208 protein-coding genes, 1 tRNA gene and 1 pseudogene (2 of these 210 cut by a window edge) are annotated in these 226,312 nt (G+C 72.2%); 83 read left to right on the top strand and 127 right to left on the bottom strand.

All coding sequences use genetic code 11. From position 1 onward, the window contains the following. The 3 genes from ACFYM0_RS22075 to ACFYM0_RS22085 all read right to left on the bottom strand — a co-directional run. Positions 1-1,445, bottom strand: the 5' portion of a protein-coding gene (locus ACFYM0_RS22075; protein WP_388503824.1) for a membrane-associated oxidoreductase. Its footprint begins 34 nt before the window's first position; only the first 1,445 of its 1,479 coding nucleotides appear in the window; its start codon is at positions 1,443-1,445; the stop codon falls past the left edge of the window. A gap of 80 nt (positions 1,446-1,525) precedes the next feature. Then, the gene (locus tag ACFYM0_RS22080) at positions 1,526-3,070 is read right to left on the bottom strand and encodes an MFS transporter (protein WP_388503827.1); all 1,545 of its coding nucleotides are present in this window, start codon (positions 3,068-3,070) and stop codon (positions 1,526-1,528) included. Beyond that, the gene (locus ACFYM0_RS22085; RefSeq protein ID WP_327251845.1) at positions 3,067-3,618 is read right to left on the bottom strand and encodes a helix-turn-helix domain-containing protein; all 552 of its coding nucleotides are present in this window, start codon (positions 3,616-3,618) and stop codon (positions 3,067-3,069) included. The genes ACFYM0_RS22080 and ACFYM0_RS22085 overlap by 4 nt, the downstream gene beginning before the upstream one ends. 85 nt (positions 3,619-3,703) lie before the next feature. Between ACFYM0_RS22085 and ACFYM0_RS22090 the strand changes: the two genes are divergently transcribed. Further along, on the top strand, positions 3,704-4,213 hold the full coding sequence (locus ACFYM0_RS22090; RefSeq protein WP_388503829.1) for an HAD domain-containing protein: 510 nt from the start codon (positions 3,704-3,706) through the stop codon (positions 4,211-4,213). Positions 4,214-4,457: 244 nt separating this feature from the next. After that, complete coding sequence (locus tag ACFYM0_RS22095) at positions 4,458-4,883, top strand: hypothetical protein (protein ID WP_388503832.1); 426 nt, start codon at positions 4,458-4,460, stop codon at positions 4,881-4,883. 64 nt (positions 4,884-4,947) lie between these two features. On the opposite strand, the gene argH is transcribed toward ACFYM0_RS22095, so the two are convergent. Then, the gene (gene argH, locus ACFYM0_RS22100; RefSeq protein ID WP_388503834.1) at positions 4,948-6,378 is read right to left on the bottom strand and encodes an argininosuccinate lyase; all 1,431 of its coding nucleotides are present in this window, start codon (positions 6,376-6,378) and stop codon (positions 4,948-4,950) included. 135 nt (positions 6,379-6,513) lie between these two features. Beyond that, entirely contained in the window at positions 6,514-7,707 is a 1,194-nt protein-coding gene (locus ACFYM0_RS22105) for an argininosuccinate synthase (protein WP_388503837.1), read from the bottom strand. Positions 7,708-7,906: 199 nt separating this feature from the next. On the opposite strand from ACFYM0_RS22105, the gene ACFYM0_RS22110 reads away from it, so the two are divergent. From ACFYM0_RS22110 to ACFYM0_RS22120, 3 genes are read left to right on the top strand one after another with little or no spacing between them, the layout of a single operon-like run. Continuing rightward, entirely contained in the window at positions 7,907-9,037 is a 1,131-nt protein-coding gene (locus tag ACFYM0_RS22110; protein WP_388503839.1) for a hypothetical protein, read from the top strand. A 43-nt stretch (positions 9,038-9,080) separates the two neighbouring features. Further along, positions 9,081-9,662, top strand: a complete 582-nt coding sequence (locus ACFYM0_RS22115) for a pyridoxamine 5'-phosphate oxidase family protein (protein WP_388503842.1) — start codon at positions 9,081-9,083, stop codon at positions 9,660-9,662. 33 nt (positions 9,663-9,695) lie between these two features. Beyond that, positions 9,696-10,364 carry a L,D-transpeptidase gene (locus tag ACFYM0_RS22120; RefSeq protein WP_388504247.1) on the top strand — a complete coding sequence of 223 codons (669 nt, stop codon included), beginning with the start codon at positions 9,696-9,698 and terminating at the stop codon, positions 10,362-10,364. Here the strand turns inward: ACFYM0_RS22120 and ACFYM0_RS22125 are convergent. The 6 genes from ACFYM0_RS22125 to argC form a co-directional block, all read right to left on the bottom strand. Next, a complete protein-coding gene (locus ACFYM0_RS22125; protein ID WP_388503845.1) occupies positions 10,351-11,334 on the bottom strand; it encodes a hypothetical protein in 984 nt (327 codons plus the stop codon). The two genes, ACFYM0_RS22120 and ACFYM0_RS22125, sit on opposite strands and share 14 nt — an antisense overlap. A 78-nt stretch (positions 11,335-11,412) precedes the next feature. After that, the gene (locus ACFYM0_RS22130) at positions 11,413-11,949 is read right to left on the bottom strand and encodes an arginine repressor (protein ID WP_267761227.1); all 537 of its coding nucleotides are present in this window, start codon (positions 11,947-11,949) and stop codon (positions 11,413-11,415) included. Positions 11,950-11,971: 22 nt separating this feature from the next. Next, a complete protein-coding gene (locus tag ACFYM0_RS22135; RefSeq protein ID WP_388503847.1) occupies positions 11,972-13,171 on the bottom strand; it encodes an acetylornithine transaminase in 1,200 nt (399 codons plus the stop codon). Beyond that, entirely contained in the window at positions 13,168-14,136 is a 969-nt protein-coding gene (argB, locus tag ACFYM0_RS22140; protein ID WP_388503850.1) for an acetylglutamate kinase, read from the bottom strand. Before argB ends, ACFYM0_RS22135 begins: the two co-directional genes overlap by 4 nt. After that, entirely contained in the window at positions 14,133-15,305 is a 1,173-nt protein-coding gene (argJ, locus tag ACFYM0_RS22145) for a bifunctional glutamate N-acetyltransferase/amino-acid acetyltransferase ArgJ (protein WP_388503853.1), read from the bottom strand. The genes argB and argJ overlap by 4 nt, the downstream gene beginning before the upstream one ends. Then, the gene (gene argC / locus ACFYM0_RS22150) at positions 15,302-16,330 is read right to left on the bottom strand and encodes an N-acetyl-gamma-glutamyl-phosphate reductase (protein ID WP_388503855.1); all 1,029 of its coding nucleotides are present in this window, start codon (positions 16,328-16,330) and stop codon (positions 15,302-15,304) included. The genes argJ and argC overlap by 4 nt, the downstream gene beginning before the upstream one ends. 157 nt (positions 16,331-16,487) lie before the next feature. On the opposite strand from argC, the gene ACFYM0_RS22155 reads away from it, so the two are divergent. Next, a complete protein-coding gene (locus ACFYM0_RS22155; protein ID WP_388503857.1) occupies positions 16,488-17,198 on the top strand; it encodes a DUF6215 domain-containing protein in 711 nt (236 codons plus the stop codon). A 112-nt stretch (positions 17,199-17,310) separates the two neighbouring features. On the opposite strand, the gene ACFYM0_RS22160 is transcribed toward ACFYM0_RS22155, so the two are convergent. From ACFYM0_RS22160 to ACFYM0_RS22170, 3 genes are read right to left on the bottom strand one after another with little or no spacing between them, the layout of a single operon-like run. Beyond that, the gene (locus ACFYM0_RS22160; RefSeq protein WP_388503859.1) at positions 17,311-17,730 is read right to left on the bottom strand and encodes a VOC family protein; all 420 of its coding nucleotides are present in this window, start codon (positions 17,728-17,730) and stop codon (positions 17,311-17,313) included. Between the two features lie 9 nt (positions 17,731-17,739). After that, positions 17,740-18,171: a helix-turn-helix domain-containing protein gene (locus tag ACFYM0_RS22165; protein WP_388503860.1), complete on the bottom strand. Its 432-nt coding sequence runs from the start codon at positions 18,169-18,171 to the stop codon at positions 17,740-17,742. A gap of 43 nt (positions 18,172-18,214) precedes the next feature. Then, positions 18,215-18,640, bottom strand: a complete 426-nt coding sequence (locus ACFYM0_RS22170) for a DUF5997 family protein (protein ID WP_388503863.1) — start codon at positions 18,638-18,640, stop codon at positions 18,215-18,217. A 37-nt stretch (positions 18,641-18,677) separates the two neighbouring features. Here ACFYM0_RS22170 and ACFYM0_RS22175 point away from each other — a divergent pair, with 37 nt between their 5' ends. Next, positions 18,678-19,460: a LysR family substrate-binding domain-containing protein gene (locus tag ACFYM0_RS22175; protein WP_388503865.1), complete on the top strand. Its 783-nt coding sequence runs from the start codon at positions 18,678-18,680 to the stop codon at positions 19,458-19,460. A gap of 141 nt (positions 19,461-19,601) precedes the next feature. Beyond that, the gene (locus ACFYM0_RS22180; protein WP_388503867.1) at positions 19,602-20,183 is read left to right on the top strand and encodes a chitin binding peritrophin-A domain-containing protein; all 582 of its coding nucleotides are present in this window, start codon (positions 19,602-19,604) and stop codon (positions 20,181-20,183) included. Here the strand turns inward: ACFYM0_RS22180 and ACFYM0_RS22185 are convergent. The 3 genes from ACFYM0_RS22185 to ACFYM0_RS22195 all read right to left on the bottom strand — a co-directional run bounded on the left by ACFYM0_RS22185 (position 20,180) and on the right by ACFYM0_RS22195 (position 23,085). Next, positions 20,180-20,983 carry an N-acetyltransferase gene (locus ACFYM0_RS22185; protein ID WP_388503869.1) on the bottom strand — a complete coding sequence of 268 codons (804 nt, stop codon included), beginning with the start codon at positions 20,981-20,983 and terminating at the stop codon, positions 20,180-20,182. The genes ACFYM0_RS22180 and ACFYM0_RS22185 overlap by 4 nt on opposite strands. A 61-nt stretch (positions 20,984-21,044) precedes the next feature. Beyond that, positions 21,045-21,620, bottom strand: coding sequence for a histidine phosphatase family protein (locus ACFYM0_RS22190; protein ID WP_388503870.1), 576 nt, complete (start codon positions 21,618-21,620; stop codon positions 21,045-21,047). A 31-nt stretch (positions 21,621-21,651) separates the two neighbouring features. Then, positions 21,652-23,085, bottom strand: a complete 1,434-nt coding sequence (locus ACFYM0_RS22195) for a PLP-dependent aminotransferase family protein (RefSeq protein WP_388503873.1) — start codon at positions 23,083-23,085, stop codon at positions 21,652-21,654. Between ACFYM0_RS22195 and ACFYM0_RS22200 the strand changes: the two genes are divergently transcribed. Together ACFYM0_RS22200 and ACFYM0_RS22205 are read left to right on the top strand one after the other, a co-directional pair. Then, entirely contained in the window at positions 23,084-24,034 is a 951-nt protein-coding gene (locus ACFYM0_RS22200; RefSeq protein ID WP_388503876.1) for a DMT family transporter, read from the top strand. The two genes, ACFYM0_RS22195 and ACFYM0_RS22200, sit on opposite strands and share 2 nt — an antisense overlap. Positions 24,035-24,074: 40 nt before the next feature. After that, on the top strand, positions 24,075-24,272 hold the full coding sequence (locus tag ACFYM0_RS22205) for a DUF1918 domain-containing protein (RefSeq protein WP_388503879.1): 198 nt from the start codon (positions 24,075-24,077) through the stop codon (positions 24,270-24,272). Positions 24,273-24,311: 39 nt separating this feature from the next. Here the strand turns inward: ACFYM0_RS22205 and ACFYM0_RS22210 are convergent, their stop codons facing one another. Then, positions 24,312-25,616, bottom strand: coding sequence for a glycoside hydrolase family 10 protein (locus ACFYM0_RS22210; protein ID WP_388503881.1), 1,305 nt, complete (start codon positions 25,614-25,616; stop codon positions 24,312-24,314). A gap of 151 nt (positions 25,617-25,767) precedes the next feature. Here ACFYM0_RS22210 and ACFYM0_RS22215 point away from each other — a divergent pair, with 151 nt between their 5' ends. Further along, complete coding sequence (locus tag ACFYM0_RS22215; RefSeq protein WP_327251867.1) at positions 25,768-26,664, top strand: 3-hydroxybutyryl-CoA dehydrogenase; 897 nt, start codon at positions 25,768-25,770, stop codon at positions 26,662-26,664. Between the two features lie 24 nt (positions 26,665-26,688). Here ACFYM0_RS22215 and ACFYM0_RS22220 read toward each other — a convergent pair whose 3' ends face one another. The 9 genes from ACFYM0_RS22220 to infC form a co-directional block, all read right to left on the bottom strand. Further along, positions 26,689-27,210, bottom strand: coding sequence for an NUDIX hydrolase (locus ACFYM0_RS22220; RefSeq protein WP_388503884.1), 522 nt, complete (start codon positions 27,208-27,210; stop codon positions 26,689-26,691). Between the two features lie 110 nt (positions 27,211-27,320). Continuing rightward, positions 27,321-28,658, bottom strand: coding sequence for a transcriptional regulator (locus tag ACFYM0_RS22225; RefSeq protein ID WP_388503887.1), 1,338 nt, complete (start codon positions 28,656-28,658; stop codon positions 27,321-27,323). 687 nt (positions 28,659-29,345) lie between these two features. After that, complete coding sequence (pheT, locus tag ACFYM0_RS22230; RefSeq protein WP_388503891.1) at positions 29,346-31,874, bottom strand: phenylalanine--tRNA ligase subunit beta; 2,529 nt, start codon at positions 31,872-31,874, stop codon at positions 29,346-29,348. Next, positions 31,874-33,001: a phenylalanine--tRNA ligase subunit alpha gene (pheS, locus tag ACFYM0_RS22235; protein ID WP_327251871.1), complete on the bottom strand. Its 1,128-nt coding sequence runs from the start codon at positions 32,999-33,001 to the stop codon at positions 31,874-31,876. Before pheS ends, pheT begins: the two co-directional genes overlap by 1 nt. A 152-nt stretch (positions 33,002-33,153) precedes the next feature. Beyond that, positions 33,154-34,443, bottom strand: coding sequence for an ATP-binding protein (locus ACFYM0_RS22240; protein ID WP_388503894.1), 1,290 nt, complete (start codon positions 34,441-34,443; stop codon positions 33,154-33,156). A gap of 56 nt (positions 34,444-34,499) precedes the next feature. Then, complete coding sequence (locus ACFYM0_RS22245) at positions 34,500-35,360, bottom strand: TrmH family RNA methyltransferase (protein ID WP_388503896.1); 861 nt, start codon at positions 35,358-35,360, stop codon at positions 34,500-34,502. Between the two features lie 146 nt (positions 35,361-35,506). Beyond that, complete coding sequence (gene rplT / locus ACFYM0_RS22250) at positions 35,507-35,893, bottom strand: 50S ribosomal protein L20 (RefSeq protein WP_214948116.1); 387 nt, start codon at positions 35,891-35,893, stop codon at positions 35,507-35,509. A gap of 103 nt (positions 35,894-35,996) precedes the next feature. Continuing rightward, positions 35,997-36,191: a 50S ribosomal protein L35 gene (rpmI, locus tag ACFYM0_RS22255; protein WP_030157249.1), complete on the bottom strand. Its 195-nt coding sequence runs from the start codon at positions 36,189-36,191 to the stop codon at positions 35,997-35,999. Between the two features lie 104 nt (positions 36,192-36,295). Next, a complete protein-coding gene (gene infC, locus ACFYM0_RS22260; RefSeq protein ID WP_388503900.1) occupies positions 36,296-37,084 on the bottom strand; it encodes a translation initiation factor IF-3 in 789 nt (262 codons plus the stop codon). Between the two features lie 324 nt (positions 37,085-37,408). Here infC and ACFYM0_RS22265 point away from each other — a divergent pair, with 324 nt between their 5' ends. After that, entirely contained in the window at positions 37,409-37,780 is a 372-nt protein-coding gene (locus tag ACFYM0_RS22265) for a DUF1844 domain-containing protein (protein ID WP_388503903.1), read from the top strand. A 97-nt stretch (positions 37,781-37,877) separates the two neighbouring features. Here the strand turns inward: ACFYM0_RS22265 and ACFYM0_RS22270 are convergent, their stop codons facing one another. Genes ACFYM0_RS22270 through ACFYM0_RS22280 form a run of 3 tightly spaced genes read right to left on the bottom strand, consistent with a single transcriptional unit; the run spans position 37,878 to position 40,696 of the window. Further along, positions 37,878-38,618, bottom strand: a complete 741-nt coding sequence (locus ACFYM0_RS22270) for an SseB family protein (protein ID WP_388503906.1) — start codon at positions 38,616-38,618, stop codon at positions 37,878-37,880. 42 nt (positions 38,619-38,660) lie between these two features. Continuing rightward, positions 38,661-39,845, bottom strand: coding sequence for a type VII secretion-associated serine protease mycosin (mycP, locus tag ACFYM0_RS22275; protein ID WP_388503909.1), 1,185 nt, complete (start codon positions 39,843-39,845; stop codon positions 38,661-38,663). Next, on the bottom strand, positions 39,842-40,696 hold the full coding sequence (locus ACFYM0_RS22280; RefSeq protein ID WP_388503912.1) for a hypothetical protein: 855 nt from the start codon (positions 40,694-40,696) through the stop codon (positions 39,842-39,844). The genes mycP and ACFYM0_RS22280 overlap by 4 nt, the downstream gene beginning before the upstream one ends. 255 nt (positions 40,697-40,951) lie before the next feature. On the opposite strand from ACFYM0_RS22280, the gene ACFYM0_RS22285 reads away from it, so the two are divergent. After that, positions 40,952-42,154, top strand: a complete 1,203-nt coding sequence (locus tag ACFYM0_RS22285) for an amino acid deaminase/aldolase (protein ID WP_388503914.1) — start codon at positions 40,952-40,954, stop codon at positions 42,152-42,154. A gap of 6 nt (positions 42,155-42,160) precedes the next feature. On the opposite strand, the gene ACFYM0_RS22290 is transcribed toward ACFYM0_RS22285, so the two are convergent. From ACFYM0_RS22290 to ACFYM0_RS22305, 4 genes are all read right to left on the bottom strand, one after another. Continuing rightward, positions 42,161-43,465 carry a haloacid dehalogenase-like hydrolase gene (locus ACFYM0_RS22290; protein WP_388503917.1) on the bottom strand — a complete coding sequence of 435 codons (1,305 nt, stop codon included), beginning with the start codon at positions 43,463-43,465 and terminating at the stop codon, positions 42,161-42,163. 106 nt (positions 43,466-43,571) lie between these two features. Then, complete coding sequence (locus tag ACFYM0_RS22295) at positions 43,572-44,366, bottom strand: 3-oxoacyl-ACP reductase (RefSeq protein WP_243334068.1); 795 nt, start codon at positions 44,364-44,366, stop codon at positions 43,572-43,574. Positions 44,367-44,371: 5 nt separating this feature from the next. Next, positions 44,372-45,736 (bottom strand): aldehyde dehydrogenase family protein, encoded by a 1,365-nt coding sequence (locus ACFYM0_RS22300; RefSeq protein ID WP_388503919.1) that lies wholly within the window; start codon positions 45,734-45,736, stop codon positions 44,372-44,374. A 129-nt stretch (positions 45,737-45,865) separates the two neighbouring features. Continuing rightward, positions 45,866-47,245, bottom strand: coding sequence for a glutamine synthetase family protein (locus tag ACFYM0_RS22305; protein WP_388503921.1), 1,380 nt, complete (start codon positions 47,243-47,245; stop codon positions 45,866-45,868). Positions 47,246-47,322: 77 nt separating this feature from the next. Between ACFYM0_RS22305 and ACFYM0_RS22310 the strand changes: the two genes are divergently transcribed. The 3 genes from ACFYM0_RS22310 to ACFYM0_RS22320 all read left to right on the top strand — a co-directional run bounded on the left by ACFYM0_RS22310 (position 47,323) and on the right by ACFYM0_RS22320 (position 50,449). Next, a complete protein-coding gene (locus tag ACFYM0_RS22310; RefSeq protein WP_388503924.1) occupies positions 47,323-48,069 on the top strand; it encodes a FadR/GntR family transcriptional regulator in 747 nt (248 codons plus the stop codon). 138 nt (positions 48,070-48,207) lie between these two features. Continuing rightward, positions 48,208-49,704 carry an ethanolamine permease gene (eat, locus tag ACFYM0_RS22315; protein ID WP_388503927.1) on the top strand — a complete coding sequence of 499 codons (1,497 nt, stop codon included), beginning with the start codon at positions 48,208-48,210 and terminating at the stop codon, positions 49,702-49,704. A 34-nt stretch (positions 49,705-49,738) separates the two neighbouring features. After that, the gene (locus ACFYM0_RS22320) at positions 49,739-50,449 is read left to right on the top strand and encodes a gamma-glutamyl-gamma-aminobutyrate hydrolase family protein (protein ID WP_388503930.1); all 711 of its coding nucleotides are present in this window, start codon (positions 49,739-49,741) and stop codon (positions 50,447-50,449) included. Positions 50,450-50,747: 298 nt separating this feature from the next. Here ACFYM0_RS22320 and ACFYM0_RS22325 read toward each other — a convergent pair whose 3' ends face one another. After that, positions 50,748-51,689 carry a LysR family transcriptional regulator gene (locus ACFYM0_RS22325; RefSeq protein ID WP_388503932.1) on the bottom strand — a complete coding sequence of 314 codons (942 nt, stop codon included), beginning with the start codon at positions 51,687-51,689 and terminating at the stop codon, positions 50,748-50,750. 70 nt (positions 51,690-51,759) lie between these two features. On the opposite strand from ACFYM0_RS22325, the gene ACFYM0_RS22330 reads away from it, so the two are divergent. Beyond that, positions 51,760-52,917 (top strand): TDT family transporter, encoded by a 1,158-nt coding sequence (locus ACFYM0_RS22330; protein WP_388503935.1) that lies wholly within the window; start codon positions 51,760-51,762, stop codon positions 52,915-52,917. A gap of 12 nt (positions 52,918-52,929) precedes the next feature. Here ACFYM0_RS22330 and ACFYM0_RS22335 read toward each other — a convergent pair whose 3' ends face one another. Beyond that, positions 52,930-53,649 carry a helical backbone metal receptor gene (locus ACFYM0_RS22335; RefSeq protein ID WP_388503938.1) on the bottom strand — a complete coding sequence of 240 codons (720 nt, stop codon included), beginning with the start codon at positions 53,647-53,649 and terminating at the stop codon, positions 52,930-52,932. Between the two features lie 4 nt (positions 53,650-53,653). Next, positions 53,654-54,307, bottom strand: a complete 654-nt coding sequence (locus ACFYM0_RS22340) for a helix-turn-helix domain-containing protein (RefSeq protein ID WP_388503941.1) — start codon at positions 54,305-54,307, stop codon at positions 53,654-53,656. A 186-nt stretch (positions 54,308-54,493) separates the two neighbouring features. On the opposite strand from ACFYM0_RS22340, the gene ACFYM0_RS22345 reads away from it, so the two are divergent. The 4 genes from ACFYM0_RS22345 to ACFYM0_RS22360 all read left to right on the top strand — a co-directional run bounded on the left by ACFYM0_RS22345 (position 54,494) and on the right by ACFYM0_RS22360 (position 58,999). Then, complete coding sequence (locus tag ACFYM0_RS22345; RefSeq protein WP_388504250.1) at positions 54,494-55,399, top strand: 5'-3' exonuclease H3TH domain-containing protein; 906 nt, start codon at positions 54,494-54,496, stop codon at positions 55,397-55,399. Between the two features lie 61 nt (positions 55,400-55,460). Continuing rightward, positions 55,461-56,309, top strand: a complete 849-nt coding sequence (locus ACFYM0_RS22350; RefSeq protein WP_388503944.1) for a siderophore-interacting protein — start codon at positions 55,461-55,463, stop codon at positions 56,307-56,309. Positions 56,310-56,476: 167 nt separating this feature from the next. Further along, on the top strand, positions 56,477-58,021 hold the full coding sequence (locus tag ACFYM0_RS22355) for a serine hydrolase (protein WP_388503946.1): 1,545 nt from the start codon (positions 56,477-56,479) through the stop codon (positions 58,019-58,021). An 18-nt stretch (positions 58,022-58,039) separates the two neighbouring features. Further along, the gene (locus ACFYM0_RS22360) at positions 58,040-58,999 is read left to right on the top strand and encodes an RluA family pseudouridine synthase (RefSeq protein WP_388503949.1); all 960 of its coding nucleotides are present in this window, start codon (positions 58,040-58,042) and stop codon (positions 58,997-58,999) included. On the opposite strand, the gene ACFYM0_RS22365 is transcribed toward ACFYM0_RS22360, so the two are convergent. The 13 genes from ACFYM0_RS22365 to ACFYM0_RS22425 all read right to left on the bottom strand — a co-directional run bounded on the left by ACFYM0_RS22365 (position 58,996) and on the right by ACFYM0_RS22425 (position 72,138). Then, positions 58,996-59,646 carry a helix-turn-helix domain-containing protein gene (locus ACFYM0_RS22365; RefSeq protein WP_388503951.1) on the bottom strand — a complete coding sequence of 217 codons (651 nt, stop codon included), beginning with the start codon at positions 59,644-59,646 and terminating at the stop codon, positions 58,996-58,998. The genes ACFYM0_RS22360 and ACFYM0_RS22365 overlap by 4 nt on opposite strands. Positions 59,647-59,736: 90 nt before the next feature. Then, positions 59,737-62,598 carry a DEAD/DEAH box helicase gene (locus ACFYM0_RS22370; protein ID WP_388503953.1) on the bottom strand — a complete coding sequence of 954 codons (2,862 nt, stop codon included), beginning with the start codon at positions 62,596-62,598 and terminating at the stop codon, positions 59,737-59,739. A gap of 65 nt (positions 62,599-62,663) precedes the next feature. Next, positions 62,664-63,578 carry a diacylglycerol kinase gene (locus tag ACFYM0_RS22375; protein ID WP_388503956.1) on the bottom strand — a complete coding sequence of 305 codons (915 nt, stop codon included), beginning with the start codon at positions 63,576-63,578 and terminating at the stop codon, positions 62,664-62,666. Positions 63,579-63,615: 37 nt separating this feature from the next. Beyond that, positions 63,616-64,581, bottom strand: a complete 966-nt coding sequence (tatC, locus tag ACFYM0_RS22380; protein ID WP_388503958.1) for a twin-arginine translocase subunit TatC — start codon at positions 64,579-64,581, stop codon at positions 63,616-63,618. A gap of 61 nt (positions 64,582-64,642) precedes the next feature. Further along, positions 64,643-64,942, bottom strand: a complete 300-nt coding sequence (gene tatA, locus ACFYM0_RS22385) for a Sec-independent protein translocase subunit TatA (protein ID WP_388503961.1) — start codon at positions 64,940-64,942, stop codon at positions 64,643-64,645. Between the two features lie 170 nt (positions 64,943-65,112). Next, positions 65,113-65,313, bottom strand: a complete 201-nt coding sequence (locus ACFYM0_RS22390; RefSeq protein WP_388503963.1) for a hypothetical protein — start codon at positions 65,311-65,313, stop codon at positions 65,113-65,115. Positions 65,314-65,339: 26 nt separating this feature from the next. Next, the gene (locus ACFYM0_RS22395) at positions 65,340-65,552 is read right to left on the bottom strand and encodes a hypothetical protein (RefSeq protein ID WP_388503966.1); all 213 of its coding nucleotides are present in this window, start codon (positions 65,550-65,552) and stop codon (positions 65,340-65,342) included. 23 nt (positions 65,553-65,575) lie between these two features. Then, positions 65,576-66,604, bottom strand: a complete 1,029-nt coding sequence (locus ACFYM0_RS22400; RefSeq protein ID WP_388503968.1) for a helix-turn-helix transcriptional regulator — start codon at positions 66,602-66,604, stop codon at positions 65,576-65,578. A gap of 111 nt (positions 66,605-66,715) precedes the next feature. Beyond that, positions 66,716-67,678, bottom strand: coding sequence for a WYL domain-containing protein (locus tag ACFYM0_RS22405; protein ID WP_327307579.1), 963 nt, complete (start codon positions 67,676-67,678; stop codon positions 66,716-66,718). A gap of 171 nt (positions 67,679-67,849) precedes the next feature. Then, a complete protein-coding gene (locus tag ACFYM0_RS22410) occupies positions 67,850-68,227 on the bottom strand; it encodes an FKBP-type peptidyl-prolyl cis-trans isomerase (protein WP_327251900.1) in 378 nt (125 codons plus the stop codon). Between the two features lie 48 nt (positions 68,228-68,275). After that, positions 68,276-69,214, bottom strand: coding sequence for an FKBP-type peptidyl-prolyl cis-trans isomerase (locus ACFYM0_RS22415; RefSeq protein ID WP_388503971.1), 939 nt, complete (start codon positions 69,212-69,214; stop codon positions 68,276-68,278). A 136-nt stretch (positions 69,215-69,350) separates the two neighbouring features. Beyond that, positions 69,351-70,712 (bottom strand): Pup--protein ligase, encoded by a 1,362-nt coding sequence (gene pafA / locus ACFYM0_RS22420; RefSeq protein WP_053678744.1) that lies wholly within the window; start codon positions 70,710-70,712, stop codon positions 69,351-69,353. Positions 70,713-70,848: 136 nt separating this feature from the next. Further along, the gene (locus ACFYM0_RS22425; RefSeq protein WP_388503975.1) at positions 70,849-72,138 is read right to left on the bottom strand and encodes an MFS transporter; all 1,290 of its coding nucleotides are present in this window, start codon (positions 72,136-72,138) and stop codon (positions 70,849-70,851) included. 147 nt (positions 72,139-72,285) lie between these two features. Here ACFYM0_RS22425 and ACFYM0_RS22430 point away from each other — a divergent pair, with 147 nt between their 5' ends. Beyond that, a complete protein-coding gene (locus ACFYM0_RS22430; RefSeq protein ID WP_388503978.1) occupies positions 72,286-73,296 on the top strand; it encodes a LacI family DNA-binding transcriptional regulator in 1,011 nt (336 codons plus the stop codon). Between the two features lie 73 nt (positions 73,297-73,369). On the opposite strand, the gene prcA is transcribed toward ACFYM0_RS22430, so the two are convergent. The 6 genes from prcA to arc form a co-directional block, all read right to left on the bottom strand. Next, on the bottom strand, positions 73,370-74,134 hold the full coding sequence (gene prcA, locus ACFYM0_RS22435; protein WP_250740361.1) for a proteasome subunit alpha: 765 nt from the start codon (positions 74,132-74,134) through the stop codon (positions 73,370-73,372). A 43-nt stretch (positions 74,135-74,177) separates the two neighbouring features. Further along, positions 74,178-75,017 (bottom strand): proteasome subunit beta, encoded by an 840-nt coding sequence (prcB, locus tag ACFYM0_RS22440; protein WP_243334024.1) that lies wholly within the window; start codon positions 75,015-75,017, stop codon positions 74,178-74,180. Continuing rightward, complete coding sequence (locus ACFYM0_RS22445) at positions 74,969-75,544, bottom strand: endonuclease VII domain-containing protein (RefSeq protein WP_388504253.1); 576 nt, start codon at positions 75,542-75,544, stop codon at positions 74,969-74,971. Before ACFYM0_RS22445 ends, prcB begins: the two co-directional genes overlap by 49 nt. A gap of 71 nt (positions 75,545-75,615) precedes the next feature. Next, complete coding sequence (locus ACFYM0_RS22450; RefSeq protein WP_030294332.1) at positions 75,616-75,828, bottom strand: ubiquitin-like protein Pup; 213 nt, start codon at positions 75,826-75,828, stop codon at positions 75,616-75,618. 193 nt (positions 75,829-76,021) lie between these two features. Next, positions 76,022-77,533: a depupylase/deamidase Dop gene (gene dop / locus ACFYM0_RS22455; protein WP_327251907.1), complete on the bottom strand. Its 1,512-nt coding sequence runs from the start codon at positions 77,531-77,533 to the stop codon at positions 76,022-76,024. 251 nt (positions 77,534-77,784) lie between these two features. Beyond that, complete coding sequence (gene arc / locus ACFYM0_RS22460) at positions 77,785-79,551, bottom strand: proteasome ATPase (RefSeq protein ID WP_385373510.1); 1,767 nt, start codon at positions 79,549-79,551, stop codon at positions 77,785-77,787. 265 nt (positions 79,552-79,816) lie between these two features. Here arc and ACFYM0_RS22465 point away from each other — a divergent pair, with 265 nt between their 5' ends. Beyond that, positions 79,817-80,137, top strand: a complete 321-nt coding sequence (locus tag ACFYM0_RS22465) for a ferredoxin (protein WP_266910134.1) — start codon at positions 79,817-79,819, stop codon at positions 80,135-80,137. Between the two features lie 4 nt (positions 80,138-80,141). On the opposite strand, the gene ACFYM0_RS22470 is transcribed toward ACFYM0_RS22465, so the two are convergent. From ACFYM0_RS22470 to ACFYM0_RS22480, 3 genes are all read right to left on the bottom strand, one after another. Beyond that, a complete protein-coding gene (locus ACFYM0_RS22470; RefSeq protein WP_388503984.1) occupies positions 80,142-80,759 on the bottom strand; it encodes a hypothetical protein in 618 nt (205 codons plus the stop codon). 246 nt (positions 80,760-81,005) lie between these two features. Further along, positions 81,006-81,956 (bottom strand): tRNA (adenine-N1)-methyltransferase, encoded by a 951-nt coding sequence (locus tag ACFYM0_RS22475; protein ID WP_327251910.1) that lies wholly within the window; start codon positions 81,954-81,956, stop codon positions 81,006-81,008. A gap of 18 nt (positions 81,957-81,974) precedes the next feature. Continuing rightward, complete coding sequence (locus tag ACFYM0_RS22480; RefSeq protein WP_388504255.1) at positions 81,975-83,108, bottom strand: site-2 protease family protein; 1,134 nt, start codon at positions 83,106-83,108, stop codon at positions 81,975-81,977. A 242-nt stretch (positions 83,109-83,350) separates the two neighbouring features. Here ACFYM0_RS22480 and ACFYM0_RS22485 point away from each other — a divergent pair, with 242 nt between their 5' ends. Then, the gene (locus ACFYM0_RS22485) at positions 83,351-84,244 is read left to right on the top strand and encodes a RecB family exonuclease (RefSeq protein ID WP_388503987.1); all 894 of its coding nucleotides are present in this window, start codon (positions 83,351-83,353) and stop codon (positions 84,242-84,244) included. Positions 84,245-84,319: 75 nt separating this feature from the next. Then, on the top strand, positions 84,320-84,994 hold the full coding sequence (locus ACFYM0_RS22490; RefSeq protein ID WP_243334010.1) for a response regulator transcription factor: 675 nt from the start codon (positions 84,320-84,322) through the stop codon (positions 84,992-84,994). 106 nt (positions 84,995-85,100) lie between these two features. Here the strand turns inward: ACFYM0_RS22490 and ACFYM0_RS22495 are convergent, their stop codons facing one another. From ACFYM0_RS22495 to metH, 4 genes are all read right to left on the bottom strand, one after another. Then, positions 85,101-86,681 (bottom strand): ABC transporter substrate-binding protein, encoded by a 1,581-nt coding sequence (locus ACFYM0_RS22495; RefSeq protein ID WP_388503990.1) that lies wholly within the window; start codon positions 86,679-86,681, stop codon positions 85,101-85,103. A gap of 136 nt (positions 86,682-86,817) precedes the next feature. After that, positions 86,818-88,422, bottom strand: coding sequence for an ABC transporter substrate-binding protein (locus tag ACFYM0_RS22500; protein ID WP_388503993.1), 1,605 nt, complete (start codon positions 88,420-88,422; stop codon positions 86,818-86,820). A gap of 480 nt (positions 88,423-88,902) precedes the next feature. Next, positions 88,903-89,604: an HAD family hydrolase gene (locus ACFYM0_RS22505; RefSeq protein WP_388503996.1), complete on the bottom strand. Its 702-nt coding sequence runs from the start codon at positions 89,602-89,604 to the stop codon at positions 88,903-88,905. 186 nt (positions 89,605-89,790) lie between these two features. Then, positions 89,791-93,300 (bottom strand): methionine synthase, encoded by a 3,510-nt coding sequence (metH, locus tag ACFYM0_RS22510; protein WP_388503999.1) that lies wholly within the window; start codon positions 93,298-93,300, stop codon positions 89,791-89,793. Between the two features lie 263 nt (positions 93,301-93,563). Between metH and ACFYM0_RS22515 the strand changes: the two genes are divergently transcribed. The 5 genes from ACFYM0_RS22515 to ACFYM0_RS22535 all read left to right on the top strand — a co-directional run bounded on the left by ACFYM0_RS22515 (position 93,564) and on the right by ACFYM0_RS22535 (position 99,827). Further along, on the top strand, positions 93,564-94,331 hold the full coding sequence (locus tag ACFYM0_RS22515; protein WP_388504002.1) for an IclR family transcriptional regulator: 768 nt from the start codon (positions 93,564-93,566) through the stop codon (positions 94,329-94,331). Between the two features lie 328 nt (positions 94,332-94,659). After that, on the top strand, positions 94,660-95,442 hold the full coding sequence (locus tag ACFYM0_RS22520; protein WP_388504005.1) for an MIP/aquaporin family protein: 783 nt from the start codon (positions 94,660-94,662) through the stop codon (positions 95,440-95,442). A gap of 78 nt (positions 95,443-95,520) precedes the next feature. Then, positions 95,521-97,047: a glycerol kinase GlpK gene (glpK, locus tag ACFYM0_RS22525; RefSeq protein WP_388504007.1), complete on the top strand. Its 1,527-nt coding sequence runs from the start codon at positions 95,521-95,523 to the stop codon at positions 97,045-97,047. Between the two features lie 43 nt (positions 97,048-97,090). Beyond that, positions 97,091-98,698, top strand: coding sequence for an FAD-dependent oxidoreductase (locus ACFYM0_RS22530; protein ID WP_388504009.1), 1,608 nt, complete (start codon positions 97,091-97,093; stop codon positions 98,696-98,698). 127 nt (positions 98,699-98,825) lie between these two features. Next, positions 98,826-99,827: a PAC2 family protein gene (locus ACFYM0_RS22535; protein WP_388504012.1), complete on the top strand. Its 1,002-nt coding sequence runs from the start codon at positions 98,826-98,828 to the stop codon at positions 99,825-99,827. A gap of 162 nt (positions 99,828-99,989) precedes the next feature. Here the strand turns inward: ACFYM0_RS22535 and mshC are convergent, their stop codons facing one another. From mshC to ACFYM0_RS22555, 4 genes are all read right to left on the bottom strand, one after another. Beyond that, the gene (mshC, locus tag ACFYM0_RS22540; protein WP_388504015.1) at positions 99,990-101,219 is read right to left on the bottom strand and encodes a cysteine--1-D-myo-inosityl 2-amino-2-deoxy-alpha-D-glucopyranoside ligase; all 1,230 of its coding nucleotides are present in this window, start codon (positions 101,217-101,219) and stop codon (positions 99,990-99,992) included. Positions 101,220-101,336: 117 nt separating this feature from the next. Further along, the gene (locus ACFYM0_RS22545; protein WP_388504257.1) at positions 101,337-102,182 is read right to left on the bottom strand and encodes an SCO1664 family protein; all 846 of its coding nucleotides are present in this window, start codon (positions 102,180-102,182) and stop codon (positions 101,337-101,339) included. Then, a complete protein-coding gene (locus tag ACFYM0_RS22550; RefSeq protein WP_243333987.1) occupies positions 102,146-102,736 on the bottom strand; it encodes a DUF3090 domain-containing protein in 591 nt (196 codons plus the stop codon). Before ACFYM0_RS22550 ends, ACFYM0_RS22545 begins: the two co-directional genes overlap by 37 nt. Before the next feature lie 77 nt (positions 102,737-102,813). Beyond that, a complete protein-coding gene (locus ACFYM0_RS22555) occupies positions 102,814-103,536 on the bottom strand; it encodes a histidine phosphatase family protein (protein WP_388504019.1) in 723 nt (240 codons plus the stop codon). 62 nt (positions 103,537-103,598) lie between these two features. Here ACFYM0_RS22555 and corA point away from each other — a divergent pair, with 62 nt between their 5' ends. Continuing rightward, positions 103,599-104,582 carry a magnesium/cobalt transporter CorA gene (gene corA, locus ACFYM0_RS22560; protein WP_388504021.1) on the top strand — a complete coding sequence of 328 codons (984 nt, stop codon included), beginning with the start codon at positions 103,599-103,601 and terminating at the stop codon, positions 104,580-104,582. Positions 104,583-104,642: 60 nt separating this feature from the next. Here corA and ACFYM0_RS22565 read toward each other — a convergent pair whose 3' ends face one another. Beyond that, the gene (locus ACFYM0_RS22565) at positions 104,643-105,431 is read right to left on the bottom strand and encodes a ferritin-like domain-containing protein (protein WP_388504024.1); all 789 of its coding nucleotides are present in this window, start codon (positions 105,429-105,431) and stop codon (positions 104,643-104,645) included. Between the two features lie 274 nt (positions 105,432-105,705). Continuing rightward, entirely contained in the window at positions 105,706-106,755 is a 1,050-nt protein-coding gene (locus tag ACFYM0_RS22570; protein ID WP_243333982.1) for an LLM class F420-dependent oxidoreductase, read from the bottom strand. Between the two features lie 100 nt (positions 106,756-106,855). On the opposite strand from ACFYM0_RS22570, the gene ACFYM0_RS22575 reads away from it, so the two are divergent. Both ACFYM0_RS22575 and ACFYM0_RS22580 read left to right on the top strand, forming a co-directional pair. Then, complete coding sequence (locus ACFYM0_RS22575) at positions 106,856-107,848, top strand: aldo/keto reductase (RefSeq protein ID WP_388504026.1); 993 nt, start codon at positions 106,856-106,858, stop codon at positions 107,846-107,848. After that, positions 107,845-110,247, top strand: coding sequence for a helix-hairpin-helix domain-containing protein (locus tag ACFYM0_RS22580; RefSeq protein WP_388504029.1), 2,403 nt, complete (start codon positions 107,845-107,847; stop codon positions 110,245-110,247). The genes ACFYM0_RS22575 and ACFYM0_RS22580 overlap by 4 nt, the downstream gene beginning before the upstream one ends. 93 nt (positions 110,248-110,340) lie before the next feature. Here ACFYM0_RS22580 and ACFYM0_RS22585 read toward each other — a convergent pair whose 3' ends face one another. Further along, entirely contained in the window at positions 110,341-111,027 is a 687-nt protein-coding gene (locus tag ACFYM0_RS22585) for a hypothetical protein (protein WP_388504031.1), read from the bottom strand. A gap of 47 nt (positions 111,028-111,074) precedes the next feature. On the opposite strand from ACFYM0_RS22585, the gene ACFYM0_RS22590 reads away from it, so the two are divergent. After that, on the top strand, positions 111,075-111,263 hold the full coding sequence (locus tag ACFYM0_RS22590; RefSeq protein WP_243333977.1) for a DUF5703 family protein: 189 nt from the start codon (positions 111,075-111,077) through the stop codon (positions 111,261-111,263). 39 nt (positions 111,264-111,302) lie between these two features. On the opposite strand, the gene ACFYM0_RS22595 is transcribed toward ACFYM0_RS22590, so the two are convergent. From ACFYM0_RS22595 to ACFYM0_RS22605, 3 genes are all read right to left on the bottom strand, one after another. Then, positions 111,303-112,136, bottom strand: coding sequence for a chaplin (locus tag ACFYM0_RS22595; protein ID WP_388504033.1), 834 nt, complete (start codon positions 112,134-112,136; stop codon positions 111,303-111,305). A gap of 177 nt (positions 112,137-112,313) precedes the next feature. Next, positions 112,314-112,547 (bottom strand): chaplin ChpH, encoded by a 234-nt coding sequence (chpH, locus tag ACFYM0_RS22600; protein ID WP_243333973.1) that lies wholly within the window; start codon positions 112,545-112,547, stop codon positions 112,314-112,316. A 178-nt stretch (positions 112,548-112,725) separates the two neighbouring features. Then, a complete protein-coding gene (locus tag ACFYM0_RS22605; protein WP_388504036.1) occupies positions 112,726-114,051 on the bottom strand; it encodes a M20/M25/M40 family metallo-hydrolase in 1,326 nt (441 codons plus the stop codon). A gap of 168 nt (positions 114,052-114,219) precedes the next feature. Here ACFYM0_RS22605 and ACFYM0_RS22610 point away from each other — a divergent pair. Beyond that, positions 114,220-114,307, top strand: a tRNA-Leu gene (locus ACFYM0_RS22610). 90 nt (positions 114,308-114,397) lie between these two features. After that, positions 114,398-114,757: a zinc ribbon domain-containing protein YjdM gene (locus ACFYM0_RS22615; protein WP_388504037.1), complete on the top strand. Its 360-nt coding sequence runs from the start codon at positions 114,398-114,400 to the stop codon at positions 114,755-114,757. Positions 114,758-114,839: 82 nt separating this feature from the next. Here the strand turns inward: ACFYM0_RS22615 and ACFYM0_RS22620 are convergent, their stop codons facing one another. Then, positions 114,840-116,429 (bottom strand): APC family permease, encoded by a 1,590-nt coding sequence (locus ACFYM0_RS22620; RefSeq protein ID WP_388504040.1) that lies wholly within the window; start codon positions 116,427-116,429, stop codon positions 114,840-114,842. A gap of 179 nt (positions 116,430-116,608) precedes the next feature. Then, positions 116,609-117,556 carry a hypothetical protein gene (locus tag ACFYM0_RS22625; protein ID WP_388504043.1) on the bottom strand — a complete coding sequence of 316 codons (948 nt, stop codon included), beginning with the start codon at positions 117,554-117,556 and terminating at the stop codon, positions 116,609-116,611. 260 nt (positions 117,557-117,816) lie between these two features. On the opposite strand from ACFYM0_RS22625, the gene ACFYM0_RS22630 reads away from it, so the two are divergent. Continuing rightward, positions 117,817-118,242, top strand: a complete 426-nt coding sequence (locus ACFYM0_RS22630) for an ASCH domain-containing protein (protein WP_388504046.1) — start codon at positions 117,817-117,819, stop codon at positions 118,240-118,242. Between the two features lie 44 nt (positions 118,243-118,286). On the opposite strand, the gene ACFYM0_RS22635 is transcribed toward ACFYM0_RS22630, so the two are convergent. Continuing rightward, positions 118,287-119,942, bottom strand: coding sequence for an FAD-binding dehydrogenase (locus ACFYM0_RS22635; protein ID WP_388504048.1), 1,656 nt, complete (start codon positions 119,940-119,942; stop codon positions 118,287-118,289). A gap of 82 nt (positions 119,943-120,024) precedes the next feature. Between ACFYM0_RS22635 and ACFYM0_RS22640 the strand changes: the two genes are divergently transcribed. From ACFYM0_RS22640 to ACFYM0_RS22675, 8 genes are all read left to right on the top strand, one after another. Further along, positions 120,025-120,570: an NUDIX domain-containing protein gene (locus ACFYM0_RS22640; protein WP_388504050.1), complete on the top strand. Its 546-nt coding sequence runs from the start codon at positions 120,025-120,027 to the stop codon at positions 120,568-120,570. 9 nt (positions 120,571-120,579) lie between these two features. Beyond that, complete coding sequence (locus ACFYM0_RS22645; RefSeq protein ID WP_388504052.1) at positions 120,580-120,981, top strand: YidH family protein; 402 nt, start codon at positions 120,580-120,582, stop codon at positions 120,979-120,981. Beyond that, complete coding sequence (locus ACFYM0_RS22650) at positions 120,978-121,328, top strand: DUF202 domain-containing protein (RefSeq protein WP_388504054.1); 351 nt, start codon at positions 120,978-120,980, stop codon at positions 121,326-121,328. Before ACFYM0_RS22645 ends, ACFYM0_RS22650 begins: the two co-directional genes overlap by 4 nt. 92 nt (positions 121,329-121,420) lie before the next feature. Further along, positions 121,421-121,723 carry a hypothetical protein gene (locus ACFYM0_RS22655; protein ID WP_388504055.1) on the top strand — a complete coding sequence of 101 codons (303 nt, stop codon included), beginning with the start codon at positions 121,421-121,423 and terminating at the stop codon, positions 121,721-121,723. A gap of 105 nt (positions 121,724-121,828) precedes the next feature. Then, the gene (locus tag ACFYM0_RS22660) at positions 121,829-122,740 is read left to right on the top strand and encodes an MBL fold metallo-hydrolase (protein WP_388504058.1); all 912 of its coding nucleotides are present in this window, start codon (positions 121,829-121,831) and stop codon (positions 122,738-122,740) included. Positions 122,741-122,930: 190 nt separating this feature from the next. Beyond that, positions 122,931-123,995, top strand: a complete 1,065-nt coding sequence (locus tag ACFYM0_RS22665; RefSeq protein WP_388504060.1) for a phosphotransferase family protein — start codon at positions 122,931-122,933, stop codon at positions 123,993-123,995. Positions 123,996-124,004: 9 nt separating this feature from the next. Beyond that, entirely contained in the window at positions 124,005-125,243 is a 1,239-nt protein-coding gene (locus ACFYM0_RS22670) for an acyl-CoA dehydrogenase family protein (protein ID WP_388504062.1), read from the top strand. 152 nt (positions 125,244-125,395) lie between these two features. Beyond that, a complete protein-coding gene (locus ACFYM0_RS22675) occupies positions 125,396-126,031 on the top strand; it encodes an acetate uptake transporter (RefSeq protein ID WP_388504064.1) in 636 nt (211 codons plus the stop codon). Between the two features lie 29 nt (positions 126,032-126,060). On the opposite strand, the gene ACFYM0_RS22680 is transcribed toward ACFYM0_RS22675, so the two are convergent. From ACFYM0_RS22680 to ACFYM0_RS22690, 3 genes are all read right to left on the bottom strand, one after another. Next, positions 126,061-126,669 carry a TetR/AcrR family transcriptional regulator gene (locus ACFYM0_RS22680; RefSeq protein WP_327251943.1) on the bottom strand — a complete coding sequence of 203 codons (609 nt, stop codon included), beginning with the start codon at positions 126,667-126,669 and terminating at the stop codon, positions 126,061-126,063. A gap of 64 nt (positions 126,670-126,733) precedes the next feature. Next, the gene (locus ACFYM0_RS22685) at positions 126,734-128,422 is read right to left on the bottom strand and encodes an AMP-binding protein (protein ID WP_388504260.1); all 1,689 of its coding nucleotides are present in this window, start codon (positions 128,420-128,422) and stop codon (positions 126,734-126,736) included. Between the two features lie 41 nt (positions 128,423-128,463). After that, the gene (locus tag ACFYM0_RS22690; protein WP_388504066.1) at positions 128,464-129,228 is read right to left on the bottom strand and encodes an SDR family oxidoreductase; all 765 of its coding nucleotides are present in this window, start codon (positions 129,226-129,228) and stop codon (positions 128,464-128,466) included. Between the two features lie 152 nt (positions 129,229-129,380). On the opposite strand from ACFYM0_RS22690, the gene ACFYM0_RS22695 reads away from it, so the two are divergent. From ACFYM0_RS22695 to ACFYM0_RS22710, 4 genes are all read left to right on the top strand, one after another. Then, on the top strand, positions 129,381-130,643 hold the full coding sequence (locus ACFYM0_RS22695; RefSeq protein ID WP_388504069.1) for an exo-beta-N-acetylmuramidase NamZ domain-containing protein: 1,263 nt from the start codon (positions 129,381-129,383) through the stop codon (positions 130,641-130,643). Between the two features lie 66 nt (positions 130,644-130,709). Next, on the top strand, positions 130,710-132,122 hold the full coding sequence (locus ACFYM0_RS22700; RefSeq protein WP_388504072.1) for a serine-threonine protein kinase: 1,413 nt from the start codon (positions 130,710-130,712) through the stop codon (positions 132,120-132,122). 152 nt (positions 132,123-132,274) lie between these two features. Then, positions 132,275-132,874, top strand: a complete 600-nt coding sequence (locus ACFYM0_RS22705) for a hypothetical protein (RefSeq protein WP_388504074.1) — start codon at positions 132,275-132,277, stop codon at positions 132,872-132,874. Positions 132,875-132,957: 83 nt separating this feature from the next. Next, positions 132,958-133,818: a 3-keto-5-aminohexanoate cleavage protein gene (locus tag ACFYM0_RS22710; RefSeq protein WP_388504263.1), complete on the top strand. Its 861-nt coding sequence runs from the start codon at positions 132,958-132,960 to the stop codon at positions 133,816-133,818. Here the strand turns inward: ACFYM0_RS22710 and soxR are convergent. Continuing rightward, on the bottom strand, positions 133,796-134,242 hold the full coding sequence (soxR, locus tag ACFYM0_RS22715) for a redox-sensitive transcriptional activator SoxR (protein ID WP_388504076.1): 447 nt from the start codon (positions 134,240-134,242) through the stop codon (positions 133,796-133,798). The two genes, ACFYM0_RS22710 and soxR, sit on opposite strands and share 23 nt — an antisense overlap. 114 nt (positions 134,243-134,356) lie before the next feature. On the opposite strand from soxR, the gene ACFYM0_RS22720 reads away from it, so the two are divergent. After that, the gene (locus ACFYM0_RS22720; RefSeq protein WP_388504078.1) at positions 134,357-134,818 is read left to right on the top strand and encodes a MaoC family dehydratase; all 462 of its coding nucleotides are present in this window, start codon (positions 134,357-134,359) and stop codon (positions 134,816-134,818) included. A gap of 60 nt (positions 134,819-134,878) precedes the next feature. On the opposite strand, the gene ACFYM0_RS22725 is transcribed toward ACFYM0_RS22720, so the two are convergent. The 3 genes from ACFYM0_RS22725 to ACFYM0_RS22735 form a co-directional block, all read right to left on the bottom strand. Beyond that, positions 134,879-135,502 (bottom strand): TetR/AcrR family transcriptional regulator, encoded by a 624-nt coding sequence (locus ACFYM0_RS22725; protein ID WP_388504080.1) that lies wholly within the window; start codon positions 135,500-135,502, stop codon positions 134,879-134,881. A 63-nt stretch (positions 135,503-135,565) separates the two neighbouring features. Next, positions 135,566-135,877, bottom strand: coding sequence for a YiaA/YiaB family inner membrane protein (locus ACFYM0_RS22730; protein WP_327251952.1), 312 nt, complete (start codon positions 135,875-135,877; stop codon positions 135,566-135,568). A gap of 59 nt (positions 135,878-135,936) precedes the next feature. Further along, positions 135,937-137,088 (bottom strand): acyl-CoA dehydrogenase family protein, encoded by a 1,152-nt coding sequence (locus ACFYM0_RS22735; protein WP_388504083.1) that lies wholly within the window; start codon positions 137,086-137,088, stop codon positions 135,937-135,939. Positions 137,089-137,169: 81 nt separating this feature from the next. On the opposite strand from ACFYM0_RS22735, the gene ACFYM0_RS22740 reads away from it, so the two are divergent. Further along, positions 137,170-137,817 (top strand): TetR/AcrR family transcriptional regulator, encoded by a 648-nt coding sequence (locus ACFYM0_RS22740; protein WP_388504086.1) that lies wholly within the window; start codon positions 137,170-137,172, stop codon positions 137,815-137,817. Between the two features lie 166 nt (positions 137,818-137,983). Here ACFYM0_RS22740 and ACFYM0_RS22745 read toward each other — a convergent pair whose 3' ends face one another. The 4 genes from ACFYM0_RS22745 to ACFYM0_RS22760 all read right to left on the bottom strand — a co-directional run bounded on the left by ACFYM0_RS22745 (position 137,984) and on the right by ACFYM0_RS22760 (position 144,598). After that, positions 137,984-139,063 carry an alcohol dehydrogenase catalytic domain-containing protein gene (locus tag ACFYM0_RS22745; protein ID WP_388504089.1) on the bottom strand — a complete coding sequence of 360 codons (1,080 nt, stop codon included), beginning with the start codon at positions 139,061-139,063 and terminating at the stop codon, positions 137,984-137,986. A 77-nt stretch (positions 139,064-139,140) separates the two neighbouring features. After that, positions 139,141-140,553, bottom strand: a complete 1,413-nt coding sequence (locus tag ACFYM0_RS22750; protein ID WP_388504091.1) for an aldehyde dehydrogenase family protein — start codon at positions 140,551-140,553, stop codon at positions 139,141-139,143. A 171-nt stretch (positions 140,554-140,724) separates the two neighbouring features. Continuing rightward, a complete protein-coding gene (locus ACFYM0_RS22755) occupies positions 140,725-142,173 on the bottom strand; it encodes a CitMHS family transporter (RefSeq protein ID WP_388504094.1) in 1,449 nt (482 codons plus the stop codon). A gap of 73 nt (positions 142,174-142,246) precedes the next feature. Beyond that, positions 142,247-144,598, bottom strand: a complete 2,352-nt coding sequence (locus tag ACFYM0_RS22760; RefSeq protein ID WP_388504096.1) for a molybdopterin oxidoreductase family protein — start codon at positions 144,596-144,598, stop codon at positions 142,247-142,249. Between the two features lie 469 nt (positions 144,599-145,067). On the opposite strand from ACFYM0_RS22760, the gene ACFYM0_RS22765 reads away from it, so the two are divergent. Beyond that, positions 145,068-146,429, top strand: coding sequence for an AMP-binding protein (locus ACFYM0_RS22765; RefSeq protein ID WP_388504098.1), 1,362 nt, complete (start codon positions 145,068-145,070; stop codon positions 146,427-146,429). A 46-nt stretch (positions 146,430-146,475) separates the two neighbouring features. On the opposite strand, the gene ACFYM0_RS22770 is transcribed toward ACFYM0_RS22765, so the two are convergent. The 4 genes from ACFYM0_RS22770 to ACFYM0_RS22785 all read right to left on the bottom strand — a co-directional run bounded on the left by ACFYM0_RS22770 (position 146,476) and on the right by ACFYM0_RS22785 (position 151,885). Beyond that, positions 146,476-147,096: a TetR family transcriptional regulator gene (locus ACFYM0_RS22770; protein ID WP_388504266.1), complete on the bottom strand. Its 621-nt coding sequence runs from the start codon at positions 147,094-147,096 to the stop codon at positions 146,476-146,478. A 49-nt stretch (positions 147,097-147,145) separates the two neighbouring features. Continuing rightward, on the bottom strand, positions 147,146-148,597 hold the full coding sequence (locus ACFYM0_RS22775; RefSeq protein ID WP_388504101.1) for a hypothetical protein: 1,452 nt from the start codon (positions 148,595-148,597) through the stop codon (positions 147,146-147,148). Positions 148,598-148,751: 154 nt separating this feature from the next. Beyond that, positions 148,752-149,675: a cupredoxin domain-containing protein gene (locus ACFYM0_RS22780; protein WP_388504103.1), complete on the bottom strand. Its 924-nt coding sequence runs from the start codon at positions 149,673-149,675 to the stop codon at positions 148,752-148,754. Further along, positions 149,672-151,885: a right-handed parallel beta-helix repeat-containing protein gene (locus tag ACFYM0_RS22785; RefSeq protein WP_388504105.1), complete on the bottom strand. Its 2,214-nt coding sequence runs from the start codon at positions 151,883-151,885 to the stop codon at positions 149,672-149,674. Before ACFYM0_RS22785 ends, ACFYM0_RS22780 begins: the two co-directional genes overlap by 4 nt. A 316-nt stretch (positions 151,886-152,201) precedes the next feature. Between ACFYM0_RS22785 and hmgA the strand changes: the two genes are divergently transcribed. Together hmgA and ACFYM0_RS22795 are read left to right on the top strand one after the other, a co-directional pair. Then, positions 152,202-153,524 (top strand): homogentisate 1,2-dioxygenase, encoded by a 1,323-nt coding sequence (gene hmgA, locus ACFYM0_RS22790; RefSeq protein WP_388504108.1) that lies wholly within the window; start codon positions 152,202-152,204, stop codon positions 153,522-153,524. Between the two features lie 10 nt (positions 153,525-153,534). Beyond that, positions 153,535-154,335: a GntR family transcriptional regulator gene (locus ACFYM0_RS22795; protein ID WP_388504111.1), complete on the top strand. Its 801-nt coding sequence runs from the start codon at positions 153,535-153,537 to the stop codon at positions 154,333-154,335. A gap of 103 nt (positions 154,336-154,438) precedes the next feature. On the opposite strand, the gene ACFYM0_RS22800 is transcribed toward ACFYM0_RS22795, so the two are convergent. Further along, positions 154,439-154,600, bottom strand: a complete 162-nt coding sequence (locus tag ACFYM0_RS22800) for a hypothetical protein (RefSeq protein ID WP_388504114.1) — start codon at positions 154,598-154,600, stop codon at positions 154,439-154,441. 172 nt (positions 154,601-154,772) lie between these two features. Between ACFYM0_RS22800 and ACFYM0_RS22805 the strand changes: the two genes are divergently transcribed. Further along, a complete protein-coding gene (locus ACFYM0_RS22805) occupies positions 154,773-155,939 on the top strand; it encodes a type ISP restriction/modification enzyme (protein WP_388504268.1) in 1,167 nt (388 codons plus the stop codon). A gap of 461 nt (positions 155,940-156,400) precedes the next feature. Here ACFYM0_RS22805 and ACFYM0_RS22810 read toward each other — a convergent pair whose 3' ends face one another. Continuing rightward, positions 156,401-157,126 carry a TetR/AcrR family transcriptional regulator gene (locus ACFYM0_RS22810; RefSeq protein ID WP_388504116.1) on the bottom strand — a complete coding sequence of 242 codons (726 nt, stop codon included), beginning with the start codon at positions 157,124-157,126 and terminating at the stop codon, positions 156,401-156,403. Between the two features lie 69 nt (positions 157,127-157,195). On the opposite strand from ACFYM0_RS22810, the gene ACFYM0_RS22815 reads away from it, so the two are divergent. The 3 genes from ACFYM0_RS22815 (at position 157,196) to ACFYM0_RS22825 (ending at position 160,323) form a co-directional block, all read left to right on the top strand. Continuing rightward, the gene (locus tag ACFYM0_RS22815; RefSeq protein WP_388504118.1) at positions 157,196-158,185 is read left to right on the top strand and encodes an ATP-binding cassette domain-containing protein; all 990 of its coding nucleotides are present in this window, start codon (positions 157,196-157,198) and stop codon (positions 158,183-158,185) included. Continuing rightward, on the top strand, positions 158,182-158,970 hold the full coding sequence (locus tag ACFYM0_RS22820) for an ABC transporter permease (protein ID WP_388504120.1): 789 nt from the start codon (positions 158,182-158,184) through the stop codon (positions 158,968-158,970). The genes ACFYM0_RS22815 and ACFYM0_RS22820 overlap by 4 nt, the downstream gene beginning before the upstream one ends. 132 nt (positions 158,971-159,102) lie before the next feature. Beyond that, positions 159,103-160,323, top strand: a complete 1,221-nt coding sequence (locus tag ACFYM0_RS22825; RefSeq protein WP_388504123.1) for a CaiB/BaiF CoA transferase family protein — start codon at positions 159,103-159,105, stop codon at positions 160,321-160,323. A gap of 60 nt (positions 160,324-160,383) precedes the next feature. Here the strand turns inward: ACFYM0_RS22825 and ACFYM0_RS22830 are convergent, their stop codons facing one another. Continuing rightward, positions 160,384-160,653, bottom strand: coding sequence for a hypothetical protein (locus tag ACFYM0_RS22830; protein ID WP_030720225.1), 270 nt, complete (start codon positions 160,651-160,653; stop codon positions 160,384-160,386). 299 nt (positions 160,654-160,952) lie between these two features. On the opposite strand from ACFYM0_RS22830, the gene ACFYM0_RS22835 reads away from it, so the two are divergent. Next, entirely contained in the window at positions 160,953-162,620 is a 1,668-nt protein-coding gene (locus ACFYM0_RS22835; RefSeq protein WP_388504126.1) for a serine/threonine-protein kinase, read from the top strand. 4 nt (positions 162,621-162,624) lie between these two features. Here ACFYM0_RS22835 and ACFYM0_RS22840 read toward each other — a convergent pair whose 3' ends face one another. After that, positions 162,625-163,425, bottom strand: coding sequence for an SGNH/GDSL hydrolase family protein (locus ACFYM0_RS22840; protein ID WP_388504271.1), 801 nt, complete (start codon positions 163,423-163,425; stop codon positions 162,625-162,627). Between the two features lie 218 nt (positions 163,426-163,643). Between ACFYM0_RS22840 and ACFYM0_RS22845 the strand changes: the two genes are divergently transcribed. Both ACFYM0_RS22845 and ACFYM0_RS22850 read left to right on the top strand, forming a co-directional pair. Further along, complete coding sequence (locus tag ACFYM0_RS22845; protein WP_388504128.1) at positions 163,644-164,744, top strand: DUF5925 domain-containing protein; 1,101 nt, start codon at positions 163,644-163,646, stop codon at positions 164,742-164,744. A 108-nt stretch (positions 164,745-164,852) separates the two neighbouring features. Continuing rightward, positions 164,853-165,395, top strand: a complete 543-nt coding sequence (locus tag ACFYM0_RS22850; RefSeq protein ID WP_388504130.1) for an FABP family protein — start codon at positions 164,853-164,855, stop codon at positions 165,393-165,395. Between the two features lie 97 nt (positions 165,396-165,492). Here ACFYM0_RS22850 and ACFYM0_RS22855 read toward each other — a convergent pair whose 3' ends face one another. Continuing rightward, a complete protein-coding gene (locus ACFYM0_RS22855; RefSeq protein WP_388504133.1) occupies positions 165,493-165,885 on the bottom strand; it encodes a GntR family transcriptional regulator in 393 nt (130 codons plus the stop codon). Positions 165,886-165,957: 72 nt separating this feature from the next. On the opposite strand from ACFYM0_RS22855, the gene ACFYM0_RS22860 reads away from it, so the two are divergent. From ACFYM0_RS22860 to ACFYM0_RS22870, 3 genes are all read left to right on the top strand, one after another. Further along, complete coding sequence (locus ACFYM0_RS22860) at positions 165,958-166,905, top strand: GNAT family N-acetyltransferase (protein WP_388504135.1); 948 nt, start codon at positions 165,958-165,960, stop codon at positions 166,903-166,905. Positions 166,906-166,934: 29 nt separating this feature from the next. Further along, positions 166,935-167,417, top strand: coding sequence for a DUF402 domain-containing protein (locus tag ACFYM0_RS22865; RefSeq protein ID WP_388504137.1), 483 nt, complete (start codon positions 166,935-166,937; stop codon positions 167,415-167,417). 262 nt (positions 167,418-167,679) lie between these two features. After that, a complete protein-coding gene (locus tag ACFYM0_RS22870) occupies positions 167,680-168,714 on the top strand; it encodes a lytic polysaccharide monooxygenase (protein WP_388504139.1) in 1,035 nt (344 codons plus the stop codon). Positions 168,715-168,798: 84 nt separating this feature from the next. Here the strand turns inward: ACFYM0_RS22870 and ACFYM0_RS22875 are convergent, their stop codons facing one another. Continuing rightward, positions 168,799-169,659, bottom strand: coding sequence for an alpha/beta fold hydrolase (locus ACFYM0_RS22875; RefSeq protein ID WP_327251976.1), 861 nt, complete (start codon positions 169,657-169,659; stop codon positions 168,799-168,801). Between the two features lie 232 nt (positions 169,660-169,891). On the opposite strand from ACFYM0_RS22875, the gene ACFYM0_RS22880 reads away from it, so the two are divergent. The 3 genes from ACFYM0_RS22880 (at position 169,892) to ACFYM0_RS22890 (ending at position 172,942) form a co-directional block, all read left to right on the top strand. Continuing rightward, a complete protein-coding gene (locus ACFYM0_RS22880) occupies positions 169,892-170,995 on the top strand; it encodes a DUF3533 domain-containing protein (protein ID WP_388504141.1) in 1,104 nt (367 codons plus the stop codon). Further along, positions 170,992-171,657: an acetate uptake transporter gene (locus ACFYM0_RS22885; protein WP_388504143.1), complete on the top strand. Its 666-nt coding sequence runs from the start codon at positions 170,992-170,994 to the stop codon at positions 171,655-171,657. Before ACFYM0_RS22880 ends, ACFYM0_RS22885 begins: the two co-directional genes overlap by 4 nt. Before the next feature lie 100 nt (positions 171,658-171,757). Continuing rightward, on the top strand, positions 171,758-172,942 hold the full coding sequence (locus ACFYM0_RS22890) for an AAA family ATPase (RefSeq protein ID WP_388504146.1): 1,185 nt from the start codon (positions 171,758-171,760) through the stop codon (positions 172,940-172,942). Positions 172,943-172,961: 19 nt separating this feature from the next. On the opposite strand, the gene ACFYM0_RS22895 is transcribed toward ACFYM0_RS22890, so the two are convergent. From ACFYM0_RS22895 to ACFYM0_RS22915, 5 genes are all read right to left on the bottom strand, one after another. Then, positions 172,962-174,251: a VWA-like domain-containing protein gene (locus tag ACFYM0_RS22895; RefSeq protein WP_388504148.1), complete on the bottom strand. Its 1,290-nt coding sequence runs from the start codon at positions 174,249-174,251 to the stop codon at positions 172,962-172,964. After that, a complete protein-coding gene (locus ACFYM0_RS22900; protein ID WP_388504150.1) occupies positions 174,248-175,498 on the bottom strand; it encodes an AAA family ATPase in 1,251 nt (416 codons plus the stop codon). Before ACFYM0_RS22900 ends, ACFYM0_RS22895 begins: the two co-directional genes overlap by 4 nt. 69 nt (positions 175,499-175,567) lie before the next feature. Beyond that, complete coding sequence (locus ACFYM0_RS22905; RefSeq protein ID WP_388504151.1) at positions 175,568-177,025, bottom strand: hypothetical protein; 1,458 nt, start codon at positions 177,023-177,025, stop codon at positions 175,568-175,570. A gap of 308 nt (positions 177,026-177,333) precedes the next feature. Next, a complete protein-coding gene (locus tag ACFYM0_RS22910) occupies positions 177,334-178,986 on the bottom strand; it encodes an amidohydrolase (protein WP_388504153.1) in 1,653 nt (550 codons plus the stop codon). Between the two features lie 123 nt (positions 178,987-179,109). Further along, on the bottom strand, positions 179,110-180,507 hold the full coding sequence (locus ACFYM0_RS22915) for a purine-cytosine permease family protein (protein WP_388504155.1): 1,398 nt from the start codon (positions 180,505-180,507) through the stop codon (positions 179,110-179,112). A gap of 218 nt (positions 180,508-180,725) precedes the next feature. Here ACFYM0_RS22915 and ACFYM0_RS22920 point away from each other — a divergent pair, with 218 nt between their 5' ends. Continuing rightward, complete coding sequence (locus tag ACFYM0_RS22920; RefSeq protein WP_388504273.1) at positions 180,726-181,283, top strand: TetR/AcrR family transcriptional regulator; 558 nt, start codon at positions 180,726-180,728, stop codon at positions 181,281-181,283. Positions 181,284-181,392: 109 nt separating this feature from the next. Here the strand turns inward: ACFYM0_RS22920 and adhE are convergent, their stop codons facing one another. Further along, on the bottom strand, positions 181,393-184,029 hold the full coding sequence (gene adhE, locus ACFYM0_RS22925) for a bifunctional acetaldehyde-CoA/alcohol dehydrogenase (protein ID WP_388504157.1): 2,637 nt from the start codon (positions 184,027-184,029) through the stop codon (positions 181,393-181,395). A 300-nt stretch (positions 184,030-184,329) separates the two neighbouring features. Between adhE and ACFYM0_RS22930 the strand changes: the two genes are divergently transcribed. The 7 genes from ACFYM0_RS22930 to ACFYM0_RS22960 all read left to right on the top strand — a co-directional run bounded on the left by ACFYM0_RS22930 (position 184,330) and on the right by ACFYM0_RS22960 (position 195,566). Continuing rightward, positions 184,330-185,232, top strand: coding sequence for an alpha/beta fold hydrolase (locus ACFYM0_RS22930; RefSeq protein WP_388504159.1), 903 nt, complete (start codon positions 184,330-184,332; stop codon positions 185,230-185,232). Between the two features lie 581 nt (positions 185,233-185,813). Then, positions 185,814-185,978: an FxSxx-COOH cyclophane-containing RiPP peptide gene (fxsA, locus tag ACFYM0_RS22935; protein WP_254384685.1), complete on the top strand. Its 165-nt coding sequence runs from the start codon at positions 185,814-185,816 to the stop codon at positions 185,976-185,978. A gap of 29 nt (positions 185,979-186,007) precedes the next feature. Then, complete coding sequence (fxsBH, locus tag ACFYM0_RS22940; protein WP_388504161.1) at positions 186,008-188,293, top strand: radical SAM/SPASM protein FxsBH, inactivated beta-hydroxylase extension form; 2,286 nt, start codon at positions 186,008-186,010, stop codon at positions 188,291-188,293. Next, on the top strand, positions 188,290-189,117 hold the full coding sequence (locus tag ACFYM0_RS22945; RefSeq protein ID WP_388504165.1) for an aminoglycoside N(3)-acetyltransferase: 828 nt from the start codon (positions 188,290-188,292) through the stop codon (positions 189,115-189,117). The genes fxsBH and ACFYM0_RS22945 overlap by 4 nt, the downstream gene beginning before the upstream one ends. 43 nt (positions 189,118-189,160) lie before the next feature. Further along, the gene (locus ACFYM0_RS22950) at positions 189,161-190,582 is read left to right on the top strand and encodes a TIR-like protein FxsC (RefSeq protein ID WP_388504276.1); all 1,422 of its coding nucleotides are present in this window, start codon (positions 189,161-189,163) and stop codon (positions 190,580-190,582) included. Continuing rightward, positions 190,566-194,567 (top strand): FxSxx-COOH system tetratricopeptide repeat protein, encoded by a 4,002-nt coding sequence (gene fxsT / locus ACFYM0_RS22955; protein ID WP_388504167.1) that lies wholly within the window; start codon positions 190,566-190,568, stop codon positions 194,565-194,567. The genes ACFYM0_RS22950 and fxsT overlap by 17 nt, the downstream gene beginning before the upstream one ends. Before the next feature lie 90 nt (positions 194,568-194,657). Continuing rightward, the gene (locus ACFYM0_RS22960; RefSeq protein ID WP_388504170.1) at positions 194,658-195,566 is read left to right on the top strand and encodes a DUF4231 domain-containing protein; all 909 of its coding nucleotides are present in this window, start codon (positions 194,658-194,660) and stop codon (positions 195,564-195,566) included. Between the two features lie 25 nt (positions 195,567-195,591). On the opposite strand, the gene ACFYM0_RS22965 is transcribed toward ACFYM0_RS22960, so the two are convergent. The 5 genes from ACFYM0_RS22965 to ACFYM0_RS22985 form a co-directional block, all read right to left on the bottom strand. Beyond that, entirely contained in the window at positions 195,592-196,071 is a 480-nt protein-coding gene (locus tag ACFYM0_RS22965) for a hypothetical protein (protein ID WP_388504172.1), read from the bottom strand. A 118-nt stretch (positions 196,072-196,189) separates the two neighbouring features. Then, entirely contained in the window at positions 196,190-197,014 is an 825-nt protein-coding gene (locus tag ACFYM0_RS22970) for a S1 family peptidase (RefSeq protein WP_388504279.1), read from the bottom strand. Between the two features lie 198 nt (positions 197,015-197,212). Then, a complete protein-coding gene (locus ACFYM0_RS22975) occupies positions 197,213-198,073 on the bottom strand; it encodes a DUF1684 domain-containing protein (protein WP_388504174.1) in 861 nt (286 codons plus the stop codon). 201 nt (positions 198,074-198,274) lie between these two features. Further along, on the bottom strand, positions 198,275-199,159 hold the full coding sequence (locus ACFYM0_RS22980) for a S1 family peptidase (RefSeq protein WP_388504176.1): 885 nt from the start codon (positions 199,157-199,159) through the stop codon (positions 198,275-198,277). A gap of 375 nt (positions 199,160-199,534) precedes the next feature. Further along, positions 199,535-200,686 (bottom strand): DUF5685 family protein, encoded by a 1,152-nt coding sequence (locus tag ACFYM0_RS22985; RefSeq protein WP_388504177.1) that lies wholly within the window; start codon positions 200,684-200,686, stop codon positions 199,535-199,537. Positions 200,687-200,970: 284 nt separating this feature from the next. Between ACFYM0_RS22985 and ACFYM0_RS22990 the strand changes: the two genes are divergently transcribed. Beyond that, entirely contained in the window at positions 200,971-201,423 is a 453-nt protein-coding gene (locus ACFYM0_RS22990) for a cell division protein SepF (protein ID WP_327251995.1), read from the top strand. A 94-nt stretch (positions 201,424-201,517) separates the two neighbouring features. Here the strand turns inward: ACFYM0_RS22990 and ACFYM0_RS22995 are convergent, their stop codons facing one another. Further along, positions 201,518-202,687: an acyl-CoA dehydrogenase family protein gene (locus ACFYM0_RS22995; protein WP_388504179.1), complete on the bottom strand. Its 1,170-nt coding sequence runs from the start codon at positions 202,685-202,687 to the stop codon at positions 201,518-201,520. Positions 202,688-202,846: 159 nt separating this feature from the next. On the opposite strand from ACFYM0_RS22995, the gene ACFYM0_RS23000 reads away from it, so the two are divergent. Beyond that, positions 202,847-203,839 carry a helix-turn-helix transcriptional regulator gene (locus tag ACFYM0_RS23000; RefSeq protein WP_388504181.1) on the top strand — a complete coding sequence of 331 codons (993 nt, stop codon included), beginning with the start codon at positions 202,847-202,849 and terminating at the stop codon, positions 203,837-203,839. 304 nt (positions 203,840-204,143) lie between these two features. Here the strand turns inward: ACFYM0_RS23000 and ACFYM0_RS23005 are convergent, their stop codons facing one another. Together ACFYM0_RS23005 and ACFYM0_RS23010 are read right to left on the bottom strand one after the other, a co-directional pair. Further along, on the bottom strand, positions 204,144-205,349 hold the full coding sequence (locus ACFYM0_RS23005) for a phosphatase PAP2 family protein (RefSeq protein WP_388504184.1): 1,206 nt from the start codon (positions 205,347-205,349) through the stop codon (positions 204,144-204,146). Between the two features lie 260 nt (positions 205,350-205,609). Continuing rightward, positions 205,610-206,725, bottom strand: a complete 1,116-nt coding sequence (locus tag ACFYM0_RS23010) for a hypothetical protein (RefSeq protein ID WP_388504186.1) — start codon at positions 206,723-206,725, stop codon at positions 205,610-205,612. A gap of 243 nt (positions 206,726-206,968) precedes the next feature. On the opposite strand from ACFYM0_RS23010, the gene ACFYM0_RS23015 reads away from it, so the two are divergent. Continuing rightward, positions 206,969-208,657, top strand: a complete 1,689-nt coding sequence (locus ACFYM0_RS23015) for an MFS transporter (protein WP_388504189.1) — start codon at positions 206,969-206,971, stop codon at positions 208,655-208,657. A 243-nt stretch (positions 208,658-208,900) separates the two neighbouring features. On the opposite strand, the gene ACFYM0_RS23020 is transcribed toward ACFYM0_RS23015, so the two are convergent. Beyond that, a complete protein-coding gene (locus tag ACFYM0_RS23020) occupies positions 208,901-209,632 on the bottom strand; it encodes a transglycosylase family protein (protein WP_388504192.1) in 732 nt (243 codons plus the stop codon). Between the two features lie 286 nt (positions 209,633-209,918). Between ACFYM0_RS23020 and ACFYM0_RS23025 the strand changes: the two genes are divergently transcribed. Further along, complete coding sequence (locus ACFYM0_RS23025; protein ID WP_388504195.1) at positions 209,919-210,716, top strand: hypothetical protein; 798 nt, start codon at positions 209,919-209,921, stop codon at positions 210,714-210,716. A gap of 251 nt (positions 210,717-210,967) precedes the next feature. After that, positions 210,968-211,402 carry a hypothetical protein gene (locus ACFYM0_RS23030; RefSeq protein ID WP_388504198.1) on the top strand — a complete coding sequence of 145 codons (435 nt, stop codon included), beginning with the start codon at positions 210,968-210,970 and terminating at the stop codon, positions 211,400-211,402. A gap of 55 nt (positions 211,403-211,457) precedes the next feature. On the opposite strand, the gene der is transcribed toward ACFYM0_RS23030, so the two are convergent. The 5 genes from der to ACFYM0_RS23055 form a co-directional block, all read right to left on the bottom strand. Beyond that, the gene (gene der, locus ACFYM0_RS23035; protein ID WP_388504200.1) at positions 211,458-212,918 is read right to left on the bottom strand and encodes a ribosome biogenesis GTPase Der; all 1,461 of its coding nucleotides are present in this window, start codon (positions 212,916-212,918) and stop codon (positions 211,458-211,460) included. Positions 212,919-212,993: 75 nt separating this feature from the next. After that, positions 212,994-213,683: a lysophospholipid acyltransferase family protein gene (locus ACFYM0_RS23040; protein WP_388504203.1), complete on the bottom strand. Its 690-nt coding sequence runs from the start codon at positions 213,681-213,683 to the stop codon at positions 212,994-212,996. Next, entirely contained in the window at positions 213,638-214,345 is a 708-nt protein-coding gene (cmk, locus tag ACFYM0_RS23045; protein ID WP_327252005.1) for a (d)CMP kinase, read from the bottom strand. Before cmk ends, ACFYM0_RS23040 begins: the two co-directional genes overlap by 46 nt. 222 nt (positions 214,346-214,567) lie before the next feature. Then, positions 214,568-215,656, bottom strand: a complete 1,089-nt coding sequence (locus tag ACFYM0_RS23050; protein WP_327252006.1) for a prephenate dehydrogenase — start codon at positions 215,654-215,656, stop codon at positions 214,568-214,570. 144 nt (positions 215,657-215,800) lie between these two features. After that, positions 215,801-216,241, bottom strand: a complete 441-nt coding sequence (locus ACFYM0_RS23055; protein ID WP_388504207.1) for a YidB family protein — start codon at positions 216,239-216,241, stop codon at positions 215,801-215,803. A gap of 136 nt (positions 216,242-216,377) precedes the next feature. Between ACFYM0_RS23055 and ACFYM0_RS23060 the strand changes: the two genes are divergently transcribed. The 3 genes from ACFYM0_RS23060 to ACFYM0_RS23070 all read left to right on the top strand — a co-directional run bounded on the left by ACFYM0_RS23060 (position 216,378) and on the right by ACFYM0_RS23070 (position 218,022). Then, positions 216,378-216,719 carry a DUF952 domain-containing protein gene (locus tag ACFYM0_RS23060; RefSeq protein WP_388504209.1) on the top strand — a complete coding sequence of 114 codons (342 nt, stop codon included), beginning with the start codon at positions 216,378-216,380 and terminating at the stop codon, positions 216,717-216,719. 84 nt (positions 216,720-216,803) lie between these two features. Continuing rightward, complete coding sequence (locus tag ACFYM0_RS23065) at positions 216,804-217,274, top strand: Rieske (2Fe-2S) protein (RefSeq protein ID WP_388504211.1); 471 nt, start codon at positions 216,804-216,806, stop codon at positions 217,272-217,274. Between the two features lie 28 nt (positions 217,275-217,302). Further along, a complete protein-coding gene (locus tag ACFYM0_RS23070) occupies positions 217,303-218,022 on the top strand; it encodes a DNA polymerase beta superfamily protein (protein ID WP_388504213.1) in 720 nt (239 codons plus the stop codon). A gap of 99 nt (positions 218,023-218,121) precedes the next feature. On the opposite strand, the pseudogene ACFYM0_RS23075 reads toward ACFYM0_RS23070, so the two are convergent. The 10 genes and pseudogenes from ACFYM0_RS23075 to ACFYM0_RS23120 form a co-directional block, all read right to left on the bottom strand. Then, positions 218,122-218,295 (bottom strand): annotated as a pseudogene (locus ACFYM0_RS23075) (DNA polymerase beta superfamily protein); the annotation flags it as partial. Between the two features lie 3 nt (positions 218,296-218,298). Further along, positions 218,299-219,327, bottom strand: a complete 1,029-nt coding sequence (locus tag ACFYM0_RS23080; protein WP_388504215.1) for an ADP-ribosylglycohydrolase family protein — start codon at positions 219,325-219,327, stop codon at positions 218,299-218,301. After that, the gene (locus tag ACFYM0_RS23085; protein WP_388504218.1) at positions 219,324-220,112 is read right to left on the bottom strand and encodes an NUDIX domain-containing protein; all 789 of its coding nucleotides are present in this window, start codon (positions 220,110-220,112) and stop codon (positions 219,324-219,326) included. The genes ACFYM0_RS23080 and ACFYM0_RS23085 overlap by 4 nt, the downstream gene beginning before the upstream one ends. Next, the gene (locus ACFYM0_RS23090; protein ID WP_388504221.1) at positions 220,109-221,227 is read right to left on the bottom strand and encodes an AAA family ATPase; all 1,119 of its coding nucleotides are present in this window, start codon (positions 221,225-221,227) and stop codon (positions 220,109-220,111) included. Before ACFYM0_RS23090 ends, ACFYM0_RS23085 begins: the two co-directional genes overlap by 4 nt. Next, positions 221,224-221,832, bottom strand: a complete 609-nt coding sequence (gene pnuC, locus ACFYM0_RS23095) for a nicotinamide riboside transporter PnuC (RefSeq protein ID WP_327252016.1) — start codon at positions 221,830-221,832, stop codon at positions 221,224-221,226. The genes ACFYM0_RS23090 and pnuC overlap by 4 nt, the downstream gene beginning before the upstream one ends. 122 nt (positions 221,833-221,954) lie before the next feature. Further along, positions 221,955-223,502 carry a pseudouridine synthase gene (locus ACFYM0_RS23100; RefSeq protein ID WP_388504224.1) on the bottom strand — a complete coding sequence of 516 codons (1,548 nt, stop codon included), beginning with the start codon at positions 223,500-223,502 and terminating at the stop codon, positions 221,955-221,957. Next, on the bottom strand, positions 223,502-224,134 hold the full coding sequence (gene scpB / locus ACFYM0_RS23105; protein WP_243340993.1) for an SMC-Scp complex subunit ScpB: 633 nt from the start codon (positions 224,132-224,134) through the stop codon (positions 223,502-223,504). The genes ACFYM0_RS23100 and scpB overlap by 1 nt, the downstream gene beginning before the upstream one ends. Beyond that, entirely contained in the window at positions 224,131-225,114 is a 984-nt protein-coding gene (locus ACFYM0_RS23110; protein WP_388504227.1) for a segregation and condensation protein A, read from the bottom strand. The genes scpB and ACFYM0_RS23110 overlap by 4 nt, the downstream gene beginning before the upstream one ends. 282 nt (positions 225,115-225,396) lie before the next feature. Continuing rightward, positions 225,397-225,888 (bottom strand): hypothetical protein, encoded by a 492-nt coding sequence (locus ACFYM0_RS23115; protein WP_266876780.1) that lies wholly within the window; start codon positions 225,886-225,888, stop codon positions 225,397-225,399. Continuing rightward, on the bottom strand, positions 225,873-226,312 hold the 3' end of the coding sequence (locus ACFYM0_RS23120) for a ParA family protein (protein WP_266958946.1). The gene runs 598 nt beyond the window's last position; 440 of the gene's 1,038 nt are visible here — the last part of the coding sequence; its start codon lies off the right edge, out of view — the gene reads right to left on this strand; its stop codon occupies positions 225,873-225,875. The genes ACFYM0_RS23115 and ACFYM0_RS23120 overlap by 16 nt, the downstream gene beginning before the upstream one ends.

A 226,312-nucleotide genomic window follows, 5' to 3' on the forward strand; every position in this document is an offset into this window, starting at 1 on the left:
GCGGTCGTCGTGGCGAGGACCCAGCCGGTCACGATCAGCAGGTACGACAGCCACTGGTACCAGCCGTCCGGCGCGAAGGGCGCTTCCTGCCCGAAGCCGATGATCGGCAGCATCAGGTCGATCGTGTAGAAGACCGGGTTGAAGTCCGGCGCCTCCCCCTGTTTCAGCTCCCGGGGCGGATGGAGCCCGTACGCGACGGTCCCCGTGATCAGCAGCGCCAGCAGCCAGCCCGCGGCGCGCAGGGGCCGGAACCCGTAGCCCACGGTGGCGTCCTGGAGCAGCCCCCAGAACCTGGCGACCCGGGGCAGGGTGCGGCGGTGCCGGCGCAGTTTGGCGAGCAGGACGGTCCGCGCCGCGGCCTCGTCGCCAGCCGTGCGGTAGGCCGTGGCGAGCTGTTCGTAGGCGTGCGGGAGGTAGCCCGACTCCTCGCGCTCCAGGACGGGCAGTCTCTGCTCGGCGGGAACGTGCGGGCTGAGGGCGCGGTAGGCGAGTCCCGCGATGCGGACCTGCTCCGGCCAGGTCTCGGGCGTGATGTGGAGCAGGTCGAACTGGGAGCGGCGCAGGTTCACGCCGCCCTGGATGGTCGGGCAGTTGCGCAGCCACACCTCGCCGGCGACACAGCTGGAGGCGCGCAGCGCGACCCCGCCGGGGTTGATGAGGCGGGCGTAGGCGAGGTTGAGCTGGCCCGGTATCCGGGAGCCGGTGAGGTTGACCCGGCCGCGGGCCTCCAGCCGCATGGCGCGCAGGTCGGTGCCGACGTTGAGGATCTCGGCGTGCAGGGCGGTCGCGCCGGGGGCGAGGAGCCGGGCATCGTCGAAGTTGATCTGGCCGCCGACGGTGGCGCCGTTGATGCGGGTCTGGCCGTGGACGGTGAGTTCCATGGCGATGACGTCGGTTCCGATGTCGGCGTGGTTGAACTGGAGCGCCGCCTCCTGGCCCTCCTCGGCCGGGCCCGCCGTGCCGATGACCGCCTTCCGGAGGAAGAGTCCGCCTGCTATCCGGGCGCCGGCGAGGCGTACCGGCCCGGTGATGCGGCAGCAGGACAGCTTGAGCGCGATGTCGACGCTGACGGTGGAGGCGGTCAGGCCGGGCAGGGCCGAGTCGCTCAGTGACACGATCCTCAACCGGGCCCCGTACAGGAGGGGTTTGCGCTCGAACCAGCAGGCCCGCAGCCGGATCGCGTGGTCGATGTCGGCGTACTTGAGGTTGAGCTTGCCGATGATCCGGGCACCCCGGACGTTCAGTCCGGGGACCTGCCCGTCGAGGGGGACCGCGCCGCGCAGCAGCAGGTGGGCGAGGACTTCGGCGCGCACGGTCCGGTCGGGTCCCCACGAGGCGCCGTCGGTGGCCTCCTCGGCCCGGTCCTCCCGGAAATCGACGCCGTCCCCGCGGGGGAAGGCGTCCCATACGCGGCGCTCCGCCGGGGTCAAGTCGGTGATCTCCATCGCCGGGATGGTGTCCCGCGGTTCCACGGACTGTCAACTCCGTGCGGGACGCCATCCCTTGACGAGGCGCCGCGGGGGCGTCAGTGCTCGATGCCGTCCTGGAGTTCCTGCCCCTTGAGCAGGAACCAGGCGGCCACGGCGGTGGCCAGCAGGACGGCCGCGCCGACCCCGGAGGCCAGCCGCAGGCCGTCGACGAAGGCCTCCTGGGCGGCGCCGACCATCTGCTCGGCGGTCTGCGGGTCCAGCGACTTGGCCGCTTCGACCGCGCCGCCGAGGGATTCGTGGGCGGCGTCGGCGACGGGGCCGCTGACGGAGGCCGGGGCGGTGAAGCCCTGGTAGACGCCGGTGACGACGGAGCCGAGCAGGGCGATGCCGAGGGCGGCGCCCAGTTCGTAGGCGGTCTCGGAGACGGCCGAGGCGGATCCGGCCTGCTCCTTGGGCACGCTGGAGAGGATCACGTCGGCGGTGACGGTGAAGGAGAAGCCCGCGCCGAGGCCGACGACGAGCAGGGCCGCGCCGAGCAGCGGGTAGCCGGTGTCCTTGTGGATCACGGTCAGTGCGGCCAGCGCGATGCCGATGGCGGCGAGGCCTCCGGTCACGATGACCCGTACCCCGTACTTGCGGGCGTAGGTGCCCGCGACCAGGCCGGTGACCACGGCGCCGACGGCGGCGGGCAGTTCGGCGAGGCCCGCTTCGAGCGGCTCGCGGCCCTGGACGAGCTGGAGGAACTGGGAGAGGAAGAAGACCAGTCCGGACAAGCCGAAGACGGTGAGCAGGTCGGCGAGGACCGCGCCGGAGAACCCGCGGTGCTTGAAGAGCCGCATGTCGAGGAGCGGGGCCGGCAGCGTGAACTGGCGGCGTACGAAGGTGTAGAGCGCGCCGCCTCCGATGACGGCGGCCGCCCACACCTCCCAGCCCATGCCGTGGGTGGCGACCTGCTTGACGGCGTAGACCACGCCGATGATGCCGACGAGGGAGAGGCCGACGCTGATCAGGTCCCAGGGGCCGGCGACCGGGTTCTTGGATTCGGGCAGCAGCTTGATGCCGACGATGACCAGGACGATCATCACGGGGAGGTTGATGAGGAAGACCGAGCCCCACCAGAAGTGCTGGAGCAGGGCTCCGCCGACCACGGGGCCGACGGCCGCGCCGGCCGAGGCGGTGGCGCCCCAGATGCCGATGGCGAGGCTGCGTTCCTTGGGGTCGTGGAAGATGTTGCGGATCAGCGCGAGGGTGGAGGGCATCAGGGTCGCGCCGGCCACGCCGAGCAGGGCCCGGGCGACGATCATCATCTCGGGGCTGGTGGCGTAGGCGTTCAGGACCGAGACGGCGCCGAAGGCGGTGGCGCCGACGAGGAGGAGCTTCTTGCGGCCGATCCGGTCGCCGAGGGAGCCCATGGAGACGAGCAGGCCGGCGATGACGAAGGAGTAGATGTCGCCGATCCACAGGAGCTGGGTGCCCGAGGGCTTCAGGTCCTCGCTGAGGGCGGGCGTGGCGAGACCGAGTACGGTGGCGTCGACCGCGACCAGCAGGACGGCCAGGACGAGCACGCAGAGCGCGAGCCAGCGCCCGGGGCTCCGGCCCTCCGCCCCCTTGGTCCGGGTCAGCTGTTCGGTACGGCTCATTTCTCCACACTCCGTCGTGCGCCACCGAGCAGCAACTCGATGATCATGTACTGAAAGTCCTTGGCCGCGACCCGGCCGTCCATGACGGCCCAGGCGCAGGTGCCGATGAGCCCGTAGAGGGCCTCGGTGAGCCAGGCGGGGCTCAGGTCGATCCGGATGTCGCCCTCGTGCTGGCCGCGCCGGAAGAGGTCGCCGACGCGGGCGTCGAGCCGGGCCCAGCCCTCGTTGACCTGATCCCCCTCGAAGAGCTGGTTCTCGGTGACGAGGAAGGCCAGCAGCTCGGCATTGGGCTCCGCTTCGGCGACGAGCCTGCGGAGGGCGTCGATCGCCGTGCCCTCGCCGAGGCGGGCGTTGTCGAAGGCCACCTCGAACTCCCGGATCCCGAGCTCTTCGAGCGCCCGTACGAGGGCGTCGCGCCCGGCGAAGTGGCGGTGGAGGGTCGCGCGGCCGATGCCTGCGGCCCTCGCGACCTCGTCCATCGTGGCGGTCGATTTGCGGGAGAGCAGGGCGGCGGCGGCGCGGAGCACCTGATCACGATCCATGGCCATGAGACAACCATAACCCGAATGAGACGTTGACGTCTCATTGAATAATTCGGATGCCCCTCGGGGCGACGAGAGGAACCCTTCCGGAATGAAGCCCCTGCTGCTGATCGACGTGGACGGCCCGCTGAACCCCTACGCGGCCAAGCCGCAACGCCGCCCCGAGGGCTACCGCACCCACCGGATGCGCCCGACGGGCTGGGCGCAGGCCGAGAGCGCGAAGCCACTGCGGGTCTGGCTGAATCCCGGCCACGGCGACGAGCTGCTCGCACTCGCGGAGGCGTACGAGCTCGTCTGGGCGACCACATGGAAGGGCGAGGCGAACGAGTGGATAGGACCGCACCTCGGCCTGCCGGAGCTCCCCTGGATCGACTGGCCGCAGATGCACGGGCGGGCGCCGCGCGGAACGTTCTGGAAGACCCAGTACATCCTCGAGTACGCGGGCGAGCGGCCCTTCGCCTGGATCGACGACGACATCACCGACATGGACCGCGCGTACGTGGAGCAGCGCCACCCCGCGCAGGCCCTGCTGCTGCGGATCGACGAGCGGATCGGACTGGTCCGGGCGGACTTCGACGCGCTGGCGGACTGGGCCGGGTAATGGCGAAAGGTCATTCAGTCACTACTACCCGTGTTCGTCGCGGTGATGCGGGAGCGTCAACAACCCTCGCGCAAGACTCCCCCACCGAACGAATGCGCTCACCCCGCACGGCTTGATCATTTGGAGTGATCGGGGCCCCGACCCCTTCCCCGAGCGGCGGGGCAGGGAGGAACCTCATCTCTCGTGAGCCCTTACCCGGGGCGGGTTCACCTGCATCGATTCCACCTTCGGCAGGGAGAGAACCATGAACGTGTCCAAGAAGCTTGCCCTCGGAGCAGCGGCAACGGCCCTCGTGATCGGCGGCGCCGTCGCGGCCTCCTCGGCGTCCGCCGGGACCAACCACCCCGCCGCCGGGGCCGCGGTGACCACCACCGCCTGGGCCAAGGTCGCCGCGAACGGACAGATCCTGGGCGGGCAGGGCATCACCGGGATCAACAAGTTCGGCATCGGCCGGTACAACATCACCACCAGCGCCGGCCTGGGCGGGTGCGCCCTCCTGGGCACCATCAACACCAACGGCGGCAACGACCCCGGCCCGGGCAGCTCCTCCATCCTGGTCGGCCAGGTGAACGGGAACACCCTCTTCATCCGCACCGCGACGCCGTCCTCCACGGGCAGCGCCACCGTGGACAGTGACCGGCCCTTCTCGGTCACCATCGTCTGCGCCTGACCCCGGACACGCCGGAGGGGCGGCCGGGGCCCGAAGGCTCCGACCGCCCCTCCGGGCACGACCGTCAGTTCTTGTGCGCCGCCCAGGCGTGCTGGATGACCAGGTCGGCCTTCAGCTCCGTGAGCTGGATCGCCACCGCCGACGGGGCGGTGCCGCCGCGGCCGTCGCGGGAGGCCAGCGCGCCCTTGACGTTGAGGACCGTACGGACCTCCGGCGTCAGGTGCTCCGAGATCTTCGCGAACTGCTCGTCCGTCAGCTCGTCGAGCTCGATGCCGAGCCCCTCGCACTCCTTGACGCACCCGCCGGCGACCTCGTGCGCGACCCGGAACGGCACGCCCTGCTTGACCAGCCACTCCGCGATGTCGGTGGCGAGCGAGAAGCCGGCCGGGGCCAGCTCCTCCATCCGCTCCCGGTTGATCGTGAGGGTGGCCATCATTCCGGTGAAGGCCGGCAGCAGGACTTCGAGGGTGTCGCAGGAGTCGAAGACCGGCTCCTTGTCCTCCTGGAGGTCCCGGTTGTAGGCCAGGGGGAGGGCCTTGAGGGTGGCGAGCAGGCCCGTCAGGTTGCCGATGAGGCGGCCCGACTTGCCGCGCGCCAGCTCGGCGATGTCCGGGTTCTTCTTCTGCGGCATGATCGACGACCCGGTGGAGAAGGCGTCGTGCAGGGTGACGAAGGAGAACTCCTTCGTGTTCCAGATGATGATCTCTTCCGCGATCCGGGACAGGTTGATCCCGATCATCGCGGTGACGAAGGCGAACTCGGCGACGAAGTCGCGCGAGGCCGTGCCGTCGATGGAGTTGCCGACCGAGCCCCGCTCGAAGCCCAGTTCGGCGGCGACCGCCTCCGGATCCAGGCCGAGCGAGGAGCCCGCGAGGGCGCCCGAGCCGTACGGGGAGACGGCGGTCCGGGTGTCCCACTGACGCAGCCGCTCCGCGTCCCGGGACAGGGCCTGCACGTGGGCCAGTACGTGGTGGGCGAAGAGCACCGGCTGCGCGTGCTGGAGGTGGGTCCGGCCCGGCATGGCCACGTCGGCGTGCGCCTCGGCGAGGCCGACCAGCGCGTCCTGGAGCTCGGCGACGAGGCCGCCGATGATCCGGGCGTGGTCGCGCAGGTACATGCGGAAGAGGGTGGCGATCTGGTCGTTGCGCGACCGGCCCGCGCGCAGCTTGCCGCCGAGGTCGGCGCCGAGCCGCTCCAGCAGGCCCCGCTCCAGCGCGGTGTGGACGTCCTCGTCGGCGATGGTGCCGGTGAAGGAGCCGCTCTCCACGTCGACCGCGAGCTGGTCCAGGCCGGCGATCATGCGGCCGAGCTCGTCGGCCGTGAGCAGGCCCGCCTTGGCGAGGACCCGGGCGTGGGCCTTGGAGCCCGCGATGTCGTACGGGGCCAGGCGCCAGTCGAAGTGGACCGACGCGGAGAGCTTCGCGAGGGCCTCGGCGGGACCGTCGGCGAACCGGGCGCCCCAGAGCCGGACGTCACCACCGTTGTTGCTGCTCACAGCTACTGCTCCTCAAGAACGTGCATGGCTTCGGATGTGCAACCGCCTCCCCGCCGCGGAGGTAACGGGGAGGCGGTCCGTACTGCGGTGTCGAATCAGGCGGGTCGATCAGGCGGTTTGATCAGGCGAGGTTGATCAGGCGAGGTCGCGACGGGCCGCGATCTTCGAGGACAAGCCGAAGATCTCGATGAAGCCCTGGGCCTTCGACTGGTCGAAGGTGTCGCCCGAGTCGTAGGTCGCGAGATTGAAGTCGTACAGCGACTCGTCGGACTTCCGGCCCGTGACGACCGCGCGGCCGCCGTGCAGGGTCATCCGGATGTCGCCGCTGACGTGCTGGTTGGCCTCGTTGACGAAACCGTCCAGCGCCCGCTTGAGCGGGGAGAACCACAGGCCGTCGTAGACCATCTCGCCCCAGCGCTGCTCGACCTGCCGCTTGTAGCGGGCCAGCTCGCGCTCGACGGTGACGTTCTCCAGCTCCTGGTGTGCGGTGATCAGCGCGATCGCGCCCGGGGCCTCGTACACCTCGCGGGACTTGATGCCCACGAGCCGGTCCTCGACGATGTCGATCCGGCCGACGCCCTGGGCACCGGCGCGCTCGTTGAGCTGCTGGATGGCCTGGAGCACGGTGACGGGCTTTCCGTCGATGGCGACCGGGACGCCCTCCCTGAAGGAGATGACGACCTCGTCGGCCTCGCGCGGGAGCGCCGGGTCCGCGGTGTACTCGTAGATGTCCTCGATCGGCGCGTTCCAGATGTCCTCCAGGAAGCCCGTCTCGACGGCGCGCCCGAAGACGTTCTGGTCGATGGAGTACGGGGACTTCTTGGTGGTCGCGATCGGCAGGTCCGCCTTCTCGGCGAAGGCGATGGCCTTGTCGCGGGTCATCGCGTAGTCGCGGACCGGGGCGATGCACGTGAGGTCGGGGCCGAGGGCGGCGATGCCGGCCTCGAAGCGGACCTGGTCGTTGCCCTTGCCGGTGCAGCCGTGGGCGACGGTCGTCGCGCCGTGCTTGCGGGCGGCGGCCACGAGGTGCTTGACGATGGCCGGCCGCGAGAGGGCGGAGACCAGCGGGTAGCGGTCCATGTAGAGGGCGTTCGCCTTGATCGCCGGGAGGCAGTACTCCTCGGCGAACTCGTCCCTGGCGTCGGCGACCTCGGCCTCGACCGCACCGCAGGCGAGCGCCCGCTTGCGGATGACGTCCAGGTCCTCGCCGCCCTGACCGACGTCCACCGCGACGGCGATGACCTCGGCGCCCGTCTCCTCGGCGATCCAGCCGATGGCGACGGAGGTGTCCAGACCGCCTGAATAGGCGAGTACGACACGCTCGGCCACGGGATTCTCCTTACACGTTGCATCCGCCGTCACGTCAGCAGCGGTAGGCATAACTATGCACTGCTCTGCATGTTTCGTCAATCGGGTCCCGGGGTGCTCCCGCGGGCGCCCTCAGGAGCACCCCCACCCACCTGGGCATATAGGGGAGGCCCGCTCCTGCGACCCCGCATAGCATCGACGGACGACACGGGGGGAGCCCATGGGAACCAGCGCACGGCAGGACGCGGAGAAGGGGCGGGCCGCCGCGGCCGCGCTCCTGGACGAAACCGCGGACACGGGCGCCGCCGGGCTCGCCGGGGCGGGACCGGAGGCCTGGACCGCCTTCGACGAAGAGGTGCGCACCCTGATCGCCTCCTGCTACCCCCCGCCGCGCGGCGGCCGGATCGAGGCCCGCCTCTGCGACCGCGACGGACGGGTCCGCGAGGCGGCACTGTCCGGGCTGTCCGGGCCGGCCGCCGAGCAGAACCCCCCGCCCCAGCTCGTCCTGATCCGGTGCGCCGACTGGGTCCCGCAGGTGCGCGAGCGCGCCCGGCGGGAGCTCGCCCGGATCGTGACCCGGGACCCGGTCGCCGTCCTGGTCGACCTCGGCCCGCTCATCGTGCGGCTGGGGCGGCGCGAGCACGGCGCCTGGGCGGTGGAGCAGCTGGAGACCGCCCTGAGCGGCCGCCACTCCCCGGTCACCGCGGGATGGCACCCCGGGCGTCCCTCGGCCACGTGGAGCTGGCACGCGCTGACCTCGGAGCAGTGCGCCGACGCCCTGGCCCGGCTGGGCGACCGGGCCGACCTGCCGACCCGGCGGTTCGCCGCCCGGCTGACCGTGGCCTCCGGACAGACCGGCGTACGGGACCTCGCGCTGCGGGCCGCCCGCGAACTGGATCCGGCCACGGCCCGGCTGTGGACCGACGCGGCGCTGCGGGCCATGGCCGAAGACGCCACCGAGGACGCGGCCCTGATCCCGCTGCTGGACGACCCGTGGCCGGCGGTCGCCCGGGAGGCCGCGCTCAGCCTGTCCGCGGTGGCCCGCCGGCTGGACCACCGCCACCTCGCCGCACGGATCGCGCCCGAACGCCCCCTCCACGTCCGCCGGGCCGCCTTCCGACTGCTGAGCGCGCGGGGCGGGATCCACGAACTGCGGGCCGCGGTGGCCCTGTCGGCGGATGGCGACCCGGGACTGCGCATGCAGGCGCGGGCGACCGTACGCGGCTGGAACTGGCAGGCCACCCTGCACCGCGCGGAGGCGGGTCTGCCCGAGCTGGCGGCATTGCTCCGGCGGTCCGAGCACCTCTACGAACGGGGCCTGCGCCGCTCCCGGCTCGGTCTCACCGGCTGAAATCCCCTGACCGGGCCCCGGACCCGTGGGAGATAATCCGGCCATGGGAAAGCTCTACGATCATATTGACGGCAAGCTCCGCACCTTCATCGAGGAGCAGCCGATCTTCTTCACCGCCACCGCCCCGCTCTCCGGCGACGGCCACGTCAACCTCTCCCCCAAGGGCCGCGCCGGGACCCTCGTCGTCATCGACGAAACCACCCTCGCCTACCTGGACTTCGGCGGCAGCGGCGCCGAGACCATGGCGCACGTCCGCGAGAACGGCCGGATCACGCTGATGTGGTGCGCGTTCAGCGGGCCGCCGAACATCGTGCGCATCCACGGCGACGGCGAGGCCGTCTTCCGTGACGACCCGCGCTGGGACGGGCTGATCGAGCGGTTCGGGGACGCCGACGGGCCCTCCGCACGCGCCGTCATCCTGGTGAAGACGCGGCGGATCGCGACCGTCTGCGGGTTCGCGGTCCCCTTGATGGAGTACCAGAGCGAGCGCACGCTGCACGCGGAGTACTTCGGCCGCAAGACGGACGAGGAGTTCAACGAGTACTGCGAGAAGAAGGAGTTCATCGGAGTCAGCGTCGACGGCCTGCCTGCACTGCCGCTGCCCCTTCCGCCCCGTACCGTCTGACATGTGCCGCGCACCGCGTTCCTCGCCGCCTCACTGATCGTCACCAGCCTGCTGGTCCAAGGCCCCCACGGCGATCCGCCGCTGCCCGACCTGCTCGCCGACACCGGCGGCGGCAGCCAGCTGATCACGGCCGTGGCTCCGGCCCCCGGATCCACGACCGGGCGCCTGACCTGGTGGAGCCGGTGGGCGGGGCGCTGGCACGAGGCCGGGAGCGCGCCGGCCCGCTTCGGCGCGAACGGGCTGACGGAGGGCGCGACCCGGACCCAGGGCACCAACACCACCCCGGCCGGCCTGTACGCGCTCCCCTACGCCTTCGGCATCGCGCAGGCCCCGGCCGCTACCGCGTTCCGCTACCGGCGGGTGACCCCCGACTCCTGGTGGTGCCAGGACAATGCCTCGGAGAGCTACAACCGCTGGGTGGAGCCGCTGCCCGCGGACTGCGCCCCCGGCGAGGCCGAGCACCTGACCACGTACGCGAAGCAGTACGCGCACGCGCTGGTCATCGCCTTCAACTACGAGCACCCTGTACGGGGCCGGGGCGCGGGCATCTTCCTGCACGTGAACGGCAAGGGCGCGACGGCCGGCTGCGTCTCGGTCCCCGAGGACGCGATGCGCGCGGTGCTGCGCTGGGCGAACCCGCGCAGGAGTCCCCACATCGCGATCGGCACGGAATCGGGCCGGCTCGCCGTCACCCGCTATTAGGAACGCTTCCGGGGCCGGTCGTGCCGCCCTCGGGCACGCCGCTCGACCCGTCGCCCGGCCCATGGGCGCACTCGCCTCCGGACCCGTCGGCGGACCCGTCGGAGGCCCGGTAGTGGTACGCGTCCGCCCACCACTCCTCGTCCCACCAGCCCGCTTCCTCGTCCTCGTCCTCGTCCTCGTCGCCGTCCGCGTGGACGACCCGGTCGGCGCCGCGCCACCTGTCGCGGTCGCCGAGGCTCTTGAGCAGGTGGAGCCGCTGCCGCTCGTCCAGCCCCTCGACGGCGGGGTGCCGCTCCCCGCGGATCCGCTCCCCCAGGGCATCACCCCGCTCCGTGCGGGCGCGGACCGCCTTGCCCGCGTCGTCGGCGTACCAGAGCGCCCCCAGGCCGAGCGCGGTCACCGCGGCGGCGGCCCATTCCAGGACGCCGTCCGGGCGGGACACCACCAGGAGCTCGGCCGCGGCGATCCAGCAGACCACCAGCAGGACCACGCCCGCGCAACCGCAGCAGGCCCGGAGGCGGCCCCCTTCGCCGACGGGCAGGTGCGGGCCCACGGGCAGCAGGGCCACCCGCTCCTCTCGGTGGGCGAAGCGCAGGGCCGCGTACTCCTCGTCGTGGCGCTCGATCCATCCGATCGACACCGGCTCGGGATCGTGGCGGCGCACGGCCTCCAGCAGGGCGGCGGGCAGCGGGTGGGCGGGGGCCCGGGCGGGGTCACGGCCCGCCTCCGTCAGGAGCACCGCGCCTTTCGCGTCGATGTCGAGACACCCGTCGAGGAGCAGCTCCGCGGCAGCCGCCCCGGACTCCTCGTTCTTCAGCGCGGCGGCGTGGTACGGCTCGAACTCCAGGGCGGCGACCAGCCCGAGGAAGGCGCGCCGCATCCGGGCCCGGCGCCGCCACCGCAGGCCGATGGCCCCGTACACGGCGAGGGTCACGGCGAACACCGATGCGGCGAGGACGAGTTGGACCACGATCCGAGGCTACGTCCGCGGGCGCCGGACCCCGGAGGGGTTTTCCGGCGCCCGCGGACGTGGAGGAGGAGCGGCGGCTCAGCTCTCCTTCTGGGCCAGCCTCAGCAGGTGGTCGGCGAGGGCCTGGCCGCCCGCCGGGTCGCGGCTGATCAGCATCAGGGTGTCGTCGCCCGCGATGGTGCCGAGGATGGCCTGGAGTTCCGCCTGGTCGATCGCGGAGGCGAGGAACTGGGCCGCACCCGGCGGGGTGCGCAGGACCACGAGGTTCGCGGAGGCCTCCGCCGAGATCAGCAGTTCGCCGGAGAGGCGACGCATGCGCTCCTCCTTCGCCGATTCGCCGAGCGGCGCCTGCGGGGTGCGGAAGCCGCCCTCGCTGGGGACCGCGTAGATCAGCTCTCCGCCCGTGTTGCGGATCTTCACGGCGCCGAGCTCGTCGAGGTCGCGGCTGAGCGTCGCCTGGGTGACGCTCAGCCCGTCGTCGGCGAGCAGCTTGGCCAGCTGGCTCTGTGAGCGGACCGGCTGCCGGTTGAGGATGTCCACGATCCGGCGGTGGCGGGCGGTGCGGGTCTGCGGGACGGACTGCCCGTTCGACTCGTGTTCCTGCGCCTGACTCATCGTCGTCCCATTCCCCGATTGATCATCCGTCCACGTCCGCGGCGGACTTCGCTGCGTCCAGCACGCCGGGCAGGGCCTGCAGGAACGCGTCCACCTCGGCCTCGGAGAGCACGTACGGAGGCATGAGCCGTACGACGTCGGGGGCGGGCGCGTTGACCAGGAAGCCGGCGTCCTGAGCCGCGCTCTGCACCTGCGGTGCGAGCGGCTCGGTCAGCACGATACCCAGCAGAAGGCCTGCGCCGCGGACGTGTGAGACGAGCGGGTGTGCGAATCCTTCGATTCCGGACCGCAACCGCTCGCCGCGCTCCTTGACCTGGTCGAGGAGTCCGTCGGCGGCGATGGTGTCGATCACCGCGAGGCCGGCGGCGCACGCGATCGGGTTGCCGCCGAAGGTGGTCCCGTGCTGACCGGGCTGGAGCAGGTCGGCCACGGGTCCGAAGGCGGCGACGGCGCCGATCGGCAGACCTCCGCCGAGCCCCTTCGCGAGTGTGACGACATCGGGCTCCACGCCCTCGTGGGCCTGGTGCTCGAACCACTGGCCGCAGCGCCCGATGCCGGTCTGCACCTCGTCGAGGACGAGCAGGGTGCCGGTGGCCCGGGTGATCTCGCGGGCGGCCGTCAGGTATCCGGCCGGGGGAACGACCACACCGTTCTCGCCCTGGATCGGCTCGATGATCACGAACGCGGTCTCTTCGGTGACGGCGGCCCGCAGGGCCTCCACGTCGCCGTACGGAACGTGCGTGACGTCACCGGGCAGCGGCAGGAAGGGGCCCTGCTTCTTGGGCTGGCCGGTGAGCGCCAGGGCGCCCATGGTGCGGCCGTGGAAGCCGCCGTCGGTGGCGACCATGTGGGTCCGCCCGGTCAGCCGGCCGATCTTGAAGGCGGCCTCGACGGCCTCGGCACCGGAGTTGCAGAAGAAAATCTTGCCGGGGCGGCCGAAGAGCTGGAGCAGCCGCTCGCCGAGCGCGAGCACGGGCTCGGAGGCGTAGAGGTTGGAGACGTGGCCCAGGGTGGAGATCTGCTCGGTCACGGCGGTGACGATGGCCGGGTGCGCGTGGCCGAGGGCGTTGACCGCGATGCCGCCGACGAAGTCGGTGTACTGCTTGCCGTCCGCGTCCCAGACCTGCGCGCCTTCGCCGCGTACGAGCGCCAGCGCGGGGGTGCCGTAATTATTGGTCAGCGCGCCCTGCCAGCGGGCGGCGAACTCCTGGTTGCCGGTCATGCGGGGTCCCCTCCCTGTGTATCGACTGCCTGTGTATCGGCTGCCTGCGCATCGGACGGCTGCGCATCGAGTCCCTGGGCATCGAGCACGACCATCGTGCCGATTCCCTCGTCCGTGAAGATCTCCAGCAGGATCGAGTGCTGGACCCGCCCGTCGATCACGCGGGCGGTGGTCACCCCGTTGCGGACGGCGTGCAGGCAGCCCTCCATCTTCGGGACCATGCCGCTGGACAGTTCGGGCAGCAGCTTCTCGAGCTGGCTGACGGTGAGCCTGCTGATGACCTCGTCGCTGTTGGGCCAGTCCGCGTAGAGCCCCTCTACGTCGGTCAGGACCATCAGCGTCTCGGCGCCGAGCGCGGCGGCGAGCGCCGCGGCGGCCGTGTCGGCGTTCACGTTGTACACGTGGTGGTCGTCGGCGCTGCGCGCGATGGAGGAGATGACCGGGATCCGGCCGTCGGCCAGCAGCGCTTCGATCGCGCCGGTGTCGATGGCGGTGATCTCGCCGACCCGCCCGATGTCGACGCTCTCGCCGTCGATCTCGGGCGTGTGCTTGGTGGCGGTGATCGTGTGGGCGTCCTCGCCGGTCATGCCGACGGCCAGCGGCCCGTGCTGGTTGAGCAGCCCGACCAGCTCGCGCTGGACCTGCCCGGCCAGGACCATCCGTACGACGTCCATCGCCTCGGGCGTGGTGACGCGCAGGCCCGCCTTGAACTCGCTGACCAGGCCCTGCTTGTCGAGCTGGGCGTTGATCTGCGGGCCGCCGCCGTGCACGACGACCGGCTTCAGGCCGGCCTGCCGCAGGAAGACGACGTCCTGCGCGAAGGCGGCCTTCAGATCCTCGTCGATCATGGCGTTGCCGCCGAACTTGATGACGACGATCTTGCCGTTGTGCCGGGTCAGCCAGGGCAGGGCCTCGATGAGGATCTCGGCCTTGGGCAGCGCGGTGTGCCTGCGTGCAGTGCTCATGAGGAGTACGCGCTGTTCTCGTGGACGTACTCGGCGGTCAGGTCGTTGGCCCAGATGACCGCCGACTGCGCACCGGTGGACAGGTCCGCGGTGATGCGGACCTCGCGGCCCTTCATGCTCACCAGGTCGCGGTTCTCGCCGACGGAGCCGTTCTTGCAGACCCAGACGTCGTTGATGGCGACGTTCAGCCGGTCCGGGTCGAAGGCGGCCTTCGTGGTGCCGATCGCGGACAGGACGCGGCCCCAGTTCGGGTCCTCGCCGTGGATGGCGCACTTGAGCAGGTTGTTCCGGGCGATGGACCGGCCGACCTCGACCGCGTCCTCCTCGGTGGCCGCGCCGACGACCTCGATGCGGATGTCCTTGCTCGCGCCCTCGGCGTCACCGATCAGCTGGCGGGCCAGGTCGTCGCAGACCGTCCGTACGGCCTCCGCGAACGCCTCGTACGCCGGCACCCGGCCGGACGCTCCCGAGGCGAGCAGCAGCACCGTGTCGTTGGTGGACATGCACCCGTCGGAGTCGACCCGGTCGAAGGTGGTGCGGGTCGCGCCGCGCAGCGCCTTGTCGAGGGTGGCGCTGTCCACGTCGGCGTCGGTGGTGAGGACGACGAGCATGGTGGCCAGGCCCGGGGCGAGCATGCCCGCGCCCTTGGCCATGCCGCCCACGGTCCAGCCGTCCTGGGACACGGTGGCCGTCTTGTGCACGGTGTCGGTGGTCTTGATGGCGATCGCGGCGGCCTCGCCGCCGTCGGCGGAGAGCGCGGCGGCCGCGGCGTCGATGCCGGGGAGCAGCTTGTCCATGGGGAGCAGGACGCCGATCAGGCCGGTGGACGCGACGGCGACCTCGCCGGCGTTGACCTCGCCGCCCCCGCCGAGCCCGTTCAGGACCTCGGCGACCTTCTCGGCGGTGGCGTGGGTGTCCTGGAAGCCCTTGGGGCCGGTGCACGCGTTGGCGCCGCCGGAGTTGAGGACCACCGCGCTGACGGTGGCGCCGCGCAGGACCTGCTCGGACCAGTGGACGGGCGCGGCCTTGACCCGGTTGGAGGTGAAGACGCCCGCCGCGGCCAGGCGCGGCCCGTTGTTGACCACGAGGGCCAGGTCGGGATTGCCGTTCGCCTTGATCCCGGCGGCGATGCCCGCCGCCGTGAACCCCTGTGCTGCCGTGACGCTCACGGTGCGACTCCGATCGTGGAAAGACCCAGGCTCTCGTGGAGCCCCAGGGCGATGTTCATGCTCTGGACCGCACCGCCGGCGGTGCCCTTGGTGAGGTTGTCGATGGCGCTGATCGCGATGATCCGCTGCGCGGCCTCGTCGTACGCGACCTGGATCTGAACGGCGTTGGAACCGTAGACGGACGCCGTCGCCGGCCACCGCCCCTCGGGCAGCAAGTGCACGAAGGGCTCGTCCGCGTAGGCCTTCTCGTACGCGGCGCGGACCGCGTCGGCCGTGGTCCCCGGCAGCGCCTTGGCGGAGCAGGTGGCCAGGATGCCGCGGGGCATCGGCGCCAGCGTGGGCGTGAAGGAGACGGAGACCCGCTGCCCGGCGACCGGGCTGAGGTTCTGCACCATCTCGGGGGTGTGCCGGTGGCCGCCGCCGACCCCGTACGGGCTCATGGAGCCCATGACCTCGGAGCCGAGCAGGTTCGGCTTGAGGGCCTTGCCCGCGCCGGAGGTACCGGAGGCGGCGACGATCACCGCCTCGGGCTCGGCGAGCTGAGCGGCGTAGGCCGGGAACAGCGCGAGCGAGACGGCGGTCGGGTAGCAGCCGGGGACGGCGATCCGCTTGGTGCCGGCCAGGGCGGCGCGGGCGCCGGGCAGCTCGGGGAGTCCGTAGGGCCAGGTACCGGCGTGCGGTGCGCCGTAGAACTTGTCCCAGTCGGCGGAGTCCTGGAGCCGGTGGTCGGCGCCCATGTCGACGACGAGGACCTCCTCGCCGAGCTGGGCGGCCACGGCGGCGGACTGCCCGTGCGGAAGGGCGAGGAAGACGACATCATGGCCGGAGAGCACCTCGGGCGTGGTCGGCTCCAGGATGCGTCCGGCCAGTGGCACCAGGTGCGGCTGGAGTGCGCCGAGCGGCTGCCCGGCGTTGGAGTTCGCGGTCAGCGCCCCGATCTCGACCTCGGGGTGGGCGAGCAGCAGGCGCAGCACTTCCCCGCCCGCGTATCCGCTCGCACCGGCCACCGCTACACGTACCACCATCGGACCCTCCTCCTCGATGGCATGACTATACGTAAGGCCGCACGTTTATGCAAAGCAGCATCCGGCCCCGCTCCCCCGGCGTTACTCCCTTGTCCGCCCGATGATCACGGGTTAGTGTCCCCGGGCACATATCGGGGGATCACAGCAGGTGGGGGACATGACCGAACACGTCGGCACGATCACGACGCGCGCAGCGATAAGCCAGGGCATCCTGGCCGTGGGCTTGATCGGAGCCATGGGGGCCGGCGTCTGGCTGGCCGGGGAGTCGGCGAATTCGAGCCCCGAGCCGAAGCCCGTCACCTGCTCGCACGGGCAGCCCGAGAAGACGCCCGCGGAATCCGCGGACGAGCCGGGGCACGTCTCCGGTGCCCAGCTGTGCACGGCTCTGCACCGCCCGGATCTCGCCGATCTGCTCGGCACTCCGGGGGAGGCCGTGAAGAACGCGAACGGCAGCGGCAGCACCTTCAAGCCCGTCGGCAGCGACAAGGAGATCCACACCCCCTCGGGCGAGGTCGAGTTCGAGACCTACACGGCGCACCTGACGGTCGCGTACAACCAGCTGACCGTCGCCACCCTGGGCAAGCTCCTGGGGGACGGCACATTGCCGCTGAAGGTCCTGGGCCGCCCGGCCGCCTTCTACTCGGACCGCACCCTCAGCATCAGCTTCCGCCTGGACGGCAGCGATGCCAGCACCGGCTCCGGCGTCCCCACCCGCGCCCTCATGGTGGCCCGGGACGCGGCGGACGGCGGCGGCTACTACGAGCTGACCCTGTGGCGCTCCGACGGCGCGGTGCCCGAGGACGCGGTACTGCTGCGCGTGGCCGAGCAGGTGCTGCCGACGGTCCCGGGGTGGGCCGCCGCCGGGTGAGGACGCGTCACGGGGGCGGCGGGTTCGGGGGCAGGGGCTTCGGAGGCGGCAGGTTCGGGGTCAGCGGCTTCGGAGGCGGCGGCTTCGGGTCGGCCGCTGCGGGGGCCGCGGTTCAGCTGGGGCGGCGGGGCTGGTTGAAGCGGAGCATGTTGCCGGCCGGATCGCGGAAGGCGCAGTCGCGGACCCCGTACGGCTGGTCGACGGGCTCCTGGAGCACCTCGGCGCCGGCGGCCCGGATGCGCTCGAAGGTGGCGTCCACGTCGTCCGTCGAGAAGATCACCCCGCGGAGCATGCCCTTGGCCAGCAGTTGCGCCATCGCCTGCCGGTCGGCAGGCGAGGAGCCGGGGTCGGCCAGCGGCGGTTCGAGGACGATCTCCACGTCGGGCTGCTCGGGCGAGCCGACGGTCACCCAGCGCATCCCCTCGAACGCGACGTCGTTGCGGACTTCCATGCCGAGGGCGTCACGGTAGAAGGCGAGGGCCTTGTCGTGGTCGTCGACGGCGATGAAGCACTGCGAGAGCCTGATGGTCATGCTCCGACGCTACGACGCGGCCGCGCTTCCCGCTCTCCCGCTGCCCGCGGGGTTCCGGACGGGCCGGGTGAAGACCTTGGCGACACACGCCGGGATGGCGGCACCCGCCTCGTGCCGCCGGGCCCGGTAGGCGCTGGGGGTCTCACCGATCAGCTCCGTGAAGCGCGAGCTGAACGACCCGAGCGAGGTGCATCCGATGGCGAAGCAGACCTCGGTCACGCTCAGGTCGCCCCGGCGCAGCAGCGCCTTCGCCCGCTCGACGCGGCGGGTCATCAGGTAGCTGTACGGGGTCTCCCCGAAGGCGGCGCGGAAGCTGCGGGAGAAGTGCCCGGGCGACATGAGGGCGACGCCCGCCAGCGCCGGTACGTCCAGCGGCTCGGTGTAGTCGCGGTCCATGACGTCCCGGGCGCGCCGCAGCCGCACCAGGTCCTCGATCGTCACGCGCACCAGCATCTCACGGCCGGTACGGGCCGAGGGGAGGCGGCTACTTCGCGGACTTCTCGGTCTTGGCGGCCTTCTCCGCCTGCATCTGCTTGATGCGGACGGTCTCCTTGCGGACGTCGGCCTGGGTGGCGCGCTCCTTCGCGAGCCACTCCGGCATCTCCTGCTTCAGGGCCTCGATCTGCTCCGTGGTGAGCGCCTCGGTGACGCCGCCGCGCGCCAGACCGGCGATGGAGACGCCGAGCTTCGCCGCGACCACCGGACGGGGGTGCGGGCCGTTGGCCCGGAGGTCCTGCAGCCACTGGGGCGGCTCGGCCTGGAGGGCGGTCAGCTCGGTGCGCGAGACGACACCCTCCTGGAACTCTGCGGGGGTGGCCTCGAGGTACACACCCAGCTTCTTCGCCGCAGTAGCGGGCTTCATGGTCTGGGTGGTCTGGTGCGACGTCATGGGGTCAAGGGTATCGAGCATGTGCGCCACCTCCGACCACGGCCGGTAATCTGGCCGGGTGACAGACTCCCGGACCCCCCCGTCGTTCCAGCTCGCATACGTCCCCGGGGTGACTCCCACGAAGTGGGTCCGGATCTGGAAGGAGCGGCTGCCCGACGTTCCGCTGACCCTCGTCCCGGTCGCTCCGGCCGAAGCCCCCGCCCTGCTGCGCGGAGGCGGCGCCGACGCCGGGTTCGTCCGGCTGCCGATCGACCGTACGGATCTCAGCGCGATCCCCCTCTACACCGAGACCACGGTCGTCGTGATCCCGAAGGACCACCTCATGGCCGCGGCCGAGGAGCTGTCCCTGGCGGAGCTGGCCGACGACATCGTGCTCCACCCGCTGGACGACACCCTCGAGTGGGAGCAGCTGCCGGGCAAGGCCGCGCTCCAGCGCCCTGAGACCACGGCCGACGCCATCGAGCTGGTGGCGGCGGGCATCGGGGTCCTGATCGTGCCCCAGTCGCTCGCGCGGCTGCACCACCGCAAGGACCTCACGTACAGGACCCTGCTGGACGCCCCCGAGTCGCGGGTCGCGCTGTCGTGGCCCGAGGCGGACGTCACTCCCGACCTGGTCGAGGAGTTCATCGGGATCGTGCGCGGGCGGACCGTCAACAGCTCGCGCGGGCGCGGCCGTACACAGCCCGAGCCCGAGCAGAAGAAGGCGAAGCCGGCGGCCCGCAAGCCGGCGCCCCGGTCGGGCGGCAAGCCGGCCGCCAAGAACCCGCGCTCCGGCGCCCCCAAGGGCGGCAAGGCCACGGCGAAGTCCACCGGCAAGCGCGGGAAGCCCCGCGGCCGCTAGTTCGACCAGGGCTTGAACGCGTTCATATCAGCGGATATTCGCACTGTCTGGCGATGGCCTGAGAGCGTTGCGCCCGCCACACAGCCGTCCCTATAGTCACTTCGTATTCATTTCGTCACACTGAGTGAGCTGGGGGCAAGGGTGTTACGCATCGGCAAGGGACGGCTCTCCAAGGGGCTCGCCGCACTGGCCGCCGGGGCGGTCCTCGCCCTGGGAGCGGGGGCGGCGCCCGCGGGTGCGGCCGAGGGTTCGTGCGCCGGTGGCGTCACCGGGCGGCTGCCGCGGCTGCAGGACCACCGGTTCTACGTGCAGTGCGCGGGCGGGGTCGCCACCGTCGTGGCCTGCCCCACCGGGCAGGTGTTCGCTCCCGCCGCACAGCTCTGCGAGAGCCCCGAGCTGGTCCGGCCCGCCGTGGCCACGGTCGCCACGGCGGGTCCGGCGAAGCTGAACGGGCTGCTCTTCGGCGTCAAGAACCTCAGCACCACGGTGCGGATCGCGGACGCGCCGGCCGGGCTGGACGGCGTACCGGTCACCTTCACCACGGTCGGCGGCCGCACGCTCTGCACGGCCGTCACCGACCAGTTCGGAGCTGCCCGCTGCGACACCCCGGCCCGGCTGACGATCCCGCTGGACGAACTCCTGCGCGGCTACCGGGCGAACTACGCGGGCATCGGCGGGATCTACCTCCCGGCCTCCGCCGCCGCCCCCATCGCGCTCCTCTAGGCTCCCGGTCCCCGGTCCACCGCGTGCCGGACCCAGACGTTCGGCTCCACGTAGACCGCGAAGCCCTGCTCCGGTTCGCAGTGGACCGGGGACAGGGCTCCGGGAACGCGGACCGGGCCGGCCGTGTCGAAGGGCAGGCCGGTCCACTCGCGCCACTGCGCGAGGGAGCCGGTGATCGTCATCGACAGCGGGGCCACCGAGTCGATGACACCGCCCGCCCGCACGTGGACCCGTAGCCACGGGTCGTGGGGGAGGCCGTCCTCGCGGGTGCGGTACGCGTACTCGTGGATCGAGGCGTCCGGCTCGGCCGGCTTTCCGCTGGGCCGGACCGGCGCCACCACCTCGGCGAATCCGCGCGCCCGGGCGTTCTCCCGCATCGCCGCGAGCATCCGGCCTGACAGCCCCTCCCCCTGCCGGCCGGTGGCGATGCTGATCTCGATCGCGCTCACGGTGTCGGCCGCGACCCCGCGCCGCAGGTCGGAGAAGGCCCACATCAGGATCCGGTCCCAGCCCTGTGCGGGCAGCCCGCCGTCGCGGCCCGGCGCGTGCTGCGCGAAGGGCACGCTGAAGCCCCGGCCGACCACCGTGTCGCCGTCCGTGGCGATCAGGACGTACTCCGGGAATTCGGCCACCATCCGCGGGTACAGCAGCCAGGCCAGTGAGTCGTGCTGGGCGAACTCGGGCCAGGAGTCCTTCATGTCCCAGAGCCGCGAGGCCAGTTCGGGCCGCTCCGCGAGGGTGGTGATGCGGATGCCCGGGCCGCCGGTGCCGGCGCCGCCGGTGTCTGTGGTGTCGTCCATGCCCGCAGGCTAGGCAGGCCCCACCTGCGCCTCAACCGATTTATCCGGTTCGCAAGGCCGTTCAGACGGGCGCCTGGAGGGAGAGGTGCCAGCGCCGCGGCCGGCCGGCGAGGGTGAGCGTGGACAGGGGGCGGACATCCACGTTCCAGTACGTCAGCGGCGGTGCGTTCAGGGCGTACACGAGGGCCGCCCTGACCACCGACGGCTCCGCCACCGCCACGATCGCTCCCCCGTCGTCCGCCGGCCGGGTGTCAAGCCAGCCGCCGATCCGGGCGATGAAGGCGAGCAGGGACTCCCCGCCGTGCGGCGCGGCGTGCGGATCGCTGAGCCAGAGGTCCACGGCCGCGGGGTCCCGGGCCGCCACCTCGGCCAGGGTGAGCCCGCGCCAGCGGCCCATGTCGCACTCCCGCAAGGCGGGTTGTGCCATCGGGGCGTAGCCGAGAGCGGTCCCCGTGGCCCGGCTGCGCGAGGTCGGCGAACAGTAGCGGAGCTCGGCCGAGCCCAGCGGTACGAGCCCGCGCGCGGCGGATTCCACCGCGCGCCAGCCGTCCACGTCGAGGGGGCGGTCGTCGTCGAAGCGCTCGGCGAGCAGCGAGGTACTACGGGCTGCTGCGACTAGCGAAACCCGAACATGCATGCGGCGATGGTGATCCGCGTGCCGCACGAGGTCAAGCGTCGAGACGAAGCCCGGACCGCAGCCGCCGGACGGCCTCGTTCAGTTCGCCCGCGCCGGACACCCCGGCGAAGCTCAGCCGGACGAACGGGCCGGGCGGTTCCGCGCAGAAGTACGGACGTCCCGGCGCGACCGCGACCCCGGCCCGCAGGGCGGCCGCCACGAAGGCCGCGTCGTCGCCGCCCCCGCCGGGCCGCGCCCACAACTGGTAGCCGCCGCGCGGCGGGTGGGGCACCTCCAGCTCCGGCAGCTCCCGCCGCAGCGCCCCCGTCAGGACGTCCCGGCGGTGGCGCAGTTCGGCGGCGACGGCCTTGAGGTGGCGCGGCCAGGCGGGTGCGCCGACCAGTTCCAGGGCGGCCTCCTGGAGCGGCCGGGGCACGAAGAAGCTGTCCACGACCTGGATGGCGCGCAGCCGGTCGAAGACCGGGCCCCGGGCCGCCAGCGCGCCCACCCGCAGGCTGGGCGAGGTGACCTTGGTCAGCGACCGCACGTGGACGACCACCCCGTCCGGGTCCTCGGCGGCGAGCGGCGCGGGCAGCGGGCCCGAGTCCTCGTGGGCCAGGGACCGCGCGTAGTCGTCTTCCAGCACGAACGCCCCGGCGGCGCGCGCGATCCGCAGCACCTCGCCCCGCCGCTCGCCGGAGAGCACGGCTCCGGTCGGATTCTGGAACAGCGGCTGGCATACGAAGACCCGCGCCCCGGTCGCTTCGAAGGCTGCGGCCAGCAGCTCGGGCCGGACCCCGTCCGCGTCCACCGGGACGGGCACCGGCCGGCATCCGGCGGCCCGCGCGAGGGCCAGCAGCCCCGGGTAGGTCGGGGATTCGACGAGGATCGGCGCCCCGGGCGGGGCGAGCGCCCGCAGCGCGGTGGCGAGCGCGCTCTGGCCGCCCGCGGTCACCAGCACGTCCCCGGCCGCGACGGCCCCGCCGATCTCGCGGGCGAACCAGTCCCGCAGCTCCGCCAGGCCCTCCACGGGCGGCCTCCCCCACACCCCCGGCCGCCGGCCGGCCCGGGCGAGGGCGGCCGCCATGGCCCGCTCGGGCTGGAGCGCCTCGTGCAGGTAGCCGCTGTGCAGCGGGATGACGCCGGCGGGCGGGGCGGCCAGGGTGACCAGCACCCCGGAGGCGTCCACGGAGCGCGGGACCACCTCGCCGGAGTCCTCGGCGCTCAGGGCGACGGCCTGCCAGGAGGTGTCGCCGGGCTCCTGGGTGTGCGTACGGGGCTGCGCGCGGTAGACCCCGGCTCCGGGGCGGGTGACCACCAGGCCCTCGGCGGCGAGCTGGGCGAGGGCCCGGGAGACGGTGACGGGACTGACCCGGTACTGCTCGACCAGGACCCGGCTCGACGGGAGCTTTCCACCCACCGAGTAGCGGTTCAGCTCGACTCGAAGGGATTCCGCCAGTTCCGCCACACTGCTACGCTCGTACATGACAGCACAGAATAGCGCTACTCTCCCGAACGCGATAGCAGTTCGAGGTACCGCCGCCCGCCGGCCCCGGCCCGCGCTCGGGGGCACCACCCTCGCGGCGGCCGGTGTCGTCACCTTCTCGCTGACCTTCCCCGGTACCGCCTGGGGCCTGGAGAGCTTCGGCCCGTGGTCCCTCTTCGGCCTGCGCTGTCTGCTCGCGGGCCTGACGGCCGGCGCCTTCCTGCTGGCCCTGCGCGTCCCGGTCCCCGCCCGCGCCCACTGGGCGGGGCTGGCGGTCGTCGCGGGCGGTGTGGTCGTCGGCTTCCCCCTGCTCACCACCCTCGCCCTGCAGACCTCCACCACCTCGCACGCCGCCGTGGTGGTCGGCCTGTTGCCGCTCACCACGGCGGTCGTCTCCTCGCTGCGCACCGGCGCCCGGCCCTCGCGGCGGTTCTGGGCCGCGGCCGTCGCCGGCGCGGTCGTCGTCCTCGGCTTCACCGTGGCCCAGAGCGGCGGCGCCCTCTCGGCCGGCGACGCCTTCCTCTTCGCCGCGCTGCTGGTCTGCGCGGCCGGGTACACCGAGGGCGGGCGCCTGGCCCGGCTGCTCCCCGGCTGGCAGGTGATCGCCTGGGCGCTGGTGCTGTGCCTGCCCATCGGCGTCGCCGGTTCCGCGCTCGGGCTCGCGTACGAACCGGTCGATCTGACCGGCCACGGGGTGGTCGGTCTCGTCTGGGTGGCGGTCGGCTCCTCCTTCCTCGGCCTCTACGTCTGGTACCGGGGCATGGCCGAGATCGGCGCTGCCCGCGCCAGCCAGCTCCAGCTCGCGCAGCCGCTGCTGACCCTGGTGTGGTCGGTGCTGCTGCTCGGCGAACGCCTGTCCCCGGCCGCGCCCGTCGCCGCCTGTGCGGTGCTCGTCTGCATCGCCGTGACGCAGCGGTCCGATGGGCCAAAAAGGGGCCGAACGACCTAAACTGCTAGCACCGGATCGGACCGCCACCGAGGAGGTCAGCATGCGCGCGACCGAGGGCGACCAGCTGGTTCAGCACGGCAGGATCGTGGGCCAGCACGACAAGGTCGGAGAGATCACCCAGGTCCTGGGAGAGAACGGCACCCCTCCCTACCGCGTCCGCTTCACGGACGGACACGAGGCCGTCATGTCCCCCGGCCCCGACTGCGTCGTGAAGCACCCCGCCGACCACGACACCTGACCGGCCGCCCCCAGGGGGCGTCTTGTCGATCGGGCCGGGTCAGCGCGGTGGCACGGCCACCGCCGTCGGGTAGTGGTCGGCCACCACCCGGGCCATCGCCCCGTTGGGGTCCGCGACCACCTGCTTCGCGGAGAAGTAGGCATGGCCGCGGACCTCCGGGTATCCGGCGGCGAACCGCAGGTGCCGGGACAGCTCGCGCGGATCGCGCCAGGCGGCGGTGGAGCTCTCCGCGTCGCAGCGGTACAGCGCCTCCCCCACGTAGAGCTGGACGCGTGTGCCGGCGACGGTGCGCGCCCACCAGGGGACGATGGCGGCGTAGTCGGCCGCCGGGTGGCCGAGCTGCCAGTAGGCCTGCGGCACGATGTAGTCGATCCAGCCCTCGCGCACCCACTTGCGGGTGTCCGCGTACAGGTCGTCGTACGTGGCGACGCCCGCCTGCGTCGGCGAACCGAGCGGGTCGCGGTCGGAGTTGCGCCAGACGGCGAAGGGGCTGATGCCGAAGCGCGTCGCGGGGCGCAGCGCCCGCAGCCGCTCGGACATCTCGCGGACCAGGGTGTCGGTGTTGTGGCGGCGCCAGTCGGCGCGGGTCGCGAAGGCCCGGCCGTACTGCTCGTAGGCGGCGTCGTCGTCGAAATCGCGCCCCTCGACGGGGTACGGGTAGAAGTAGTCGTCCCAGTGCACCCCGTCCAGGGGGTAGCGGGCGACGGCGTCGAGCATGGCGTCCTGCACGAACCGGCGGACTTCCGGGAGTCCGGGGTTGTAGTACAGCTTGCCGCCGTAGGGCACGGTCCAGCCCCGGTTGCGCCGGGCCGGGTGCTCGGGGACGAGGAGGCTCCGGTCGGTGTGGTTGGCCACCCGGTACGGGTTGAACCAGGCGTGCAGTTCCAGCCCACGGGCGTGCGCTTCGGCGACCGCCGTGCCGAGCGGGTCCCAGCCGGGGTCGACGCCCTGCTCCCCGGTCAGCCACTGCGACCAGGGCTCGCGCGCCGAGGGCCACATCGCGTCGGCGGTCGGACGGACCTGGAGGATCACCGCGTTGAGGCGGCGCGCGACGGCGGCGTCGAGGAGGGCCAGCAGTTCGGCGCGCTGCTCCCGCGCGGAAAGCCCGCTCTGCGAGGGCCAGTCCACGTTCTGCACGGAGGCGACCCACATCCCCCGGAACGCGGCTTCGCCCGCCGCGCGCGGCCGCTTCGCCCCGCCCGCCTCCGCCGGCCCGACCGCTCGCGCGGGGGCGGCCGACACGGCGGCCAGCACCCCCGCCGCCGCGGCCAGGACTCCCCTCCTCCCGATGGCCCCCCTCTCGATGGCCCGCCCCCCGACGACCCGCCTCCCGATGGACGCCATGTGACGACTCCGTTCCGCTGCGTGACATTGCCTGGTGTCCGCCCAGCATGCCCGCCCCGGCCCGACACGCCGGGCAAGGACGGGGGTAACGTCGGGGGGCGTGGCGGGCGCCGGAACGCAGTTACCACTGCACGAGTACGGGGGACCCGCGATGGAGAGCAGCGAAAGGCACGATGTGACGGACCTCCCAGACGACATCGCACGCGTCGGCGTAGTGGGCTGTGGCCAGATGGGCGCGGGCATCGCGGAGGTGTTCGCCCGGAGCGGGCTCGAGGTGATGGTCGCCGAAACCACCGGCGAGGCCCTCGAACTCGGGCGGACCCGGCTGCACACCTCTCTGACCAGGGCCGCCGAACGCGGCAAGATCAGCGAGGAGGAGCGGGACGCGACCCTGGCCCGCCTGTCGTTCACCACCGATCTCGGCGAGTTCGCCGACCGCGACCTCGTCATCGAGGCGGTCGTCGAGAACGAGCAGGTCAAGACGGAGATCTTCCAGGTCCTCGACCAGGTGGTCACCCGCCCGGACGCGATCCTCGCCTCCAACACCTCCTCGATCCCGCTGGTCAAGCTGGCCGTCGCGACGTCCCGTCCCGACCAGGTCATCGGCATCCACTTCTTCAACCCGGCCCCGGTGCAGCAGCTCGTCGAGCTGATCCCGGCGCTGACCACCAGCGACGAGACCATCAAGCGCGCGGAGGCCCTGGTCGGGGGCGCGCTGGGCAAGCACGCCATCCGCGCCCAGGACCGCTCCGGCTTCGTGGTCAACGCGCTCCTCATCCCGTACCTGCTGTCCGCGATCCGGATGTTCGAGTCGGGCATCGCGAGCCGCGAGGACATCGACAACGGCATGGAGCTGGGCTGCGCCCACCCGATGGGCCCGCTGAAGCTCGCGGACCTCATCGGTCTGGACACGGTGGCCTCGGTGGCCGACTCGATGTACGCGGAGTTCAAGGAGCCCCTGTACGCGGCTCCCCCGCTGCTCCAGCGCATGGTCGACGCCGGCCGCCTCGGCCGCAAGACCGGCTCGGGCTTCTACCCGTACAGCTGACGCTTGCGGCCGGCCGCCTGCGGCTCAGCCGAGCCGCAGGTGGTGCAGCAGCAACAGCCCGGCCGCCATGTTGGCGGCCGGGATCTCGCCGCGCGCGATCATGTCGGGGACCAGCTTGAGCGGGACCCACTCGCGGCGCGAGGACTCGAAGTCGTCCTCGGGATGGCCCGTGTAGGTGGCCCCCTCCGCCCAGTAGAGGTGGTGGCGGGCGTCGGTCAGCCCGTTGGACGGCTCGACGGTCATCAGGTGGTGCAGGGGGCCGGGCCGCCAGCCCGACTCCTCCTCCATCTCCCGGGCGGCCGCCCGCTCCACGGACTCCCCGTCCTCGACGACCCCGGCGGGCAGTTCCCAGCCCCAGCTGTCGGTGATGAAGCGGTGGCGCCACAGCAGCAGCACCTCGTTGGCCTCGTTGACGGCCGTGGCGACGGCGACCGGGCGGAGCCGGATGACGAAGTGGTCCAGGTGCCGGCCGTCGGGGAGCTCCACATCGGCGAGATTCACATCGAACCAGCGGTTCGTGTACACGGTTTGCTCACTCAAGTTCATCCACTGCACGGTTCTGCCACCTTCCGATCGAGTAGGTGGCAACATGGCAGCAGTTCACCCCCGCTCAGGGGAACGCGCAAAGGGCGGCGCAGAGAACGCCACGGGGGATGTCACAGCGGAACGCGCAGCGCCCCGTCGATGAGCTCGGCCGTCTCCCCGGCCCCCGAACAACCGCTGGTCAGCAGCTGTTCCCGGACCGCCCGCAGCCGGTCGCGCAGGCGCAGGGACTCCATCCCCTTGGCCCGCTCGGCCATTTCGGCCGCCGAGGCCACCGCCTGATCGGCCTCCCCCTGGCGCAGCTGGATCTCGCACAGCATCGCGAGCCGGTGCACCCGGCCCCGGTCGTGCGCGGGGGTGCCGACGGCGGCCGAAGCCTGCTCCCGGGCCGCCCGCAGATCGCCCAGACCGAGCAGCGCCTCCGCCACCTGTACGTTGACCAGCCCGGGCTGTACGTACCCCGTCTCGTCCGGCTCCGTGCCGGGACGGATCCGCTCCGCCGCCGCCTCGGCCTTGCGGATGCAGGCCAACGCGGCTCCCGTATCTCCGAGTTGGGCGTACGCCTTGGCCTGCATGGCGTACAGGTCGGCGGCCAGCGCCGGGGTCGTGTGCCGGCCGGCCGCGCGCAGGGCGGCCTCGGCGAAGGCCACGGCCTGGCGGAACTCCCGTAGGTGCAGGGACTGGTTGACGATCAGCGCGATCACGTAGGCCCCCAGCCCCCGGTCCCCGCTCGCCTTGGCCAGGCGCAGGGCCTGGTGGAAGTACCGCTGGGCCAGCCCGTGCGCGTCCGAGTCGTACGCGCAGATCCCCGCCACGGCCACCAGGGAACCGCCGGCCCGGTGCAGGCTGCGGCCGAGTCCGTCGGAGTAACTGCCGCGCAGCATGGGGGCGGTCTCGGTGCCGAGGAAGCGGACGACCCGGTCCCGGGTGGCCACGCCGCCGGCCCGGCGGTACATCAGCTCGTAGTGCGCGCGGGCGGCCTTCAGGATCTCCACGTGCTCGGGTCCGACCCGGGTCGGCCCCTCGCGGGACACGTCGGCGTCCTCCGGCGGGTTCTCCCACTCCCACACCGGAATCACGGCGGGCGTACCGGTGACGGCCCCGGTGTCGGGTCCTCGGCACCCGTTGCCGTCGGAGCGCCACAGGGCGGCCGCCCGGTCGACGAAGCCACTGAGCGGGGCTCCGTGCGGATCGGCGGGCTGCCCGGGCAGACCGAGCCCGACGTCGTCGAGGGAGAGCGGCCGCCGCAACCGGCCCCCGATGACCTCGCAGATCAGGTCCGGGACCTGGCCGCGCGGGCGCTGGCCCTTCAACCACCGGGTCACGGCGGTGTGTTCGTACCTCAGAGCCAGTCCGCGGCTGCGGCCGGCCTGGTTCACGTGCGCGGCGAGTCCGGCGTGGGACATGCCCGCCTCGGCGAGGAGGGCATCGAGCAGGGCATTGGGCTGCATGGCCCCTCCAAGGGCTCGTCGGATCCAGGCTAGTGGGTGCGCGCTTCACACGGGGTGTGAACGGAGTACGCGCATAAATGCGATACGCACCCTGCCGCCGGAGTCCCCCGGAGCGCTTCACTTAAGGGCCTCGCCAAGAGGTAGCCCGGGTCGTCGGCTCCCCCTCGTACAGTGCGACGACCCGTCAACCGCGCCGCCCGTCCTGTTGTCTGCCCGACACTCCACGGCAGGCGGGCGGCGCGCTTCGGCTCCGCCGGGTCCTGGTTGGTCGCCGGGCCCCGGCCGAGCCGGACCGAACGCGGGCCGGACCCACCCACCGGGCCCGGCCCGCGTGGTCCCGTCACCGGCCCGCGTGGCCACCGATACCGGCCCGGACGTCCGCGCCCCAGCCGCACGGACGTCCGCGCCCCGGCCCCCGGTGCCCTGCGGGGCTGTCCCCTACCCGCCCTTCCACCGTTCCCTGGGGCTCCGCCCCAGACCCCGCGCCTCAAACGCCGGCGAGGCTGGATCTTTCCAGCCCGTCCGGCGTTTGAGGACCGGGTCCGGGCAGAGCCCGGGGAACGGGCGAAGGGCGGGGAGGGGACAGCCCCGCAGGGCGGCCCGACCCCGGGTACCGGGTACGGGTGAGGGGGTGCACCCCCTGATCGGGATGCACCCCCTCGGTGCCACAAGGAGCGGCGACAGCGGCTACGCGCCGCGCAGGACCGCCCCGGTCCGCTCGCCCGCCAGGGCGACCGCCGCGTCACGCGCCGCCGTGGACTCCTCGGCGGTCAGCGTCCGGTCGGCCGCGCGGAACCGCAGCGCGTACGCGAGGGACTTCTTGCCCTCGCCCACCTGCTCGCCCTCGAACACGTCGAACAGCCGCAGGGACTCCAGCAGTTCACCGGCGCCCTTGTGCAGCGCGTCCTCGACGGCGGAAGCCGGCACCGACGCGTCCACGATCAGCGCGACGTCCTGGGTCGCCACCGGGAAGGAGGAGATCCGGGGCGCCTGGAGGGCCTCGCCGCCGGCCGCCGCGAGGCGGTCCAGGTCGAGCTCCATGGCGCTGGTACGGGCCGGCAGGCCCATCGCCTTGACCACGCGCGGGTGCAGCTCGCCCGCGTGACCGATGACCGTCTCCACCCCGTCCAGGGTGACGAGCAGTTCGGCGCAGCGGCCCGGGTGCCAGGGGCCGTACTGGCCCTGGCGCACGACGAGCTCCGCACCGGCCTCGACGGCCAGCGAGCGCGCCGCCTGGACCGCGTCGGCCCAGTCGGCCGGACGGCCCTTGCCCCACCAGCCGGCCTGCTCGCGGGCCCCGGCCAGCACGACCGCGGCGTAGCGCGGCTGCGCGGGCAGGGCCGCGTTCAGGGTGGCGATCTCCTCGTCGGTGGGACGCCGGTCGACGCCGAGGCGTACGGCGACGCCCGGCTGCGCGGCGGCCCGGAAGACCGAGCCGGTCTCGAAGAGGGCGAGGTCGTGGCTGCCCCGGCTGTCGTTGCGGCGCAGCGCGCCGAGCAGACCCGGCAGCAGCGTGGTGCGCAGCGCCGGCTCCTCGTCGGAGATCGGGTTGACCAGCTTGACGACCTGGCGGGAGGCGTCGTGCGCGGGCAGCTGGAGCTGGTCGAAGACGCCCTCCCCGATGAAGGGGTAGCTGAGCGCCTCCACGTAGCCCGCGCCGGCCAGCGCGCGGCCCACCCGGCGGTGCAGCTGCTGCCGGGCGGTGAGACCGCGGCCGGAGGGCACCTGCGGGAGGGTGGAGGGGAGGTTCCCGTAGCCCTCCAGCCGGATGACTTCCTCGGCGAGGTCGTTGGGCTCGGCGAGGTCGGGCCGCCACGAGGGTGCCGTGACGACGAGCTCGTCCTGGCCGTAGACGTCGCAGCCGACCTCCTGCAGGCGGCGTACGACGGTCTCCCGGCCGTACTCCATGCCCGCGACCTTGTCGGGGTGGTCCGCGCTCATCGCGATGGTGCGCGGGGCGCCCGGGGCGGTGAGCTCGGTGACGCCGGCCTCGGCGGTGCCGCCCGCGAGCAGCACGAGCAGGTCGACGGTGCGCTGCGCGGCAGCGGCGGCGGCCTGCGGGTCGACGCCGCGCTCGAAGCGCTTGGACGCCTCGGAGGACAGCTTGAGGCGGCGGGCGGTGCGCGAGATCGACACGGAGTCGAAGTGCGCGGCCTCCACGACCACCTCGGTGGTGCCGGTGACGACGCCGGTCTCGGGGTCGGTGACGGAGTCGGCGATCTCGGTGTTGGCGCCGCCCATGACACCGGCGATCCCGATCGGGCCGCTGCCGTCGGTGATCACCAGGTCCTCGGAGTCGAGCGTGCGCTTGACTCCGTCGAGGGTGGTGAACTTCTCGCCCCGCTCGGCACGGCGGACGCCGATGGCGCCGTCGATCCGCGAGCGGTCGTAGGCGTGCAGCGGCTGGCCGAGCTCGAGCATCACGTAGTTGGTGATGTCGACGGCGAGCGAGATCGGGCGCATGCCCGCCTTCTGGAGGCGGCGCGTGAGCCAGATCGGGGAGCGCGCCTCGGGGTCGAGGCCGGTCACCGTGCGCGCGGTGAAGCGGTCGCAGCCCTGCGGGTCGTCGATCGTGACGGGGTAGCCGTACGAGTTCGGCGCGGGCACGTCGAGCAGCGCCGGGTCGCGCAGCGGCAGGCCGTACGCGGTGGCGGCCTCGCGGGCCACACCGCGCATGGACATGCAGTAGCCGCGGTCCGGCGTGATGTCGATGTCGAGGACCTCGTCGACCAGCTCCAGGAGCTTGATCGCGTCGGTGCCGACCTCGTGCTCGTGCGGCAGCACGATGATGCCGTGGGTGCCGTCGTCGCCCATGCCCAGCTCGTCGCCGGAGCAGATCATGCCGTGGGAGGTGCGGCCGTACGTCTCGCGCGCGGCGATCGCGAAGTCGCCGGGCAGGACCGCGCCCGGCAGGACCACGACGACCTTGTCGCCGACGGAGAAGTTCCGGGCGCCGCAGACGATCTCCTGCGGCAGGCCGGTGCCGTTGGCCCGGCCGACGTCCACCGTGCAGAAGCGGATCGGCTTGCGGAAGCCTTCGAGCTCCTCGATGGTCAGCACCTGGCCGACGACGAGCGGGCCCTTCAGACCGCCGCCGAGCTGCTCGACGGTCTCGACCTCGAGACCTGCGTCGACGAGCTTGGCCGCGACGTCGCGACCGGTTTCACCCGCGGGGAGGTCGACGTACTCCCGCAGCCAAGAAAGCGGGACCCGCATCAGATCTCCATCCCGAACGGCCGGGTGAAACGGATGTCACCCTCGACCATGTCTCGCATGTCTTCGACGTTGTGCCGGAACATCAGCATCCGCTCGATGCCGAAACCGAAGGCGAACCCGCTGTACTTCTCCGGGTCCACACCGCAGGCGATGAGCACCTTCGGGTTGACCATGCCGCAGCCGCCGAGCTCGATCCAGCCCTCGCTGGAGCAGGTACGGCACGGGCGGTCGGGGTTGCCCACCGAGGCGCCGCGGCACACGTAGCACTGCATGTCCATCTCGGCGGACGGCTCGGTGAAGGGGAAGAAGTGCGGGCGCAGGCGCGTGGTGGTGCCCTCGCCGAACAGCTCCTGGACCATGTGGTCCATGGTGCCCTTGAGGTCCGCCATGGTCAGGCCCTCGTCCACGGCGAGCAGCTCGACCTGGTGGAAGACCGGGGTGTGCGTCGCGTCGAGCTCGTCGGTGCGGTACACCCGCCCCGGGCACACGATGTAGACGGGGGGCTTGCGCTCCAGCAGCGAGCGCGCCTGCACCGGGGAGGTGTGGGTGCGCAGCACGACGCCGGACTCGTCGCCCTCGGTGCCTTCCGGCCCCCGGACGAAGAAGGTGTCCTGCATCTGGCGCGCGGGGTGGTCGGGCGTGAAGTTGAGGGCGTCGAAGTTGAACCACTCCGCCTCGACCTCGGGGCCCTCCGCGACCTCGTACCCCATGGCCGTGAAGATGTCCGCGATGCGGTCCATCAGCGTGGTCAGGGGGTGCCGGGCGCCGGCGGGCACGCGGTCGTAAGGCAGCGTGACGTCCACCGCCTCCTCGACCAGCACCCGCTCGTCGCGCTCGGCTTCGAGCGCGACCGTGCGGGCCCCGAAGGCCTTGTTCACGGCGCCCCGGGCCTGACCCACGAGCTTGCCCGCGGTGGCCTTGGCCTGCGGGGGCAGCGCGCCGATCTCTCGGTTGGCGAGCGCCAGGGGCGAGCGGTCGCCCATGTGCGCGGTCTTCGCCTCGCGAAGTTCGTCGAGGTCGCCGGCGGCGGCGAAGGCGGCGAGCGCCTCGTCCCGCATGCGCTCGATCTCTTCCGGTTTCAGTGCCTCGACCTCGACAGGGTCGTACGACTTGTTCGGTGCCGACATCTCTTCCCGTACTTCCGATGGCTGGCTGGTGGGTCCCCCGCGCGACGCGCAGGACGCGCTCGGCACAAGGACACAAAGGTGCCAAAGGTCGAGTCTAAAGGTCGCTGGGGGTGAAGGAGCCCGTGGGCCGCCTGGCGAGATGCTCCGCAGGTCTACTGCGTGAGGTATGCCGGGGCGCCGACGGGCAGGATAAATCGGAACTCGGCGCCGCCGCCGGGGCCGCGGCCGACCTTGATGGTGCCGCCGTGGGCTTCCACGATGCCCTTGACGATGTAGAGGCCCAGGCCGGTGCCGCCGCGCTTGCTGCCCCGCCAGAAACGGGTGAAGACGCGGCCCATCGACTCCTCGGGGATGCCAGGGCCTTCATCGGTCACGGTGACGGCGGTTCCCTTCTCGGTCTTCCCCGCGGCGTTCGCGAAGCTGGTCGGCGTCACGTCGATGGTGACGGTTCCCTCGCCGTGGCGCACCGCATTTTCGAGCAGGTTGCCGAGGATCTGGTCAATTTTGTCCGGGTCCGCCCACAAGTCGGGCAATGGCCTGCTCACACTGACCAGGAACCGCTCCGGGGCCTGCCCGTTCGCGGTGAGCGCCTGGACGTGCCGTCCCACGGCCGTGGAGATGTCGACCGGCTGGCGGCGCACCTCCAGGCGGCCCGAGTCGATGCGGGAGATGTCCAGGAGTTCGGCGATGAGCCGCGTGACCCGGTTCGCGTCGGCGTCGACGGTCTCCAGCATCAACCGCTTCTGGTCGTCGGTGAAGCGCTCCCACTTGGCGAGCAGGGTGGCCGTGAACCCCTTCACGGAGGTGAGCGGGGAGCGCAGCTCGTGCGCGACCGTGGCGATCAGCTCGGCGTGGCTGCGCTCGGTGCGCCGCCGGGCCTCGGTGCCGCGCAGGGTGACCACGAGCCGGCGTACCGGGCCCTGGGGGTGGGTGCGTACGTACCGGGCGGAGACGAGCACCTCGCGGCCGCCGGGGAGCAGCAGGTTGCGCTCGGGCTGTCCGCGCCGGGTGGCGAGGCCTCCGTAGGGGTCGGTCAGCGCCCACCACCGGCGGCCTTCGAGGTCCTCCAGCGGGAGTGCCCGCTCGATGCCCAGGCCGAGGGCCTCACCTGCCACGAGGGCGGTGATCCGGGCGGCGGCGGAGTTGAAGCAGATGACCCGGCCGCTGGCGTCGGCGATCACGAGCCCGTCGGGCAGGTCGTCTGGATCGATCCCGAGCGCGGCGCACTCGCCGTACGCGTCCGCGGCTTCAGCCGCCGCGGGCCCTGCGGGGCTCGCGGGCGCGGGCCGGGCCTGCGGGGGCGGGGCGGTGGCGGCGGAGGCTGCCTGGGGCGGCTGCACGGGCACCCGGGCGGCGGGCGCGGCCAGCTGGGACACGGTCGCCAGGACCGGTGCGCCGGCCGCCTTGGCGGCACCTGGCGAGCTGTTCGTACCGACGGTCATGTCCCCGTACCCCACATCTCCGAGTAGCACAGTGGGCTCCCCGGGCCGCCACATTACTAGCTGGGGGTCACGGAGCGGCACCCTCCGGGCGCCCGCTGTGCACGCGCGGAGGCGTACAGGCACACGGCGGCGGCCGTGGCGAGGTTCAGGCTCTCGGCCTTTCCGTGGATCGGAACCCGTACGACCGCGTCGGCGAGCGCCCTGGTCTCCTCGGGCAGGCCCCAGGCCTCGTTGCCGAAGATCCAGGCCGAGGGGGTTCCCATGGTGCCCGCGTCGAGCTCGGCGTCGAGGTCGTCCGTGCCGGCCCCGTCGGCGGCCAGGATCCGCACGCCGGCCGCGCGCAGTCCCTCGACCGCCTGCTCCACGGGCACGCCGACGGCCACCGGGAGGTGGAAGAGGGAGCCCACGGAGGCGCGTACCGACTTGGGGTTGTACAGGTCCACGGAGGCGTCGGTCAGCACGACGGCGTCGGCTCCGGCGGCGTCGGCGCAGCGCAGCACCGTACCGGCGTTGCCGGGGTCCCGGACGTGCGCGAGGACGGCGACCAGCTTGGGCCGCGCCGCCAGGATCTCCTCGAAGGGCGAGTCCAGGAAGTGGCAGACGCCGACCAGGCCCTGCGGGGTGACCGTTTGGGAGACCTCCGCGAGCACCTCGTCGGAGGCGTAGTGGACGCGGGCTCCGGCGGCGTACGCGGCGTCCACGATGTCGGCGTAGCGCTCGGCGGCATCCACGGTCGCGAACAGCTCGATCAGCGTGGACTCGCCTCCGGCGCCGCGGTGTTCCACGGCCTCGCGCACGGCCTGCGGGCCCTCGGCGATGAAGCGGCGCTCCTTGGTGCGGAAATTGCGTCGCGCCAGTCGCCTGGCGGCGGCCACCCGGGTGGACCGGGGGGAGATCAGCTCGGCGGGGGTGCCCATGGCGGTCGGCTCGCTTCCGTACGTACAGCGGGTGGAACTAGACGAACTCGGTCGGACTCGGTCGAAATCGTTGATCAACGCACCGGACCCGCAGGCGCGAGGCCTGCGGGTCCGGGCAAGTTACTGCAGCCTTGAGGGCGTGCTGCTTAGGCAGCGACCTTCGGGGCGTTGACGTCGGCCGGGAGGGCCTTCTGCGCGACCTCGACCAGCGCGGCGAACGCGTTGGCGTCGTTGACGGCCAGCTCGGCGAGGATCTTGCGGTCCACCTCGATGTTGGCGGCGTTCAGACCCTGGATGAGGCGGTTGTACGTCATGCCGTTCTGGCGGGCAGCCGCGTTGATGCGCTGGATCCAGAGGCGACGGAAGTCGCCCTTGCGCTTCTTGCGGTCGTTGAAGTTGTAGACCAGGGAGTGGGTGACCTGCTCCTTGGCCTTGCGGTACAGGCGCGAACGCTGACCGCGGTAGCCCTTGGCCGCCTCGAGGATTGCCCGGCGCTTCTTGTGCGCGTTTACTGCCCGCTTGACGCGTGCCACTTTGTACTCCTTGTAGCGGGGCCGTGGATGACTTCACACGACCCGAATTCGATGGGGTCCCGGTCTTGACGTGCTCCCGCTCCCGGAAGGGGAGCGGAGGACGTCACTTGCCGAGAAGCTTCTTGATCTTCGCGGCGTCGCCGGGGGCCATCTCCGCGGTGCCGGTCAGGCGGCGGGTGACACGGGACGACTTGTGCTCGAGCAGGTGGCGCTTGCCGGCGCGCTCGCGGAGCACCTTGCCGGAGCCGGTGATCTTGAAGCGCTTCTTGGTCCCGGAGTGCGTCTTGTTCTTCGGCATAGCGCCGTTATCTCCTCGTCGGTGGCGCCCCCACCGGCCCTGGTGGGGGCCGGCTCACGGGAGCGTCATGTTGTATCGGTGATCCGAGACGGGCTGCCTCGGAATCAGGCCTGGGCAGAGGCCTCGTCCGAGGCGGCTGCCTCGTCGGTGCCGGCCTCGGCCGCGTCGGTCGCCTCGGCCGCTTCGTCGGAAGCGTCCTCCGCGTCCACGTCCTCGGCTTCGAGTGCAGCGTTCTCCGCCTCGAGCGCGGCGTCGGCGGCCAGGGCCTCGTCACCACTCTCGTCGCTGACCGCAACACCCTGGCGCTCGGCCTTGCGGGCGGCCTGCGCCTCGCGGGCTTCGGCCATCGCCTCGGTCTTCTTCTTGTGCGGACCGAGAACCATGATCATGTTTCGGCCGTCCTGCTTCGGGTTCGACTCGATGAACCCGAGGTCCTCGACGTCCGAAGCCAGACGCTGCAGCAGTCGGTAGCCGAGTTCCGGCCTGGACTGCTCGCGACCACGGAACATGATCGTGATCTTGACCTTGTCGCCCTGCTTGAGGAACCGAACGACGTGACCCTTCTTGGTGTCATAGTCGTGCGGGTCGATCTTCGGCCGGAGTTTCATTTCCTTGATGACCGTGTGCGCCTGGTTCTTGCGCGCCTCACGGGCCTTCATGGCCGACTCGTACTTGAACTTGCCGTAGTCCATGAGCTTGCAGACCGGCGGGCGTGCGGACGCCGCGACCTCGACCAGGTCGAGGTCGTACTCCTGCGCGAGCTCAAGCGCCTTGGCAAGCGGCACGATGCCGACCTGCTCGCCACTCGGGCCGACGAGTCGTACCTCGGGAACGCGAATCCGGTCGTTGATGCGGGGCTCGGTGCTGATGGATCCTCCTCGGTAGCACCACACGGCTGCCTGGAGGGCAGCCGCTGACGTTTTTCCGTCAGACCGACCGCGGCGGGGAAATGAAAAAAGCCCCGCCGGGCACAGACGAGGGCTCCAATACAACCGGAGCACCGTCGCGTGCGAACCGCGGGGCGCAAAATCGGGCAGCTTTCCATCGTCCGTACGGAACGATGGATACCACCAGACCGGTGACCCGCCTCCCGTGAGGGTGGCTGGGTGGGAGAATCGGAGCCTCCACTTGTGGGCCGGGCACATAAGTGTCCGGCCGGTCGAAGTACATACTAGCACCCGCGGTGCAAGCCCGCCGCACCGCATATCGTGGGGCACATGACTGACGCGACGCCCTCCGGTTCCCCCACTGACGCTCCCGACTACGACGACCTGACCCGCGACATCGCGGACGTCCCGGCCGTCGAGGTCATCACCACGGTGGCCGTCCACCTGCTCAGCGCGGCGGCCGTCAACCTGGGCCTGGACAAGCCCGACTCCGAGCACAAGGACCTCGACGAGGCCCGCAAGCTGATCACCGCCCTGGCCGGGCTGGTCACCGCGAGCGCCACCGAGATCAGCTCCTTCCACGCCGCCCCGCTGCGCGACGGCCTGAAGTCCCTCCAGCTCGCCTTCCGCGAGGCCTCGCTGGTGCAGGACGAGCCGGGGCAGGGCCCGGGCGAGAAGTTCACGGGTCCCGTGTACGCGTAACTCCGCGGCCGGCAGGAAACAGAACGCGAAGGGCGCCTCCCCGTCTCGGGAGGCGCCCTTCGCGTTCCGGTGTTCCTGCCGGTCCCCGGTTCCGGGTTCAGCGCGTGAAGAGCGGCTCGCCCGGCGGGACCGGGGCGCCCTCCGGGAGCAGTGCCAGGTCCAGTCCGGCTACGAGGCGTGCGCGCAGGGTCTCGTCGGCCGCCAGGGCCTCGGCCACCCGGCGGGCGGCCGCCGCGGCCTGCGGACCGGCCGCCAGCACGATCGCCAGGGTTCCGTCGGCGTCCGCGCCGCCCGGGCCCAAGTGGGCGCCGAGTACGGCCGGCTCGGCGCTCACGACGGCCCGTACGGCCTCGCGCACGGCGGGGTCGGCGAGCGGGCCGGCGTCCGTGCGGCCCTCGGCGAGCGCGAGCAGCGCGGGGCCCTCGAGCTGGTACGGGACCGGCCCGGACAGGTCGAGGACGATGGTGTCGGCCTTCTCGTGCGCGGCGGCGGCCAGCGCCTGGTGCAGCGGCACCGCGACCGGGCGGGCAGCCGGGTCCCACAGGGCCAGCGAGGCGATGGAGGTGAAGGCGGGCAGCGCCCGCCGGTCCCCCGCCCGCAGGGTGGGCACGGCCATGTCGCTGGTCTTCTCGCGCTTGAGTCCGGTCTCGGGATCGGTCTCGACCTCGCCGAGGACCGCGACGACGGGAACCAGCAGGCGGGCGTCCTTGAGGGCCGCCAGCACCTCCGGCTGCCTGGTTCTGTCCTCGGCCCAGGCGGCCAGGGCCGCGCTCAGCCGGGAATCGGCGGAGCCGTCGTCGTCGGAGAAACCGGGGTCCGGGATGTTTTTGTTCAACACAGCCTTGTTCAACTCAGCCTTGTCCGCCACAGTCCCCCGAGCCTATCCCGCGTCGGGGTCCCGCCGTCCGGCCCGGGGCCGCCGGGCCAGTACGCCGGCCGCCGCGAGCAGTGCCAGCCCCGCGGCCACGCCCGCCGGCGCTCCGAAGCGGGCCCAGGGCCCGGGGTCGGGCACCGGGTCGGGACCGGGGCCGAAGTAGGGGCTCCCGCCCGCGACGGGTGCGGGCAGCACCGGCTCGGGGGACATCTCGTCGGCGGCCTGGAGGGCGGCGACCGGGTCCACCAGGCCGAAGCCGCGGGAGTCGTCGCGGCCGCCGGGCGGGGAGCTGGAGGCGGTGTCCTCCAGCAGGTTCTTGATCTGCGCCGGGGACAGGTCGGGGTGGGCGGCCTTGACCAGGGCGACGGCGCCCGAGACGAAGGCGGAGGCGGCGCTGGTGCCCCAGCCCTCGTAGTAGGAGCGGTCCGGGTCGGCGATGACCACGCCGACGCCCGGGGCGCTGACGGTCGCGTACCAGCTGCGGGTGGAGAAGGAGGCCTTCTTGTTCTTGCGGTCGACGGCCGTGACGGCAATGACCCCGGGATAGGCCGCCGGGTAGGAGATGCGGTCCCCCGCCTTGCCGCCGTTGCCGGCGGAGGCGACCAGGACCACTCCCTTGGCGAGGGCGTACTGGACGGCCTCGTCCTCGGCGGCCTCGTGGTGGGCGGAGCTGCTGTCGTCGCCGAGCGAGAGGTTGATCACGTCGGCGCCGTGGTCGGCGGCCCAGCGGATGCCCTCGGCGAGGGCGCCGCCCTTGCTGTCGCGGGCCTTGTCACGGCCGGGGTCCCCCTCCTCGAGGATCACCCGGACCGGGAGGATCTTCGCCTCCGGTGCGATGCCGAGGACGCCGCCCAGGCGCTGGGAGCCGTGGCCGTGGCCGGCGATGATCCCGGCCATGGCGGTGCCGTGGCGGGCCCAGGCACGGTCGCCGCGGACGGCGCCCATGCCGACGAGGTCGGCGCCCTCCAGGACCTGGCCGGCCAGGTCGGGGTGGGTCGGGTCCACACCGGTGTCGAGGACGGCCACGGTGACCCCGGCGCCCTTGGTGGTGCCCCAGGCCTCGTCGGTGCGCAGGGCCAGCAGCCCCCACTGGCGGTCGCGGATGGCGTCGGCGGCGGCCGGCGGCGCGGCGGTGACGGCGAACAGGGCTCCGAGGGCGAGGGCCGCCGGAAACAGGGCGCGGCGGGTCATCGGGCGGCCTCCGGGGTCACCGTCGGGGCCTGTGACGACTGCGGGCTCTGCGGGCTCTGCGTCGGCTCCGCGGCCGGCCGGACCGGCTTGCCCTGCGGGGAGGTCGCGAGGGTGCGCAGGGTGCGTTCCACCAGTTCGCCGATGGCCTTGGCCTCGTGGCCGAGGCCCGCCTGGGCGACGCGTCCGCGGGCGTCCTCGGCCATCTTGTCCTCTGCGGGGCTGGGGGCGTTGAGCCGGCGGCCGTCGGCGAAGGCGGAGACCGTGTAGACGACGACCGGGGCTTCGGCGACCACGGAGGCGGTCCAGGCGCCGCGGCGGTTGTCGCGGAATCCGTAGCCGGTCGGAGCGGGCAGCCGGCCGCGCAGCGAGTCCATGGCGGCGGGGGCCTCGGCGGGGGTGAAGACCATGCCGACGGTGACCAGGGAGCTGCGGGTGGCGTCGGTGTAGGTGGCGCGGAGCACGCGGGTGCACCCCGTCGCGGCGAAGAGGGCCTGCCAGTCGGCGCCGAGCGCCTCGGGGCAGGCGGCGTCGGCGGCCGGGGTGATCCGGGTCCACGTGCGGTCTGCGCCGCCCGGCCCGGCGTCCTGGCCGTCGAGGACGAGCGGGAAGAGGGTGTCGACGGGGGTGTTGTGCCAGAGGGACGCGGCCTTGCGGTAGGACTCGGCGGGGTCCACGGGCCGGTGCGCGGCCTGGTGGTCGGAGACCGCCTTGTAGCCGGCCGCACCGGTGAGACCGAGGCCGAGGAGGCCGCACAGGGCGGCGGCGAGGACCGTTCCCGGGCGCCGCCGTGGCGCTACCGGGACCTGGTCGGGCGTGGTCAGGACCCCGCCGTGCGGTGTGGACGTACTCATCCGGCGGCTCAGCCCCCCGTTCCCGTCGGCTGCTGCCGTCTCCTACTTTACGCGCCCGTCAGCGCCTGAAACGTCGGCCGGGGAGGAGCGACAGTAAACACATCCGAACTGCCGTCTCAATATCCAAAAGGGGCATCGGGAGGTCGAGACCGAGATGTGACCGGAGCGCCCTGCCGTGCCTCTGACCTGGTAGGGGATCCGTCGGCCTCCGTGAACCCCTACCCACGAGTACACCCATCTGGCAGGCTGCCGCCCATGAACTCCCCCGCCGCCGACCGGGCCCGTTACGACCGGGCCACCGCGCATCTCGACGCTCCGCTCGCCCTGGTGGACCTGGAAGCGTTCGACGCCAACGCCGACGATCTCGTGCGTCGCGCCGGCGGGAAGCCGGTCCGGGTGGCGAGCAAGTCCGTACGCTGCCGTGCGCTCCTCGAACGGGTGCTGGCGCGGCCGGGGTTCGCCGGGATCATGTCCTACACCCTCGCCGAGTCGATCTGGCTGGCCCGCTCGGGCTTCGAGGACGTGCTGCTCGCCTACCCGTCCGCCGACCGGGCCGGCTTCGCCGAGCTGGCCGCCGATCCGAAGCTGGCCGCGGCGGTCACCGTGATGGTCGACGACCTCGCGCAGCTGGAGCTCGTGGACCGGGCCCGTGACGGCGGCGCCCAGGAGATCCGGGTCTGCCTGGAACTGGACACCGCCCTGCACCTCCTCGGCGGCAGGGTGCGCGTCGGCGCCCGCCGCTCCCCGCTGCGCGAGCCCGCCCAGCTCGCCGAGCTGGCCCGCGCGGTGAGCGCCCGGCCCGGCTTCCGGGTGGTCGGTCTGATGGGCTACGAGGGCCACGTGGCCGGGGTCGGCGACGCGCTCGCGGGGCGTCCCCTGAGGTCGCGCGCCATCCGGCTGATGCAGGGCGCGGCCCGCAAGGAGCTGGCCGCCCGCCGGGCCGAGGCCGTACGGGCCGTGCGCGCGGTGGTCCCGGACCTGGAGTTCGTCAACGGCGGCGGCACCGGCAGCGTCCAGCAGACCGCCGCCGAGGACGCGGTCACCGAGATCGCCGCCGGGTCGGGGCTGTACGTACCGCGGCTGTTCGACAACTACACCTCGTTCAGCGGCCGCCCGGCGGCGCTCTTCGCCCAGCCCGTGGTCCGCCGGCCCGGGGTCGGGGTGGTCACGGTTCTCGGCGGCGGGTACCCGGCCTCCGGCGCGCCCGGCGCGGACCGGCTGCCGGTGCCGTACCTCCCCGAGGGGCTGCGCTACGACCCGCAGGAGGGGGCCGGCGAGGTGCAGACCCCGCTGCTCGGCAGCCCGGCCGACGATCTGCTGATCGGCGACCGGGTCTGGTTCCGGCACGCGAAGGCCGGTGAACTGTGCGAGCGCTTCGACACGTTGCACCTGGTCCAGGGCGACCGGGTGACGGCCACCGCCCCGACCTACCGGGGCGAGGGCCGCACCTTCCTCTAGAGCCGCCTAGAAGACGGAGTCCGCCTGGTCCGGGATGACACTGGCGTCACCCCGGAGCACGGGCCCCGGCGTGCCGTCCCGGCCGGTGAAGCCGGTGGTCGCGCACGGGTAGGGCGTGGCCTTCTGCTTCTTGGGCTGGATGAACATCGGGTTCACGATCCACTTGCCGTCGCTGTTGTCGTAGGCGCGGCACATCAGCTCGTTCTTGTTCCGGTTCACGACGAGCCGCAGCACGGTCGCGTCCCGCAGGAACGAGATGTCGGTGTCGGAGTCGCCCGCGGAGAACACCTGGCGGCGGGCGGCCGGCTGGACCTTCTCGGCCGCGGCGCCGCGGACCCCGAAGATCTCCTTGTTGATCCAGCAGCGCTTGCCGTCGATGTACGTGATCATCGTGTCGGCCCCGTCCGCGACGGACCCGCAGCCCCGCAGGTGGGAGGTGAACTTCCCGCCGTAGGTGGTGGTGTTGCGGATGCCGATGACGTGCCCGGCGTCGATGCCCACGCCCTCGGCCCACACCTCGACGACCGGCTGCGGCGAGGCCGAGCTGATCCAGACGTCGAAGCCGGCCTTGCGCAGGGCGCCGATCAGCTCCTTCTGCTGGTCGTAGTACCGCACCCAGCCGGTGACGGCGGTGGAGCCGACCTGCTGCTTGGCGTCGACCGGGGCGGCGAGGTTCTCGGCCCGCGCGGCGGCCGTGAAACCGCGGATCTCGCGCGCGGTCCAGCCCTGCATGAGCTGCGGCAGCCAGGCGTAGGCGGGCTCGAAGGTACGGCGGTCCCAGCCGGCGAAGGCGGGGGCGCCCGCGCGGGTGGCGGCGGTGCCGTAGACGGCGTTGATCTCGTCGGCGCAGCCGGCTCCCTCGGGGGTGCCGGTGGGCAGCGGGGCGCCGGGCCGCGCGAGGGCGCCGCAGGCCTCGGCCAGGGCCCGGGCGGCGGCCGGGGTGAGGTGGCGGCTGGTGGCGGCCCAGTCGCCCGCGGCGGGCTGGCGGATCTTGCCGTTGCGCAGTAGCCAGAACATCTGCGCGTCGCCCACGTCGTTCTTGACGACGGTGTTGTCCCAGTCGAAGACGGCGACGGGCTTGTTGCGGTTCGGCCGGTACGGGTTGCACGTCCCGTAGTCGTCGATGAGCTGCTGGAGCCGGGCCTGGTTGTCTGCGTACCAGGGGGCCCCGGCCGTCTCGAGCTGCGGGGTCGTGCAGTGGCCGCCGGGGTGGGCCTGGGCGGTGGGGGCGGCGGCCACGAGGGTGCCGGCGGCTATCGCGGCGGCGGCGCCGACGGCCTGGAGCCGCCGCAAGGAGCTGGGTCGGGTCACTGAGGTGGGTTCTCCTGGTTCTTTCACGATCGTCGCGGACGGTGGAGCACGGCAGCCGGGCGTCGTGCGACGCCCGGCTGCCGGGTGGGTGGGGGGAGGCGACGGCTTAGAGGGGAGTGACGTACGCGCCGGAGATGCCGCCGTCGACCAGGAAGTCGGTGGCGTTGATGAAGGAGGAGTCGTCGCTGGCGAGGAAGGCGACGGCGGCGGCGATCTCGGTGGGCTCGGCGAACCGGCCCAGCGGGATGTGCACGATCCGGCGGGCGGCGCGCTCCGGGTCCTTGGCGAACAGCTCCTGCAGGAGCGGGGTGTTGACGGGCCCCGGGCAGAGCGCGTTGACCCGGATGCCCTCGCGGGCGAACTGCACGCCGAGCTCGCGGGACATGGCGAGCACGCCGCCCTTGGAGGCGGTGTAGGAGATCTGCGAGGTGGCGGCGCCCATCCGGGCCACGAAGGAGGCGGTGTTGATGATGGAGCCCCGGCCCTGGCGCTGCATGTAGGGCAGGGCGGCCTTGCAGCAGAGGTAGACGGACGTGAGGTTGACGTCCTGGACCCGCTTCCAGGCCTCCAGGCCCGTGGTGAGGATCGAGTCGTCGTCCGGGGGCGAGATGCCGGCGTTGTTGAAGGCGATGTCCACGGAGCCGTAGGTGTCGAAGGCGGTCTTGAACAGCGCCTCGACCTCCTCCGGGCTGGTGACGTCGACCTTGACGAAGGTGCCGCCGACCTCCTCGGCGGCGGCCTTGCCCGCGGTCTCGTCGATGTCGCCGCAGACGACGTTGGCGCCTTCGGAGGCCAGTCGGCGGGCCGTGGCGAGGCCGATGCCGCTGCCGGCCCCGGTGATGACGGCGGTACGGCCGACCAGGCGGCGGCAGACGATCTCTTCGGTGGGCTCGATGCTCATGTTCTTCAGGCCTCCGTGCTGATGAAGACGTTCTTGGTCTCGGTGAATGCGGTGAGGGAGTCGGGTCCGAGCTCGCGCCCGAGTCCGGACTGCTTGTAGCCGCCGAAGGGGGTCCAGTAGCGGACGCTGCTGTGGGAGTTGACCGACAGGTTGCCCGCGGCGACGGCGCGCGAGACGCGCAGCGCGCGGCCCACGTCACGGGTCCACAGGGAGCCGGCGAGGCCGTAGTCGGTGGCGTTGGCCAGGCGTACGGCGTCCTCCTCGTCCTCGAAGGGCAGGACGACGGCGACCGGCCCGAAGACCTCCTCGGTGGCCACGGCGGCGGTGGGGTCGACGCCGGTGACGAGGGTCGGGGGGTACCAGAAGCCGGGGCCCTCGGGGGCGGTGCCGCGGACGACGGTGAGGTCGTCGGTGACGTAGGACCGTACGCGGTCCAGCTGCGCCCGCGAGATCAGCGGCCCCAGCTGCGTGTTCTCGTCGTACGGGTCCCCGACGACCACCTTCTCGACCGCGGGGACGAGCAGTTCCATGAACCGGTCGTACGCGGAGCGCTGTACGAGGATCCGCGTTCGGGCGCAGCAGTCCTGCCCGGTGTTGTCCAGGAAGGACATCGGGGCCGCGGCCGCCGCGGCTTCCAGGTCCGCGTCGGCGAAGACGATGTTGGGGTTCTTGCCGCCGAGTTCGAGGGTCAGGCGCTTCACCCGGTCGGCGCACTTGGCCATGATCCGCTTGCCGGTCCGGGTGGAACCGGTGAACACGATCTTGGCCACCCCGGGGTGCTCGACGAGGGCGTCGCCCGCCACCTCGCCCCGGCCGGGCAGCACCTGGAACAGGTGCTCGGGGAGTCCGGCCTCCAGGGCGAGCTCGGCGAGGCGCAGCGCGGTGAGCGGGGTGGTCTCGGCGGGCTTGAGGATGACCGCGTTGCCGGCGGCCAGCGCCGGGGCCAGGCCCCAGGCGGCGATCGGCATGGGGAAGTTCCACGGCGCGATCACGCCGATGACGCCGAGGGGTTCGAGGAAGGTGACGTCGATGCCTCCGGCGACGGGGATCTGGCGGCCGGAGAGCCGTTCCACTCCCCCGGCGGCGAAGTCGAGCACGTCACGGACGTTGCCGGCTTCCCAGCGGGCGTTGCCGATGGTGTGGCCCGCTTCCCGGACCTCCAGCTGCGCCAGCTCCTCGATGTGCCCGTCGACGACCGAGGCGAAGCGGCGCAGCAGCCTGGCCCGGTCGCCGGGGGCGGCGGCCGCCCAGGCCCGCTGGGCCGCGGTGGCCCGTACGACGGCGGCGTCGACGTCGTCCCGTGTGGCGGCCGGGACGACGGCGACGAGTTCCTCGGTGGCCGGATTCAAGACTTCCAGCGCATCGGACACGTGGTGGCCTTTCAGACGTTCGGGTGCGGTGGGTGCGGTGGGTCCGGTATGGGGTGCCGCGGGACGGCGAGTGGCGGGACGGTCGGGTTCAAGACGGGCCCGGACCCCATCCCGGCCCCGGCCCCTGGCCTAGAGGCGTTCGAAGGACCGGCGCAGTTCCCAGTCGGTCACGGCGGAGTCGTACGCGTCCAGTTCGACGCGGGCCATGTTCCGGTAGTGGGCGACGACCTCGGGGCCGAAGGCGGCCTTGGCGATCTCGCTGTTCTTCCAGAGCTCGGCGGCCTCGCGCAAGGTGGTGGGAACGTGCGCGAAATCGGCGGTGTAGGCGTTGCCGGCGCAGGCCTCGGGCAGCTCCAGCCGGTTCTCGATGCCGTAGATCCCGGCCGCGACCAGGCCGGCGACGGCGAGGTACGGATTGACGTCGCCGCCGGGCAGGCGGTTCTCGAAGCGCATCGAGGGGCCGTGGCCGACCACTCGGAGCGCGCAGGTCCGGTTGTCCACGCCCCAGGCGACGGCGGTCGGCGCGAAGGATCCCGGCCTGAAACGCTTGTAGGAGTTGATGTTGGGGGCGTAGAGAAGGGAGAAGTCGCGCAGCGCGGCGAGCTGGCCGGCCAGGAAGTGGCGCATCACGGGTGACATACCGCTGTGGTCGTGCGCGTCCGGGCCCTCGGCGGCCATCGCGCTGCGTCCGTCGGCGTCGTTGAGCGAGAGGTGGATGTGACAGGAGTTGCCCTCCCGCTCGTCGTACTTGGCCATGAAGGTGAGCGAGACGCCCTCCTGGGCGGCGATCTCCTTGGCCCCCGTCTTGTAGACGGAGTGCTGGTCACAGGTGGTCAGCGCCTCGTCGTAGCGGAAGACGATCTCGTGCTGGCCGAGGTTGCACTCGCCCTTGGCCGACTCGACGACCAGACCGGCGGCCTGCATCTCGTTGCGGATGCGGCGCAGCAGGGGTTCGACCCGGCCGGTCCCGAGGATGGAGTAGTCGGTGTTGTACTGGTTGGCGGGGGTCAGGCCTCGGTAGTCGGAGTTCCAGGCCTCCTCGTAGGTGTCCAGGAAGACCATGAACTCCAGCTCGGTGCCCACCATCGCGGTGTACCCGTGTTCGCCGAGGCGCTCGAGCTGGCGTCGCAGGATCTGCCGGGGCGCGGCGACCACGGGCGTGCCGTCGTTCCAGGCGAGGTCGGCGAGGACGAAGGCGCTGCCCGGGTTCCAGGGGATCCGGCGCAGGGTGGCGAGGTCGGGGTGCATGGCGAAGTCGCCGTAGCCCCGGTCCCAGGAGGACATCTCGAATCCGTCGACGGTGTTCATGTCCGTGTCGACGGCGAGGAGATAGTTGCAGCCCTCGGTGCCGTGCCGGAGGACCTCGTCGAGGAAGAACTGTGCGGCGAACCGCTTGCCCTGGAGGCGACCCTGCATGTCGGGGAAGGCCAGGACCACTGTGTCGATTTCACCGCTGGCGACGAGGGCGCGGAGCTCCTCGGGCGAAAGCGGCGGCTTGCGGTCTACCACGGGATGATCTCCTTCGGTGAGCCGAGTAGGCCTAAGGTATTGAATAGAACCATTGCTTGGGAAGGGGAGGAGCCCACATGACCGATACGGCGAGCGAAGGCGACGCGGTCGCCCGGCTCAATCCCGTGCTGCGACAGGTGCGGGCGGGCAACGGTTTCGAGGAGGCGCTGGAGCAGATCCTCCAGGTGGTCCGACTCGGACTGGTACCGGGCGGGGAACGGCTGCCACCGGAGCGCGAGTTGGCCGAGCGGATGGGAATCAGCCGGGTGACGCTCCGCGAGGTGCTGAAGGTACTCCAGGACCAGGGCCTGGTGGAGGCCCGGCGCGGGCGGTACGGCGGAACGTTTGTGCTGAACCGCCCCGACACCCCGGCCGGGGGCACCGAGGAGGAGCTGCGGCGCCGGGTCGCGGGCGTGGACATCGAGGACGTCCTGCGCTTCCGCGAGGTCCTGGAGGTGGGAGCGGCCGGCCTGTGCGCCTCCCAGGGGCTGTCGGAGCGGGACACCGACCGGCTGCTGGGCGCACTGACCGCCACCCACGACGCCCCGCTGCCCGACTACCGCCGCCAGGACACCCTCTTCCACCTCACCCTGTGCGAACTCGCCGGATCCGCCACCCTGACGGCCCAGTACGCGGCCGTCCGGGCCACCGTGAACGACCTGCTGGACTGCATCCCGCTGCTCGTGCGCAACCTGGAGCACTCGCAGCAGCAGCACAGCACGCTGGTGGAGGCGGTCCTGGACCGGGACCCGCGGGCGGCGCGCGAGGTGATGCGCGAGCACTGCTGCGGGACGGCGGCGCTGCTGCGGGGGTTCCTGACCTGATCCGGGCCCACCCGCCCCGCCCCGCTCCGACCCGACCGAGAGGCATTCGTAACCCCCGTTTAACGCAGGGGTCTTGCGCCCGCCACGCCCGAGCAGCAAAGGTACGCCCCACAACCATTGCCCTAGGCAGGAGCGCACATGGCCGACGACACCGGCGCACGGCTGGCAGCCGTGCCCGAACCCACCCCGTCCCCCGAGGCCGCTGTCCCCCAAACCCCCGGGAACGGCACCGACGGCTACCTGGAGCGCCGCACCCTGCGCCGCGGCAGCGCCGGCTGGCTGCTGCTGACCGGTCTCGGCGTCGCTTACGTGGTCTCCGGCGATTTCTCCGGCTGGAACATCGGCCTCGCCCAGGGTGGTTTCGGCGGCCTCGCCATCGCCACCGTCCTGATGGGCGCGATGTACGCGTGCCTGGTCTACTCCCTCGCCGAGCTGTCGGCGATCCTGCCCACCGCGGGCGGCGGTTACGGCTTCGCCCGCCGGGCGCTCGGCACCTGGGGCGGCTTCCTCACCGGCACCGCGATCCTCATCGAGTACATCCTCGCCCCGGCCGCCATCGCCATCTTCATCGGCGACTACGTGGAGTCCCTCAACCTCTTCGGCCTCACCTCGGGCTGGCCGGTCTACCTCGCCTGCTTCGCCGTCTTCATAGGCATCCACCTGTGGGGCGTGGGCGAGGCCCTGAGCTTCTCCCTCGTCGTCACCGCCATCGCCGTGATCGCGCTGGTCGTCTTCGCCGTCGGCGCCTTCACCCAGTTCGACCCCGCCAACCTCGACAACATCGCCGTCGACACCACCGCCGCCGGGGCCGGCTCCTGGCTGCCGCTGGGCATCCTCGGCATCTGGGCCGCCTTCCCCTTCGGCATGTGGTTCTTCCTCGGGGTCGAGGGCGTGCCGCTGGCCGCCGAGGAGGCCAAGGACCCGGTCCGCTCGGTACCGCGCGCCCTGTCGATCTCCATGGGCATCCTGGTCCTGCTCGCCCTGGTCACCTTCCTCGCCTCCACCGGTGCGCGCGGAGCCGACGCCATCAAGGACGCGGGCAACCCGCTCGTGGTCGCACTGGAGGGCGACCCGGGCCTCTCCTGGCTGAAGACCTTCGTCAACTACGCAGGCCTGGCCGGGCTGGTGGCCTCCTTCTTCTCCCTCATCTACGCCGGCTCCCGCCAGCTGTTCGCCCTCTCCCGGGCGGGCTACCTCCCGCGCTTCCTGTCCCTGACCTCGAAGCGCAAGGCCCCGTACCTGGGCCTGCTCATCCCCGGCGCCATCGGCTTCGCACTGGCCGCCGCCACCGGCAACGGCCCGCGCATGCTGAACATGGCGGTGTTCGGGGCGACCATCTCCTACGCGCTGATGGCCCTCTCCCACATCGTCCTGCGGCGCCGCGAGCCCGGCCTGGAACGCCCGTACCGCACCCCGGGCGGCATCGCGACCTCCACGGTGGCCTTCGTCCTCGCCCTCTCGGCCCTGGTGGCCACCTTCCTGGTGGACAAGGACGCGGCATTCATCGCGCTGGCCGTGTACGCCGTCGCCCTCGCCTACTTCGCGTTCTACAGTCGGCACCACCTGGTGGCCTCCGCGCCGGAAGAGGAGTTCGCGGCGCTGGCGGAAGCCGAGGCCGAGCTCTCCCGCGACTGATCCCCACCCACTGCCCCCTCCGGAGGAACCCCCCGTGCCCAGGCCGCTCATCGGCATCACCACCTACGTCGAGCAGTCCACCCGCTACGGGGTGTGGGACCTCCCGACGGCCCTCGCCCCCAGCGGGTACTACCGGCTCGTCCAGGCCTCGGGCGGCACCGCCGTCCTGCTGCCTCCGGACGAACCGGAGGCGGCACAGGAGGTGCTCGGCCGGCTGGACGGCCTGGTCGTGGCGGGCGGACCGGACCTGGACCCGGTCCGGTACGGAGCTCCGCGCGATCCCCGTACCGGACCGGCGGCGACCGTGCGCGACGCGTGGGAACTCTCCCTGATCCGGGCGGCCCTGGCCTCGGGCATGCCCCTGCTCGGCGTCTGCCGTGGCATGCAGGCGCTGAACGTGGTCCTCGGCGGCACCCTGATCCAGCACATCGACGGCCACGTGGCGGGCCCGGGCGAGATCTCCTGGCACCCGGTCCGCCCGGTCCCCGGCACGCTGTACGCGGCGCTGGTCCCGGAGGAAGCGGAGGTCCCGACCTACCACCACCAGGCCGTGGACCGCCTGGGCCGGGGCCTGATCGCCTCCTCCCACGCCACCGACGGCACGGTGGAGTCCATCGAACTCCCCGCCCCCGCCCCCTGGACCCTGGGCGTCCAATGGCACCCGGAACTGGACAAGGACACCCGGGTCATGTCAGCCCTGATCACAGCAGCCGCCACCCGAACCCACCCCCCGTCCGGCACTTGAGCACCGCCGCCCGGCCCGAAGCCCCAGGGGGGCCGGCACAGCCCGGCACCCCCTCCTCAGCCCCTCCGGCACCTGAGGACCGGGACCCGAGGCGCGCACCCCCAGAGGGGCCGGGCAGAGCCCGGTGCCCCCTCCTCAGCCCGTCCGGCGTTTGAGGACCGGGTCCGGGCAGCGCCCGGGGAACGGTGGAAGGGCGGGTAGGGGACTTCGCCCCCGCAGGGCCATCGGCACGCAAGCGCCACATCAACACCCGGCGCGCGCCCCGTCAGCGCAAGGTCAGCGCCGCGTCAGCGCGAAGTCAGCGCCGCGTCAGCGAGAGCAGATCCCGCGCGGGCCCCGCCGGCCGCGCCCCCGCGGGCCACACCGCGCGGAGCTCCCGCTCCAGCCCCGCCCCCAGCACGGGCACGCACACCAGCCGCCGCCCCGCGAGCTCGTCCCCGACCGCCAGTTCCGACAGCACGCACGGCCCGGCCCCGCTCACCGCCGCCGCCTTCACCGCGGTGGTGGAGGCCAGTTCCAGCAGCGGCTCCGCCAGCCCCCCGCATCCGGCCAGCGCCGCGTCCAGGACCTGCCGGGTCCCCGAGCCCCGCTCCCGCAGGATCAGCGGGGTGGCCGCCAGCTCCGCCGGCTCCACCCCGCGCGTGCGCCGGGCCCAGGGATGCCCGGGGGCCACCGCCACCACGAGGCGGTCCTGCGCGATGACCACCGAGTCCAGTCCCTCCGGCACGCTCAGGCCCTCCACGAAGCCGAGGTCCGCCTCGTGCGCCAGTACCCGCTCCGCCACCACCGCCGAGTTCCCCGCGTGCAGGGACACCGCCGTGTCCGGCCGCTGCCCGCGCAGGGCGATCAGCCAGCCCGGGAGCAGGTACTCCGCGATGGTCATGCTGGCGGCGACCCGCAGCCGGGAGTCGCGGCGGCCCCGCAGCGCCTGCGCGCCCGCGTCGAAGGCCTCGGCCGCCTCCACGACCCGCCGGGCCCAGTCCGTGACCAGCGCACCCTCCGCGGTCAGCGTCGACCCGCGGGGGGAGCGGTCCACGAGCGCCACCCCGAGCCGGGTCTCCATCGCCCGGATCCGGCTGCTGGCGGCGGGCTGGGTGATCCCGAGCCGCCGTGCGGCGGCGCTCAGACTGCCCACGCGCGCGACCGCGAGCAGCAGTTCCATGGCCCCCAGGTCGGGGACCCGGTGCGCCAGCGGCGCCTGCCCCTCCACCCACTCCTCATGACCGTACCCATTACCCATAACTTCAGTTTATGCCCTCATAGGAAGAGACCCTCTGCCGTCCGGCCCCGCCCGGCGGGACGCTGGACCCATGGTCACCACCCTCGTACGCCCCGGTCCCACCACCCCCGGAACCCCCGTCACCCCCGCCGCCCCGGCGATCCGCAGCGCCGGAACCCACAAGGCCCCCTCCCTGCGCCACCTCGGCCCCAACTGGTACGCCTCCGTGATGGGCACGGCGATCATCGCCAATGCCGGCGCGACCCTCCCGTACCAGCTCCCCGGCCAGCGCGTGGTCTGCCAGGTCTTCTGGGTGCTGGCCGCCACCGCCCTCGCGGTCCTGCTGACCGCACGGGCCGGCCACTGGCTCCACCACCGCGACCAGGCCCGCGCCCACCTCCTGGACCCCGCCGTGGCCCCCTTCTACGGCTGTCTCTCGATGGCCCTGCTGGCCGTCGGCGGCGGCGCGCTCATCGTCGGCAAGGACCTCGTCGGCGTCCCCGCCGCGGTGGCCGTGGACACGGTCCTGTTCACCGCCGGCACCGCGATAGGCCTCCTCGCGGCCGTCGCCGTTCCCTACCTGATGGTGGTCCGCCACAAGGTGGAGGCCCACCAGGCCACCCCCGTCTGGCTGCTCCCCGTGGTCGCCCCCATGGTCTCCGCCGCGCTGGGCCCCCTGCTCATCCCCCACCTGCCCGCCGGCCAGGCCCGCGAGGCCATGCTGCTCGGCTGCTACGCGATGTTCGGCCTCAGCCTGCTCGCCACCCTGCTGCTGCTCCCCCTGATCTTCGGCCGGCTGATCGTCAGCGGCCCCCTCCCCCTGGTCCTCACCCCGACCCTGTTCCTGGTCCTGGGCCCCCTGGGCCAGTCGACCACCGCGGTGAACTCCCTCGCGGACATGGCACCCCAGTCGATGGCCGGCCCCTACGCGGGCGCCTTCTCTGCCTTCGCGGTCGTCTACGGGGTCCCCGTGATGGGATTCGCCCTGCTGTGGCTGGCACTGGCCGCGGCGATGCTGCTGCGGGCCGCCCGGAACGGCATGGGGTTCGCCATGACCTGGTGGGCGCTGACCTTCCCCGTCGGCACCTGCGTCACCGGGGCCGCCGGGCTGGCCCGGCACACCGGCCTCACCGCCTTCTCCTGGCTGGCCGCGGCACTCTTCGCGGCCCTGCTGACCGCCTGGCTCCTGGCCGCGGCGAACACCCTGCGCGGCCTGCGCACCGGCCGCCTGCTGGCCGCACCCCGCTAGGGACGAGGCCCGCTAGAGCGAGGCCCGCAGGGCCGCGGCCAGAGCCGCCGGCGCCCCGGCCAGCGAGGGGCCGTACCAGGTCAGGTGGCGGCCGTCGACGAACGCGGCCGGGATACCGGGAAAGGCCTCGGGCCCGTCCCCGGCGGTGAAGCGGTACGGCTCGTCGGGGAACACCACGAGCTCGCAGCCGGCGGCGGCCAGCTCGGCCGCCGGGATCCTCGGGTACCGCTCCGCATGCCCGGCGTAGGCGTTGCGCACGCCGAGGCGGGCCAGCAGGTCCCCCGCGAAGGTGTCACGGCCCAGCACCATCCAGGGCCGGCGCCAGACCGGCACGAAGGCCGTCCGCGGCTCCCCGGCCGGCTCCACGCGCGCCCACGCGGCCTCCGCGTCCGCGAGCCACCGGGGCCGCCCCAGCCCCATGGCCCCCACCAGCACCCGGTCCAGTTCACGGAACGCCTGCGGCAGGTCCCGTACCTCGGTGACCAGCACCTCCAGCCCGGCCGCCCGCAGCGCCGCCAGGTCGGGAGCCCGGTTCTCCTCCTCGTTGGCGAGGACCAGGTCCGGGCGCAGCTCCGCGATCGCCCGTACGTCGGGGTTCTTCGTCCCCCCGATGCGCACCGCACCCCCCAGGTCGGCGGGGTGCGTGCACCAGTCGGTCACCCCCACCAGCGCCCCGGGCGCGCTCACGGCCACCGCCTCGGTCAGCGACGGCACCAGCGAAACGACCCGCATCCGGTCAGTGTCCCGGGGAGGGCGGTTCGGAGGTCGCGTGGATGTGTTCGCCGACCGCGACGATCAGGATCCGGGTGTCCTCGGTGACGGCCCGCCAGCGGTGGCGCACCCCACCGGACAGGAACAGCGCGTCGCCGTTCTCCAGCCGGTACGCCCGCCCCTCGGCCTCCACCTGGCAGGCGCCCGAGACCACGTACATCAGCTCGTCGTTGCGGTGCTGGTACTCGCGGCCCGCGTCCTGGTCCCCGGTGAACTCCAGCGCGTGCAGCTGGTGGTGCCCGCGCACCAGGGGCCGTACGCCCGGGACGGGGGTCAGCGCGGAATCGTCGCCGGCCCGCACCAGGTCCACGGTGCGCGCGGTGTCGGAGGCTGCCAGCAGCTCGACGGCCGTGGTCTCCAGCGCGTCGGCGACCCGCTCGAGGGACCGCATGCTGGGCCGGGCCCGCTCGTTTTCTATCTGGCTCAGGAAGGGAACCGAAAGTCCGCTGCGCGCGGACACGGCGGCGAGGGTGAGGTGCAGGGCACGGCGTCTCTTGCGCACGGCCACGCCCACCCTGAGCGGTTCCTTGGAATCCTTGTCCCGGTCCCGCTCCTTGTCGTCCGCGCCCGTCGTCGCTCCGCGTCCGTTCTTCCCGTCGGTGCCGTCCCTGTCGTCCATGGCGGGGCTGCCCTCCCCTTGTTCCGGGTGGTCCGGTCCATCGCACATCGCACATCGGTGTGCTGTAAGCACCTTACGCAGCAACCGGCTCCGGTTTCGCGCTCAAGAGCAGAGGAGGCCGTACCTGCGCCACTTTCCGTTTCCCCTCAGTGCATCATCGTGACCGTGACGACGACACGACGCCTGATGCTCCTGGACACCGCTTCCCTCTACTACCGCGCGTACTTCGGCGTACCGGACTCCGTGAAGGCCCCCGACGGCACTCCGGTCAACGCCGTCCGCGGCCTGCTCGACTTCATCGGCCGCCTCGTGCAGGACCACCGGCCCGATGACCTGGTCGCCTGCATGGACGCCGACTGGCGGCCCCACTGGCGGGTGGAGCTGATCCCGTCGTACAAGGCCCACCGGGTCGCGCAGGAGACCGAGAGCGGCCCGGACGTCGAGGAGACCCCGGACACCCTGGCCCCGCAGGTCCCGATCATCGAGGCGGCCCTGGACGCCTTCGGCATCGCCCGGGTGGGGGTCGCCGGGTACGAGGCCGACGACGTGATCGGCACCCTGACCGGCCGCGCGACGGGCCCCGTGGACATCGTCACGGGCGACCGGGACCTGTACCAGCTGGTCGACGACGCCAAGCAGCGCCGCGTGCTGTACCCGCTGAAGGGCGTGGGCACCCTCCAGGTCACCGACGAGGCGTGGCTCCGCGAGAAGTACGGGGTCGACGGCCCCGGCTACGCCGACCTGGCGCTGCTGCGCGGGGACCCGAGCGACGGCCTGCCCGGCGTCCCCGGAATCGGCGAGAAGACGGCGGCGAAGCTGCTGGACGCCTACGGGGACCTGGCCGGAATCATCGCGGCCGTCGAGGACCCGAAGTCGAAGCTGACACCCACCCAGCGCAAGCGCCTGGACGAATCGAGGCCCTACCTGGCGGTCGCCCCGAAGGTGGTCCAGGTCGCCTCGGACGTTCCGCTTCCGCAGTTCGACCCGGCGCTCCCCGCCGCTCCCGCCCGGCCTGATCTGGTGGCCGCGCTCGCGCACCGGTGGGGCCTGAGTGGTGCCGTTGAACGTCTGGGCAGCGCACTCCGCCCCTGAGGTGCTAACTTAGGTAATCCTAAGCTTCACGGAGTCAGGGTCGGAGAGTCAGGGAGACGTCGTGGCAGAAGGACGCGCCCGCAAGGTCGGCACCGCAGTGGTCGTGCGGACCGAGCGGTTGAGTCCGCACATGGTGCGGATCGTGCTGGGCGGTGCGGGGCTGGCCGGATTCAGTGCGGGCAGGTACACGGACCACTACGTGAAACTGCTCTTCGCACCGGACGGCGTCACCTACACCACCCCCTGGGACCTGGACCGGATCCGGGCGGCCCACCCCCGCGAGGAATGGCCGCGCCAGCGCGCGTACACGGTGCGCGCCTGGGACCCGGTCCGCCTGGAGCTGACCCTCGACTTCGTCGTCCACGGCGACGAGGGACTGGCCGGCCCCTGGGCGGCCCGCGTCCAGCCCGGGGAACTCGTACGCTTCCTCGGCCCGGGCGGGGCCTACGCCCCGGACCCGGTCGCCGGCTGGCACCTCCTGGTCGGCGACGAGAGCGCCCTGCCGGCGATCGGCGCGGCCATGGAGCGGATGCCCGCCGGGGCGCGGGTCCACGCGCTCGTGGAGGTCCAGGGCCCGGAGGACGAGCAGAGGATCGCCACCCCCGACGGCATCGTCCCGGTCTGGATCCACCGCGGTTCCCGCCCGATCGGGGAGGCGCTGACCGAGGCCGTCGAGGCCCTGGCCTTCCCCTCCACCGACGTGCACGCGTTCGTGCACGGCGAGGCCGGCTTCGTCAGATCCCTCCGCCACCACCTGCGCATCGAACGCGGCATCCCGCGCGAGCGCCTCTCCATCTCGGGCTACTGGCGCCTGGGCCAGACCGACGAGGGCTGGCGCGCGATCAAGCGGGACTGGAACGCGGAAGTCGAAGCCGAGCAGGAACGCACCCTGGCCGGCGCCGCTTCCTGACACGCCGGTGGGGGGCGCCCCGGACGGATCCGGGGGCCCGAAACCCACCGGCCGGCACGAAATCCCCCACGGGAACGTCCGGCGACACCCCGCCTCCCGGATCCAGCGGGGCCGGCGGCCGGCGACTACGCAAGGCGGGATCACCCGTTCGGCGGCACAATGGCCCCATGCGTACGCTCCGCGCAATCACGGCAGCCGGAGCAGCCGCCCTCCTGGCCTCGGCCGGGACCGCGACCGCCGCGCCGACTCCGCCGCCCGCGCCCACCGCCCGGCTCACCGACACCCAGGTCGACACGGCGGTGCGGCGCCTCGATGCGACGATCAACGAGATGATGCGCCGCACCGGGGTCCCGGGGCTCTCCGTCGCCGTCGTCCACGACGACGAGGTGGTCTACCTCAAGGGCTTCGGCCTGCGCCGCGTCGGCGACCCGGCGACGGTGAACCCCGACACCGTCTTCCAAGTCGCCTCGCTCTCCAAGCCGATCTCCTCCACCGTCGCCGCCGGGGTCCTCAAGGACCCCGCCGACTTCGACCGGCACACCGAGCTGCCCGGCTTCGCCCTCAAGGACCCGTGGGTGACCTCCCACGTCACCACCGCCGACTTGCTCTCCCACCGCAGCGGCCTGCCCGACCACGCCGGTGACCTCCTCGAAGACCTCGGCTACGACCAGGCGTACATCCTCGACCACCTGCGCCTGGCGCCCCTGAGCCCCTTCCGGGCGAGCTACGCCTACACCAACTACGGGTTCACCGCCGGCGCCGAGGCGATCGCCCGCTCCCACGGCGCCACCTGGCAGAAGCTCAGCGCCGACACCCTCTTCAAGCCCGCCGGCATGACGCACACCAGCACCGAGTTCCAGGCCTTCGTCGACGCCCCCGACCACGCGGCCACCCACGTCAAGAACGCGGACGGCACCTGGAGCCCGCGCTACGTCCGCGATCCCGACGCCCAGGCCCCGGCCGGCGGGGTGAGCAGCACGGCCCGCGACATGTCCCGCTGGCTGCGGCTCCAGCTCTCCGGCGGCACCCTCGAAGGCAAGCGGATCATCCCGGCCGACGCCCTGGCCCGCACCCATCTCCCCGAGATCGTCTCGCAGCCGCCCGCCTCCCCCACCGGCCGCACCGGCTTCTACGGGCTGGGCTGGAACGTCGGCTACGACGACGCGGGCCGCCTGCGCCTGAGCCACTCCGGCGCCTTCGAGCTCGGCGCCAACACCAGCGTCACCATGCTCCCGCTCGAGAAGCTCGGCATCGTCGTCCTCACCAACGGCGCTCCCGTCGGCCTCCCCGACGCCGTCGCCGCCGACTTCTTCGACACCGCCGAACACGGGAAGGCCACCACCGACTGGCTGGCCCTCACCGGCGCCCTCTACGCGCAGATCAACGCGGAGGGCCGCTCCCCCACCGACTACTCCCGCCCGCCCACCGGCGCGAAGCCGGCCGGGGAGGACTCCGCGTACACCGGAACCTACGACAACCCCTACTACGGCAAGGCGACCGTGGCCGCCACGAGCGAGGGCAAGCTGACCCTGGCCCTCGGACCGGAGCCGATGGTCTTCCCCCTCACCCACTACGACGGGGACACCTTCAGCTACGAGACCGCCGGGGAGAACGCGGTGGGCCGCACCGGGGTGTTCTTCTCCCCCGCCGACGGCACGGTCCGCATCGAGTACCTGGACGCCGACCACCTCGGGACCTTCACCCGTGACTAGGCGCATAGCCTGTACCCGGTGAAGCGCAGATCCCACCTCCCCGACGCGCCCCTGCCCCAGGTCAGTGGCATCGACCCGGTCCGCATGCGGCTGCCCCCCGACCCGGACGGGACTTGGCCGGACCTCGGCTCCTACCTCACGGCACGCTACGAGGGCACGCGCGGCGAGGAGTCCATGGCCCGCCTGCTGCGGGACGGCCGGGTGCTGGGCGTCGGCGGCCGGGTGCTGCGGCCGCAGGACCCGTACGAGCCGGGCGGCTTCCTGTGGTTCCACCGGGACATGCCGCCCGAGCCCGTGGTGCCCTTCCCCATCGGGGTCGTCTACCGCGACGAGCACCTGCTGGTGGCCGACAAACCGCACTTCCTGGCCACCACCCCGCGCGGCAGCCACGTCTTCCAGACGGCCCTGGCCCGGCTCCGGGTGGAGCTCGGCCTGCCCGCGCTGAGCCCCGCGCACCGGCTGGACCGGATGACCGCCGGGCTGGTGCTGTTCAGCATCCGGCCCGAGGACCGGGGCGCCTACCAGCTGATGTTCCAGGAGCGGCGGATCCGCAAGGAGTACGAGGCGCTCGCACCCCACGACCCGGCGGTGGAGTTCCCCCGGACCCTGCGCAGCCACATCGAGAAGGTGCGCGGGGTGATGGCGGCGACGGAGGTCGCGGGCGCCGAGCCCAACGCCGAGACCCTGGCCGAACTGCTCGCGGTCCAGGGGGACACCGGGCGCTACCGGCTGACCCCGCACACCGGGCGCACCCACCAGCTGCGGGTGCACATGAACAGCCTGGGCCTTCCGATCCTGGGCGACCCGGTCTATCCGGTGGTCCGCGATCCGGCGCCCGACGACTACCGGCGCCCGCTCCAGCTCCTGGCCCGCACCCTGGAGTTCACCGACCCCGTCACCGGGATCACACACCGGATCGAGAGCGGCCGCACCCTGCAGGCCTGGGCGGACCGGCCGGGCTGGGAGGAAGGGGCCTAGCGGCCCACGTCCGCGATCCGCAGCGCCGCGTCGGCGGTGGCCTCCGCGAAGGCGGCCACCGGGCGCGCCGGATCCGAGCGGTGGATCAGCATCACGCCTTCGATGAGGCCGAAGACGAGGTCGTTGCGGAGCACCAACCCGGCCTTGTCACCGGAGAGTTCGGCTCCGGCGTGGGCCTCGTCGAGCAACTCCCGGTAGATGTCCTTGAGTTCCTGGCGCATCCGGCGGAAGCGCGCGAAGCGCGCACCGGAGACCTCGGGCAACAGGTAGAGCGCGCCCAGGTTGTACGGCCCTCCGCACAGCAGCATCACGTCCGAGCGGCACAGCTCCCAGAGCCTGCGGCCCGCGGGCCGATCCGCTTCCGCGACCAGCCGGCGGGCCAGCTCCAGGGAGGGTGCGACCGTGGACTCCAGGAGTTCGGCGAGGAGCTCCTCCTTGCCGCCGAAGTAGTGGTACATCGTGGCCTGGCGCATTCCGGCCCGTTCGGCCACGGCCCGCGTGGTGGTGGCCGCATACCCCTTCACCGTGAACAATTCGGCCGCCGCGCAGAGGAGTTCCTCGCGCGGCGGCCGCCCGCTCGCCTGTCTCAGCTGATCGGCGCGTGGCCGACCGACCCGTCTCGGCCCGTCATCCGTTCCACCAGTCATGGCCTGATTTTCCCACGGCACACACCGAATCGATCATGGCAAGAGGTGAGATCCAGCCAGGACCACTTTCAGAGGAACCTACAAGTCCGGCTACCCCACCGAGCTGTAGGCCACCACACCGCGCAGCAGCGCGTCCACCGCCTTGCGGGCGTTGCGGGCCACGGTGCTGCCACCCCCCGAGGAATCCGAGGAGGGAGGCGCGGAGGAGGAGGGCGCCGCGGCGGCCACCTGCCCCAGTACGTCGATGACCTGCTTGCACCAGCGCACGAAGTCACCGGCCGGCATCTCCGCCTCGCGCAGCACCTCGTCCAGGCTCTTGTCGGAGGCCCACTGGTACACCGCCCACGCGAAGCCGAGGTCCGGCTCGCGCTGGCCCACGCCCTCCGCCTGGTTGATGCCGTGCTCCTCCTCCAGTGCGTCGAGCCGGCCCCAGATGTGGACCATCTCGCCCAGCGCGGCCTTCGCCGCACCCCCCGGCACCTTCGGCGCGACCGCGTCGTCGGACTGCCGGGCCTCGAAGACCAGCGCCGAGACGCAGGCGGCCAGTTCGGCCGGGCTCAGCCCCTCCCAGATGCCGGCCCGCAGGCATTCCGACGCCAGCAGGTCGAGCTCTCCGTAGAGCCGGGCGAGCCGACGCCCGTGCGGGGTCACCTCGTCCTCGCGCAGGTAGTCCAGGTCCGTCAGCAGCGCGTGGATCCGGTCGAAGGTGCGGGCGATGGTGTTCGTCCGGCCCTCGATGCGCTGCTCCAGCTGCCGCGTGTCCCGCTGGAGCCGGTGGTAGCGCTCCGCCCAACGGGCGTGGTCCTCGCGCTCGTCACAGCCGTGGCACGGGTGCGCCCGCAGGGCCGTGCGCAGCCGCGTGATCTCCCGGTCGTCGGCCGCGGCCGCCCGCCCGCGCGCGTGCCGTTCCACGGTGAGGTGCCCGGCCTTGGTCCGCAGCTGAGACGCCAGGTCCCGACGGGACTGCGGGGAGCGCGCGTTGAACGTCTTGGGGATCCGCATCCGCTCGATGGCCTCGACGGGGACCGGGAAGTCGATCCCGGCGAGCCGCTTGACCTGCCGCTCCACGGTGAGCACCAGCGGGCGCGGACCCTCCGTGTACTCGTGCCCGCGGTGCCCGTTGGACCGCCCGGCCGGGACCCCCGGGTCCAGCACCAGGGCCAGACCGGCGAACTTGCCCGTCGGCACGTGGATGATGTCGCCCGGCTTGAGCTTCTCCAGCGACGCCGCCGCCTGCGCCCGCCGCTGCGCCGCACCCTGCTTGGCCAGGTCGTTCTCGCGGTCCTTGAGGTCGCGGCGCAGCCGCGCGTACTCCTCGAAGTCACCGAGGTGGCAGGTCATGCCCTCCCGGTAGCCGTCCAGGCCCTCCTCGTTGCGCTGCACCTGCCGGGAGATCCCGACGACTGAGCGGTCGGCCTGGAACTGCGCGAAGGAGGTCTCCAGCAGCTCGCGCGAGCGGTGCCGCCCGAACTGCTGGACCAGGTTGACGGCCATGTTGTACGAGGGCTTGAAGCTGGAGCGCAGCGGATACGTACGGGTACCCGCGAGCCCGGCCAGGCCCGCCGGGTCCATGCCCCGCTGCCACAGCACCACCGCATGGCCCTCGACGTCGATGCCCCGGCGCCCGGCCCGCCCCGTGAGCTGCGTGTACTCGCCGGGGGTGATGTCGGCGTGCTGTTCGCCGTTCCACTTGACGAGCTTCTCCAGGATGACCGTGCGCGCCGGCATGTTGATGCCCAGCGCCAGGGTCTCGGTGGCGAAGACCGCCTTCACCAGACCCCGTACGAACAGCTCCTCGACGACCTCCTTGAAGGTGGGCAGCATGCCCGCGTGGTGCGCGGCGATGCCACGCTCCAGGCCTTCGAGCCATTCGTAGTACCCCAGGACGTGCAGGTCCTCGGTGGGAATGGAGGCGGTCCGCTCCTCGACGATCTCGCGCACCTTCAGCCGCGCGGTGTCGTCGTTGAGCCGCAGCCCCGCGTACAGGCACTGCTGGACGGCGGCCTCGCAGCCGGCCCGGCTGAAGATGAAGTTGATGGCGGGCAGCAGCCCGTCGCCCTCCAGCCGCGCGATGACCTCGGGGCGCGAGGGGGTCCAGATCCGGCCGCGGGAGCGCCGCTCGCGCTCGCGGTCGGCCTCGCGGACCATCTTTCCGCGCCGCCGGTCCTTCGGGCTGTACCGGCTGCTGTTCTCCTCGCGCGCCATCCGCAGCAGATCGGGGTTGACCTCGCGGCGCGCGGAGCTGCGTCCGCCGTGGTCGGACCCCTCCTCGAAGAGGTCGTAGATCCGCCGCCCGGCCATGACGTGCTGCCACAGCGGTACGGGCCGCTCCTCGGAGACGATCACCTGGGTGTCGCCGCGCACGGTGTCGAGCCAGTCGCCGAACTCCTCGGCGTTGGAGACGGTGGCGGAGAGCGAGACCAGGGTCACCGACTCGGGGAGGTGGATGATCACTTCCTCCCAGACGGCTCCGCGGAACCGGTCGGAGAGGTAGTGCACCTCGTCCATCACCACGTAGCCCAGACCGATGAGCGACCGCGAGCCCGCGTACAGCATGTTGCGGAGCACCTCGGTGGTCATGACGACCACCGGCGCATCGGAGTTGACGCTGTTGTCGCCGGTGAGCAGGCCGACCTTGTCGGCGCCGTAGCGCTTGGCGAGGTCGGCGTACTTCTGGTTCGACAGGGCCTTGATGGGCGTGGTGTAGAAGCACTTGCGGCCCTGCGCCAGCGCCAGGTGCACGGCGAACTCGCCGACGATCGTCTTGCCCGAGCCGGTCGGGGCGGCGACGAGGACGCCCTTGCCGGCCTCCAGTGCCTTGCAGGCCTCGATCTGGTAAGGATCCAGGTCGAATTCGTACATCTCGCGGAAGGGGGCCAGGGCCGTGGCCTCTTCGGCGGCGCGGATCCGGGCAGCGGCGTACCGCTCGGCGGGAGAAAGTTCTTCGGTCATCTTGTTCTCGAGCCTACCCGCCGCCCCTGACAACAGTCGCGATCTTTTGCGCGGGCCCGGACGTCCTACGCCAGGAGCCGCAGGGCCCCCGGGACGCAACGCGCGCTCACCGGCAGCGGACCCAGCGGCTCGCCGTCCGCGTAGGCCGTGATGCCTGCCGCCTCCAGGGTCACCTGCGCGGCCCGGTGGACGGTGACCTTCGGATGGTCGAGGTGGGTGCCCTTGTAGACCCGCGGGAAGACCTTCAGCAGGGTGGTGCGGCTGCAGTCGCCGACGACGGTGACGTCGAACAGCCCGTCGTCGGGGACCGCGTCCGCGCAGATGCGCATCCCGCCGCCGTAGGAGGTGCCGTTGCCGACGGCCACCAGCGTGGCCTCGGTCTCCAGGACCGGCCCGCCGTCCAGGGTGATCCGGTACGGGAAGGGCCGGAAGGCGGCCAGTTCCAGAGCCATCGCCAGGTCGTACTTGAACCGGCCCAGCGGCAGCCGCATCCGGTTGCCCCGGTCGTTGACCCGCGAGTCGAAGCCGGAGCACAGCACGGTCCCGTACCAGGTGCCACCGGCGCCGTCCCCCGCGCCGTCCCCGCCCACCCGGCCGAGGTCGATCTCGCGGATCCGGCCCTCCTTGAGCGCCTCGGCGGCCAGCCGGCCCGCCCGCGCGGGTTCCCGTACGGGCAGTCCCATCGCGCGCGCGAAATCGTTCCCGGTGCCCACGGCGACCACCCCGAGCGGCACCAGGGTGCCCGCGAGCGCCTGCAGCGCGAGGGAGACCATCCCGTCGCCACCGACCGCGATCACCGCCCCGGTGCCCTCGCGCACCGCCGTGCGCAGGCGGGCCAGGGCGTCGGGGGCATCGCCGCCGACGACGGTCCGCACCGAGAAACCGGCCCCGCGAAGCGCGGAAGCGGCCGGCTGCGCGGCGTGCGCGGCCCGGCCGCTTCCTGCGGTGGGATTGACGAAGAGGGTGATCTCAGCACTCACCCGCGGGAATGTACCTGCCAGGGCGGACCCGCGTCGATCAGGTGGCGTCGTCGTAGCCGTTGATCCGCTGGCGTCCGCCGTCGGCCTGCTCCGGCAGGGCGCTCGGAACGGCCACGGCCTCGACCGCACCGACCTCCGCCGGGGTCAGGTCCACCGCGGAGGCCTCGTCGTCGTCGAGGCCCGCGTCGGGATTGTTCCGTGCCCGCCTGCGGTCGTTGAGGTAACAGACCAGGAGCGCGATGAAGTACAGGGCGACGATCGGCGCGGCCAGCGCCAGCATCGTCAGCGGGTCACCGGTGGGCGTCGCGAAGGCCGCGAAGAGGGTGATGCCGAGCACCATGGCCCGCCACCAGCTCGCCAGCCGCTTCGCGGTCAGCACCCCGGTGACGTTGAGCAGGATCAGCAGCAGCGGCAGCTCGAAGGCCAGGCCGAAGACCACGATCATGCGCGTGACCAGGTCGAGGTAGTCGTCGACCGGCAGCAGGTTGCTCGCGTTCTCGGGGGTGAACTCCAGCAGGATCACGGCGGTCTGCGGCAGGACGTTGTACGCGAGGACCGCGCCGGCGCCGAACAGCGGCGCACCGACCGCCACGAAGGCCACGGCGTACTTCTTCTCGTGGTTGTGCAGACCCGGGGCCACGAAGGCCCACAGCTGGTACAGCCACACCGGCGCGGAGAGCACCACACCGGCGGTGAGGGAGACCTTCAGGGCGATGGAGAACGGAGCGATGAGGCCGTTGACCGTCATGGCGGCGCAGGGCTTCCCGTTGCGCTGCTCGATCACGCCGTTGTAGCAGCCGACCGAGTCCAGGATCGGCTTCATCATGAAGTCGATCAGGTCCTTGTAGAAGAACGCGGCCACGATCGTGATCACGAGGATCCCAAGGACTGCCTTCAGCAGCCGGTTTCTCAGCTCACGCAGGTGCTCGACAAGAGGCATCCGCCCTTCGGCGTCCTTTGCCTTCTGGTCCTGCTTCTCCTGCTTGCGGGCAGACTTGAGCAACCCACGTCCCTTGTCTCGTTGCAGTTGACTGGTGCGCGCGCGACCGGCGGACCGGCCGCCGTCAGCCCTGCGTGGTGTGGTTGGGCTCGTTCACGGGGCGGGCGCTGGTCACGTCACCGGGCGAGGCCTGGATCGTGCGCGGGGCCGTGGTCTGCTGCTGGGGTGCCGGGTCGGCGACGGAAGCGGCGGTGGCGGCGTCCTCCGCCTCCCCCTCCTTCTTCATCGCCTTCGCCTCGCTCTTGAGGATGCGGGCGGACTTGCCGAGCGAGCGGGCCATGTCGGGAAGCTTCTTGGCACCGAACAGCAGGAAGATCACGGCGACGATCAGGAGGATTTCGAGGGGCTTCAGGTTGCCGATCATGTGTGTCTTCCTTCTCACCGAAACGGCTGGTTGTGGTAGTCGAGACGGCCCTGACCGAGATCGGTAAGCCGTTCTGACATGGATCGTAACCCCCGGGGGTTAACGCCAGGCAATCCCCTGGGGCATCACCGCTTGCGTGCTCCGACAGTACGACGGTTGCCCGACGATGGCTATGGCCGTACGGACCGCCCGGCCCTGGCCAGGCCCGCAGCGGCCTGCTCCAGCTCCGCGGAGGCGTCCGCGATCCGGCGCCCGGCGTCCGCGACCTGGACGGAGAGCCTGCGCACCTCCACGAAGACCCGCACGGCGAGCACGGCGAGGACGGCGACCCCGAGGAAGCCCAGAGCGATTGCGAACATCGGCCACAGCATGCGACGAGCGTAGGCCACCACCCGCCTCACACGCTGCGCAGGGTGCTCACGCCGCCACCGGTCAGCAGCTCCACGATGCGCTCACCGGCCGGTTTGCGTACCGGAGCTTCACACTCGGGACAGGTGAAGGAGTAGAAGGTCGTACGCCGGCTGCCGCCGATGGCCAGACGCAGGGAGCCCGCGTCCAGCTCGAAGCGGGCCCGGCAGTCGGGACAGGACGCCTTGAACGCGACCGACATCGCGCGGATCCCCCCTCGGCCCCTCAGCCCTGTTCCCCGGCCGTGCCGCTCCCGGCCGCCACGCCCCCTGCCGGCACGTCCCCGGCCGCGCCGCCCTCGTACGCGGCGAGCGCCTCCCGCGCCGCCCGGCGCGCGCTGTCCGCCAGCTCCACGGGGGCCACGATCCGCCCCTCGCGGCCCAGCCGCAGCGCGAGGCGCCGCAGCGAGCCCGGGTCGGGGGTGCGCAAGGTGATCCGCAGGCCGCCCTCGGGCAGCTCCTCGGCGCTGTCGTGCGGGTAGTACTCGGCGACCCAGCGCCCACCGGGACCGACCTCGATCACGACCTCCGGGTCTTCGGCGGCCGGCTGGACCAGCCCCTCGGACAGGTCACGGGGCTCGATGACCGGCGGATCGGCCCGCTCGTCGAGCAGCCGGATCTCGGCCACCCGGTCCAGGCGGAAGGTGCGCCGGGCCTCGGAGAGGTGGCACCACCCCTCCATGTAGGTGTGCCCGACGGCGAACAGACGGATCGGGTCGACCTTGCGTTCGGTCAGCTCGTCGCGCGCCGGCGAGTAGTAGCGCAGCCACAGCCGGCGCCGCTCGGCGATGGCCCGGTCCACATCGGCGAAGACCCCGCCCTCGGACTCGAAGGTCACCGACAGCCGGGAACTGGCCCCGGCCACCTCGCCCGCGGCCGCCTCCAGCTTGGCGGTGGCCCGCAGCAGGGCCTGGCGGTCCCCCTCGCGCAGCCCCGGCAGCGTGGCCACGGCGCGGGCCGCCACCAGCAGCGCCGTCGCCTCGTCGGCGGCAAGCCGCAGCGGCTCCGCGGTCGACTCCCCCGAAGCGTCGGGGTTGCGCCACCAGATGCGCTCCCCGTCGGTGTCGATGTCGAGCAGGTCACCGCCCCGGAAGCTGGTCCCGCACATGGGCAGCACGTCGAGGTCCGAAATCAGCTCGTCCTCGGTGATCCCGAAGGCCCGGGCCACGTCCGCGACGTGCGCTCCCGGGCGCTCGCGCAGGTACGTCACCAGGGACAGCATCCGGCGCGTCTGATCGATGGCGTTGGCAGCCATGCTGGTACGTCTCCCCCTCAGGGCGTTGCTCAATGATCTTGCCCGGTCCACCCGGTCCACCCGCTCCCGCGCGGCTCCGCACGGCCCGCGCGGTCCGGCGACGGGCCGCTCCTAGCCCTTGGCCACGGCCCGCAGCCGGTCCACCACTCCGGCCCGCAGGTCGGCCGGCTCCAGCACCACGACATCGGGACCGAACTCCACCAGCCAGGCGTCCAGCCCGTGGCCGTACGGGATCTCCAGCTCGTCCCAGCCCTCGCCGCCGGCCCCCTCGCGCACCGCCGTGGCCCTGGACCGCAGCGGATAGCCCGCCCCCGCGCGCAGCCGGATCAGCGCGGAGCGCTCCGCGCTCTCCCCGGCCCAGCTCGCCACGGTCTCCCGCACGGTCACCACGTCCGGGACCTCGGCGGTGTACTTGGCGGCGCGCGAGCGGACCTTGCCCGTGATCCGCGAGAGCCGGAACACGCGCTCCGCACCGCGGTCGCGGTCGAAGCCCGCCAGGTACCAGTGGCCGCGCCAGCACTCCAGCGCCCACGGCTCGACCTGGCGGGTCTCGGGACGCGCCGCGGTCGACTTCCGGTAGTCGAAGACGACCGGGCGACGGTCACGGCAGGCCAGCATCAGCGGCTCGAAGGCCGCCTCGTGCACCGGGATCCGCGGCTCGATGGCACTGTGCTGGCCCTCGTACGGATCCGAGGCCTCCGGCATGCCGCCGGCGCGCAGCTTCTGCAGCGCGCCACTGGCCGCCCCGGCGAGCCGGGCCTGCTGCCAGACCTTGGCCGCGAGCCCCAGGGCCGCGGCCTCCTCGGCGTCCAGCGCCACGGGCGGCAGCCGGTTGGAATCACGGCGGGCCAGATACCCGGTGTCGCCCTCCAGGTTCTCGACGGTCTCGATGACCAGCCCGAGCTCCCGCAGATCGTCCTTGTCCCGCTCGAACATGCGGTTGAAGGACTCGTCGTTCCCGGCTTCCATGTAGGCCTCGATGGAACCGCGCAGTTCCCGCTTGCTGAGCGGCCGGCGCGTCCCCAGCAGACACAGCGCCAGATTCATCAGCCGCTCGGCCTTGGCAATCGCCATCGACGCCCATCCGCCCTTCCAGACCTTCGAGTCGTGTCCCCGGTACACCCTCGTGACCGCTGACCGTACCGCCCCGATGGTCCTGGGCAAAAGCGAGGGCCCCTGCCTTCGAGACAGGGGCCCCACACGCTTCGCGGCGCCGCTTCGCAGCGTCGCCTCACAGCGGACCGATCAGGCGGCCATCAGGTCGCACACGAAGATCAGCGTCTCGCCCGGCTTGATGGCACCGCCGGCGCCACGGTCGCCGTACGCCAAGTGGGCCGGGATCGTCAGCTTGCGACGGCCGCCGACCTTCATGCCCTGGACACCCTGGTCCCATCCGGAGATGACCTGGCCGACACCGAGCTGGAACTGCAGCGGCGCGCCGCGGCCCCAGGAAGCGTCGAACTCCTCGCCGGAGGAGAAGGCCACGCCCACGTAGTGGACGGAGACGCGGGAACCCGCCTTGGCCTCGGCACCCTCGCCGACCCAGATGTCCTCGATGACGAGGTCGGCCGGGACCGGGCCCTCGGGGAAGTCGATCTCGGGCTTCTCGAGCTTGTCGCTCACGGAACTGCTCCTCAAAAACTTACGAACAGGGGGACAACCTGGACAGTCTTACACCACGGCGAGGATGTCGAGGCTGAAGACCAGCGTCGAGTTGGCCGGGATGGATCCCTGCTCCTTGTCACCGAAACCCTGGTCCGCCGGGATGACCAGCAGGATGCGGCTGCCGGCCTTCTTGCCGACGATGCCGTCCTTCAGACCCTTGACCTGAAGCTCCGCGAGCGGCCACGTCACCGTCGTGTCGGTGCCGTACGTGCTCTCGAACGTCTTGTCGTCCTTCCACGTCTTGCCGTTGAACTTGACGACGACGCTGTCGGTGTCCTTCACGACCGCGCCGTCGCTCTCCAGGACGTAGTTCGACACCAGCTTCGCCGGCGGCGTGCCGTCCTTCGGAACGGTCACGGAGACTTCCTTGCCGTCCGTGTTCGTACCGACCTTCGGCAGGGCGGCGTCCGTCTGCGGGACCTCCTTGCCCTTGGCCGAAACCGGGACGGAGGTGCCCTTGACGATGTCCACGACGAAGACCAGCGTGGCGTTCGCCTTGATCTTCTCGCCCGAGCCCTGCTCGCCGTAACCGAGGTCCGGCGGAATCACGAGCTCCAGCCGGCTGCCGACCTTCTTGCCCTCCAGGCCCTGGTCCCAGCCCTTGATGACCTGACCCGCACCGATGGTCACGTCGAACGGCTTGCCCTTGCCGAAGCTCTGGTCGAACGGCTCCTTGCCGTCCCAGACCTGGCCGAGGTAGTTGACCTGGGCGATGTCGCCCTTCTTCAGCGCCGGGCCGTCACCCTCGCTGATGGTCACCACCTTCAGTTCCTTCGGCGGGTTGCCCGACCCCTTCGACAGGGTGGGGGTCTCCCCGAACTTGGCGCCCTTCGTGATCGCGGGCGCCCCGTTCTTCATCTCGGCGGAGTCGGAGCCGCTGTCGCCACAGGCCGCTGTCGACAGCAGCAGAAGGGGTACGACAAGCAGGCCGGCAAGTCGGCGCACGTGTTCCTCAGATCTCAGACGGCACATAGGTCGTCGCCACTCTAAGGCGTGGACAGGGCCCCGTACGAGATCCGTACGAGGCCCTGGCCAAGATCAGTGCGATGTCACACGACGCCAATCAGCGCCCCGTATGCCCTCACATCCCCGCGATCAGCTTCTCCACCCGGTCGTCCACCGACCGGAACGGGTCCTTGCACAGCACCGTGCGCTGCGCCTGGTCGTTCAGCTTCAGATGCACCCAGTCGACCGTGAAGTCCCGCCGCTGCTCCTGCGCACGACGGATGAAGTCACCCCGCAGCCTCGCCCTCGTCGTCTGCGGAGGCACCGACTTGCCCTCGAAGATCTTCAGGTCGTTGCAGATCCGCGCCGCCTGCCCCTTGCGCTCCAGCAGGTAGTACAGCCCGCGCCTGCGGTGGATGTCGTGATACGCGAGGTCTATCTGAGCCACCCGCGGATTCGACATCGTCATGTTGTGCTTCGCCCGGTACCGCTCGATCAGCTGGTACTTCATCACCCAGTCGATCTCGGTCCCGATCCGGTCCAGATCCTCCGCGTCGATCGCGTCCAGCGTCCGGCCCCACAGCTCCAGCACCTGGTCCACGACACCCGTACGGATGCCCCGGCGCTCCGCGAAGTCCACGGCCTTGTCGTAGTACTCCCGCTGGATCTCCAGCGCGGAGGCCTCCCGCCCGCTCGCCAGCCGCACCTTGCGCTGACCCGTGATGTCGTGACTGACCTCCCGGATCGCCCGGATCGGGTTCTCCAGCGTCAGGTCCCGCATCACCGTGCCCGCCTCGATCATGCGCAGCACCAGATCGGTCGCCCCGACCTTCAGCAGCATGGTCGTCTCGGACATGTTCGAGTCGCCCACGATCACGTGCAGACGCCGGTAACGCTCCGCGTCCGCGTGCGGCTCGTCCCGCGTGTTGATGATCGGCCGCGAACGCGTCGTGGCCGAACTGACACCCTCCCAGATGTGCTCGGCCCGCTGACTCACGCAGTAGACCGCACCCCGCGGCGTCTGCAGCACCTTCCCCGCACCACAGATCAGCTGCCGCGTGACGAGGAACGGGATCAGAATGTCCGCCAGCCGGGAGAATTCCCCGTGCCGGGCCACCAGGTAGTTCTCATGGCAGCCGTACGAGTTTCCCGCCGAGTCGGTGTTGTTCTTGAACAGATAGACGTCGCCCGCGATTCCCTCCTCGTGCAGGCGGCGTTCGGCGTCGACGAGCAGGCCCTCGAGAATGCGCTCGCCGGCCTTGTCGTGGGTGACCAGTTCGATCAGGTTGTCGCATTCGGGAGTTGCATACTCCGGATGCGAACCCACGTCGAGGTAGAGGCGGGCGCCGTTCCGCAGGAAGACATTGCTACTGCGGCCCCATGACACAACACGGCGGAAGAGGTAGCGCGCCACTTCGTCAGGAGACAGTCGGCGCTGTCCCCTGAACGTGCACGTGACGCCGTACTCGTTCTCCAGCCCGAAAATGCGGCGGTCCATGACTGAACATTACGCCTTCTGCTCTGTTCTGAAACCGAGTTCGCAGGCGCCGTTTCGATCATTTTCCCGAGAGGCCACCCCACCACCCACCCGCCGGCCCGCCCACCGCCCGACCACCGCGCACCCACCAGCCCGCCTAAGCCCCCGTCACGGAAGCCTCCGCAGAGCCCTCCAACGGCCCCGCCGAACCCGCCGCCGACCCCCCGGCCACCGACCCCGGCGCCGAACCCGCCACCGCACGGCTCGCACCCGGACGCGCCAGCACCCGCTGAGTCACCGTCAGCACCAGCAACGCGGCGAACCCCGCCACACTCGCCACCGCGAAACCCGCCGCCGTGCCCCCCGCCTCCACCGCAGGACCCGCCGCCGCCGTACCGATCGCCGCACCCACCCCGAAGAACGTCACCAGCCACGAGAACGCCTCCGTCACCGTGCCCGCCGGAGCATGCCGGTCCACCACGATGAACGCACACGCCAGAGCCGGAGCCAGGAACACCCCCGCCAGCGCCGCGAACCCCGTCATCGCCACCACACCCGGCACCAGCATCAACGGCAGATAACACACCGCCAGCAACGCCAGCAGCAACCAGAGCCGCCGCTCCGGCGCCCCCACCCACTGCCTCGCCCCGTACAGCACACCACCGAACAGCGCGCCCAGACCCAGAGCCGCCATCAGCCAGCCGTACACCGCCTGACCACCGTGCTCATCCGCGTACGCCACACCCGCCACCGTGATCGACCCCAGCGCCGTCCCCACGAAGAAGAACGCCCCCAGCAACGCCAGCAGACCCCGCGAACGCAGCGCCCCCAGCCAGTGCGCCTCCCGCGGCTCCGAACGCCACGTACGCGAAGGCTCCGACACCACGACCGACAGCGCCCCCAGCACCCCGATCCCGTTGAGCACCAGCAGCGCCACCGCCGGATCCCACAGCGCCACGCACAGCGTCACCAGCAGCGGCCCCACCGTGAACATGACCTCCTGAGCCACCGCGTCCATCGCGTACGCCGCATGGACCCGCTCCTCCTTGCCACCCAGCACGCTCGGCCACAACGCCCGCAGCCCGCCCTCCAGCGGCGGCGTGAACAGCCCCGCGACCACCACCGCCGCGTACGCCACCACCACCGACCCCGTACCGGCCAGCGCCAGCCACACCATGCCCAGCGCCGACACCACAGCCGCCGGCAACTGCACCCGCGGCTGCCCGAACAGATCCACCGCCCGACCCAGCAACGGCTGCCCCACCGCGTTCGACACCCCGTACGCGGCCGCCAGCGCTCCCGCCAGGCTGTAGCTGCCCCCCTCCGCCCGGGTGAACAGCACGATCGCGATCGGCCCCGTCCCGTTCGGCAGCCGGCCTATGAGCGTGCCCACCAGCAGCCTCGCGGCATGCCGGGTCCTGAGCAGCTCCGCGTAACCCGCGGCCATGTCCGCCCCCTCTTCCGCCCGGACCCAGCCCGGAACAACCCAAGTAATACGTATAACGTGACCGGTTATACGTACCATGACCACAGTCGGACGGTCCACCCACCCGACCCCCACACCCCCCGCGACCTCGCACTACAGGAGCACCGTGTGACGAGACCCACCAGCCGCGACGTGGCCACCGCCGCCGGAGTCTCCCAGGCCACCGTCTCCCTCGTCCTCGGCGACAAATGGCGCGGCCGCGTCTCCGAACGCACCGCCGACCACGTCCGCCACACCGCCACCGAACTCGGCTACCGCCCCAACCTCGCCGCCCGCAACCTCCGCCTCGGATCCACCCGCACCGCCCTCCTCGTCGTCCCCGCCCTCACCAACGAATTCTTCGCCCGCGTCTACACCGGCGCCGCCCGCATCGCCGCCGAACACGGCTTCGGCGTCGTCCTCTACCCCTCCCCCGACGGCACCGGCCCCGCCCGCAACCCCTTCGCCTCCGCCCGCGCCGCCCTCGACGGAGTCATCGCCTCCTCCATGGCCGCCGACGCCCTCCACGCCCTCGGCGGCGACGCACTCCCCCTCGTCATGCTCGACAGCGACCCCACCGCCGACACCGCACACGCCCACGTCAACCTCGCCATCGCCGACGGCATGCGCCAAACCGCCCAACACCTCCTCACCCACGGCCACCACCGCTTCCTCCACCTCGCCTCCGCCATCGACTCCTGGACCTTCGACGTCCGCGCGGCCGCCCTGGCCGCCCACCTGCCGCCCACCACCGAGCTGCGCACCGTACGGGCCCACCTCAGCGTGGAAGCCGCCCGTACGGCCATGGAGAGCGTCCTGGACACCCCCGCGGACCGCCGCCCCACCGCCGTCGTCTGCGACGACGACATCCTCGCCGCCGGCGCCTGCAAAGCCGCCCGCCGCCTCGGCCTGCGCATCCCCGAAGACCTCTCCGTCACCGGCTTCGACGACCTCGCCCTCGCCACCGCCATCGAACCGGAACTCACCACCGTCCACCTCCCCGCCGAACGCGTCGGCGAAGAGGGCATGACCGCCCTCCTCGCCGTCCTCGAGGGCAGCCCGGGCAGCCTCCGCCCCCCGGTCGACATCCCGGTCCACCTCGTCGTCCGCGACTCCACGGGACCGGCACCGACCACCTGAGTCCCCGGTCCCCGGGAACGCGAAAGCGCCCCCGGCCCAAAGGCCAGGGGCGCTCACCCGCTCCGTACTCGTCCTACTCGGCTTCCTCTTCGGGAGTCTCGTCGTTCGACACGGCATCCGCCTGAGCCGCCGCCGGAACGTCAGCCTCCAGCAGCCGCGACAGCTGCCGGCCACGGATCCGCTTGAACTTGCGCTGCTGGGCCCGCGTACGGTCCAGCACCGCCACCTCCAGCCGCTCCGCCGGAATCGACTTGTCCGTACCGTTCGCCTGGCTCGACAGCGCCTGCACCGCCAGCTTCAGCGCCTCGGACAGGGTCATCCCGTCCTGGTGCCGCTGATCGAGGTAGGTACTGATCTGCTCGGCGTTGCCACCCACGGCAACGGACCCGTGCTCGTCGACGATCGACCCGTCGTGCGGCAGCCGGTAGATCTGGTCACCCGCGGCGGTCGCACCGACCTCCGCCACCACCAGCTCCACCTCGTACGGCTTCTCCCCCGCACTCGAGAAGATCGTGCCGAGCGTCTGCGCGTAGACGTTCGCCAGCCCACGGGCCGTCACATCGTCACGGTCGTAGGTGTATCCACGCAGATCGGCGTACCGCACACCGCCGATGCGCAGGTTCTCGTACTCGTTGTACTTGCCGGCGGCCGCGAAGCCGATCCGGTCGTAGATCTCGCTGAACTTGTGCAGCGCGCGGGACGGGTTCTCACCGACGAACACGATGCCGTCGGCGTACTGGATCACAACAAGGCTGCGACCGCGGGCGATGCCCTTGCGGGCGTATTCCGCCCGGTCGGCCATGGCCTGCTGGGGTGACACATAGAACGGAGTCGACACCGGCTTTCCGTCCCTTTCTTCTGGACGACGAGGAGGTCAGAGGTCAGAGCAGGGCGGCGCGCGGACCGTCGGGCTGCTCCAGCCGACGGTTCGTGATCTTGCGGGCCAGCTCCGAGGACTCCTCGTCGGTCAGCCTGCGGAATCCCTCGTCGGTCATGACGGTGACGATGGGGTAGATGTGGCGGTAGAGGTCCGGACCGCCGGTGGCCGAGTCGTCGTCGGCGGCGTCGTACAACGCCTGCACGACGAGCGTCGTGGCCTCCTCCTCCGTCAGCTTCGAGTGGTACAGCTTCTTCATCGACCCGCGGGCGAAGATCGAGCCGGACCCGGTCGCGGCGTACCCGTGCTCCTCGGAGCGGCCGCCGGTCACGTCGTAGGAGAAGATCCGGCCCCGCTCCTTGGCCTCGTCGTACCCCGCGAAGAGCGGGACCACGGCGAGCCCCTGCATGGCCATCCCCAGATTGCTCCGGATCATGGTCGACAGCCGGTTCGCCTTACCTTCGAGACTGAGGGTCGCCCCCTCGACCTTCTCGAAGTGCTCCAGCTCCAGCTGGAACAGCTTCACCATCTCCACGGCCAGACCGGCGGTGCCGGCGATGCCGACGGCGGAGTACTCGTCCGCCGGGAACACCTTCTCGATGTCCCGCTGCGCGATCATGTTCCCCATGGTCGCCCGCCGGTCACCGGCGAGGACCACCCCGCCGGGGAAGGTGGCGGCCACGATGGTCGTCCCGTGCGGCGCCTCGATGACCCCGTCGGGCAGCTTCCGGTTGCCCGGGAGCATCTCGGGCTGGTGAGCCCCGAGGAAGTCCATGAAGGACGACGACCCCGGCGTCAGGAAGGCTGCCGGTAGACGCCCTGTGCTACGAGTGTTGGGTTCCACAGGTTTCCTTCCACGTAAGCGGCTGCACGCCTCAAGACGTCCGGCCGATCCTTGAGTTGCCCGATTCCTGCGTTGCAGCCGAAGCAAAGTACGCCTCGGACCTTACCCGTCCGGTGATCGTGATCAACATGCTCCGCCGGAGCCTCTTGGCAGATCACGCAGACCCCGCCCTGGGCGGCGATCATCTCGTCGCGTTCGGCCTCGGTAATGCCGTAGTGCCGCTTGAAGTACGAGGCCCGGTTCCGCTGGGCACGACATTCACGGCAGTAGCTGGCCCAGCCGTCCGAGCTCGTCTTGTTCTGCTCCCACTCGGAGTGGGATTTGATCTCCCCGCATTGGGGACAACGCTTGTGGCCCGACGGTACGGGGATCTTCTCCCGTACCGTCCGCCCCTTCGCTTCCTGCCGCTGTTTGTAGTGGTCAGCCTGGCACTCACGGCAGTACGCCTGAAAGCCGTCCCGCATCGCGCGATTACTCGCGAAAGCCTCGAATGGTTGAACACGCTTACAGCGCGAGCAACGCTTCATTCCTTCAGGCGGCGCCTCGGCCACACAACCCCCCGCACCTTCGATTCGAAGGCTTAGCTAAGCCGGGACCTTCACTCGCCACCCTTTTGCACGAACGACCGCACGAAATCCTCGGCGTTCTCCTCCAAGACATCGTCAATCTCGTCAAGTACCGAGTCGACGTCGTCGGAGAGCTTTTCCTGTCGCTCCTTGAGGTCGGTCGATTCTTCGACCGCGGCCTCCTCGACCTCCTCGGTCGAGCGCTGCGCCTTCTGCTGTCCGCCGCCGGTGTCCTTGGTCGCCATGTCTAGCTCACCCCGCTCGGTTCGCACGCTCACGTGAAAGACCCCGCGAATTCGGGATCCCTCAAGATCAGACTCTACGTCGGACCCTACAAGGAGGGCCCGACATCCGTCCCGGTACTTTCATAACGTCCGGGTGTCTTCATGATTCCCGGGCCGGAGGCCTTTCAGCCCCCGCCCCACCTACCGGAAAGGGCTACCGCCCCGACAGCACCCGGACCAGGTCCTCCGCCGTGCGGCAGCGGTCCAGGAGCTCCTTCACGTGGGCACGCGTGCCCCGCAGGGGTTCCAGGGTCGGGACCCGCTGGAGGGAGTCGTGGCCCGGCAGGTCGAAGATCACCGAGTCCCACGAGGCCGCCGCCACGTCGTCCGCGTACTGCTCCAGGCACCGCCCCCGGAAGTACGCCCGGGTGTCCTCCGGCGGCTTGCTCTGCGCCCGGTCCACCGCCGGCTCCTCCAGCAGCCGCTTCATCTTGCCGCGGGCCACCAGGCGGTTGTAGAGCCCCTTCTCGGGCCGTACGTCCGCGTACTGGAGGTCCACCAGGTGGAGACGGGCCGCGTCCCATTCGAGGCCGTCCCGGCGCCGGTAGCCCTCGAGGATCTCCCGCTTCGCGATCCAGTCGAGCTCCCCCGACAGGCTCATCGGGTCGGTTTCCAGCCGGCCCAGTACGTCCTCCCAGCGGGCCAGCACATCCTTGGTCTGCTCGTCCGCGTCGGAGCCGAAACGCTCCTCCACGTACTTCCTGGCCAGCTCGTAGTACTCCATCTGGAGCTGTACGGCGGTCAGCGTCCGCCCGCTGCGCAGCGTGATCAGGTGCTGCAGGTCGGGGTCGTGGGAGACCTGGTGGAGGGTGCGTACGGGCTGGTCCACGGCGAGGTCGACGTTGATGTAGCCGTCTTCGATCATGGACAGGACCAGGGCGGTGGTGCCGAGTTTGAGGTAGGTGGAGATCTCGGAGAGGTTGGCGTCGCCGATGATCACGTGGAGCCGGCGGTACTTCTCGGCGTCCGAGTGCGGCTCGTCCCGGGTGTTGATGATGGGGCGCTTGAGGGTGGTCTCCAGGCCGACCTCGACTTCGAAGTAGTCGGCGCGCTGGCTGATCTGGAAGCCGTGTTCCCGGCCGTCCTGGCCGATGCCGACGCGGCCTGCGCCGGTGAAGACGAGGCGGGAGACGAAGAAGGGGGTGAGGTGGCGCACGATGTCCGAGAAGGGGGTTTCCCGCTTCATCAGGTAGTTCTCGTGCGTGCCGTAGGAGGCGCCCTTGTTGTCGGTGTTGTTCTTGTAGAGGTGGATGGGCTGGGCCCCGGGGAGCTGGGCGGCCCTGACAGCCGCTTCGGCCATGATCCGCTCGCCGGCCTTGTCCCAGAGGACGGCGTCGAGCGGGTTGGTGATCTCCGGGGAGCTGTATTCGGGGTGTGCGTGGTCGACGTAGAGGCGTGCGCCGTTGGTGAGGATGACATTGGCGAGGCCGATGTCCTCGTCGGTGAGCTGGCTGTTGTCGGCGGCCTCGCGGGCGAGGTCGAAGCCGCGGGCGTCCCGCAGCGGGTTCTCTTCCTCGAAGTCCCAGCGGGCGCGTCGCGCCCGGTGCATCGCCGCCGCGTAGGCGTTGACGATCTGGGACGAGGTGAGCATGGCATTGGCGTTCGGGTGCCCCGGGACGGAGATCCCGTACTCCGTCTCGATCCCCATTACTCGCCGTACGGTCATGCGGCCCTCCTTGCCCGGCGGCGCTCCCGTTCGGGAGCGGCGCTCAAGTACCGCTGGTGCTCCGGTGCGTCGTGTGCGGTGCCCGTCCCCGCACTGCGCGACCTGCGGTATGGAAGAGCCTAGAACCACTCCGCGCTGGTGGGGAGATCATTTCAGTCATTGACTTTGCCCTGTCACCGGCTGAAAAGAACGTTTGGTAAAGCAGTCGGCTGCGGGTGCCCTTGCCGGGCGCCCGCAGCCGGCCCGCTTTGTCAGAGGTACTGACCGGTGTTGGCCACCGTGTCGATGGAGCGTCCGGTGTCCGCGCCTTGCTTTCCGGTGACGAGGGTTCGGATGAATACGATCCGCTCGCCCTTCTTTCCGGAGATTCGGGCCCAGTCGTCGGGGTTGGTGGTGTTGGGCAGGTCTTCGTTCTCCTTGAACTCGTCCACGCAAGCCTGGAGGAGGTGGGCGACGCGAAGGCCCTTCTGGTTGTGCTCGAGGAAGGCCTTGATGGCCATCTTCTTCGCACGGTCCACGATGTTCTGGATCATCGCGCCCGAGTTGAAGTCCTTGAAGTAGAGGACTTCCTTGTCGCCGTTGGCGTACGTGACCTCGAGGAAGCGGTTCTCCTCGGTTTCGGCGTACATCTGCTCGACGACGGTCTGGATCATGCTGTGGACGGTTTCCGCGGTGGATCCCTGGTGCTCGCCGAGGTCGTCGGTGTGCAGGGGCAGGGTGGCCTTGAGGTACTTCGCGAAGATGTCCTTGGCGGCCTCGGCGCCGGGGCGCTCGATCTTGATCTTCACGTCGAGCCGGCCGGGGCGCAGGATGGCCGGGTCGATCATGTCCTCGCGGTTGGAGGCGCCGATGACGATGACGTTCTCCAGGCCTTCCACGCCGTCGATCTCGGCGAGCAGCTGGGGGACGATGGTGTTCTCCACGTCCGAGCTGACTCCGGATCCGCGGGTGCGGAAGAGGGATTCCATCTCGTCGAAGAAGACGATGACGGGGGTGCCCTCGCTCGCCTTCTCCCTCGCACGCTGGAAGACGAGGCGGATGTGCCGCTCGGTCTCGCCGACGTACTTGTTGAGGAGTTCGGGGCCCTTGATGTTCAGGAAGTAGGACTTCCCGGTGGGCTGGCCGGTGACCTCGGCGACCTTCTTGGCAAGGGAGTTGGCCACGGCCTTGGCGATGAGCGTCTTGCCACAGCCGGGAGGGCCGTAGAGCAGGATGCCCTTCGGGGGCCGCAGTTCGTGTTCCTTGAAGAGGTCGGGGTAGAGGTAGGGGAGCTCGACGGCGTCGCGGATCAGTTCGATCTGGTCGCCCAGGCCGCCGATCTTGTCGTAGTCGATGTCCGGGACCTCTTCGAGGACGAGGTCTTCGACCTCGCTCTTGGGGACGATCTCGTAGACGTAGCCGGAGCGGGGTTCGAGCAGCAGGGAGTCGCCGGGGCGGATGGTGACGTCCAGGAGCGGCTCGGCGAGCCTCACCACCCTTTCCTCGTCGGTGTGCCCGACCACCAGGGCGCGCTCGCCGTCCTCGAGGATTTCCTTGAGGGTGACGATGTCCCCGGCCCGCTCGTACTCCATGGCCTCGACCACGTTGAGGGCCTCGTTGAGCATGACCTCCTGGCCGCGCCGGAGGTCTTCCGGTTCGACGCTGGGGCTCACGTTCACTCGGAGCTTTCGGCCGCCGGTGAAGATGTCGACGGTTCCGTCTTCGTTGGACTGCAGGAAGACTCCGAAGCCGGCCGGCGGCTGTGCGAGCCGGTCGACTTCTTCTTTGAGGGCCACGATCTGGTCGCGGGCCTCGCGCAGGGTGTTCGCCAGCCGCTCGTTCTGTGCGGAGACGCCTGCCAGGTTTGTCTGGAGCTCGACGATCCGCTCTTCGAGAATCCTCGTGTGTCGCGGAGAGTCGGCGAGCTTACGTCGCAGGACGGCGATTTCCTGCTCGAGATAGGCAACCTGGCCGGCGGGGTCCTCAGACCCTCGCCCGGGCCGGATGCCGCGGTTGATGTCGTCGTCGTGGGCTGCCACGGTCCTCACCTCCTCCAAGGGGAGCTGGACGCTTTCTGACCCTACCTGGGCTGGTGGTGATTGAAACCCCTAGATCACAAAGACGGTAGGGGTGTGTCCGATCTTCACCCTTGCGTACTCCCTCCCGTCAAGGAAATACCCACCCATCAAACTCGGGAAGCGGCCGGTTGTAAGGTCGAACTGTTCAACACCCGTCCGAGCTCGTGCGACTTGCCGCGAGTATGCGACCGGGATGGATCACTCGAGGCAGGGAACGGCAGGAGATATGACCGTGCAGCAGGAGGTTTCCGCGGGGGGTTCCGGCGTGGCCGGAGAGCCGCTCGAGGTCTGGATCGACCAGGACCTCTGCACTGGCGACGGCATCTGTGTGCAGTACGCACCGGAGGTGTTCGAGCTGGACATCGATGGTCTGGCGTACGTGAAGAGCCCTGCCGACGAGTTGCTCGTGGAGGCGGGGGCGACCACTCCGGTTCCGCTGGTTCTGCTTCAGGACGTGGTGGATTCCGCGAAGGAATGTCCCGGGGATTGCATCCACGTAAGGCGGGTTTCGGACAGGGTGGAAGTCTTCGGTCCCGACGCGGAGTGACGGTTCAAACTCCTGTGGGGGTCGGATCCGTAAGCTCCTGGCGGAATTTTCCGCCGGTCCAGCGCCACTTCGCGAGCTGTTCTGTGTCGGGGCTGTAGCGGGGCACTTCGGGCGAGGAGTACCCGAGGAGCTTCGCGGTGACGAGTCCGTCGCGGACGGTGAGCTCGGTGGCGGTCTGCATGCGGGCGGCTTCGAGCAGTGTGGCGACGACGCGGGGGTTCGCGGTTTTCGCGGGGGCCTGGGCGAGGACGTAGATGGCGTGCGGCGGGGTGCCGGAGCCGGCGTCGCAGCGGACGGCCGCGACGGTTTCGGGGCGTCCGTCGCCGTCGAGGTCGCCTTCGGCGGTGGCCGTGACGGCTTGTGGGGCGCCCTTGCAGTCCAGCGGGTACGCGGCTGCGTGCGCGTCGGGGGCGGCTGCCTGGGGGCCGCTCACGGGCTTCTCGGGGCTCGTGGTGCGTGCGGGGTCCGCGGAGGCTCCGGTGGCCGGGTCGGGCTGCAGGAGTCCGGCGCCGGCTATGACGGCGGCCAGGGCCGAGGCCGTGGCGAGCCAGTGGACGGGCCGGGCCCGGTGGTGCGCCGGGGCGGGGGTGCTCGGCGCCGGCTCGGCGGGGCTGTGCGGCACGCGGGGTGTCTCCTGTGCGAAGGGTGACGGGGAGCCAGCATCGTGCCACACCTCACATCGGGGTGGAACGGGTGGGTCCGGGCCGGCCGGGGCGCTCGCGCGGGGCCGTCCCGTGGGACAACGAAAAGACGCTGTGGCGCAGTTCCCGGATGTTCGGGGGGAACTGCGCCACAGCGTCTGTTCGTTGGGCTTTGTTTGTCGGTGGGGCGGGGTGGCCTGCCGGGTGGCGGGCCGGGCCTCGTCGGCTCAGTCGCGGTCGCCGGTCTCGGCTGCTTCGGCGGCTTCGGCCGTGTCGGCGGTCTTGACGGCGGAGCGGCTGCCGGGGCCGTCGTAGTCCTCGCCGTAGGCGCCCTTGGAGGGGCGGCGGCGGCGCATGGGGGGCTCGACGCCGTCCGCGAGGCGGCGGGCGGTGACGAGGAAGCCGGTGTGGCCGATCATGCGGTGGTCGGGGCGGACGGCCAGGCCCTCGACGTGCCAGTTGCGGATCATCGATTCCCAGGGCTGCGGTTCGGCGTAGCAGCCGAACTCGCGGATGGATTCGACGGTCCGGGAGAGCTGGGTGGTGGTGGCCACGTAGCAGCAGAGGATGCCGCCGGGGACCAGGGCCTTGGAGACGGCCTCCAGGCATTCCCAGGGGGCGAGCATGTCGAGGATCACGCGGTCGACGTCCGTGTCGGACAGGTTGTCCTGGAGGTCGCCGACGGTCAGCTGCCACGCGGGGTGGGGGCCGCCGAAGTAGCGTTCGACGTTGGCCGTGGCGATCTCGGCGAAGTCCGGGCGGCGCTCGTAGCTGTGGAGCATGCCCTGGTCGCCGATGGCGCGCAGCAGGAAGCTGCTCAGGGAGCCGGAGCCGACGCCTGCTTCCACGACGCGGGCGCCGGGGAAGATGTCGGCGAAGGCCAGGATTTGGCCTGCGTCCTTGGGGTAGACCACGGCGGCACCGCGGGGCATGGACAGGACATAGTCGGGGAGCAGGGGACGCAGCGCGAGGTAGGCGACGTTGCCCGTGGTGCGGACAACGCTTCCCTCGGGGGAGCCGATCAGCTCGTCGTGCGGGAAGGAACCCTTGTGGGTGTGGAAATTCTTCCCGGCTTCGAGCGTGAACGTGTAGTGGCGGCCCTTGGGGTCGGTGAGCTGTACCTGGTCCCCGACTTCGAAGGGCCCGCGTCGGCGGGCGGCACCGGTCGGTTCGGACATGTGACCAGTGTATTGGCTTCAGGACTGGGGCCGCGCCATGGCCTTCACGAAGGCTTTTTCGACGTCGAGGGTGGAGAGGACTCCGTAGATCGCGCCGTCGGGCTGGAGGACGAGGTATTCGGTGGCGGGGGTGGTGCGGAGGTGGTCGAGGAGTTCTTCGCCGGTGAGGTCTGCTGAAACCTTCATGCCGTCGGTGAGGTCTTGGGCGAGGGTGCCGGCCGTGACCCAGGGGCGGCGGTGTTCGGGGACGGAGGCGATGGCGCTCTCGCGGACGATGCCGGTGGGGTCTCCGAGTCCGTCGACGATGACGAGGGCGCGGGCGCCGGCTTCGTTGGCGCGGCGGAGGGCTTCGGAGAGGGGGGTGGCGTTCTCGACGGGGATGGCGCGGCGGGTGAGCTTGCGGGCGTGGAGTTCCGGGAGGTGTTCGCGCAGGCGGGCGACGCGGAGGCTGTTGCCTGCGCCGGTCCAGATGATGCCGGCGAGGATGGCGGCGAGGAGGGCGTCCATGACGGTGTCCATGCCGCCGATGTCGTCGGTGCGGTTGCCGAGGGTCCCGGTGTAGTTCAGGAGGGGCAGGCCGAGGAGGACGGCGACGGCGAGGGCGCGGCCGGCCCAGGCGGCGGCGATGGTGCCGGTCATGGGTTTGCCGGTGATGCCCCAGATGACGGCGCGGAGCATGCGGCCGCCGTCGAGGGGGAGGCCGGGGAGCAGGTTGAAGGCTGCGACGAGGAGGTTGGAGATCATGAGGCCGGCGAGGAGGACGCCGGGGACGCTGGCGGGTTCGACGGTCTTCATGCCGAGGTAGAAGGCGCCGGCGAGGAGGAGGGAGAGGAGGGGGCCGACGAAGGCGAGGACGAATTCGCGGCCGGGGGTTTCGGATTCCTTCTCGATCTCGGAGACGCCGCCGAAGAACTGGAGCTGGATGCGGCGTACGGGGAGTTTGAAGCGGAGGGCGGCGATGGTGTGGGCGAGTTCGTGGACGAGGACCGAGGCGTAGAAGGCGACGGCGAAGAAGAGGGCCACGAGGTAGCGCAGGGTGCCGAGGTCGGGGAGGATGCGGTCGAGCTGGTCGCCGAAGACCCAGGTGATGAGGGCGGCGACGAGGAACCAGCTGGGCGAGACGTAGACGGGCACGCCGAAGGGGCGGCCCATGAGGAGTCCGCCGCCCGGTCCTGAGCGCCGGCCCGCGCGCTCGCCGGTTTCGTCGGTGTCTGCCACGGTTGTCCTTCGTTCGCTGCTGTCCGGTCGGGTGGTGCGCCGGTGGTTCCGGTGTGGTTTTCCCGTGCTGCCGGGGTGCGCCGTTGCGCGGTGTGATGCTCCGATCATGCAGTGCGAGGGGGGTCGGCGTCGATGGTATGCGCGTGCTGTCGGTGGCGGGTCGTAGGGTTTTGTCCATGACGACGAGCCCCGGCAGCGGTCCGGACGATGCAGTGACCAGTCCCGTACCCGCTCAGGCGGTGGCGGTGGCTCCTTCTTCGCTGTCGCCTTCGCGGGCGAGTGATTTCATGCGGTGTCCGTTGCTGTACCGGTTCCGGGTGATCGACAAGTTGCCGGAGAAGCCGAGTGCGGCGGCGACGCGGGGGACGTTGGTGCACGCGGTGCTGGAGCGGCTCTTCGATCATCCTGCGGAGGAGCGGACGGCGCCGCGGGCGAAGGCGTTGATCCCGGGGCAGTGGGATCGTCTGCTGGAGTCGAAGCCGGAGCTGACGGAGCTGTTCCCGGAGGGTGACGAGGGGGCGGGGCTGGCGCGCTGGCTGACGGAGGCCGAGGCGTTGGTGGACCGGTGGTTCACGTTGGAGGACCCGACGCGGCTGGAGCCGGTGGAGCGGGAGTTCTTCGTGGAGACGGAGCTGGAGTCGGGGCTTCGGCTGCGCGGGATCATCGACCGGGTGGACGTGGCGCCGACGGGTGAGGTGCGGATCGTCGATTACAAGACGGGGAAGGCGCCGCGGCCGGAGTATGCCGAGGGTGCGCTGTTCCAGATGAAGTTCTATGCGCTGGTGGTCTGGCGGCTGAAGCGGGTGGTGCCGCGGCGGCTGCAGCTGGTGTATCTGGGCAGTGGGGACGTGGTGACGTACGACCCGGTGATCGAGGATCTGGAGCGGATGGAGCGCAAGCTGCTGGCGCTGTGGGAGGCGATCCGGGAGGCGACGGAGACGGGTGACTGGCGGCCTCGGCAGTCGAAGCTGTGTGGCTGGTGTGATCATCAGGCGGTGTGTCCGGAGTTCGGTGGTACTCCCCCGGTGTATCCGCTGGCGCTGCCGTCCGCCGGCCGCGGCGAATCCTGATCTTGGGGTCAGGGCAGAATGGGCGGGGTTCCCCGTTGGGGTCCGAATGGTTCCGATGAACGCGAGGTAGACCCTGTGGCGATCCGCGTACTGCTGGTCGACGATCAGCCGCTGCTGCGTACCGGTTTCCGGATGATCCTGGAGGCCGAGCAGGATGTGGCGGTGGTCGGGGAGGCCGGGGACGGTCTGCAGGCGTTGGACCAGGTTCGGGCGTTGCAGCCCGATGTGGTGCTGATGGACATCCGGATGCCGCGGATGGACGGCGTGGAGGCCACGCGGCAGATCACGGGTCCGGGGCGGGACGGTCCGGCGAAGGTGCTGGTGCTGACGACGTTCGATCTGGACGAGTACGTGGTGGAGGCGCTGCGGGCGGGGGCCAGTGGGTTCTTGCTGAAGGATGCGCCCGCGGCGGAGCTGGTGCAGGCGATCCGGGTGGTGGCGGGTGGCGAGGCGATGCTGGCGCCGAGCATCACGCGGCGGCTGCTGGACAAGTACGCGGGGCATCTGCCGTCGGGTGAGGACAGCGTTCCGGACATGATCGCTTCGTTGACGGAGCGTGAGGTCGAGGTGCTGAAGCTGGTGGCCCGCGGGTTGTCGAACGCGGAGATCGCGGCGGATCTGTTCGTGAGCGAGACGACGGTGAAGACGCATGTGGGCCATGTGCTGACGAAGCTGGGTCTGCGGGACCGGGTGCAGGCGGCGGTGTACGCGTACGAGAGTGGTCTGGTGCGTCCGGGGGCCGGTCAGTAGGCGGCTCGGGTCGCTGGGGCAAGGGTCTCGGGTACGGGTCCGGGCCCGCTTCCGCTGGGTGCGGAGGCGGGCCCGTTGTCGTTGCGGTTGCCCCGGAGGGAGCGGCTCAGCCCTTGCTGATCTCCCAGAAACGGAAGACGGTGGAGGCGTCCAGGGACCACTGCAGGCCGGTCACGTTGGGGCGGGTGACGGCGTACTGCTTGCCCTGCCAGAGCGGGAGGAGCGGGATCTCGTCGGCGACGATCTCCTGGAGGCGGGCGTAGTCGTTGCTGGCGGAGCTTCGGTCGGACTTCGCGGAGGTCGACGGGATGATCGTCCCGGTGATCTCCTTGTTGTCGTAGTTGTTGTGCAGCACGTTGTCGGGGCCGAAGAAGGGCTGCGTGAAGTTGTCGGCGTCGGGGTAGTCGGGGACCCAGCCCTTGACGTAGACGCCGTACTTGCCGGCCAGGATGTCCTTCTCGTACTGCTCGTACTCGACGGACTTGACGTCGGCTTCGAAGAGGCCGCTGTCGTTGAGCTGTTTGGCGATGAGGTGGAATTCCTCGTCGGTCGAGGGGCCGTAGCGGGAGGGCGTCGAGTACAGGGTGATCTTCACCTTGTCCTTGATGCCGGCGGCGCGGAGGGCGGCCTTGGCCTTCTCGGGCTGGGGGGTGCCGCCGTAGCGGTCGAAGAAGGCGGTGGTGTGGGAGGCGATGCCGGCCGGGACGATGGAGTAGAGCGGCGTGGCGGTGCCGTCGTAGACCTCTTTGACGAGGGCTTCCCGGTCGACGAGGTAGGCGATGGCCTTGCGGACGGGGAGCTTTCCGGCGACCGGGTCGTTCGTGTTGAAGACGAGGTGTTCGACTTCGGCGCCGGCGCCCTGGATGACCTCGACCTTCTGGTCGCCGGTCTGGGAGGCGAGGCCGGCGATGTCCTTGGCGGCGAGGCCGCGGAAGGCGAAGTCGACGTCTCCGCTTTCGAGGACCTTCTTGAGGGCGGCCTGGTCCTCGTTGAAGAACTTCATGGTGACGCCGCTGTTCTTCGGCTTGGCCTTGCCGGTGTAGGCGTCGTTGACGGAGAAGGAGGCGCTCTTGTCGTTGATCGAGTCCAGCTTGTAGACGCCGGAGCCGAAGGCCTTGCCGTCGGTGCGGAGCTTGTCCGCGGGGTACTCGGTGTGGTCGACGATGGAGCCCGCGCCGGATGCGATCTTGCTGGGGAAGGTCGCGTCCGAGGTCTTGAGGTGGAAGACCACGGTCTTGTCGTCGGGGGTGTCGATGGATCCGATCGACGCGAGCATGACGGCGGGGCCGTTCTCGTCGTTGATCTTGAGCGTGCGCTCGAAGGAGTACTTGACGTCCTTGGCGGTGAGGCTGTTGCCGTTGCTGAACTTCAGGCCGCCGCGCAGGGTGCACACGTAGGTCTTGCTCGCGCCGGCCTCGAACCCGCAGGACTCGGCGGCGTCGGGTTCGGGGGTGGTGCCGCCCTTGGGGAAGCTGAGCAGGGACTGGAAGACGTTGTTGAAGAGCAGCCAGGAGCCCGGGTCGTAGCCCGAGGCGGGGTCGGTGGCCTTCACCTCGTCGGATATGCCCATGACGACGCCCTTGGCGCTGCCGGCGGTGGAGCCGTCCGTCGCACCGCAACCGCTGAGCAGCGCGGCGGCGGTGGCCGCTCCGAGCGGGGCGGCCAACCACTGGTTGCGTGTCTTCACGTGAACGTCCTTCTCAGTCTCACTGGCTCGTCTGGTTCTGTCTGGCTGGTGTTCCGGCCCGAGGCGGTGTCGCGGGCCGGTGGCCGGGAGCGGGGCCCGGTGTCGAGGCCCGGTGTCGGGGCCCGGTGTCGGGGTGTCAGCCGCTGACGCCGCGGCCGAGTTCCCACAGCTGGAGGTCGGAGATGGCGTTGACCGACCACTCCACTCCGGTGATCCCGTCGCGTGCGGCGGCGTACTGCTTGCCCTGCCACAGGGGCAGGACGGGCACGTCCTCGGCGACGATGTCCTGCATCTCCGCGATCGCGGGGCCGGCGGCACCGCGGTCGACGGCGCGGCGCGATTCGGGGATGAGCTTGGTGCGCACCGTGGTGTTGGCGTACGGCGTGCCCAGGAAGTTGTCCTGCTCCAGGAAGGGGGCGAGGAAGTTGTCGGCGTCGGGGTAGTCGGGGAACCAGCCGAGCCCGTAGGCGGCGTAGTCGCCCTTCTTCTGGGCGGGCCTGAAGTCGGCCCAGTCGGTGCCCTGGACGGTGATGTCGAAGAGCTGGGTGGAGTTCAGCTGGCTCTTGAGGGCTTCGAACTCGGCCGCGGTGGCTTCGCCGTAGTGGTCGTTGGTGTAGTTGAGGGTCAGCTTGACCGGGGTTTTGATTCCGGCGGCCTTCAGCAGGTCGGCGGCCTTGGCGGTGTTGGCTTCGCCGTACTTGTTGAAGAAGGAGTTGACGTGGCCGCCGAGGGTGGTGGGGACCAGGGAGTACAGGGGCTGCGCGGACTTGCCGTAGACCTTGGCGATGAGGGCGTTGCGGTCGACGGCGGCGGCGAGGGCCTGGCGTACGGCCTTGTCCTTGACTCCGGGGGCGTCGGTGTTGAAGCCGAGGTAGCGGATCTCCAGGCCGGGCATGGGGACGAGCTTGATGCCCTTGGGGGGATTGGTGGAGAGCTCGGTGACCTGGGCGGGCGACAGGGTGCGGGAGGCCATGTGGACGGTTCCGTTTTCCAGGGCCTTGACCACGGCGTCGGCGTCGTCGAAGGTGCGCAGTTCGGCCTTGTCGTTCTGGAGCTTCAGATCGCCCTTGTAGTGGGGGTTCTTGCTGAAGACGGCGCGGACGAGGCGGTTGCCCTTGACTTCGGCCTTCATGGTGTAGGGGCCGGAGCCGTCGACGGCGAAGCCCGCGCGGAGCTTCTTGGCGTCGTACTTCTTGGAGCTGACGATGCCGGCGGCGGGGGTGGAGAGTTTGTACGGGAAGGTGGCGTCGGCGGACTTCAGGTGGAAGACGACGGTGTCGGTGCCCTTGGCTTCGACGGTGTCGATGGTGGAGAGCAGCGAGGAGGGGCCGTTCTCGTCCTTGATGGCGAGGACGCGCTCGATGGAGAACTTGACGTCCTGGGCGGTGAGCGGGTCTCCGTCGGCGAAGGTGAGGCCGGGGCGCAGGATGCAGCGGTAGCTCTCGTTGCCGGTGTCGGTGAAGCGGCAGTCAGTGGCTGCTTCGGGGACGGGCTTTCCGCCGCCGCGCGGGGTGTGCATGAGGGTCTGGACGGTCTGGCGGAGGATGTTCCAGGTGCCGGCGTCGTAGGCGTAGGCGGGGTCGAGCGGGGCGGGGGCGTAGTCGGCCGCCTCGAACCGGTCGGTGGTGCCGACGACGATCGCTCCGGATCCCGCTCCTGCGCCGCCGGTGCTGCCGCAGGCGGTCAGCGCGGGGGTGAGCAGTCCGGCGGCTGCCGTCAGCGCCATGGTCTTGCGGTTCATGCTGGAAGTACTCCCTCGACCCGGCACTTGTTCAAAGCTGGCGTGGAGGGCATCGCGGCGGTCGCCCGTTCTGGGCGGAACGATCGGGCCGGTGGTGTGACGATCGGTCCACGCGGTTCCGGAAACAGGGGTGTGTGTCCGGGACGGCTGAGGTGCGGCGCAGTGCCCGGATCGACATTAGTGGCCTGTGGAGGGGTGGCTTGAACCGTGTGGATCGGGGGTGTTGTCGCTCCGTTGCGGGAGTTGACCCGGGGTGTGCGCGGGGCGGTGCACAGATTCGGTCAGGTGCTGATCAATGGGGACACAAGGGGTGGTGCGGGAGGGCGCGCAGTGGTGCGAAGGGGGCTTTGCGGGTGACAAAGGTCACCCGGGACAACTCCCCCGGTAGGGATGGAATTTCGGCCTCCGGGGAAGTGCGCGGGAGATCCGCCCGCGGGACCTTGGTCCGGGGGCGGATCGTCCGGTACGGAGCGTGCGCGGTCAGTTCAGCGGAGTGATGAGGGAGCGCAGGAAGGGCAGGTCGACGTCTTCGAGGGAGCCGACGATGGTGCGGCCGGGGGCGGGCGCGATCAGGCCTACGGAGGGGATGGCGACGACCCTGCATCCGGCGGCTTCGGCGGCGGCGACGCCGGTGGCCGTGTCCTCGATGACGGCGCAGCGGGAGGGGTGGGCGCCGAGGGCGTGGGCGGCGAGGAGGTAGGGGTCGGGGTGCGGTTTGGTGCGCGGTACCTCGTCGCCGGCGACGGTCATGGTGAAGCGGTCTCGGCCGAGGGTGAGGAGGACCTGGTCGATGACGCGGCGGTGGGAGGCGGAGACCAGGGCGGTGGGGACGTTGTGGCGGGCCAGTTCGCTCAGGAGGCGTTCGGCGCCGGGCATGAGGGGGACGGCGTCGGCGATGCGGGCTTCGAAGCGCTCGTTGAGCAGGACGGTGAGTTCGGCGAGGCCGATGTCGGCGCCGGTGGATTCGATGAGGAAGCCGGCGCTGCGGGTCATGGGGCCGCCGACGACGATGTCCCGCCAGGATTCGTCGAGGCGGTGGCCGAGTTCTCCGAAGACGCCGACTTCGATCTCCCACCAGAATCCCTCGGTGTCGACGAGGGTGCCGTCCATGTCGAGCAGCACCGCCTGCAGGGCATGTCCGTCGGCCGTACGGGCGACGGGGGCGGGGACTGTGCTCGTCATGCGCGCACCTTTCCGGGGGTCCGTTGGGGACGAGAAGGCCGGTCACCTGGCCTCCGGGGGCGTGCCCGGGGGAACAGGTGACCGGCCTGTATGGGACCGACTAGTGTACGCCGGTCCGTCTCGATGTGCGTCGAATTACGCCTCGGCCCGGGTGGAAGTACCTCGCAGGATGCCTCGGGGCGCGCCTCAGCGTGCGTTGAAGTACTTCGCGTCGGGGTGGTGGATGACGATGGCGTCGGTGGACTGCTCGGGGTGGAGCTGGAACTCCTCGGAGAGGTGGACGCCGATGCGCTCGGGCTGGAGGAGGTCGGCGATCTTGGCGCGGTCCTCGAGGTCGGGGCAGGCGCCGTAGCCGAGGGAGAAGCGGGCGCCGCGGTACTTCAGGTCGAACATGTCCTCGACCTTGGCGGGGTCCTCGCCGCCGAAGCCGAGCTCGGCGCGGACGCGGGCGTGCCAGTACTCGGCCATGGCCTCGGCGAGCTGGACGGAGAGGCCGTGGAGCTCGAGGTAGTCGCGGTAGGAGTCGGACTCGAACAGCTTGGCGGTCGCTTCGCCGATCCTGGAGCCGACGGTGACGACCTGGAGGCCGACGACGTCGGTTTCGCCGGACTCTTCGGGGCGGAAGAAGTCGGCGAGGCACAGGCGGCGGCCGCGGCGCTGGCGCGGGAAGGTGAAGCGGGTGCGCTCGTTGCCGGCGTCGTCGAGGATGATCAGGTCCTCGCCCTTGGAGACGCAGGGGAAGTAGCCGTAGACGACGGCGGCTTCGAGGAGGTTCTCGGTGTGCAGCTTGTCGAGGAGGCCGCGCAGGCGCGGGCGGCCCTCGCTCTCGACGAGTTCCTCGTAGGTGGCTCCGCCGGCGCGGGCCTGCTTGAGGCCCCACTGGCCCTTGAAGAGGGCTCCTTCGTCGAGCCAGGAGGCGTAGTCCTTGAGCGGGATGCCCTTGACGACGCGGGTGCCCCAGAACGGCGGGGTGGGCACGGGGTTGTCGGTGGAGGTGTCGGAGCGGCCGCCGGGCTCTTCGGTCTCCTCGACGAGGGCGGGGCTGTCGCGCTTGGCCACGCGGCGCTGCTTGAGTTCGGGGAGGGAGGCGCCGGGGACTCCGCGCTTGACGGCGATGAGGGCGTCCATCAGACGCAGGCCCTCGAAGGCGTCGCGGGCGTAGCGGACCTCGCCCTCGTAGATCTCGTGGAGGTCCTGTTCGACGTAGGCGCGGGTGAGGGCGGCGCCGCCGAGGATGACCGGGTAGTCGGCTGCCAGCTTGCGCTGGTTGAGCTCCTCCAGGTTCTCCTTCATGATCACCGTGGACTTCACCAGCAGGCCGGACATGCCGATGACGTCGGCCTTGTGCTCCTGCGCGGCTTCGAGGATCGCGGAGACCGGCTGCTTGATGCCGATGTTGACGACGTTGTAGCCGTTGTTGGTGAGGATGATGTCGACGAGGTTCTTGCCGATGTCGTGGACGTCGCCGCGGACGGTGGCCAGGACGATGGTGCCCTTGCCCTCGTCGTCGCTCTTCTCCATGTGCGGTTCCAGGTGGGCCACCGCGCTCTTCATGACCTCGGCGGACTGGAGCACGAAGGGGAGCTGCATCTGGCCGGAGCCGAAGAGTTCGCCGACGACCTTCATGCCCTCCAGGAGGGTGTCGTTGACGATGTCGAGGGCCGGGCGGGTCTGGAGGGCTTCGTCGAGGTCGGCGTCCAGGCCGTTCTTCTCGCCGTCGATGATGCGGCGCTGGAGGCGCTCGTCCAGGGGCAGGGCGAGGAGCTCTTCGGCGCGGCCGGCCTTCATCGACTTGGTGTTGACGCCCTCGAAGAGGGCCATCAGCTTCTGCAGCGGGTCGTAGCCCTCGGCGCGCCGGTCGTAGATCAGGTCGAGGGCGGTGGTCACCTGCTCCTCGTCGAAGCGGGCGATCGGCAGGATCTTGGAGGCGTGGACGATCGCGGAGTCCAGGCCGGCCTTGACGCACTCGTCGAGGAAGACGGAGTTCAGCAGGACGCGGGCGGCCGGGTTGAGGCCGAAGGAGATGTTCGACAGGCCGAGCGTGGTCTGGACGTCGGGGTGGCGGCGCTTGAGCTCGCGGATCGACTCGATCGTGGCGATGCCGTCCTTGCGGGACTCTTCCTGGCCGGTGCAGATGGTGAAGGTCAGGGTGTCGATGAGGATGTCCGACTCGAGGATCCCCCAGTTCCCGGTGAGGTCCTCGATGAGGCGCTCGGCGATGGCGACCTTGTGCTCGACGGTGCGGGCCTGGCCCTCCTCGTCGATGGTCAGGGCGATCAGCGCGGCGCCGTGTTCCTGGGCCAGCTGGGTGACCTTGGCGAAGCGGGACTCGGGGCCGTCGCCGTCCTCGTAGTTCACGGAGTTGATGACGGCGCGGCCGCCGAGCTTTTCCAGGCCGGCCCTCAGGACGGGGACCTCGGTGGAGTCCAGGACGATGGGCAGGGTGGAGGCGGTCGCGAAGCGTCCGGCCAGCTCCTGCATGTCGGCGACGCCGTCGCGGCCGACGTAGTCCACGCACAGGTCGAGCATGTGCGCGCCCTCGCGGATCTGGTCGCGGACCATCTCCACGCAGTCGTCCCAGCGGGCTTCGAGCATGGCCTCGCGGAACTTCTTCGATCCGTTCGCGTTCGTGCGCTCGCCGATCGCCATGTACGAGATGTCCTGGCGGAAGGGGACGGTCTGGTAGAGGGAGGACGCGCCGGGCTCGGGGCGCGGGTCCCGGACGGCCGGGTTCAGGCCGCGGACCCGCTCGACGACCTGGCGCAGGTGCTCGGGGGTGGTGCCGCAGCAGCCGCCGACCAGGGAGAGTCCGTACTCGCGGACGAAGGTTTCCTGGGCGTCGGCGAGCTCGCTCGCGGACAGCGGGTAGTGCGCGCCGTTCTTGCCGAGGACCGGCAGGCCCGCGTTGGGCATGCAGGAGAGCGGGATGCGGGAGTTGCGCGCGAGGTAGCGCAGGTGCTCGCTCATCTCGGCGGGGCCGGTGGCGCAGTTCAGGCCGATCATGTCGATGCCCAGGGGCTCCAGCGCGGTGAGCGCGGCGCCGATCTCCGAGCCGAGCAGCATCGTGCCGGTGGTCTCCACGGTCACGGAGCAGATCAGCGGGACGGACACGCCGAGGGCTTCCATGGCGCGGCGGGCGCCGACGATGGAGGACTTGGTCTGCAGCAGGTCCTGGGTGGTCTCCACGAGGAGCGCGTCGGCGCCGCCGGTGATCAGGCCTTCGGCGTTGATCTGGTAGGCGTCGCGGATGGTTCCGTAGTCGATGTGGCCCAGGGTGGGGAGCTTGGTGCCGGGGCCCATCGAGCCGAGGACCCAGCGCTGCTGCCCGGTGGAGGCGGTGAACTCGTCGGCGATCTCGCGGGCGATGCGGGCGCCGGCGACCGACAGCTCGTGGTTGCGGTCCGCGATGTCGTACTCGGCGAGTGCGGCGTAGTTGGTGCCGAAGGTGTTGGTCTCGACGCAGTCCACGCCGGCCTCGAAGTACTCGCGGTGCACGTTGGCCACGATGTCGGGGCGGGTGACGTTGAGGACCTCGTTGCAGCCTTCGAGCTGTTCGAAGTCTTCCAGGGTGGGGTCCTGGGCCTGGAGCATGGTTCCCATGGCTCCGTCGGCGACGACCACGCGGGTCGCCAGTGCCTGGCGGAGGGCATCGGCCCGGGTCTGGGTGTCTGCGGGCGGGTTCGGCAACGAGGCCATGGTTGAGCTCCCTGGGATGCGACGGCTGTCGGCTTTGCACCCCCTCTGTGTCAAGGGTGCACGCGGCCAGGGTAACGGTGTGGGACCTGCCCCGGTGAGGTCGTCCCACGTGGCGGACTGCATTCTGTGCCCGGGGGTCGGCGACTTCCGGCCGGGGTGTCCTGGGCCACTCGTATCGGTGGACTCTGCCCTCATCATGCACAAAGTCGGCATCGACCGATAGTGTTCAGCATTGTCGAACTACGTCAGCAGGAGGCTGCGCGATGGCACGGAACATCCAGTCGCTCGAACGAGCCGCTGCGATGCTGCGGCTCCTGGCGGGCGGCGAGCGCCGGCTGGGGCTCTCGGACGTGGCCTCTTCCCTCGGCCTGGCCAAGGGAACGGCGCACGGGATCCTGCGCACGCTGCAGGCCGAGGGTTTCGTGGAGCAGGACCCGGCTTCGGGCCGCTACCAGCTCGGCGCGGAGCTGCTGCGCCTGGGCAACAGCTATCTGGACGTCCACGAGCTGCGGGCGCGCGCCCTGGTCTGGACGGACGATCTGGCCCGGGCGAGCGGGGAGAGCGTGTACGTGGGGGTGCTGCACAAGAGCGGGGTGCTGATCATGCACCACGTGTTCCGGCCCGACGACAGCCGTCAGGTCCTGGAGGTGGGTGCCATGCAGCCGCTGCATTCCACGGCCCTGGGCAAGGTGCTGTCCGCGTACGACCCGGTGGCGCACACGCAGGTCACGGAGGTGGAGCGGGAGGCGTTCACGCCCCGCACGGTCACCGACGGCGCCGGCTTCGAGGAGGTGCTGGGCCTGATCCGGGCCCGGGGCTGGGCCAGCGACATCGAGGAGACCTGGGACGGGATCGCCTCGGTGGCGGCCCCCATCCACGACCGCCGCAGGATGCCGGTCGGCGCGGTGGCCGTCGCGGGGGCCGTGGAGCGGGTGTGCGGGGAGTCCGGGGAGCCGCGGGCGTCCCTGGTGGCGTCCGTACGGGACTGCGCGCGGTCGGTTTCGCGCGATCTCGGAGCGGGCCGGTTCTGACCTTGGCGTGACCGCATCGCCCTACCTGACCACCCAAGAGCCACGCAAAAGTGGCATTTGGGTGGTTTTTGGCGTTTGATGATCACTTATTGGCGTGATTTGTTCGATCGCACCGGCCGGTAACGATCCGGCTCATTGGCCTGGTCAACCCTTGACGCCCGCTTCACCGGGGCGGAAAACTGCCGTTCATCGGTCGGCAATGCCGAACACCTACCGGCAATACGCGTTAGGGTGTGGCAAGGCCAAGGACCGGTGCAGCACTCACCGAGTGCGTGGACCGCCGGAGGGACCCGGCGGCCACCACCCCTGAACGACAAAGGAGTCGCGGGTGTCCAGCTCCGACATCTTCATCGGCGAGACCATCGGTACCGCCCTGCTCACCCTGCTCGGTGGCGGCGTGTGCGCCGCACTGACGCTCAAGAGCTCCAAGGCCCGGGGCGCCGGCTGGCTCGCGATCACCTTCGGCTGGGGTTTCGCCGTCCTGATCGCCGCCTACGTCTCCGCGCCGCTCTCCGGTGCGCACCTCAACCCGGCCGTCACCGTCGGCATCGCGATCAAGGACGGCGCCTGGGGCGACGTACCGGTCTACTTCGCCGGCCAGCTGCTCGGCGCCATGATCGGCTCGGTCCTGATGTGGCTCGCCTACTACGGACAGTTCCAGGCGCACCTGGCCGACCCGGAGCACATCCGCGACGCCAAGCTCGGCCCCGAGGACCCGCACCCGCACGACGTGGCCGGCCCGGTGCTCGGCATCTTCTCCACGGGCCCCGAGATCCGCAACGTCGTCCAGAACCTCACCACCGAGATCATCGGCACCGCCGTCCTGATCCTGGCCATCCTGACCCAGGGCCTCCAGGACGACGGCAAGGGCCTCGGCGTCATCGGCGTCCTGATCACCTCGTTCGTGGTCGTCGGCATCGGCCTCTCGCTGGGCGGCCCGACCGGCTACGCCATCAACCCGGTGCGCGACCTCGGCCCGCGCATCGTCCACTCCCTGCTGCCGCTGCCCAACAAGGGCGGCTCGGACTGGAGCTACTCCTGGATCCCGGTCCTCGGACCCCTCGCGGGCGCCGCGCTGGCCGGCGGTCTGTACAACATCGCGTTCGCCTGATCAGCAATCGGCACCACGGCACCATCCGCACCGCCATTCTGATTCCGCCTACTTCGACACCTGCCAGGAGCAGCCACCATGACCAGCAGCACCGGCCCCTTCATCGCCGCGATCGACCAGGGCACCACCTCTTCCCGCTGCATCGTCTTCGACCGTGACGGACGCATCGTCTCGGTCGACCAGAAGGAGCACGCGCAGATCCTCCCGCAGCCGGGCTGGGTCGAGCACGACGCCACCGAGATCTGGACCAACGTCCAGGAGGTCGTCGCCGGGGCCCTGTCCAAGGGCGACATCGACCCGGCCGAAGTCAAGGCCGTGGGCATCACCAACCAGCGCGAGACCACCGTCCTGTGGGACCGCCACACCGGCGAGCCGGTGCACAACGCGCTGGTCTGGCAGGACACCCGCACCGACGCCCTGTGCAAGGAGCTCGGCCGCAACGTCGGCCAGGACCGCTTCCGCCGCGAGACGGGCCTGCCGCTGGCGAGCTACTTCGCCGGCCCGAAGATCCGCTGGCTGCTCGACAACGTCGAGGGCCTGCGCGAGCGCGCCGAGGCCGGGGACATCCTCTTCGGCACCATGGACTCCTGGGTCATCTGGAACCTGACCGGCGGCGCCGAGGGCGGCGTGCACGTCACCGACGTCACGAACGCCTCGCGCACCATGCTGTTCAACCTGCACACCATGGCCTGGGACGAGCGCATCGCCGAGTCCATGGAGGTGCCGCTCAACGTCCTCCCGGAGATCAAGTCCTCCGCCGAGGTCTACGGCCACGTCAAGGAGGGCGTCCTCGCGGGCGTCCCGGTCGCCTCGGCGCTCGGCGACCAGCAGGCCGCGCTGTTCGGCCAGACCTGTTTCGCCGAGGGCGAGGCGAAGTCCACGTACGGCACCGGCACGTTCATGCTGATGAACACCGGCGACAAGATCATCAACTCCTACAGCGGCCTGCTGACCACCGTCGGCTACCAGATCGGCGACCAGAAGCCGGTCTACGCGCTGGAGGGCTCCATCGCCGTCACCGGCTCGCTCGTCCAGTGGATGCGCGACCAGATGGGCATGATCAAGACCGCGGCCGAGATCGAGACCCTGGCCTCCTCCGTCGAGGACAACGGCGGCGCGTACTTCGTGCCGGCCTTCTCCGGCCTGTTCGCCCCGTACTGGCGCTCCGACGCCCGCGGTGTGATCGCCGGCCTCACCCGGTACGTCACCAAGGCGCACATCGCCCGTGCCGTCCTGGAGGCCACCGCCTGGCAGACCCGCGAGATCACCGACGCCATGACCAAGGACTCGGGCGTCGAGCTCGCCGCCCTCAAGGTCGACGGCGGCATGACCTCCAACAACCTGCTGATGCAGACCCTCTCCGACTTCGTGGACGCCCCCGTGGTGCGCCCGATGGTCGCCGAGACCACCTGCCTCGGCGCCGCCTACGCCGCCGGCCTGGCCGTCGGCTTCTGGCCCGACACCGACGCCCTGCGCGCCAACTGGCGCCGCGCGGCGGAGTGGACCCCGCGGATGCCCGCCGAGCAGCGGGAGCGCGAGTACAAGAGCTGGCTCAAGGCCGTGGAGCGGTCCATGGGCTGGGTCGATGACGAAGACGCCAGCTGACCGCACAGCGGCGCAATCGACGAGCAAGTAGGAGTCAACGGACATGAGCACCCTGCAGAGCGTTCCCACCCTGGGTACGCACCCGACCGCCGGTTCGAACGCGAGCCGCGCCGAGACCCGTGAGCAGCTGGCGAAGGCCACGTACGACCTGCTGGTCATCGGCGGTGGGATCCTGGGCACCTCGGTGGCCTGGCACGCCGCGCAGTCGGGTCTGCGGGTCGCCATGGTGGACGCCGGCGACTTCGCCGGCGCCACCTCCTCGGCCTCCTCCAAGCTCGTCCACGGCGGCCTGCGCTACCTGCAGACCGGTTCGGTCAAGCTGGTCGCCGAGAACCACCACGAGCGCCGGGTGCTGGCCAAGGACGTGGCCCCGCACCTGGTCAACCCGCTCACCTTCTACCTCCCCGTGTACAAGGGCGGTCCGGTGGGCGCGGCGAAGCTGGGCGCGGGCGTGTTCGCGTACTCGGCGCTCTCGGCCTTCGGCGACGGCATGGGCAAGATCATTTCTCCGGCCCGTGCCGCCGCCGACAACCCGGGGCTGAAGACGGACAACCTCAAGGCCGTCGCGGTCTACTACGACCACCAGATGAACGACTCGCGCGTCGCCGTCATGACGGTCCGCGCGGCCGTCGAGTCGGGCGCGGTCGTCCTGAACCACGCCGAGGTCACCGGGCTGCGCATGACGCGCGGCCGCGTCTCGGGCGCCGAGCTCAAGGACCGCCTGGACGGCACCGAGTTCGGTGTGGACGCCCGCGTGGTGCTCAACGCCACCGGCCCGTGGGTGGACCACCTGCGGCGCATGGAGGACAAGCACTCGATGCCCTCGATCCGCCTCTCCAAGGGCGCGCACATCGTGATGAAGCGCAAGTCGCCGTGGAAGGCCGCCATGGCCACCCCGATCGACAAGTACCGCATCACCTTCGCCCTGCCGTGGGAGGACCAGCTGCTGCTGGGCACCACCGACGAGGCCTACGAGGGCGACCCGGCGGACGTGCGGGCCACCGAGGGCGACATCCAGCAGATCCTGGACGAGGCGGCCTTCTCGGTGAAGGACGCCGATCTGGACCGCTCGCTGATGACGTACGCCTTCGCGGGCCTGCGCGTGCTGCCCGGCGGTCCCGGCGGGGTGGAGAAGGCCAAGCGCGAGACGGTCGTCTCCGAGGGCGCGGGCGGCATGCTGTCGGTGGCCGGCGGCAAGTGGACCACGTACCGGCACATCGGCCGCGTGGTCATGGACAAGCTGGCCAAGCTTCCGGGCAGCCCGCTGACCGACGACATGGAGCCGGTGAAGTCCCTCGTACGACGGATCGCGCTGCCCGGTGTCGCCAACCCGAACGCGGTGGCGCACCGGCTGCTCGTGGACCGCGAGCCGGGCTCCCGGATGGACCCGCTGACGGCCCGGCACCTGGCCTCGCACTACGGTTCGCTGGCCTTCGACATCGCGCGGCTCGCGAACGAGGACCCGGCACTGGCCGAGCGGATCCACCCGGACGGGCCGGAGATCTGGGCGCAGGTCGCCTACGCACGGGACAACGAGTGGGCCGAGACGGCCGACGACGTACTGCGCCGCCGCACGACGGTGACGGTCCGCGGTCTGGACAGCGCCGAAGTGCGCGGCCGGGTCGAGGAGATGCTGGCCGACAAGGCATAAGCAGTGGCGTGAACGGGCAGAGGGGCGGTTCCAGGGGGAACCGCCCCTCTGTCGTGGGCTGTGGCCGGTGCCTCATCAAGGCTTAGGCTGACCCACGTACACAAGGGAACTTCGGAAGGAGACCTGGGTGATCGAGCTTGAGGGCGTGCCCGAGCTGATCGACCCGGTCATGGTGGCCGCGTTCGAGGGCTGGAACGACGCGGGTGACGCGGCCTCCGGTGCGGTCGCACACCTGGACCGGGAGTGGAAGGGCGAGGTCTTCGCGGCTCTGGACGCCGAGGACTACTACGACTTCCAGGTCAACCGGCCGACGGTGTGGCTGGACAACGGGGTACGGAAGATCACGTGGCCGACGACCCGGCTTTCGGTGGTCCGGATCGGCGGGACCAAACCGCGCGACCTGGTGCTGGTGCGGGGCATCGAACCGTCCATGCGGTGGCGTTCGTTCTGCAACGAGATCCTGGGCTTCGCCCACGAGCTGGGCGTGGAGATGGTCGTCATCCTGGGGGCGCTGCTGGGCGACACCCCGCACACGCGCCCGGTGCCGGTCAGCGGGGTGACCTCGGACGCGGACCTGGCGCGGACGATGGACCTGGAGGAGACCAAGTACGAGGGCCCGACGGGGATCGTGGGCATCCTCCAGGAGGCCTGTACGCACGCCGGGGTGCCGGCGGTGTCCCTCTGGGCGGCGGTGCCGCACTACGTGTCCCAGCCGCCGAACCCGAAGGCGACCCTCGCGCTGCTCAACCGGCTGGAGGATCTGATCGACATCCGGATCCCGCTGGGCGAACTCCCCGAGGACGCGCGGGCGTGGCAGCTGGGCGTGGACCAACTGGCCGCGGAGGACAGCGAGGTGGCGGAGTACGTCCAGACGCTGGAGGAGGCGCGGGACACCGCGGACCTGCCGGAGGCCTCCGGGGACGCGATCGCCCGGGAGTTCGAGCGGTACCTGCGGCGGCGGGATCCTTCCGCGGGCGCGGAGCCGGGGGACGGGTCGTATCTGCGGGACACCTCCGGTGGGCTGCCGCGTACGCCGAAGCGGAAGCCGGATCCGTCCGGTCCCGGGGACGAGCCCCCGGCTCCCCCGGCGGCCGCGCCGGAGGAAGAAGACACGCCTCCGGAGGCGTAGCCGGGTGAGGGGGCGGGGCAGGGGGTTTTCTGGTTTTCTCCCCGCCCCGCCCTTTCGCCGTTTCCCGGGGCTCCGCCCCGGACCCCGCTCCTCAAACGCCGGAGGGGCTGGGATTGCCTGACGGCAGTCCCAGCCCCTCCGGTCGCGTCTGGGCGCGGTGGCTTACAGGGCCACGCCCAGCAGGGCGTCGACCGTGCGCGAGACCAGCCCGGGGGCGGACTCGTCGTCGCCGTCCGTGGCGATCTGGAGCTCGACCCAGCGGTCCACCGCCGCGAGAGCGGCCGGCGCGTTCAGGTCGTTGGCGAGGGCCTCGCGGACCTCCTCGACCAGGGCGTCCGCCGCGATGCCGTCGGGGCGGGAGACGGCCGCGCGCCAGCGCTCCAGGCGGGCCACCGCCTCCGCGAGGACCTCGTCGGTCCATTCCCAGTCGGCGCGGTAGTGGTGCGAGAGCAGGGCCAGGCGGATCGCCGCCGGGTCCACGCCGGCCCGGCGCAGCGCCGACACGAAGACCAGGTTGCCCTTGGACTTCGACATCTTCTCGCCGTGCAGCGCGACCATCCCGGCGTGTACGTACGCCTTGGCCATCGGGAACTCGCCCGTCAGGACCTGGGCGTGCGAGGCGCCCATCTCGTGGTGCGGGAAGGCCAGGTCGGAGCCGCCGCCCTGGATGTCGAAGGTCATCCCCAGGTGGTCCAGGGCGATGGCCACGCACTCGATGTGCCAGCCGGGCCGGCCGCGGCCCAGCGAGCCGCCGTCCCAGCTCGGCTCGCCCGGGCGGGCGGCCATCCACAGCATCGGGTCGAGCGGGTTCTTCTTGCCCACCCGGTCCGGGTCGCCGCCCCGCTCGGCGGAGAGCAGCCGCATCGCCTCGGCGTCCAGGTGGGACACCTTGCCGAAGTTCGGGTCGGACTCCACGGAGAAGTAGACGTCGCCGTCCAGCTCGTAGGCGGCGCCCGCGTCCCTCAGCCGCTCGACCAGCGGCACGATGCCGGGTATGGCCTCGACGGCGCCGATGTAGTGCTGCGGGGGCAGCATCCGCAGGGCGGTCATGTCCTCACGGAAGAGAGCGGTCTCGCGTTCGGCGAGCTCGGTCCAGTCCTGGTTGTCGCGCAGGGCCCGCTCCAGCAGTGGATCGTCGACGTCCGTGACGTTCTGGACGTAGATGACCTGCCGCTTGGTGTCGAGCCACACGCGCTGCACGAGGTCGAACGCGTTGTAGGTCGCCGCGTGACCGATGTGCGTCGCGTCGTACGGGGTGATCCCGCAGACGTAGATACGGGCGACGGGACCGGGGGCGAGGGTGATCGTCCCCTGGGTCGCGGTGTCGTGGATCTGGAGGTCGCGGCCCTTGCCAGGAAGGGCGGGGACCTCAGAAGCGGGCCAGGCATGCATGTCTCGAGCCTAACCGGACAGGTGTTCCTCAAACGAACCGGACCTGCACTGTTGTCCTGATCGGCACTCTTGCGCCATGGCCGGTTCTGTGCGTCCGTCCTGTTGCGGGCGGCCCGGTCAGACGGGCGGCCACGGGATCGCGGGCCACTGACCCGAGGGCTGAGGATGCTTCCCGGTGCGCAGCAGCAGGGCCACACGGGCCCGTACGGCGTCCAGCTCGGCGGTGGTGACCAGTTCGGCCAGTCGGGTGGCGAGGGGCTGCCCGGGGGCCAGTGCGGCCTCCAGGGCACTCAGCACGGATCCCGCTTCCTCGGTCAGCGGCTCCCCTGCCCAGCCCCACAGGAGGGTGCGCAGCTTGTCCTCGGTGTGGAAGGTCACTCCGTGGTCGATGCCGTAGAGGCGTCCGCCGGGGGCGGGCAGCAGGTGGCCGCCCTTGCGGTCGCCGTTGTTGATCACCGCGTCGAGGACGGACATGCGGCGCAGCCGTTCGTCGTCGGCGTGCACGAGGAGCGCGGTGCGGCCCTCGCCGACCTCGGCGAAAGCGACGGGCTTCCAGCCCTCCCCCGCTTCCTCGCCGTCCACGAGCGCGAGCAGCTCCGCCTCGGGGGACTCTCCCGTCTCGATCCACTGCTGGACCATGCCCTCGCCGTACGGTCCGTCGCGCAGCACGGTCGGGGGCACCAGCCCCCAGCCGGTGGCCTCGGAGACCAGGTACGCGGCGACCTCGCGCTGGGCGAGGTTCCCGTCGGGGAAGTCCCACAGCGGGCGTTCGCCCTTGACCGGTTTGTACACGCAGTCGGTGCTCGCGCCCCCGTGTGTGACGGTGCACAGCAGGACGGCGTTGGACGCCTCCCGGATCCGGCCGACGACGGTGAGTTCCCCGTGGGCCAGCAGCTCTTCCAGTTCCGACGTTCCCCCCATGGCGTTCACGCCTGGCGCCGGTAGCCGTTCTGGCGCGGGCAGACGTGCCCTTCGGGGTCCAGCGGGAGGCTGCACAGCGGGCAGGGCGGACGGCCCGCGTTGACCACGTCCAGGGCCCGCTTGGTGAAGGCCCGGGCCTGGGCGCCGGTGAGGCGGACGCGCAGCATGGGCGGCCCGTTCTCCTCGTCCTGGAGCAGACGCTCCTCCGCCTCGGCGAGGTCCTCCTCCGAGTCGGCGTCGAGCTCCACCAGGGCCTGCGCCTCGACGATCATGCGCTGGTCCTCGCCGTCCCAGGCCAGGGCCATCGTGCCGACGCGGAACTCCTCCTCGACGGGGACGTCCAGGGGGGCGGTGTCGGTCGCCTCGGCGGGGGCCACGGCCGGGACGGGGGCATTGCCCCCGGTGCGCCGTACGACCTCGTCGAGCAGCTCTTCCATCCGCTCCGCGAGCGCCGCCACCTGGGTCTTCTCCAGGGAGACGGAGGTGACGCGGGGGCCGGTGGAGGCCTGCAGGAAGAACGTACGGCGTCCAGGCAGGCCGACCGTGCCGGCCACGAAACGGTCCGGTGGGTCGTAGAGGAACACCTGACGGGGCACGTCCAGTCTCCAAGCGTCGGCGGCAGGGGCAGGGCTGCGCCCATGGGTTGGCCCGTCCACCCTACTGCGCCGTTCGATCACACCGCGCCCGCACCACCCCCTACGACCGCCTCGCCGCCCGCTTCCGTGTCGTCCCGGGCCGCGGCGGCGTCCGGCGACGCGTTTTCGCGGGGCGCGAAGGAGGAGAAGTCCCCGGTGTCGCCGAGGCGGAGCAGGAAGGGGCGGGAGGGCGTGTAGCGGATGGCGGTGACCGAGCAGGGGTCGACGTGGATCCGCTGGAAGAGGTCCAGGTGCATGCCGAGGGCGTCGGCGACAAGGGACTTGATGATGTCGCCGTGTGAGCACATCAGGTACACGGCGTCGGCGCCGTGCTCCTCCTCGATCCGCGCGTTCCAGTCGCGTACGGCGTCCACGGCGCGGGCCTGCATGGCGCGCATGGACTCGCCTCCGGGGAAGGCGGCGGCCGAGGGATGCTGCTGGACGATGCGCATCAGGGGTTCTTCGGACAGTTCGGAGAGTTTGCGGCCCGACCAGTCGCCGTAGTGGCACTCGCCGATCCGCTCGTCGGTGTGCAGGGCGAGGCCGGGCCGGGCCGCCAGCAGCGGGGCCAGGGTTTCGCCGCACCGCTCCAGCGGGCTGGTGACGGCCGCGGCCAGGGGCACGGCGGCGAGCCGCCCGGGCAGCGCGGCGGCCTGTGCGGCTCCGTGCTCGTCGAGGGTCACCCCCGGGGTCCATCCGGCGAGCAGCCCTGCGGTGTTGGCGGTGGACCGCCCGTGTCGTACGAGGATCAGCGTGGCCATGGCAGAAGGGTATGCGGTACCGCCGGCGTGCGGTCGGGGCCCGGGCAGGGAACAATGCGCGAGTGATTGTGGACTGCGCCATGTACCGCGAAGGCCGCCGCTCGGAGGCGCCCGACGACTTCTCCGATGCCCTCGACGAGGCGCGGGCCACCGGCGACGCCTTCCTCTGGGTGGGCATGTACGAGCCCACGGAGAAGGAATTCGAGCACGTCAGCCAGGAGTTCGGGCTGCACCCGCTGGCGGTGGAGGACGCGCTGACCGCGCACCAGCGGCCGAAGATGGAGGTCTACGACGATTCGCTGTTCGTGGTCCTGAAGCCGGTGCGGTACGACGATGCCGCGGACACGGTGACCACGGGCGAGCTGATGGTGTTCATCGGCGACTCCTTCGTCGTCACGGTCCGGCACGGCGAGGGAGCCGCGCTGGCCGCCGTGCGCCACCGTCTGGAGCAGGACCCCGAGGTGCTCCGGCACGGCCCCACGGCGGTGCTGTACGCGGTTTCGGACGCCGTGGTGGACCACTACATCGAGGTGGCCGCCGAGCTCCAGGCGGATCTGGAGGAGCTGGAGGCGGAGGTCTTCTCCCCGAATCCCGCGGACAGCAAGAACACCGCGGCCCGGATCTACGGGTTCAAGCGGCAGGTCCTGGAGTTCCGCCGGGCCACGAGTCCGCTGCTGCAGCCCATGGACCGGCTCGCCTTCGGGAACGTGCCCTTCGTGCACGAGCACGCGCAGCCGTTCTTCCGCGACGTCGCGGACCACCTGACGAAGGCGAACGAGTACATCGAGGGCCTGGACCGGCTGCTGTCGGACGCGCTGGCCGCGCACCTGGCGCAGATGGGCGTCCGGCAGAACGACGACATGCGCAAGATCTCCGCCTGGGCGGCCATGGCGGCGGTTCCGACCATGGTGGCGGGGATCTACGGGATGAACTTCGAGCACATGCCGGAGCTCACGCACCGCTGGGGCTACCCGATGGTGCTCGTGGTGATGGCGGTCGTCTGCGTGGGCCTGCACCGGATGTTCAAGCGCCGCGGCTGGCTCTAGGCCGCCCGGGCGGGGCGGGATCCGAAAGAACGGCCCGAAGGGACGGCCCGAACAGACGGCCTAGGCGAACTCGGGCGCCGAGGTCGCCAGGCCGCCCAGCGGGTTGCTCCGCTCCGGCGGGCGCAGGTCGACCATCCGGTGCCAGCCGCTGAACCGCTCGTACGCGTACATCCCGCGGATCCCGGCGGCCAGCGCGGCCGCCTTCGGTGCGGGCCAGCCCAGCAGCCGCCCCATGTGGCCCATGACGGCGAGGCTCACGTCCCGGTAGACGCCGATCTCGGCGAGCGCGCACTCGCGCAGCACCCGGTGGATGGTGCGGGCGTGGCCGGCGCGGGCGAGGCGGAGCAGTTCCTCGTGGCAGTAGGCCAGGTGGTTGTCCTCGTCCGCGCCGATCATGCGGATGGCCTTGCCGAGCTCGGGGTCGCTCCCGAAGTACCGGACGAGCATGACCATCTGGTCGGCGGCGCGCTGCTCGGTGACCCGGCTGTGCGCGAGGTAGACGACGATGTCCTCCTCGCTCAGGGCCCGCTCGCCGCGCAGCTTCTCGTGGCTCAGGCCGATGCCGCGGCGCTCCAGCAGCATCGTGTAGTCGGTTTCCGGCGGGACGGGTACCGGGGGCAGGCCGCGCTTGCGGAGCAGCGCGTTGAAGATCCGGCCGTGTTTGTCCTCGTCGGCGCCGTGCCGGGTGATCTTGGGCGCGAGATCGCGCATGGAATCGGGCACCAGGGCCGCGATCCGGGCGTTCTCCCAGCCGCCCTGGGACTCGCCGCCGGCGGCGATGGAGCAGAACAGCTGGAAGGAAGCGTCGTGGTCGACGATCTCCCGGAACAGGCTGCGCGCAGAGAGCATGTCTCGAGTCAAGGGCCGATTCGCGGGCCGGGCAACCGGGTGCGGCGTACGGCTCGGCCGAATGAACGACCGCGACCGGTGGGGCCGGGGGCGTAACCCCGCGGGCACCCCACGCGTTGTTGGCTGTGTCGGCCGTGGCGGGGAAGACCCCCCGAGCCCCCACCACGGCCGCAGACCTCTCCTTCTTCACGCCGCCGTCGCACGGCTTCGGGCGGCTGCGCCGGACTCCGTCCGGCGGCCGCCCGGGCCGAGTGCCGCCCCGGCCGGGTGCCGCTCAGGCCAGGCCGGCGAGCTCCATGGCCTCGACGCCGGCCCGCAGGGCGGCGGTCCGCTCCTCCAGGGTGAAGCCGGCCGGGGCGAGCGTCAGGGTGGTGACCCCGGCCTCCGCGTAGGCCCGCATCCCGTCGGCGATCCGCTCGACCGGGCCCAGCAGGGTGGTGGAGTCGATCAGCGAGTGCGGGACCGCGGCGGCCGCGCCCTGCTTGTCGCCCGCCAGGTACTTGTCCTGGATCTCGGCGGCTTCCTTCTCGTAGCCCATGCGCTGGGCCAGCTGGTTGTAGAAGTTCTGCTTGCGGCTGCCCATGCCGCCCACGTACAGGGCGGTGTACGGGCGGAACATGTCCGCGAGTCCGGCCACGTCCTCGCCGAGGGCCAGCGGCACGGTCGGGCAGACGTCGAAGCCGTCCATCGTCAGCCCGGCCTTCTCGCGGCCCGCCCGGATGTGGGTGAGCGCGGTGGCTTCCAGGTGCTCGGCGGCCGGGAAGATCAGGAGGGCGCCGTCGGCGATCTCGCCGGTCTGCTCCAGGTTCTTCGGGCCGATGGCGGCGATGTAGAGCGGGATGTGCTCGCGCTCGGGGTGCACGGTCAGCTTGAGCGGCTTGCCCGGCCCGCCGGGCAGCGGCAGGGTCCAGTGCTCGCCCTCGTAGGACAGCCGCTCCCGGGTCATCGCCTTGCGGACGATCTCCACGTACTCGCGGGTCCGCGCGAGCGGCTTGTCGAACTTCACCCCGTACCAGCCCTCGGACACCTGGGGTCCGGAGACCCCGAGGCCGAGCCGGAAGCGGCCCTTGGTGAGGGAGTCGAGGGTGGCGGCCGTCATCGCCGTCATGGCGGGCTGGCGGGCCGGGATCTGCAGGATGGCGGAGCCCACGTCGATGCGCTCGGTCTGGGCGGCGACCCAGGCGAGCACGGTCGGCGCGTCGGAGCCGTAGGCCTCCGCGGCCCAGCAGACGTCGTAGCCGAGGCGGTCGGCCTCCTGCGCGACGGCCAGGTTGTCGGCGTCCATGCCAGCGCCCCAGTAGCCGAGATTGATGCCGAGCCGCATAAGTCGTCCCCTTACCGGTTTACCGATCAGTAACGTAGGTCTGCGGGGACTGTAGCGCGCCCGGCCGTCCCGCGTCAGTGCGGCAGTAGTCTCAGCCCTCATGGAGCAGAGGCATCTCGGCCGCACCGGACTGCGCGTCTCCCGGATCGGTCTCGGCACACTGACCTGGGGCCGGTCGGCGGACGGACCGGACGAGGCGGAAGCGGCCGCGCAGTTGAAGACGTTCTGGAACGCGGGCGGCACGCTCGTGGACACCGCCGACGTGTACGGGGGCGGTGAGGCGGAGTACCTCCTCGGACAGTTGATCGGTTCCGTCGTCCCGCGGCGGGATCTGGTGATCGCGACGAAGGCGGGCGGTGTCGCGGATCCGGACCGTCGCTTCGACGCCTCGCGCGGCCACCTCCTCGCCGCGCTGGACGATTCCCTGGCCCGTCTGGACACGGACTACGTCGACCTCTGGCAGGTCCACGCCTTCGACCCGTGGACCCCGCTGGAGGAGACCCTCCAGGCGCTGGACATCGCGGTGAGCAGCGGCCGGGCGCGGTACGCGGGCGTGTCGAACTTCAGCGGCTGGCAGCTCGCGAAGGCGGCGACCTGGCAGCTCGCGGCGCCGGGGGTACGCACCCGGCTGGCGTCGACCCAGATGGAGTACTCCCTGCTCCAGCGCGGCGTGGAACGGGAGGTGGTCCCGGCCGCGCTGGACCTGGGGCTCTCCCTCCTCCCCTCCTCGCCGCTGGGCCGGGGCGTCCTGACCGGCAAGTACCGGTCCGGCACCCCGGCGGACTCCCGGGGCGCTTCGGAAACCCTCGCGGCGTTCGTGGACCCGTACCTCGACGAGCCGGCGAGCCGGATCGTGGACGCGGTGGCGACGGCCGCGCACGGACTGGCGGTGACCCCGCTCCAGGTGGCCCTGGCCTGGGTCCGGGACCGCCCCGGGGTGGCCGCGCCGATCGTCGGCGCGCGCACGTCGGCGCAGCTCGGGCAGGCCCTGTCGGTGGAGGCCCTTAGTCTTCCGGAGGAGATCCGCCAAGCGCTGGACGACGTCTCGGCGCCCGTCCACCGCTACCCCGATCAGGACTGGAGCACTTTGTGAGCGACACCGCCGCCACCGATGCCGCCACCGCGGCCCCGGAGGACCCGGCCGCCCCCGCTGCGGAACCCGGGACGGCACCGGACCCGGAAACCCCTCCGGCCGAAGGTGACGCACCCACCGAAGCCCACCCCCCGGCACCGGAACCCACCCCGACACCCCAGACGGCCGACTCCGGCGAGCCGGACCCCCGGACCACCGCCTCCGGCGAAGCCGGGGAACCGGAGGGCGAAACCGAAGGCCCGGACGGCGAGGCCGTGGAGCCGGACGGCGAAGCCGAGGAGCCGGACGGCGAAGCCGAGGGTTCTGCCGGGGAACCGGACACGGGGCCGGGGGCGGAGTCCTCGGTTTCGGGAAGGGACGGGGTGGGGGAAAGCCCCGCCGGGCTCCCCGACAGCGGCACCGGGGCGGCAGTGACCGCCGAGGCCGCGCCTCAGCTCAGCGAAGCCGCGGCCGAACTGGCCGCGCAGAAGATCGAGCGGGAGCGCATCGCCCGCCGCAAGGCGGAGCGCGAAGCCCCCGTGGAAGCCGGCGCCAAGCTCAGCGGCACGGCCGCCGACCTGCTGGCCGCCGTACGGGCCGTGGAGAGCGGCGGCAAGCCCCCCGCCGTGTTCGACGCGCCCCCGGCGCCCCGTCGGCCGGAGGCCGCTCCAGCACCCGCCCCGGCGCGCACCCCGGCAGCCGCGCCGCAGGCACAGGGACAGGCGCAGACCCACGCCGCCCCCTCCCCCGACACCGTCCAGGCGGTCCGAGCCGTCCTGGCCAGGGGCGGAGCCCCCGAGACCCTCGCTCCGCAGACCGCTGCCGCCCTGGGCGAGGACGCCGCCGAGCAGCTCGCCGAGTCCCCCTGGCGGCTACTGGCCGTCGCCGGGGTCCGCCCGACCCAGGCGGACGGGTTCGCCCGCGCCCTGCTCGGCGCGGAGGCGACCGGCCCCGGGGACGAACGGCGTGCCGCCGCCCTGGTGGGCTGGCTGCTGGCGCAGGCCGCCGCCAAGGGCCACACCGTGCTCGAAGCCCCGACCCTGGAGTCGGCCCTCGCCCAGTACGGCGTCCCGGACCCCGCGGAGGCCCTGGAGGCGGCCGTCGGCGAGGGCGCCGCGCTGGCTTTCGAGGAGCCCGTCGGGCCGCCCGTAGCCGAGTCCGCCGAGGACGAGGAACAGCCCGTACGGATCCTGGTGGGCCTGGAGGGCTCCGCCATGGCCGAGGAGAGCCTCGCCGAGGGCCTGGCCCGGCTCGCCAACACCTTCACGGACCCCGCCGACTGGGACAAGGCCGCCACCGGCACCGGCGCCGAGCTGATCCGCGCCGCCGCCGGGCACGGGCTGGTCACCCACACCGGCGGCGAGGCCGCCCGCGCCGAACCCCGCGCACTTCTCGCCGCCGCCCGGGAGTTGGGCCTGCGGGCCTGCCTGGCCGCGCACGCCCCGGCCGAGGGGGCCGTCACCGTGGCGGGCCTGCTGGCCGGCGCCGAGGGCCCGGGCCGGGACGCGGACGGGCAGTTCGCACTGGACCTGCTCATCGTCCTGGACGCCCCGCAACTGGACGTGGAGACGGCCGCCGCGCTGGTGGAGTCCGTCCCCGACGGCGCCCGCCTGGTGTTGTCCGGCGACCCCTCGGTGCTCGGCTCCGCCGGTCCCGGCCGGGTCTTCGCCGATGTGCTCGCGGCCCGCGCCTGCCCGCAGCTCGTCTCCCGGATCCCCGACCGGGGCCCGATCGGCGAGCTGGTGTCGGGCGTCGGCGTCGGCGAGCTGAACCAGGTCGACGCTCCCGGCAAGGAGGTCGTCATCGTCCCGGTCCGCGACGCCGGGGAGGCGGTGCACCGCACCGTGCAGCTGGTCGCCGAATCGGTGCCCCGCGCTTTCGGGATCCCGGCGGACGCCGTCCAGGTGATCACCCCGGGCCACGGCGGCCCGGCGGGCACCCGCGCGCTCAACGCGGCCCTCAAGGAGCGGCTGAACCCGGGCCCCGGCCGGTTCGGCGGCTTCGACCCCGGTGACCGGGTCGTCCACGTGCCCTCCGCCGGGCGGGCGCTGCCGGCCCGTGTGGTGTCGGCCGACGCACAGGGGCTGCACCTGGCCGGAGCCGCGGGCGCGCGGATCGTCGTACCGAAGGAGCGGGTGGAGTCGCAGGTGCGGCACGGCTGGGCCGTGACGGCGCACCAGGCCGTCGGCTCGCGCTGGCCCGCGGCGGTCGTCGTCCTGCCCGGGGACGCGGCTCAGGCCCTGTCGCGGGACTGGGTCTACACGGCTTTCGGCCGGGCCGAGCGTCACCTGTCGGTGGTGCACGGAGTGGACCAGGCGCTGCCGCGTGCGGTCGCGGAGGTTCCGGCGAAGCCCCGTACGACCCGGCTGGCGGGTCTGCTGCGGGCCCTCGTGGCGGCCACGGCGGTGGAGCCCCGCTGAGGGACGTACTGCGGCCCCCGTCCCGGGTGGGGCGGGGGCCGCGGTGCGTTCCGTACGAGGTGCCGGGCGGGGCGGGGTCGGGCCGGACCGGTGTCAGGCGGGCGTCAGGCCCCGCTCGGCCGGTGCGCCGTCCTCGGCCCCCTCGCCGCCTTCGGCGTCGTCCGCGTACTCGTCCTCTTCGTCTTCCCCGTCGAAGACCGAGCTGACGTCGAACCGGTGCATCACGTCCTGCGGGTCGATGTGCGCGAAGGGCGTACCGAGCCACTCCCCCGGTTCGGCGACCTCTTCCGAAGCGGCGATCCACAGCGTGGAATCGCCCTCCTCCAGACCGAAGTCCTTGGCGCGGGAGGCGATTTCGTCCGGCTCGTACTCGCCGAAGAGAACGCCGAGCGCGTCGGCGGTGCCGCCGTCGTGGTCGAGTTCGGCTTCCCGGTCGTGCGCGACGACGCGTTCGGCCTGGGCGATCAGGCGCGCCGGCTCGACGACGGCGTAGTCACGGCGGATGAGCACGCTGAAGGCGGCGGGTTCGGCGGGGCCGGTGTACGGGAGCCCGTCCTCGGGAGTGGGGATCTCGAACGGGGTGACCTCGTCGTAGCGGTCGTAGAGGAGCTCGTCGTACTCCTCGGAGGCGGCGGCGAGTTCGTTGAACGCGGCGTAGACGTCCGGATCATCGTCCCCGATCCTGCTCTCGACCGCGGCGAGGTGACGGTCGAGCGCGGCCTTGACCGCCTCGGCGGCGGCGCGTACCTCGGCAACAGTGGGCAGAGCGGCATCAGACATAGTGCAGACGCTATCCGTAGCGGGGCTCTCGCGGCACAATAGATGCGATGCCGGAATACGAATTTGTCGACTTGTACGTGCCCCGCGGGGTTCCACGTCAGGAAACGACCCGCCTGCTGACAGAACACGCCGAGTACGGGCATTGGGAGCTCGACCGGCTGACCCTGCTTCGGGACGGCAGTCGCCGCGTGCGACTGCGCCGCCGGATCATCCGCCAGGTCCGCGCGACCTGGTGACGCGGGCCCCTGGGGCGGGGCCCGCGTCCTGAGGAACCGTCAGGCCGCGCTGCGCGCCCGGCGGTAGAGCACGGCGCCGGCCAGCAGCATGCCCGCGGCCAGGGGCACCCCGGCGGTGAGGACGTCACCGGAGCCGGTGGCGGCGAGTCCCCCGGCCGGGGTTGAACCAGTCCCGCCACCGGTCCGCGTCCCGGTGCCGGTTCCCGGGGCGGGGTGCGTCACCGGGGTCACCGATCCTGCGCCGGGACCCGTTCCGGTGCCCGCGCCGGGGCCGGGCCCGGCGGGAGTCCCGGGCTGCTGCCCGGTACCCGGACCGCCGGGGGTGCCGGGGCCGCCGGGGTTGCCGTGATCGCCAGGACCGCCGGGATTGCCGTGATCCCCGGGACCGCCGGGGTTGCCGTGATCCCCGGGGCCGCCCGGATTCCCTTGGCCGCCAGGACCATGGGGGTTCCCGTGGTCGCCCGGACCGCCCGGATTCCCGTGGTCTCCGGGACCGCCCGGGTGTTCCGGGTGCCCCGGGCCGGTGTCCTCGTCGCACGGTTCGTGCGGGTTGCCCGGGTGTTCGGGGTGATCCGGGTGCTGAGGGTGCTGTGGGTGCTGCGGATGTCCGGGCCGGCCCGGGAGGTTCGCGCAGCGGTTTCCGAAGGCCGGGTTCAGCGCCCCCACCACCGTCACCGTGTTCCCGCAGGCGTTCAGCGGTGCGTCCACGGGTGCCTTGAGGGCGTTCCCGGACAGCAGCCCCGGTGAGTGTGCGGCGCGGCCGGAGGCGCCGGAGTCCGCGTGTGCGTAGCCCCCTCCGAGCGCGAGCAGACCCCCCGCGGCCGCCATGGTGATCAAGGTCTTCTTGCCGGTGACCTGTACCTGTCGTCGCATCTGTACTTCGTCCCCTGGTGTGTGCGTCGTGCACGCGCACGCACGTGCACGCCCGATCGGCGCACCGGCCGCACAGGCTCCCCCGCCTGGTGCGCCGAAAAGATCGTCATCGGGCCCGTAAAGCCCGGCAGCCCCGGAGCGCTGGAATGCGCTCCGGGGCCGAGTACTTCAGATACGTCAGGCGTTGACGCAGGTGTTGCCGAAAGCCGGGTTCAGCAGGCCGATCACGGAGATCGTGTTACCGCAGACGTTCACGGGAACGTGGACCGGAACCTGGACGACGTTGCCGGACAGGACGCCGGGGGAGCCGATGGCCGCACCCTGGGCACCCGCGTCGGCGACAGCCAGACCCGCACCCGCGAGAACCAGACCACCGGTGACAGCCGCAGCGGCGGCAACCTTCTTGAACATTGTTCCTCCTAGTAGGCAAGCGCGGTCCCAGCCGCGGACCGCACCACCTGTAACGAGGAGGGATCACCGGGGCTACGAGCGTATGAGCGCATTCACTCTTCTCAGTGGATTCCGCACACCTTCCCGATTCCCGGGCGTTAGCTACGCCCGTTCCGCCGCCGGCCCGCTCCCGCCCGCCTCAGGACTCGTCGATGAACCGGTCGAGCACCCGCACGCCGAACTTCAGGCCCTCCACCGGCACCCGCTCGTCCACGCCGTGGAACATCCCGGCGAAGTCCAGCTCCGGCGGAAGCTGGAGCGGGGCGAAGCCGAAGCAGCGGATGCCGAGGTCGTCGAAGGACTTGGCGTCCGTACCGCCGGAGAGCATGTACGGGACCGCTCGCGCGATCGGGTCGTGCGCCTTCAGGGCGGTCTGCATGGCATCGACGAGCTTGCCGTCGAAGCCCGTCTCCAGCGCCTTGTCCGCGTGGACGTCCTCCCGCTTCACGCGCGGCCCGAGGATCCGGTCGAGGTCGGCGAAGAACTCGTCCTCGTAGCCGGGCAGGAAGCGGCCGTCCACGTGGGCGGTGGCCTGGCCGGGGATGACGTTGACCTTGTAGCCGGCGCCGAGCATGGTCGGGGCGGCGGAGTTGCGCAGGGTCGCGCCGACCATCTTGGCGATGCCGCCCAGCTTGGCGAGCGTGGCGTCCATGTCGTCCGGGTCGAGCGGGGTGCCCAGCGCGTCCGAGAGCTCGTCCAGGAAGTGCCGGACCGTCTTGGTGACCCGTACCGGCCAGGTGTGGCGGCCCAAGCGCCCCACCGCCTCGCAGAGCTCGGTGATGGCGTTGTCGTTGTTGGTCATCGACCCGTGGCCCGCGGTGCCCTCCACCGTCAGGCGCATCCAGTGCATGCCCTTCTGCGCCGTCTCCACCAGGTACAGCCGCAGGTTCTCGTTCACGGTGAAGGAGAAGCCGCCGACCTCGCCGATCGCCTCGGTCACGCCCTCGAAGAGGTCGGGGTGCTTGTCGACGAGGTACCGGGCGCCGTAGGTGCCGCCCGCCTCCTCGTCGGCGAGGAAGGCCAGCACGATGTCGCGCGGGGGCTTGCGGCCGCTGCGCATGCGGTCGCGTACGGCGGCCAGCGTCATCGCGTCCATGTCCTTCATGTCGACCGCGCCGCGGCCCCAGACGCATCCGTCGGCGATCTCGCCGGCGAAGGGGTCGTAGGTCCAGTCGGCGGCGTTGGCCGGGACCACGTCGGTGTGCCCGTGGATCAGCAGCGCCGGCCGCGAGGGGTCCTCGCCCTGGATCCGCGCCACGGTCGAGGCGCGCCCCTTGTGCGATTCGAAGATCTTCGGCTCCAGCCCGACCTCGGCGAGCTGCTCCGCGACCCACTCGGCCGCCTTGCGCTCACCTGGCCCGGAGTGGTCCCCGTAGTTGCTGGTGTCGATCCGGATGAGGTCCCGGCAGAGGTCGACGACCTCGTCCTCGCCCGAGACGGTCCTGCCCGCGCCCGATTCGCTCACGCTGCTTCCTCCCACTGATCAGTACCGAACTGACTCCATCCTCGCGCTCCGGGCCGCTTCTCCCAAGGGCGATCCCCGGCCGTCGGGGGGTGTGATCGAGGACCCCGGAATGTTTGGTAATGTTTTCCACGTCGGAACGGCCCGCGAGGGACGCGAGACAGACACCTTGTCCGGGTGGCGGAATGGCAGACGCGCTAGCTTGAGGTGCTAGTGCCCTTTATCGGGCGTGGGGGTTCAAGTCCCCCCTCGGACACCAAGCGAAAACCCCACTTCACGTGGGGTTTTCTGCGTTTGTGGAACATCGCGCGGCAAGCCGTGCAGGGCGGGTACGGGATATTCTGGGCCGGTGAACGAGAACCTTCCCCCCTGTCCGAAATGCTCCTGTGAGTACACCTACGAGATGAACGCGCTCGTGGTGTGCCCCGAGTGCGGTCACGAGTGGGTGCCCGCCGAGAGCGACGCCGAGACCGGCGCGGGCACCGGCGAGCAGGTCGTGAAGGACGCCGTCGGGAACGTGCTGAACGACGGCGACACCGTGACCGTCGTCAAGGCGCTCAAGGTCAAGGGCAGCCCCTCGGGGATCAAGGCCGGCACCAAGGTGCGCAACATCCGGCTGATCGACGGGGTCGACGGGCACGACATCGACTGCAAGATCGACGGCTTCGGTGCCATGCAGCTGAAGTCCAGCGTGGTCAAGAAGGCCTGAACACCGCTCCACACGCGAAGACGCGAAGACGCGAAGAGGGGCCCCTCCGTGGCGGGGCCCCTCTTCGTGCGTCCGGTGCGGATCAGCCGCGCGGGGCGGGGACCACGGGCCCGGCCGACCCCGACTCCGATTCCGACTCCGCCGCCTGGTCGAGGCGGAAGGCCTCGTTGCCCAGACCGATGCGGGCGTGCACCGCGGGGCGGGCGGAGCGCAGGAAGCGCCCGTACGCCAGTCCCACGACTGCGGCGGCGGCGATGATGCCGGGCAGGACCCAGCTCAGCGCGGACCCCTCCGCGGCGCCGACCAGGACGCCGAAGTCCTTGACCGTGTAGACGGCGATGGCGAGCAGCGCGAGGCCGGCGAGGCCAGCCGCGCCGAGCCGCCAGAGCTGGGCGCCGGCGGTGCCGCGGCGGACGAAGAAGGCGATGACCGCGAAGGAGGCGGTGGCCATCAGGAGGGTCACGCCGAGGGCGCCGACGCTGCCCATCCAGGTGAACAGGTGCAGGACGGGCACGGTGGGGTCGCCGGCCGGGGTGTCGTCGGTGAGGGCGAAGGCCAGGACGACCACGACGGAGACCACGGTCTGCAGGAGCGAGCCGGTGGCGGGTGCGCCGGTGCCGGCATTGGTGCGGCCGAAGGCGGCCGGCAGCAGGCCCTCGCGGCCCATCGCGAAGGCGTAGCGGGAGACGACGTTGTGGAAGCTGAGCATCGCCGCGAACATGCCGGTCACGAAGAGGATGTGCAGGACGTCGGTGAAGGTGACGCCCAGGCGGCTCTCGGTGAGCTGGAAGAGCAGTCCGGGGCCTGCCTCCGCGGAGGCCTTGACCACCTGGCCGGGGCCGGTGGCGACGGTGAGGGCCCAGGCGCTGAAGGCGAAGAAGAGGGCGACGAAGCCGACGCCGAGGAACATCACCCGGGAGACGACGATGTGCGGCCTGCTGGTCTCCTCGGCGTACACCGGGGACTGCTCGAAGCCGACGAAGGCGGCGATGCAGAAGCACAGGGCGGTGCCGAGGCCGGCGCCGCTCAGGGTCGCGGGGTCGAAGGCGTGCAGCGAGAGGCCCTCGGGGCCCGGCTTGCCGAGGGCGGCGACATCGAAGACGACGACGAGGAGGACCTCGATGAGCAGGAGGACTCCGAGGACCTTGGCGTTCAGGTCGATCTTGAGCCAGCCGAGGGCGCCGGTGAGGGCGACGGCGGCCAGGGCCGGTATCCACCAGGCGAGTTCGGTGTCGAGGTAGGTGGCGAAGAGGCCGGAGATCTCGAAGCCGAGGATGCCGTAGACGCCGACCTGCATGGCGCTGTAGGCGACGAGGGCGACGAGGGAGGCGCCGGCGCCCGCGGTGGGGCCGAGTCCGCGCGCGATGTAGGCGTAGAAGGCGCCGGCGTTGTGGACGTGCCGGCTCATCTCGGCGTAGCCGACGCTGAAGAGGGCGAGGACGGCGCCGAGGATCACGAAGAGCAGGGGCTGTCCGGCGATGCCCATGACCCCGAAGATGGTGGGCATGACGCCCGCGACGACCATCAGGGGCGCGCTCGCGGCGAGTACGGAGAGCAGCAGGCCGGCGGTGCCGAGGCGGTCGGCGCGCAGGGCGCGGTCCTGACCCTTGTACGTACGGATCTCGGCCTGGCCGGCCGGGTCGGTGAGCGTGGTGGATCTGCCCGTCGGCATGGCGGGGGTCCTTTCGGGGCGGGGACTGAGCGGTACTTGCTGAGCGGTTCTGGCTGAGCTGTCCGGGCTGAGCGGTACTTGCCGAGCTGTCTGGCTGAGCGGTTCTCCGGCCGAGCGGTTGAGCGGTTGAGCGGTACGTGACGGGCGGTGCCGGCCGGGTGGCGCCGGCCGGGCCGGGGTCAGGCGGTGCCGAGCGCGGCGCTGCGTGCGGCGAGGAAGGCCTTGTGCGGGTCGAGGTCCGGGTAGGACCACGGGGCCTGGGTGGCGTGGCTGCCGATGCGCTGGAAGAGGGCGGCGGCCTCGGCGGGGCGGCCCTCGCAGAGCTTGGCGTGGGCGAGGAAGTTGAGGTCCACCCGGTTGCGGGGGTGGTCCTCGCGCTCCCACTCGAGCCACCAGTCGAAGGCGGAGCGCAGCACGTGGCGGGCGCGGCGGCCGGACCAGTGCTCGGCTCCGGCGCCCGGGTCGCGGCCCTGCCCGGCGGCGAGGACGCGGTAGCGCTCGGCGTGGGCGATGACGGGGAGGACGGCGAGCGGGGAGTCGGCCGGGGATTCCTCGGCGGCCCAGGCGGCGAAGTCGTAGACCTCGTGGAGCGGGTCGCGGCCGGCGGCGGGGGCCCGTTCGGCCAGTCGGGACACCATCAGGTGGTGGGCGTGGTGGTGTTCGCGGTGGCGGGCCCGGACCTGGTCGAAGTGACGGCTGAACTCCTCTTCGGTGCCGAAGGCGCGGGTGAGGAGCAGCAGGCCGAGCCAGGGGGTGGGGTCGGCCGGGAGGAGGGCCGCGGCGCGGCGGCAGGCCTCTTCGGCGGCCTCGGGGGTGCCCTTGCGGCGCAGGGCGCCGAAGACGGCCGCGCAGGCCAGGAGGGTGACGGCGTCGGCGCTCTCCGGTTCGGCGAGGAGCCACTCGCGCGCCCACGCGGTGGCGGCCGGGGTTTCGGCGAGGACGACGAGACGGTGCCCGCGACGGTCCCAGTCGTCACCGGTGGCGACGAGGAGGGTGCGGGCCTTGGCCCAGCGGCCCTGGGTGAACTGCGCGCGGACGTCGACGAGTTCCGTGTCACAGAGGGCGGGGTCGAAGAGCTGGGCGTCCCGCTTGCGGACGCGGCCGAGGGGCGGCGGAGGGGGCGACATCCGCGGATTTCCCTCCAGGACGCGGGCGGTTGGACGATGTGGCTGGAAGATCACGCACAGCAAAGCGGTACGCACAGCTCCGCGTCAAGGTCCAGTCCACCGCGTGGCTCGTTTCAACTGGTGTTTCGCACAGGAGAGTTGATGCGGTTGTTCCGGTTCGTGACAGGTTGTCGCCGGGTTGCCGCCGGGCTGCCGGCACGTTGCCCGCAGAGCGCACCCGACCCGGGCGGGAGCACCCGCAGGACCGTAGATTGGGATCCATGACGGCCTACGAAGATCTCCCGCCCATCGAGTTCGCCTTCCCGGGGCCGCTGCGCGACAGGCTGGTGGCGGCCGTCCTGAGCGGTGCCAAGACCACGACCACGGGCGTCCTGGCCGACTACGAGGCGGCGGGGGACCCGCTGCCCGTGGCGGGCGATCGGATGGTGATCGTGGACTCCGCCGGGCGCCCGGTGGGCGTCCTGGAGGTGACGGACGTACGGGTGCTGCGGCTGGCGGACGTGGACCTGCGGCACGCGCTGGACGAGGGCGAGGGGTTCACGTCAGTGGCCGAATGGCGTGCCGGGCACGAAGAGTTCTGGCACGGCCCGCAGATGCGGGAGGCCGTCGGCGACCCCGGCTTCACGGTCGGCGACGGCACCCCGGTCGTGGCGGAGCGGTTCCGCCTGGTGACCCGTCTGCCCTGAGCGGCCGGGTCGGCGGGGCGGCCGGGTCGGCCGCCCGGCCGGATTCAGGAGACGGCCGCCGACGCCGCGCGGCCGGCCGCGCGGCCCGAGAAGATGCAGCCGCCGAGGAAGGTGCCCTCCAGGGCCCGGTAGCCGTGGACGCCGCCGCCGCCGAAGCCGGCCGCCTCGCCCGCCGCGTAGAGGCCCGGGAGGGGTTCTCCCGTGGCGGTCAGGACGCGGGAGGAGAGGTCGGTCTCCAGGCCGCCCAGGGACTTGCGGGTCAGGATGGAGAGCCGGACGGCGATCAGCGGGCCGGCCGCGGGGTCCAGGATCCGGTGCGGGGCGGCGGTGCGGATCAGTTTGTCGCCGAGGTACTTGCGGGCGCCGTGGATCGCCGTGACCTGGAGGTCTTTGGTGAAGGGGTTGGCGATCTCCCGGTCGCGGGCGACGATTTCGCGGCGCACCGTCTCCTCGTCGAGGAGCCCGTCCTTGGTGATCGCGTTCATGCCGCGCACCAGTGCGGAGAGGTCCTTCTCGACCACGAAGTCGGCGCCGTTGTCCATGAAGGCCTTCACGGGTCCGGGGACGGCCTGGCGGGCCCGGTCGATGACCCCGCGGACCGACTTGCCCGTCAGGTCCGGGTTCTGCTCGGACCCGGAGAGTCCGAACTCCTTGCCGATGATGCGCTGGTTGAGGACGAACCACGTGTGGTCGTGGCCGGTCCTCATGATGTGGTCGAGCGTGCCGAGGGTGTCGAAGCCCGGGAAGAGCGGTACGGGCAGCCGCTTGCCGGTGGCGTCCAGCCAGAGCGAGGACGGGCCGGGCAGGATGCGGATGCCGTGCTTGTCCCAGATCGGGTTCCAGTTCTCGATGCCCTCGGTGTAGTGCCACATCCGGTCCTTGTTGATGTGGCTGGCGCCCGCCCCTTCCGCGATGCCCAGCATCAGGCCGTCGACGTGGGCCGGGACCCCGGAGAGCAGTCGCGCGGGCGGGGTGCCGAGGCGGGCCGGCCACTGGGCCCTCACGAGGTCGTGGTTGCCGCCGATGCCCCCGCTGGTCACGATCACGGCCTGGGCGCGCAGCGAGAACTCCCCGGTGGCCTCGCGGCCGCTCGCGGTGCCGCGGACGGCGTCGGAGGGGGCCAGGACCTCACCGGTCACGGTGTCGAGGGTGCCCGCCGTGCGGGAGAGCCCGGTGACCCGGTGGCGGAACTTCAGCCGGACCAGCCCCCGGGCCACCCCGGCCCGTACGCGGCGCTCGAAGGGCTCCACCAGGCCGGGGCCGGTGCCCCAGGTGATGTGGAAGCGCGGGACGGAGTTGCCGTGGCCGTTCGCGTCGTAGCCGCCGCGCTCCGCCCAGCCGACGACGGGGAAGAACCTGACGCCCTGGGCGTGCAGCCAGGGGCGCTTCTCGCCGGCCGCGAAGTCCACGTAGGCCTCGGCCCAGCGGCGCGGCCAGGCGTCCTCCTCGCGGTCGAAGCCGGCGGTGCCGGACCAGTCCTGGAGGGCCAGCTCACGGGTGTCCTTGATCCGCATGCGGCGCTGCTCGGGCGAGTCGACGAAGAACAGGCCGCCGAAGGACCAGTGGGCCTGGCCGCCCATCGACTGCTCCGGCTCCTGGTCGAGCAGGATGACCTTGCGGCCGGCGTCGACGAGCTCGGCGGTGGCCACGAGGCCCGCCAGCCCGGCCCCGATCACGATCACGTCTGCGTCGTACGTCATGTGGAACCCGTCCTCCGTCGGTGGTGGGGCGATCCTTTGCTACGGAGCGGTAACCAGTCAACAGGAGCGGAGGGATCACGGCATGAGCGCGGCCGACGAGGTACTGGACGTGGTGGACCGGGAGGACCGGGTGACGGGGCGCGCCCCGCGGGGCGAGGTGTACGCGGCCGGGCTGATCCACCGCTGCGTGTTCGTACTGGCCCGGGATGGGCAGGGGCGGATCTTCACCCACCGGCGGACGGATTCGAAGCTGGTCTTCCCCTCGCACTACGACATGTTCGTCGGCGGGGTGGTCGGCGCGGGCGAGAGCTACGCCGCGGCGGCCCTGCGGGAGGCGGAGGAGGAGCTGGGGGTGACGGGGCTGGAACAGCCCGAGCCGCTGTTCAAGTTCCTGTACGAGGGTCCGGGCGGGGCCTGGTGGAGCCACGTGCACGAGGTGCGCTGCGAGCTGCCGGTCCGGCCGCAGGCCTCGGAGGTGGCCTGGCACGCGTGGCTCCCGGAGGAGGAGGTGGCGCGGCGGGTGGCGAACGGCTCGTGGCCGTGGGTTCCGGACGGGCTGGAGGCGTACCGCAGGCTGCTGGAGTTCCGCGGTTCGGCTCGGAGCGCCGGTGGGTCGGAGCGCCAGTAGATTGGACTGGTGATCGACTTCGTCAAGGACGTGCGGCTGTGGTTCGCGCCGGCTCGGGTGAGGGACGAGGGCGTGACCCCCGACTACCGCTTCTCGCTGGCCAACGAGCGGACCTTCCTCGCCTGGATCAGGACCGCCCTGGCCCTGATCGGCGGCGGGTTCGCCGTGGACCAGTTCCTGCCCGACCTGCGGTGGGCGGTGCGCGTGGCGATGGCCTTCGCGCTGCTCGCGCTGGGCGCCGCCTGCGCGCTGCGCGCGGTGAACCACTGGGTGCAGTGCGAGCGGGCCATGCGGCGGCGGGGGGAGGACCTGCCGATGTCCCGGTTCCCCGTGGTGCTGAGCCTGGGGGTGGGGCTGGTCGCGATGGGGATGGTGGTGGTCATCCTGCTCGGCTGGACGACCGGGCGGTGAGCGCCTCGGCCGACGCCTCCGACGCCGCCGACCCCGAGGGCACCGATGACCGCGACCCTGGGCTGCAGCCCGAACGGACCCGGCTCGCGTGGCGGCGTACGACGCTCTCGTGCGTGGTGACGGCCGTACTGGGCCTGCGCCAGGCCCTGCGCGGACCGGGCTCGCCGATGGAGCTGGTGGGGGTCGCGGTCATCGTGGCGCTCTGGCTGGCCTTCGTGTGGGTGGCTCACCGGCGGATGCGGGAGCTGGCGGCCGCCCGCCCCGCCGGGCTCGCGGCCGGTGCGGCGGTGGCCGCGACGGTGTGCACGGTGGGCCTCGCGGTCTTCGCGATGGCGGTCGTCATCTGAGGTGACGAACCGAAGGTCCGACTTGTGCCCCGCCCTCGGCACACAGGGGACACAAGGGGCGATCCGGGTCGTTCCGCACTAGATTCGGCGCCATGACGACCTTGCACCAGGAGCACCCCGCGCACGAGCACGCCCACGCCCACGGTCCGGCCTGCGGCCATCAGGCGGTCGAGCACGGAGACCACGTCGACTACGCGCACGACGGGCATCTGCACCGCGAGCACTCCGGGCACTGGGACGAGTGCGAGCCCGCCGGGCACGCCCCGCACTCCGCCCACGAGCACGCCCACGGCGCGGACTGCGGACACTCCTCGGTCCCGCACGGCGACCACGTCGACTACCTGCACGACGGACACCGGCACGCGGAGCACGAAGGCCACTACGACGATCACTGATCACTGACGAGCGCCGACGAGCGCCGACCGAACACGCCCTCCCCCCGGGCCGCCCTGACTGGCAGGATGCCGACAGCCCGTCACAGCGACCCGGGGAGACCGCGCATGCCCGTCGAAGAGCCGTACCTCGTCCAGCCCGCGCCCGGGATCCACGCATACGTGCAGCCGGACGGCGGCTGGTGCCTCAACAACGCCGGCTTCGTGACCGGTGGCGGCCGGACCCTGCTCGTCGACACGGCGGCCACCGAGCGGCGGGCGCTGGCCCTGCGTGCGGCGGTGCTGGCCGCCGGGGCGCCGCTCCCCCGCACGGTGGTCAACACCCACCATCACGGCGACCACACCTACGGCAACGGCGTGTTCGCCCCGGAGGCGACGATCGTGGGGCACCACAACGCGCGCTCCGAGCAGCTCGCCGCCGGGCACCAGCTGGAGCTGATCTGGCCGGCGACCGACTTCGGCGCCGTGGACATCACCCCGCCCGATCTGACCTACGGCGACCGGCTGACGCTGCACGTCGGGGAGACCGAGGTGCGGGTCCTGCACCCGGGCGTCGCGCACACCACGGGCGATTCCATCGTGTGGCTGCCCGAGCAGCGGATCGTCTTCACCGGCGACCTGGTCTTCGCGGAGGGCACGCCGTTCCTGGCGATGGGCTCGCTGGCCGGTTCGCTGCGGGCGATGGAGCTGCTGCGCTCGCTCGGCGCGGAGACGGTCGTACCGGGACACGGTCCGCTGACGGATCCCGGCGCTTACGAGGCCACCGAGCGCTATCTGCGGTACGTGGCCGAGCTGGCCCGGGAGGGCCGCGCGAAGGGGCTCACCCCGCTGGAGGCGGCCCGGGAGGCCGATCTCGGGGAGTTCGCCGCCTGGCGGGAGAGCGAACGGCTGGTGGCCAACCTGCACCGGGCCTACGCGGAACTGGCCGGGGAGCCCGAGGGGGTCCCGCTGGACATCCTGGCGGTGCTGCGCGACATGACGGTGATGAACGACGGGACCCCGATCCTCTGCCACGCCTGACGGGACGAGCGGGGGAACGCGAAGGCGCAGGGGACGGGCCGGAGGGACGGCCGGAGGGACGGGCCGGAGGGACGGCCGGAGGTGCAGAACGGAGGTCCCTTCCGCCCACGCACTGGACGGCATACCGACTGGTCGGCATCATGGGTCGCGATCGTTCCGTCGTCGTCAACTCCGTACGGAGGCGCGCACCATGACCTCAGCCCCGGGCCCGGCCCCCTCCGCAGCCCCCTCCGGCCCGCGAGGCCTCGATCTGGAGCGGCTGCGGGTCCATCTCGACAGGGTGCGGCCGGGCCTCGTGGCCGGGCCGCTGACCGGCCGGCTGATCGAAGGCGGCCGCTCGAACCTGACGTACGAGGTGGGCGACGGGAGCTCCCGCTGGGTGGTGCGCCGGCCACCCCTGGGGCACGTACTGGCCACCGCGCACGACATGCGGCGCGAGCACCGGGTCATCGCGGCGCTGCACGGCACCGCGGTGCCGGTACCCGAGCCGCTGCTGCTGTGCGAGGACGATGCCGTGCTGGGGGCGCCGTTCTACGTGATGGAGTACGTGGACGGGGTGCCGTACCGGACGGCCGGCGAGCTCGCCGCGCTCGGCCCCGAGCGGACCCGGCGCGCGGTACTGGGCCTGGTGGACACCCTGGTCGACCTGCACGCGGTGGACCCGGAGGCGGTGGGCCTGGGCGACTTCGGGCGGCCCGAGGGCTTCCTGGACCGGCAGCTGCGCCGCTGGGGCAAGCAGCTCGCGGCCTCCCGGGGACGCGAGCTCGCCGGGATCGACGAACTGCACGGCTCCCTCGGACGCGCCCTGCCCGACTCCCCCGCGGCCACCGTGGTGCACGGGGACTTCCGGCTGGACAACGTGCTGATCGGCGGCGGCGACGACCGGATCCGGGCGGTGCTGGACTGGGAGATGTCCACGCTCGGCGATCCGCTGACGGACCTCGGACTGCTGGTGATGTACAGCTCCGACCTGGGGCTGACCGATTCCCCGGTCAGTACGACCAGCGCGGCCCCCGGCCATCCGGCGCCCGCCGAGCTGATCGAGCGGTACGCGGCCCGCTCCGGCCGGGACGCCTCGCAGGTCGCCTGGTACACGGCCTTCGCCTGGTTCAAGCTCGCGGTGATCCTCGAGGGCATCCACTACCGCTACACGCTCGGGCAGACCGTCGGCTCGGGCTTCGACCGGATCGGCGAGCTGGTCCCGGTCTTCATCGAGCACGGTCTGACCACACTCCGGCAACCGCACGAAGGCTGAGGAACCCCCATGGATTTCGCATTCGACGCCCGCACCGAGGAACTCCGGGGACGGCTCCTCGCGTTCATGGACCAGTACGTCTACCCGGCGGAAGCCGTCGCCGCCGAGCAGCGCGCGCGGCTGGCCTCGCCCTGGGACACCCCGGCCGTGTTCGGTGAACTGAAGGCCGAGGCGCGCCGTCAGGGGCTGTGGAACCTCTTCTTCACCCACCAGCACGGCCTGCCCGGCGGCGAGCACGGCGCCGGGCTGACCAACCTCCAGTACGCCCCGCTCGCCGAGATCACCGGCCGCAGCCCGCACCTGGCGCCGACGGCCACGAACTGCGCGGCTCCGGACACCGGGAACATGGAACTGCTCGCGCAGTTCGGGAACGAGCCGCAGAGGAAGCAGTGGCTGGAGCCGCTGCTGGCCGGGGAGATCCGGTCCGCGTTCGCGATGACCGAACCGGAGGTGGCCTCCTCGGACGCCACGAACATCGAGACCCGCATCGAGCGGTCCGCAAGCGGCGACGAGTACGTGATCACGGGCCGCAAGTGGTTCATCTCCGGGGCCATGAACCCGGACTGCAAGATCTTCATCGTCATGGGCAAGACCGACCCCGGGGGCGCCGACCCGCGCCGCCAGCAGTCCATGATCCTGGTGCCCCGGGACACTCCGGGGGTCGAGATCCGGCGCGCGATGACCGTGTACGGGTACGAGGACCACGACCACGGCGGCCACGCCGAGGTCGTCTTCGACGGGGCACGGGTCCCTGCGGGGAACCTGATCGGCGAGGAGGGCGGCGGCTTCGCCATCGCCCAGGCCCGCCTCGGGCCGGGGCGGATCCACCACTGCATGCGGCTCATCGGCATGGCGGAGCGGGCCATCGAGCTCATGTGCCGGCGTGCGGTGGGACGTACCGCCTTCGGCAAGGAGCTGGCCGCGCAGGGCGTCGTACAGAACTGGATCGCGGACGCCAGGGTCACCGTGGAACAGTTGCGGCTGCTGGTGCTGAAGACGGCCTGGCTGATGGACACGGTGGGCAACCGGGGCGCGCACACCGAGATCCAGGCGATCAAGATCGCGACCCCGCGGGCGGTGGTGCGGATCCTGGACGACGCGGTGCAGCTGCACGGCGCGGGCGGGGTGAGCCAGGACTTCCCGCTGGCCGAGCTGTGGGCGGCGGCGCGGACGCTGCGGCTGGCGGACGGGCCGGACGAGGTGCACCAGCGCTCGCTCGCGCACCGGGAGCTGAAGCGGTACCGGTAGCCTCCGGCGGGCAGGACGGGGCGGGGCGGGCATGGCGTGCGGGGCGGGCACGGCGGGGGACTTCGGTCCCGCGGGACCGGACCTTTAGTGGTCCAGACCACTTGGGAAGTCCGATATATTCGGTATTTCCCCCAGTGAAAGTGCCCTTCGCCATGCCCAGCTCCACCCTGGCCCCCGTCGCCGCGCCGCACGCCACGGCCTCCCCCGTCACCGCGCCCGCGGCTCCGTCGGCAAGGGTCGCCAACCCCGGCCCCCTCGGCCTGGCGGCGTTCGCCCTCACCACCTTCGTGCTCAGCCTCTTCAACTCGGGACTGATCTCGAACGCGGCGCTCAGCGCCGTCGTCCTGCCGCTGGCGCTGTTCTACGGCGGCCTCGCGCAGTTCGTCGCGGGCGTCATGGAGTTCCGCCGCGGCAACACCTTCGGGACCACGGCGTTCGTCTCGTACGGCGCGTTCTGGATGTCCTTCGCCGGCTACGTGAAGTTCGTCGTCCCGACGCTGCCGGCCGACCAGGCACACGTGGCGACCGGCTGGTTCCTCGTGGCCTGGTTCATCTTCACGGCGTACATGTCGATCGCCGCCATGAAACTGGACGTCGCCCACCGCGTGCTGTTCGTCTCGCTGGCGCTGACGTTCCTGTTCCTGGCTCTCGGCGACCTGGCGCGGAGCACGGCGCTGGGCCACACCGGCGGCTTCCTCGGCCTCCTCACCGCGGGCGTCGCCTGGTACATCTCCTTCGCCGTGGTCGCCAAGGAGACCTGGGGCCGCGAGGTCGCACCGCTCGGCTAGGACGCCCCGGCGGCCCGGCCCCGTGCTCCCTACGGGCGCAGCGCCCGCATCAGCAGGTCCGCGAGGTGGTCGGCCACCTGCTGCGGCGTCAGCGGGCCGTCCTCGTGGTACCAGGTCGACAGGTGGTGGACGGAGCCGAAGTGGTAGTCCACCACCAGGTCGGCCGGGGTGGCGTCGGAGAAGACCCCGGTGCGCTGGCCCTCCTCGACCAGGGCACGGAAGCGCTCGTGGTAGCGCCTGCGCTCCGCCCGGACCTGCTTGAACTTCTCCGGGCTCAGCTGGTGCATGGAGCGGAAGAAGATCGCCGCGTCGTCCAGGTTCTCGATCGTGGTGACCACCACGTCGGCGGCCGCGGCGCGCAGCCGCTCCTCCACGGGTGCGCCTGATCCGGCCACCGCGTCGAGCCGCTGCTGCTGGAGCCGCAGCATGCGCGCGTACACCTCGTGCAGCAGATCGTCCTTGGATCCGAAGTAGTGGTAGAGCGCGCCCTTGGTGACGCCGGCCGCCTCGACGATCTCCTGCACCGAGGTGCGGTCGTAGCCCCGCTCGGCGAACAGCCTGGTCGCGACGGCGAGCAGCCGGCGCGGTACCGGGGCCTCGTGCGCCCCGACGGTCTCCGTCGTGGTCTTGGCGGCCATGGCTGTCGCCTCCCTTTCGTGGTCCTCGCGTGTGCGGTCCCGTGCGGACGCGGTCCGGCCGTTTTCAGCCGTGGTCACGTATCCGAAGTTCCCGTCGCAGGATCTTGCCACTGGTCGTCTTCGGAAGGACAGGCAGGATCTCCACACGGCGCGGGTATTTGTACGCGGCGAGGCGCTCGGCGCAGTACGCGGACAGTTCCGCCGGGTCGGCCGCGGCGCCGGGGCGCAGGCTGACGTAGGCCTTCACGCTCTCCCCGCGGTAGGGGTCCGGGATGCCGACGACGGCCGCCTCGCGCACGGCGGGGTGGGTGTAGAGCACGTCCTCCACCTCGCGCGGCCAGACCTTGAAACCGGAGGCGTTGATCATGTCCTTCTTGCGGTCGACCAGGTAGAGCCAGCCCTCGGGATCCATGAACCCGACGTCTCCGGTGCGCAGTTCGCCGTCGGGGAAGGCCTTGGCGGTGTCGTCGGGCAGGCCCCAGTAGCCGGGTACGACCTGCGGTCCGCGTACGGCTATCTCCCCGGTCTCGCCGAAGGGCACCTCGGCGCCGCTCTCGTCGAGGATCCGTACGAGGGTGTCGGCGCCGGGCACGCCCACGGACAGGGTGCCCGAGGCCGGGTCCACGGGGGCTTCGCGGTGCACGGGCACGGAGGCGCAGGGGGCGGTGCACTCGGTGAGGCCGTAGCCGTTGCGCAGGTAGAAGCCGTAGGCGGCGCGCAGGCGTTCGACCAGGGCGGGCGGCAGCGGGGCGCCGCCGGAGGAGAGCACCTGGAACGAGGCGAAGTGGTCCGGGGTGGTCCCGGGGTGTGCGGCGAGCGCCATGAAGGCGGTGGCCGGGCCCACGGCGTAGGCGGGGCGGTGTTCGAGGAAGGCGTCGAGGACGGCTCCGGCGTCGAAGCGGTGGGCGAGGACCAGGGTGCCGGCGTTGGTGAAGCAGGCCGCGAGCTCGCACACCATGCCGGTGATGTGGAAGAGCGGGGCGAGCGCGAAGTAGCCGGCGCCCTCGGGGAGGGGGTGGCCGGTGACCTGGCGCACGGCATTGTGGGTGAGCGCGCCGTGGGGGTTCATGGCGCCCTTGGGGGTGCCGCTGGTGCCGGAGGTGTAGCTGATGAGGGCGGTGTCGGCGGCCGTGAGCTCCGGGTCGGGCGGGGCGGGGTGGCCCCGGCGGGCCGCGGTGTGGAGGTCGGCGGCGTCGGCCGCCTGCTCCGGGCGGCCCGGCGCGAGGACCCGTACGTCGTCGCGGGTCTGGAAGTCCAGGTCGCAGGCGGTCAGGACGGTGCGTACGGCGGTCTCCCGCGCGGCCCCGCGCAGGTACGCGGACCAGGCGCGGGCCTCGCAGACCAGGGCGGTGGCCCCGGAATCGCGCAGGATGTGGCCGACCTCGCCGGACTTGTACATGGGGTTGAGCGGGACCACGACCGCCCCGGCCTTCCAGGCGGCCAGGACGGCGAGCACGAAGTGCGGGGTGTTCTGGAGCATGACGGCGACGCGGTCCCCGCGGCGGGTGCCGTTCGAGGCGAGGTGGCCGGCGAGGGAGTCGGAGAGCGCGTCGGCCTCGGCGTAGGTGAGGCGGCCGTCGAAGTAGGCGAGCGCGGTGTGCCCGGGGGCGCGGGCGACCGCGGCGCGGAAGGCGTGGAGCACGCTGGGCGGGGGCGAGATCGGGGCCCGCTGGACCGGGCTGAGCAGGCCGAGCCAGGGCTTGGCGGCGTAGCGGGAGGGCTGCGGTGCGGGGGCGGAGGGGGCCGGGGGCACGGGGTTCGGGGGAACGGGGCTCGGGGGCACGGGGTCCACGGTCACCGGGTCTCCCATTTCCGCTGGAGGTGGTTCATGCCGCTCAGCCAGCGGTCCGGGTCGGTGGCGCGGGACGCGTAGAAGTCCGCGACCTCGGGGTGCGGGAGGATCAAGAACCGGCCCTTCTCCATGCCGTCGAACAGTGCGTCCGCGACCGCTTCCGGCTCGATCGCGGTCGGCGCGAGGACCAGCTCGCCCGCCGATCCGGCGGCGGTGAGCATGTCGGTCCGGACCCCCTGCGGGCAGATGGCGTGGACCTGGAGCCCGCGGTGGCGGTAGGTCAGCGAGAGCCATTCCGCGAAGGCGAGCGCGCCGTGCTTGGTGACACTGTACGGGGCCGCTCCGATCATGGTCAGCAGCCCGGCGGCCGAGACGGTGGACACGAACCGGCCGGTCCCGCGCTCCAGCCAGTCGGGCAGCAGCAGCCGGGCGGCGCGGACGTGGGCCATGACGTTGGTGTCCCAGGCCGCCTCCCAGACGGCCTCGTCGGCGAAGGCGTCGCCGCCGGAGGCGAGGCCCGCGTTGGCGCAGTAGACGTCCACGGTGCCGCCGAGCGCCTCGCGGGCCTCCGCGACCACGGCCGAGGCGTCGCCGGGCACCGCGACGGCGCGGGCGCCGATCGCGGCGGCGACGGAGGCGGCCTTGGCGGGGTCGAGGTCGTTGACCGCGACGGTGGCCCCCTCGGCGGCGAAGCGGTGGGCGAGGGCGGCTCCGATGCCGCCGCCCGCGCCGGTGACGACGACTCGCTGGTCCTGGAACGCGTTCACGGGTCCGCCCTTCGTGTGGTGGTGCCTGGGTTGCCCCGGCGCCCGCGTGCCTGCTCGCCTGTGCTTGCGTGCCTGCGCCGCCTGCCGGATCACGGGCAGACTAACCAGTCGGTATGTCCCGGCGGAAGGGTGCGGAGCCCTACTTTGGCGCGATGACGCTGTCGCGACGCGGGTTGCTGGGTCTGGCCGGGGCTGCGGGCGCCGCGGGCGCCCTGGGGGCGGGAGCCCCGGGAACGGGGGCGTCGGGCTCGCCCGACGGCCGGGTGCGGACCGGGTTCGAGCGGCTCGCCGCCGACGGGTACGCCGTACTGGCCGGGCAGCGGGTCGGGGTGGTCACCAACCCGACGGGTATCACCGCGGACGCCCGCCACCTGGTCGACGTGCTGCACGCGGACGCGAGCGTGGACCTGGTCGCGGTCTTCGGCCCCGAGCACGGCTTCCGGGGGACGGCCCAGGCGGGCGGTTCGGAGGGGGCCGGGCGGGATCCGGCGACCGGGCTGCCCGTGTACGACACGTACGACAAGAGCGGGCAGCGCCTCGCGGACGTCTTCACCGCGGCCGGCGTCGACACCGTCGTCTTCGACATCCAGGACGTCGGCGCCCGCTTCTACACCTACATCTGGACCCTCTACGACTGCATGCGCGCGGCCGCGCTCGCCGGCAAGGCGGTGGTGGTGCTGGACCGCCCGAACCCGGTCGGCGGCCGGCGGGCGGCCGGGCCCGTCCTGCAGCGCCCGTACGCGAGCTTCGTGGGCCGCGAGCCGGTCGCGCTGGCGCACGGGATGACGGCGGGCGAGCTGGCCGGGCTCTTCGCGGGCGAGTTCCTGCGGGGAGCGGGCGCCGCCCCGCGGCTGGAGGTGGTGCGGATGGCCGGGTGGCGTCGGGAGTCCTTCTTCGAGGAGACCGGGCTGCCCTGGGTACCGCCGAGCCCTAACATGCCGACGCCGGGCACGGCCCTGGCGTACGCCGGGACCTGCCTGTTCGAGGGGACGAACCTATCGGAGGGGCGCGGCACCACCACCCCCTTCGAGCTGGTCGGCGCGGAAGGCGTGGACCGGCGGTGGGCGGAGGCCGCGAACACGCTGGAGCTGCCCGGGGTGTGGTTCCGGGAGGCCTATTTCACGCCTTCCTTCTCCAAGTACGCCGGCAAGACCTGCGGCGGGGTCCGGCTGCTCGTCCACGACCGTGAGGCCTTCGATCCGGTACGGGCCGGGATCGGGCTGCTGGTCACCGCGCGGCGGGTGTGGAGCGGCTTCGCGTGGCGCTCCGACCAGTGGATCGACCGGCTGACGGGCTCGGACCGGGTCCGGCGGATGGTCGACGCGGGGGCGGGCGTCGAGGAGATCGCGGGCGACTGGGCGGCGGGGCTGGCGGGGTTCGCGGCGGTACGGGAGGAGTACCTGCTGTATCCGTGAACCGGTGGGTGCGCAGGGGCTGGCCGGGCGGCCCGTTCCGCAGGATGCTGCGGACAGGGACACGGCGTGGAGGGGGACGTCATGGTGCACATCGGCGGGGCGGTGCCCGCGCGGGCGACGGGGACGGCGGCGGGGATCGGGGCCCGGCCGTACGTGGAACTGACTTTCGACGCACAGGGCGACGCGGGCCCGGGCGCGCGGGAGGCGGTCTTCGGGATCGAGGCCACGGACCTGCTGGTCTTCGCCCACGGATGGAACTCCGACCGGTCCACCGCGATCCGGCTCTTCGACCGGTTCTACGCCCCCTTCGCGGATCTGGTGGGGACCGGGGTACGGCTGGGGTACGTGGGGGTGGTGTGGCCCTCGATTCGGTTCTCGGACGAGCCGATACCCGACTTCGACGCCCCCGGCGCCGTGGGCGGAGCGGGGGCGGGAGCGGGAGGTGTGGGCGGTGCCGGGGAGCCGGGCCACGGAACGGCCCTGGACCCGGTCACCCGGCGGGCCCTCGGCGCGTTCTGGCCGGGCCGGGCGGCGGAGCTGGACCGGATCGCCGAGCTGCTGGAGGAACGGCCCACGCGAGAGGGCGACTTCACCGAGTTCGGCGCGCTCGTACGGGAACTGGCCGGGGTCGACGGGGTGGGCACGGGCGACGATCTGGCGGCCGCCTTCGCCCCGCGCGAGGTGCCGGACTTCCTCGGCGGGGACGTCCTGCGGGTGTGCCGGGAGTTCACCGACGCCCTGGCCGAGGCGGGCGCCACGCTCCCCGGGGAGTCTCCGGGCGCCGGGGACTCCCCCGGCTTCTCGGCCGGCGGGGGGATGCGGACGTTGTGGAACGGCGCCAAGGAGGTGCTGCGCCAGGCCACGTACTACCAGATGAAGGCGCGGGCCGGGGTGGTCGGCGAGCACGGCCTCGGGCCGCTGCTGGCGGAGCTGGCCGGCCGGCGACCCGCCCTGCGGGTCCACCTCATCGGCCACAGCTTCGGCGGCCGAGTGGTGTCCTTCGCGCTGCGCGGGCTGCCGTCCGGGGCGCGGAACGTGAAGTCCCTGACCGTCCTCCAAGGAGCCTTCTCGCACTACGCGTTCGCCGACAGCCTGCCGCACGACCGGGGGCGCGGGGGCGCCCTGCGCGGGCTGCAGAACAGGGTCGACGGGCCGCTGACGGCCTGCCATTCCCCGCACGACTCCTCCCTCAAGGTGTTCTATCCGCTGGCCTCCCGGATGGCCGGCGATTCGGCCGGTCTGCTCGGTTTCGACGAGCGGTGGGGCGCGATCGGGCACGACGGGGTGCGCGGGGTGCCGGGAACCCCGCGGCTGACACTGGACGCGGCGCTGCGGGGTGGCCTTCCCGCCGCGGGCTGCGTGAGCGTGGACGCGGGCTCCGTGGTCCGGCGCGGCGGAGCCCCGTCGGGGGCGCACAGCGACATCTGCCACGAGGAGCTGGCCCGGCTGGTGGTGGCCGCGGGGCGCATGGGGCGCTGAGTTCCGGCCATGTGCCACCCGCACGCCTCGACCGCCCCCGCATGCGCCCGCACCGGGCCGGGCATGTTGGGCACACGGCGCCGGTCCTGTGGGGAACACAGCGCGGCGGGCGCGGCGCCCGGTGCTGGGCGCTCGGCGGAGGTGAAGGTGTGATGGCGGGATTCCGGAGTCTGGCCCATCAGGTGCGCGACGCACGCAACGACAGGGCCCTGCGGCGCCATTCGCTGCGCCGCTGCCTGGAGCGGTTCGCCCCGTACGGGCACCGCGCGACCTGGTGGCACCTGTGCGACCGGCACGGGATCGGCCCCGAGGACCGGGCGGCGGACCCCTCGCGGCTGGTGGCCGCGCTGGAGGAACTGGAGGAGGCGCGGGCCGTCTGGCTGGAGTACGAGCGGCAGTTCGCGGCGCGCCGCAGGCGCGAGAAGCACGACGGGCTGCGGCGGCCCGAGTGGGCGTGGAGCGGCAGCGGGGACGCGGTGGTGCGGTGCGCCGATCCGGGTGTGCGGCCGCAGGGGGCGCTGGGCGAGGTGCTCAGACGGCTGGTGGAGGCGCTGGAGTCGGAGCCGGGAACGGGGTGTCCGGTCTGCGGGGCGCGGGAGTTGCACTGGCCGGTGCTGTCGGCGGCGGCCCGGGGCTCGGCCGTCGGGTGGGCGTGGGACGGGCCGGTGTGCGCGGGCTGCGGCATCGTGGTGCCCAGACCGGCGCTCGCGGACACGGCCCTGCAGGGGGCCGATCTGGCGGGGGCGGCGTGAGCGGGGCGGGGGCTGGAGCGGGGGCGGGGGCTGGAGCGGGGCCGGGAGCTGGGCCGGGAGCTGGAGCGGGGCCGACCCTGGTGGTGTCGTTGAACGGATCCCGGAGCGCCGCCGACGGCCCGGCCGTCCCGATGAGCCCCGGGGACCTGGTGGACGCCGCACTGGCGGCGGTGGCCGCCGGTGCCCGGGAGCTGCTGGTCCATCCGCGCACCCCGTGCGGGCGCGAGAGCCTCTCGCCCCGGGTGGTCGGCCCGCTGCTGGAGGCCCTGCGCGACGCGGGCCTCGGCGGCGGGGGCCTCCGGGGCGAGGGCCTCGGCAGCGGGGACCTCCGGGGCGCGGGCTTCGGCGGCCCGGGCAGGATCCGGGGCGGCCGCGGGCCCGGCGGCGGGGTGGCGGTCTCCGTGGCCCTGAGCCCGGGGGCCGAGCCGGATCACGCGGGGCGGCTGGCGCGGGTGCGGAGCTGGACGGTACTGCCCGACCGGGCGGTGGTGCGGTTCGCGGAGCCGGGTGCGCGGGAGCTGGCGGAGGCGCTCTTGGAGCTCGGGCCGGCGGTGGACGCGGAGGTCGCGGTGGGCGGGGCGGGCACCGGGATCGCGGCGGGCCGGGCCGACACGGTGGGCGGGGTGACCGGCTCGCTCGAGCGGTTCCTGGCATGGCCGGTACGGGATCCCGCGCGGGTCCGGCTGGTCGCGGAGCTGGCCTCCGCCGACCCGGGGCCGGTCGCCGAGCTGCTGCGCCGGCTGCCGCCGGTGCCGGTGCTGCTGTTCGGGCGGGAGGCGGCGGCCTGGCCGGCGCTGCGGCTGGCCGCGCGGTACGGCGCCGGGGCGCGGATCGGCGCAGGAGACGTGCTGCACCTGCCGGACGGACGGGCGGCCCGGTCGAACGCCGAGCTGGTCGCGGCGGCGGCCCGCGCGCGCGAGGTCACAACAGCCGGGAGCCGGTGATGCGTTCACCGAAGACATCGTCCGGGTTGGAAAGCGCGCAGTTCTCCAGGGAGAGGCATCCACAGCCGATGCAGTCGGTCAAATGGTCGCGCAGGCGGCCGAGTTGGGCGATGCGCTGATCCAGCTCGGCCTGCCAGCTCCCGGAGAGCCTGGCCCAGTCCTCACGGTTGGGGGTACGGCCTTCGGGGAGTTGGGCGAGGGCGTCGCGGATGCTGGCGAGGGGAATGCCGACGCGCTGGGCGGCCCGTACGAACGCCACGCGGCGCAGCGTGTCACGGGTGTAGCGGCGCTGGTTGCCGGAGGTGCGGCGGCTGCTGATCAGCCCCTTGGTCTCGTAGAAGTGCAATGCGGAGACGGCCGCGCCGCTGCGGGCGGACAGCTGGCCGACGGTGAGCTCATGGACCTTCTCGGGGATCTGCGGCACACCGCCGAGGGTAATCGGCCGGGCCGGGGATCCGGGGCCGGGTACGTCGTTGACAGATCCACGACGGCCCCAGCATGCTGAGCAAGCGCTTATTCGCCAGGGAGAGGTACGGGTATGTCCGAGCCGAGGATCTTCACGTCCGCCGAGGAGCTCACCGCCGGGGTCGGCGCACCGCTCGGCCCGAGCGACTGGCTGGAGGTGGACCAGAAGCGGATCGACCTCTTCGCCGACGCCACCGGGGACCACCAGTGGATCCACGTGGACCCCGAGCGGGCGGCGTCCGGCCCCTTCGGCTCCACGATCGCGCACGGATACCTCACGCTGTCGCTGCTGCCGAGCCTGGTGCCGCAGATCATGCGGGTCGAGGGCATGAAGATGGGCATCAACTACGGGGTGAACAAGGTGCGTTTCCCGGCGCCGGTGCCGGTCGGGTCGCGGCTGCGCGCGACCGCGCTGATCACCGAGGTCGTGGAGGCGGGCGGCGGCGTCCAGGTGTCGGCCACGGTGACCGTCGAGCGCGAGGGCGGCGAGAAGCCGGTGTGCGTGGCGGAGTCGGTGTCCCGCTACTACTTCTGAGCCGCCGCCTCTGATCCGCTACCGCCGAGCCGCCGCCGCCGAGCCGCTCCTTGCGGCCCGTTACTCGCGACCCGCGCCCACCATGCGGAGCACCAAGCCGGCGTAGAGCGCACCGACCTCTTCGGGCGTGCGGCGGCCGTCCGCGCTGAACCAGCGGGCCACGTCGATGCAGAGCGACAGCACGGCGAGGGTGGTGCCGGGGACGTCCGGGACGAAGAACTCCCCGGCCTCGACGCCGTCGGCGAGGATGCGGCGGATGGCCGCGTCGCTCTGCCGGCGCAGCGCAACGATTTCGGAGCGGTGCTCCGGAGCGAGGGCATCGAGCTCGTACTGGACCACGCGCGCGGTGGTGTGATGCGCCGCGTGCCATCCCACGAAGGACCGTACGGCCGCGTCGAGCCGCTCGGCGGCGCTGCCCGGTCCGCAGGCCGCGGTGTCCAGGATGTGCAGGGCCTTGTCGTGGCCGATGCGGCTGATCCGGTGGAGCAGCTCTTCCTTGGTCTTGTAGTGGATGTAGAGCGCGGCCGGGCTCATGCCGGCCCGCCCCGCGATGTCCCGCGTGGTCGTGGCGTGGTAGCCGCGCTCCGCGAAGGCCTCCACGGCGGCGACGAGCAGCCGCCGCGCGGCGTCGGGAGTGACCTCCGACCACGGCCGGTAGCCGCCGATCTCCTCCGCGCTGTCCATCGCTCGCTCACCCTCTTCGGCCTGTAGGAATGAACAGCCTACCGGAGGGTGGTGAGCAAGCGCTTAGCGATCCTGGGCGGTGGGCTGCTTCGGGGTGGCGAAGGGGTCGTAGCCCGTCATGATCTTCTCCATTCGGGCCTGGTCGACCCGGGTCACGATCTGGGTGACCTCCTGGCGGTCGCGGATCACCTTGGCGAGGGTGAAGGCCGAGGTGGTGAGGTAGAGGACCGCGATGCCGAGGAAGGCGCGGACCCAGCCGTTCGCCTCCAGGTTGTAGATCCCCAGGGCCACCGCGCCGATGGCGATGCCGAAGGAGGCGACGGCCTGGCCGTAGTAGGCCCCCGTGTTCTGCTGCTTGACCGGTGTCTCGTTCATGGGTCCAGCTTCGGACGTGCCGCGCGACGGCACATCCGCGCGCGTACTCACGTACGTACTCAGAAAGCCGAAACCCCCGTACGGGCACGGCCGATGAGGAGTTTCTGGATCTGGCTGGTGCCCTCGTACAGGGTCATCACGCGGGCGTCGCGCAGCAGCTTGCCGGCCGGGTACTCGTCGATGTAGCCGTAACCGCCGTGCACCTGGAGGGCGTTGCTCGCGGCGCGGACCGCCGCCTCGGAGGCGAAGAGCTTGGCGGTGGAGGACTCGGTGGCGAAGGGCAGTCCGCGGTCGATCAGGTCCGCGACCCGCCAGGTCAGCAGCCGGGCCGCGTCCACGTCGACGGAGATGTCGGCTATCAGCTCCTGGACGAGCTGGTGGTGGGCGATCGGCTTGCCGAACTGCTCGCGCTGGGCGGCGTAGGAGACGGCCGCGTCCAAGGCGGCCTGGGCGATGCCGACACAGCCCGCGGCGACGGACATCCGCCCCTTCGCGAGGGCCGACATGGCGACGGAGAAGCCCTTCCCCTCGGGGCCGAGCATCGCGGAGGCGGGCACGCGCACGCCGTCGAGGGAGAGTTCGGCGGTGGCCTGGCCGCGCAGGCCCAGCTTGCCGTGGATCTCGCGGCGGGTCAGGCCCGGGGCTTCGGTGGGCACGAGGAACGCGGAGATGCCTCGGTGGCCCGGGTCCTCGTTCGTGCGGGCGAAGAGCAGGACCACATCGGCCCAGGTGCCGTTGGTGATGAACATCTTGCTGCCGCTGATCACGTACGCGTCGCCCTCCCGCCGGGCGCGGGTGGTCAGGGCCGCGGCGTCGGAGCCGGTGCCGGGCTCGGTGAGCCCGAAGCAGCCGAGGGCTTCGCCGGAGCACAGGCGGGGCAGCCAGGCGCGCTTCTGCTCCTCGCTCCCCCAGGCGGCGACGGTCTTGGCTACCAGGCCCAGGGAGACGGAGACGATGCCGCGCACGGCGGAGTCCCCGCGGCCGAGTTCCTCGGTGACCAGGACGTAGGAGAGGTGGTCCCCGCCGGAGCCGCCGTACTCCTCGGGGACGGTCAGGCCGAGGAAGCCGACGGAGCCGAGCTTCTTCACGACGGCCCGGTCCACGCTCTCGGCGCGGTCCCACGCGGCGGCGTACGGGACGATCTCGCGCTCGGTGAACGCGCGGGCGAGATCACGGACGGCGGACTGCTCCTCGCTGAGCTCCAGATTCACCGGGCACCTCCGGGCGGGACGGGTTCGGACGGGTTAATTAGCACCGCTAGTTTAAATGCGGCAGGCCTTACTATGTGGCGCATGGCCAGACCGCGCAAGCCCCTCCTCAGCAGATCCCGCATCGTCGAGGCCGCGGGGTCCCTGGTGGACGGCGAGGGACTGGAGGCCGTCTCGACGCGGCGGCTGGCGGCGGCGCTGGGGGTCAGCGGTCCTTCGCTGTACAACCACTTCCGCACGAAGGACGAGATCCTGGACGCGGTCGCGGACGCGGTGAGCGCGCGGGTCGACCTGTCGATGTTCGAGGCGGGGGACGGCCGGGAGTGGCAGGTCGCTCTGCGCGACTGGGCGCACTCCTACCGGGCCGCACTGTCCGACCATCCGAACATCGTGCCGGTGCTGGCGCGCGGACCGGGCCGCAGGCCGGCCGGCCTGCGGGTGGCCGACGCCGTCTACGGGGCGATGACCGCGGCCGGCTGGCCGCCGGCGCACGCGACCCGGATCGGGGCGCTGATGCGGTACTTCATCCTCGGCTCGGCCGTGGGTTCCTTCGCCCGGGGTTTCGTGGACGACGAGACGGCATACGACCCGTCGGACTACCCGCACCTGGGCCAGGCCCACCTGCTGGCGGAGCGCCAGCGCGAGGTGGACGAGGGCGCCTTCGAGACGGGCCTGGCCGCGCTCCTGGACGGCTTGGCCCTCCAGTACGCGGCGCTGCGGGAGACGGCCTGAGACCGCCTGAGGCCGGCTGCCCCGGCGAGCCTCGGGCCGACCGGGCCTGACCGGCCTGGCACGGCCTGACGGGAGACCCGCAGGGGCGGGTCTCCCGGGCCGGCCGGCTGACTGGCTGGCTGACTGGCTGGCTGGCCTGTTGGCCTGTTGGCCTGTTGGCCGGCTGCTAGAAGACCACCAGGGAGCGGCCGCCCTTGCCCGCCAGCATCGCGTCGAAGGCCGCCGGGATGCCGTCGAGGGTGATCCGGTCGGTGACCAGGGACCCGAGGTCGAGCCGGCCCGCGCGGACGTGGTCGGCGATCACCGGGAGGTCGCGGGCGGGGTCGCTGTTGCCGTAGACGCAGCCGGTGAGGGTGCGGGCGAAGTGGAAGATCTCCAGGGCGTGGAAGGTGACCTGCTGCTCCTTGCCACCGATGCCGACGACCGTCGTACGGCCGCCGCGCCGGGTGGATCCCCAGGCGCCGCGGATGCTCTGCGCCCGGCCGACGCACTCGACGGCCACGTCCACGCCGTGGCCGCCGGTGAGGGCGCGGATGTCCTTGGCGGTGGTCTCCGAGGCGAGCAGGAACTCCGTGGCCCCGGCCGCCCTGGCCAGTTCCTCCTTGTCCGGGGAGACGTCCACGGCCACGATCGGGCCGTCCGTCGCGATACGGGCCGCCTGGAGGGCGACCAGACCCACACCGCCGACCCCGAAGACGGCCACCGATTCGCCGGGGCGGACCTGGGCGCTGTGGTGGACGGCTCCGTAGCCGGTGAGGACCGCGCAGCCGAGCAGTGCCGCCTCGGTGAGCGGGATCCCGGCGGGAGCGGGCAGCACGCAGTTGGCCGCGACGACCGTCTCCTCCGCGAAGGCGGCCACGTTCAGCCCGGGGTGCAGATCGACACCCCGGGCGTCGCGGGCGTACACCGCCCCGGTCCCGGCGAGCGCGTTGGCGCAGAGCCAGACCTCGCCGATCGAGCAGTAGTGGCACTGCCCGCAGGACGGGGCCCAGTTGAGCACCACCCCGTCGCCGGGCGCAACATGGGTGACCCCTTCGCCGACGGCGAGGACCGTGCCCGCGCCCTCGTGTCCGAGGACGGCGGGCACGGGGACCTGCATGGTGCCGTTGGTGAGGGAGAGGTCGGAGTGGCAGACCCCGGCTGCGGTGAGCCGCACCCGGACCTGGCCGGGGCCGGGATCGGGCAGCACGATCTCCCGTATCTCCAGGGGGGCTCCGACGGCGGGCAGGATGGCGGCGCGAACCATGATCGTCGTCTCCGTGTGTGCGGGGTCGTGTTGGGCTAGAGCTACGGGCTACGGGCTACGGGCTACGGGCTACGGAACTAGAACTGCAGGGACTTGGTCTGGAGGTACTCGGCCAGGCCGTGCGGGCCCAGCTCGCGGCCCACGCCCGACTTCTTGTACCCGCCGAAGGGTGCGAGCGGGTTGAAGCGGCCACCGTTGATGTCCACCTGGCCGGTGTCCATCCGGCGGGCGAAGGCCACGGCCGTTTCCGCGTCCGCCGCCCAGACGGCCCCGCCCAGCCCGTAGTCGGTGCCGTTCGCGATGGCCAGGGCCTCGTCCTGGTCCTCGTAGGGCAGGATCGACAGCACCGGGCCGAAGATCTCCTCCTGGGCGATGGTCATCTCGGGCGTGACGTCGGCGAACACGGTCGGGGCGATGAAGTACCCCTGCTCGTGCGGCGCCTCGGGCCCGCCCGCGACGAGGCGCGCGCCCTCCTCCACACCCTTGGTGATGAAGCCGCGGACGCGGTCGCGCTGCTTGGCGCTCACGACCGGGCCGAGCCGGGTGCTCGGGTCGAGGGGGTCGCCGGAGGCGTACTTGGCCGCGGCGGCGGCCGCGAGGGACACCGCCTCCTCGTACTCGTCGCGGTGGACGAGCATGCGGGTGAGCGCGTTGCAGCTCTGGCCGGCGTTGTTCATGACGTGGCCCACGCCCGCCGCGACGGCCTTGGCGAGGTCGGCTCCGGGCAGGATGACATTGGCCGATTTGCCGCCCAGTTCCAGGGCGACCCGCTTGACGGCGGCGCCGGCGGTGGCGCCGATCTGCTTGCCGACGGCGGTGGAACCGGTGAAGGAGACGAGGTCGACTCCCTCGTGCGCGGCCACGGCCTGGCCGGCGACCAGTCCGGTGCCGGTCACCAGGTTGAAGACCCCGGCCGGGATACCCGCCTCGTGCACGGCTTCGGCAAAGAGCTGTGCGGTCAGCGGGGTGTCCTCTGCGGGCTTGAGGACGATGGTGCAGCCTGCGGCGAGAGCGGGTGCCACCTTGGCAACGATCTGGTGCAGCGGGTAGTTCCAGGGGGTGATCGCCCCGACGACGCCGACCGGCTCCAGCAGCACGGTCGAGTTCCCGATCCGCTCCTCGAAGGCGTACGAGGCCCCGAGCTCGGCGAAGGAGGAGGCCACCGCGATCGGCGCCCCGACGTGGACCATTTCCGAGAACCCGAGCGGCGAGCCCAGCTCGGCGGTGATGACCTGCGCTATCTCCCCCTTGCGGGCGACCAGCACGTCGCGCAGGGCGCCGATGAGGGCGGCCCGCTCGGCCGGAGCCGTGGCCGCCCAGGCCGGGAAGGCCGCGCGTGCCGCGCGTACGGCCGCGTCCACGTCCTCGGCCGTACCGGCCGGGACCGAGGCGATGAGCTGCTCGTCGGCCGGGTTGAGGACCTCGATGCGGTCTTGCCCGAGGGCAGCCCGCCACTCGCCGCCGATGTACATCCCGTCGTGGGCCTTCATGGCAATCCTCCCGAGCACGCGCGAACGCGTGGACCTGTGGACCTGTGGACCTGAACCGTGTGACGCGTGACGTGCGATCGGGCCGAGTCGACCCGACCCGACTCGGATCCTACGTCGCCAACACCCTACAAACTAGCGCCGGTAGTTTTGTGTCGCCAGGGGCGGCCGGGGTCAGATGATGCCGAAAAGCATCCCTGCCGCCAGGACCACCAGGGAGGTCAGGGCCGCCCATTTCACGGTGAAACGGGTGTGGTCGCCGAACTCGACCTTGGCCATGCCCACGAGGACGTAGACGGCCGGAACGAGCGGGCTCGACATGTGCAGCGCCTGCCCGACCAGGGAGGCGCGGGCGATTTCGAGCGGGGAGACCCCGTGGGCGGCGCCGGCCTCGGCGAGGACCGGCAGGACGCCGAAGTAGAAGCCGTCGTTGGACATGAAGTAGGTGAGGGGCAGGCTGAGCAGTCCGGTGACCAGGGCCATGTGCGGGCCCATGCCCTCCGGGATGGCGCCGACGAGCCAGTCGGCCATGTGCTTGACCATGCCGGTGCCGGTGAGGACTCCGGTGAAGACGGCGGCGGCGAAGACCATTCCGGCGACGTTCAGGACGTTCTCGGCGTGGGCGGCGATCCGGGCCTTCTGGTCCGGCATGTGGGGGAAGTTGACGGTGAGGGCGAGGGCGGCCCCGAGGAGGAAGAGCACCGGGATCGGGAGCAGCTCCATGATCATGGCGGTGAGCAGGGCGACGGTGAGGCCCGCGTTGAACCAGTAGAGGCGGGGACGCAGCGTCGAACGGTGCGGGTCGAGGCCCTGGAAGCCGTCTTCGGCGGGGGCGGCACCCTCGGAGGCCCCGGACGCGGCGGACGGGGCGGACGGGGCGGACGGGGCGGAGCCTGCGGAGGACGTACGGGGGCTCCCGCCCCCGGCGGCGGCCGGGCCCTTGCCGGCCGCGACGAGGAGTTCCTCGGCCGGCTCCGCCGACCGCTCGGTGTCGCCGGGGAGGGTCAGCAGGCCGAGGCGGCGGCGTTCCTTGAGGCCGAGGACGTAGGCCAGGGCGAAGACGAAGAGCAGGCCCACGGCGAGCGCGGGGATCATCGGTACGAAGATGTCGGCGGCGTCGAGCTTGAGCGCGGTGGCGGCACGGGCCGTGGGGCCGCCCCAGGGCAGGGTGTTCATGACGCCGTTGGCGGTGGCCGCCACCCCCGTCATCACCACCAGGCTCATGCCGAGCCGCTTGTAGAGCGGGTACATCGCCGAAACGGTGATCATGAAGGTGGTCGAGCCGTCGCCGTCGAGCGAGACGATGGCGGCGAGGACGGCGGTGCCGACCACGACGCGCATCGGGTCGGCCCTGCAGAAGCGCAGGATGCCGCGCACGATCGGATCGAAGAGGCCGACGTCGATCATCACGCCGAAGTAGACGATGGCGAACATCAGCATGGCGGCGGTCGGCGCGAGCTTGCCGACTCCGTCGATGACGTAGTCGCCGAGCTGCGCGCCCTGTCCGGCGAACACGCAGAAGAGCGCGGGGATGAGGACGAGCGCCGCGATGGGCGACATTTTCTTCAGCATGATCAGGACCAGGAAGGTCGCGATCATGGCGAAGCCGAGGAAGGTCAGCATGGGGGGAACCTAGGCGCCTCCTCCTGGGGCCAACAAGACGTCTACGCGTGAGCAATACGAGCAAAACCCCAGCTCAGGGGATGGGTGCCAGCGTGACGGGGAAGCCGTTGAGCACGGCCGTACCGGAGAGCGGGTCGAGTCGGCTGCCGTCGAGGAGCTGGTTGACGTTGGCTCCGGGCACGGCCGAGGCCACGGAGAGGCGGGTGCCGGGGCGGTCGTGGCCCCAGCCGTGGGGAAGGCTGACTACTCCGGCGCGGAGGGTGTCGGTGACCTCGACGGGAACCTCCAGGCTGCCGCCGTCGGCGGTGATCCGGGCCGGATGCCCGTCGGTGAGGCCGAGCCGGGCCGCGTCGTCCGGGTGGACCTGAAGGGTGCAGCGGTTGGAACCTCCGGCGAGGGCCGGAACGTTGTGCAACCAGCTGTTGTTGGACCGCAGGTGGCGGCGGCCCACGAGCACCAGGGCGGCGGGGCGGTCGGCGAGCGCCCGGCGCAGCCTGGGGAGTTCGGCCGCGATCGGGTCCGGCAGGAGCTCGACCCTGCCGCTGCGCGTCCTCAGCAGGCCCGGGAGCCGGGACCGCAGCGGGCCCAGGTCGATTCCGTGCGGGTGCGCGCGCAGCCGCTCCAGCCCGAGGCCGCCGGGGGCGGGCGCGGCATGGGAGAGCGCGGCAGGGTCGGGCGCGGGGGCGGCAGGGGCGGAGCCCGGGCCCGCCGCGCCGTCGGGTGTGCCCGCGCGGCTGCCCGTAGCGGTGCTTCCGGGCAGGGACGGGGCCGCGCCGAACCGGTCTCCGTAGGGGCCGAGCCGGAGCATCAGGTCGAGGCGGCGCTCGGGGCCGCTGCCGCCCGCGAGCAGCCCGGCGAGACGCACCGGATCCTCTCCGCGCAGGGGGGAGTCCGGGTCGGCGCACTCCCTGGCGAGGGTGGCCCCGATGGCCAGGTCGTCCACGGCGGCCGGGTCTGTTCCGTGCATGCCCGAGACGGCGAGTACGAGACGGGCGTGGATCTCGCACTCGTCCATCCGCCCGTCTTCGAGCGGGACGGCGGGCGGTGAATAGCGGACCTGGTTGCGGATGGCGAAGGTGTTGAAGGAGAAGTCGAAGTGGGCGCTCTGCGAGGACGGCGCGGGAGGCAGGACGACGTGGGCGTGGCGGGAGGTCTCGTTGAGGTAGGGATCGATGCTGACCATGAAGTCGAGCCCGGCCAGGGCCGCGTCGAGGCGCCGGCCGTCGGGGGCGGACAGCACGGGGTTCGCGGCGATGGAGATCAGGGCCCGGATCCGCCCCTCCCCCGGGGTCTCGATCTCCTCCGCCAGCGCGGCCATGGGCAGTTCGGCCTTGGCCTCGGGGTGGCCGCTGACCCGGCTGTGCCAGCGCCCGAGACTGAAGCCCTTGCCGGGTCCGGCCGGCCGGGGTGCGCGGTCGGTCGCGGACAACGGGAACAGGGCTCCACCCGGCCGGTCGAGGTTGCCGGTGAGGATGTTCAGCACGTCGACCAGCCAGCTGGCGAGCGTGCCGTACTCGACGGTGCAGCTGCCGATCCGCCCGTAGACGGCGGCGGTCGGCGCGGCCGCGAGATCGCGGGCGAGGGCACGGATCTCTTCGGCCGTGAGGTCGCAGGCGGGGGCGACGGCCTCAGGAGTGAAACCACCGAGCGCTTCGGCGAGTTCCCCGATTCCCTGCATGTGTTCCGCGAGCGGGCCCGGATCGGTCAGTTCCTCGGCGAGCAGCGTGTGGGCCAGGGCGGCGAGCAACAGCGCGTCGCTGCCGGGGCGCGGGGCGAGGTGGCGGTCGGCGAGCTTGGCGGTGCGGGTGCGGCGCGGGTCGACGACGACGAGGGTGCCGCCCCGTGCGCGCAGGGCCTTGAGCCGGCCGGGGAAGTCGGGCGCGGTGCACAGGGAGCCGTTGGACTCGACCGGGTTCGCCCCCAGAAGCAGGAGGAAGTCCGTGCGGTCGAGGTCAGGGACGGGGATGGCGAAGGGATCCCCGAAGAGCAGCCCGCTGGAGACGTGTTTGGGCATCTGGTCGAGGGTGCTGGCCGTGAAGAGGTTGCGGGTGCCGAGGGCCTTGAGGAGCAGGGGAGGGTAGAGCTGGCCGGCCATGGTGTGGACGTTCGGGTTGCCGAGGACGACACCGACGGACTGGGGCCCGTACGCGCCCACGAGGGCGGGGACCGCATCGGCGATGGCCTGGTAGGCCTCCTCCCACGTGGCCTCGTGGAGTCGGCCGTCGCGTCGCACGAGGGGGGTCCGCAGCCGGTCGGGGTCGGCGTCGAGACCACCGAAGGCGGCGCCCTTGGGGCAGATGAAGCCGCGGCTGAACACGTCGTCGCGGTCTCCCCGGGCCCCGGTGACGGTGGTGCCTTCGATGGTGAGCGTGAGGCCGCAAGTGGCCTCGCAGAGGGGGCAGATGCGCAGGGCGGTGCGGGGCATGGGCCCTCCAGGGGCAGCAGGCTGCGACACGGGGCACGGGCGCCGGACCCGTGCGGGCGGCACCGAGCATACCGACCGGTAGGCACGGTGGGGAGGGTCCGGCACCACCGGGAATCCGGGGGCGGGCCGGGGCGGAGATCCCGGGCGGGCAGCCGCCGTCCCCGAAGTTCGGTGCACGCGCCGCGACCGCCCGCGCCGCCAAGCCGCCGCACCGCCACGCCTCCACGCCTCCACGCCTCCACGCCTCCACCATCGCCGCCACCACCCCGAATCCCGACCGTTCCCCCTGGTCAGGCGACGCCCGTTGGTCCTTCTGCTGATGCGATCCGGCGCCCTTGGTCCGGACAGCACATTGCCGCGGTGGCTCTTGACGGATTTGACTGCGAGGTCAGGGCGGCGGGCTTCCCCCGCTCACGGCGAAAGACGACCCGCACGGCTTCCGGTTCGAAGCTGGTACAAGAGGAACCGAATGACATCCATGCTCGACGGCTGTACGCCCTGGCCCGAGGAATTCGTCGACTACTACTGGGCGTCCGGCCACTGGCGGGGCACCACGCTCGACAACCTGCTGCGCGGCTGGGCCGTGCAGTACGGACCGCGGACCGCGCTCGCCCACGGCGACACCCACATCACGTACGCGGCCCTGAACCGCCGCGTGAGCCGGATGGCCGCCGGGTTCCGGCTGCGCGGCCTGCGGCCCGGACAGCGGGTCGTCGTCCAGCTTCCCGACGTCCCCGAGCTCGTCGTCGCCACGTTCGCGCTGATGCGCGCCGGAGCGGTCCCCGTGCTCTGCCCCGTCTCGCACCGCGAGCCCGAGGTGTCCCACGTCGTCCAGGTCTCCGAGGCCACCGGCTACATCGGCCCCCCGGCCTACCGCGGCTTCGACCACACGGCCATGGCCGCCCGCATCGCGGCCCGAGGCCCCTTCCTGCGCCGGGTGTTCACCTTCGAGCCGCCGGGCACCTCGTCCCCGTACGGCGGTTTCACGACGGACACGTCGGGCTGCCACTACTTCCCGCTGACCTCCCTCGACTCCCCGCCCGAGCCGGCGCTCACACCGAACGCGGGACAGGTGGCGCTCTTCCTGCTCTCCGGCGGCGCCGACGAGCCGCCCAGGCTGGTTCCGCGCACCCACAACGACTACGCCTACCAGGCGCGGGCCGCCGCCGAGCTGGTGTCGCTCACCCAGGACGACGTGTACCTCGCCGCGCTGCCCGCCGACCTCAACCTCGCCTTCGGCGGCCCCGGCGTCATCGGCACCCTCACCGTCGGCGGCACCGTCGTCCTGGTCGAGGACCCGGAACCCGCCGCGTACCTGGCGGCCATCGAACGCGAGCAGGTCACCGTCGCCTCGTTGACGCCGGCCGCCGCCCGCCTCTGGAGCGACGCGCGTCCCGAGGTCGGGGCCGACGTGAGCAGCCTGCGTCTCGTACAGATCGGCGGCGGCACCCCGACCCTGGACCGCGCGACCGCCGAACGGCTGGGCTCCGCATGGGGCTGCCGTCTCCAGCAGGTCTTCGGTACGGACGAGGGGCTGCTCAGCCTCACCCGGACCGACGATCCGGACGAGACGGTGTTCACGACGCAGGGCCGTCCGCTCTCCCCCGACGATCAGATCCGCGTCGTCGGCGCCGACGGCAAGGAGGTTCCCGACGGGGAGCAGGGCGAACTCCTGGCCCGGGGCCCCTACACGGCGCGCGGTTACTACCGCTCGCCCGGCCTCAACGCGCGGTCCTTCACCCCCGACGGCTACCTGCGCACCGGCGCCCTCGCGCGGCGCACGCCGGACGGCAACCTGGTGGTGACGGGCCGCCTCGAACGCCTCGCGTGACGAGACGGCGGCCTCCCCGGGTGCGGGAGGCCGTCGCCCCCGCGGGTCAGTCCAGGACGCGTGCGAGGTAGGCCTGCATCATCGCGCGGGTTTCGGCGACGATGTCGGGGTCTCCGGCCGGGTCATTGCGGAAGGCGAGCTGGATCAGGGCGTCGGTGGCCTCGACCGCTACCAGGACGGCCCGCTCCAGGGTGGCGTCCGGGGTGAGGGCGAGGTGGGCGCCGAGCAGCTCGGTGAGGCGGACGGCGACCAGGTGGTTGGGGTCGGAGGCGGGCCCCTCGGACGGTGGCGCGGGCACCCCGAAGTCGACGAGGGCGAAGCCGGGCACGCTGCGCTTCATGACCAGGTACTCGTCCAGCACCGCGTCGACGACGGGACGCCAGTCGGTGTCCGGGAGGTCCGCGAGCCGCTGCTCGATGCCGTCGGCGTAACGGTCGAGGTTGCGGTGGGCCAGGGCGATGGCCATGGCCCGCTTGTTGCCGAAGAACCGGTAGACCGAACCGATCGGCACGCCGGCCCGCAGCGCCACGGCCCGGGTGCTGAGGTTCTCGTACCCGGTCTCGTCAAGGAGCTCCGCGCAGGCGTCGAGGATCCGGGCGAGGCGGTCGGCGCTGCGCTGCTGGATCGGTGTCCGGCGCAGGGGGTGGGCTGGGGGCACGGGGTCCATCATGCCGCTCCCGGGTTCACGGGTGGGCGGCGGTACGGGTTCGGCCTCCTCAGTTCAGCAGCAGGCTGAGGCCGCCCACCGTGTACGTGATCATCAGCGCGAGCAGCGGCAGTTGCCCGGCGACGGCTTTCGCGGGCGGGAAGAGGCGTACGGAGCGGTCGTGCGCGGCGATCACGCCGAGGACGTGGCCGGTGACGACGGCGATCACCTGGAGGGCGGCGAGGCCGCCGGGGCCCAAGGGCGACAAGGGCTCCGGGGCGTTGTCAGTGCCCACTGCCATGATGACTGTGCGTGGTCCTTCGGTTACCAGGAGGGAGAAGTAGTGGGCGACGAGATAGCCGAGAGCGATCGGTACGAGTGAGTGCGCGAAGGCGGTCAGCGGGCCGGGGTGCGGGCCGCAGACGAGACGGGTGAGGGCAGCACAGAGGCAGTAGAGGGCGGCGACGAGGGCGACGGCTCCGATGAGTCCGAGGGTGGCCGCGGTCGTGCGGCCGAGGGGGGAGGTCTGGATCGCGTTGATCCATGAGGGGTTGTCGGAGAAGCCGTCGTAGGCGGTGGATCCGAGCAGGACGCAGACGGTGGCGACGAGTCCGGGCCGCTGGGGTGTCGCGTCGAGTCCGTGGAAGGGGTTGCGGAGAACGAGGCGGCCGTCGCTGCGGCGGCCGAGGGGGGAGAGCCGGGCCAGGAGGGCGGAGTACACCTCGAAGGCGTCTCCGTCGGCGAACCAGCGCTCGCCGTAGCGGGCGGCGAGCAGGAGCTGGACGGCGGCGTAGCCGGTCAGTGCGATCAGGAGGGTGGTGGTGGAGGCGGGATCGGGAGAGACGAGTTCGAGCCAGGTGAAGGCGAGGAGCCCGGCGGCGGCCGGCCACTGCCCGAGCCGGGCGGGGAGCGGGCGGTGCGTCCGCTCCGGGCGCGGGGGCTCCGGGCTGGGAAGGTCCGGGCTGGGAAGGTCCGGCACCGCTGCGAGGTGCGGTGCCGGGACTCGTGGGCTCCGGGAGGAGCGCACGGCGGCGGGGGCCGCGGCGGCGACTGCGGCCGAGGGCCGGGCCGTACGGAGCTTTCCCGCCAGCCGGGCGAGCAGGCGGTGCAGGGCACGGAGCGGGTTGAGAAGGCGCCAGACGGGGCCGAAGAGGAGGGAGGCGGGCACGAGGCCGACCCAGAGCAGGACGTAGACGGCGCCGGGAGCGGGGTTGCGGGCGGGGTCGTCGGGGCCGAGGAGGAGGTACAGGAGGACGGCGAGCGCGGCCGCGAGGCCGAGCCCGCGCAGGGCGGTGCGGGTGGCCGGCGCGTCGGCCACCCGCTGGAGCCCCACGGGCAGGGCCAGACCGGAACGGTCGCCGCGGAAGCGGGAGGTGGACCAGAGGAGGCCGAGTGCGAGGAAGGAGACGAAGAGTGCCGTGAAGGCACCGGCGAAGGCGTAGAAGGGAGAGATCGGCAGATCGTGCTGCGAGCCGATGCCGTGCGCGAGCACGGTGAACGGATCGGCCGGGTGAAGGACCACGCCCTGGCCGGACCCGCGACCGGGGCCCCCGCACGGGACCGCCTCCGGCCCGCACCCGGTCACCACCGGACCGCCGGGGCGGGGGCCGGGGTCGGCGTCGGCGTCGGCGTCGTAGTCGGCGCCCGGGGCGGTTCTGTGGGGCGGGGTGGTGGGGTCATCGGACTACGAGTTGGGTCAGGACGAGGTTGGACTCGTGGGTCTCGACCTCGAAGAGGCCCGTGCGGTCGGCCGTCAGGATCAGGGTGGCCTCCTGGCCTGCCGGAAGGGCGAGTTCCTTGTCGATGCCGTGGACGTGCAGGGTGTCCGCGCGGTCGCTGGTGACCCGCAGGGCGACGCGTTCGCCGCGCGTCACCTCCACCCGGCCCGGGGCCGGGCTGACCTTGCCGTCCCGCACGGTGATGGTCACCGTGCGGTCGGCCTGCGCCGCCTCCGGGGGCGTGGGCGACGGTGCGGCCGGCGAGTGGGCGTGGGTGGACTGCGCTGACCCCTCGGCGAGTTCGAGGGTTGCTTCGACCGGCTTGCCCGCCACCGCCCAGGCCGTGTGGTCGTCCGCGTAGAGGCGGACGGTCAGGGTGTGCGTGCCGCCCGCGGGTACCTGCGCGGCGGGCAGGTGGAACCAAGGGCCGTACAGGCGGGCCAGTTTGCGGCCGTCCAGCTCCAGGTGCGCGTGCCCGGCACCCGGGAGGGCGGCGCCCCCGGTGCTGTCGGGGGTGAAGGTGAAGTTCACCACCGTCAGCTGGAGGTTCCAGCCGTCCTCGGAGTCCGGCCGGGCGGCGAGCCGGACCTCCGGCGCGCCCTCGGCGGGGACCTCGCGGAGCCGGTGGCCCGCGCCGTCGTCGGCGGTGAGCAGGGTGCCGACCTTCCCGGAGGCCTGCTCGTGGGTGGTGCCGGGCTTGTGGTGGGTGGTGGCCCGCCCCCCGCAGCCCGTCGCCGCGCCGCCTGCCAGGAGCAGGGCCAGGGCGAGCAGCGCCGTCGCACGGCCCGTCCTGCTGGACCAGCGGGACCTGCGCGGGGGCGTGCCGCAGACGTCGCACCACATACGCCGTTCGGGGCGGTCGCCGCCCGGGTGCCCCGTCACGGCTGCTCTCCCCCGGCGGCGCCCCGCTCCGGGCCGGGACCGGGACCGGGACCGCGACCAGGACCAGGACCGCGACCGGGACCGGCCACAGGACCCTCGGCTTCGGCTTCGGCGCTGCGGGTCGGGGCCGGGCCTGCGGGGACGGGGACCCGGTCGCCGGCCGGGTCGTCGCCCGGGCCTGCCGGGCGGGCCGGGGTGGCGCCCGGGCGGGCGGCGGCGATGACGGCCCAGAGGACCCAGAGCACCGCGACGAGCGACCGTATCCAGGCGGGGCTGAGCGGGATCCAGGGGATCATCAGGACGGCCTTGTCGAAGGCGTCGAGGAGGGTGAGCGCGCCCAGCAGCAGGGTCAGGCGGGCCAGCCAGGGCCGGGTGGCGCGCAGGGCGAGGCCGGTGCCGGTCCACCACAGGCCGAGGCAGAGCAGGGCCAGCGCCGGGACGAAGGTGCCGACCAGACCCATCGTGGAGCCGGCCACGTCCAGGACCAGGCCCACGAGGCCGAGCAGGGCGGCCACCGCGGCCGGGCGGGAGGGCCGCAGGCGGCGCCGCCACAGGAGGCCGCCGACCAGGAGGAGGACGGCCGCGACGGCGAGGGCGAGCTGGGTCTCCACGCGCTGGAGGCCGCGGGAGCCGTACCAGTCGCAGCCGGCCGGGAGTTTGCGCGCCTGGACGCTGTAGTCGGCGCAGACGAGGAGCTGGGCCAGCTTCACCGGTTCGCCGGCCAGCCGGGCCGAGGCACCGGAGACCGCGCCGCGGCGCTCGCCGCACTGCGGGAGCGTGCCCGGGGTGGAGCCGTCCGGGCCCTGCTGCCAGCAGTTGCCCCGGCCCTGGCCGTCCCACCACACGTCCATGCCGTTGGGGCGGGAGGCGCCCGACTTGTCCTTGCCCAGGATGTTGCCGGCGTAGCGGTTGTGGTGGGAGGTGTCGGCCTGCTTGGACAGCTCCTCCTCGCCGCGGATGAAGGCGGGCACGGCCGAGAGGAAGAAGCCCGCGCGCCGGTGCCCGTACACCCAGTTGTTCTCGTAGAGGTTCCAGTTGCCTCCGGCGGTGATGATGCCGGTGCCGGGGGGCATGGAGATCTGGGGGCAGACGACCCCCTGCTCGTAGCCCCGCTCGGCGGGCGGTTTGGCGCAGGTTCCGTCCGCGACGTGGTGGTAGTAGTCGGCGTTGTTGTCGTGGATCAGGTTGCGTTCGAAGCGGGCGTGGTTCTGCGGGAGGCCGGGGTGGCCGGGGAAGGCGCTGTCCATCGAAGCGCCGCCCATGTTCTGGTCGAACTCGTTGTCGTGCACGTACACCGAGTCGCCCGCGGTGCCGGAGTAGCCGACCATGTTGTGGTGGCTGCGGCAGCCGGTGATCTCGATGGAGTAGCGGGGGACGTCGTAGCCGCGGCCGTCGTTGATGTTCGAGGCGCTGCCGGGGTAGATGCCGGAGTCGCCGTTGCCGTAGGACTCGCAGTTCTTGTAGAGCCCGTGGTCGCTGGCGAAGGTCAGGAAGCCGTACTCGTCGTTCCAGCGGGTCAGCACGTCGTCGATGACGAAGCCGTCGCCCGCGAGGACGTACAGCGAGTTGAAGGTGGTGCGCTGCGCGGTGAAGTTGCGGAAGTAGATGCCGTTGGACTTGTCCGCGCGGATCCCGTTCAGCTTCTGGTACTTGGCGTCGATGACCACGTCCTGGCGGGAGGCTCCGGTGCCTTCGATCTGCAGGTCGGTCTTGCCGAGGATGGCGACCAGGTTCTGGTTGTGGCGGCAGGCCACCTGCTGCTCGTAGGTCAGGATCTGGTAGCCGAGCGAGGAGTTGGGCGCCTTGAGCGAGGCGCACTCCCCGGTCGGCGCGGGGAGCGAGGGCTCCTCCTCGTACAGGCCGGGGAGCATTGCGATGTTCATGCCCGGGCGGTCCACGGCGTCGACCGCCGCTTGGAGGTCGCGGAAGCCGTTCTTCTCGCAGCGTTCGTAGAGGACGAGGTTGCGCTGCTTGAGGGCGTCGGGGAAGGCGGATATCCGGCGCTCGAAGGCGGGCCGGTCGGTCTTGCAGACGATCAGGTCGGGCTCGCCCGCGCGGTAGGCGGGTACGGAGCCGGTGCCGTCGGGGAGCTCGACGGGGCGCTCCTCGTGCGCGCTCGCGGCGGGCGCGGCGACGAGGAGTGACAGAAGCGCTAGGAGGGCGGCGAGGAGCGCCGCCGGCACAGCAGGAAACCTGCGGGTCCACGACATGCGCGTGAGAGTAGAGGAATGTTCACCTTTTGGGATCCCTTCGCGCAGCAATAGACCGCTGACAGGCCAAGTCGTAACCCGGCGCCCCCCTGCTCCCCTCCGCTGGACCTCCTGGACCCCCTTGGACCGCGCCCTTGACCCATCCCGCGCCCGCCGCGAAGCCCGCCCCGCGCCCGCCGCGAACCCCGCCCGGTACGCCGCGCCACCCCACCGCGCCCCGCATTGCCGGCCGACCGGCCGGAATCCCCCGTTGACGCATGGGCCCAGGAATCCTACTGTCAGGCATAGGATTCCTTCGGCAGACCGGGAGCGTGCAATGAGCGGCGGCAGCGAGCAGGCCAGGAAGACGGCGGAGGCGCTGGAGTACCTCACCGGCTTCGGCAATGAGCACAGCTCGGAGGCGGTCCCCGGTGCGCTGCCGATCGGCCGGAACTCTCCTCAGCGCTCCCCCCTCGGCCTCTACGCGGAGCAGCTGAGCGGCAGCGCGTTCACCGAGCCGCGTTCCCACAACCGCCGCTCCTGGCTCTACCGGATCCGCCCCTCGGCCGCGCACCCGCCCTTCACCCGGACCGGAAACGGCGCCCTGCGCAGCGCGCCCTTCACGGAGGCCCCGGCCGACCCGAACCGGCTTCGCTGGAACCCGCTGCCCGACCCGGCCCCCGGTACCGACTTCCTGGCGGGCCTGTGGACCCTCGGCGGCAACGGCGACGCCACCCAGCGCTCCGGCATGGCCATCCACCTCTACTCCGCGAACGCCTCCATGACCGACCGGGTGTTCAGCGATTCCGACGGCGAGCTGCTGATCGTCCCCGAGCGCGGCGGCCTGCTCCTGCGCACCGAGTTCGGCCTGCTGAGCGCCCGGCCCGGCGAGATGGCGCTGATCCCGCGCGGCGTCCGCTTCCGCGTGGAGCTCCAGGACGAGACCGCCCGCGGATACGTCTGCGAGAACTACGGCCGCCCCTTCGAGCTCCCCGACCTGGGCCCCATCGGCGCCAACGGGCTCGCCGCCGCCCGCGATTTCCGGGCGCCGGTCGCCGCGTACGAGGACGACGAGCGTCCGACCGAGGTGGTCAACAAGTTCTGCGGCAACCTCTGGACGGCCACCTACGACCACTCCCCGCTCGACGTGGTCGCCTGGCACGGCACGCACGTCCCGTACGTCTACGACCTGCGCAGTTTCAACGTCCTGGGCTCCATCAGCTACGACCACCCCGACCCGTCCATCTTCACGGTGCTGACCTCGCCCTCCGACACGGCGGGCCTGGCGGGCGTGGACTTCGTGGTCTTCGCGCCGCGCTGGCTGGTCGGCGAGGACACCTTCCGCCCGCCCTACTTCCACCGGAACGTGATGAGCGAGTACATGGGTCTCATCGACGGCGCCTACGACGCCAAGGCGGAAGGCTTCGTACCCGGCGGCGGCTCGCTGCACAACATGATGTCCGCGCACGGCCCCGACCGGGAGACCTTCGACCGCGCCAGCGCCGCCGAACTGAAGCCGCAGAAGATCGACGACGGCCTGGCCTTCATGTTCGAGACCCGCTGGCCGATCACCGCGACCGCCCAGGCGGCCGACGCCGACCACCTCCAGGGCCGATACGACGACGTCTGGCAGGGGCTCCAGCGCCACTTCCGCGCCTAACATCACGAGCATGACGCGCGGCGGCGCCGCCGCGCCCACCCCGTCCTACGGAGAACCACCCGTGACCGCCTTCGCCCCCGACTCGCTGGTACTGAACCGGAAGCTCCCGCTCTGGTACCAGGTCTCCCAGTCGCTGCGCGCCTCCATACTCGGGCGCACCGCGGACGCCTCGCTGCGCCTGCCCACCGAGGAGCAGCTCGCCGAGCACTACGGGGTGAGCGTGCTGACCATGCGGCAGGCGCTCAAGGAGCTGGAGACCGAGGGCCTCATCAGCCGCCACCGGCGGCGCGGGACCTTCATCGAGCCGACGGCGCTGCGCGGGGCCCCGGTCCAGCTGCTCGGCTCGGTCGACGCGATCGTGGCGCAGCAGTCGGGTGACCGCACGACGATCCTGGGGCACGAGCGGACGGCGGTGTCCGGGGAGCTTCTGGAGCACTTCCCGGACACCGCCGAGGTGGTCACGTACCGCAGGCTCCGACACGACAGTGAGAGCGGCGAGCCGACCAACTGGGCGGAGAACGCGGTGCGTCCGGAGCTCGCCGACTCCATCGACCTGGCGGATCTGGAGCGTTGGCCGATGACGAAGGTGCTTCGGGACATCGTGAAGGTGGACATCAGCCGGATCACCGACACCGTGGAGGCACGGCTCGCCGACCCGCTCACGGCCGATCTGCTCCAAGTGCCCTTGCTGAGCCCGATCCTGCACTACACCGGCGTCACGTACGACGCCTCCGGCCGGGTGGTGGACGTGGCGCGGATCCGCTACCGCGGGGACCGGTTCTCCTTCACCGTGACCGTCGACGCCCACTGATTTCCGGCCGCCGACGTCCGCTTCCGGCCGTCGTCCGCTTCCGGCTGCCCTGTGCTTTCGGTCGCCCTCTGCTTCCGGTCGCCCTCCAGTTCAGGTCGCCTTCCTACTTCTGGTCGTCCTCCGCTCCGCGCTCGCCCTCCGCCTGGGACGGCGTGGTCCGCTGCGTCTGGACGTGGCGGAGCTTCTTCTGCTTTTCGTCCAGGTCCTCGTCGAGCCGTTCCCCCTCGGCCTGCGACGGGGTCGAGTACTCGTCGTACTGACTCATGTCCGCCTCCCGGGTCGTCTGGTTCGGCCCGGCTCCGTGCGGATCCGGGCAGATCCCTCCATAGCGAGCCTAACTCTCCGGCCTGGACGCGGCCCGGTCACCGGGTGGCGTCGCTACCATCGGCCGGGTGAGCGCTGACGCATCCCCGCGGGACCCGCTGCTGGACGATCTGATGCCCTGGGCCGTGGGCCCCCTGCGCCTGGGCAGGGCCTGGGTCGCGGCCCCCGATCCGGCCACCCTGCGTACCCGGTGGGCCGCCCTGACCGCCGCCGAGGGCGCCGAGCGGGAGCGGTTGTTCCGCCCGACCCGGGCGCGGACCACGGGCTCCGGGGCGGCGGCGCTGCCGGGCCAGCGCGCCGGCTCCACGGCCCGCTTCGCGGACGTTCCCGGGCCGCGCCCCGACCCCGTACGGATCCTGCGCGAGCCCTTCGACGAGCAGTGGCTGCTGCCCGACCAGCGGCTCATCGACCTGGCCCGCCCGGAGCTGTGGCGGGTGCTGGACGGACACCAGCTGTTCGTCGTGGAGCCCGCGCAGCCGGCGGCGCTGCTGGTCACCGCGCACCTGCCGGCCGGACGGCTCGGCCGGATCCGCCCGCTGCACCGCCGCCCGGGCGGCGCCGAGCCCAATCTCGCCCCCGGGCTGCAGCACCTGCTCGGCGAGTGGTACGGCACCTGGGTCACCCCCGAGGACGTCCTCTGCTGGATCCTCGCCGTCGGCCGCCCCGGCCCCCGGGGGTACGAGGTCCCCCTCACCGCCGACGCCACGCGCTGGCGGGCCGGGCTGGAGCTGGGCCACCGGCTGCTCTCCGTCCGGCTGCGCGGGGCCCGCGGCGGCGAGGCTCCCCGGCTGCCCGGCGGACGCCGGCCGTACGTCCGCTCGGCGCTGCCGGCGTGGCCGCGGGAGCTCTCGTACGACCCGGAGAGCGAAACCCTGACCCTCGGGGGCGGAGACGGGGGCGCGGCCGCGGACGGCGGCGCCGGCACCGTGTCGCCCGTACCGTCCGGGGCGTGGGCGTACGAGGTCCAGGGCGTCCGCGTCCTGGAGTCCTGGTTCGCCGCACGGCTCGCGCACCGGGACCCGGAGGCGGAGGGACTCGACGCGGTGGGCCCGGCGGAGTGGCCGCAGGGCTGGACCTCGGAGCTGCTCGCCCTGGTGACGACCCTGGCGCTGCTGGCCGAACTGGAGCCGGAGCGGGCCGCGTTCGAGGTGGGGCCGGCACTGACCGCAGACGAGCTGCGTGCGGGTGGGGTGTTGCCGCCGCCCGACTGGGCCCGGAGGCCGGCCTCGGTCCTGGACCACCAGGAGGAGGGGCCGGGCGGGCAGTTCGCGCTGCTCTGAGGCGCGGGGGCCTCGCAGGGGCGGCCCCTCCGGGCGCGGCCCCGCCGGAGGGCCTCCCGCCTGGGCACGGGCCCGCCGGAGTCGACCCCCACAGGGGCGGGCTTGTCCCGTGGTGGGCCGCCCCCGGGCGGGAGCGGGCGCGGCGGTGCGGTGTGGGGTCGGCCCTGCGGGGCGGAGTCCCCTACCCGCCCTTCCACCGTTCCCAGGGCTCCGCCCTGACCCGGTCCTCAAACGCCGGACGGGCTGAAAGCGGGGCACCGGGCCGCACCCGGACCCCCCGGGGCTCCGCTCCCGAACCCGGCCCTCAAACGCCCGACGGGCTGGAGGGGTACCGGACTCCGCTCCGGACCCCCCGGGGCTCCGCCCCCGACCCCGGATCTCAAACGCCCGACGGCTGGATGGACCAACCTCCGGACGGCCGACGGGTTCGGTTCGCCCCCGCTCCGCGGTACGGCCCGCGGTCAGGTGTCCCAGGCTCCCAGCAGGCGCGACACCGACCGGTCGAACACCGCCGCCGGGTCTGCCAGTTCTCCCGGCACGCCGGGCGCGGTCGCGAGCACGCCCGCCAGCAGCGGGTACTCCCCCGTCGCCAGCCGGGAGCCCAGCCAGGACGCCCGTACGGCCTGTTCTTCGGCCTCGCTCCAGGGGAGTTGGCGGGCCCGTTCGGCCAGGGCCAGTTCGCCCGCCACGAACGTGGCGACCGTTCCGTTGATCGCGGCGATCAATTCCAGCTTCTCGCCGCCCGGAGCGTCGAGCGGCGCCAGGCACGCCAGGCTGTGCTCCAGGTACCGCAGGGCGTTCGGGCCGAATCCGTGGGCGGGGCTCAGCAGCCGGGGCAGCCAGGGGTGCCGGTGCATGATGGCCCGGGTCTGGCGGGCCAGCGCGAGCTGGTCGGCCCGCCAGTCGCCGGCCGGCCGGGTGAGGTCGTACTCCCCGCTGACCGAGTCGACCATCAGCTCGTACAGGTCCTCCTTGCGCGGCACGTAGTTGTAGAGGGACATGGTCCCGGCGCCGATCCCGGCCGCCACTCGCCGCATGGAGACGGCGTCGATCCCCTCCTCGTCGGCGATCCGCACCGCCTCGGCGGCGATCGAGTCGCGGCTGTGGGCGGGCCTGGGGCCGCGACCTGCCCGCGGCGGGCGGGCCCAGATCACTTCGGGTTCAGCGGAGCGGCCGCTGGGTGTCATCGCTCATCACCTCGTCCATCCCCACCATCGTAGTTACGTACGGCGTACGTAGTGAGGTAGCGTGCACCCATGACTACTACGTACGCCGTACTTAGTGAAGGCTTGGAGAAGAGCTACGGCGAGGTCCACGCCCTGCGCGGTCTGGATCTCGCCGTCCCGGAGGGCACCGTCTGCGGGCTCCTCGGCCCCAACGGCGCGGGCAAGACCACCGCCGTCCGGATCCTCACCACCCTCACCGCGCCCACCGCCGGCCGCGCCCTCGTCGCCGGACACGACGTCGCCCGGGACCCGGCCGCGGTCCGCCGGACCATCGGGGCCACCGGCCAATACGCCTCGGTCGACGGCGATTTGACCGGATCCGAGAACCTCCGGCTCTTCGCCCGCCTCGCCGGACTGCGCGGCCGGGCGGCCCGGGACCGCGCCGGCGAACTGCTGGACGCCTTCGGCCTCGCCGAGGCCGGCGACCGGGTGGCGAGCACCTGGTCGGGCGGCATGCGCCGGCGGCTGGACCTGGCCGCCGGACTGGTCACCCGGCCCCGCGTACTGTTCCTCGACGAGCCCACCACCGGCCTCGACCCGGCGGCCCGCGAGCAGATCTGGACGGCCGTACGCACCCTCGCGCGCGAGGGGACCACCGTGCTGCTCACCACCCAGTACTTGGAAGAAGCAGACCGGCTCGCCGACGACATCGTGGTCGTGGACCACGGCCGGGCCGCCGCCACCGGCACTCCGGCCGAGCTCAAGGCCCGGATCGGCGCCTACGCCGAGGTTTCCGTCGACGGGGCCGCGGCCCTCGCGGGCGCGGCCGCCGTGCTCGACCACCTGACCGGGGGTCTGCCCACCCTCGACCGGGAGCGCCTCACCGTCGGCGCGACCGCCCTCGACCCCGGGCTCACGCTGCCGCGGATCGTCCGGGCGCTCGACGCGGCCGGCATAGCCGTCACCGACGCGAGCCTGCGCCCGCCCACCCTCGACGAGGTCTTCATGCGCCTCGTCGGAACCCCTCCGGCCCCGAAGGGCCCCGCCTCGGCCGGCGACGCGAAGGAGAACGCGGCATGAGCACCCTGCTGTCCGACGGCGGCGCCGTCCTCACCCGCCAGCTGCAAAAGGCCCGGCACGCCCCGGCCCTGCTCATCCTCACCCAGACCATGCCCGTCGCCATGCTGCTGTTCTTCGGCTACGTCTTCGGCAGCGCGCTCGCCATGCCGGGCTCCGATTACCGGCAGTTCCTGGTCCCCGGACTGCTCGCCGCCACCGCCGCCAACGGACTGATGGCCGGCATGTTCACTGCCTCGCAGGACGCGCACCGCGGAGTGATGGACCGTTTCCGGACCCTGCCGATGAGCCGCAGCGCGGTGCCGCTCGGACAGACCGCGGCGGATCTGGTGACGACCGGCATCTCGATGGTGCCGCTGATCCTGGTGGGGCTGGCCATGGGCTGGCGGGCGGAGAACGGGCTCCCGGGGGCACTCGGGGCCTTCGGCGTCCTGCTGCTGTTCCGCTTCGCCACCGCATGGGTGGGGACGTACCTCGGCCTGCTGAGCAAGAGCGAGGAGGCGGCGGGGCAGCTCGCCGGCGCCACCTTCGTCCTGCCGATGCTCTCCAGCGCGTACCTGCCGACGGCCGGGCTGCCCGGATGGCTGCGCACGCTCGCCGAGTGGAATCCGATCAGCGCCGTCGCCACCGCCGTGCGCGCCCTGTGCGGCAATGCCGGAGGCGAGGCCGCGGCGGGCGCCGCGTGGCCGGTCGCGCACCCGATCGCCGGGGCGCTCCTGTGGTCCCTGGCCCTGCTGGCCCTCTTCGTGCCGGCCGCCACGCGCCGGTTCGCGCGCGGCCTCGACTGAGTGCGGGGCGGACGGGCGGGCGGGCGGGCCGGGTGGACGGGACGGCCGGACGGGACGGCCGGACCGGACGGATGGACAGGCCGGACCCGGAGAGCGTGGACAGATCAGCCCGGGGCCGGTAGGCAGGCCGTCATGGAACCCGACACCAACGGCGCGCCCGTCGCCGAGCCCCTCCCCCTCGACGGGATCACCGTCGTCTCCGTCGAGCAGGCCGTCTCCGCGCCCTTCGCCACCCGTCAGCTCGCCGACCTCGGCGCCCGGGTGATCAAGGTCGAGCGGCCCGACGGGGGCGACTTCGCGCGCGGCTACGACACCGCCGCGCACGGCCTCGCCTCGCATTTCGTGTGGGCCAACCGGGGGAAGGAGTCCATCGCGCTCGACCTCAAGGACCCGCGCGGCCTGGAGGTCCTGCACGGGCTGCTCGAGGGGGCCGACGTGTTCGTGCAGAACCTCGCCCAGGGAGCCGCCGCCCGGCTCGGGCTCGACTCGGCCGCGCTGTGCACTCGCTACCCGCGACTGGTCGCCGTGGACGTCTCCGGCTACGGGCCCGAAGGCCCGTACGCCCACAAGCGCGCCTACGACATGCTGGTCCAGTGCGAAGCCGGCCTGGTCTCGGTGACCGGCACCCCGGAGCAGCCGGTCAAGGCGGGGATTCCGGCGGCGGACATCGCGGCCGCCATGTATGCCTTCTCGGGTGTGCTCGCGGCCCTGCTGCGGCGCGGGACCACCGGGCGCGGAGGCAGGGTGGAGGTGTCGATGCTCGACGCGCTCGCCGAGTGGATGGGGCATCCGCTGCACCACACGATGCACGGCGGGGAGCAGCCGGTGCGGACGGGCCTGGCGCACGCCGTGATCGCGCCCTACGACGCCTACCCGACGGCGGACGGGGACCGGGTCCTGCTGTCCGTGCAGAACGACCGGGAGTGGCGGCGGCTTGCCGAACATCTTCTGGAGCGCCCGGAGTTGGCCGAGGATCCGGATTACGCGACGAACGCCGCGCGCACGGCGAACCGGGAGAAGACCGACGCGGTGGTCGCCGAAGCCCTGGGCCGGCTCGGCGCGGACGCGGCGATCGAGCGGCTGGAGGCCGCGGGCATCGCCTGCGCGCGGCTGAACTCGGTGGCACAGCTCGCCGCGCACCCGCAGCTGGAGGCCCGGGACCGCTGGCGGGAGGTGGGCTCGCCTGCGGGCCCGCTGCGGGCCCTGCTGCCGCCGATCGGGCTGCCCGGCGGCGCGGCACCGCACATGGGTGCGGTGCCCGCGCTCGGTGAACACACCGAAGCCCTGCTGCACGCCCTGGGGATGACGGGCGAACAGATCACGGCACTGCGCCGGGACGGTGTGGTTCGCTGACTGGGCAGGGTCGACCGGGCCGGGGACGAAGCGGCGCTGCGGGGACGGAAGCGGGAACGCCTACGAACGGCGGCTGCCGAAGAGGGTGCGCCGCAGCCTCCGCAGCGGCGCGAAGAGCGATACGCGCGCGCTCCGGCTCCGCAGCCGGTGCGTGTGGTCGCGCGAGGTGAGCTCACGCATGAGCAGCGTCGCCTCGGCGGTCTCGCGGTGCGGGACGGCGGGACCGCCCAGCACGGCGAGATGGCGGTCGAGGCGCGAACTGGTCGCACCGCTCCCGCAAGTGATGGCAGGCACGCGAGGCGGCCTGCTGCGCATTGCTATCTGTTCCATGTCTCTCCCCACCCGTACGAGGGCACCCGGCCCACCGGGCAGGGTAACCCTATCGTCCCCACGTCGTGCACGGGTATCCCGGTGGTGTGAATTGCCCGTGTGGCGAGCGGGAGTTGACGGTTACTCAGCGGAGTCGATCGTCACTCTCCGCGAAATCCGGCGGGGCGTGCGGGACATGGAACCGCATCGGCGCCGACTGCGTGACTCCTGTCGCGACCGGAGCCACGGCGCACGCTCTGCGCTAACTTGGAGTGATCGTCCGGTAACGCTCTTGGGGGCGCGCGTGAATGAGGCTTTCGGTGACTGAGTCCGCGTCGAACGGGGACGGCGCCGGCGATCGCGTCATCGCCGGACGCTACCGCCTGCTGGGCCCGCTCGGCCGCGGCGGGATGGGCATGGTGTGGCGGGCCCGGGACGAGGTCCTGGGGCGCGAGGTCGCCATCAAGGAAGTGCGCGCACCGGCCGGCATGGACGAGGCCGAGGTGACCCGGATGTACCGGCGGCTGGAGCGGGAGGCCTGGGCCGCGGCCCGCGTCTCGCACCGGGGCGTGGTCACCGTCTACGACGTGGCGACCGAGGACGGCCGGCCCTGGATCGTCATGGAGATCGTACGGGGACTCTCCCTCGCGGAGGTCCTGGAGGGCGATGGCCCGCTCACCCCGCAGCGGACCGCCCACATCGGCGAACAGGTGCTGGCCGCACTGCGCTCCGCGCACGAGGCGGGGGTGCTGCACCGGGACGTCAAACCGGGCAATGTGCTGATCGCCAACGACGGCCGGGTGGTGCTCGGCGACTTCGGGATCGCCAGCCTGGAGGGATCCAGCGCCATCACCATGACCGGCGAGGTGGTCGGATCCCCCGAATTCCTGCCTCCCGAGCGGGCGTTGGGGCAGGAACCGGGCCCGGCGTCGGACCTGTGGGCGCTCGGGGTGACCCTGTACCTGGCCGTGGAGGGGGTGTCTCCCTTCCACCGGGAGTCCCCGGTGGCCACGCTGCGGGCGGTGGTGGAGGAGGACTTCCCGCTGCCGCTGCGGGCCGGTCCGCTGGCGCCCGTCCTGGAGGGACTGCTGGTCAAGGATCCCGAGGAGCGGCTGTCCGCGGCGGAGGCGGCCCGGATGCTGCGCATCGTCGGCGCGGGCGGGACGACCGTACGCACCTCTAGCGGGCCGACGGCGGGTCCGGCGGCCGGTCCCGCGGCGGGGACGGACGGCCCGACCTCCGTGATGCAGCACCGGTACGGCCACCCCACGCCGCCGCTGCCGGCGCCCGGGACCGGGCCGGCGCCCGCCCATCCCCCGGAGCCCGAGCGGAACGGGGCCGGGGCGGTGCTGGCCGGCGGGATCGTGGTGATGCTCGCGGTGGTGGTGCTGCTGGGATGGCTGCTGCTGAAGGACCGCGACACGGGCGGGGACGGCGGAGACGGGGCGACGACCGCCCCGACCGTCACGCAGAGCGCCTCGCCTTCTCCGACCCCCACGCCGAGCGCGTCACCTTCGCCCTCACCCTCCTCCTCCCCCTCCCCTTCGGCCACGCCGCCGCCGGGCATCACCGTGTCCGCCGTCCAGGCCCTCCGGGACACCTACCGGGGCTCGTGCCCGGCGCCCGCCGCCGAGGCCCCCGCCTTCACCGCCACCGTGGCGGTGGACCGGACCCCGGCGGTGGTGGAGTACCGGTGGGCCACGCGCAGCGGGGAGACTTCCGGCCCCGGCTGGCGGACCCTCGCGTATCCGGCGGGCGGACCGGGGTCCGTACGGCTGGACCACACGGAGCTGACGCACCACCCGGACACGACCTTCGAGGACGCGGTGCGGCTGGAGGTCCGGGCGCCGTCGGAGGTGGCTTCGGCCTGGCTGGAGTTCTCGGTGACGTGCGAGGAGGAGACCCCGACGGACGGGGCCTCCTCCCCGGGTCCTTCCGGACCGACCGCTTCCCCGTCACCGAACCCGGGTCCGACGGCCGGTCCGTGACGCGTCAGGCGGCGCTGGTGAAGACGGGCAGGTAGCCGCCGGACTGTCCGGCGGCGGTCGGGTGGTAGGACTCGCCGATGTTCAGCCAGTTGAGGCTGTGCAGCCACTCGCTGCCGGAGCAGATCTCGTGCCCGGTGAAGGCACCGGCGACCGAGGCGAAGGCGAAGCCGTGGTCGGCGGCGCGTTTGGCGATGGCGGCGTTGAGGTGGTCGGAGGCGCCGTTGATGGCCGTGCGCTCGCCCTCCGACAGCCCGGCCACGCAATTGCCGTTCAGCTTGTAGAAGCGGGGATAGCCGAGGACGACCACGCGGGCGCCCGGGGAACGGCTGTGGATGGCGTTGTAGACCGTGTCGAGCTGGCCGGGGAGGGTGGAGTCGACGTAGGCCTTGGCCTGGTTGACCCGGCTCACGCAGGTGGCTTCGGACTGGAGGACACAGGTGGTCATGACGTCGGAGAACCCGGCGTCGTTGCCGCCGATGGTGATGCTGACGAGGTCGGTGCCCGCGTTCAGCGGTGCGAGCTGACCGCTCATCACATCACCCGTACGAGCACCCGAGCAGGCGGCGAAGGAGAAGGTCTGGGGGGAGTGTGCGGCGGCCCAGAGGGCCGGGTAGGCGCGGGTGGTGCGCTTGCAGTTCCCGCTGGCGCTGTCGTAGTTGCCGGCGCCGACGCCGGAGGAGTACGAGTCGCCGAGGGCGACGTAGCCGAAGTCGGCGGCGGCGGTCGCCTGGCCGGCTCCGAACAGGGCCGCGCCCGCGGCGAGTAACAGGGCAGAGGCCAAGGCGGCGAAACGAGGCATTCTCATGCTCATGTGTGCGGCTCCTCGTGGGGGGTTACTCCGGAGTTACTCCTGAGTCCGTGGTACAAGGAGCCGAGGTCCGTTGGAAGTGTCCATGCCAAGAATGTTCGGGGCAGACATGCGGCGCGAATCTTCACCCGCACGGCGTTTGAAGAGGGAATCCCGCCACTCGATCCAGCGAAACACGGGTGCATGAGGCCAGTTCGTGCCGGATCATGGGCGCCATGCCAGCCAACCCTCAAGACGCACTGCCGATCCGGCTCAACGTCGACGACAGCGACTCCCCGTCGGACGTCGTCGACGCGCTGTTCCTCGGCCGCTTCGCGTCCGGCGAGCAGCCCCACTCACACAGCGTGTCGATCGACCGCGTCAAGCCGGGAGCCACCCTGCTGCCGTCCGGAGCAACGGTGTTGCGCTCCGCCCGCGACAGCGACCGCAGCGCGACGCTCGCCGAGGGCGAGGGCTGGACCATGCTCGTCTCCCGCTGGAGCCGGGGCGCCGACGTGACGGTGACGGCGGTCAGCGAGGAACTCGCCGCCGGGGTGCTCGGCGAGGCCACGGAGGGCGTGCAGGACGAGCCCGAACCGCAGCCGGAAAACGTCGCGATGGGGTTCTGGTACGTCTCCCCGCGCCGCGGCCCCTACCGCACGACCCGGCAGATCGCGGCCGGCACCTGGGAAGAGGTGCGGCCCAACTACACGGCTCCGGTGGCCGGGGCGATGGACCGGCTGATGAAGGTCACCCCGGACGACATCGCCGGCCGGCTGCTCCTGCTGCACGGCCCTCCGGGCACCGGGAAGACCTCCGCCCTGCGCACGCTCGCCCGGTCCTGGCGGGACTGGTGCCAGGTGGACTGCGTACTGGACCCGGAGCGGCTGTTCAACGACATCGGCTACCTGATGGACATCGCGATCGGCGAGGACGAGGGCACCGCGAAGAGCCGCTGGCGGCTGCTGCTGCTCGAGGACTGCGACGAGTTGATCCGCGGCGAGGCCCGGCACACCGCCGGGCAGGCGCTGTCACGGCTGCTGAACCTCACCGACGGCCTCCTCGGCCAGGGCCGCAACGTCCTGGTGGGCGTCACCACCAACGAGGACCTGGAACGGCTCCACCCGGCGGTGGTGCGGCCGGGGCGCTGCCTCGCCCGCATCGAGATCGGCCGGCTGACCCACCGCGAGGCGGTGGACTGGCTCGGCACCGACGAGGGCATCTCCCGCGAGGGCGCGACGCTCGCGGAGCTCTACGCCCTGCGCCGCGGCGGCTCGGGCCCCGCCGCCCTGCTTCCGCCGCAGGGCCACGACACGGAGGCGGGGATGTACCTGTAGGTGCGGCGGGTCCGGGTGCGGCGCGCACGGCGACGACAATGAGGGACGGCCGAAGGCCCCCACCGGCCGCAGGCACCCTCGGGGGAACCACGAACAGGAGAACCCACCGTGCTCGAACCGGCGCAGGTCAACCCCTTCCCCGACAGCCACGTCCTCGGCGAGGGCCCCGAGCCGCACCCGCAGCTCCAGCCGGTGCTCGGCCTCATCGGACGCTGGCACGGCCGGGGCAGCGGCGAGTACCCGACGCTGGAGCACGGGTTCCGGTACGAGCAGGAGATCACCTTCAGCCACGACGGCCGGCCCTTCCTCTGCTACGAGTCCCGCGCCTGGCTGATCGACGGCTCGGGCACGGCCCTGCGCCCCGCGGGGCGGGAGACCGGGTGGTGGCGCATCCTCCCGGACGCCTCGGTCGAGGTCACGCTCGCCCACCCGACGGGCATCGTCGAGACGTACGTCGGCCAGGTCTCCGGTACGGAGATCAAGATGGCCACCGACACGGTGGGGCTGACCCCGCGCGCCAAGGAGGTCACCGGCATGAAGCGCCGGTACGCGCTCGAGGAGGGCGGGTTGACGATCGTGCAGGAGATGGCCGCCGTGGGCCAGCCCATGCAGCACCACCTCCAGGCCCGGCTGTTCCCGCGCAAGGACTGACCGGCGGGCGCCGTCGCACCGGGCCGCAGGGGCGCCGTCCGGCCCTCCCGCCCGCTGCCGTCGGTCCGGCCGTCAGTCCCGGCCGTCGGTCCGGCCGTCAGTCCGCGTACCTCGCGCGCAGCGCGTCCAGCGCCGCCGCGGTCGCCTCTTCGAAGGTCAGGCCCAGCCGCCGCGCCCGCTCCGCGTAGGCCTGCGCGGCGGTGGCCGCCTCGCGGGCGGGACCGTCACCGGACGCCGCCACGAAGCTGCCGGCCCGGCCGCGCGTCTCGATCACGCCGTCCGACTCCAGCGTCCGGTACGCCTTCGCGACCGTGTTCGCCGCCAGCCCCAGTTCCTCCGCCAGCCCGCGGACCGTCGGCAGTTTGAACCCGGCGGGCAGCCGGCCCGCCCGCGCCCCGGCGGCGATCTGGGCGCGCAACTGCTCGTACGGGGCGGCGGCGCCCGCCGCGCCGTCGATGCGGATCTTCAGGTGCGGGGAAGTCGAGGTCACGCGGCCGATTGTCCCCCATTCCCCGGGAAATTCGCAGGCGCCCGACACCCGGCCGCCCATACCGTCGCACACGTGATCACAACCATCAGAGATCTGCGCCCGAACGACCCGGCCGACGCCGAGTCCGTCGTGCGGGTGCGCCGCGCCGCCCTCCCCTTCATGATCAGCACCGCCCGCGGGGTGGCCTTCGAACTGGCCTCCGCCCACCCCGACAAGCGCTACCGCCTCCTCGTCGCCGAGAACACCGACGGCCTCGTCGTCGGCACCGCCCAGGTCGGCATCGTCTACGACAGCCCCGAACCCGGCCAGGGATTCGTCAACGCCTATGTCGACCCCGCCCACCGCGGGCTCGGGGCCGGGGCCGCCCTGCTGGGCGCGGCCGAGGAGCATCTGGGAGCCGAGCGCGCGAAGGACGCGTACGCCTGGGTCCTCGACGAGCCGGCGCACCGCGCCTTCGCCGAGCGGCACGGCTACCGCCCCTCCCGCTCCGCGCACTTCCTGCGCCTGGACCTCACCACGGCCGCGCTGCCCGCCCTCCCCGGGAGCCTGCCGGCCGGGACCGAACTGCGCGCCGGCTCGGATTTCGCCGCCGATCCGCGGCCGCTCTTCGAGGCCGACGCGGCGGCGAGCTCCGACGAACCGGGCGACGTGCCACAGGACTTCGACGACTACGAGGACTGGCTGCGGCACACCTGGAACCACCCCTACCTCGACCTGGACCTCACCACCGTGGTCCTGGTCGACGGCAAGGTGGCCGCCTTCACCGCCGCCCACACCGACGGAGGCACCCGCTACTCCTCCGCGATGACCGGCACCCTGCGCCCGTACCGCGGGCTGGGGCTGGCCCGGACGGCCAAGACCGACTCCCTGCTGCGGGCCCGCGCCGCGGGCTACACGGAGGCGTGCACCGGCAACGACACCGGCAACGCCCCGATGCTCGCGATCAACAGCCGGTTCGGGTACGAGGTCTGCGCGACCGAGACCCGCTTCGCCAAGCACCTTCCCGCATCGGACAATTGAACCGAACCGAGAGAGCTGGAGACCCTCCGATGACCGCGCAGCTGACCGTCACCCTCACCAAGGCGGGCCGTACGAAGATCAGTTACCCGGCCGAGCTGGTGGCCGACACGGGCACCCGGATCACCGTACAGGCGCCCTGGGCGGCCCCCGGGGTACGGGACTTCGGCTTCGTCCGCTTCGAGCCGGGCGACGTGTTCACCGAGCACTTCTGGCGCGACCGCTGGTACGCGGTCAAGGAGGTGCGGACGGGCGAGGGCGACCTCAAGGGCTGGTACTGCGACGTCACCCGCCCGGCGTCGGTGCGGGACGGGGTGATCCTGATCGAAGACCTGGACCTCGACCTGTGGGTGTCGGCCGACGGAAGCTCGGTACTGCGGCTCGACGAGGACGAGTTCGCCGAGAGCGGGCTCCGCGACACCGACCCCGAAGCGGCCGCCGAAGCGGTACGGGCCCTCGACGCCCTGGACGCCCAGGCCCGTTCGGCCGCCGGCCTGGGAGCCCTGCTGTCCTGATCCGGGAGCGGCCCGGCGGCGGCCACACGCTGCCGGGCACGCTATCTGTAGGTCCCGCTTAGTGGCTCCTTAACTGCGCCCTAAGGATCGGCTCCAGGGGCCCGAACCCGGTGGAACGCGGGGTTCGGGCGGTTAGTTTGGCTGGGCCAGGGAGGGCCGGAGGCGGCGCCGCGCACCCGTGAGGGGCGGCGCCGCCCAGCCTCGGCCTTCCGGCGCACCCACGACTCGCGCAGCCCTGTGCCGTGCCCAGAGGAGATCCACCATGCCCGCACGCCGTACCGTCGCCCGCATCGCCGCCGCCGGCCTCGCCCCGCTCGCGGTGGCCGCGTACGCCGCCGTTCCCGCGGCCGCCCACGGTTCGATGACGGACCCGGTCAGCCGGGTGGCGGCGTGCTACGCGGAGGGGCCGGAGTCCCCCAAGTCGGCGGCCTGCAAGGCGGCGGTGTCGGCGAGCGGGGCGCAGGCGTTCTACGACTGGAACGCGGTGAACATCGCCAACGCCGCCGGTCAGAGCAAGGCGCTGATCCCGGACGGGCAGCTGTGCTCGGCGGGCAACGACAAGTACAAGGGGCTGGACCTGGCGCGCGCCGACTGGCCGGCGAGCCCGATGTCCGCGGGCGCGCACACCTTCCGCTACAAGGGGACCGCCCCGCACAAGGGCTCCTTCGAGCTGTACGTGACGAAGGACGGCTACGACCCGTCGAAGCCGCTGAAGTGGTCCGACCTGGAGGCGGCGCCCTTCGCGAAGGTCACCGACCCGGGCATGCAGGGCGGCGACTACGTCTTCTCCGGCACGGTCCCGAAGAAGACCGGCCGGCACTTGATCTACAGCGTCTGGCAGCGCTCGGACAGCCCGGAGGCCTTCTACACCTGCTCGGACGTGGTCTTCGGCAAGGACAACGGCGGGGGCGGCACCGGCGGTACCGGTGGCGGCGGGGGCCGGCCCACGGCCAAGCCGACCTCGAAGCCCAGCACGAAGCCGACTTCCGTGCCCTCGGGGCGGCCGTCCAAGCTCCCCTCGGAGATCCCCTCGGCCCCCACCGACGAGCAGATCTCCCAGGGCGCCTCGAAGTCCACGGTGGAGCACAGCGGCCACGGGGACAACGACCCCAAGACGAACGGCGGCGGCTCCCCGTCCCCGATCCCCTCCCAGAGCGGGACCGGTCTCGCGGAGACCGGCGGCAGCAGCGCCACGCCGGTGATCGCCATCGGCGGGGCCGGCGTCCTGGCCATGGGTGCGGCCGTGCTGTTCGGGCTGGCGCGCCGCCGTGCGACCCCGGGCCGCCACGGCCGCTGACCTGGGCCGACCTGGGCCGACCGGTGGCGGACGGGGCCGAGCGGTGACGGACGGGCGGCCCGCACCGCGGGCCGCCCGCCGCCGTCAGGAGAAGACCGACGCGCAGGTGGTCCGGTCGGCGTGCGCCGGGTCGAGGGCGTTGACCGCCTCGTGCCAGGCGATCCGGTCGGTGAGCCCGATGGCCACGTGCTCCGAGAGGTCCACCGCGCACAGGTCCTGGAGCAGCACGTTGCGGACGTTCGGCCCGGTGAGGAACTGGCTCCGGTACGGGGTGACCACCTCGTCGTAGCGGGTGGCGATCACCGTGTACGCGACTCCGGGGACGGTGTCCCCGCCCGCGTTCAGCTTGTTCTGGAAGGGCGATCCGGCGATCTGGTCGGCGAGGCCCGGGGTGGCCTCGCTGATCAGGTCTCCGGCCCCGGGGAAGTACGGGAGGAGCTTGGTGAGGCCGAGCAGGGTCGTCCCGTGGTTGTCGGGGGCGAGTCCGACCAGGGCGTTGACCTTGGCGGCGCCGCCGAGGAACTTCAGGTAGTAGCGCGGCATCATGCCGCCCTGGGAGTGGCCGACGATGTCCGTCTCGGCCGCTCCCGTGGAGGCGAGCACCTTGTCGACGAAGACGTCGAGCTGCCCGGCGGACGCTTCGATGGGCCCGAGCCCGTTGAAGAAGGGGACGCCGGGCAGCTGCCCGTAGTCGAGGGAGTAGACGCAGTAGCCCCGGTGGACGAGGTACGGGGCGAAGCCGAGCCAGTTGTCGACGGAGTTCCCGAAGGTTCCGTGGACCAGGACGACGGGCCGGGGGTGGGCGGCGGACGGTTTGCAGGACCAGTTGTTCCAGCCGCTGCTCGGCGCCGAGGCGGCCTGGGCCGCTCCGGTGGGGGCGACGAGTGCGGCGGCGGTCAGGGTGAGGACGGCCAGCGGGCGGAGCAGGCGTCTCCAGGGCAGCATCGTGTGATCTCCTTGCGGCTCAAGGGGAGTAACGAGGGATGGCGCGGGAAGTACGTGGGGGTGCATCCCGTGATCCGGATCACAAGGGGGTGCTGCAGCCGCTAAATTACGGGCGAGTAGCAAAACTGGGAAGTTACGCGGCGGTAAAAACTCCACGGTCCGCTCCGACGGCCGTCATCCGTTCGGCCCTCCCCTGCTGCGCCCGGCGCCCGGTAGGCCGAGCGTGTGAGACATGACCCAGTCCACCCACACAGACCCAGGGCAGTCCGGCGGCCTCCTCGCCGAGATCAAGGACGCCGTCACCACCCGGGCCGCTCTCCTGGTCCTGGGCGTACTGGCGCTCCAGCTCGCCTTCATCACCTCGTACATCGGGGCCTTCCATCACCCCAAGCCCAGCGAGATCCCCATCGCGGTGGCCGCGCCGGCCGCGCCGATCGCCGAACAGACGGCGAAACAGCTCTCCGCGCTGCCGGGCAAGCCGCTCGACCCCCGTGCCGTGCAGGACGAGGCGACGGCGCTCCGGCAGATCCAGAACCGGGACGTGGACGGCGCGCTGATCGTCGACCCGGCCGGCAAGACCGACAAGCTGCTGGTGGCGAGCGGCGCCGGGGCCTCCCTGTCGCAGGCACTGGAGGAGGTCGTCGGCCTCGTCGAGAAGACCCAGGGCCGCACCGTGCGCGTCGTGGACGTGGCTCCCGTGGCCGCCGGCGACGGGCGCGGCCTGAGCTCGTTCTACCTGGTCGTGGGCTGGTGCGTGGGCGGCTACCTGTGTGCGGCGATCCTCGCGATCAGCGCGGGCGCCCGGCCCGCGAACGTGCACCGCGCCGTCATCCGGCTCGGCGCGCTCTTCGTGTACGCCGTCGCGGCCGGACTCCTCGGCGCGGTCATCGCGGACCCGATCCTGGGTGCGCTGCCCGGCAGCATCTGGGGCCTGTGGGGACTCGGCTCCCTCGTGGTCTTCGCGGTCGGGGCGATCACCCTGGCCTTCCAGGGCCTCGCGGGCGTGGTCGGCATCGGCCTGGCGATCCTGCTGGTGGTGGTGCTCGGCAACCCGAGCGCGGGCGGCGCCTACCCGTACCCGCTGCTGCCGCCGTTCTGGAAGGCCATCGGCCCGTGGCTGCCGCCGGGCGCGGGCACGTACGCCGGGCGCTCGATCGCGTACTTCAAGGGCAATGACATCACCGGGCCGCTGCTGGTCCTGAGCGGCTGGGCGGTGCTCGGCTCGGCGATCACGCTGGCCTGTGCGGCGGGCCGCAGGGGCAAGGCGGGCGCGGCGGTGGGCAGCGGGCTCCCCGAGGGGCCGGACGCCCTGCCGGAGCGGGAAGCCGTGCGATGAACAACCCGATCCAGGTCCGCAACCGGATGGGGCCGGCCGAACAGGCCGTCTCCGTCAAGCGGATGGAGCCCAGCGCGCAGGCGCAGCTGGGCCCCCTCGGCCTCACCGGCTTCATCGTCGTCACCACCATCGCCACCGGCATCGACGCCGGCATCTTCCCCGAGAAGCTCAGCCACTCCGTGCTGCCGCTGGTCGGCTTCTTCATCGGCGGGCTCGCCCAGCTGCTGGCCGGGCTCTTCCAGGCGCAGCGCGGCGACACCTGGCACGCCACCGTCTTCGGCGGCTTCGGGCTGTTCTGGATGTCCAAGGCCCTCCTGCTCCAGTGGGTGCTGCCGGCCACCGATCCGGCGCTGCGCGGGGACGTGAGCGGTCTGTTCACGCTGCCGTGGGTGTTCGTGGTGTTCGTGCTGTGGATCGGCAGCTGGCGGATCCACCTGGTGCTGCTGTCCACCTTCACGTGCGTGCTGGTGGTCTTCGTGGCCATGACGGTCAGCGGGTTCACCGGCTCCGTGGTCTGGAACCGGATCACCGGCTGGAGCGGCCTGCTGGCCGCGCTCGGAGCCACGTACCTGCTCGCCGGGCAGATCATGGCGAGCACCTGGGGCCGCCAGGTGCTGCCGATGGGCCGCTTCCTCGCCCCCGAGGAGCACCCGGAGGCATGACCGCCCCACGGCACGGCCGCCGCACGGCACGGCGGGGGCACGAGAACAGCCGCCGCGCGGCACGGCGGGCGCACGAGCACGGCCGCCGCACGGGCACGACGTGATCACGACCCTCGCGGTGGAGAACTACCGCTCCCTGCGCCGGCTCGTCGTCCCCCTCGGCCGGCTCACCGTGGTGACGGGCGCCAACGGCACGGGCAAGTCCAGCCTCTACCGGTCCCTGCGGCTGCTGGCCGACTCCGCGCGGGGCGGTGCGATCGCGGCCCTGGCCCGGGAGGGCGGGCTTCCCTCCACCCTGTGGGCCGGTCCGGAGAAGACCGGGCGGGCGGTGCGCGAGGGCCGGTACGCGGTCGAGCCGACCGTCCGCTCCGAACCGGTGAGCCTGCGGCTCGGCTTCGCCGGGGACGAGTTCGGCTACGCGGTGGACTTCGGCCATCCCGCACCCGTCCGCGGCTCGCTCTTCGGCTTGGACCCCGAGATCAAACGGGAGTGCACCTGGGCCGGACCGGTGCTGCGCCCCGCCGCCCTGCTCTCGGACCGCTCAGGACCCGCCGTGCGCACCCGGACCGCGGACGGCGGCTGGCACCGCACCCAGGGGGCCCTGCGCCCGTACGACTCCATGCTCAGCGAACTCGCGGACCCGCAGCTGGCCCCCGACCTGCTGGCCCTGCGCGAACGGATCCGCTCCTGGCGGTTCTACGACCACGTCCGCACGGACGCCGACGCCCCGGCCCGCACCCCGCGCGTCGGGACCCGTACGCCGGTCCTCGCCGCGGACGGCTCCGACCTGCCGGCCGCGCTCCAGACGATCCGGGAGACCGGCGACCACGCGGCGCTGGACGCGGCCGTCGAGGCGGCCTTCCCGGGCAGCCGGGTGGCGGTCTCGGAACGGGACGGCCGCTTCGAGCTGGAGCTGCACCAGCACGGGCTGCTGCGCCCGCTGGGCGCGGCGGAACTCTCCGACGGGACGCTGCGCTACCTGCTGTGGACGGCCGCCCTGCTGACCCCGCGCCCGCCGGCCCTGATGGTGCTCAACGAGCCGGAGACCAGCCTCCACCCCGACCTGCTGGGCCCCCTCGCGGACCTGATCCTGACGGTGGCCCGGGACACGCAGACGGTGGTGGTCACGCACGCCGCCCCGCTGGCGGAAGCCCTGGCCGCGGGCGTCCGCCGGCACCGCGTGGACCTGCGGACGATCACCCTGGTCAAGGACTTCGGCCAGACCGAGGTGGCCGGCCGCGAGGGTCCCCTGGACGAACCCCTCTGGTACTGGCCGAAGCGGTAGCCGCCGGTCCGCCGCCCGGTCAGCCGATCTCCACGACGCGCGCCCATGCGGGCGGTGCGTCGGGGACGTAGTCGCGGTCCTCGTCCCACGAGCGCCTGCGCCCCGTCCGGGGGAACAGCCCCACCACCGTCCGGCACGGCGGCCGGGTGCCCGGCCAGGGCGTCTGCCCGTCGGTCAGCACCACGATCACGTCCGGCCGGGGCGCCGAGCGCAGCGCCGTGGCGAAGCCCGTGCGCAGGTCCGTACCCCCGCCGCCCAGCAGCGGGATCCCCTCGGCGCGGCACAGCGGATGGGCGATCCGGGCCGAGGCGTCGCACGGCACCACGGTGATCAGGTCGCGGCGGCCGCCCACCGCGCGGGAGATGGCGGTGACCTCCAGGAGCGCGCTGCCCAGTTCGGCGTCGCTGACGGACCCGGAGGTGTCGATGACCACGCTGACCCGGGGCGGGCGGCGCCGCAGGCTCGGCAGCACGGCACCCGGCACCCCGGCCGAACGCCGCGAGGGCCGGCTGTAGGTGTAGTCGTCGCCCGCGCCGGAACCGGAGGTGGCCGAGCGGACGGCCGCTCCCAGCAACTCCCGCCAGGGCTGCGGCGGGTGGAACACCTCCTGCGCCCAGCGCTTCCAGCCGCTCGGGGTGTTCCCCGGCCGGCCGGTGATGCCCTGCGCCACCCGGAACCGGACGGCGTCCCGTTCCTGCTCGCTCAGCCCGTGCGCGCCGTCCGGTCCGAGGTCCCACTCCCGTTCCAGCCCGTCGGCGCCGCTGCCGCAGTCCAGCCAGGCCATGTGCTGCGTGTGGGGCCCGAGCCCGAACTGCGTCAGGTACTCCTCCATGAGCTCCCCCTCCCGCAATCCCACGGCCTTCGGCTGGACAGCACCCTCGGGCCGGACCAGACCGTCGCCGTACGCGTCGTCGTTGATCTCGAAGTCGGCCGCGATGTTCATCCGCAGTCGCTCCCCCGGCCCGGTCAGCCCGCGCTCCCGCGCGACCCGGTCCCCGCGTCCGTGGTGGTCGCGCAGCAGGTGGGACACCTCGTGCACCCAGACCGCGGCCAGTTCCTCGACGGGAGTGCGGTCCACGAAGCCGGGCGAGACGTAGCAGCGCCAGTGGCGGTCGACGGCCATCGTCGGGACCCGGCGCGATTCCACGACGTGCAGGGCGAACAGCGCCGTGGCCAGGTACGGCCGCACGCGTACGGCGTGCAGCCGCGCGGAGTAAAGCTTGTCCAGGTCCAGCGTCGCGGGCTTCACAGACGTCGCCGTCGCTGTCGGCGCTGTGTGCGCGGGCGTCACGGGCGTCACGGGCGTCATCGGCCCGCCGTGACGGGCGCGCCCGACCGGGCGGCCGCCCGGTCGGCTCGCCGGGACAGCGCCACGGCCCCGGCGAGCCGGTCGATCGCGGCCGGAACCTCCCAGTCCGCGCGGCGCAGCGCGGCGAGCGTGGTCGCGGGGACGACCACCAGGTCCGGGGCACCCGTCTCCAGCGCCCGGGCCAGGAGCGCCCACGCCGCGTCCCAGCGGGACTTCTCGGGGCGCCCCCGCACCGCCTCGACCACACCGTCGAGCACGGCTTGGCGCAGGTCCCCGCGCTCGGGCAGGACGGCGGCCGCCGGGTCGGCGAGCAGCGCCTCCGGGTCCGGGAGGTCCATCCGGTCCAGGCTCGCCAGCAGCTCCAGCCCGGGACCGTCGCCCACGGTTCCCCTGACCAGCAGGGAGAGCACTTCCCGGGAGGACCCGGCCGCGGTCGCGAAGGCGATCAGACAGAGGGCCATCTCCCAGCTCCGGGGGGAGGGCCAGGGACCACCCCTGCGCGTTTCGCCCGAAGGCAGCCGGTGGACGAGCTTGGGCCGGGCCGCGAGCAGCCCGCATACCGCACGGCGGGCGAAGTCCACGGCTTCCGGGAGCCGTTCGGGGTCCAGCCGGGGCAGGGTGGCGCGGGGCCAGGTCCCGCCCAGGCCGCGTACCACCACGTCCTGGTCGTGCGTCCACTGGAGGTGGACGAAGCGGTTGGCCAGGGGCGGGCTCAGCTCCCAGCCGTCGGCCGCGGAGGACCGCGGGTTGGCCGCGGCCACGATCCGGACCTCGGGCGGCAGCCGCAGCGCGCCGATCCGCCGCTCCAGTACGAGGCGGAGCAGGGCCGCCTGCACGGCCGGCGGCGCGGTGGACAGTTCGTCGAGGAAGAGCAGCCCCCGGCCGGCCCGTACCAGGCGCACGGCCCAGTCCGGCGGGGCCATCGGCACTCCCTGCTCCGCGGGGTCGTCGCCGACGATGGGCAGGCCGGAGAAGTCGGACGGCTCGTGCACGCTGGCGATGACGGTGGTCAGCGGGAGGTCCAGCGATGCGGCGAGCTGGGTCAGGGCCGCGGTCTTGCCGATGCCCGGCTCACCCCACAGGAGGACGGGCAGGTCGGCCGCCACGGCCAGGGTCAGGGCCTCGAGCTGGGTGTCGGGACGCGGTTCGGTCGTCGTATCGCGCAGCAGGGCCAGCAGCCCTGCGGCGACGTCGAGTTGGGCGGGGGCGGACGGGGCGGACGGGGCGGACGGGGCATGAGAAAGCATGTGGAATCACCTTTGGGTGTGCGGTGGGAAGGGGAAGAGGAAGGGCATCGGGCAGGAGCCCGGGACGGGTCAGCGGTAAGTCGCGTGCCGCGGGTGCGAGCCTTCGGGGCGCGGGGCGCGGGGTGAGCGGTAGCCGGCAGGGGCGCGGCCGCCGGCCGGTCCGGCCAGGCCCGACCGGAAGAGTCCGTGGGTGACCCGCCTGAGCGCGGCCGCCTCCAGCTCGTCCCGCAGCGGGCCGTCGCGCAGCAGCGCTCCGGGACCGAGCAGTCCCTCCACGACCGCCAGGGCGCCGGCGGTGTCGCCGTGGTCGAGGCGTTCGCGGACGCCGGAGAGGGAGTCCGGACGGCGGTGCGCCTCGTCGATGGCCCGCAGACAGGGCAGCGGCGTACCGGTCAGCGCGACCAGCAGCTCCTCGCGGCGGACCTCGGCCGGGTCGTGGTCGAGCGGCACCAGCACCCCGTCGACCAGACCGATCCGGTGCCGGGCACCCCGGCAGTCCACCAGTCGCGGTGCCCCCGCCCGGTCCGGGGCTTCGGCCCCGGCCCCGGCGAGCCGCGACGGCGACCAGTCCGGTACGAGGGCCCGCCCGACCAGCGGGTGCAGCCGGCCGGCGTCGATCGCCCCGACACGGAGCAGGTCCAGGTCGGGCAGGACCCAGGTCGCCGCGTCGGGCAGCACCGGCGGGGCGGGGGCGCCCGGCTCCGCGGGCGCGGCTGCGGAGATCTGCCCGCCCGTGCCTCCGGCGCCGTCTTCGCGCAGGTGCACGTACAGCCGGTGCCGGGCCCCGAGCCGCACGGCGACCGTACCGCCGGAGCGTCCCTGGGCCCGGAGCACGAGCTCCGCCTCGGCCGCCCACCGGCCGACCGCGCAGCGGGGCACCGGAGGCGGCGGCCCCGGCGGGCCGGGATCCACCGCGGGGTCCGTGTCACCGGGCTGCCGGTCGGCCCCGGACCTGGAGCGGAGCTCGTCGCTCCGGCGGGCGTCCCACAGGTGGCGGTGCAGGTCGAGGCGGAAGCGCGGGTGGGGGTGGGGATGGGGGTGCGGACCGGCCCCCGGAGGGCGGCGGGCGGCGTCCTCGGAACGGGCTCCGTCCCAGAGCGCGAGGCTGATCCGCTGCCCGTACTCCGCCCAGGCCGGCGGGGTACGGGCCACGAGGTGCAGCGGGCGCGCACCGCCGGGCCCCGCGTCGCCGTACCGGGCCAGGGCGATGGTCAGCCCGGGGCGCAGCAGTCCGTCGGGGGCGATCCTCGGCAGGTGCCAGCGCAGCAGGTCCGGAGCCAGGTGGCGCAGGTCGGCCCGGATCCGGGCCGCCAGTTCGCGGCCGTGGGTGCGTGCCAGGGCGCGCAGGTCGAAGTCCACGTCGACGGCGGCGGCGGAGCACGCCCCCGCCCAGTCTCCGGTGCGGCGGCGGTCGGTCGCGGTCTCGATCATGGAGGGCGGCACGGCGAACTCGCGCACGCGCAGCCAGAAGGAAGGGAAGGGAGGGAAGGGAGGGCGGGAAACCCCGTTCGCGGTCTGAGTGAGCATCAGCACTCACCTTGCGCGGACGGGACCCCCGATCTGTGTGTACGGGAAGTCGTCATCGCGGCGACACTAACGTCCTTCCCCCCGGCCCCGCCAGGCATTTCCTGTCGGCTCGGCCGATCCCGATCGCTGCCGGTCCGCCGGACACCGGGGGCGATCGGGCCGGTGAGGGCGAAGACGGCGGTACGGGTCCCGCGAGGGCGTCCAGGACCACCTCGGCGGAGCCTGAGCAGGTGGCGTGGCGCCGGGGTGGGCCGGGGTCCGGTGGAGCGGGGTCCGGGTCCGGACCCCGGGCCGAAACTTCCGCCGGCCTACCCGGCCCGGTGGACCACCTCGCCGGCGACCACCACCGTTTCGGCCACCGTCCCGGGGATCTGTTCCGGGGCCACCGCGAGGATGTCCCGGGACAGGATCACGAAGTCGGCCGCCTTGCCGACCGTGAGGGAACCACGGTCCTCCTCGAGGAAGTTGGCGTACGCGGAACCCATCGTGTAGCCGTACACCGCCGTCCGTGCGTCCACCGTCTCCTGCTCCTGCCACGGTTCGCCGCCGTCCAGCGGGCGCCGGGTCAGCGCCGTGTAGATGCCGATCATCGGGTCCATCTCGGCGACGTTCCAGTCGCTTGAGAAGGCCAGGACCGCTCCCGCCTCGGCGAGGCTCCGCATCGGCCACGCCTTGTGCCAGCGGTCCTCCCCCACGTTCTCCGCCCAGTCCTGGCCCGGACCGGCGATCTCCGGTGCACAGTGCCGGGGCTGCATGCAGGCCACCACGCCCAGGTCCCGGAAGCGCGGCACGTCCTCGGGATCCAGGCATTCCACGTGGACCACCTGGTGGCGGGCGTCGCGCGGGCCGTTCACCGCCCGTGCGTGCTCGACGGCGTCGAGGACGGTGCGGATGCCCCGGTCGCCCGTGGCGTGGACGAAGCACTGGAATCCGCGCGCGTCCAGCCGGGCGAGCAGCCCGGCGAACTCCTCCGCCGGGTAGAAGGTCTCGCCCCGGTGCGATCCGCAGCCGGTGTACGGCTCCAGCAGTGCGGCCGTGCGCGGCTCCACCACGTCGTCGATGTAGAGCTTGAGGGGGCCCACCCGGAAGCGGTCCCCCGCGTGCACCTTGGCCGCCGCCTCGAAGAGGTCGAGGTCCTCCTCCGTCGTGCCGCGCGGGTGGAACAGCGCGGCGACGATCCGCGAGCGCAGTCGGCCCTCGGCGCGCGCCCGGTCGTACAGTTCCAGGTCGTCGAGGGAGTTCTGCGGCTCCACGACGGTGGTGATGCCGAAGCCGATCGCGTCGTCGAGGCTCTTGGCGAGGCGCCCGTACTGGCGGTCCGGGGAGGCCCACGGCACGCCCAGGTCGCGCAGGGCGCGGTGGCCGTCGCGGGACAGCCCCTTGATGGCGAAGTCCTTCACGAAGCCGGTGGGCTCGCCGGTCTCCGGGTCCACGGCGGCCGTGCCGAAGGGCAGGTCGGTTCGGCCTTTCGCGACGCCGAGCCTGCGCATCGCCGCCGTGTTCAGCCAGGCCGTGTGGACGTCGTACGAGAGCACGATCGCGGGGGTGTCCCCCGTGACGGGGTCCAGGTCGGCGGCGGTGGGCATGCGGCCGCCGGGGATCGCGGAGTAGTCGAAGGCCTCGGCCTCGACCCACTCGGCGTCGGGGTTGGCCTCCCGCCACTCGCCGATCCGGTCGAGGATCGCTTCGAGCGTCCGGACCCCGGCGAGCTGCACACACGCGTCGTCGGAGCCGAGCCGGACGTGGTTGTGGGCGTCGATGAATCCCGGCAGGACGAGCCGGCCGCCCGCGTCGATCCGCTCGGTGTCCGGGCCCGCCCAGTCGGCGGCCTCCGCGTCGGGGCCCACCCAGACGATCCGCCCGTCACGCACGGCGAGGGCTTCGGCCTCGGGCAGCTCCGGGTCGACGGTGTGGATGCGGGCCCCGGTGAGGAGCAGATCGGCGGGGGCGGAGTGAGACATGGGGTGGTGCTCCTGTGCAGAGGGGGTACGGGGAGACGTGCGGCGGGGAGACGGGGCCCTCAGGGCGGCCGGGGGGCTGGAGGGAGGCCCTCAGGCGGCCGGGAGGGGCCGGGACGGAGGCCCTCAGGCGGCCGGGGCGTACGCGGGCACCCGACGGGCGAGGGCCCAGTACGTGAGCCCGGAGACCACCGAGCCGAGCAGAGTCAGGTCGGCGCCTCCGAGCGGGGCGACGAGCGGCCCGGTCCAGAGCTCGGAGTCGCAGGTCAGGGCGGCGAAGGCCATGCCGGCGAGCAGGGCGGTCATACCGGCCGGGTGGTAGCCGGAGCGGTACCAGTAGGCGCCCCCGCTCCCGGAGTGCAGCGCGTCGGAGTCGTAGCGGCAGCGGCGCAGCAGCATGTCGGCGAGGAAGACGCCGCCCCAGGGGGCGAACACGATGATCAGGAGGGAGAGGAAGGAGAGCAGCGAGGTGGTGAAGTCGGTGAGGAAGAGCGCGGCGAGCGATCCGGCGGCGGTCACGGCGGCGCTGACCACGATGGCCCGGGCCCGGCTCCACGGGATGCCGAGGACCTGGAGGTTCAGGCTGGAGGAGTAGAGCGTGATGATCGAGTTGGTGACGGAGCCGCCCAGGACCAGGGCCAGGAACAGCGGCTGGAACCAGCCCGGCAGCAGGTTTTCGGCCCCGGCGACGGCGTCGGTCATATCGGTCTGGGTGGCGGCGGCCACGCCGGCGATCCCGAGGGCGACGGAGGACACGAACCCGCCGAGCGCACCCATCCAGGTAATCGACTTCAGCGAGGTGGTGCGGGGCAGGTAGCGGGTGTAGTCCGCGGGCATCGGCAGGTACGAGAACGGCCCGGCGAGCATCACGACGAAGGCCAGGCTCCAGCCGGACAGGCCCGGGGCCAGGGCATCGGCCGGGGCGGTGGTCTCGGCGCCCGGCAGGACGAAGACCAGCAGGGCGCCGAAGCCGACGGCCAGGACGTAGGCCATCCAGCGCTCGGCGAACTGCACCGTGGCGTGGCCCCACATGGCGACGGCGAAGGTGAGCGCGAGGGTGATGCCGAGCGCGACGGCCCGGATCACGGTGCCTTCGCCCAGCCCGACCTCGGCGAAGAAGACCTCCAGGGCCAGGGTGCCGACGACGGTGTTGACGATGGTGTAGCCGATGCTCACCACCCAGTTCAGGACGCCGGCCGGCCAGTTGCCCCGTACGCCGAAGGCGGCCCGGGAGATGACCAGGGTGGCGGTGCCGGTACGGATGCCGCTGAGGCCGGCGGCGCTGATCGCGAAGAAGGACAGCCCGCTGATCACGACCACGGCGGTGGCCTGCCAGAAGCTGAGGCCGAAGGCGACGGCGAGGGCTCCGTTGATCACGTAGGTGAAGGTCAGGTTCGATCCGAACCAGAGCCAGAAGAGGTCCTTCGCCCCGCCGTGGCGCTCGGCGTCGGGAATCGGGTCGATGCCGTGCGTCTCGACTCTGAAGACCTCGTCGACGGCGGCCGTCGTCTCCTGGTGTGCCATGCGTCTGCCCCTGACCTTCGGCGGTGAACCGCGAACCCGACCTCGAACGCGACATTGAACGACGTTCTAAGTTCTTGAATGGCATTCAAGATGCGCTGCCGACAGGGACCCCGTCAAGACCCTGTCCGGGATAGGGTCGGCCCACGAAGATCGGGAAGGCGGCACGGGTGGCAGCGGGAGCGGCACGGCGGCGCGACGGGCAGATCGCCCAGGAGCGGATGCTCGAAGAGGCCATGACGGCGATCGCCGAGGACGGGCTGGCGACGCTCACCATGTCCGCGCTCGCCGAACGGCTCGGCACCAGCGGCGGCCACATCCTGTACTACTTCGGCAGCAAGGACCGGCTGCTGCTGGCCGCCCTGCGCTGGAGCGAGCACCAACTGACTGCGGAGCGCGCCGAATTGCTGGGCCGCCGGGTCACCGCCCACCGCAAGCTCGCGCTCTTCCTCGAGCTCTACCTGCCCCGCGGCCCCCGCGATCCGCGCTGGACGCTCTGGATCGAGCTGTGGGCCCGCATCCCCTCGAACGAGCCGCTGCGAGCCGCCCAGCAGGAGATCGACGACGCCTGGCAGCAGGACCTGGAGGCGCTCCTGGCCAAGGGGGTGGAGCAGGGCCGCTTCGCCGCGGGCCTGGACGTGCCCGCCCGCGCCTCGGAGCTGCTCGCCCTGCTGGACGGGCTGAGCACCCGGGTGGTGCTGGGCGAGCGCGGCGCGGACCGGGCCACCTCCCTGGAGCGGGCCCGCTCGGCCGCGGCCCTGCTGATCCCGCACACCTGAGGCCACCGGCGCCCCCGACCGCGCCCGGACATGTGGAAGGCCCGCCCGGGCCTTAGCGTCCCGGGCGGGCTTTCCGCTCCTTAGCGGAGGTTCTCAGGAGGAAGAAGGGCTACTTCTTCTTGGCGGCGGCCTTCTGGGCCGGGGCGCCCTCGGCGTTGCCGTAGTACGCCTGGCGCATGAGCTGCTTCAGGTCGTCGATCATCGGCATCCGCGGGTTGGCGGGGGCGCACTGGTCGGCGTAGGCGTTCATGGCCTGGGTCGGCAGGGCCTCGATGAAGGCCTGCTCGTCCACGCCCTCCTCGGCGAAGGAGGAGGTGATCCCGCACTTGCTGCGGAGCTCCTCGACGGCCTTGGCGTAGGACTCGACGCCCTCGGCGGCCGTGGCGGCCGGCAGGCCCAGCATCTTCGCGATCTCCTGGAAGCGCTCCGGCGCCCGGTAGACCTCGGCCTTGGGCCAGGGGGTGGCCTTGTGGGTGACCGTGCCGTTGTGGCGGATCACGTGGGGCAGGAGCAGCGCGTTGGTGCGGCCGTGGGCGACGTGGAAGGTGTTGCCCAGGGTGTGCGCCATGGCGTGGACCATGCCCAGGAAGGCGTTGGCGAAGGCCATGCCCGCCACGGTGGAGGCGTTGTGCATCTTCTCGCGGGCCTCGGGGTCGTTCGGCCCGTCGACCACGCAGCGCTGCAGGTTTTCGAAGATGAGCTTGATGGCCTGGAGGCACAGGCCGTCGGTGTAGTCGTTCGAGTACGCGGAGACGTAGGCCTCGGTGGCGTGCGTCAGGGCGTCGAAGCCCGAGTCGGCGGTCACCTTGGGCGGGAGGCCCATCGGCAGCATCGGGTCGACGATGGCGACGTTCGGGGTCAGCGCGTAGTCGGCGAGCGGGTACTTCTGGGCCGCGGCCGGGTCGGAGATGACGGCGAACGGGGTGACCTCGGAGCCGGTGCCCGAGGTGGTCGGGATGGCGACCATCTTGGCCTTCTCGCCCAGCGAGGGGAACTTGTAGGCGCGCTTGCGGACGTCGAAGAACTTCTCCTTCGTGTCGGCGAACTCCACCTCCGGGCGCTCGTACATCAGCCACATGATCTTCGCGGCGTCCATCGGCGAGCCGCCGCCGAGGCCGATGATCGTGTCGGGCTTGAAGTCGCGCATCATCGCGGCGCCGGCCTGGACGGTGGAGAGCTCCGGGTTGGGCTCGACGTTGTCGATGATCTGGATCGACACGGCGCCCTCGCGGGCCTGCAGGATGTCGACGACCTTCTGCACGAAGCCGATGGAGACCATCGTCTTGTCGGTGACGATCGAGACGCGGCTGATGCCGTCCATCTCGCCGAGGTAGCGGATGGAGTTGCGCTCGAAGTAGATCTTCGGCGGGACCTTGAACCACTGCATGTTGGTGTTGCGCCGTCCGATCCGCTTGACGTTGATCAGGTTGACCGCGGTGACGTTGTTCGACACCGAGTTGTGTCCGTACGAGCCGCAGCCCAGGGTGAGCGAGGGCAGGAAGGCGTTGTAGACGTCGCCGATGCCGCCGAAGGTGGAGGGCGAGTTGGCGATGACGCGGATCGCCTTGACCTTCTTGCCGAACTCCTCGACGAGCTCTTCGTCCTCGGCGTGGATGGCGGCGCTGTGCCCCAGGCCGTGGAACTCGACCATCGCGGCGGCCAGTTCGAGGCCGTGCTCGGTGTCGGAGGCCTTCAGGGCGGCCAGGATGGGGGACAGCTTCTCCCGGGTCAGCGGCTCGTTCTCGCCGACCTCGTTGCACTCCGCGAGGAGGATGGAGGCCTCGGCGGGGACGCTGAAGCCGGCCTGCTCGGCGATCCACTGTGGGGACTTGCCGACGACCGCCGGGTTCAGCTTGGCGCCGTTGGCGTCGGCCGCGTAGGCGGTGGTGCCGAAGACGAACTGCTCCAGCTTGGTCTTCTCGGCGGCGGAGACCACGTGGGCGCCGAGCCGCTTGAACTCGGCGAGGCCCGCTTCGTAGATCTCGGTGTCGAGGATGACGGCCTGCTCCGAGGCGCAGATCATGCCGTTGTCGAAGGCCTTGGAGAGCACGATGTCGTGGATCGCACGGCCGAGCTTGGCGCTCTTGTGGACGTACGCCGGGACGTTGCCCGCGCCGACGCCCAGGGCCGGCTTGCCGCACGAGTAGGCGGCCTTGACCATGGCGTTTCCGCCGGTCGCGAGGATGGTGGAGACACCCGGGTGGTTCATGAGGGCGCCGGTGGCCTCCATGGAGGGGGCGGTGACCCACTGGACGCAGTTCTCCGGGGCGCCGGCGGCGACGGCGGCGTCACGGACGATGCGGGCGGCCTCGGCCGAGCAGTTCTGCGCGGAGGGGTGGAAGGCGAAGATGATCGGGTTGCGGGTCTTCAGGGCGATCAGGGCCTTGAAGATCGTGGTCGAAGTCGGGTTGGTGACCGGGGTCATCGCGCAGACGACGCCGACCGGCTCGGCGATCTCCGTGATGCCGTTCAGCTCGTCGCGGCGGATGACGCCGGCGGTCTTGAGCCCGCGCATCGAGTTCACGACGTGCTCGCAGGCGAAGAGGTTCTTGACGGCCTTGTCCTCGAAGAGGCCCCGGCCGGTCTCCTCGACGGCCAGCTGGGCGAGCTCGCCGTGCTGGCTCAGCGCGGCCAGCGAGGCCTTCTTGACGATGTGGTCGACCTGCTCCTGGTTGAACGACGAGAACTGGTCGAGCGCCGTGAGCGCCCCCTGGACCAGTCCATCCACCATCTCGTTCGCCTGCATGGCAGGAACTCCTTCATTTCGACTCAACCTGAACCGCTTTCCTGATGACTCAATTCGACACCCAAAAGCGGAAGCAGCGATGCCGAAAAAGCCCTTATCCACCGGGCCGAAGGACCGTTCACACCCGTTCACACCCCCTCCATCACCCCTCTGACCTGCACTGATATCTCGGGACCTAAGACCCCTGTGCGCTTGTGAAAACTTTCACAAGAATTTCTGACGAAGTGCGCCCTACCGCGCTCCTCCCCCAGCGAGCACAATCACCGTGACGAGTCGCGTCAACCGTGAGGGAGGGAGCGCGTGCGCAGTCAGGTGCGCGTCGCGAACGGACGGAATCTGACGGTGGAGCGCTGGGGCGACCCGGACGGCCGACCCGTTTTTCTGCTCCACGGCATGCCCGGCAGCCGCCTGGGCCCCGCCCCCCGGGGCATGGTCCTCTACCAGCGCCGGATGCAGCTCATCACCTACGACCGGCCCGGCTACGGGGGCTCCGACCGCCACCCGGGCCGCACCGTCGCCGACGTGGCCGCGGAGGTGGCGGCGGTGGCCGACTCCCTGGGCCTGGATACCTTCGCCGTGGCGGGCCGCTCCGGTGGCGCCCCCGGTGCGCTGGCCTGCGCCGCCCTGCTCCCCGAACGGGTCACCCGGACCGCGGCCCTGGTCCCCCTCGCCCCGCGGGACGCGGAGGACCTCGACTGGTTCGAGGGGATGACCGCCTCGAACGTCACCGCGTATTCCACCGCCGGCCGGGACCCGGAGGAGCTGGCCGCCCGGCTCATCCCCCGCGCGGCGGGCATCGCCGCCGATCCCGGGCAGCTGCTGGACGAACTGCGCCGGGAGCTCACCGAGAGCGACCGCCTGGTCGTCTCGGACGCGGGACTGCGCGCGATGCTGCTGCGGAACTACCGCGAGGGGGTCCGCAGCTCCGCCTACGGCTGGATCGACGACATCCTCGCCTTCAGCACCCCCTGGGGGTTCGACCCCGCCGACATCCGCTGTCCGGTGATGATCTGGCACGGCGGGCTCGACGAGTTCTCCCCCGTGGGCCACTCCCGCTGGCTGGGCCGGCGCATCCCCGGAGCCACCACCACCATCGACCCGGCCGCCGCCCACTTCGGCGCCCTGCACGCGCTGCCCGACGTACTGACGTGGCTGCTCAGGGAGCTGCCGGCACCGCCCGTGAACGAACAGCAGCCGGCGTAAGAACGGGGCCGCCTCCCGCGCGCGCAGCGCACCCGGCGCAGCCCACCCAGCCAAGGCGCACCACCAACTCGCCCTCAGAGCGGGCCGAGTTGCGGCACGATGGCCCACAACTCGGCCCGTCCGCAATCAAGTACGCCCTCGGGGCGAGCACCCGTACCCCCGCTCCCCGGCAGTCCACCGGCCCGCTCCGGCACGACCGCGGAACAGCCGTGCGCAGGGATGCGGAGCATGCGCGGTTCGGGTCCGGTATCGGCCGCGGCACCGATCCGGCGTCCCCGCCGGTCCGGGGTGACGGCCGGCGGCCGCGGCGGACCCCCGAGCGGCCGCGGCGGACCCCTGAATGGAAAGGATCTTGCCGCGAGGAAGCCGTAAGTCAAACGGGCGAATACCGGCCCCGGGCGAATTCGATCATGTTTACCACCGGGACCCGATCGGCCCTGCACAAGACATCACTCTGTAGCAACGACCTGGGCAGTTCGGCACGCCGATCAGTCATCGGGGAGGTAAAGTCCGCGCCAGACACTGGCTCGTCGCCAATGTCAACCCCTCCCATTCCCCATGACCTCCCCGAGGACGGCGTCATGAACACCTCCGCCACCCACCCGGCCAGCACCGTCACGGCCACCCGCGTCCCGCTCGACCGCATCGATGTCCGCGGCGCGCGCGCGGCCGCGACCCTGGGTCGCGTCCTCCCGACGGAATCCGGCCGAAAGGTTCAGACGCCCATCTTCAACTCTGCACTCTGACGAGGAAGTCAGCGCTCTAGACTGGTGGAATGACCGGCCTGATCGCTTTTCGCGAGATCGTCCTGAAAGTTCACAGCAGATGCGATCTCGCTTGTGATCATTGCTATGTCTATGAACACGCAGATCAGAGCTGGCGCGCCCGGCCCAAAGTGATCTCCCCCGAGGTGATCGCACAGACCGCGTCGCGCCTCGCCGAACACGCAAGGACACACGCACTCCCCTCCGTCACGGTCATCCTTCACGGAGGGGAACCGCTTCTCGCGGGCCCCGGCCGCCTCCGGCTCGTGTGCGAGGAATTCACCCGCGCCCTCGACGGTGTCGCCGCCCTCGACCTGCGCATGCACACCAACGGCTTGCAGCTCAGCCCCCGTTACCTGGACCTCTTCGCGGAGTTCGGCGTCAGCGTCAGCGTCTCCCTCGACGGGGACCGCGCGGCCAACGACCGCCACCGGCGTTTCGCCGACGGACGCACCAGCCACCCCCTGGTCCTGGCGGCCGTGGACCTCCTGCGCACCGAGCCCTACCGCCACCTCTACCAGGGCCTGCTCTGCACCATCGACGTGGCCAACGACCCCGTCGCCGTCCTCGACGCCCTGGTCGAACTGGCGCCGCCGCGCGTGGACTTCCTCCTCCCGCACGCCACCTGGCAGACGCCCCCGGTCCGCCCCGACGATGCCCCCGACGCCTACGCGCGCTGGCTGCTGCGGATCTTCGACCACTGGGAGCACCGGGGGCGCCCGGTCCCCGTACGGCTCTTCGACTCGCTGTTCTCCACCCTGGCCGGCGGCCCCAGCCTCACCGAGTCCCTGGGCCTCGCGCCCACCGATCTCGTGGTCGTGGAAACCGATGGGAACCTGGAACAGGTCGACTCCCTCAAGAGCGCCTTCGAGGGGGCCGCGGCCACCGGGTTCAACGTCTTCGACCACGCCTTCGACCTGGTCGCGGCCCATCCCGGGGTCCGCGCCCGGCAACTGGGCCTGGCCGGCGTCAGCGGTACGTGCCGCCGGTGCCCCGTCGTACGTTCGTGCGGAGGCGGGCTCTACACGCACCGCTACAAGGCCGATCCGGCCGACCCCTCCGGCGCGGGAACCGCCGGGGATTTCGACAACCCCTCCGTCTACTGCACCGACCTGCGCGAGCTCGTCGACGGTGTGGAGGGGCGTACGAGTGCCCGCGCGAGCGCGCCGGAGCTGACCGACCCCGCCGAGCTGGCCGGCTCCCAGGAGCAGCTCACCAGGGACCTGCTCGCCCTCTTGAACGACCGCCGCACGGGTGATTCCGACTGGGAGCGGGCCTGGGCGGTGCTGGGCGCCGTGGAGCGGGCCGGGCAGGCCGGCGCGGATGCGCTGGACGCCGTACTGGCCCATCCCTTCACCCGGACCTGGGTCATGGCCTGCCTCGACCCCGCCGCGCGGGACCGGCCCGACGCCCCGCAGGCGGCCCGCCGGCTGACCGCGCTGGCCGCCGCCGCCGTCCTGCGCGGCGGGCTCGACCTGCCCGCCGAGGTCGTCTACCGGGACGGCGAGGTGTACCTGCCGACGCTCGGCCTGCTGCGCCTGGGCGAGCCCGGCACCGACGGCCGGGCCACGCTGCACGCCGCCGACGGGGGGTACGCCGTCCGCGAGGAGGGCCGCCCCGAGCACCGCTTCGGGCCGGTGGCGGGTGACGCGCGCTGGCAGCCCGTACGCACCTGGTCGCCGGCGCCGGACGCGGCCCCCGTGGCGCTGGAGGACCTGGATCCGCACCGCAACTGCTTCGCCCGCCCGCCCCGGCTGCGCCTCGGCGCCGCGGAGGCCGGGGAGTGGCGGGAGCGCCTCGACGCGGCGTGGGCCCTGCTGCACGCCTCGGTGCCGGAGTTCGCGCGGGCGGCCGCCACCGGGCTGACCACGCTGACCCCGCTCGCGGGCGGTCCCCGGGCCCGCGGCTGGGGCGAGGCCGGGCGGCACGGTCCGGGCGCGCTCGGACTGCCGTACGCGGCCGGGGTGGCGGAGACCGCGCTCGCGCTGCTGACCGGGCGGCGGCGGGCCGGGCTCCAGGCACTGACCGAGGTGACCGACCTGTACGCGCTGGACGGGGAGTGGCAGCACCCCTCGCCGTGGCGGGAGCGCCCGGTCCCGGTGTCCCGGCTGCTGGCCGACGTGCACGAGCGGGTGGCCGTGGAGGCCTACCGGCGGGCGACCGCCGCCGCGGAGCCGGGCGGGCTGGACCGCATCAACCGGGCCCTGGACCGGCTGTCGGGGGCGGCGGAGCTGACGAGCACCGGCAAGCGGCTCGTGGAGCAGCTCCGCTGGGAACTGAAGGCGGTCGACGCATGACGGACCCGCCGGGCGACGGGGAAGCCGCCCGGCTCCCCCGTCCCGGTCCCGTCCACGCCCTCGGTGTCCGCCCCGGCATGCGCCTCCTGGTGCACGCCGCGCTCGGCGGCACCGGTCTGCGCGCCGAGGAGCTGCGCGACGCCCTCCTCGCCGCCGTCGGCCCGCACGGCACCCTCGCGGCACCGGCCTTCACCCCGCAGAACTCCAAGACCTCCACCGCCCACCTGGCGCGGATCGCGGGCCTCTCCGAGGGGGACGTACGGGACTTCCGCGCGCGGATGCCCGCCTTCGACCCGGTGCGCACCCCGAGCCACGGCATGGGGGTCCTCGCCGAGGCGGTGCGCACCGCCCCGGGAGCGGCGCGCAGCGGGCATCCGCAGACCTCCTTCGCCGCGGTCGGCGAGGGGGCCCGGGAGCTGTGTGCGGAACATCCGCTGACCAGCCATTTGGGCGAGGAATCACCGCTGGGAAAGATGTGCGGCAAGGGGTGGGGGGTACTCATGATCAATGTGGGATTTTCCGTCTGTACCGCTTTCCATCTCGCGGAGTATCTAATTCCGAAGCCCCCCTTGCGCATGTACGAGTGTGTGGTGAAGGTGAACCATCCGGGCCTTCCGGGGCGGCAGCCCGGACGGCCCGAGGGGGAAGGGTGGACCGCGTACGAGGACATCGCGCTGGATGACAGCGATTTCGCCGAGATCGGCCGGGCGTTCCCGGAAGACCGGATTCTCCGGGGGCGGATCGGCAGAGCATCGACCATGCTCTTCGCCCTTCCGGATGCCGTCGATCACGCACTTGAATGGATGACCGAAAACAGACGCTGATTGACTGAACGATGAGGGGATGTGGCGGAGCAGCTCCGGAATGATGTTTCTTCGCTCGCATCTTCGGGACGGGGGTCGTGTGCCCGCATCAGTGCAGCCGTACTTTTTTCTCAGTTATGCGCATACACCGAGGTTCGGGGCGGGAGGACCGGACCCGGACATGTGGGTGGAGCGGCTTTTCCGCGATCTCTGCAGCCATGTCATGGCGCTGACGAATCTGCCCGCCGGAGCCGAGGCCGGTTTCATGGACCGGGAGATACGCAGCGGTGAGGGCTGGTCGGAACGGCTCGGGGCGGCGCTCGCCACCTGCCGGGTCTTCGTCCCCCTGTTCTCGCCGCGCTACCTCGCCAGCGAAATGTGCGGGAAGGAGTGGTTCGCCTTCGCGCAGCGCACCATCCACCACGTGGCACTCAGCAACCAGCCGGCCGATGCCATCGTGCCCGCGTTATGGGTACCGGTGCCGCCCTCCCAACTACCCCTTCCCGCAGAGCGGTTGCAGTTCAACCACAACACCTTCGGCGAGCGGTACGTCACCGACGGACTCTACGGACTGATCAAACTGCGGGGCTATGCCGAGCAGTACGAGAGCGCCGTGTACGAACTCGCCAAGCGGATCGTGCGGGTCGCCGAAACCGTCCGGCTCGATCCGATCCGGCCCCTCGACTACCGGCTGGTGCCCAGCGCCTTCGGCTCGCCGAGCAGCACCGCCCGCACCCTGCACGTCACCGTGGCCGCCGCCTCCCGGCACGATCTGCCCGAGGGGCGCAGCCCCGAGTACTACGGGGACAGCGCGCTGGACTGGAACCCGTACCACCCGGTCTCCCAGCGGCCCATCGCCTACGTGGCCGAGGACCTGGTCCGCAACCTCAACTACCAGACGACGGTGGGGTCGTTCGACGACGAGGCCGGACACTTCGACTCCAAACAGCCGCCCACCCGGCCCGAGATCCTCATCGTGGACCGGTGGGCGGTGGAGGACGAGCAGCGCCGCCAGCGCCTGGCCGCCTTCGACCAGGAGTCCCGGCCGTGGATCAACGTGGTCGTGCCGTGGAACCGCTACGACCACCAGAGCCGCGCGAAGGAGGGCGAGTTGGCCCACCGGCTCGAGGACACCATGCCCGTCAAGATGAGCCAGGGCCGGGCCGCCTGCCGGGCCGCGGCCAACGGCGTGGCCAACATGGAGACGCTCGGGCAGATCCTGCCGCAGGTGGTGGAGGCCGCCGCCCAGCAGTTCCTCAGACACGCCCAGGTCTACCCACCGGCCGGCAGCCCCGTGGCCGGCACCGAACGGCCCCGGCTGCTCGGTCCCATGGGGATGAACGCGCCGCCCGGCCCACCGCCCGCCCCCTTCCCGCCCACCGTGGGCGACACGGGCGACGGGTACGGCGCCGGGCCCGGCGGGCCGGCCGGACCCGATGACGACAACGACAACGACCGGGGGGACGCGGATGACATCGAGTCGTGACAGCCAGCACAGCAGCAGTGACGAGCACCGCGAGGGGCGCATCGTCACCTTCTACTCGTACAAGGGCGGCACGGGCCGCACGATGGCGCTGGCCAACACCGCCTGGATCCTCGCGGCCAACGGCAAGCGGGTCCTCGCCGTGGACTGGGACCTGGAGGCTCCCGGCCTGCACCGCTTCTTCCACCCGTTCCTGGACCCCTCCACCCTCGGCGCCACCACCGGTGTCATCGACCTCATCAGCGAGTACGCGTGGGCGGCCACCAGCCCGGTGCAGCGCGCCGACGACTGGCACAAGGACTACGCGCGGATCCAGCCGCACGCCGTTTCGCTGACCCCCGAGACCCTCGGCTGGGAGTTCCCCGACGGCGGGACCCTCGACTTCGTCTCGGCGGGCCGGCAGAACCGCGAGTACTCGGCGACCGTCTCGACCTTCGACTGGGACAACTTCTACGACCGGCTCGGCGGCGGGCTCTTCTTCGACGCCTTACGGGCGGACATGAAGCGGAACTACGACTACGTCCTCATCGACAGCCGCACGGGCCTCTCGGACATAGCCGACATCTGCACGGTCCACCTGCCCGACGTCCTGGTCGACTGCTTCACCCTGTCCGACCAGTCCATCGACGGCGCGGCCTCCGTGGCCCGGCAGATCGACGAACGGTTCAACGACCGCGGCATCAAGATCTACCCGGTGCCGATGCGCATCGACGAGGGCGAGAAGGAGAAGGCCGACGCCGGCCGGGCCCTGGCCCGGATCAAGTTCGACCGCTTCCCCAACGGGCTGATCGGGGACGACCTCACCTCCTACTGGGGCGCTGTGGAGATCCCGTACCGCCCCTATTACGCCTACGAGGAGACCCTGGCCACCTTCGGGGACGAGGCCGGACTCACCAACTCCCTGCTCTCCGCCTTCGAACGGCTCACCACCGTCGTCACCGAGGGCGACGTCACCTCGATGCCGGCCATCGGCGAGGAGGTGCGCCTGCGCATCCGGGACGCCTTCACCCGGCGGCGCCCCGCCCTGCCCGCGGACCTCTTCCTCTCCTACGTCGCCGAGAACCGCATGTGGGCCGACTGGATCGAATCGGTGCTCACCCGGGCCGGCTTCCGGGTCGTCCCCCGGGACGTCTCCGCCGAACGGGCCCCGGCCGCCGCGGGCGGGGACACCCTGGGCGGTACCGGGATCAGCGTCGACACCGCCGCGCGGACCGTGGTGCTGCTCTCCAGCGCCTATCTCAAGTCCGCCCGCGCGGTGGACGTGTGGGAGCGGGCCGCCGCCGAGGACCCGACCGGCGGGCGGCGCCAGCTGGTGCCGCTGCGGGTGGGCGACGTGCGCCTGTCCACCCCGTACATCGACCGCAATCCGGTGGACCTGTTCCGCCTGGACGAGGTGCACGCCACGACCGCGCTGCTGCGCGCGGTGGAACGGCCGATGGCGCTGCCCGACACCGTCGCCAGCGCCTCCGCGCCCGGCCCCCGCTTCCCGGGGACGGTCCCGAAGATCTGGAACGCGCCGCCCCGCAACCCCGGATTCACCGGCCGCTCCATCGTGCTGGAGCGGATGCGCGACCAGCTCGGCGGCGGCATATCCGTGGTGCTGCCGCAGCCCCAGACCCTGTTCGGGCTCGGCGGCGTGGGCAAGACCCAGGTGGCGCTGGAGTACGTCCACCGCTTCATGGCCGACTACGACCTGGTCTGGTGGATCTCCGCCGAGCAGACCGACGACGTGGTCGCCGCCCTCGCGGAACTGGCGGTACGCCTGGGCGCGCAGACCGGCGAGGACATGTCGGCCGCCTCCCAGGAGGCGATCGACCTGCTGCGGCGCGGGGTTCCCTCCTCGCGCTGGCTGCTGGTCTTCGACAACGCCGACGACCCCGAAACGCTCAAGCGGTACTTCCCGCCGGGCGGCCCGGGGCACGTGCTCGTCACCTCCCGCAACCAGTCCTGGTCCCAGTACGGCGACGCCCTCCCCGTGGACGTGTTCCTGCGCGAGGAGTCCATCGAGCACCTCCAGCGCCGGGCCCCCGGCCTCAGCAAGGACGACGCCGAGCAGGTGGCCGTCGCGGTCGGCGACCTGCCGCTGGCCGTCGAGCAGGCGGGCGCCTGGATCGCGGAGACCGCGACCCCGGTGTCCGCGTACATCGAGCAGCTGGCCCAGCAGGCCGCCCGCGTGCTGGCGCTGAACCAGCCGCCCGGCTACCCCGAGCCGGTGGCCGCCACCTGGAACGTCTCCATAGAGCGGCTCCAGTCCCGCTCCCCCGCGGCCGTCCGGCTGCTCCAGCTGTGCGCCTTCTTCGCGCCCGAGCCGATCTCGGCGAACCTGCTCTACAGCAAGGAGATGATCGACGCCCTCAAGCCGTACGACTCCTCGCTCCAGGAGAAGCTGGTCCTGGGCCGCGTCATCCGGGAGATCGGCCGCTTCGCGCTCGCCAAGGTCGACCAGGTCAGCAACAGCATCCAGGTGCACCGCCTGGTGCAGGCCGTGATCCGGGCGCAGCTCTCCGAGGAGGAGCAGCGCGAGGCCCGGCACGCGGTGCACCGGATCCTGGCGGGTGCCCGGCCGGACGACGACGAGCCGATAGACAACCCGGAGACCTGGCCGCGGTTCAACACCATCTGGCCGCACCTGACCCCGTCGGAGGCCCGGTTCTGCAAGGAGCCGGAGACCCGCCGGCTGCTGATCGACCGCGTCCGCTACCTCTGGAAGCGCGGGGACTTCAAGGCCGCGTACGCGCTGGGCGAGGAACTGCGCGAGACCTGGCGCGAGACCCTGGGCGGCGACGACCTCCAGTACCTGTACCTGCGCTTCCACCTCTCCAACATCCTGCGCTCGCAGGGCCGGTTCGTGGAGGCGATGGAGCTGGACGAGGGCACCCTGGAGCGCCAGCAGGCGGCGCTGGGCGTCTCGCACCCGCACACGTACATGACCACCAGTGGCCTGGCGATGGACCTGGGCGCGCTCGGCCGCTACGGCGAGGCGATGGAGCTGGCCAATGCCGCGCACGAGGGCTTCGGACAGATCTTCCACGAGGCCCACCCGCGCACCCTGGCCGCCGCGAACAACCTGGCGCTGAACCTGCGCATGATCGGCCAGTACGCGCGGGCCAGGGAGATCGACCAGGAGGTCTTCGACCGGCGCACCGAGGTGCTGGGCACGGACCACCCGTACACCCTGTCCTCGGCGCAGAACCTGGCGCGCGACCTGCGCGAGGTCGGCCGGTACGACGACTCGGTGCAGTTGCTGAGCCGGACGTACGAGATCTACAAGCGGACCCTGGGCCGGGCCTTCCCCGGCACCCTGTCGGCGGCCAAGAACCTGGCGGTCTCGCTGCGCAGGGCGGGGGACGTGGAGGACGCGCTGCGGCTGACCACGGCGACGCGCAACCGGTACCGGGCCAAGTACACCTCGGTCAACCCCGACCTCCTCGCCTGCGAACTGAACCTGGCCGCGGACCTGTTCGCGACCGGCGACCCGGGCGGGGCGAGGGACCTGGCCCAGGAGGTGGTGGACGAGTACGTCAAGGTGCCGGGCGAGCGGCACCCGTACACCCTGGCCGCGGTCAACAACCTCGCGGTCTTCCACTGGGGCACGGGGGCGTCGGAGACCGCCGAGCCGATGCTGCGCCAGACCATCCACCACATGCGCGAGGTGCTGGGCGACAACCACCCGCACACCATCTTCGCCAACCTCAACCTGGCCAACGCCCGGGCCGACCTGGGCGATCCGGAGGGCGCCCTGGAGCTGGAGCGGATCTCGGTGATGCGGCTGCGCGAGGCACTGGGAGCGCACCACCCGGAGACCCTGGCGAGCTCCTCCAACATGGCGGTCAGCCTCGACATGATGGGACGCAAGGAGGAGGCGAACCGGGTACGGGCCGAGGCGGTGGCCGAGCTGACCCGGCTCCTCGGCGAGGACCACGGGCTGACACGGTACGCCCGCGACGAGCGCCGGGTCCACCGGGACCTGGAGCCGCTGGCGGTGTGATCCGCGGGGGCGGCTCCCGCCGGGGGCCGCCCCCGCACCTCCCCTCCCGACAGACGCAGAACGCAGAACCAGCAGACTGGGGGGTTCGCTGTGAGTGACAGCACGACCTTTCGCAACGAGGACCTGCCGGCCCTCTTCCACCACACCGACCAGGCGGCGATCTCCCGGCAGCGGGAATCCACCCAGGCCACCCGCGCCCAGCTGATGCTGCTCGTCGTGGCCGCCGCCGTCGCCGCCCTGCCCGACGGGCCGAAGGTCGGCTCCGCCTACCTGTCCGGGCTGCTCAGCGTGCTCGCGTACGCCGGGGTGCTGGGCGTGGGCGTACGGGCCACCCGGCGCCGGGCGCGCCCGCAGTGGCAGCTCAACCGGAGCGCCGCGGAGTTCATCAAATCGCTGGCCTGGCGGTACGCCGTCCACGGCGCCCCCTTCGGCAGTGACGTCCCGGGCGTCGAGGAAACGTACCGGACCCGGCTGGAGGCGGGTCTGAACGAGCTGCGGAAGATGGGCTGGGAGGATCCGCGGACCGCCGGGCTGGTACCGGAGGGCGGGGAGATCACCGGTGCGATGTTCCGGCTGCGGGGTCTGGACTACCAGGTCCGCAGGGAGACGTACGTCCGCGACCGGCTGATCGAGCAGCGCAACTGGTACCAGCGCAAGACGGAGGTGTCCCGGCGGGCGACGGCCCTGTGGTCGTGGTCGATCGTGCTGCTGACCCTGCTGGCGCTGCTGTTCGCCCTCTTCGGGGCGTTCGGTTCGGGTCCGGGGCCGGCGCTGACCGGGCTGCTGAGCGCGGCGGCGACGGCCGGCATCGCCTGGAACGAGGTGCGGCGCCACCACCCGCTGATCGAGGCGCACACCCTGATCGAGCAGGACCTCTCCGCGATGATGGTCGTGATGCAGACGACCATCACCGAGACGCAGTGGCCGGCCTCGGTCTACGAGACCGAACGGTACGTGTCCCCGCAGCACACGGACTGGCTGGCCCGGCACAGCAGTTGACGGTCCGAGGGGGCGCGGCCCGGATTCAGTCCCGGGTCACGCCCTCCCGCCAGATCACGGTGACGGGCTTCCCCAGCGCGCGGGCGTAGGCGACGATCTCGGCGGTGCCGCCGTGCCCGCGGGCGGGCAGGCCGTCCCAGACGGCGACGAGGCGGTCGCAGGAATCGGCGATGTAGGCGCCGGCCGCGTAGTAGGCCTCGTCGGTGGAGCGGGCGAAGTCCATCCGGACCTCCTGGGCGGCCCGGCGCTTGAGCCCCAGGTACCGGTCCAGCGATCCGGTGTCCCCGAAGCCCTCCTCGTAGTCCCCGCTGGGGATGACCACGGTGAGGTCCGCGCCGTATTCCAGCGCGATGGCGGCGAACAGCTGGTCCGCTCCCTCGGCGAGGCTGGAGAGGGCCTCCAACGGCCCCTGGTGGCCCCCCAGTACGGCCCGCAGCCCCTCTTCCACATGGCCGAGCAGCTCGTCCGGGATCGACCGGTGCCCGGTCACGCCGATTCGCTTCATGCGGAAACCCGCTCCCCCCCCCGTGGACACGAACGCCCTGGACATCCTCCCAGAAGGCGGGAGGACGTCCAGGGGTCCGGCGGGGCGCACGGGTCCGTGCCGGGGCCCGGGGCAGGGCCTAGTACACGCTCACGCCGTACGCGTTGAGCGCCTCGACGACGGGCTGGAAGAACGTGGTGCCGCCCGAGGAGCAGTTGCCGCTGCCGCCGGAGGTGAGGCCGACCGCGCGGGTACCGGAGTAGAGCGGACCGCCGCTGTCACCGGGCTCGGCGCAGACGTTGGTCCGGATCATTCCGTAGACGACGTCGCCGCCGCCGTAGTTCACGGTGGCGTTGAGGCCGGTCACCGACCCGCTGTGGATGCCGGTGGTGGATCCGCGACGGGTGACGGACATGCCGGTGGTGGCGTTGACGGCGCTGGTGATGTCCTGGTTGCCGACGGTCCCGGGGTGGGCGACGGCGGCATTGTCGTAGCGGACGAGCCCGTAGTCGTTGTTCGGGAAGCTGGAGCCCACGGTGGGGCCGATGACGGTGGTGTGCGCGGAGTTGGTCCACCAGGTGCCCGCGCCGTCGGTGCAGTGTCCGGCGGTCAGGATGTAGTACGTGCTTCCGCTGCGCACGTTGAAGCCGGCCGAACAGCGCCAGCCGGAGGCGTAGATGGCGTCGCCGCCGGAGATGAGCTTCCTCAGCTTGCCGGGGGTGCGCTCGATGCGCAGGGCGGCCGCGTTCGCTCCGGCCTCGCTGCGGATCCTGGCGATGGCGGCCGCCGAGACGGTGGAGTCGGCGGTGACCACGAGGGTGCCGGTGGCGGGGTCGGTGTGCCAGGCGGTGCCGGCCACGTCGGCGCGCAGGACCGAGGCGCCGGCGGAGGCGAGCCGGTCGGCGCTGAACCCGCCGTCGGCGTGTGCGGCCGTGGGGGCCGCGAGGGCGGCCACGGCGGCCATGCCGGTGGCCACGGCGAAGAGCCGGGAACGGATGATGCTCTTGATCGTCACTTGTCGTCCTCCCGAGTGGGGGTCGGAGGCCCGGCGGGGTGGGGTGGTGCCGGAGCCCGTGGAGGGCGGCCCGGGGCGCGGCGGACGGGATGCCGTTCGACGTGCCCCTGACAAGCCCCGAGAGACGCTGACGGGAGTCTCCTGGTGTCAGATACCGCTAGCAAGGGCGCCTTTCAGCCGCCTTTCGCCCGCCGCGATCTCGAAGGGCAGGGTGTTGCCCGGCGGAGGGAAGGGGCAGACGAAGTGGTCCGCGAAGGCGCAGGGAGGCAGCTGGATCCGGTTGAGGTCCACGGAGATCGAGCCGTCGGCGGCCGGGATTCCGGGCTTGAGGAAGCGGAACCGGTAGCTGGAACGACCCCCGGTGGCATCGCCGACGACCGCCCAGAGACTGCCGTCCTCCTCGTCCACCGCGACCCCCAGCGTGTGCCGGGCGCCCGCGAAGGCGAAGCTCAGCTCGCCGCCCAGACCGAGCCCGCGCGCCCGTCCGTCGGCGTTCTCGACCTGGACCGTCCGGTCCTGCCCGTACGGGGAGAAGTGCCCCGGCACGGCGTACGCCGGGTCGTACGGGGTGGCGTCGATCCCGGTGAAGGCCGCGCGGCCCGGTGCGGCCGGGTCGAACACGCGTACCGCCCATTCCCCTTCGCGCCGGATCACGACGAGCCGTACCTCCCCCGCGCGGAGCCGGGAGTGCGAGGGCGGCGCCCCGTCGGCGGCGAGGACGGCGGGGCCGGCGAGGGGTTCGCCGTCCAGGGTGATCCCGTCCCCGGGAGCGGCGGTCAGGGTCACGCCTCCGGCGGCGGCCCGCCAGTGCCCCGGAACGGCCGGAATTCGACCTTCCGGGTAATCGGCGAGCCAGTGCGTGCCGGTCAGTGCGAGTGGCCCGTAGGGGGCGGACACGGTGGCCACCCGGTGCTCGTGCCACTGCTTCCAGGCCGTGGCCGGATCGTCCGTGTCGTCGGTGGCACCGGTGGCACCGGTGCCGTCGGTGGCGGTTGCGTCAGCGCTCATGCCGCTCAACCCTTCCACACCGGCCCGGCCGGAAACCGGACGGTACGCCGTCCGGACCTGTACGCGTCCGGAACGGGCCCGGAACACACGGATGCCCCGGACGCCCTCCCCGCAGGGGGAGGACGTCCGGGGCGGTGCCGTGCTCGCGCGTCGGAGTCCGAAGGACCTGGTGCCCGGCCCCGGGGGCCGGGCACCTAGGGCCTAGTAGACGCTGACGCCGTAGCGGGAGAGGGCTTCCTTCACGGGCTGGAAGTAAGTGGTCCCGCCGGAGGTGCAGTTGCCGTTGCCGCCGGAGGTGAGGCCGACCGCGTGGGTGCCGGAGTACAGCGGGCCGCCGCTGTCGCCGGGCTCGGCGCAGACGTTGGTCCGGATGAGGCCGTAGACGATCTCACCGTTGCCGTAGTTCACGGTGTAGTTCAGACCGGTCACCTTGCCACCGTGGGTACCGGTGGTGTTGCCGCGGCGCTTGACCGACAGGCCGACCTTGGCGCTGATGGCGTCCTTGATGTCCTGGCTGCCGACCATGCCCTTGTGCGACAGGGACTTGTTGTCGTAACGGACAAGCCCGTAGTCGTTCGTCGGGAAGCTGCTGCCCCGGGTGGGGCCGATCTTGGTGGAACCGGTGGAGTTCGCGTACCAGGTGCCGGCACCTTCGGTGCAGTGCCCCGCGGTCACGATGTAGTACGTGCTGCCCTTGCGGACGTTGAAGCCCGCGGAGCAACGCCACTGCGAGGTCCAGATGCCGCTGCCGCCGGTGATCAGCTTCGACAGCTTGCCGTGGGTCCGCTCGATGCGCACCGCCGAGGCGTTCGCCCCGGCCTCCTTCTTGATCTTCTCTATGTTCGCGTCCGAGACGGTGGAGTCCGCGGTGACCACGAGGGTCCCCGTGGCGGGGTCCGTGCCCCAGGCGGTGCCGGCGACGTCGGCCCGCAGGAGCGAGGCCTCCACCGCGGCGAGGCGCTCGGCGTTGACGCTGCCGCCGCTCGGGGCCTCGGACGCCGACGCGGGAACCGCGATGGTGGCCACGGCGGTCAGGCCGGTGGCCACGGCGAGGAGCCGGGAACGGAAGTTGCGCTTGTTCGTCACTTATTGTCCTCCCGAAGGGAATCGCAGCCCGGGGGCAGGTGCAGTGCCCGGGCTCGTGCGGGCAGCAGGAACCACAGCCGGCATATCGCCGTTCGCCGTGCCCCTGACAAACCCCGTAAATGCTATCGAAGGATTTCCGCCGTCAGACCCGACCGGCAAGAGCTGGTTCCAGCCACTGTCCGCTCACGGCGGACCGACCCGACCGACATACTCCCTTGCCCCAGACCAGGCCACGCCACCGCCCCCCACTCTCCGCCTCCCGGAACGGCTGGAAATCGCCCTACTGAATCACCGATGCGAGGGGCCGGGCCGAGCCCGCACCAAACCGGAACCAAGCCGTCACCAACCCGGGGCCGAAGCGGAGCCGGTACCTCCTCAGCAGCCGTCACACGGACAGCAGCAGCAGTCACCACACCCACAGTCGCCACAGCAATCACAGCCGTCGCAGCAGTCGCCGGCATCGCACCACGGGTCCTTCTTCTCGCGGGACCACGGGCCCTCGTGCTCCGTGCAGCACAGCTGGCAGGTGCAGAACAGCCCCAGGGCCACCGCGCAGCCCGGCAGCAGGTCGCGGCGGGGCTTTCGCGGGGGCGCCGGCGGCGGGCCGAAGTCCGCCGGGGGCGGGCCGAAGGAGCCCTCGGGCGCGCGGTCCGCCGCCGTGTGGGCGCAGCCCGCGGTCCCGAAGGCCCGGTCCACCGAGGTGCGCAGCTCGTGCACGAGCAGCCGGTGGGCCAGCCCCGCGTCGGCGAACTCCACCTCCCGCAGCGCCAGCCGGATGCCCCGCAGGGCGTCGTCGCACAGCCTGCGGGCCTCGGCGACGGGGGTCCCGGTGGCGGTGAGCGGGTTCCAGGCGCCCGCGGCCGCGTCCGCCGCCTGGTCCTCGACGGCGTCCAGCAGGTGCGCGAGCCGCCCGAAATAGCGTCCCGCCTCGGCGAGCGCGGGGGCGTTGCCTGGCCGCCCGGCGAGGGTCGCGGTATGGGCGAAGGCGGCGGCCGTGGCGGTCTCGGTCGGCTCGGTCACCACGAGCACCGGCGTGCCGGCTCCGGCCAGGGTCTCGATGCCCGCCTGCCGGTCCACGGCGTCGACGAGCACGGCCGTGTCGAAGCCGAGCGAGGCCCCGGTGCGGGCGCCCGCCCGGTCCCAGCCCCGGGCCACCCGGCGCGCCGCGAGGGCGATCGGGGCGCGGGCCAACAGACCGTCCCGGTCGGCGACGTGGTCGCGCACCTTGGCGGAGGCCAGGACGAGCGAGACGGCGGCCGCGAGCCGCGCCCCCTCGCCGTTGGCCACGGCGGCGGTGCGCATCCCGCGCAGTGGACAGGGCCCCGCGGTGCGCCGGGAGCCCGGTGCGGGTCCGGACTGAGCCTCCGTCAGAACGGAGACGAGCAGCCCGTCGTAGTTGGTCACGATCCTCGCGAACTGCCCGTGGTCGCCCCGAAGTGCCAGGCACAGCCCGCACAGATGGGCCATCCACTCCGTCTTGAACCGTTCCCCGAGGCGGTGCGTGCATGGTCTGACGATGCCGAACAAAACGATTCCCCCGTGTGTCATACGCGTGCTCGACGGGCATCGTAGCGAGACCGGCCGTCACCCGTACGTCCCCCTCGCTCACCCGTACGGCGGCACTGGTCGTATTTTCACTCAGTCAGCAGCGGGACCCGCCGGGATCCTTGACCGTGCAACGGATGTTCTGCACCAGTACCGTCACGAAACCCCTGCGCGGCGACTATCCACTTGGCGCGTTGTCAGCATCATGGACGACGATAGGGACGCGGAAGAGAAGACAGAACTGACCGCGATGAAAGGAGGCGTCCATGGGTTCGGTGCGCAAGGCGAGTGCCTGGCTGGGTCTCGTAGAGGACAGCGACGACGAGCGTTACTACGACGACGACTACGCGGAGGCCCCGCAGGGGGGTTCGGTGGTCGGCCCCGGCGAGCAGTGGGTCACGGACCCGCGCGTCAAGGTGGCGTCGGAGTCCGCCGTCGATCAGGGCCGCCGCATCGCGACGGTCACCCCGGACGGCTTCCGCGACGCCCGCGGCATCGGCGAGCTGTTCCGCGACGGTGTCCCGGTCATCGTGAACCTGTCCTCGATGGACCCGGGCGACGCGAAGCGCGTGGTCGACTTCGCGGCCGGTCTAACCTTCGGTCTGCGCGGTTCGATCGAGCGGGTGGCGACCAGGGTCTTCCTGCTGACCCCGGCCGACACCCAGATCGTGAGCGGCGAGCCCGCCGGCCGCTCGCGCGACTTCTTCAACCAGAGCTGAGCCCGGGGGCACCTCCCAGCGTGAGCTGGGGGACCCTCACCGGCCGCCTCCGGCTCCTTCCGGCCCTCCCGGCATCCTGTGGCCGCACCCCGGCCTAGCGGAAGGCGTCGAGCCCGGTGAGCGCCTTGCCCAGCACGAGCTGGTGCATCTCGACGGTGCCTTCGTAGGTGAGGACCGATTCGAGGTTGGTGGCGTGCCGCATGACGGGGTACTCGAGGGAGATCCCGTTGGCACCGAGGATCGTCCGCGCGGTGCGACAGATCTCGATGGCCTCGCGGACGTTGTTGAGCTTGCCGAAGCTGATCTGCTCCGGCCGCAGGGTCCCCGCGTCCATGCGGCGGCCCAGGTGGTGGGCGAGCAGGATCCCCTTGTGGAGCTCCAGCGCCATGTCCGCGAGCTTGGCCTGCGTGAGCTGGAAGCCGCCGATGGGCCTGCCGAACTGTTCGCGCGTCTTCGCGTAGTCCAGCGCCGACTCGAAACTGGCCCGCGCCGCTCCCATCGATCCCCAGACGATCCCGTACCGCGCGTGGCTGAGACAGCCGAGCGGCCCCTTGAGTCCGCTGACGCCCGGCAGCACCGCGTCGGCGGGCAGCCGTACGTCGTCCAGGATCAGCTCGCTGGTCACCGAAGCGCGCAGGGACCACTTGTGCTTGATCTCCGGCGCGGAGAAGCCTGCGCTGTCGGTGGGGACGGCGAACCCGCGGATCCCCTCCTCGGTCTGCGCCCAGACGACGGCCACGGAGGCCACCGAGCCGTTGGTGATCCACATCTTGCGGCCGTTCAGGACCCAGTCCGAGCCGTCCCGTCTGGCGTGGGTGCGCATCGCGCCGGGGTCCGACCCGACGTCCGGTTCGGTCAGGCCGAAGCAGCCGATGAGTTCGCCGGCGGCCATGCCGGGCAGCCACCGCTGCTTCTGCTCCTCGGAGCCGTACTTCCAGATCGCGTACATCGCGAGCGAGCCCTGTACGGAGACCAGCGAGCGGATCCCGGAGTCGGCGGCCTCCAGTTCCAGGCAGGCGAGCCCGTACTGGACGGCGCTCGCGCCCGCGCAGCCGTATCCCTGGAGCGACATGCCGAGCGCCCCGAGGGCTCCGAGCTCCTTGGCGATCTCCCGGATCCCGGGCAGCTCGCCGTTCTCGTACCACTCGGCGATGTGCGGCAGGACCCGGTCGGCGGCCCAGCCGCGGACGGTGTCCCGGATCGCGAGGTCCTCGGGCGTGAGGAGTTCGTCGAGCCCGAGCGGGTCGGTGGGAACGAAGGACACTGCGCCTCCTGGCAGACGGACCGGGATCACAAAACCTAGCGCCGCAAGTTTGTCGCCCCGCCGGTCCGCGGTCCACCCGCTGCGGGTGTGACGCCGGTCCTGTGCCCCGGCCATGCGGTCCCGGTCCTGCGGTCCCGGTCCTGCGGGCAGACTGCGGACATGCTCGATACTTCCGCGCGACTGCTGCGCCTGTTGTCCCTGTTGCAGGCCCACCGGGAATGGACGGGCGCCGACCTGGCCGGCCGGCTCGGCGTGACGCCGCGGACCGTGCGCCGGGACGTGGACCGGCTGCGGGAGCTCGGTTACCCGGTGAACGCCAGTCCGGGCACCGGCGGCGGATACCAGTTGGGGGCCGGGGCCGAGCTGCCGCCCCTGCTGCTCGACGACGACGAGGCCGTCGCCGTGGCCGTGGGGCTGCGGACCGCCGCCGGGAACGGCGTGGAGGGCATCGGCGAGGCCTCCGTGCGGGCACTGGCGAAGCTGGAGCAGGTGCTGCCGTCGCGGTTGCGGGCCCGGGTGTCCGCACTGAACCGGTTCACCGTGCCCATGTTCCGCGGGGCGGGCGCCTCCGCCATCGACCCGTCCGTGCTGACCGAGCTGGCCGGCGTCTGCCGCGACGCCGAGCGGCTGCGCTTCGGGTACCGGGACCACGGGGGCACCGTCACGCGCAGGACCGTCGAACCGCACCGGCTGGTGTGCAGCGAGCGCCGCTGGTACCTGGTCGCCTGGGACCTGGACCGGGAGGACTGGCGGACCTTCCGGGTGGACCGGATCGAGCCCAGGCCCCCGCACGGACCGCGCTTCACCCCGCGTCCGCCGCCCGCCGAGGACCTCGCCGCCTACGTCTCCAAGGGCATCTCCCAGCGGGTGTACGCGGCCCGGGCCGTCGTCCGGCTGCGGGTGCCCGAGCACGAGGCGGCGCGGATCGTCGGACCGGCCGACGGGACCCTGGAGCCGCTCGACGAGCAGAGCTGCATCCTGCGCACCGGGGCCGTCAACCTCGATGTCCTCGTCATTCACATCATGCTGATCGGGTGTGAGTTCGAGGTCGTCGAACCGGCCGAACTGACGGACCGGATCCGGGCCGCGCGAGATCGGCTCGGCAGGTCTCTGGAACCGCGCGAAGGGGCCGGAGAAGTGAAGGGTTTGTAAGGAAACGAAGGGGGCCGACGCTCGGCCCGGCCACAATTCCGGGGAGTTCCGGAGGAATTCGAAACAGAATTCACCCCGGGCGTGTCGCGGGACGGGAAATGGAAGGTCCAGACAAACTCCGCAGTGGGAGACTGTCGACAATCCGTGACACAAGCGTGACCCGGTACGGAGGAACGTCCGGGCGCGCCGCTGACGTTCCGGGCCTTTCGGCCGCCGCCTCCGCCCCGCACGCACACGGCGGGCCCCGGTCGTCGACCGGGGCCCGCCGTGGATGCGCGAGCGGAAGGGGTGCGTACCGTCCGGCTCAGCCGCCGGCGGCCGGGCGGGGCGCCGCGCCGCGCGCCGGGGCCCGCTCGGCGTGGGCCGGGCGGCGGCTGCCTGCCGGGGTGACCGGGGTCCGCTCCGAACGGATCAGGTGCGGACGGCCGGCGAGGTGGACGGCGGGCCGGGCGGCCGGCTGGTGCCCCGCGGCCTGCACGGAAGCGGAGGCGGAGGCCGACGCCGGGACCGGGACCGGACCCGGCACCTGCGCGGGCCCGGCCGGCTCGGACTGCCGGAGGACGACCACGGGCTGCATGGTTTGTACGGGCTGCATGGCCAGCACGGTCGGCACGGGCTGGACGGCCGGCGCGGGCTGCGCCGACGGCCGCTCGGACGGCTCGGCGGCGGCCCGCTGGAGCTGCCACTTGCCTCCGGCCGAGAGCACCGGGACGAGCAGCCCGGTGAGGGACTCGGGCACCTGCCCGGCCTCCACGAGGGTGCGCAGCCGTGCGCGCAGATCGAAGACGTAGGCCTCGGCCATGGCGATGGCCGGCTCGAACCACGGCAGCGCCAGCAGCACGAGCAGGCCGGCGAGCCAGCCGAGCAGGACGTCGCTGACCCAGTGGGTGCCGAGGTAGACGGTGGTGGCGCCGACGCTCAGGGAGACCACGGCGGACACCAGGGAGAGCACCCGGCGGGTGACCACGGTCGAGGCCAGGTACGCCAGGATTCCCCAGGTCACCACGGCGTTGGCGGTGTGCCCGGAAGGAAATATATCGCCGCCGGCGAAGAGTTCGGCGGAGCCGATCTCCGTGGCGTAGTGCGGACCGAGCCGGCCCAGGCCGAGCTTGACGGCGCCCACCGTGATGTTGAGCAGCAGCAACGCCACGCCGAGGGTGATCAGCGGGCGGAGGGTGTGCTGCCGCCAGGACCGCCAGCCGAGCCAGGCGGCGACCATGACCGCGGTGGGGCCGCGCTGGCCCAGGACGACGAGGTAGTCGAGGAAGGCGTGGAGCTGCGGCCACTGCTCGTACGGCCGGAAGAACATGATCTGCCAGTCGAGGCGGACGAGCCACGAGGTGGTCAGGACCGCGACGACGATCGCCAGGTAGATGGCGAGGGTGGCCCCGAGGAGCACGACGCGGTGCCGGCTCATCCGCGGTGTTTGCAGATGAGCCGGTCGCTCTGGTTCCCGGTCCAGCCGGGCGAACACCCGCTCCAGTCTGGGCAGGATTTGGTCGGTACGCACTCAATCGACGTTACCGCGCGTCGATGGGCGACCCGGTCGAATCACACGCTTTGTGATGACCATGTGATGTGGAGTTGGTCTCACGCGGGACTTAATTCCCTGTATTCGGCCTTTGGCTGGACCGGCGGAGGTCCCTTCCTCCGGTCTTTTCTTCGCATACTCAGGCCGCATTTATCAGTCCTGGTCAATTGTTTTGCCCGAAGATGGAACGGAACGGTCCATTCCGTGATCTCGGACCGCCGGGCCCGTCCCGCGACGGCCTACGGCGGCCCCGAGCCGTTGAGCCAGAAGGCCCCGTACGCGGCCGAGGCGGCGGCCGCCGCGCCCAGCACCGCGGCCGCCCGGCCCGTCCGCCACCGGGCCAGCGCCACCGCCGGCGGGAACACCAGCGGGAAGGCGGGCAGCAGCAGCCGGGGCTTGGAGCCGAAGTACCCGGAGGCGCACAGGGCCAGCGCCACCACGATTCCGGCGTACACCAGGAGCGGCAGCGGCTGGCGCCGCCGCACGCAGAGCACGTACAGCCACAGCACCAGCGCGACCCCGGCGATCAGCCCGATCCCGGCGGGGAAGGCCGGCGAGGCCAGCCGCGCCCCGACGAAGCGGGCGAACGCCAGCCCGCCGTCGAAGCCGTTGCCCCAGCCGCCCTGTACGTCCAGGTACCCGGTCAGGCCGCCGCCGGTGCGCGCGCCCACCCACAGCACGTACGCCGCCGCGCCGAGCGGAGCCAGCAGCGCCCCCGCCACCGGCCGCCAGGAGCGCTCCCCGCCGCGCAGGGTCAGGGCGGCGGCCACCCACACCGCCGCGACCACGGCCGCTCCGACCGGGCGGGTCAGTCCCGCCCCGGCCGCGAGCAGGCCGGCAGTGAGCCAGTGCCCGCGCAGGGCCCCGTAAAGGCTCCAGGCGGCCAGTGCGGTGAACAGCGACTCGCTGTACGCCATCGACTGGACGATCCCGACGGGCAGCGCGGCCCAGACCGCGACGGCGAACACCCCGGCGCGGCGGCCGTGGAGCAGTTCGGCGACCGCGAAGATCCCCCAGGCGGCGGCGAGCCCGGCGAGCGCCGACACCACCAGGCCCGCCGATCCGTACCCGAGCCCGGTGACGGCCGAGACCAGCCGCTCCAGCCAGGGCAGCAGCGGGAAGAAGGCCAGGTTGGAGTGGACGTCGCCGTTGGGGAGCGCCACTTCGTACCCGTACCCCTCGGCGGCGATCCGGGCGTACCAGAGGGAGTCCCAGCGGGCCGAGAGCAGGGTGTGCGCACTGCTGCCGGCCACCGCCCCCCACACCGCGAGCACGGTCAGCCCGAGCAGCCGAACCGCCACGAACACGGTCAGAGCGGGCGCGGCCCGACGAAATCCAAGATCCTTCACGGGCATGATTATCGAGGTCCGGGGCATTCGCGCCCCGGCAGGAAGGGCCCGGGTGGGACGAGTGGCGCACACCACAGCGCAACCGGCGGCGGGATGAGAGCTTGACCACGTGTCGGACAGCCGAACTCGCGTACGCTGACTCATCACTCGCATGTCGACGCCGGACCCCGTAGGACGCCACCCTCCCCATCCGTGGCCCCGAAAGACGCTGGTCCGCCGAGTGCGAGGGATCACCTGGGAGGTACATGCATGTCGGGGACGAACGTGACCGGCGACAGGAACCCTTCCCCCTGGCAGCGACTGCGGCGACTCGGCGCGGCCTCCGGCGGGGCCAACCGCTGGGCCGTGCTGGCGGTCCTCTGCGTGAGCCTGGTGCTCGTCGCGCTCGACGCGACGATCCTGCACGTCGCCGTTCCCTCCGTCTCCGAAGACCTGCGGCCCGGCCCGATGGAGCTGCTGTGGATCGTCGACGCCTACCCGCTCGTGTGCGCCGCCCTCCTCATCCTCTTCGGCACCCTCGGTGACCGCGTGGGCCGCCGCCGGGTCCTGCTCCTCGGCTACGGGCTCTTCGGCGCGGCCTCGGCCCTGGCCGCCGTCGCCGAAAACGCCCAGGTCCTGATCGCGGCCCGCGCCCTGCTGGGCGTCGGCGGCGCGATGATCATGCCCGCCACCCTGTCGATCCTGCGCCAGGTCTTCCCCGACCGGCGCGAGCGGGCCCTCGCCGTCGGCATCTGGACCGCCGTCGCCGCCGTGGGCGCGGCCAGCGGCCCCGTCCTCGGCGGCTTCCTGGTCCAGCACTTCTGGTGGGGCTCGGTCTTCCTCATCAACATCCCGCTCATGATCATGATCCTGCCGCTGGGACGGTGGCTGCTGCCCGAGTCCAAGGGCACCTCCGACGGACCCTGGGACGTGCTCGGCGCGCTCATGGCCGCCGGCGGCGTGCTCGGCGCGGTCCTCGGAGTCAAGCGGCTCGGCGCGGAGCGGCACCTCGCCGACCCGCAGGCACTGGTCCCGCTGCTGATCGGGGCGGGGCTGCTGGTGCTCTTCGTGCGCCGGCAGAAGCGGCGGACGCACCCGCTGATCGACATGCGGATGTTCTCCCGGCCGGCCTTCACCACCTCCGTGGGCTGCATCGTGCTGGCCATGCTGGCGCTGGTCGGACTGGAACTGATCGCCGTCCAGTACCTCCAGCTCGTGCTGCACCTGAGCCCGCTGGAGACCGGGCTGCGCCTGCTGCCGCTCACCTTCGCCGCGATGGCGGCGGGCGCGACCGGCTCCTACACACTGGCCCGGACCGGGCCGCGCAGGATGGTCTCGCTGGGCTTCGTCCTGACGGCCGGCGCGGTGCTGCTGCTGACGTTCATGGGCCAGCACGACCGGCCGGTCCTGCTGACGGTCGGCTTCGTCCTGCTCGGCTTCGGCCTCCAGACCACCCTCTTCGCGGCCTACGAGTCCATGCTGAGCGAGGCCCCGGCCGCGACGGCCGGCGGCGCCGCGTCGATCGGGGAGACCTCCTACCAGCTCGGTGCGGGCATGGGCATCGCCCTGCTGGGCAGCGTGATGAACGCGGCCTACGCGCCGGGCCTGAAGACGGTTCCCGGGGTGTCCGCGGCCGACTCCGCCGACGCCGCGCACTCACTGGGCGAGGCCTATCAGATCGCGGACCGGCTCGGCGGACCGGCGGGCGAGTCCCTGTTCGCAGCCGCCCGGCACTCCTTCGTCCACGGGCTGCACGTCACGCTGCTGGTGAGCGCGGCGCTGCTCCTGGCGGGCGCGGTGATGGCGCTGAAGCTCCCCCGCACGATGGAGTGCGCGGACTCCGAGGCGGCCCAGGTCCGCCTGCCCGCCCAGCCGGGCCCCGAGGCGGCCACCGCCGGAGCCCGCATCCCGGCCCAGCCCTCCCCCGGCCACGACCCGGCCCTGGGCCACCCGGCCTGACGCAAACCCCGATCCGGCCGCCACCAGTCGAGCCCCCACCGCCGCCGATCCCGCCCCACCGCCGCCGATCCAGCCCCCTCCGGCACCGATCCAGCCCCACCGCCGCCGATCCAGCCCCTCCGGCGTTTGAGGAGCGGGGTCCGGGGCGGAGCCCCGGGGAACGGGCGAAGGGCGGGTAGGGGACTCAGCCCCGCAGGGCACACCCCCCCCCCCCCACCCCCCCCCCCCCCACCGGCCCGCCGCCTAAGCCCTCGATCCCCCCGCGGGGCCGGGACTCACGGACGGGTTCGCCCGGGGCGGCGTCGCCGACGGGCCAGGAAGCGGCACGGCCGGAGTCGTGACGGCCCCGGGCGACGGTGTCTGCGGGGACGGGGTCGTGACCGGCCCGGGCGGGGGCGCCTGCGGGGACGGCACGGGCGGATCCGTCCGCACGCCCGGCAGCGCCAGCATCGTCCCGATCCGCAGCGCCTCCGGACGCGGCCCGATCACCGTCCGGTTCGCCGCGTAGAGCGCCTGCCAGCCACCCCGCACCCGGTGCCTGCGCGCGATCGCCACCAGCGTGTCCCCCTTGCGCACCACGTGCATCCGGCCCGCCAGCCCGTACCGCTTCGCGCACACGGGCCACGCCTCCCAGCCCTGGCTCGCCAGCAGCTCCTCCCCCACCCGGATCTGCTGGTCCCGCGTGGCGAGGTCCGCCCTCGGCGCGAAGGCCAGTCCGCCGTGCTCCTCCCACGTCGGCTGCCAGAACTGCAGTCCGCCGTAGAAGCCGTTCCCCGTGTTCACCGCCCAGCGGCCACCGCTCTCGCAGTCGGCCACGCAGTCCCAGGGCCACTGCCCGCCGGGCCCGCAGTCCACCGACCGGCCGGGCGCCCCCGGCCTGGGCGGGGGCGGCGCCGCGACCGCTGCCGCCGATGCGAGCAAGAGGAGCGTCAGCGCCGCCGCGCCCACCCCACCCGGAACCCCGAAGTTGCGCATCGCGTCACGCTACGCAGCCCCGTACCACCCCCCGCGCTCGCCACACCGCGCCCCGCGCGCCCCCACCCGCTCGGCCCACCGCCCAAACGACCAGCACCGGCCATCAACTGCGCACAACCAAAAAAGAGTTGGCACGAAAACAACGGCCTGGTCGGACCGTTCACTCCTTCGGGGGTCCGGTTCGATTCCGTTCCCTCAAACGGCGTGACCCCGGCCGCCACTCCCCCGTTGAGCCCGGCGAGCCGGAACCCCCCGGCCCCGCACGCCTAGTCCGAGGAGCCACCCCGTGCCGCGCATGCTCGAAGTCAGTGATGAGGTACGTGCCGAGATCGGCGACGAGGAGGCCGAGCGGCTGCTCGCAGGCGACGGATCCCCGGGCAGCTACGACTGCACTTCCTGCCGCACCCCCGGCGACTCCGAGCGCGAGCAGACCAGCACGGTGCTGTTCGTCGGCGACGAGACGGCCGTCCTGGCCTTCGCGCACGCCGGGTGCATCCCCTCGCAGGTCGTCTCCGTGCCCGAGGCGGACCTCCAGGGCGCCGTCCGCTCCATCACGGGCGACAGCCCCGCCCCGGCGGCCTCCCCCGCCGGTGACGAGCCGCAGTCAGTGCCCGGCGGCCAGGCCGTCCTCGGCATCACCAGCGGCCTGATCCTGATCAACGGGGAACTGCACCCCGCCCTCGTGGTGGAGCCGACCGCGCCCATCGCGCGCCCCGGCACCACCGGTCCCGGCGACGACTTCCTGCCGCTCCTCATCGAGCAGGGCTTCATCCCCATGACCGACACCGAGGAGGTCCCGCAGGCCCTGACCGGCTGGTCGATCCTGCTCGCCGCGGGCCAGCTGCACTCGGTGCTCCAGCCCGGCCAGATCGCCTGGTGGCAGGCGCACCGCCCGCTGTCGGTCACCGACGGCTGGCGGGCCGCCGTCAACAAGACGCAGCGCGTCCTGGTGTACGCGGCCCCCGTCGGCACCATCGGCCAGCAGCCCCGCGAGGACCTGCTGCGCGACGCCCTGGACAAGGCCGCCCGCAACGGCAAGCTGGTCGCCGCCTCGATGCCGCTGGCGGGTACCCCGGGCGCCTGAGGCCCCGGCTCCCGGAGCGTCCCCGGGCTCCCGCTCGCCGCTCTGTCTTCCGTCCCCGAGACGGCCGTCCGACCCCCGCCCAGGGGGCCGGGCGGCGTGCGCCGGGGGTGCGCGGTCCGTCCCGCGCACCCCCGGCGATCTGCGTTTTCCGCCCCGCCACCCCGCATCCGTGGGCCGCCGGTTTCGTTGGCTGATACGTGCATTCCTACGATGTCTCCCGCGCCCCGTCCTATCCGAGCAGCGTCCCCCCGATGCGCCCCGTACGGGAGCTGGGGAGCTCTCCCACCGCCTCGCACACGCCCATCTACGACACGCTGTACTCGGAGTACCTGCGCGCCTTCCGGGCCCTGCCCGGCGACCGCACGGGCGAGGAGGACCTCGGCTTCACGGCGTTCTCGTACGGGGGCTCCTACAGCGGCGCGTACGGCAGCGGCGCGGGCGCGTACGGCAGCGGGTCCGCCGCGGGCTCCGCGAGCTCCTACGGGAGTGGCTGGAACGGTTCCTCATGGCAGCCGACGGGACAGCACGCGGGGCAGCCGGCGGACGCCTGGCAGCCTTCCCCCGCTCCGCAGCCGCAGTACTCGTACGCCACCGCCGGCGCCGGGTACGCGAACGGGCGGCAGCACCAGACCGGGATGCAGCACATCCCGGCGGCCCTGCCGCCCGCTCCGCGCCGGGGCTACTGACTAGCCCCGGCGGTCCCCACGGCCCTTCGGAAGGGCCACAGCCCTGGAGGGGCCGCTACATCTTGCGCTTGTGCTGCGCACCGCGCTTCTCGCGGACGCGGACCGAGATGTGGATCGGGGTCCCCTCGAAACCGAACTCCTCGCGCAGGCGGCGCTCGATGAAGCGGCGGTAGCCGTGCTCCAGGAAGCCCGAGGCGAAGAGGACGAACCGCGGCGGCTTGCTGCCCGCCTGCGTGCCGAACAGGATGCGCGGCTGCTTGCCGCCACGGATCGGGTGCGGGTGGGCGGCGACGACCTCGCCGAGGAAGGCGTTCAGACGGCCGGTCGGGATGCGCGTCTCCCAGCCGGCGAGCGCGGTCTCGATCGCCGGGACCAGCTTCTCCATGTGGCGGCCGGTGAGCGCGGAGACGTTCACCCGGGGCGCCCAGGCGACCTGCTGCATCTCGGTCTCGATCTCGCGCTCGAGGTAGTAGCGGCGCTCCTCGTCGAGGTCGTCCCACTTGTTGTACGCGATCACGATCGCGCGGCCCGCCTCGACGGCCATCGTGATGATGCGCTGGTCCTGCACGGAGATCTGCTCGGTCGTGTCGATCAGGATGACCGCGACCTCCGCCTTCTCCACGGCGGCGGCCGTGCGCAGCGAGGCGTAGTAGTCCGCGCCCTGCTGGAGGTGGACCTTCTTGCGGATACCCGCGGTGTCGATGAACTTCCAGGTGACCCCGCCGAGCTGGATCAGCTCGTCGACCGGGTCGCGGGTGGTGCCGGCCATCTCGTTGACGACGACACGGTCCTCCTTGGCCACCTTGTTCAGGAGGGAGGACTTGCCGACGTTCGGGCGGCCGATGAGCGCGATCCGGCGCGGACCGCCGACGGCGGTGCCGAAGGTCTGCTCGGGCGCCTCGGGCAGGGCCTCAAGGACGGCGTCGAGCATGTCGCCGGTGCCGCGGCCGTGCAGGGAGGAGACCGGGTGCGGGTAGCCGAGGCCCAGCGACCACAGCGAGGCCGCGTCGGACTCGCCGCTCTGGCCGTCGACCTTGTTGGCGCACAGGACGACGGGCTTGCCGGCCTTGCGCAGCAGGCGGACGACGGCCTCGTCTGTGTCGGTGGCGCCGACCTTGGCGTCCACGACGAAGACGACCGCGTCGCAGGCCTCGATGGCGTATTCGGCCTGGGCGGCGACGGAGGCGTCGATGCCGAGGACGTCCTGCTCCCAGCCGCCGGTGTCGACGACCTTGAACCGGCGGCCGGCCCACTCGGCCTCGTAGGTGACGCGGTCGCGGGTGACGCCGGGCTTGTCCTCGACGACCGCCTCGCGGCGGCCGATGATCCGGTTCACCAGGGTCGACTTGCCGACGTTCGGGCGGCCGACGACGGCGAGGACCGGGAGCGGGCCGTGGCCGGCTTCCTGGAGCGCGCCCTCGACGTCCTCGATGTCGAAGCCCTCTTCCGCGGCGAGCTCCATGAACTCCGCGTACTCGGCATCGCCAAGTGCTCCGTGGTCTTGCTGGTCGTTCATGAAGTCCGTTCCTCGTCGTTCGTGGTGATCGGTGGGGCCCGCGCAGCGCGGTTCCACTACTAGGTCAAGTCTCGCTCAGCGCCCGGTGAGGCGCTTGGCGTCGGCCAGGTGGGCGGTCAGCCGGTCCTGGATGCGTACGGTGGCCTGGTCCAGCGCGGTACGGGTACGGCGGCCACTGCCGTCCCCGGCGTCGAAGGCATCGCCGAAGACGATGTCGACCCTGCTCCCCAGCCGCGGCAGCGCCTTGACGACGCGGCCGGAGCGCTCGGTGGTGCCGAGGACGGCGACCGGCACGATGGGGGCGCCGGAGCGGACCGCGAAGTACGCGAGGCCCGCGCGCAGCGAGGCGAAGTCGCCCTCGCCCCGGGTTCCCTCGGGGAAGATCCCCAGGGCCCCGCCGCTCTCCAGGACGCCCAGCGCGCGGCTGATCGCTCCCCGGTCGGCGCCGGAACGGTCCACCTTGACCTGCCCGATCCCTTCCAGGAAGGGGCCGAGCGGACCGACGTACGCTTCCTTCTTGATCAGGAAGTGCAGCGGCCTCGGGGCGGTTCCCATGACCATGGGGCCGTCGATGTTGTGCGAGTGGTTCACGGCCAGGATGACGGGGCCGGATGCGGGGACCTTCCAGGCTCCCAGCACGCGCGGCTTCCAGAGGCCGTACATGAGCCCGATGCCGATCCTCCGGCCGACCGCCGCACCCTTGAGGGAGGGCGTATCGCTCACGAGCGCCCCGCCCGCTTCTCTTCCACCAGGGTGACCACGCATTCGATGACCCGGTCGAGCGTGAGCTCGGTGGTGTCCACCTCGACCGCGTCGCCGGCCTTGGCCAGCGGGGAGGTCTTGCGGCCGGAGTCGGCGGCGTCGCGCTTGATCAGCGCCTCCTTGGTGGCCGCGAGGTCCGTGGCCTCCTTGCCCCGGAGCTCGCCGCTGCGACGGGCCGCGCGGGCCTCGGCGGAAGCGGTGAGGAAGACCTTCAGGTCGGCGTCGGGCAGCACGGTGGTACCGATGTCCCGGCCCTCGACGACGATGCCGTCGGCCTCGTCGGCGGCCTCGGCGGCGATGGAGCGCTGGAGCTCGGTGATCAGGGTGCGCACCTCGGGGACGGCGCTCACGGCGCTGACCTTGGAGGTGACCTCCTGGGTCCGGATCGGGCCGGAGGCGTCCTGGCCGTCGACGGTGATGGTCGGGGCGGACGGATCGGTACCGGACACGATGACGGGCTTGCCCGCCGCGAGGGCGATGGCCTGCGGGTCGTCGATGTCGATGCCGTTGGTGATCATCCACCAGGTGATGGCCCGGTACTGGGCACCGGTGTCCAGGTAGCGCAGCCCGAGCTTGGCGGCCACGGCCTTGGAAGTGCTGGACTTGCCCGTGCCGGAGGGACCGTCGATGGCGACGATCACGGCGGTCGGAGCTGCGGTTTCCACGGTGCGGGCACCTTCCTGGTTGCGCGTACGTGTCCGGGCGCGCCAATAGCGCCCCTCCTCCAGGTTACCGGGCTTTTCGCCGCCGCCCGCCGGGGCGTCGGCGGGCGGGAGGAAGGGCGGGTGGAAGGGCGGACGCGGAGCAGGCGCGGCACGGCCCCGGGGCGGGCGAAGGGGCCCGGTCCCGGGGCGGGTGCCCCGCGGCGGGTGCCCCGCGGCGGCGCGCTACTGCTGGCGCAGGGCCCAGCCGCGTTCGCGCAGCTCGGCCTGGAGGCCGGCCACGGCCCGGGGTTCGACCATCAGCTGGACCAGGCCCGCCTGCTGCCCCGTCGCGTGCTCGATCCGCACGTCCTCGATGTTGACCCCGGCCCGGCCCGCGTCGGCGAAGATCCGGGCGAGCTCGCCCGGCTGGTCGGAGATGAGGACGGCCACGGTCTCGTAGACCGCCGGCGCGGCCCCGTGCTTGCCCGGCACCCGGACCCGGCCCGCGTTGCCGCGGCGCAGTACGTCCTCGATGCCGGCCGCCCCGTCCCGGCGCTTGGCCTCGTCGGCCGACTGCAGGCCCCGCAGGGCCTCCACGGTCTCCTCGAGGTCGGCGGCGATCCCGGAGAGCACGTCCGCCACGGGTCCCGGGTTGGCCGAGAGGATCTCCACCCACATCCGGGGGTCGGAGGCGGCGATCCGGGTGACGTCGCGGATGCCCTGTCCGCACAGCCGCACCGCGGTCTCGTCGGCCTCCTCCAGCCGGGCCGCGACCATGCTGGAGACGAGCTGCGGGGTGTGGGAGACGAGCGCGACGGCCCTGTCGTGCGCGTCGGCGTCCATGACCACGGGGACGGCCCGGCACAGGGCCACCAGTTCCAGTGCCAGGTTCAGCACCTCGTGGTCGGTCTCCCGGGTCGGCGTGAGCACCCAGGGCCGGCCCTCGAAGAGGTCGGCGGAGGCCGCGAGCGGTCCGGACTGCTCCTTGCCCGCCATGGGGTGGGTGCCGATGTACGCCTTGGTGTCCACGCCGAGCGCGTCCAGCTCCCGGCGCGGGCCGCCCTTGACACTGGCCACGTCCACGTAGGCGCGGGCCAGGTCCCGGCCTATGGCGTCGGCGAGCGCGGCGGCCACGTGGGCGGGCGGTACGGCGATGACCGCGAGGTCGGCCTTGCCCTGGTAGGGCTCCTCCGTGCCGGCGCCCAGCGCGGCGGCCGTACGGGCCTGCCCCTGGTCCCGGTCGGACAGGTGGACGGCGATGCCGCGGGCGGCGAGGGCGAGCGCCGCCGAGGTGCCGATCAGTCCGGTTCCGATGACGACGGCGGTTCTCACGGGGCGCTCTCCAGGGGTACGGGGGGTGTGACGGCGGTGCCTGCCTCAGGGTAGCCAGCGGGAACGGCGCGAGGACCCGGCGTCCCGTCCGCTGGGACGGGACGCCGGGCCCTCGGGAACCGTCCTCGGAAGGACCGGGGTCGCTCAGAGGCCCTGCTGCTTGATGATGTCCTCCAGCGAGCCGCTCGGGACCGAGCCGCTGGGGGTCAGCTTGTCCACGGCCTGCGGGAGCGCCAGGGCGATCTGGTCGGCGGCGGCCTGCGGGGTGACGCCCGCCTGCTCGGCGACCTTGGCCAGGGTCTCGTCGGGCAGCGCCTTGGCGATCTCCGCGCCGCTGACCGGCTGGTTCTCGCCGGTGCCGACCCAGGACTGGGCCTGGTCGGTCAGACCCGACTTGGTCAGCATGTCCAGCAGCCCGCCGAGCGGGTTGTTCCCCGCGCCTCCGGCCGCCTGGGCCCCGCCGGCGCCACCGCCGCCCATGAGAGCGCCGAGGAGGGAGCCGAGGATGTTGCCGCCACCGCCGCCCTGTCCGCCGCTGCCGCCGAGAAGGCCGCCGAGAAGGGAGCCGAGGTCGTTGCCCGCCATGGTGATGCCTTTCGAAGAGGGACCGGGCACGCGGAAATCGGCGTACCCGGCTTCGAGATACGGACAATGTCACCCAACTCGGGCGCGTCTGCCACTTGGCGCAGAGCCGCGCACCGACTGCGGTAGAACGATCGGCATGATCTTCCACCTCGTACCGCTCGCCGACTGGACCACCGATCCCGCGAGCCCGTACGCCCCGGCCTCCCTCGATTCCGAGGGTTTCGTGCACTGTTCGGGGGATCCGGCGACGGCGCTGGCGATCGCAGCCTCGCACTACGGCGGCGTACCGGGGACCCTGCTCGCCGTGGAACTCGACGAGCGCGCCCTCACGTCCGAGGTCCGCCGGGAGGGTGAAACGGGCATCCGCTACCCGCACGTCCACGGACCGTTGAACCGGGAGGCCGTGGTCCGCGTGTGGGAGGTCGTACGGGCCCCCGGCGGGGCGGGGGAACTCGTTCCCTGGCCGCCGGAGGGCTGAGCCAAGGTGTGGCGGGGTGTTGCTGACGCCCTTCACACGCCAGGATGCCTCTCGCCATCCCGGCGATCACCCGAGGAGAAGTTCATGAGCGACCCCACCCGCGCCGCCCGGCGCACGGTACTGGCGGCCGGTGCGAGCGTCCTGGCAGGCGGCGCGCTGACCGCCTGCGGCGGAGCCGACGCAACCAAGCCGGCGTCCGAGGGCGGCAGCGCCCCCACGGCCCAGGACTCCGCGTCCGCCTCGTCCTCGGCTCCGGCCGGGAACGCCAAGGCCCTGCTCAAGTCCTCGGAGGTGCCCGTCGGCGGCGGCACGGTCCTCAAGGACGAACAGCTGGTCGTCACCCAGCCGACGGCGGGCTCCTTCCGTTGCTTCACGGCGGTCTGCCCCCACCAGGGCTGCCTCGTGAACAAGGTGGAGGCCGGCACCATCAACTGCCCGTGCCACGGCAGCAAGTTCAAGGTTGAGGACGGTGCGGTGGCCAAGGGACCGGCCGCCAAACCGCTGGAGGAGAAGAAGATCACCGTCTCCCCGGCGGGCGAAATCTCGCTCGCCTAGCCCGACGGCGCAGCACTAGCCTCGCGGCATGAACGAGGCCGAACAGATCGAACCCACGCCCGACCCGACCGGAATCACCCTGGTCAGGGACCACACGGTCTACTCGTGCGTGATGGGTTCGAGGGCGTTCGGCCTGGCGACGGAGGCGAGCGACACCGACCGGCGCGGTGTCTACCTCGCCCCGACGCCGCTGTTCTGGCGCTTCGAGAAGCCGCCGGCGCACGTGGACGGGCCCCGGGACGAGGAGTTCTCGTGGGAGCTGGAGCGCTTCTGCGAACTCGCGCTGCGCGCCAACCCGAACATCCTGGAGGTCCTCCACTCCCCCCTCGTGGAGGACGTCACCCCGGTCGGAGAGGAACTGCTCTCGCTCCGCGAGGCGTTCCTCTCCCGCCGGGCCCACACCACCTTCAGCCGGTACGCCGTCTCCCAGCGCGGCAAACTCCTCGGCGACCTCCGCAACCACGGCGCCCCGCGCTGGAAGCACGCCATGCACCTGCTGCGCCTGCTCCTGTCCTGCCGCGACCTGCTGCGCACGGGCCGCCTGGCCATCGACGCGACCCCCTACCGCGACGGCCTCCTCGCGGTCCGCCACGGCGAACTCACCTGGGAGGAGATCGACGGCTGGATGACCCGCCTGGCCGAGGAAACCGAAACCGCCCTCGCGAAGACCCCCCTCCCCGAATCCCCGGACCTCCCCCGGATCGAGGACTTCCTCCTGCGCACCCGCCGGGCGTCCGCGCAGGCCTAACGCGCCCGGCGCCGTACGACGAACTCGTCGAGCGCCTCGAACGCGTCCGCGTGCTCCGGCAGCCGAGAAGCGCCCCGCGCCGCCTCCAGGACCCCGTGCAGGGCCTCGAAGTCCTGTTCCGGCGGCCGGCAGGAGGTGCGCTCCCCGCAGGGCGACGCCGGAGTCCTTGGAGGGGAACCCGTACAGGTGGGCGCCCGAGAGCGTGGCGAAGAGCAGCGGGTCCGGCTGCTCCGCGACGACGGCACCGAGGTCGGTGTCCATGGCGACCGGCATCGTTCACGCGTCCCAGAGGGCGCCGAAGGACAGGAGTTCGGCGCGGTATTCGATGCGGCCCTCCCAGTCGCGGGGCCACGCGTCCGCGCCGAGGTGGGCGCCCGCGAAGGCGCCGGCCAGGCAGGCGATGGAGTCGGAGTCGCCCGCCGTGCAGGCCGCGCGGCGCAAGGCCAGGAGCGGTTCCTCGGGGAAGAGGAGGAAGCACTGGAGAGCGGTGGCCAGAGCCTCCTCGGCGATCCAGCCCTCGCCGGTCGTCAGGCAGGGGTCCGTTTCCGGGGACGGGGTGCGCAGGGCCGCCGCGAGGCGGTCCAGGACCTCCAGGCACTCGTCCCAGCCGCGCGCCATGAAGGACTCGGCCGAGGCGTCGGAGGCCGTGCGCGTCCAGAGGTCGCCGAGCCAGCGCTCGTGGTAGCGGGTGCGGTTCTCCAGGGCGTACGAGCGCAGCCGCCCGACCAGGCCGGTCACCTCCGTGCCCTGCGCCAGCAGGAACACCGCCCGCGCCGTGAGGTCGGAGGCGGCCAGGGCCGTGGGGTGGCCGTGGGTCAGGGCCGACTGGAGCTGGGCCGCGCCGGCCCGCTCCTCCTCCGTCCAGCCCGGCACCAGCCCGACGGGAGCCACCCGCATGTTCGCCCCGCAGCCCTTGGAGCCGAGCTGGCTGGCGTCGCGCCAGTCCCGTTCGGGGCGGTCGAGGAGGCTGCAGGCCTTCAGGCAGGTGTTGCCCGGGGCCCGGTTGTTCTCCGGGGAGTGGTACCAGTCGACGAACTCCTCCCGGACCGGCCGCGCGAGGCGCAGCGGGCCCACCCGGCCCCGCTCCGCGGCGGTCCGCATGCCCCGGGCGAGGGCCAGCGTCATCTGGGTGTCGTCCGTGACGATCGCCGGCCGGGGCAGGTCCATCTGCCGCCACGGGCCGGTCTTCGCGAGGATCCCGGGCACGTCGTTGAACTCGGTGGGGAAGCCGAGGGCGTCTCCGAGCGCCAGTCCGATCAGGGAGCCGGTGGCGGCCCGCTTCGTGTTCGTCGCCGTCGTCGTCATCGCGTGTGTCCTTCCGAAGGGCGCAGCAGGGGCGGGTGCAGGGTGTTGGCGGGGCCGGGCCGGTAGAGGGCGGCCGGTTTGCCGCGGCCGCCGGTGAGCCGGGCGGCTCCGGGCACTGCCTCGACGAAGCCGGGCGTGGCCAGGACCTTGCGGCGGAAGTTGGGCCGGTCCAGGGCGGTGTCCCAGACGGTCTCGTAGACGGCCTGGAGCTCGCCGAGGGTGAACTCGGGCGGGCAGAAGGCGGTGGCCAGGCAGCTGTACTCGAGCTTCGAGCCGATGCGGGATCGGGCGTCCGCGAGGATCTCCTCGTGGTCGAAGGCCAGTCCGAAGTCCGGCGCGCAGGCCTCCCCCACCGGCACCCAGCGGGCGCGGTCCGCGTCTCCGCCGCCGCCGGCCACCGGTTCCGGCAGATCGGGGACGAGCGCGGTGAAGGCCACGGAGACCACGCGCATGCGGGGGTCCCGGTCCGGTTCGCTGTAGGTGCGCAGCTGGTCCAGGTGCAGGGCGTCGATCACCCGCGCCGACAGTCCGGTCTCCTCGGCCAGTTCGCGCCGGGCGGCCGCTTCCGCGGACTCCCGGGGCAGCAGGAAGCCGCCCGGCAGGGCCCAGGCGCCCGCGTACGGTTGCTGCCCGCGCCGGATCAGCAGCACGTGCAGGGTCCCGCCGCGCACGGTGAAGACGGCGAGGTCGACGGTCACCGCGAAGGGGGCGAAGGCGTGCGGGTCGTATCCGTGCCCGCCTCCGGGTCCGTGCCCGGGTACCGGTCCAGGTCCGGTGTCACTCATCGGCCCCGCTCCCCCGCCGGCTCGGCCACTCGCTCCGCCACCCTCTCCGGCAGCGGATCCGCGAACCGCCAGCCCTCCGCCAGGAGTCCGTCGACGGCGGCCACCGCCGCCGCCAGCCGCGCCTCGCGGTCCCCGCGGACCACCAGGTAGCGCTTCCCGGTCCGTTCCAGCTCCTCCAGGAACCGCCCGGTCATCCACGGCCGGAGCTCCGCTCCGTCGCGCAGCCCGTCGTCCTCGAAGGGCACGTCCGCGTGGTCGGTGAGCAGGTACAGGTCCCGCCGCGTCCCGGCGGCGATCCGCTCGACCTCCGCACTGCGCCCGCCCATGTACCGCTCGTGCCAGATCCCCGTGGCGAAGGAGTCCGTATCGCAGAAGAGCACGGGAGATCCCAGCCGGGCCGCCCGCTCCTCCTCCTCGTCCTGCCGCCGCGCGATGACCGGGAACTCCACCGAGGTGAAGCTCACGTCGGCCCAGGTCGCCGCCGGGTCCGCCGCGCGCGCCGCCGCCAGCCGCTCCTCGCTGTACTGCCGGCCGTACTCGGCGACCCAGCCCGTCTTCGCCCACACCCCGTCGCGCCGCCGCCAGTGCTCGGCCAGGGCCCGCGACAGCGTGGTCGTGCCGGTGGACTCGGCGCCGAGTACGACGATCCGCCGGGTCAGTGCCGCCCGTACGGCGGGCCCCAGGAACTCCCAGTTCCCGACGGGGTCGGCCCGTACGGCCGTACCGGACACCGGGAAGAGGGTGCGGTCCGGGTCCACGCAGACCTCCTCTGCGCCGAACCGCCGCGCGAGCTCGGTCCCGTAGGCCTCGGAGGTGAAGACGGCGTCGACCGGGCGGCGCACCGCGCGCCGGAAGACCGCCATGTGCGCCTCCCAGACGGCCGGGTCGAGAAGGTCGACCGGGATGTCGTCGACGGCGCCGACCACCTCGGCCCCCGGGTGCGCCTCGCGCATCCAGGCGACCCGGTCGGCGAGCGGTACGGACTCCACGGAGGCCGCGCAGACCAGTACGGTCAGCCGCTCGCACTGGTCCTGCGCGGTGCGCACCAGGTGGTGGTGGCCGGCGTGCGGCGGATAGAACTTGCCGAGGACGAGGCCGTGGCCGTGGCGCTTCATGCCGTCACCTGCCGTACCGCGCGGGCGCCTTCCGCCGGGAGCGCCCGGCGCCAGCCGAGGAGTCCGGCCACGCACAGGGCGAGGAAGCCGACGTAGAGCACGGAGGTCAGGTACAGGCCCTTGTAGGCGTACAGCGGGATGTACACGAGGTCTGCGGCGATCCACAGCCACCAGGACTCGAGGAGCTTGCGGCACTGCCCGTACGTGGCCGCGAGCGAGAGCCCGGTCGTGGCCGCGTCCCAGAACGGGACGGTGGAGTCGGTGGCCCGGCTCAGCAGCAGGGTCAGGCCGAGCACCCCCACCGCCCCCGCCGCGGCCAGCACGGTCCACTCGGCGGCCGTGGTGCGGCGCACCGGCAGGGCCGTGGTGGTGCCCGGGCCACCCCCGTGGGTCCAGGACCACCAGCCGTACGCGGCGAGGGCGATGAAGACGATCTGCAGCCCGGCGTCGGCGTAGAGGCCGGCCTGGGCGAAGAGCACGATGAAGAAGACGTTGTTGGCGATGCCGATCGGCCAGTTGGCGATGTGCTGCCGGGCGACCAGCCACACGCACACGGCACCCGTGACGAACCCGAGGATCTCGGTCCAGCTCGTCTGCCATCCCATGACGCCCCCCATCTCTTTATAGTCAGGTTGACTATAAACAGGTTCCGGGGCCCGGCACAACCAAAAAACCCGCGGCGCCCGAGGGCACCGCGGGTTCTGGAGGCCTTCAGGAGGCCGGGGTCCTACAGACCGACCTCGCGCATGAGCATGCCGACCTCGGTGTTGGTCAGGCGGCGCAGCCAGCCGGACTTCTGGTCGCCGAGCTCGATCGGGCCGAAGGAGGTCCGCACGAGCTTCTCGACCGGGAAGCCGGCCTCGGCCAGCATGCGGCGGACGATGTGCTTGCGGCCCTCGTGGAGGGTCACCTCGACCAGGTAGTTCTTGCCGAGCTGGTCGACGACGCGGAAGTGGTCGGCGCGGGCGTACCCGTCCTCCAGCTCGATGCCGTCCTTGAGGCGCTTGCCGATGTCGCGCGGCAGCGGACCGGTGATCGCGGCGACGTAGGTCTTCTTCACCCCGTACTTCGGGTGCGTGAGGCGGTGGGCCAGCTCACCGTGGTTGGTGAGCAGGATGATGCCCTCGGTCTCGGTGTCGAGCCGGCCGACGTGGAAGAGACGCGTCTCACGGTTGGTGACGTAGTCGCCGAGGCACTGGCGGCCGTCCGGGTCCTCCATCGTGGAGACGACGCCGGCCGGCTTGTTCAGCGCGAAGAACAGGTACGACTGGGTGGCGACGGTCAGGCCGTCCACCTTGATCTCGTCCGAGGGCTTCACGCGCTTGCCCTGCTCCAGGACGATCTCGCCGTTGACCTCCACGCGCGCCTGCTCGATGAGCTCCTCGCACGCACGGCGCGAGCCCATGCCGGCACGGGCGAGCACCTTCTGCAGGCGCTCACCCTCCTCCTCGGCACCCGGGAAGGTCTTCGGGGTCTTGATCACGGGCTTGTCGGCGTACCGGTCGCGCACGCGCTCCTCGATCCGCGCCTCCAGCTCGCGCGGCTTGGACTGGCCGCTGCGGGAGCCGGGGCCGATGCGCGGGCCGCCGGCGCCGCCGATGCCCGGGGTACGGGAGACCTTCGGGCCGCCCTTGGCGCCACCGCGGGCCGCAGCGCCGCGTGCACCGCCACCGCGGTTGCCGTCGGCCGCGCCGCGGGCACCGCCGCCGCCCGCCTTGGCACCGCCGCGGCCGTTGCGCTCGCCCTCGGGGCCCACGTCGTAGCGACGCTCCTCGGGGCGGGGGTTGCGGATGCGGGGGGCCTGCTCGCGGTCACGGTCGGAGCTGCCGCCCTGGTAGCCGCCGGAGGAGCCGCCACCCTGGTAGCCGCCACCGGAGGAGCCGCCGCGGGAGCCGCCACCCTGGTAGCCACCGCCCGAGCTGCCGCCGCGCGAGCCGCCACCCTGGTAGCCGCCGCCCGAGGAGCCGCCACGGGAGCCGCCACCCTGGTAGCCACCGCCCGAGCTGCCGCCCGAGCTGCCGCCGCGCGAGCCACCGCCCGAGCCGCTGCCGCCACCCTGGTAGCCGCCACCGGAGGAGCCACCGCGGGAGCCGCCACCCTGGTAGCCACCGCCCGAGCTGCCGCCGCGCGAGCCACCGCCCGAGCCGCTGCCGCCACCGCGGTAGCCACCACCGCCGCCGCTGGAGGAGCCGCCGCGGGGGGAGCTACCGCGCCCGCCACCACCGCCGCCGCTGTTCCTGTTGCCGCCACCGTTGCCGTTGCCGCTGCTTCGCATCAAAGTTCCGTCGTCTTGTCGTCTTCATCGGTATCCGGAGAGTCCGGATCGAACGACGGAACACCCTCTTGCGTCTCGGCTTCGATCGCGTCCGCCTCGGGGAGGAAGGGCGCGAGCTCCGGGAGCTCGTCCAGGCCACGCAGGCCCATCCGCTCCAGAAAGTAGTTCGTCGTCCTGTACAGGATCGCACCTGTTTCGGGTTCCGTCCCCGCCTCCTCCACCAGACCCCGCTGGAGGAGGGTGCGCATGACCCCGTCGCAGTTGACTCCGCGCACCGCCGAGACCCGCGACCGGCTGACCGGCTGGCGGTACGCGACGACGGCCATGGTCTCCAGAGCCGCCTGGGTGAGACGGGCCTGCTGGCCGTCGAGGACGAAGGCCTCCACCGCCGGCGCGTAGTCCGCCCGGCTGTAGAACCGCCAGCCCCCGGCGACGAGCCGCAATTCGAATCCGCGGCCCTGGACCTCGTACTCGTCCACCAGCTCGCGCAGCGCCCGCGCGACCTCGCGGGGGGTCCGCTCCAGCACCTTGGCCAGGTGCGCCTCGGTCGCCGGCTCGTCCACGACCATGAGGACGGCCTCCAGGGCCGGCTTCAGCGCCAGCCCGGCCACGGGGGTCGTCACGTCGCTCATTCCTTGACCTCCACGATCTGGTCGAACTCGTCCGTCACCGTCGGCATGCCGTCCCCGTCCCCGCCGCTCCAGCGCACCGTGAGCGTCGTCAGGGCCTCCTCCTGGTCCAGGACCACCGCCTTCTCCCGGTAGAGCTCCAGGAGGGCCAGGAAGCGCGCCACGACGGTCAGGGTGTCCGCCGCGTCCTCGGTGAGCTCCTGGAAGGTGGCCTCGCCCCTGGCCTTGAGCAGCGCGACGACCAGCCCGGCCTGCTCCCGGACGCTCACGAGGGGCGCGTGGATGTGGTCCACGTACACCTGCGGCTTCGCCCGGGGCTGCATGGCCTTGACCGCGAGCCGCGCCAGCCCCTCGCCCCCGATGCTGATGACCACCTCGGGGAGCAGCTCGGCGAGGTGGGGCTCCAGCCCCACGGTGCGCGGGTAGCGCTTGCCCTCGGTCTCGGCCCGGTCCTGGAAGATCTCGGCGATCCGCTTGTACGCCCGGTACTGCAGCAGCCGCGCGAACAAGAGGTCCCGGGCCTCCAGCAGCGCGAGGTCCGCCTCGTCCTCCACCTCGGCGACGGGCAGCAGCCGGGCCGCCTTCAGGTCGAGCAGGGTGGCGGCGACGACGAGGAACTCGGTCGTCTGGTCGAGGTCCCAGTCGGGCCCCATCGCACGGATGTACGCCATGAACTCGTTGGTGACCTCCGACAGCGCCACCTCGGTGACGTCGAGCTTGTGCCGGGAGATCAACTGCAGCAGGAGATCGAAGGGCCCCTCGAAGTTCTCGAGCCGCACGGTGAACCGCCCGTCCCCGACGGGCTCCGGCACGGCTTCGCCCTCGGGCAGGGCCGCAGGGGCCGCCACAGGAGCCGCTACGGGCTCCTCGGCCTCCCCGGGTCCCTCGGGATCCCCAGGGGTCTCCCAGGCCGCTACGGGAGCACCCGGGCCGCGGCCCAACGAGCGGCGGGGCGGCAGGCCGGGTTCGGCGGGAGGGGGCATCGCGGTCCAGGGTGGTACGGAACGAACGGCTGACGGACAGGGGCCGGAGCCCGAGCCCCTAAGCCTCCCACGCAGCACCGCGCCGAAGCACCGGGGACTCCGAGCGGCGCTCGAGTCTTTTCAGCCGTCCGGCGTTTCAGGACCGGGGTCCGGGCAGAGCCCGGGGAACGGTGGAAGGGCGGGTGGGGGACTCCGCCCCGCAGGGCCCGCCCGGCCACGGCACCGCACGCGGCGCGGCCTGCGGAAGCCGACGGGACAAGCCCGCCCAGCCCCCGCAGGGGCTCAGCGCCCCCGCAGCCGGCGAACCAGGATGCTCGCGTCACCGCGGGACTCCAGGTCGGCCAGCACCACCGCGACGGCCTCCCGCACGATCCGGCCCCGGTCGACCGCGAGCCCGTGCTCCCCGCGCAGCACCAGCCGCGCGTGTTCCAGGTCCATGAGCTCCTCGGCGGAGACGTAGACCGTGATCTTCTCGTCGTGCCGCTCGCGCCCGCTGGGCCGCCGGTTCGCACCCCGGCCCTGCCCCTTGCCCCGACCGGGGGTGGGGGCGGGGACGGCGTTACCGGAACCTTCCTGCGGCCTCCGCTGCGGGCCGACGCCCGGCTCCGTACCGGCTTCAGCCTCCCGGCTGCGGCCCTCTCCCGCCGTGCCCTCCGCGGCCGAAGCCGCGTGCTCCACGCCCCGCGCCGAGTTCGGCGAGGAGGAGGTCAGCGCCATCCCCCCGGTCGTACGGAACAGTTCGTCGGCTCCGGGCAGACTCACTCGGCGGGACACCGGGCGAGCACCTCCCTGGCCAGCTGGCGATAGGCGGCGGCACCGACGGAGTTGGAGGCGTACGTGGTGATCGGCTCGCCGGCGACCGTGGTCTCCGGGAACCGCACCGTGCGGCCGATGACCGTGTGGTAGACGTGGTCGTCGAAGGCCTCGACGACGCGCGCCAGCACCTCACGGCTGTGCACCGTACGGGAGTCGTACATCGTGGCGAGGATGCCGTCGAGCTCCAGCTCCGGGTTGAGCCGCTCCTGCACCTTCTCGATGGTCTCGGTCAGCAGCGCCACACCGCGCAGCGCGAAGAACTCGCACTCCAGCGGCACGATGACCTTGTGAGCCGCCGTCAGGGCGTTCACGGTCAGCAGACCGAGCGAGGGCTGACAGTCGATCACGATGTAGTCGTAGTCGGGCAGCAGGGGCTTCAGGG

Origin of the sequence: Streptomyces sp. NPDC006487 (assembly GCF_042870555.1) — a bacterium.
Taxonomy (GTDB): Bacteria; Actinomycetota; Actinomycetes; order Streptomycetales; family Streptomycetaceae; genus Streptomyces.

Coding starts and splice junctions, on each gene's coding strand:
- ACFYM0_RS22170 (WP_388503863.1), bottom strand. CDS start 18,640: ATGCTCGATACCCTTGACCCCATGACGTCGCACCAGACCACCCAGACC.
- ACFYM0_RS22090 (WP_388503829.1), top strand. CDS start 3,704: ATGAAGCCCCTGCTGCTGATCGACGTGGACGGCCCGCTGAACCCCTAC.
- ACFYM0_RS22865 (WP_388504137.1), top strand. CDS start 166,935: ATGACCGCGCAGCTGACCGTCACCCTCACCAAGGCGGGCCGTACGAAG.
- ACFYM0_RS22395 (WP_388503966.1), bottom strand. CDS start 65,552: ATGTCGGTCGCGTTCAAGGCGTCCTGTCCCGACTGCCGGGCCCGCTTC.
- ACFYM0_RS22575 (WP_388504026.1), top strand. CDS start 106,856: ATGGAGCAGAGGCATCTCGGCCGCACCGGACTGCGCGTCTCCCGGATC.
- pheS (WP_327251871.1), bottom strand. CDS start 33,001: ATGTCGGCACCGAACAAGTCGTACGACCCTGTCGAGGTCGAGGCACTG.
- ACFYM0_RS22475 (WP_327251910.1), bottom strand. CDS start 81,956: ATGTCCGAACCGACCGGTGCCGCCCGCCGACGCGGGCCCTTCGAAGTC.
- ACFYM0_RS22585 (WP_388504031.1), bottom strand. CDS start 111,027: ATGTCTGATGCCGCTCTGCCCACTGTTGCCGAGGTACGCGCCGCCGCC.
- ACFYM0_RS22805 (WP_388504268.1), top strand. CDS start 154,773: ATGCCCTGGGCCGTGGGCCCCCTGCGCCTGGGCAGGGCCTGGGTCGCG.
- ACFYM0_RS22950 (WP_388504276.1), top strand. CDS start 189,161: ATGTTTCTTCGCTCGCATCTTCGGGACGGGGGTCGTGTGCCCGCATCA.
- ACFYM0_RS22900 (WP_388504150.1), bottom strand. CDS start 175,498: ATGCTTTCTCATGCCCCGTCCGCCCCGTCCGCCCCGTCCGCCCCCGCC.
- ACFYM0_RS22720 (WP_388504078.1), top strand. CDS start 134,357: ATGTCCGAGCCGAGGATCTTCACGTCCGCCGAGGAGCTCACCGCCGGG.
- ACFYM0_RS22530 (WP_388504009.1), top strand. CDS start 97,091: ATGAGCACCCTGCAGAGCGTTCCCACCCTGGGTACGCACCCGACCGCC.
- ACFYM0_RS22345 (WP_388504250.1), top strand. CDS start 54,494: ATGCTCCTGGACACCGCTTCCCTCTACTACCGCGCGTACTTCGGCGTA.
- ACFYM0_RS22655 (WP_388504055.1), top strand. CDS start 121,421: ATGACGACCTTGCACCAGGAGCACCCCGCGCACGAGCACGCCCACGCC.
- ACFYM0_RS22825 (WP_388504123.1), top strand. CDS start 159,103: ATGGAACCCGACACCAACGGCGCGCCCGTCGCCGAGCCCCTCCCCCTC.
- ACFYM0_RS22485 (WP_388503987.1), top strand. CDS start 83,351: ATGACGACGAGCCCCGGCAGCGGTCCGGACGATGCAGTGACCAGTCCC.
- ACFYM0_RS22945 (WP_388504165.1), top strand. CDS start 188,290: ATGACGGACCCGCCGGGCGACGGGGAAGCCGCCCGGCTCCCCCGTCCC.
- ACFYM0_RS22820 (WP_388504120.1), top strand. CDS start 158,182: ATGAGCACCCTGCTGTCCGACGGCGGCGCCGTCCTCACCCGCCAGCTG.
- ACFYM0_RS22800 (WP_388504114.1), bottom strand. CDS start 154,600: ATGAGTCAGTACGACGAGTACTCGACCCCGTCGCAGGCCGAGGGGGAA.
- ACFYM0_RS23030 (WP_388504198.1), top strand. CDS start 210,968: ATGCGCCCCGTACGGGAGCTGGGGAGCTCTCCCACCGCCTCGCACACG.
- ACFYM0_RS23040 (WP_388504203.1), bottom strand. CDS start 213,683: ATGCGTGGTCACCCTGGTGGAAGAGAAGCGGGCGGGGCGCTCGTGAGC.
- ACFYM0_RS22965 (WP_388504172.1), bottom strand. CDS start 196,071: ATGAAGCGAATCGGCGTGACCGGGCACCGGTCGATCCCGGACGAGCTG.
- ACFYM0_RS22280 (WP_388503912.1), bottom strand. CDS start 40,696: ATGAGTACGTCCACACCGCACGGCGGGGTCCTGACCACGCCCGACCAG.
- ACFYM0_RS22975 (WP_388504174.1), bottom strand. CDS start 198,073: ATGAGCGCTGACGCAACCGCCACCGACGGCACCGGTGCCACCGGTGCC.
- ACFYM0_RS22425 (WP_388503975.1), bottom strand. CDS start 72,138: ATGGCCGCGGGTTACGCGGAGCTGCTCAGGACCCGGCATGCCGCGAGG.
- ACFYM0_RS22515 (WP_388504002.1), top strand. CDS start 93,564: ATGGCACGGAACATCCAGTCGCTCGAACGAGCCGCTGCGATGCTGCGG.
- ACFYM0_RS22450 (WP_030294332.1), bottom strand. CDS start 75,828: ATGGCGACCAAGGACACCGGCGGCGGACAGCAGAAGGCGCAGCGCTCG.
- pheT (WP_388503891.1), bottom strand. CDS start 31,874: ATGCGGGTCCCGCTTTCTTGGCTGCGGGAGTACGTCGACCTCCCCGCG.
- ACFYM0_RS22660 (WP_388504058.1), top strand. CDS start 121,829: ATGCCCGTCGAAGAGCCGTACCTCGTCCAGCCCGCGCCCGGGATCCAC.
- ACFYM0_RS22220 (WP_388503884.1), bottom strand. CDS start 27,210: ATGAACTTGAGTGAGCAAACCGTGTACACGAACCGCTGGTTCGATGTG.
- ACFYM0_RS22815 (WP_388504118.1), top strand. CDS start 157,196: ATGACTACTACGTACGCCGTACTTAGTGAAGGCTTGGAGAAGAGCTAC.
- ACFYM0_RS22880 (WP_388504141.1), top strand. CDS start 169,892: ATGACCCAGTCCACCCACACAGACCCAGGGCAGTCCGGCGGCCTCCTC.
- ACFYM0_RS23000 (WP_388504181.1), top strand. CDS start 202,847: ATGCTCGATACTTCCGCGCGACTGCTGCGCCTGTTGTCCCTGTTGCAG.
- ACFYM0_RS22635 (WP_388504048.1), bottom strand. CDS start 119,942: ATGACGTACGACGCAGACGTGATCGTGATCGGGGCCGGGCTGGCGGGC.
- pnuC (WP_327252016.1), bottom strand. CDS start 221,832: ATGGGATGGCAGACGAGCTGGACCGAGATCCTCGGGTTCGTCACGGGT.
- ACFYM0_RS22210 (WP_388503881.1), bottom strand. CDS start 25,616: ATGGCGTCCATCGGGAGGCGGGTCGTCGGGGGGCGGGCCATCGAGAGG.
- ACFYM0_RS22200 (WP_388503876.1), top strand. CDS start 23,084: ATGACAGCACAGAATAGCGCTACTCTCCCGAACGCGATAGCAGTTCGA.
- ACFYM0_RS22240 (WP_388503894.1), bottom strand. CDS start 34,443: ATGACCGTCGGTACGAACAGCTCGCCAGGTGCCGCCAAGGCGGCCGGC.
- ACFYM0_RS22830 (WP_030720225.1), bottom strand. CDS start 160,653: ATGGAACAGATAGCAATGCGCAGCAGGCCGCCTCGCGTGCCTGCCATC.
- ACFYM0_RS22335 (WP_388503938.1), bottom strand. CDS start 53,649: ATGCGGGTCGTTTCGCTGGTGCCGTCGCTGACCGAGGCGGTGGCCGTG.
- ACFYM0_RS23020 (WP_388504192.1), bottom strand. CDS start 209,632: ATGCGCAACTTCGGGGTTCCGGGTGGGGTGGGCGCGGCGGCGCTGACG.
- ACFYM0_RS22110 (WP_388503839.1), top strand. CDS start 7,907: ATGGGAACCAGCGCACGGCAGGACGCGGAGAAGGGGCGGGCCGCCGCG.
- ACFYM0_RS22095 (WP_388503832.1), top strand. CDS start 4,458: ATGAACGTGTCCAAGAAGCTTGCCCTCGGAGCAGCGGCAACGGCCCTC.
- ACFYM0_RS22295 (WP_243334068.1), bottom strand. CDS start 44,366: ATGAGCATCGAGCCCACCGAAGAGATCGTCTGCCGCCGCCTGGTCGGC.
- ACFYM0_RS22740 (WP_388504086.1), top strand. CDS start 137,170: ATGGCCAGACCGCGCAAGCCCCTCCTCAGCAGATCCCGCATCGTCGAG.
- ACFYM0_RS23010 (WP_388504186.1), bottom strand. CDS start 206,725: ATGCCCGTGAAGGATCTTGGATTTCGTCGGGCCGCGCCCGCTCTGACC.
- ACFYM0_RS22840 (WP_388504271.1), bottom strand. CDS start 163,425: ATGAGAATGCCTCGTTTCGCCGCCTTGGCCTCTGCCCTGTTACTCGCC.
- ACFYM0_RS22570 (WP_243333982.1), bottom strand. CDS start 106,755: ATGCGGCTCGGCATCAATCTCGGCTACTGGGGCGCTGGCATGGACGCC.
- ACFYM0_RS22785 (WP_388504105.1), bottom strand. CDS start 151,885: ATGTCGTGGACCCGCAGGTTTCCTGCTGTGCCGGCGGCGCTCCTCGCC.
- ACFYM0_RS22225 (WP_388503887.1), bottom strand. CDS start 28,658: ATGCAGCCCAATGCCCTGCTCGATGCCCTCCTCGCCGAGGCGGGCATG.
- ACFYM0_RS22990 (WP_327251995.1), top strand. CDS start 200,971: ATGGGTTCGGTGCGCAAGGCGAGTGCCTGGCTGGGTCTCGTAGAGGAC.
- ACFYM0_RS22155 (WP_388503857.1), top strand. CDS start 16,488: ATGACCGAACACGTCGGCACGATCACGACGCGCGCAGCGATAAGCCAG.
- ACFYM0_RS22500 (WP_388503993.1), bottom strand. CDS start 88,422: ATGAACCGCAAGACCATGGCGCTGACGGCAGCCGCCGGACTGCTCACC.
- ACFYM0_RS22770 (WP_388504266.1), bottom strand. CDS start 147,096: ATGGACCCCGTGCCCCCAGCCCACCCCCTGCGCCGGACACCGATCCAG.
- ACFYM0_RS22265 (WP_388503903.1), top strand. CDS start 37,409: ATGACTGACGCGACGCCCTCCGGTTCCCCCACTGACGCTCCCGACTAC.
- ACFYM0_RS22915 (WP_388504155.1), bottom strand. CDS start 180,507: ATGGCACACCAGGAGACGACGGCCGCCGTCGACGAGGTCTTCAGAGTC.
- ACFYM0_RS22730 (WP_327251952.1), bottom strand. CDS start 135,877: ATGAACGAGACACCGGTCAAGCAGCAGAACACGGGGGCCTACTACGGC.
- ACFYM0_RS22870 (WP_388504139.1), top strand. CDS start 167,680: ATGCCCGCACGCCGTACCGTCGCCCGCATCGCCGCCGCCGGCCTCGCC.
- chpH (WP_243333973.1), bottom strand. CDS start 112,547: ATGTTCAAGAAGGTTGCCGCCGCTGCGGCTGTCACCGGTGGTCTGGTT.
- fxsA (WP_254384685.1), top strand. CDS start 185,814: ATGAACACCTCCGCCACCCACCCGGCCAGCACCGTCACGGCCACCCGC.
- argB (WP_388503850.1), bottom strand. CDS start 14,136: ATGAGCACTGCACGCAGGCACACCGCGCTGCCCAAGGCCGAGATCCTC.
- ACFYM0_RS22755 (WP_388504094.1), bottom strand. CDS start 142,173: ATGCTGACCTTCCTCGGCTTCGCCATGATCGCGACCTTCCTGGTCCTG.
- glpK (WP_388504007.1), top strand. CDS start 95,521: ATGACCAGCAGCACCGGCCCCTTCATCGCCGCGATCGACCAGGGCACC.
- dop (WP_327251907.1), bottom strand. CDS start 77,533: ATGACCGTACGGCGAGTAATGGGGATCGAGACGGAGTACGGGATCTCC.
- mycP (WP_388503909.1), bottom strand. CDS start 39,845: ATGACCCGCCGCGCCCTGTTTCCGGCGGCCCTCGCCCTCGGAGCCCTG.
- ACFYM0_RS22630 (WP_388504046.1), top strand. CDS start 117,817: ATGACGGCCTACGAAGATCTCCCGCCCATCGAGTTCGCCTTCCCGGGG.
- ACFYM0_RS22400 (WP_388503968.1), bottom strand. CDS start 66,604: ATGGCTGCCAACGCCATCGATCAGACGCGCCGGATGCTGTCCCTGGTG.
- ACFYM0_RS22920 (WP_388504273.1), top strand. CDS start 180,726: ATGCTCGAAGAGGCCATGACGGCGATCGCCGAGGACGGGCTGGCGACG.
- ACFYM0_RS22205 (WP_388503879.1), top strand. CDS start 24,075: ATGCGCGCGACCGAGGGCGACCAGCTGGTTCAGCACGGCAGGATCGTG.
- ACFYM0_RS22895 (WP_388504148.1), bottom strand. CDS start 174,251: ATGACGCCCGTGACGCCCGTGACGCCCGCGCACACAGCGCCGACAGCG.
- ACFYM0_RS22480 (WP_388504255.1), bottom strand. CDS start 83,108: ATGGGCCGCCCCTTCGGCGTGCCCGTCTACGTCTCGCCCAGCTGGTTC.
- ACFYM0_RS22325 (WP_388503932.1), bottom strand. CDS start 51,689: ATGGGTAATGGGTACGGTCATGAGGAGTGGGTGGAGGGGCAGGCGCCG.
- ACFYM0_RS22555 (WP_388504019.1), bottom strand. CDS start 103,536: ATGGCCACGCTGATCCTCGTACGACACGGGCGGTCCACCGCCAACACC.
- scpB (WP_243340993.1), bottom strand. CDS start 224,134: ATGAGCGACGTGACGACCCCCGTGGCCGGGCTGGCGCTGAAGCCGGCC.
- ACFYM0_RS22845 (WP_388504128.1), top strand. CDS start 163,644: ATGCCAGCCAACCCTCAAGACGCACTGCCGATCCGGCTCAACGTCGAC.
- ACFYM0_RS22330 (WP_388503935.1), top strand. CDS start 51,760: ATGGTCACCACCCTCGTACGCCCCGGTCCCACCACCCCCGGAACCCCC.
- ACFYM0_RS22505 (WP_388503996.1), bottom strand. CDS start 89,604: ATGACGAGCACAGTCCCCGCCCCCGTCGCCCGTACGGCCGACGGACAT.
- ACFYM0_RS22190 (WP_388503870.1), bottom strand. CDS start 21,620: ATGCATGTTCGGGTTTCGCTAGTCGCAGCAGCCCGTAGTACCTCGCTG.
- ACFYM0_RS22625 (WP_388504043.1), bottom strand. CDS start 117,556: ATGTCGCCCCCTCCGCCGCCCCTCGGCCGCGTCCGCAAGCGGGACGCC.
- ACFYM0_RS22680 (WP_327251943.1), bottom strand. CDS start 126,669: ATGGCCGCCAAGACCACGACGGAGACCGTCGGGGCGCACGAGGCCCCG.
- ACFYM0_RS23070 (WP_388504213.1), top strand. CDS start 217,303: ATGAACGAGGCCGAACAGATCGAACCCACGCCCGACCCGACCGGAATC.
- ACFYM0_RS22670 (WP_388504062.1), top strand. CDS start 124,005: ATGGATTTCGCATTCGACGCCCGCACCGAGGAACTCCGGGGACGGCTC.
- ACFYM0_RS22115 (WP_388503842.1), top strand. CDS start 9,081: ATGGGAAAGCTCTACGATCATATTGACGGCAAGCTCCGCACCTTCATC.
- ACFYM0_RS23100 (WP_388504224.1), bottom strand. CDS start 223,502: ATGCGAAGCAGCGGCAACGGCAACGGTGGCGGCAACAGGAACAGCGGC.
- ACFYM0_RS22465 (WP_266910134.1), top strand. CDS start 79,817: ATGACCGTGCAGCAGGAGGTTTCCGCGGGGGGTTCCGGCGTGGCCGGA.
- ACFYM0_RS22725 (WP_388504080.1), bottom strand. CDS start 135,502: ATGGACAGCGCGGAGGAGATCGGCGGCTACCGGCCGTGGTCGGAGGTC.
- ACFYM0_RS22445 (WP_388504253.1), bottom strand. CDS start 75,544: ATGAAGCGTTGCTCGCGCTGTAAGCGTGTTCAACCATTCGAGGCTTTC.
- ACFYM0_RS22675 (WP_388504064.1), top strand. CDS start 125,396: ATGCCCAGCTCCACCCTGGCCCCCGTCGCCGCGCCGCACGCCACGGCC.
- ACFYM0_RS22365 (WP_388503951.1), bottom strand. CDS start 59,646: ATGACTGGTGGAACGGATGACGGGCCGAGACGGGTCGGTCGGCCACGC.
- fxsBH (WP_388504161.1), top strand. CDS start 186,008: ATGACCGGCCTGATCGCTTTTCGCGAGATCGTCCTGAAAGTTCACAGC.
- ACFYM0_RS22130 (WP_267761227.1), bottom strand. CDS start 11,949: ATGAGTCAGGCGCAGGAACACGAGTCGAACGGGCAGTCCGTCCCGCAG.
- ACFYM0_RS23085 (WP_388504218.1), bottom strand. CDS start 220,112: ATGAGTGACACCGGACCTGGACCGGTACCCGGGCACGGACCCGGAGGC.
- ACFYM0_RS22135 (WP_388503847.1), bottom strand. CDS start 13,171: ATGACCGGCAACCAGGAGTTCGCCGCCCGCTGGCAGGGCGCGCTGACC.
- ACFYM0_RS22565 (WP_388504024.1), bottom strand. CDS start 105,431: ATGCTCTCTGCGCGCAGCCTGTTCCGGGAGATCGTCGACCACGACGCT.
- ACFYM0_RS22085 (WP_327251845.1), bottom strand. CDS start 3,618: ATGGCCATGGATCGTGATCAGGTGCTCCGCGCCGCCGCCGCCCTGCTC.
- mshC (WP_388504015.1), bottom strand. CDS start 101,219: ATGCATGCCTGGCCCGCTTCTGAGGTCCCCGCCCTTCCTGGCAAGGGC.
- ACFYM0_RS22910 (WP_388504153.1), bottom strand. CDS start 178,986: ATGTCTCACTCCGCCCCCGCCGATCTGCTCCTCACCGGGGCCCGCATC.
- ACFYM0_RS22760 (WP_388504096.1), bottom strand. CDS start 144,598: ATGCCCCGCACCGCCCTGCGCATCTGCCCCCTCTGCGAGGCCACTTGC.
- ACFYM0_RS23090 (WP_388504221.1), bottom strand. CDS start 221,227: ATGAAGCGCCACGGCCACGGCCTCGTCCTCGGCAAGTTCTATCCGCCG.
- ACFYM0_RS22215 (WP_327251867.1), top strand. CDS start 25,768: ATGGAGAGCAGCGAAAGGCACGATGTGACGGACCTCCCAGACGACATC.
- ACFYM0_RS22620 (WP_388504040.1), bottom strand. CDS start 116,429: ATGCCGACGGGCAGATCCACCACGCTCACCGACCCGGCCGGCCAGGCC.
- ACFYM0_RS23060 (WP_388504209.1), top strand. CDS start 216,378: ATGATCTTCCACCTCGTACCGCTCGCCGACTGGACCACCGATCCCGCG.
- eat (WP_388503927.1), top strand. CDS start 48,208: ATGGCCGACGACACCGGCGCACGGCTGGCAGCCGTGCCCGAACCCACC.
- ACFYM0_RS22195 (WP_388503873.1), bottom strand. CDS start 23,085: ATGTACGAGCGTAGCAGTGTGGCGGAACTGGCGGAATCCCTTCGAGTC.
- pafA (WP_053678744.1), bottom strand. CDS start 70,712: ATGGACCGCCGCATTTTCGGGCTGGAGAACGAGTACGGCGTCACGTGC.
- metH (WP_388503999.1), bottom strand. CDS start 93,300: ATGGCCTCGTTGCCGAACCCGCCCGCAGACACCCAGACCCGGGCCGAT.
- ACFYM0_RS22875 (WP_327251976.1), bottom strand. CDS start 169,659: ATGCTGCCCTGGAGACGCCTGCTCCGCCCGCTGGCCGTCCTCACCCTG.
- ACFYM0_RS22080 (WP_388503827.1), bottom strand. CDS start 3,070: ATGAGCCGTACCGAACAGCTGACCCGGACCAAGGGGGCGGAGGGCCGG.
- rpmI (WP_030157249.1), bottom strand. CDS start 36,191: ATGCCGAAGAACAAGACGCACTCCGGGACCAAGAAGCGCTTCAAGATC.
- fxsT (WP_388504167.1), top strand. CDS start 190,566: ATGACATCGAGTCGTGACAGCCAGCACAGCAGCAGTGACGAGCACCGC.
- ACFYM0_RS22310 (WP_388503924.1), top strand. CDS start 47,323: ATGACCGATACGGCGAGCGAAGGCGACGCGGTCGCCCGGCTCAATCCC.
- der (WP_388504200.1), bottom strand. CDS start 212,918: ATGAACGACCAGCAAGACCACGGAGCACTTGGCGATGCCGAGTACGCG.
- ACFYM0_RS22285 (WP_388503914.1), top strand. CDS start 40,952: ATGAACTCCCCCGCCGCCGACCGGGCCCGTTACGACCGGGCCACCGCG.
- adhE (WP_388504157.1), bottom strand. CDS start 184,029: ATGCAGGCGAACGAGATGGTGGATGGACTGGTCCAGGGGGCGCTCACG.
- ACFYM0_RS22245 (WP_388503896.1), bottom strand. CDS start 35,360: ATGGGCACCCCCGCCGAGCTGATCTCCCCCCGGTCCACCCGGGTGGCC.
- ACFYM0_RS22370 (WP_388503953.1), bottom strand. CDS start 62,598: ATGACCGAAGAACTTTCTCCCGCCGAGCGGTACGCCGCTGCCCGGATC.
- ACFYM0_RS23065 (WP_388504211.1), top strand. CDS start 216,804: ATGAGCGACCCCACCCGCGCCGCCCGGCGCACGGTACTGGCGGCCGGT.
- ACFYM0_RS22795 (WP_388504111.1), top strand. CDS start 153,535: ATGACGCGCGGCGGCGCCGCCGCGCCCACCCCGTCCTACGGAGAACCA.
- tatA (WP_388503961.1), bottom strand. CDS start 64,942: ATGATCGGCAACCTGAAGCCCCTCGAAATCCTCCTGATCGTCGCCGTG.
- ACFYM0_RS22590 (WP_243333977.1), top strand. CDS start 111,075: ATGCCGGAATACGAATTTGTCGACTTGTACGTGCCCCGCGGGGTTCCA.
- ACFYM0_RS23110 (WP_388504227.1), bottom strand. CDS start 225,114: ATGCCCCCTCCCGCCGAACCCGGCCTGCCGCCCCGCCGCTCGTTGGGC.
- ACFYM0_RS23080 (WP_388504215.1), bottom strand. CDS start 219,327: ATGACGACGACGGCGACGAACACGAAGCGGGCCGCCACCGGCTCCCTG.
- ACFYM0_RS22750 (WP_388504091.1), bottom strand. CDS start 140,553: ATGAAGGCCCACGACGGGATGTACATCGGCGGCGAGTGGCGGGCTGCC.
- ACFYM0_RS23015 (WP_388504189.1), top strand. CDS start 206,969: ATGTCGGGGACGAACGTGACCGGCGACAGGAACCCTTCCCCCTGGCAG.
- ACFYM0_RS22390 (WP_388503963.1), bottom strand. CDS start 65,313: ATGCTGTGGCCGATGTTCGCAATCGCTCTGGGCTTCCTCGGGGTCGCC.
- argC (WP_388503855.1), bottom strand. CDS start 16,330: ATGGTGGTACGTGTAGCGGTGGCCGGTGCGAGCGGATACGCGGGCGGG.
- ACFYM0_RS22160 (WP_388503859.1), bottom strand. CDS start 17,730: ATGACCATCAGGCTCTCGCAGTGCTTCATCGCCGTCGACGACCACGAC.
- ACFYM0_RS22340 (WP_388503941.1), bottom strand. CDS start 54,307: ATGGACGACAGGGACGGCACCGACGGGAAGAACGGACGCGGAGCGACG.
- hmgA (WP_388504108.1), top strand. CDS start 152,202: ATGAGCGGCGGCAGCGAGCAGGCCAGGAAGACGGCGGAGGCGCTGGAG.
- ACFYM0_RS22970 (WP_388504279.1), bottom strand. CDS start 197,014: ATGGCCGCCGTGGCCGCCCTCGCGGCCCCCACGGCCGCACACGCCGAC.
- ACFYM0_RS22905 (WP_388504151.1), bottom strand. CDS start 177,025: ATGCTCACTCAGACCGCGAACGGGGTTTCCCGCCCTCCCTTCCCTCCC.
- ACFYM0_RS23055 (WP_388504207.1), bottom strand. CDS start 216,241: ATGGCGGGCAACGACCTCGGCTCCCTTCTCGGCGGCCTTCTCGGCGGC.
- ACFYM0_RS22765 (WP_388504098.1), top strand. CDS start 145,068: ATGACATCCATGCTCGACGGCTGTACGCCCTGGCCCGAGGAATTCGTC.
- ACFYM0_RS22695 (WP_388504069.1), top strand. CDS start 129,381: ATGACGCTGTCGCGACGCGGGTTGCTGGGTCTGGCCGGGGCTGCGGGC.
- ACFYM0_RS22405 (WP_327307579.1), bottom strand. CDS start 67,678: ATGGCGATTGCCAAGGCCGAGCGGCTGATGAATCTGGCGCTGTGTCTG.
- ACFYM0_RS22640 (WP_388504050.1), top strand. CDS start 120,025: ATGAGCGCGGCCGACGAGGTACTGGACGTGGTGGACCGGGAGGACCGG.
- ACFYM0_RS22705 (WP_388504074.1), top strand. CDS start 132,275: ATGGCGGGATTCCGGAGTCTGGCCCATCAGGTGCGCGACGCACGCAAC.
- ACFYM0_RS22745 (WP_388504089.1), bottom strand. CDS start 139,063: ATGGTTCGCGCCGCCATCCTGCCCGCCGTCGGAGCCCCCCTGGAGATA.
- ACFYM0_RS22665 (WP_388504060.1), top strand. CDS start 122,931: ATGACCTCAGCCCCGGGCCCGGCCCCCTCCGCAGCCCCCTCCGGCCCG.
- ACFYM0_RS22595 (WP_388504033.1), bottom strand. CDS start 112,136: ATGCGACGACAGGTACAGGTCACCGGCAAGAAGACCTTGATCACCATG.
- ACFYM0_RS22185 (WP_388503869.1), bottom strand. CDS start 20,983: ATGGACGACACCACAGACACCGGCGGCGCCGGCACCGGCGGCCCGGGC.
- ACFYM0_RS22355 (WP_388503946.1), top strand. CDS start 56,477: ATGCGTACGCTCCGCGCAATCACGGCAGCCGGAGCAGCCGCCCTCCTG.
- ACFYM0_RS22885 (WP_388504143.1), top strand. CDS start 170,992: ATGAACAACCCGATCCAGGTCCGCAACCGGATGGGGCCGGCCGAACAG.
- ACFYM0_RS22810 (WP_388504116.1), bottom strand. CDS start 157,126: ATGACACCCAGCGGCCGCTCCGCTGAACCCGAAGTGATCTGGGCCCGC.